At 40.6% G+C, this 230686-nt stretch carries 154 protein-coding genes, 1 tRNA gene, 2 pseudogenes, 1 CRISPR repeat array and 1 riboswitch (1 of these 159 only partly in view); of the genes and pseudogenes, 81 read left to right on the top strand and 76 right to left on the bottom strand.

Annotated features, from left to right (window positions below):
- Positions 1–638 carry the 3' portion of a chaperonin GroEL gene (gene groL / locus VCM39_RS05415; protein ID WP_221650774.1) on the top strand. 1000 nt of this gene lie to the left of the window's left edge, so only the last 638 of its 1638 coding nucleotides appear in the window; its start codon lies beyond the left edge, outside the window; the stop codon is at positions 636–638.
- A 125-nt stretch (positions 639–763) separates the two neighbouring features.
- On the opposite strand, the gene VCM39_RS05420 is transcribed toward groL, so the two are convergent.
- The 4 genes from VCM39_RS05420 to VCM39_RS05435 all read right to left on the bottom strand — a co-directional run bounded on the left by VCM39_RS05420 (position 764) and on the right by VCM39_RS05435 (position 9146).
- Positions 764–2311 carry a RagB/SusD family nutrient uptake outer membrane protein gene (locus VCM39_RS05420; RefSeq protein WP_221650775.1) on the bottom strand — a complete coding sequence of 516 codons (1548 nt, stop codon included), beginning with the start codon at positions 2309–2311 and terminating at the stop codon, positions 764–766.
- A gap of 20 nt (positions 2312–2331) precedes the next feature.
- On the bottom strand, positions 2332–5451 hold the full coding sequence (locus tag VCM39_RS05425; RefSeq protein WP_221650776.1) for a SusC/RagA family TonB-linked outer membrane protein: 3120 nt from the start codon (positions 5449–5451) through the stop codon (positions 2332–2334).
- 800 nt (positions 5452–6251) lie between these two features.
- Entirely contained in the window at positions 6252–7142 is an 891-nt protein-coding gene (locus tag VCM39_RS05430) for a YitT family protein (RefSeq protein ID WP_221650777.1), read from the bottom strand.
- A gap of 264 nt (positions 7143–7406) precedes the next feature.
- On the bottom strand, positions 7407–9146 hold the full coding sequence (locus VCM39_RS05435) for a thiamine pyrophosphate-dependent enzyme (RefSeq protein ID WP_289292366.1): 1740 nt from the start codon (positions 9144–9146) through the stop codon (positions 7407–7409).
- Between the two features lie 241 nt (positions 9147–9387).
- Between VCM39_RS05435 and VCM39_RS05440 the strand changes: the two genes are divergently transcribed.
- A complete protein-coding gene (locus VCM39_RS05440; protein WP_122200800.1) occupies positions 9388–9606 on the top strand; it encodes a winged helix-turn-helix domain-containing protein in 219 nt (72 codons plus the stop codon).
- A gap of 171 nt (positions 9607–9777) precedes the next feature.
- Here VCM39_RS05440 and VCM39_RS05445 read toward each other — a convergent pair whose 3' ends face one another.
- Entirely contained in the window at positions 9778–10194 is a 417-nt protein-coding gene (locus tag VCM39_RS05445) for a DUF6249 domain-containing protein (RefSeq protein ID WP_221650813.1), read from the bottom strand.
- Between the two features lie 272 nt (positions 10195–10466).
- On the opposite strand from VCM39_RS05445, the gene VCM39_RS05450 reads away from it, so the two are divergent.
- The 16 genes from VCM39_RS05450 to VCM39_RS05525 all read left to right on the top strand — a co-directional run bounded on the left by VCM39_RS05450 (position 10467) and on the right by VCM39_RS05525 (position 35005).
- Complete coding sequence (locus VCM39_RS05450; RefSeq protein WP_323674002.1) at positions 10467–11015, top strand: RNA polymerase sigma factor; 549 nt, start codon at positions 10467–10469, stop codon at positions 11013–11015.
- A 2-nt stretch (positions 11016–11017) separates the two neighbouring features.
- Positions 11018–11386, top strand: coding sequence for a hypothetical protein (locus tag VCM39_RS05455; protein WP_322933262.1), 369 nt, complete (start codon positions 11018–11020; stop codon positions 11384–11386).
- A gap of 215 nt (positions 11387–11601) precedes the next feature.
- The gene (locus VCM39_RS05460) at positions 11602–11961 is read left to right on the top strand and encodes a YkvA family protein (protein WP_002560918.1); all 360 of its coding nucleotides are present in this window, start codon (positions 11602–11604) and stop codon (positions 11959–11961) included.
- 339 nt (positions 11962–12300) lie between these two features.
- Positions 12301–13107 carry a prolyl oligopeptidase family serine peptidase gene (locus VCM39_RS05465; RefSeq protein ID WP_322933263.1) on the top strand — a complete coding sequence of 269 codons (807 nt, stop codon included), beginning with the start codon at positions 12301–12303 and terminating at the stop codon, positions 13105–13107.
- Positions 13108–13216: 109 nt separating this feature from the next.
- Entirely contained in the window at positions 13217–13834 is a 618-nt protein-coding gene (locus VCM39_RS05470; RefSeq protein ID WP_122200797.1) for an RNA polymerase sigma-70 factor, read from the top strand.
- Between the two features lie 68 nt (positions 13835–13902).
- Positions 13903–14916: a FecR family protein gene (locus tag VCM39_RS05475; RefSeq protein ID WP_196039732.1), complete on the top strand. Its 1014-nt coding sequence runs from the start codon at positions 13903–13905 to the stop codon at positions 14914–14916.
- Positions 14917–15131: 215 nt separating this feature from the next.
- On the top strand, positions 15132–17537 hold the full coding sequence (locus VCM39_RS05480) for a hypothetical protein (protein ID WP_322933264.1): 2406 nt from the start codon (positions 15132–15134) through the stop codon (positions 17535–17537).
- A 374-nt stretch (positions 17538–17911) separates the two neighbouring features.
- Positions 17912–21397: a TonB-dependent receptor gene (locus VCM39_RS05485; RefSeq protein ID WP_322933265.1), complete on the top strand. Its 3486-nt coding sequence runs from the start codon at positions 17912–17914 to the stop codon at positions 21395–21397.
- A gap of 22 nt (positions 21398–21419) precedes the next feature.
- A complete protein-coding gene (locus VCM39_RS05490) occupies positions 21420–23228 on the top strand; it encodes a RagB/SusD family nutrient uptake outer membrane protein (protein ID WP_221650783.1) in 1809 nt (602 codons plus the stop codon).
- 76 nt (positions 23229–23304) lie between these two features.
- Positions 23305–24597, top strand: a complete 1293-nt coding sequence (locus VCM39_RS05495) for a T9SS type A sorting domain-containing protein (protein WP_289292356.1) — start codon at positions 23305–23307, stop codon at positions 24595–24597.
- Between the two features lie 75 nt (positions 24598–24672).
- Complete coding sequence (locus VCM39_RS05500) at positions 24673–25776, top strand: endonuclease/exonuclease/phosphatase family protein (RefSeq protein WP_322933266.1); 1104 nt, start codon at positions 24673–24675, stop codon at positions 25774–25776.
- Positions 25777–25817: 41 nt separating this feature from the next.
- On the top strand, positions 25818–26651 hold the full coding sequence (locus VCM39_RS05505; protein ID WP_322933267.1) for an endonuclease/exonuclease/phosphatase family protein: 834 nt from the start codon (positions 25818–25820) through the stop codon (positions 26649–26651).
- Positions 26652–26748: 97 nt separating this feature from the next.
- Positions 26749–28947 (top strand): alpha-N-acetylglucosaminidase, encoded by a 2199-nt coding sequence (locus VCM39_RS05510; protein ID WP_322933268.1) that lies wholly within the window; start codon positions 26749–26751, stop codon positions 28945–28947.
- 11 nt (positions 28948–28958) lie between these two features.
- Positions 28959–31538: a glycoside hydrolase family 3 C-terminal domain-containing protein gene (locus tag VCM39_RS05515; RefSeq protein ID WP_322933269.1), complete on the top strand. Its 2580-nt coding sequence runs from the start codon at positions 28959–28961 to the stop codon at positions 31536–31538.
- Between the two features lie 33 nt (positions 31539–31571).
- Positions 31572–33845 carry a family 20 glycosylhydrolase gene (locus tag VCM39_RS05520; protein WP_322933270.1) on the top strand — a complete coding sequence of 758 codons (2274 nt, stop codon included), beginning with the start codon at positions 31572–31574 and terminating at the stop codon, positions 33843–33845.
- A gap of 146 nt (positions 33846–33991) precedes the next feature.
- Positions 33992–35005: a low specificity L-threonine aldolase gene (locus VCM39_RS05525; protein ID WP_322933271.1), complete on the top strand. Its 1014-nt coding sequence runs from the start codon at positions 33992–33994 to the stop codon at positions 35003–35005.
- A 411-nt stretch (positions 35006–35416) separates the two neighbouring features.
- On the opposite strand, the gene VCM39_RS05530 is transcribed toward VCM39_RS05525, so the two are convergent.
- Positions 35417–37912, bottom strand: coding sequence for a glycoside hydrolase family 9 protein (locus VCM39_RS05530; protein ID WP_322933272.1), 2496 nt, complete (start codon positions 37910–37912; stop codon positions 35417–35419).
- 366 nt (positions 37913–38278) lie between these two features.
- Here VCM39_RS05530 and VCM39_RS05535 point away from each other — a divergent pair, with 366 nt between their 5' ends.
- The 3 genes from VCM39_RS05535 to VCM39_RS05545 all read left to right on the top strand — a co-directional run bounded on the left by VCM39_RS05535 (position 38279) and on the right by VCM39_RS05545 (position 41267).
- Positions 38279–39898, top strand: coding sequence for a sensor histidine kinase (locus VCM39_RS05535; protein WP_322933273.1), 1620 nt, complete (start codon positions 38279–38281; stop codon positions 39896–39898).
- Between the two features lie 101 nt (positions 39899–39999).
- Positions 40000–40938 (top strand): DnaJ C-terminal domain-containing protein, encoded by a 939-nt coding sequence (locus VCM39_RS05540; RefSeq protein WP_002560941.1) that lies wholly within the window; start codon positions 40000–40002, stop codon positions 40936–40938.
- Between the two features lie 14 nt (positions 40939–40952).
- A complete protein-coding gene (locus VCM39_RS05545) occupies positions 40953–41267 on the top strand; it encodes a chaperone modulator CbpM (RefSeq protein WP_322933274.1) in 315 nt (104 codons plus the stop codon).
- Positions 41268–41378: 111 nt separating this feature from the next.
- On the opposite strand, the gene VCM39_RS05550 is transcribed toward VCM39_RS05545, so the two are convergent.
- The 8 genes from VCM39_RS05550 to VCM39_RS05585 all read right to left on the bottom strand — a co-directional run bounded on the left by VCM39_RS05550 (position 41379) and on the right by VCM39_RS05585 (position 50295).
- A complete protein-coding gene (locus VCM39_RS05550) occupies positions 41379–42776 on the bottom strand; it encodes a rhomboid family intramembrane serine protease (protein WP_322933275.1) in 1398 nt (465 codons plus the stop codon).
- A 296-nt stretch (positions 42777–43072) separates the two neighbouring features.
- On the bottom strand, positions 43073–44779 hold the full coding sequence (locus VCM39_RS05555) for an acyl-CoA dehydrogenase family protein (protein ID WP_221650793.1): 1707 nt from the start codon (positions 44777–44779) through the stop codon (positions 43073–43075).
- 122 nt (positions 44780–44901) lie between these two features.
- On the bottom strand, positions 44902–45732 hold the full coding sequence (locus VCM39_RS05560; protein WP_221650794.1) for an energy transducer TonB: 831 nt from the start codon (positions 45730–45732) through the stop codon (positions 44902–44904).
- 17 nt (positions 45733–45749) lie between these two features.
- A complete protein-coding gene (locus VCM39_RS05565; protein ID WP_002560946.1) occupies positions 45750–46769 on the bottom strand; it encodes an electron transfer flavoprotein subunit alpha/FixB family protein in 1020 nt (339 codons plus the stop codon).
- 69 nt (positions 46770–46838) lie between these two features.
- Entirely contained in the window at positions 46839–47711 is an 873-nt protein-coding gene (locus tag VCM39_RS05570; RefSeq protein ID WP_221650795.1) for an electron transfer flavoprotein subunit beta/FixA family protein, read from the bottom strand.
- Between the two features lie 217 nt (positions 47712–47928).
- Positions 47929–49023, bottom strand: coding sequence for a hypothetical protein (locus VCM39_RS05575; RefSeq protein WP_322933276.1), 1095 nt, complete (start codon positions 49021–49023; stop codon positions 47929–47931).
- Positions 49024–49268: 245 nt separating this feature from the next.
- A complete protein-coding gene (locus tag VCM39_RS05580) occupies positions 49269–49583 on the bottom strand; it encodes a TIGR04076 family protein (protein WP_221650797.1) in 315 nt (104 codons plus the stop codon).
- A 31-nt stretch (positions 49584–49614) separates the two neighbouring features.
- Positions 49615–50295 (bottom strand): transporter, encoded by a 681-nt coding sequence (locus VCM39_RS05585; protein ID WP_221650798.1) that lies wholly within the window; start codon positions 50293–50295, stop codon positions 49615–49617.
- A 523-nt stretch (positions 50296–50818) separates the two neighbouring features.
- Between VCM39_RS05585 and VCM39_RS05590 the strand changes: the two are divergent.
- Positions 50819–51031 (top strand): annotated as a pseudogene (locus VCM39_RS05590) (LytR/AlgR family response regulator transcription factor); the annotation flags it as partial.
- 3 nt (positions 51032–51034) lie between these two features.
- On the opposite strand, the gene VCM39_RS05595 reads toward VCM39_RS05590, so the two are convergent.
- Positions 51035–52219 (bottom strand): aminopeptidase C, encoded by a 1185-nt coding sequence (locus tag VCM39_RS05595; RefSeq protein ID WP_221650800.1) that lies wholly within the window; start codon positions 52217–52219, stop codon positions 51035–51037.
- A gap of 263 nt (positions 52220–52482) precedes the next feature.
- On the opposite strand from VCM39_RS05595, the gene VCM39_RS05600 reads away from it, so the two are divergent.
- Entirely contained in the window at positions 52483–53328 is an 846-nt protein-coding gene (locus VCM39_RS05600) for a patatin family protein (protein WP_221650818.1), read from the top strand.
- A 29-nt stretch (positions 53329–53357) separates the two neighbouring features.
- On the opposite strand, the gene VCM39_RS05605 is transcribed toward VCM39_RS05600, so the two are convergent.
- A complete protein-coding gene (locus tag VCM39_RS05605) occupies positions 53358–54230 on the bottom strand; it encodes an aldose 1-epimerase family protein (RefSeq protein ID WP_289293947.1) in 873 nt (290 codons plus the stop codon).
- A 658-nt stretch (positions 54231–54888) separates the two neighbouring features.
- On the opposite strand from VCM39_RS05605, the gene VCM39_RS05610 reads away from it, so the two are divergent.
- From VCM39_RS05610 to VCM39_RS05650, 9 genes are all read left to right on the top strand, one after another.
- On the top strand, positions 54889–58017 hold the full coding sequence (locus VCM39_RS05610; protein WP_025866993.1) for a SusC/RagA family TonB-linked outer membrane protein: 3129 nt from the start codon (positions 54889–54891) through the stop codon (positions 58015–58017).
- 36 nt (positions 58018–58053) lie between these two features.
- Complete coding sequence (locus VCM39_RS05615) at positions 58054–59760, top strand: RagB/SusD family nutrient uptake outer membrane protein (protein ID WP_195660575.1); 1707 nt, start codon at positions 58054–58056, stop codon at positions 59758–59760.
- Positions 59761–59777: 17 nt separating this feature from the next.
- Positions 59778–61172 carry a DUF4960 domain-containing protein gene (locus VCM39_RS05620; RefSeq protein ID WP_322933279.1) on the top strand — a complete coding sequence of 465 codons (1395 nt, stop codon included), beginning with the start codon at positions 59778–59780 and terminating at the stop codon, positions 61170–61172.
- A 105-nt stretch (positions 61173–61277) separates the two neighbouring features.
- A complete protein-coding gene (locus VCM39_RS05625; protein ID WP_322933280.1) occupies positions 61278–62816 on the top strand; it encodes a glycoside hydrolase family 32 protein in 1539 nt (512 codons plus the stop codon).
- A 32-nt stretch (positions 62817–62848) separates the two neighbouring features.
- Positions 62849–64099 carry a T9SS type A sorting domain-containing protein gene (locus VCM39_RS05630; RefSeq protein WP_025866996.1) on the top strand — a complete coding sequence of 417 codons (1251 nt, stop codon included), beginning with the start codon at positions 62849–62851 and terminating at the stop codon, positions 64097–64099.
- A gap of 81 nt (positions 64100–64180) precedes the next feature.
- Positions 64181–66268: a glycoside hydrolase family 172 protein gene (locus VCM39_RS05635; RefSeq protein ID WP_221650802.1), complete on the top strand. Its 2088-nt coding sequence runs from the start codon at positions 64181–64183 to the stop codon at positions 66266–66268.
- Positions 66269–66474: 206 nt separating this feature from the next.
- Positions 66475–68295, top strand: coding sequence for a GH32 C-terminal domain-containing protein (locus VCM39_RS05640; protein ID WP_322933281.1), 1821 nt, complete (start codon positions 66475–66477; stop codon positions 68293–68295).
- A 100-nt stretch (positions 68296–68395) separates the two neighbouring features.
- The gene (locus tag VCM39_RS05645) at positions 68396–69562 is read left to right on the top strand and encodes an MFS transporter (RefSeq protein WP_221650804.1); all 1167 of its coding nucleotides are present in this window, start codon (positions 68396–68398) and stop codon (positions 69560–69562) included.
- A gap of 33 nt (positions 69563–69595) precedes the next feature.
- Positions 69596–70483, top strand: a complete 888-nt coding sequence (locus VCM39_RS05650) for a carbohydrate kinase family protein (protein WP_221650805.1) — start codon at positions 69596–69598, stop codon at positions 70481–70483.
- A 132-nt stretch (positions 70484–70615) separates the two neighbouring features.
- On the opposite strand, the gene VCM39_RS05655 is transcribed toward VCM39_RS05650, so the two are convergent.
- The 8 genes from VCM39_RS05655 to VCM39_RS05690 all read right to left on the bottom strand — a co-directional run bounded on the left by VCM39_RS05655 (position 70616) and on the right by VCM39_RS05690 (position 77574).
- On the bottom strand, positions 70616–71614 hold the full coding sequence (locus tag VCM39_RS05655; RefSeq protein WP_321028964.1) for a hypothetical protein: 999 nt from the start codon (positions 71612–71614) through the stop codon (positions 70616–70618).
- Between the two features lie 89 nt (positions 71615–71703).
- Positions 71704–72252 carry a hypothetical protein gene (locus VCM39_RS05660; RefSeq protein WP_322933282.1) on the bottom strand — a complete coding sequence of 183 codons (549 nt, stop codon included), beginning with the start codon at positions 72250–72252 and terminating at the stop codon, positions 71704–71706.
- A gap of 550 nt (positions 72253–72802) precedes the next feature.
- Positions 72803–73243, bottom strand: a complete 441-nt coding sequence (locus tag VCM39_RS05665) for a hypothetical protein (RefSeq protein WP_322933283.1) — start codon at positions 73241–73243, stop codon at positions 72803–72805.
- Between the two features lie 86 nt (positions 73244–73329).
- Positions 73330–73881 carry a hypothetical protein gene (locus tag VCM39_RS05670; RefSeq protein ID WP_322933284.1) on the bottom strand — a complete coding sequence of 184 codons (552 nt, stop codon included), beginning with the start codon at positions 73879–73881 and terminating at the stop codon, positions 73330–73332.
- Between the two features lie 169 nt (positions 73882–74050).
- Positions 74051–74491, bottom strand: a complete 441-nt coding sequence (locus VCM39_RS05675; protein WP_322933285.1) for a hypothetical protein — start codon at positions 74489–74491, stop codon at positions 74051–74053.
- 123 nt (positions 74492–74614) lie between these two features.
- Entirely contained in the window at positions 74615–75223 is a 609-nt protein-coding gene (locus VCM39_RS05680) for a hypothetical protein (protein WP_322933286.1), read from the bottom strand.
- A 7-nt stretch (positions 75224–75230) separates the two neighbouring features.
- Positions 75231–76217 carry a hypothetical protein gene (locus tag VCM39_RS05685; protein ID WP_322933287.1) on the bottom strand — a complete coding sequence of 329 codons (987 nt, stop codon included), beginning with the start codon at positions 76215–76217 and terminating at the stop codon, positions 75231–75233.
- Positions 76218–76239: 22 nt separating this feature from the next.
- A complete protein-coding gene (locus VCM39_RS05690) occupies positions 76240–77574 on the bottom strand; it encodes a hypothetical protein (RefSeq protein ID WP_322933288.1) in 1335 nt (444 codons plus the stop codon).
- 839 nt (positions 77575–78413) lie between these two features.
- On the opposite strand from VCM39_RS05690, the gene VCM39_RS05695 reads away from it, so the two are divergent.
- Genes VCM39_RS05695 through VCM39_RS05710 form a run of 4 tightly spaced genes read left to right on the top strand, consistent with a single transcriptional unit; the run spans position 78414 to position 89955 of the window.
- The gene (locus tag VCM39_RS05695) at positions 78414–83990 is read left to right on the top strand and encodes a carboxypeptidase-like regulatory domain-containing protein (protein WP_322933289.1); all 5577 of its coding nucleotides are present in this window, start codon (positions 78414–78416) and stop codon (positions 83988–83990) included.
- A 3-nt stretch (positions 83991–83993) separates the two neighbouring features.
- Entirely contained in the window at positions 83994–86726 is a 2733-nt protein-coding gene (locus tag VCM39_RS05700) for a substrate-binding domain-containing protein (RefSeq protein ID WP_221649878.1), read from the top strand.
- 9 nt (positions 86727–86735) lie between these two features.
- On the top strand, positions 86736–87074 hold the full coding sequence (locus VCM39_RS05705) for an MGMT family protein (RefSeq protein ID WP_195660587.1): 339 nt from the start codon (positions 86736–86738) through the stop codon (positions 87072–87074).
- A 28-nt stretch (positions 87075–87102) separates the two neighbouring features.
- Positions 87103–89955, top strand: coding sequence for a bifunctional fucokinase/fucose-1-phosphate guanylyltransferase (locus tag VCM39_RS05710; RefSeq protein ID WP_322933290.1), 2853 nt, complete (start codon positions 87103–87105; stop codon positions 89953–89955).
- A 194-nt stretch (positions 89956–90149) separates the two neighbouring features.
- On the opposite strand, the gene VCM39_RS05715 is transcribed toward VCM39_RS05710, so the two are convergent.
- The 4 genes from VCM39_RS05715 to VCM39_RS05730 all read right to left on the bottom strand — a co-directional run bounded on the left by VCM39_RS05715 (position 90150) and on the right by VCM39_RS05730 (position 95822).
- On the bottom strand, positions 90150–90479 hold the full coding sequence (locus VCM39_RS05715; RefSeq protein WP_221649876.1) for a PAS domain-containing protein: 330 nt from the start codon (positions 90477–90479) through the stop codon (positions 90150–90152).
- 104 nt (positions 90480–90583) lie between these two features.
- Positions 90584–93634 carry a leucine-rich repeat protein gene (locus VCM39_RS05720; protein ID WP_322933292.1) on the bottom strand — a complete coding sequence of 1017 codons (3051 nt, stop codon included), beginning with the start codon at positions 93632–93634 and terminating at the stop codon, positions 90584–90586.
- Between the two features lie 309 nt (positions 93635–93943).
- Entirely contained in the window at positions 93944–94858 is a 915-nt protein-coding gene (locus VCM39_RS05725; RefSeq protein WP_221649874.1) for a T9SS type A sorting domain-containing protein, read from the bottom strand.
- A 61-nt stretch (positions 94859–94919) separates the two neighbouring features.
- The gene (locus tag VCM39_RS05730; RefSeq protein WP_322933293.1) at positions 94920–95822 is read right to left on the bottom strand and encodes a T9SS type A sorting domain-containing protein; all 903 of its coding nucleotides are present in this window, start codon (positions 95820–95822) and stop codon (positions 94920–94922) included.
- 425 nt (positions 95823–96247) lie between these two features.
- Here VCM39_RS05730 and VCM39_RS05735 point away from each other — a divergent pair, with 425 nt between their 5' ends.
- The 3 genes from VCM39_RS05735 to VCM39_RS05745 are packed head-to-tail and all read left to right on the top strand — an operon-like array spanning position 96248 to position 99158.
- Complete coding sequence (locus tag VCM39_RS05735; protein WP_322933294.1) at positions 96248–97474, top strand: glycine betaine/L-proline ABC transporter ATP-binding protein; 1227 nt, start codon at positions 96248–96250, stop codon at positions 97472–97474.
- Positions 97471–98292 carry a proline/glycine betaine ABC transporter permease gene (locus VCM39_RS05740; RefSeq protein ID WP_322933295.1) on the top strand — a complete coding sequence of 274 codons (822 nt, stop codon included), beginning with the start codon at positions 97471–97473 and terminating at the stop codon, positions 98290–98292. Before VCM39_RS05735 ends, VCM39_RS05740 begins: the two co-directional genes overlap by 4 nt.
- A gap of 8 nt (positions 98293–98300) precedes the next feature.
- Positions 98301–99158 (top strand): glycine betaine ABC transporter substrate-binding protein, encoded by an 858-nt coding sequence (locus VCM39_RS05745; RefSeq protein WP_322933296.1) that lies wholly within the window; start codon positions 98301–98303, stop codon positions 99156–99158.
- Between the two features lie 64 nt (positions 99159–99222).
- Here the strand turns inward: VCM39_RS05745 and nifJ are convergent, their stop codons facing one another.
- Genes nifJ through VCM39_RS05760 form a run of 3 tightly spaced genes read right to left on the bottom strand, consistent with a single transcriptional unit; the run spans position 99223 to position 104508 of the window.
- Positions 99223–102777 carry a pyruvate:ferredoxin (flavodoxin) oxidoreductase gene (nifJ, locus tag VCM39_RS05750; protein WP_322933297.1) on the bottom strand — a complete coding sequence of 1185 codons (3555 nt, stop codon included), beginning with the start codon at positions 102775–102777 and terminating at the stop codon, positions 99223–99225.
- 29 nt (positions 102778–102806) lie between these two features.
- A complete protein-coding gene (locus tag VCM39_RS05755; protein ID WP_221649869.1) occupies positions 102807–103313 on the bottom strand; it encodes a DUF4870 domain-containing protein in 507 nt (168 codons plus the stop codon).
- A 16-nt stretch (positions 103314–103329) separates the two neighbouring features.
- On the bottom strand, positions 103330–104508 hold the full coding sequence (locus VCM39_RS05760) for an ATP-binding protein (protein ID WP_221649868.1): 1179 nt from the start codon (positions 104506–104508) through the stop codon (positions 103330–103332).
- Between the two features lie 733 nt (positions 104509–105241).
- Between VCM39_RS05760 and VCM39_RS05765 the strand changes: the two genes are divergently transcribed.
- Entirely contained in the window at positions 105242–106438 is a 1197-nt protein-coding gene (locus VCM39_RS05765; RefSeq protein ID WP_322933298.1) for a hypothetical protein, read from the top strand.
- Here the strand turns inward: VCM39_RS05765 and VCM39_RS05770 are convergent, their stop codons facing one another.
- Positions 106439–107893, bottom strand: coding sequence for a glycoside hydrolase family 10 protein (locus VCM39_RS05770; RefSeq protein WP_322933299.1), 1455 nt, complete (start codon positions 107891–107893; stop codon positions 106439–106441).
- 110 nt (positions 107894–108003) lie between these two features.
- Here VCM39_RS05770 and VCM39_RS05775 point away from each other — a divergent pair, with 110 nt between their 5' ends.
- Genes VCM39_RS05775 through VCM39_RS05785 form a run of 3 tightly spaced genes read left to right on the top strand, consistent with a single transcriptional unit; the run spans position 108004 to position 110165 of the window.
- Entirely contained in the window at positions 108004–109434 is a 1431-nt protein-coding gene (locus VCM39_RS05775) for a carbon starvation protein A (protein ID WP_322933300.1), read from the top strand.
- 10 nt (positions 109435–109444) lie between these two features.
- On the top strand, positions 109445–109675 hold the full coding sequence (locus VCM39_RS05780) for a hypothetical protein (protein WP_002561056.1): 231 nt from the start codon (positions 109445–109447) through the stop codon (positions 109673–109675).
- Positions 109676–109679: 4 nt separating this feature from the next.
- Entirely contained in the window at positions 109680–110165 is a 486-nt protein-coding gene (locus VCM39_RS05785) for an outer membrane beta-barrel protein (RefSeq protein WP_221649864.1), read from the top strand.
- Between the two features lie 92 nt (positions 110166–110257).
- Here VCM39_RS05785 and uvrA read toward each other — a convergent pair whose 3' ends face one another.
- Positions 110258–113029, bottom strand: coding sequence for an excinuclease ABC subunit UvrA (uvrA, locus tag VCM39_RS05790; RefSeq protein WP_322933301.1), 2772 nt, complete (start codon positions 113027–113029; stop codon positions 110258–110260).
- 184 nt (positions 113030–113213) lie between these two features.
- Here uvrA and VCM39_RS05795 point away from each other — a divergent pair, with 184 nt between their 5' ends.
- Positions 113214–115151: a sensor histidine kinase gene (locus tag VCM39_RS05795; RefSeq protein ID WP_289293170.1), complete on the top strand. Its 1938-nt coding sequence runs from the start codon at positions 113214–113216 to the stop codon at positions 115149–115151.
- Between the two features lie 143 nt (positions 115152–115294).
- On the top strand, positions 115295–116800 hold the full coding sequence (locus VCM39_RS05800; protein ID WP_221649861.1) for a glycoside hydrolase family 10 protein: 1506 nt from the start codon (positions 115295–115297) through the stop codon (positions 116798–116800).
- 92 nt (positions 116801–116892) lie between these two features.
- Here the strand turns inward: VCM39_RS05800 and VCM39_RS05805 are convergent, their stop codons facing one another.
- The 4 genes from VCM39_RS05805 to purL form a co-directional block, all read right to left on the bottom strand.
- Positions 116893–117441 (bottom strand): chromate transporter, encoded by a 549-nt coding sequence (locus VCM39_RS05805; RefSeq protein WP_025867013.1) that lies wholly within the window; start codon positions 117439–117441, stop codon positions 116893–116895.
- Positions 117442–117547: 106 nt separating this feature from the next.
- Positions 117548–118087 carry a chromate transporter gene (locus VCM39_RS05810; RefSeq protein WP_221649860.1) on the bottom strand — a complete coding sequence of 180 codons (540 nt, stop codon included), beginning with the start codon at positions 118085–118087 and terminating at the stop codon, positions 117548–117550.
- Positions 118088–118142: 55 nt separating this feature from the next.
- Positions 118143–122147 carry a two-component regulator propeller domain-containing protein gene (locus tag VCM39_RS05815; protein WP_289293176.1) on the bottom strand — a complete coding sequence of 1335 codons (4005 nt, stop codon included), beginning with the start codon at positions 122145–122147 and terminating at the stop codon, positions 118143–118145.
- A 284-nt stretch (positions 122148–122431) separates the two neighbouring features.
- Complete coding sequence (purL, locus tag VCM39_RS05820; RefSeq protein WP_289293178.1) at positions 122432–126136, bottom strand: phosphoribosylformylglycinamidine synthase; 3705 nt, start codon at positions 126134–126136, stop codon at positions 122432–122434.
- Between the two features lie 541 nt (positions 126137–126677).
- Here purL and VCM39_RS05825 point away from each other — a divergent pair.
- The 8 genes from VCM39_RS05825 (at position 126678) to VCM39_RS05860 (ending at position 135328) form a co-directional block, all read left to right on the top strand.
- Positions 126678–127331: a LysE family translocator gene (locus tag VCM39_RS05825; RefSeq protein ID WP_221649857.1), complete on the top strand. Its 654-nt coding sequence runs from the start codon at positions 126678–126680 to the stop codon at positions 127329–127331.
- A 25-nt stretch (positions 127332–127356) separates the two neighbouring features.
- Positions 127357–127896 (top strand): DUF4924 family protein, encoded by a 540-nt coding sequence (locus tag VCM39_RS05830; RefSeq protein ID WP_289293181.1) that lies wholly within the window; start codon positions 127357–127359, stop codon positions 127894–127896.
- 95 nt (positions 127897–127991) lie between these two features.
- The gene (gene rfbD / locus VCM39_RS05835; RefSeq protein WP_322933303.1) at positions 127992–128846 is read left to right on the top strand and encodes a dTDP-4-dehydrorhamnose reductase; all 855 of its coding nucleotides are present in this window, start codon (positions 127992–127994) and stop codon (positions 128844–128846) included.
- A gap of 8 nt (positions 128847–128854) precedes the next feature.
- On the top strand, positions 128855–130429 hold the full coding sequence (locus VCM39_RS05840; protein WP_221649854.1) for a peptide chain release factor 3: 1575 nt from the start codon (positions 128855–128857) through the stop codon (positions 130427–130429).
- Between the two features lie 372 nt (positions 130430–130801).
- Complete coding sequence (locus tag VCM39_RS05845) at positions 130802–131062, top strand: OadG family protein (protein ID WP_221649853.1); 261 nt, start codon at positions 130802–130804, stop codon at positions 131060–131062.
- Between the two features lie 113 nt (positions 131063–131175).
- The gene (locus tag VCM39_RS05850; RefSeq protein WP_221649852.1) at positions 131176–133002 is read left to right on the top strand and encodes a biotin/lipoyl-containing protein; all 1827 of its coding nucleotides are present in this window, start codon (positions 131176–131178) and stop codon (positions 133000–133002) included.
- A complete protein-coding gene (locus VCM39_RS05855; protein ID WP_221649851.1) occupies positions 133002–134237 on the top strand; it encodes a sodium ion-translocating decarboxylase subunit beta in 1236 nt (411 codons plus the stop codon). Before VCM39_RS05850 ends, VCM39_RS05855 begins: the two co-directional genes overlap by 1 nt.
- A gap of 362 nt (positions 134238–134599) precedes the next feature.
- Entirely contained in the window at positions 134600–135328 is a 729-nt protein-coding gene (locus VCM39_RS05860) for a nitroreductase family protein (RefSeq protein WP_322933304.1), read from the top strand.
- 154 nt (positions 135329–135482) lie between these two features.
- On the opposite strand, the gene VCM39_RS05865 is transcribed toward VCM39_RS05860, so the two are convergent.
- The 10 genes from VCM39_RS05865 to VCM39_RS05910 form a co-directional block, all read right to left on the bottom strand.
- Complete coding sequence (locus tag VCM39_RS05865) at positions 135483–138614, bottom strand: DUF5074 domain-containing protein (protein ID WP_322933305.1); 3132 nt, start codon at positions 138612–138614, stop codon at positions 135483–135485.
- A 15-nt stretch (positions 138615–138629) separates the two neighbouring features.
- Positions 138630–139916, bottom strand: a complete 1287-nt coding sequence (locus tag VCM39_RS05870) for a PKD-like domain-containing protein (RefSeq protein ID WP_322933306.1) — start codon at positions 139914–139916, stop codon at positions 138630–138632.
- 56 nt (positions 139917–139972) lie between these two features.
- Positions 139973–141118, bottom strand: coding sequence for a YncE family protein (locus tag VCM39_RS05875; RefSeq protein ID WP_221649847.1), 1146 nt, complete (start codon positions 141116–141118; stop codon positions 139973–139975).
- 8 nt (positions 141119–141126) lie between these two features.
- The gene (locus VCM39_RS05880; RefSeq protein ID WP_322933307.1) at positions 141127–143136 is read right to left on the bottom strand and encodes a TonB-dependent receptor; all 2010 of its coding nucleotides are present in this window, start codon (positions 143134–143136) and stop codon (positions 141127–141129) included.
- A 145-nt stretch (positions 143137–143281) separates the two neighbouring features.
- Positions 143282–143495, bottom strand: a riboswitch (cobalamin riboswitch).
- 707 nt (positions 143496–144202) lie between these two features.
- Positions 144203–145474 (bottom strand): TolC family protein, encoded by a 1272-nt coding sequence (locus tag VCM39_RS05885; RefSeq protein ID WP_221649845.1) that lies wholly within the window; start codon positions 145472–145474, stop codon positions 144203–144205.
- 89 nt (positions 145475–145563) lie between these two features.
- Positions 145564–148596, bottom strand: coding sequence for an efflux RND transporter permease subunit (locus VCM39_RS05890; protein WP_221649844.1), 3033 nt, complete (start codon positions 148594–148596; stop codon positions 145564–145566).
- A 141-nt stretch (positions 148597–148737) separates the two neighbouring features.
- Positions 148738–149796, bottom strand: coding sequence for an efflux RND transporter periplasmic adaptor subunit (locus tag VCM39_RS05895; protein ID WP_322933308.1), 1059 nt, complete (start codon positions 149794–149796; stop codon positions 148738–148740).
- A gap of 128 nt (positions 149797–149924) precedes the next feature.
- On the bottom strand, positions 149925–152231 hold the full coding sequence (locus VCM39_RS05900) for a family 65 glycosyl hydrolase domain-containing protein (RefSeq protein WP_322933309.1): 2307 nt from the start codon (positions 152229–152231) through the stop codon (positions 149925–149927).
- 152 nt (positions 152232–152383) lie between these two features.
- Positions 152384–153697 carry an SLC45 family MFS transporter gene (locus VCM39_RS05905; RefSeq protein ID WP_221649841.1) on the bottom strand — a complete coding sequence of 438 codons (1314 nt, stop codon included), beginning with the start codon at positions 153695–153697 and terminating at the stop codon, positions 152384–152386.
- 181 nt (positions 153698–153878) lie between these two features.
- The gene (locus VCM39_RS05910; RefSeq protein ID WP_221649840.1) at positions 153879–154889 is read right to left on the bottom strand and encodes a LacI family DNA-binding transcriptional regulator; all 1011 of its coding nucleotides are present in this window, start codon (positions 154887–154889) and stop codon (positions 153879–153881) included.
- A 386-nt stretch (positions 154890–155275) separates the two neighbouring features.
- Between VCM39_RS05910 and VCM39_RS05915 the strand changes: the two genes are divergently transcribed.
- The 6 genes from VCM39_RS05915 (at position 155276) to VCM39_RS05940 (ending at position 165925) form a co-directional block, all read left to right on the top strand.
- On the top strand, positions 155276–155602 hold the full coding sequence (locus VCM39_RS05915; RefSeq protein ID WP_221649839.1) for a cupin domain-containing protein: 327 nt from the start codon (positions 155276–155278) through the stop codon (positions 155600–155602).
- Positions 155603–155937: 335 nt separating this feature from the next.
- Positions 155938–158982 carry a SusC/RagA family TonB-linked outer membrane protein gene (locus tag VCM39_RS05920; protein WP_221649838.1) on the top strand — a complete coding sequence of 1015 codons (3045 nt, stop codon included), beginning with the start codon at positions 155938–155940 and terminating at the stop codon, positions 158980–158982.
- 27 nt (positions 158983–159009) lie between these two features.
- Positions 159010–160593 (top strand): starch-binding outer membrane lipoprotein SusD, encoded by a 1584-nt coding sequence (gene susD / locus VCM39_RS05925; RefSeq protein ID WP_321028631.1) that lies wholly within the window; start codon positions 159010–159012, stop codon positions 160591–160593.
- Between the two features lie 33 nt (positions 160594–160626).
- Positions 160627–161511, top strand: a complete 885-nt coding sequence (locus VCM39_RS05930) for a SusE domain-containing protein (RefSeq protein WP_221649836.1) — start codon at positions 160627–160629, stop codon at positions 161509–161511.
- A gap of 29 nt (positions 161512–161540) precedes the next feature.
- Entirely contained in the window at positions 161541–163028 is a 1488-nt protein-coding gene (locus VCM39_RS05935; RefSeq protein ID WP_322933310.1) for a DUF5115 domain-containing protein, read from the top strand.
- A 77-nt stretch (positions 163029–163105) separates the two neighbouring features.
- Positions 163106–165925: an alpha-amylase family glycosyl hydrolase gene (locus tag VCM39_RS05940; protein ID WP_322933311.1), complete on the top strand. Its 2820-nt coding sequence runs from the start codon at positions 163106–163108 to the stop codon at positions 165923–165925.
- A 254-nt stretch (positions 165926–166179) separates the two neighbouring features.
- On the opposite strand, the gene VCM39_RS05945 is transcribed toward VCM39_RS05940, so the two are convergent.
- The 3 genes from VCM39_RS05945 to VCM39_RS05955 all read right to left on the bottom strand — a co-directional run bounded on the left by VCM39_RS05945 (position 166180) and on the right by VCM39_RS05955 (position 171073).
- A complete protein-coding gene (locus VCM39_RS05945) occupies positions 166180–168576 on the bottom strand; it encodes a transglycosylase domain-containing protein (RefSeq protein WP_323674001.1) in 2397 nt (798 codons plus the stop codon).
- Positions 168577–168681: 105 nt separating this feature from the next.
- Positions 168682–170664 (bottom strand): HAMP domain-containing sensor histidine kinase, encoded by a 1983-nt coding sequence (locus tag VCM39_RS05950; RefSeq protein WP_322933313.1) that lies wholly within the window; start codon positions 170662–170664, stop codon positions 168682–168684.
- 154 nt (positions 170665–170818) lie between these two features.
- Entirely contained in the window at positions 170819–171073 is a 255-nt protein-coding gene (locus tag VCM39_RS05955; protein WP_002561096.1) for a type B 50S ribosomal protein L31, read from the bottom strand.
- Positions 171074–171337: 264 nt separating this feature from the next.
- Here VCM39_RS05955 and VCM39_RS05960 point away from each other — a divergent pair, with 264 nt between their 5' ends.
- Complete coding sequence (locus VCM39_RS05960) at positions 171338–172354, top strand: endonuclease/exonuclease/phosphatase family protein (RefSeq protein ID WP_322933314.1); 1017 nt, start codon at positions 171338–171340, stop codon at positions 172352–172354.
- A gap of 178 nt (positions 172355–172532) precedes the next feature.
- Complete coding sequence (locus VCM39_RS05965; RefSeq protein ID WP_002561098.1) at positions 172533–173537, top strand: class II fructose-bisphosphate aldolase; 1005 nt, start codon at positions 172533–172535, stop codon at positions 173535–173537.
- Positions 173538–173969: 432 nt separating this feature from the next.
- Here the strand turns inward: VCM39_RS05965 and VCM39_RS05970 are convergent, their stop codons facing one another.
- The 11 genes from VCM39_RS05970 to VCM39_RS06020 all read right to left on the bottom strand — a co-directional run bounded on the left by VCM39_RS05970 (position 173970) and on the right by VCM39_RS06020 (position 187790).
- Positions 173970–175565 carry an MFS transporter gene (locus VCM39_RS05970; protein ID WP_322933315.1) on the bottom strand — a complete coding sequence of 532 codons (1596 nt, stop codon included), beginning with the start codon at positions 175563–175565 and terminating at the stop codon, positions 173970–173972.
- Positions 175566–175569: 4 nt separating this feature from the next.
- The gene (locus VCM39_RS05975) at positions 175570–176637 is read right to left on the bottom strand and encodes an HlyD family secretion protein (RefSeq protein WP_322933316.1); all 1068 of its coding nucleotides are present in this window, start codon (positions 176635–176637) and stop codon (positions 175570–175572) included.
- Between the two features lie 3 nt (positions 176638–176640).
- Positions 176641–177081, bottom strand: a complete 441-nt coding sequence (locus tag VCM39_RS05980; RefSeq protein ID WP_322933317.1) for a MarR family transcriptional regulator — start codon at positions 177079–177081, stop codon at positions 176641–176643.
- A gap of 468 nt (positions 177082–177549) precedes the next feature.
- Complete coding sequence (locus VCM39_RS05985; protein ID WP_322933318.1) at positions 177550–179400, bottom strand: glycoside hydrolase family 13 protein; 1851 nt, start codon at positions 179398–179400, stop codon at positions 177550–177552.
- A 206-nt stretch (positions 179401–179606) separates the two neighbouring features.
- A complete protein-coding gene (locus VCM39_RS05990) occupies positions 179607–180767 on the bottom strand; it encodes a sodium ion-translocating decarboxylase subunit beta (protein ID WP_221649826.1) in 1161 nt (386 codons plus the stop codon).
- Positions 180768–180769: 2 nt separating this feature from the next.
- Positions 180770–181213, bottom strand: coding sequence for an acetyl-CoA carboxylase biotin carboxyl carrier protein (locus tag VCM39_RS05995; protein ID WP_221649825.1), 444 nt, complete (start codon positions 181211–181213; stop codon positions 180770–180772).
- Between the two features lie 25 nt (positions 181214–181238).
- Complete coding sequence (locus VCM39_RS06000) at positions 181239–182153, bottom strand: OadG family transporter subunit (protein ID WP_221649824.1); 915 nt, start codon at positions 182151–182153, stop codon at positions 181239–181241.
- A gap of 19 nt (positions 182154–182172) precedes the next feature.
- On the bottom strand, positions 182173–183726 hold the full coding sequence (locus VCM39_RS06005) for an acyl-CoA carboxylase subunit beta (protein ID WP_221649823.1): 1554 nt from the start codon (positions 183724–183726) through the stop codon (positions 182173–182175).
- A gap of 119 nt (positions 183727–183845) precedes the next feature.
- Positions 183846–184250 carry a methylmalonyl-CoA epimerase gene (mce, locus tag VCM39_RS06010; RefSeq protein WP_002561104.1) on the bottom strand — a complete coding sequence of 135 codons (405 nt, stop codon included), beginning with the start codon at positions 184248–184250 and terminating at the stop codon, positions 183846–183848.
- Between the two features lie 104 nt (positions 184251–184354).
- Positions 184355–186760: a TonB-dependent receptor gene (locus tag VCM39_RS06015; protein WP_221649822.1), complete on the bottom strand. Its 2406-nt coding sequence runs from the start codon at positions 186758–186760 to the stop codon at positions 184355–184357.
- A 43-nt stretch (positions 186761–186803) separates the two neighbouring features.
- Positions 186804–187790, bottom strand: a complete 987-nt coding sequence (locus tag VCM39_RS06020) for a GNAT family N-acetyltransferase (RefSeq protein WP_322933319.1) — start codon at positions 187788–187790, stop codon at positions 186804–186806.
- A 118-nt stretch (positions 187791–187908) separates the two neighbouring features.
- Here VCM39_RS06020 and VCM39_RS06025 point away from each other — a divergent pair, with 118 nt between their 5' ends.
- Positions 187909–188451, top strand: a complete 543-nt coding sequence (locus VCM39_RS06025) for a beta-class carbonic anhydrase (protein WP_221649820.1) — start codon at positions 187909–187911, stop codon at positions 188449–188451.
- On the opposite strand, the gene VCM39_RS06030 is transcribed toward VCM39_RS06025, so the two are convergent.
- Both VCM39_RS06030 and VCM39_RS06035 read right to left on the bottom strand, forming a co-directional pair.
- Positions 188435–188620, bottom strand: a complete 186-nt coding sequence (locus VCM39_RS06030) for a hypothetical protein (RefSeq protein ID WP_221649819.1) — start codon at positions 188618–188620, stop codon at positions 188435–188437. The two genes, VCM39_RS06025 and VCM39_RS06030, sit on opposite strands and share 17 nt — an antisense overlap.
- A 182-nt stretch (positions 188621–188802) precedes the next feature.
- A complete protein-coding gene (locus VCM39_RS06035; protein WP_221649818.1) occupies positions 188803–188898 on the bottom strand; it encodes a smalltalk protein in 96 nt (31 codons plus the stop codon).
- 78 nt (positions 188899–188976) lie between these two features.
- Here VCM39_RS06035 and VCM39_RS06040 point away from each other — a divergent pair.
- The 6 genes and pseudogenes from VCM39_RS06040 (at position 188977) to VCM39_RS06065 (ending at position 192845) form a co-directional block, all read left to right on the top strand.
- Positions 188977–189744, top strand: a pseudogene (locus VCM39_RS06040) (DUF4373 domain-containing protein).
- A 289-nt stretch (positions 189745–190033) separates the two neighbouring features.
- The gene (locus VCM39_RS06045) at positions 190034–190570 is read left to right on the top strand and encodes a nitroreductase family protein (protein ID WP_007486257.1); all 537 of its coding nucleotides are present in this window, start codon (positions 190034–190036) and stop codon (positions 190568–190570) included.
- 2 nt (positions 190571–190572) lie between these two features.
- Complete coding sequence (locus VCM39_RS06050) at positions 190573–190908, top strand: hypothetical protein (RefSeq protein WP_002561111.1); 336 nt, start codon at positions 190573–190575, stop codon at positions 190906–190908.
- The gene (locus VCM39_RS06055; RefSeq protein WP_221649817.1) at positions 190905–191699 is read left to right on the top strand and encodes a Rossmann-like and DUF2520 domain-containing protein; all 795 of its coding nucleotides are present in this window, start codon (positions 190905–190907) and stop codon (positions 191697–191699) included. The genes VCM39_RS06050 and VCM39_RS06055 overlap by 4 nt, the downstream gene beginning before the upstream one ends.
- A gap of 23 nt (positions 191700–191722) precedes the next feature.
- Entirely contained in the window at positions 191723–192244 is a 522-nt protein-coding gene (locus VCM39_RS06060; RefSeq protein ID WP_221649816.1) for a KdsC family phosphatase, read from the top strand.
- A gap of 19 nt (positions 192245–192263) precedes the next feature.
- The gene (locus VCM39_RS06065; RefSeq protein ID WP_322933320.1) at positions 192264–192845 is read left to right on the top strand and encodes a Maf-like protein; all 582 of its coding nucleotides are present in this window, start codon (positions 192264–192266) and stop codon (positions 192843–192845) included.
- A 90-nt stretch (positions 192846–192935) separates the two neighbouring features.
- Here the strand turns inward: VCM39_RS06065 and VCM39_RS06070 are convergent, their stop codons facing one another.
- From VCM39_RS06070 to VCM39_RS06100, 7 genes are all read right to left on the bottom strand, one after another.
- Positions 192936–193181, bottom strand: coding sequence for an RNA recognition motif domain-containing protein (locus tag VCM39_RS06070; protein ID WP_002561115.1), 246 nt, complete (start codon positions 193179–193181; stop codon positions 192936–192938).
- Between the two features lie 400 nt (positions 193182–193581).
- Positions 193582–195783 (bottom strand): tetratricopeptide repeat protein, encoded by a 2202-nt coding sequence (locus VCM39_RS06075; protein WP_221649814.1) that lies wholly within the window; start codon positions 195781–195783, stop codon positions 193582–193584.
- Positions 195784–195888: 105 nt separating this feature from the next.
- On the bottom strand, positions 195889–196869 hold the full coding sequence (locus VCM39_RS06080) for an ABC transporter substrate-binding protein (RefSeq protein ID WP_322933321.1): 981 nt from the start codon (positions 196867–196869) through the stop codon (positions 195889–195891).
- 77 nt (positions 196870–196946) lie between these two features.
- Complete coding sequence (locus tag VCM39_RS06085) at positions 196947–198206, bottom strand: phosphoglycerate kinase (protein WP_323674004.1); 1260 nt, start codon at positions 198204–198206, stop codon at positions 196947–196949.
- Positions 198207–198331: 125 nt separating this feature from the next.
- Complete coding sequence (gene nth / locus VCM39_RS06090) at positions 198332–198979, bottom strand: endonuclease III (RefSeq protein ID WP_195349066.1); 648 nt, start codon at positions 198977–198979, stop codon at positions 198332–198334.
- Entirely contained in the window at positions 198976–200169 is a 1194-nt protein-coding gene (locus tag VCM39_RS06095; protein WP_221649812.1) for an MFS transporter, read from the bottom strand. The genes nth and VCM39_RS06095 overlap by 4 nt, the downstream gene beginning before the upstream one ends.
- A gap of 239 nt (positions 200170–200408) precedes the next feature.
- Positions 200409–201428, bottom strand: a complete 1020-nt coding sequence (locus VCM39_RS06100; RefSeq protein WP_322933323.1) for a phenylalanine--tRNA ligase subunit alpha — start codon at positions 201426–201428, stop codon at positions 200409–200411.
- A gap of 436 nt (positions 201429–201864) precedes the next feature.
- Between VCM39_RS06100 and VCM39_RS06105 the strand changes: the two genes are divergently transcribed.
- A complete protein-coding gene (locus VCM39_RS06105) occupies positions 201865–202122 on the top strand; it encodes a hypothetical protein (protein WP_221649810.1) in 258 nt (85 codons plus the stop codon).
- 163 nt (positions 202123–202285) lie between these two features.
- On the opposite strand, the gene VCM39_RS06110 is transcribed toward VCM39_RS06105, so the two are convergent.
- Positions 202286–202441, bottom strand: coding sequence for a hypothetical protein (locus VCM39_RS06110; protein ID WP_289291409.1), 156 nt, complete (start codon positions 202439–202441; stop codon positions 202286–202288).
- Between the two features lie 507 nt (positions 202442–202948).
- On the opposite strand from VCM39_RS06110, the gene VCM39_RS06115 reads away from it, so the two are divergent.
- Entirely contained in the window at positions 202949–203653 is a 705-nt protein-coding gene (locus tag VCM39_RS06115) for a phage antirepressor (protein ID WP_289291407.1), read from the top strand.
- Positions 203654–204467: 814 nt separating this feature from the next.
- Positions 204468–205818: direct repeats of the CRISPR family, unit length 36 nt; unit sequence GTTGTGATTAGCTCTCAAATTAGTATCTTTAACAGC.
- Positions 205819–206151: 333 nt separating this feature from the next.
- On the opposite strand, the gene VCM39_RS06120 is transcribed toward VCM39_RS06115, so the two are convergent.
- A tRNA-Ala gene (locus VCM39_RS06120) sits at positions 206152–206225 on the bottom strand.
- Positions 206226–206338: 113 nt separating this feature from the next.
- Here VCM39_RS06120 and VCM39_RS06125 point away from each other — a divergent pair.
- The 4 genes from VCM39_RS06125 to VCM39_RS06140 are packed head-to-tail and all read left to right on the top strand — an operon-like array spanning position 206339 to position 210710.
- Positions 206339–206641 carry a DUF4286 family protein gene (locus VCM39_RS06125; RefSeq protein WP_221649808.1) on the top strand — a complete coding sequence of 101 codons (303 nt, stop codon included), beginning with the start codon at positions 206339–206341 and terminating at the stop codon, positions 206639–206641.
- Positions 206638–207204, top strand: a complete 567-nt coding sequence (gene ruvC, locus VCM39_RS06130) for a crossover junction endodeoxyribonuclease RuvC (RefSeq protein ID WP_002561125.1) — start codon at positions 206638–206640, stop codon at positions 207202–207204. The genes VCM39_RS06125 and ruvC overlap by 4 nt, the downstream gene beginning before the upstream one ends.
- 48 nt (positions 207205–207252) lie before the next feature.
- Positions 207253–209250 (top strand): type I pullulanase, encoded by a 1998-nt coding sequence (pulA, locus tag VCM39_RS06135; protein ID WP_323674005.1) that lies wholly within the window; start codon positions 207253–207255, stop codon positions 209248–209250.
- 5 nt (positions 209251–209255) lie between these two features.
- Positions 209256–210710, top strand: a complete 1455-nt coding sequence (locus VCM39_RS06140) for an ATP-binding cassette domain-containing protein (RefSeq protein ID WP_289291336.1) — start codon at positions 209256–209258, stop codon at positions 210708–210710.
- A 129-nt stretch (positions 210711–210839) separates the two neighbouring features.
- Here VCM39_RS06140 and VCM39_RS06145 read toward each other — a convergent pair whose 3' ends face one another.
- On the bottom strand, positions 210840–212660 hold the full coding sequence (locus VCM39_RS06145; RefSeq protein ID WP_323674006.1) for a PAS domain-containing sensor histidine kinase: 1821 nt from the start codon (positions 212658–212660) through the stop codon (positions 210840–210842).
- 212 nt (positions 212661–212872) lie between these two features.
- Between VCM39_RS06145 and gpmA the strand changes: the two genes are divergently transcribed.
- Positions 212873–213619 carry a 2,3-diphosphoglycerate-dependent phosphoglycerate mutase gene (gene gpmA / locus VCM39_RS06150; protein WP_289291334.1) on the top strand — a complete coding sequence of 249 codons (747 nt, stop codon included), beginning with the start codon at positions 212873–212875 and terminating at the stop codon, positions 213617–213619.
- A gap of 52 nt (positions 213620–213671) precedes the next feature.
- A complete protein-coding gene (locus VCM39_RS06155; RefSeq protein ID WP_007486405.1) occupies positions 213672–214724 on the top strand; it encodes a class I fructose-bisphosphate aldolase in 1053 nt (350 codons plus the stop codon).
- A gap of 98 nt (positions 214725–214822) precedes the next feature.
- On the opposite strand, the gene VCM39_RS06160 is transcribed toward VCM39_RS06155, so the two are convergent.
- Entirely contained in the window at positions 214823–217267 is a 2445-nt protein-coding gene (locus VCM39_RS06160; protein WP_322933326.1) for a glycosyl hydrolase family 95 catalytic domain-containing protein, read from the bottom strand.
- Positions 217268–217482: 215 nt separating this feature from the next.
- Between VCM39_RS06160 and VCM39_RS06165 the strand changes: the two genes are divergently transcribed.
- Complete coding sequence (locus tag VCM39_RS06165; protein ID WP_221649803.1) at positions 217483–218934, top strand: arylsulfatase; 1452 nt, start codon at positions 217483–217485, stop codon at positions 218932–218934.
- Positions 218935–219000: 66 nt separating this feature from the next.
- Entirely contained in the window at positions 219001–222942 is a 3942-nt protein-coding gene (locus tag VCM39_RS06170; RefSeq protein WP_322933327.1) for a response regulator, read from the top strand.
- On the opposite strand, the gene VCM39_RS06175 is transcribed toward VCM39_RS06170, so the two are convergent.
- A complete protein-coding gene (locus VCM39_RS06175; protein WP_007486414.1) occupies positions 222939–224105 on the bottom strand; it encodes a mechanosensitive ion channel family protein in 1167 nt (388 codons plus the stop codon). The two genes, VCM39_RS06170 and VCM39_RS06175, sit on opposite strands and share 4 nt — an antisense overlap.
- A 280-nt stretch (positions 224106–224385) precedes the next feature.
- Positions 224386–225042 carry a fructose-6-phosphate aldolase gene (gene fsa, locus VCM39_RS06180; protein WP_002561134.1) on the bottom strand — a complete coding sequence of 219 codons (657 nt, stop codon included), beginning with the start codon at positions 225040–225042 and terminating at the stop codon, positions 224386–224388.
- Between the two features lie 224 nt (positions 225043–225266).
- On the opposite strand from fsa, the gene VCM39_RS06185 reads away from it, so the two are divergent.
- From VCM39_RS06185 to VCM39_RS06195, 3 genes are all read left to right on the top strand, one after another.
- Positions 225267–226811 (top strand): sulfatase family protein, encoded by a 1545-nt coding sequence (locus VCM39_RS06185; protein ID WP_195448894.1) that lies wholly within the window; start codon positions 225267–225269, stop codon positions 226809–226811.
- A gap of 788 nt (positions 226812–227599) precedes the next feature.
- A complete protein-coding gene (locus VCM39_RS06190; protein ID WP_322933328.1) occupies positions 227600–228742 on the top strand; it encodes an OmpA family protein in 1143 nt (380 codons plus the stop codon).
- Positions 228743–229235: 493 nt separating this feature from the next.
- On the top strand, positions 229236–230246 hold the full coding sequence (locus tag VCM39_RS06195; RefSeq protein WP_413544830.1) for an IS110 family transposase: 1011 nt from the start codon (positions 229236–229238) through the stop codon (positions 230244–230246).
- Positions 230247–230686 lie beyond the last annotated feature (440 nt).

The following is a 230686-nucleotide window of genomic DNA, read 5'->3' on the forward strand; positions in this document are numbered from 1 at the left end:
ACGGTGCTGGCGCAAAAGAAAATATCAAAGAACGTTGCGATCAGATTAAAGCACAGATTGCTGCTACTAAATCAGATTACGACCGCGAGAAACTGCAGGAACGTCTGGCTAAATTGTCAGGTGGTGTGGCTGTTCTTTATGTTGGTGCTGCTTCTGAAGTAGAGATGAAAGAGAAGAAAGACCGTGTAGACGATGCACTTCGTGCAACTCGTGCTGCTATCGAAGAAGGTATCATCCCGGGTGGTGGCGTAGCTTACATCCGTGCTATTGATGTGCTGGAAGGTATGAAAGGTGACAATGCCGATGAAACAACCGGTGTTGAAATCATTAAGCGTGCTATTGAAGAACCGCTTCGTCAGATTGTAGCTAATGCTGGTAAAGAAGGTGCTGTAGTCGTTCAGAAAGTTCGTGAAGGAAAAGGTGACTTTGGTTACAATGCCCGTATGGATGTTTTCGAAAACCTGCATGCTGCCGGTGTAGTAGATCCTGCTAAGGTAGCTCGTGTAGCTTTGGAAAACGCAGCTTCTATCGCTGGTATGTTCCTGACTACTGAATGTGTAATTGTAGAAAAGAAAGAAGATAAACCCGAAATGCCTATGGGCGCTCCCGGAATGGGAGGAATGGGTGGAATGATGTAATATCATCCCATGATTAAAAAGAGAAGCCGCTTCAGATAATCTGGAGCGGCTTTTTAGTCTTATCAAGTAAGCTCTGTTTCTTCCGGAAAGTCATTACAGACTTCCGGAAGAAACAGAATATAAATTTAAGGGATATTGGGATTGGCGTTGGTTTCACTTTCCGGAATCGCATATAGATAGTATGAACTGTTGGGAGTAAATTCTGTTCCATCAGGGAATGCCACTTCGTAGTGTCCGATTGGTTCGTTCTCTTCATACGTACCATCTTCTTGCCAGCAATCTATCAGGTATTTAGTATCTTCCGGTTTGTCACCGGTGATAATCTTGATACCTTCTATCTGAGCCATTTCTTCTTTAGTCAGCATTTCGCGTTCCAGGGGTTTTTGAGTTCTTAAGATGTCAGTCATGCTGAATCCTTCTCCCCATAGTTCGCGACGGCGTTCTACTAAAATTTCCTCAACGAGGTCTTGTTTGTTTTTTCCTGTTACATCATAATCAGTCAATCCTCTTGCGTTTCGCAATGTGTTGAGCGGAGCCACAGCATCTGTAATGGATGTTGCATTGTCTCTGGCCATAGCTTCGGCTTCAATCAGATACATTTCGGCAGAACGCATGACAACAATGTCACCAGTCTGGTCGGCGCGGATACGGAATTTACAATATCCCATATATCCTTCTCTCATCCATTTGAATAGTTCTCTACGGATATCATTCTTGGAGAACAGATTATAGAAATGAGGATCTGCCATAAAGCTATTATATGAGTCGGGTTCCTCTACATCTACATAGTAGAAGTTGTAGCTGGGATCGGACTGAGTCGTAGATTGAGGATGTCCCCATATCCATTCTGAATTACTTATATCATTGAAACCTTTATAGGTAGCAGCGTCTTTCATTAATGGATATCCTTCCTGAGCCGCTTTTGCTGCTTTCGCCGCTTCTTCATATTGGCCTGTCAGTAAATAAGCACGTGCCAATAATCCGTTGACTACACTTACATTGGGTTTGTACTTTTCCTGTGCTGTAGATGGAGTAAAACCGTCCAAATCAGTTTTCGCCTGTTCGAGATCCTTAAAGATTTGTGTGTATATCTCTTCTACGGTAGCTCTGCCTTTAGGTTCTGTTTTTGATGTAGTAGGTTCTGTGTACAGCGGAACACAAGGCGCACTTTTATCTTTCAGGTATGTGAACTGATAATGCTGCACAAGATGCAGATAACAGAAAGCACGCAAAGCAAGTGCTTGTCCTTGTGCATACCGGAAGTCTTCATCTTCTGTATCTCCTTTGATGGAGATTACAGAATTGCAGTTGTCTATGGTCTTATAGAATGTAGTCCATGCAAAACTGGCTCTCCCTGCAGTTGGAATAGAAACCTCATTTAATTTGTAAGTCGCACTAAATCCGTATGTGTTGGCAGTACGTAAAACAACATCACTACCCATCATATCATCTGCTAAAGATAAAGCACGATAACCAATGTTTGCATAAGTCGTTCCGTATTCCATTAAGTTATACCATGCACCGATGAATATACGTTCGGCATTTTCGGGAGTAGGAGCCAGACCCGAATCAACGGAATCTGTTGGAGTATGATCAAGGAAATCACCGCTACATCCGGTTACCATCAGTAAACCTGTAGCAAGTATAGCTGTATTCTTTATTAATTTTTTCATATTAAATTGTTGAATGCTGATTAGAATGAAACATTAATACCACCTGTTATCGATCTCATAGCAGGATATCTGTAATAAGTAACTCCTGTTATACCTTGTTCCGGGTCTAATCCCTGATGTCCGCTTAGGGTTAATAAATTATCTCCCTGAACAAAGATCTGAAGGTTACTCAAACTTATTCTTCTTATTAATGACTGAGGAAGCGAATAAGATAACATCACATTCTTTAGACGTAAATATGAGTTGTTGTACAGGAATCGCGTAGATGTACTGGTCCACTGGTTGCTTGTTGTGCTAAGGGCGGGAACATCTGTATATCTGTTTTCAGGAGTCCAGCGATCTAACATTTCTGTTGACCAGGAGCGTCCGGCGGCAGAACCTGAGTGAAGAATCATTATTTTATCACGGTCGTAAACATATCCGCCAATGCTATAAGAGAACATGGCTGATAATTCAATTCCTTTATAGGAGAATGAAGTATTGAAACCACCATATACTTTGGGCAAAGACGATTTGTTGACAAAGTAATAATTAGCTTTGCTATAATCATTGGTAGTAACTTTGATTGTATGGCCGTTTTCGTCTTTCTGATTCATATACCACAATGGTTCTCCATTGTCAGGATTGACTCCTGCCCATTCTTTGAGATAGAAATCATAGACAGAACGTCCTTCCTGCAGTTTTGTAAAACTGCCCTGAGGCATATCTTTCAAAGGCAATTCCGTTACTTTATTCTTGTAATGGGTTAAGTTTAATCCCAAATTCCATTTAAAGTCTTTCACGTCGATGATTGTACCTTTCAGATCAATTTCGAAACCTGTATTTTTCAGTGCTCCCACATTTTCGTCAACGGAGGTGTATCCGAGTGAAGAAGCTAAAGGACGTGAGTATAACAAATCTTTGGATTTACGTTGGAAGAAGTCGAAAGAACCCGATAGACGGTTGTTCCACAAAGAGAAGTCGATACCGACATTGAAATTTAAGTTGGTTTCCCATTTCAGATTAGGAGTAGCCAGACGGTCGGTTACCAATCCGCTTTCGTTGTTGTTCGAAATGATGGTATATAGACCGCTACTTGCATAATACGAACCTAAATTGTCGTTTCCTTGTGCACCATAGCTTGCTTTCAACGTCAATGCAGACAGCCAGTTTTCAGTACCTTGCATAAAGGCTTCACGGTTTATTCTCCAGGAACCACCTACCGACCAGAAGTTACCCCAACGTGTCTCCGGAGCAAAACGTGAAGAACCATCGCGACGGTAAGAGCCACTCAGATAATACCTGTCTTTATAATCATACTGAGCATTCATCAGATATCCTACTAAAGAATAGTCAATACGGTATCCTGAACCTCCTGTCACCTGTGAGCCTACAACCAACTCCGGATAATCAGGAATAGCCATTTTAGAACGTGAGGCTGTTAATTCGTCATAACGATAGGAGTATGCTTCTTGTCCTGCGAGGATGTTGAAGTGATGATCGCCTATTTTCTTGTCGTATGAGATAATATTATTCCAGGTCCATGAAAGTGTACGGTCATTTTCCCTACTGGAGCCACCTCCTGTATTAACTGCAGGACCAATCTTAGGATTTGTGTAGTCCAATGAATTGAAATTGATCAGGTCAAAGTTGAAACTTGTCTTAAACTTTAGTCCTTCAATGAATGTCACTTCTAAGAATGTACGGGCTGAAACTTCATCTCTCATACGTTCTGATTTGTCTAAAGGCAGTGTTGCCGGTAAGTTCCAGTTCGCATTGTTTGCACGGTATGAACCGAAGTCCGGAACCAGTTCGCCATCTTCTGTATCAAAAGAACCGTCTGCTTTCACTTTATAGATAGGGTAGAAGTTGGGCATTGTACGTCCTGCATTGATAACATTACTTGTTTTAGTATCAGATGATGTGGGGTAGTTTTGTTTAGAGTGGGCAAAACTGATGTTAGCACCTCCTTTTAACCATTTAGTCATCTCACTGGTGACATTGGTGCGGAGGTTAAAACGTTCATAACCTGACTCTAAAGCAATACCCTTATCATTCAGGTAGCCTGCTGAAAAATAATACTGGTTTGTTTTGCTACCGCCGGAAGCATTTAAACCTATTTCTGTGCGCAGAGCCTGTTGTTCCATAGCATCCTGCCAGTCGAAATCCCATAACGGAGTTGCTCCTGCCAGTAGTTTTCCATCTGTGCCTACCGGCTGCGGATAGTTGGTTCCGTAAGGGTTAGGACCACTGTTCATCAGTCTTTTTACTAAGTTGGCAGAGGCTGCGGCAGCTGCTGCTTCAGGTGTTGGATAGTTCTTTTTGTCTTTGGCATATTGATTGCGCATTGCTTCCCAATACAGCTCAAAATAATCATTTGTACCTACCCTGTCATAGTCTCTGATAGCCCGGTTGGACCCTCCGAACGTAGCTTTAAGGTTTACGCTTGTTTTTGAGTCTGTTTTACCTTGTTTGGTAGTAATAATGATGACACCATTGGCACCACGCGAACCATACAGAGCAGCAGATGCAGCATCTTTCAATACGGTCATAGATGCAATGTCTTCAGGATTAATGGCATTAATACTACCGTCGTAAGGAACTCCGTCTACTACATATAGCGGAGAACTTGATGCATTGATAGAACCAATACCACGGATACGGATATCGGCATCAGTACCGGGCTGTCCACTGGTTGCACTGGCCTGCAATCCGGCTACTGTACCCTCTAATGCCTTTGATATACTGGATGTTTGTAGTTTAGCGATGTCTTCTCCTTTTACAGTGGCTGCAGCACCTGTAAAACTGTATTTCTTGGCGGTTGCATAGGCTACAACCATTACCTCATCCAGTTCTTTGCTATCACTCTCTAATGCCACATTGATTACTTGTTTGTTGTTGACTGCGATTTCAATTGTTTTCATTCCTACAAAACTAAAAACCAATGTTCCGTTAGAAGGAACCTGAATAGAGTACTTACCGTCAATATCGGTAATAGTTCCGGTGGTGGTACCTTTCAATAAGACAGAAACTCCTGGCATGGGTTCTCCATCTGCTGTTGCAATACCTGTTACGTGTAAATCTCTCAGTGTTTCAGCATGGAGTATTCCTACTGAACAAATGAGCAAGAACGCTGTCAGAAAGCGTAAATAGATTCTCATAATTAGTAATGTTGTTTTAGGATTAATAATAAAAAAGAAATATAAAGTTTAGTATCTGTTTGAAATTTATTTTATTGACCGCAGAGGTAGGGAGTATTTTTATCCTGTAGTATTGTTGATTCTCCTGTTATATTGTTTCTCTGTGTGCAAATCATTTATTTCTAAACAGATTATTAATATTAATTATAGTGAAAGCGGTGCAAAGATATAATATATATAATAATAATTAATAAAGTCTGAAGGTTTTTATTAGCAGGAAGTCTGAATATCTTCTGTTTTTGTATATTTATTGGCGTTTTATTAATGTATTTCAGAGCATGAAGAAATGAAAAAGCTGTTTTTCTTTGATTTTATGCTAGTTTGTGATATTTAAGATAAAAGCAGAATTGTTGGAAGATGTTATTTGAGATTTATTGAATACAGAGTTAGAGCCTGTTTAAATTTTGCTCAGCATTAGCTTCGCTCAAAACATCTTCTATTATTAAATCTAAGGTATAGTCTTTTAAGAGGAAAATTTAAACAGGCTCTTAGATTGTTCTATTTTATTGTAGCTATTAATGTTTTGTGTATCAGTAATTCATTCGTTTGTTATTCAGAACGTTTATAAAGCAAACGGGGAGGTTAGACTTCCATTATTTTCAATGTAGCTGAAGATAATAAATGTGATAATCTGATTTTGTATCCATTCAACAAAATCAGGTTACGACCATTGCTTAGTATGTTCAGGAAGAGTTTTGATACGATTCTTATTCTAATTTTTGATGAAATGACAGATATTTATGGGGGGAGTGGATCAGTAGTTATTTTACTTTTATATGATCGAATCCTTCTCCATAGACTCCGATAACGGCACTTTGTGAGACAAAAGCGTTTGGATCAATGTCCTTGATGATTCGGAATATGATGGTTGATTCTCTCTTTTTGGCCAGAATAAACATCATCTTTTGTTCTTTTCCTGTATAAAAGCCGGTAGCATTGATTATAGTTACCCCACGATGTGGATATTCGTTGATTTGTCTTCCTATCTCTTCGTATTTGGTGGAGATAATAAAGAACTGAACAGATTGTCGTGCACTGTTTACCACCTGATCCAGCACAAAACTGCAAACATAGAGGGTTACATATCCATAAACGACTTTTTCCCAGTCCTTCAGGATAAAGTAGCTGGATGAGATAATGATGAGGTCACAGATGAGCATAACTCTTCCCAATGTGATGTCCCGGTATTTATTGATAACGGCAGCAATAATATCGGTTCCTCCGGTACTTCCGTTAGCAGAAAAGGCAATGCCAATACCACTGCCACAGAAGGAAGCGCCCAGCACGCAAGCCATGAAGGGTTGATCGTGCAACAGAGTTACTCCTGCTGTTACTTTTTGAATGAGTGAAAGGAAAAGGGTGAGTGTCAGTACACCGAATATCGTTTTCAGGCTAAATTTGAATCCCAATACTTTGAGAGACAGCATTAATAAAATTGCATTGATGGCAAAGTATGTATATTGTACCGGAAATCCGGTAGCAAAGTAGACGATGGAGGCGATACCGGGTACTCCTCCGGTAGTGATATCATTGGGAAGTAAAAAAAGGGTCCAGCCGATTCCGTAGAGAATCATTCCTAAAGCTATCATAAGGTAGTCTCTTGCTTCTCTGGTTACAGTCTGTCCTGAGGGTTTTGATAGTATTGTTTTCATTAATATAGCCTTTGTATTTGTCCGTAATTTGTTTTTTATCCGTTTCTTTATTGTATGTGCTATAAGGACACACTGCTATGTGATAACCCTTTATATGAATAATTGACTTTATTGTATTTTAACAGTCTGTACATCCCTACATAATAAGAGTGCACACCTTTGTAATGTAAAGGTGCACACTCTTCCAATTATAACTTTAGGTTTGCTTTTTTATTGTAAACCTGCATATTATTGTTACTGATCTTTTTTCTGAAAGAAGATTCTCTAAAATACTTCTCTTATGTGTTTGTAATTTGAATTGATTGTATCAATTACTTCTTGTGAGCGTCCGTTAATCAATAGTTTGTACATGGATTGTGCAAAACCTACCATTTGTCCTATTTCAATTTTAGGAGGCATAGCCAGCGCATTCGGATCAGTCATGATATTAACCAGAACAGGACCGTCTATTTCGAAGGCATTGTATAGGGTAGTGAGCACCTTGTCAGGATCTGATACATTAAATCCGGTCATTCCCATTGCTTCTGCTACTTGTGCAAAATCCGGATTGAGCATGTTGGTTTGCCAGTCCGGCAATCCGTCTACTTCCATTTCGAGCTTCACCATGCCTAAGGAGCGATTATTGAATACGATGATTTTTATCGGAAGCTTATATTGTACAACGGTTTCCAAGTCGCCGAGTGTCATGGACAATCCTCCGTCACCACAGAGTGCAATAACTTGCTGGTCGGGGCGAGCCAGTGCTGCACCGATGGCTTGTGGCAATGCGTTTGCCATTGAACCGTGATTGAAAGAACCGAGCATATGGCGTCTCTCTGTTGCTTGTAAATAGCGGGCACCCCATACGCAGGTCATTCCCGTATCGACGGTGAAGATGGCATCATCAGAAGCTAACTTGTCTATTTCGGACATGACGTACTCCGGGTGAATCAGATTTTCTTTTCCTCTGTCTTCGGTGTAAGCAATCAGGTCTTTTTTCACACCTTCATAACGTTTCAGTTGCTTTAACAGGAATGAGTCGTCCTTTTTCTGTTGTAACATCGGCAGAAGTGCTTGTAGTGTCGATTTTACGTCTCCGCATAAACCGATGTCTACTTTGGCACGGCGTCCCAACCTTTCAGCTTTTATATCTATCTGAGCTATTTTTATATCATCGGGCAAGAAAGTAGAATAGGGGAAATCTGTTCCTAACATAACTAGTACTTCTGCTTCATGCATGCTGTAGTAACCCGAAGGCATTCCTAAAAGTCCGGTCATACCCACTTCATAAGGATTATCATATTGTACTTCCATTTTTCCTTTAAAGGTATAGGCAACCGGGGCATTGAGCCTTTCGGATAATTGGATAACTTCGTCGTGAGCCCCTCTGCAACCAATACCGCAAAATAATGTGATACGTTTGTAGTGATTCAGCATTGCTGCCAGTTGTATTAAGTCTTCTTCTGCAGGACAAACCGAAGAATCTTTTGGATAAATATGAACGGAAGAATCTACATTAACTGCCGATTTTTTTGCCAGGTCACCTGGGAGCCCTATCACGGAAACTCCTTTGCGGGTAGTTGCGGTTTGTAGAGCGGATTGCAACATACGGGGGAATTGTTGAGGAGTTGTTGCCACTTCATTGTAATAACTGCAATCGCTGAACAATTTGATTGTATTTGTTTCCTGAAAATATTCTGTTCCGAATTCTCCGGTAGGAATAGTGGAGGCAATAGCCAGAACCGGTGCACCTGAGCGTTGAGCATCATAAAGTCCGTTTATCAGATGAACATGTCCGGGACCACTACTTCCAGCACAACATCCTGGTAGTCCGGTTAGTTGTGCTTCTGCACCGGCTGCATAAGCACCTGTTTCTTCGTGGCGGACATGTATCCATTTCATTTCTTCGTTTTGCCTTACGGCTTCATTTACTTCGTTTAAGCTATCGCCTGTGACTGCGTAAATACGCTTAACACCTGCTTCAATCAATGTCTCTACAAGTTGATTTGCTACCTTCTTTGCCATATTTGTTATTCAGTTATAGGTTAATGTAATAATGAAATAACATATTGTAATGGAAAAAGGTTGTACGTTTAACGTATACTAATGACAGTAATGTATTGTACTATAAGATGATATTTGTGTTAAAAATGCCTTGTGTAATGGATTTTTAATACTCTTGCAATAACTATATTTGTGCTGATTTGTTAACTTTAAAGCATAAATGGTAACCGATTGTATTTTAACCTCTAAATAACTGTATTAAATGGATAAAATGGAAATAGGCTTGAATGCCGGGAAAGTTTGGCAGTTGCTTTGCAACAATGAAAAGTGGAGCTATGGTAGCCTTAAAAGGAAATCCGGGCTAAAAGACAAAGAGTTGGGAGCGGCTATTGGCTGGCTGGCCAGAGAAGATAAAATCGAGTTTGAACAGCAGGAAGAAGAACTTTACATTTACCTTTGTGTGAATGTGTATATCGGATAGTTGGACATAAGAGGGTATGTCAAAAGTAGTATTAGCTACCAATAAAACGCAGATTAACGCTAATTTGCGCAAGGATAAAATTGCATCTGCGCCAATTTGCGTTAATCTGTGTTTCTAAAGTCACGCATTGATATTTTTATCAGGCTTTTGACATAGCTTATATCAGCTTGTTTATTGGTCTTTAGTTTTTTTACTGATTTTGTTTTCAATAAGGAAAGCAGTGATAAGTCCTGCTCCTCCGAATAGCAATACGCTGGCACCATAAATGATGCTGGTCATTTGGCGTACATTCCAACTGATATCTTCCATAAATACATAGCGGGGAATAGAGACTGCACAGATAATGAAACCTATTAACAGTCCTAATCCTATACCGAGCATCAGGCATCCTCCTTTTAGTGCACTAAAAGACCGGTTGTGACTGTAGTCTGGCAAAGAAAATTTTCCATTTAAGTCCGTGGTTGTAATTTTGTCACTTAGCTTTTCAATAATCGCCATTCGTTCGCGTCTGCAAACAAAGAGTTCAAACAATTTATAAATTCCCAGTGTGATAATTCCCATAATAAGCGGAACCATAATAAAATCCATCATAATTGTATGTTTTTAAATGAATAATTTCGTTCTTTGTACTGTTTGACGCAGAAGAAAGAAAAAGGTTACAATCAGTAGTCAGTAGACAGTAGTCAGTAGACAGTAGTAAGTAGTAAGTAGTAAGTAGCCAGTAGCTGGTAGTTGGTAATTAGAATCCTTTTGGAATGGCAAGGCCAATATGCTGCATAGATTCTTACTACTATCTACTTACTACTGTCTACTTACTACTGATTGTAACCTTTTCCTTCCCCCTGCGTCTAATGGATATCATGGTACAGAACGAAGAAGCACAATACATCGCACGAATCCTGAATGGAGAAACAGAATGCTTTTCTGTCTTTCTCGATCGCTACGGTCGTCCTCTTTATTCATTGATTGTGCAGATTGTAGGTTGTTCCGAAGATGCTGAAGAACTGGTGCAAGATGTGTTTCTAAAGGCTTTTAAGAATCTGAGTGGATATAAAGGAGATTGTATTTTCTCTACCTGGCTGTATCGGATAGCTTACAATACAGCTATATCGGCTGTCCGTAAAAAGAAGCATGAATTTCTTTATATAGAGGAGAATGCCATTAATAATGTACCGGATGAAAAAGTGGCAACTTTGTTTGAACCAACAGATGATGAAGAGCGTATTTCCCGTTTGGTACATGCTGTTGATTTGTTGAGTGTAGAGGACAAAGCGTTAATAACTCTTTTCTATTATGAAGAGAAATCGATAGAAGAGGTTGGAGGAATATTAAAATTAACCGTTGCCAATGTCAAAGTGAGATTACACCGTGTTCGGAAGAAGTTATATTTACTAATGAATGAAGGTTGATTATGGATGTGAATGGAAATAATATTATTAAGAAAGCTTTGGAACGGAGGCAAACGACTGGACTTCCTTCCAATTTTTCCTTCCGTATGATGGAACAAGTACGGGCTGAGGCTCTGAAAATGGAAAGACGAAGAAAACGGATCACTGTTTTTTCTTTGAGTATTGCCGTTACTGTATTGATACTATTGGTAGTGTATTGTTTGTTTTTCTATTTAGACTTTAGTGTGGTTGATTTTATGCCTCGTTGGAAGCCATCAGGAGCATCCTCCTCACTTTTAGGATTTTACAGCTACATCGCTCTACTATCTTTGGGACTGTTGGGAGCTGATTATTGGATTAGAAAAAAGAAGAAGTCAGCCTATAATAAATAAGTATAAGTAATACATCACAATTAAATGATTATTTAGCGGGTTATTATTGAAACGCAGATTAACGCGGATGAATGCAGATTTTCTGTAAGGGATATTATTTTCAAGCATAACGCAGCAACCTAATTTGCGAAAATCTGCGTTCATTTGCGTTTCAATAAATTCGTATTTATAGAGTATACTAATTTAGAATCAGTACTTATAAAAGAATAATGATTATGAATAAATTTTTTGCAAACTGGGATTTGGATCAACTTTTAGAGAATATCAAAGATATGGGTAAAAGTCTTGGCCGCACTTCAATGCGTCCGGTATTGTCTCTTTACTATGTGCTGAGGAGTCCGGAAACGCCACTGTCGGATAAACTTTTGATTGCTTCTGCTCTTTCTTATTTAGTTTTACCTATTGATTTGATATCTACAAGGCGGTGGCCGGTGATCGGGTGGGTAGATGAAATGGCAGCCATAATGATAGCATATAAGAAAGTAAAAAGACACATTACCCCTGAAATAGAGTCCAAAGTGGATAATATATTGGAGAAATGGTTTCCGGCTTTAAAATATGAATTAATATCTTAACCTGCCTTGCTTTAACATTGTTAACGGGTTTTTGAACTATTACTTTTTATCTGCATAAGAGTACGTATTTTTCATATCAGAAAGTACGTACTCTTTTTATATAAAAATACGTATTTAATACATAGTTAAGTACGTATTTTGGCTTACCATATTATACAGGCTTGACAGGCTGAACTATTCTTTGTTAAGCCATCGTTTTTCTTTTATCACTCTCCTATGTTATTGCACGATTCTCCGGAATATTTTAATTGTTAAAAATCGATCTGTTTACTACCCTGTTTTCTTATATTCCTGTCTTATTATAAATGCGTTAAAACTTTGAATAAACTATAGTCAATTATGAAAAACCATCACGTGAGCAGAAAATCAAAGGTGTTTTCTGTCTGTTTTTTCTTGGTAATAATAGGTTTGTGGAACACTAATATTGAAGCACAGGAGCAATATGCCTATAAGTATAATGTTACTTCCAATGGAGAAGATACGCTTTATTACCGATGTTTACAACCGGATAATCTTTGCTCCGGAAAGAAATACCCTTTGGTTTTGTTTTTACATGGTGCGGGAGAACGTGGAAATGACAACGAAACTCAACTAAAACATGGTTCAGGATTATTTCTTAATCCGGTAAATAGAGAAAAGTTTCCGGCTTTTGTAATATTTCCGCAATGTCCTAAAAAAAACTTTGGTCCTTTTATTGCTGAACCCTCTAACTTTGATGGAAGTAGTTTTCCGGAAACATTCGAGATGAGCCCTTTTATTATTCAGGTGAAAAACTTATTGGATGATTATATGAATAAGCCTGAAGTTGATAAAAGCAGGATATACATTATTGGTTTGTCGATGGGAGGAATGGGTGTCTACGATATGGTATGCCGTTTTCCGGATCTTTTTGCAGCGGCTGTTTCTATTTGCGGATCTGTGAATGTACAGCGGTTACCAAAAGCAAAGGAAGTCTGTTTTCGGATATTTCACGGAGAAAAGGATACGGCTGTGCCTGTAGAGTGTTCCAGGCAAGCTTATGAAGTATTAAAAAGATGCGGTGCTAAAGTCGAATATATTGAATTCTATGGATGTGATCATCTTTCCTGGAATCCGGCTTTTAATTTTCCTGATTTTATGGATTGGCTATTTGAGAAGCAGAAGTAAATTATGAGTTTTTGTGAATAGTACAAATGTTTTTATTTATCTTTGAAGTACAACAATCAAATCTTTTACTTAATTTGGCTAAAATGATGAGCCGATCTGGGAATTAACTATGGCTATTACACTAAAAGATGCCGTTATTATCACTGATAATAATGTCATAGAGCATTTGAAAAAGGGAAATGAGTGTGCTTTCCGTTTTATTTTCGATAAATATTATGATTACCTGTGCTTGATTGCGGATAGTTATCTGAGGGATAGTTTTATATCGGAAACGATAGTAGGAGAAATCATTTATAATTTGTGGGAAATAAAAGAGAGTGTGGATATTAAATATTCACTGCGGTCGTATCTGGTGCGAAGCGTGAAAAACCGCTGTATCAACTATCTTCAGCAGGAATATGTGCAACGTGAGGTCAGTATTAATCAATATGAAGATAAAGCGGCTATCGAAGAGCTGTTTTTTATCGAAAGCAAACATCCGTTGGAGAGTTTGCTTGAACAGGAACTGGAAAATAAAATAAATGAGGTGATAAATAGCTTGTCCCCCGAGTGTCGGCAGGTATTCCGGATGAGCCGTTTTGATAATATGAAGTATGAGGAGATAGCAAGTATGTTGAATATCTCTGTTAATACAGTAAAGTATCATATGAAAAATGCGTTGATGAAGTTAAGGGCAGAATTAAAGGATTATGTGATATCAATTCTTGTGTTATTAACGATCATTTAATAATTTTGAAACAAAATAGGATTATCAGACTACACAAAAACACGAGATACTTGTCTTAGTTATAGATTATGGAGAAACATATAACAAATATAGATAGCTTAATACTCTCTTTTCTGGAGAGGACCATTTCTTCCGAAGAATTACAGGCTTTGAGGAAATGGGTAAAGGAGTCTGCCGAAAATGAAACCTATTTCCGGCAGTTTGAAGAGTCATGGTTAGTTTCTGCCGGTTCTGCAGAGAAATCCCGTTTTCATAAAGAACAGGCTTACCAAAACTTCGTGGCCCGCATTAATAGTACTGACAAGAAAATAAAGAACAGGACTTTTCCTCTTCGTAAGGTGTTTTACTATGCAGCCTGCGTGCTCTTTATTTTCATGGCAGGAATTGGAACGCAATACTTATTTGAACGCTTTCAGGATAAAGAGCTTCTGACTTATTCTTTGGAAGCTCCCCGAAAAGCAAAGGTGAAGATGAGTTTGCCGGACGGAAGTTTGGTATGGTTGAATGCGGCATCTACTTTGTGTTATAACAACGAGTTTGGAGTAAGTAACCGTGATTTGACTTTGCAAGGCGAGGGATATTTTGAAATCAGTAAGAATCCTGAATTACCTTTGATTGTAACTTCGGGCAATGTAAAGGTGCGAGTGCTGGGTACTAAATTTAATGTACAGAACTATCAGGATGATGATGAGATTCGCGTGGCACTTCTGGAGGGTTCTATTGATTTTTCCGATAGTAGATATGATAAGTCTATTGTGATGAAACCCAACCAGCTGATAACTTGCAATAAAAGAACCGGAGTGCTGACTTTGAAGGATATCAATGCAGAATATGCTAATTCATGGATTTATGATGATGTTTTCTTTAATGAAGAGAAGTTGGGTACTATTGCTAAAGTTTTAGAGAGAGCTTTTGATGTTACTATTCATTTTGAAAATGATGATTTGAAGAACTTGATATTCTATGGAGACATCACGATAGAAGCTGATAATATAGTACAGATTATGGACATTATGGCAGCTACGAATAAGTTCAATTATCGTTATGATATGGATAAAAAGGAGATTCGTATTTATCATTAGTATTTCTTTCTTTTTCTGATTCTGTTCACCACAGAGTCGCACAGAGTTACACAGAGTTTTAAATCTCTGATGAAACGCGGATGAACGCAGATTAAAAGACTGTAGTTCTTTATCATCTATTTGTTTTTCTTTGCGAAAATCTGCGTTCATCCTGCGTTTCAATAAACCATCGCCTGTCGCACCTCCCCGTGCGGGAAGCACAAAATACAATTCACATGAAAGAGCAGCGCAAATGTTTCGTTTTTTACTGCATTGTTTTTGTATTCATAATTCAGCCTTTATCTCTTGTTGCTAAAGATTATCTGACGCTGGGTAGTGAACAACAAGGGTGGAGAGTACTCATTCATCCCGAAAGTGGAGTTATTCATCAATATCAGCAGCAAATAGGGAATGTATGGGAAATAATTCCTTTCAGAGAGGATACATTGGCCGGTCCGGCCTGGAAAGGCATACGGCTGTCTCCATCCTCTGGTCAGCCCGGCACTTTTGAAGCAGAAACAGGAGCTATTCATTATGCACTCCGCTATCGTCCTGCAGCAGATCATTTGATTGTAGAGTGTATACTCTCCAATCGGGGAAAAGAAATCTTTGAACCGGAATATTCCCGTCTTTTTATTGGAATAGACTCAGAGATGAAAACATTTCCGGAGTGGGACACTAAGTTCTTTCCTACTTTACTACGGTGTGAGAAAGATTTTACCTGGGGATATTTCATGTCTCCGAGGCAGGTTATTATGGGAATTGGTATAGAAGAGCCGGTTGCTTCCTATGCATTGAATTATGTATATGAAGGTTTGTTGGAGTGGAAATGGGGACATCAGATAAAAACTGCAAGTCTGGACTTGCTGCATTGTTTGCCTTTACCGGAACGACATCCGCAGAACAAAATCTTGCTGAAACCTGGCGAGACTAAAAAATGGATACTCCATTTGGGAGGTATCGGTCAGCTGTCCGAAGTGAAAGAAACCTTGTCTCAATGGATACAAGCCCCGATGATTGAGTGTGACAAATACACGATCAGCGGAAAAGAGAAGAGTCGTCTGTATATTCACAGCCGGTATCCTTTGAAAAGTCTTATTGTAAAAGCTCCGGATGCTGCATTAACCGAATTATCCGTTGATAAGGTTTCTGAATACTTATATACAGCCAGTTTCGTACCTTCTGCTCAAAAAGGAGTTTATCAGATCAAGGCCACAACCACAAACAGGAAAACTGCAGAAGCGAGTATTTATGTACGCAACCCCTGGTCATGGTACATGAAAAATGCCCGTGACTTTGTTGCGCAGAATCCGCCTTTGTTCTCCAATGGTTGCGAAGCTTTCTATGGCTACTATACTGCTTTTCTTGCCGCCCGGAATTTTCCGGATACTTCTAAAGATAAGGGACTTGAAGAACGGTTCAATCGTACACTTCCGTTTTTTATAGATACTCTGACCTGGATTCCGAAGAAAGAAGCAGCACCGGACCGGGTGCAAAACTTCTCTTCGCTGATTGGTATGCTTGTTGATTTATGGGAGGCGACAGGAGAGATTAGTTATCTGGAGAAAGCGGCTCATATTGGTGATTATCTTTGTTCGGAGAAGGTTCAGTCCGCGGATGGTGCCTATCGTTCTAAAGGAACACATTATACAGCTGTAATTTATCCTGCAAAATCCATGCTCGAGTTGGTTACAGCCGAAAAGAACTTTATGGGGCTTCCCCAATGGAAAGAACGCTACGAAAGGCATCAAAAGTCGGCTTACAGAGCAATCGACGATCTGTTGTTGCGTCTGGACGATATTCAGACAGAAGGAGATATGACTTTTGAAGATGGGATGATAACTTGTAGTGCTTTACAATTGGCTTTGCGCGGTTTATCTGAAGAGGATTCTGTCAAACGTCAGCAGTATACGTCGGCAGCAGTTTATTTGATGGACAAACACCAGTGTCTGGAGCAGTTACTCATTCCTGATTGCCGCATGCGGGGTGGGACGCTTCGTTATTGGGAAGCGCTCGATGTCTATTTCGTTCCCAATCAGATTATGAATTCTCCCCATGGCTGGACGGCCTGGAAAATTTATGCCTCTTATTACCTTTATTTATTGACAGGGAAAGTACATTATCTTACTGATTTTATGGATACGTTAGGAGCATGTGCTCAGATTATGGAATTGAATGGGCATTTACGCTGGGGATTTGTTCCCGATCCTTATATAAAAGGGATGGTTTGTGTGGAACGGAGTGACAAACGGCATGACTGGCATCCGGTAGATTCTATTGTTGGAGAGCAATATCTGGATATGATCAGTCCCTGGTTACGCCCCGATGACGAGAACTCTGTTTGTGCTTTTGGCGAACGGGGTGGTTCGGGAGATAATACAGTACAGGAAATTTTTAAAGTAATGGAGGAGTGTACTCTGACTTCTGCCTATGTAGTAATAGATGAAACGGGTAGGATACAAAGTTGGAATTGTTCGGCGGGGTATGAAAACGGAGTTCTTCGTATTGTTCCCGATGAAGATTTGATTAACGCTATTCATCTTAATTCATTCCGTAAGATAGAGGTGGAAACCAGTCTGGCAGGAAAACGCATCCGTAAAAGTTGTTTGCCCGGCATGAGATGGGTAAGAGATGAGCTTTAATTCAATATTTGTTCTCTTAGAGATACTTTTCTTTTATTCCTGAACCTCCTTTTTCTTATCGGTGAGGAACGATGTACGAGATGTACATGTCATACAGTACGAGATGTACATGTGGAGCAGTACGACATGTGCATCTCGTACTGCTTTACATGTACATGTTTTACATCGTTCCTCACTGGCCTTCGATCGGTTTCGTTAGGACTTCCGGTGGGTTTTATTCTATTGAAATATATTTTAAAAAAAGTCGGTTTTCAGACTACACAATTTCTTCCCGTACCTGTCTCTTATATAAACCGGAATACTTCGATCTATGTATACTATGTTTTGAGATTCCTGCTTTATTGTTTTTTCCGTATTAATCTTATTTAATCCTTATGATGAAAAAAAAATTAGGACTATTTACATTGCTGCTGTTTTGCTGGTGTACCCTGATCCAGGCACAGAATGTATCGCTTAACCTAAAGAATGTGACGGTTAAGGAAGCGCTTGAAGCCGTAAGAAAACAGACCGGTAAGTCTTTTTTCTTTAATGTAAATGACGTCAATATGAATCAGCGTATCACGATGAATATCAAAGACGAATCTCTGGATAAAGCTCTTACCCTCATACTCGAAGGGCAACAACTGAATTATGAAATAAGAGACAATCATATTGTTCTTTCCAAACTACAGGAAAAGGCGCAAGTTGGCAAAGAGCTTGCCGTAAACGGAAAAGTTACAGATGCCGCCGGAGAGTTACTGATTGGTGTGAATGTAGCCGTAGATGGGGTAGGGGTAGGAATCACCGATATTGATGGTAATTACTATATGAAAGTACCGGTGGGGAGTACGCTTACTTTTACGTATGTTGGCTATAAACCCCTCTCTGTGAAAGTGAAGGATAAGACTACCATTAATATAAGAATGGAGGAAGATAATAACGCGTTGGACGAGGTAGTGGTAATCGGTTACGGTACACAGAAGAAGGTAAACCTGACTGGAGCCGTGGGATATACGGATGCCAAAGCGATAGAAAACCGTCCGGTGGCTACTCTGGGACAGGCTATTCAAGGTACAATCCCTAACTTGAATATATCTTTTGGTTCCGGAAAACCGGGAGAAGCCACCAATATGAATATTCGTGGTTTTGCTTCTATCAATGAAGAGTCTAAGCCGTTGATATTGATAGATGGTATCGAGGGAAGCATCGATAATCTGAACCCGCGCGATGTGGAGTCCATTTCTGTATTGAAAGATGCCTCTTCTTCGGCCATATACGGAGCCAGAGCGCCTTTTGGTGTAATATTAGTTACTACCAAGAAGGGGAAAAGCGGAAAGATGCAGATCAATTATAACGGGCGTTTCAGTTTCTCGACCGAGACAACAAATACTGACTTTATTACGACCGGATATGATGCGGCTAAATTGGTGGACGGCTTCATGCGTTCGTACAACGGAAGTTCTTATACCCGTTATACCGAAGATGATTACAAAGAACTTGAAGCCCGGCGGTATGATAAAACAGAGAACCCCGAACGTCCGTGGACAGTGGTACAAAACCGTACGGGAGAAGATACGTATATGTATTATGCCAATTTTGACTGGTATAATTACCTGATAGATTCCAGTCGGCCAACCTGGGATAATAATGTGAGTATATCCGGTGGTACTGATAAGATAAATTATCTGGTAAGCGGGAACTTCAATACGCAGACCGGTATCTATGCACAGAATCCGGATAAATATAAAACCGGTAATCTCAGGGCACGTCTCAATGCAGAGGTAAAACCGTGGCTGTCTCTTAACTTTGCCACAAGTTTCTTCTCATCTAAATATTCGGCTCCGGGATTGGGACACGGGAACAATCTGCCCAACTATACTTTCCATGCAATGCCGTTCCTGATGCCGTATAATCCGGACGGAACCCATGTATTCAGCAACCCGGTCATTTCGGAGCAACCCACTGACGGGGTACATATAATGACTGCCGATGGTAATTCTAAATCTGTGGAGGACAAGAAGCAGATAACCTATACGGTGGGTGCAACATTTAAATTGTATAAAGGGCTGTCTCTCAATACAAATTATAGCTTTAAATATAATACGGTTGATTATATGGAGCGTACGGCAAAGTCGCAATATTCTCAACATCCGGGAGTATCGGAAGATGCCGGTGGTTCATTATTTAAGAATAAGTTGCGGCAACTGAACGAAAGAACTTATTATCACAGTGTGGATGCTTATTTAAGCTATGACCAGTCTTTTGGCGGACACAATCTGCGTGCAGTAGCCGGTTTCAACTATGAACAGAGCGCTTATAAAAGAATTTACGGAACCAAACTGAACATACAGTCGAACAACCTGAACGACTTTAACCTGGGAGATATTGGTAAGGATGTCACTTTGGAAGGAGGACAGGATGAATGGGCTCTATTGGGCTATTTCGGACGTTTGGGTTATGACTGGAAAGGCAAATACCTGGCTGAGGTAAACGTTCGTTGGGATGCCTCTTCCCGTTTTCCGAAAGATCAGCGTGCCGGTATTTTCCCTTCTTTCTCGGCAGGATGGCGCATCAGTGAGGAGAAATTTTTTGAACCGGTTCGTAATGTTGTTTCTAATCTGAAAGTGAGAGGTTCGATCGGTGCATTGGGAAATCAGGCGGTTAAGGATTGTTATCTTTATCTGCAAAAATTAAGTATGGTGCAGTTTGATGGTTACCTTATCGATGGCGAGAAACTGACTTATGCAGAAGTTAGCCCTCCACCTACCGCAGGTAATCTTACATGGGAGACCATAATACACAAGAATTTGGGTATTGACTTGGGATTCTTTGATAACCGGTTGACTTACAGTGCGGATGTCTTTATTCGGGATACACGGGATATGCTCATACCGGGTAAAGTGTTGCCGGGTGTATATGGAGCAACCCAACCACGTGAAAATGCAGCGGACTTACGTACCAAGGGATTTGAAATGACTCTGGCCTGGAATGATAGTTTCACTCTTCTGGATAAGCCGTTTAGTTATAATCTGTCACTGAGTCTGGCAGACAGCCGTTCACATATCACGAAGTATGACAATCCTTTGAAAGAGTTCAGTAAATCCAGTTACTATGTAGGGATGGAAATTGGTGAGATATGGGGTTATCACGTATCAGGCCTGTTTAAAACAGATGAAGAGGCGAAAGCCTATCAGGAAGCCATAGATCATAGTTATGTTTGTAAAAATATCCTTGAAACGGCTATTGGAGAGAATAAAGGTCTGAAAGCAGGTGATATGATTTTTGAAGACCTTGACGGCAGCGGAAGGATAGATGATGGAAAGAAAACAGCAGATGACCGTGGAGATATGCGTATTATCGGTAATTCGAGACCGCGCTATACCTATAGTGGTAACCTCGGGTTTACCTGGTCCGGCATTGACTGTTCGGCCTTCTTCCAGGGAGTAGGACGTCAGAACCGTTATCCGGGAGGGAATGCAATGCTTTTCTGGGGAGGATTTGCCCGTCCTTATGCTTCATTCACTCCGGTTGACCTGCCTGATAATATCTGGTCGGAAGAGAATCCTGATGCTTATTTTCCGAGAATGCGCGGATATGCAGCACAAGGTGACCGTTCACTGGCAAAGGTGAATGACCGTTACTTACAGAATCTGGCTTATTGCCGTCTGAAAAACTTCACAATCGGTTATACGATACCACGTGCGTGGACTGCTAAAGTAGGAATGGACCGGGTGAGATTTTATTTTAGCGGAGATAATCTGTTGACATGGACGAAGCTAAAGACTGATTATGTAGATCCTGAACAGTTCTCTGCCGATGCTGATGCGCGTGTATATCCTTATGCCAAAACATTCTCGTTTGGTTTGGATGTAACCTTTTAATTAACCTCTAAAAGATAAGAAGATGAAAAAAAATAAATATATATATGCTTTTCTCCTGTTGTTCGGAGCAACAAGTTGTGCAGATATGCTGGACCGCTTTCCACTCGATGCTTTAGCGCCAGAGACCTATTATAATGATGAACAGGAACTGAGGAGTGCAACGAATAATTTTTATGGGTTGTTTCCGGGAGCTCCTTCCGGTTATGGTGAAAGTGAAGATGTAGTGTGCATATTCACTCTTCCGGAAGCGGTGGTAGGGTCGCGTACCATTCCTACTTCCGGAGGTGGATGGGATTGGGGATATCTGCGTAACATCAATTTCTACCTGGCGCATTCCCATCGTTGTCCGGATACGGCCATACGGGAAAGATATGATGGCATTGCCCGCTTTTTCAGAGCTTATTTCTATTTTGAAAAAGTAAAGCGTTTCGGGGATGTGCCCTGGCATGAGAAGGCAATGGCCTCGGATGATACCGATCTGACAAAACCACGTGATTCCAGAGTATTTGTTGTAGAAAAGATATTGGAGGATATTGATTATGCTATTGCACATATATCCGATAAGGCTGAGTTGTATAGAGTGACCAAATGGACAGCAATGGCTTTGAAGTCGAGAATTTGTCTCTTTGAAGGTACTTATCGCAAATATCATGGTATACCCGGTTATGAGGCACTTTTGGATCAATGTATCGCTGTATCGGAAGAGTTTATCACAAGTAGTCCTTATTCCATTTATAAAGGAGGTGAAAAACCATATCGCGATTTATTTTCTTCGATGAATGCCATTGCGCAGGAGGTTATTCTGGCAAGAGACTATGATTTGGGTAAAGCTGTTGTCCATGAAGCTAATTATAATACGATGGCATCTACCTACGGACGTCCCGGAATGAATAAGAAAGTGGTGAATAGCTATCTGATGACTGATGGAAGTCGTTTTACTGATAAAGCCGGATATGAAACGATGCAGTATTATGATGAAATGCAGAACCGCGATCCACGTTTGACACAGACCGTGGTAGGACCCGGATATACCCGTATTAATAGTACTACGGTAGAGTCACCCAACTTTAACTCCTCTACTACCGGCTATCAGATTATAAAATGGGTGACCGATGCCAGTGGAGACGGATACATGAAATCTTCAAACGATTATATCCTGTTCAGGGCAGCAGAAGTTTATCTCAATTTTGCTGAAGCAAAAGCCGAAAGAGGTACACTGACTCAGAATGATCTGAATATTTCGGTTAAAAAGATTCGTGACCGGGTGGGAATGCCTAATATAGATATGGCGGCAGCTAATGCCAATCCGGATCCTTATCTCAGTAATGTGGAAACAGGATATGCAAATGTAACCGGAGCGAATAAGGGAGTAATCCTTGAAATACGACGTGAACGTACGGTTGAACTTATTCTTGAAGGCTTTCGCTACTATGATGTGATGAGGTGGAAAGAAGGTAAAATCTTTGAGCAACCTTATCTGGGCATGTATTTCCCCGGATTGAACCAGGGAGAAGGGGAGAACCGCTTCGATGTATTCGACATGAATGACGGTACTCTGCTGGATAAAGACAAAGTGGATATCTGTATTTATACCGGAAAGAAACCCTCGGGAGCAGCTGTGAAAAACATTCGTAAGTTCTATAAACTGGGTGATGAGTTCCGTTTTACAGACGGATTGAAAGGAAATATTATAGTACACGATGTAAAGGATGAACCTCGTAAATGGAGGGAGGACAGGGATTATTTATATCCTATACCCACTCAGGAAAGAGTACTGAGTAATGGAAACATAACACAGAATCCGAACTGGGAAGACGGACTCAGCTTTTAAATAAAAAAGGGGGGCCGTTCAAAAAGCCCCCACATCTAAATATGAAATAATTGTTTAACACTTAATTATTTGACTTATGAAAAGTATTACTTTGATTGGAAAGCGGGTATTTGCTATTGCTACATTTGCCTGGTGTGCTACAACTGTATTTGCACAGGAACAAATCTGGAATTTCAATGCGGAAGAAGTTGCTGATTATGCCGCATTCTTTAAACAACCTTCTGCTATTGAAGGAAAATGCAACGCAGAAGCAATGGGGATTGATATTAATCGGGAAGGCTTTTCCTGGAGTGATATGAATACCTGGAAAAATACAGAGGGGAATATCTGGAGATCTTATTCTGCTACCTATGCGGAAACTATATTCGGAATTTGCGTAAATGCTGCTGCTCCTTTTAATGGAAGAACGAGTAGTTTGTCATGGACTAATTCAGAAGGAGATAACAAATGGTATCCTGTTTTGCCTGCTGTGAAAAACCTGAAAGGAAAATTTGTATTGAGAGATTGCAAGGCTTCGGTTGTACATATCTCAAACACTCAGATGGATACGGTAAAAATAGCTATGAATAATGGAGAAAATGACTGTTATTTACACATCAGACGTAATCCTTTTGTGAAACAGATTGACCTGAGTGGTTCTACCGGAAAATGCCGTCAACTTGCCGGGTATAAAAATATTCTATCGGATGAAACAGCTTTTGTTTGTACGGATTGTCGGAAGACTGAATTTTTGGATTGGCTGTTAAATCTGGAAGACAATTGCTACTCTTATTCTACACTGCCTTTACACCCTGCTACAGGTAAAGTATTGGGAAGTGGTTATAAATCTCAGTGGAACACAGCAGGTGGTTTTCCTGTAGGTGTGAAAAACGATAAAGGCGAATATGAGATAGAAGTAGATGAAGATATTGACTTGTCCGGAGAATATGATGTAATGGGGAAACTAACCACATTTACCTGGAAAAATGAAGATGGTGATATTATCACACCGACATCAGCAGATGCAAATGGATGGTTTAGCTTCGGAGATGAATGTGTGGGTAAAGTATATCGTTGTGAAATGCAGAATGCAACGTATCCCGAGCTTGCTCTGAATACAGTGTGGGTAAAGGTTGTAAAGAATTATTCTACAGGAGTGAACACGTCTCAAAGAGAATTGATAACAGTAGGACCCAACCCGGTTGATGAAGTGATTTATGTATCAGCGCCGGATGTTCAGCGCATTGATATCTATTCTACTACAGGTGCATGTGTAAGAAGTGTGAAAGGGGTACAACAGGTGAATGTAGCAGATCTTACTTCTGGTTTGTATTTTGTGAAGGTAATTACATCTGCGGATGAAACATTGGTGAAGATTATCAAGAAATAATTTTATTAAAGTAACTCTTAACGGCTGGCAGAAGGTATATATTCTTCTGCCGGTTGTTGAAAACCGCAAAGCACTATGAGAAAGTATATATTCTTTGGAACTTTTTTATGGATATGTCTGCAATTGTCAGCCCAGACTTATCCCAAGGATAATAATGTAATCAGAATCCTGACATATAACACTCATTATTGTAAGGGAGGAACTGATCCCGGTAATATTAACGATGGCAATACGCGGTTACTGGCTTCGGTGATTAAGACACTGGATGCGGATGTGGTTGCTCTACAGGAGCTTGATAGCGCAGCAAATAGCCGGGGTAAACGATATTTGTTGGAGCAGATAGCCCAGGCAACCGGGCTCGATTATACTCCGGTGTATGGAGCTGCATCCAAATGGGATGGAGGCAGTGTGGGATGTGGCAGCCTGATAAAGAAATCTTTTTCCGTGAATAAGATAAAAAAGATTGCATTGCCGGGAGATGAACCACGGATAGCAGTGAGGACCGATCTTGATAAATTTGTTTTTATAAGTACTCATGGAGATTTGAATGATAGCAAACGCATACAAGGAGCTAATATTATTAATAATGAATTGGATTATATTCGTAAACCGGTTTTCCTGGCAGGCGATTTGAATGATTGTCACCGGTGGGGAAACGGAGGAATAGCATTTCCTATTTATATGCAGAAATTTGAGATAGTAAGTGATACTGAAGGCAATACAGTCTGGAATGGAGTGCATGGAAATGAAGGAGCCGATCAGGGACTGATTGATTATGTTCTTTTCCACGATTATGGTAATTCTGAAATACAGGTACAACAAACTCATATTGTACGTACTATTGAAATAAATGGAGCTACGGTTGATCTGAAAAACGTTTCGGATCATTATCCTGTCTTTATTGATATAACACTCCCCGGTTATACGAGTATCACGAATATAGAAAAGGGAGAAGATTTTTATATATGCTTTAACTCTGCTGATGCCACTCTTTACGTAAGAGGAGAAAAAGAAGAGGTGAATCGTGTAGAAATCTATTCATTGACCGGACAAAAGGTGATAGACGTAAATGGTGAGATAATTAATTCTGTGAATCTGTCAAATCAGCCCGAAGGAGTATACATTGTCAAAGTTTCCTCTACCAGGAAATGCGTGATACGAAAAATCGTAAAAAATTAATCTTAATATATAAACCAGTTATAATATAACCTATGATCGTCATGTTACGAAAACTATTTTTTGTCGGAGCTGCTTTGCTGTTATCTGTCTGTGTGAGTGCTCAGAATTATAATAAAGAAAAAGGTGCCATACGTCTGCTGACTTACAATACTCATTATTGTAAAGGAGCTACAGATCCGGGTGAGTTGACCAAGGATAATATTGAGAAGCTTGGTAAAGTGATAAAGGCTTTGGATGCGGATGTGGTTGCTTTGCAAGAGTTAGACAGTGCTTCGATACATAGAGGCAACCGTTATCTGTTGAAAGAAATAGCAGATGCTACCGGTATGGAATATGTACCTTATTATGGCAATGCGGCTCCGTTTGACGGAGGTAGTATAGGTTGTGGAGTATTGGTAAAGAATACACTGCCCGTTAAGGGGATACAGGTCATTCATTTACCAGGTGATGAAACCCGGGCAGCGGTAGTAGTGGAATTGAAAAATTTTATATTTATAGGTACACACTCAGACCTGAATGACGAAAAGCGTAGGGAAGGAGCTCAAATAGTTTGCGATTGGATCGGGAAAAAAAGTAAACCGGTATTTCTTGCCGGTGACTTGAATGATTCTCATCGCTGGCCCAATGGCGGTGTTTCATTCCCGGTGTGGATAAAGTACTTTGATATTATTAGTGATACTACAGGAAATTCTATCCCGGGACGAACAGACTCCGGAGCTCTAATTGATTATGTCCTGTTGCTGAAAAACAGAAAGGCTTCAAAAGTAAAAGTTCTCCGGACGCACATTTTACGTACTGTTTCTGTGGATGGCAAGAGTGTGGATACAGCTACTGTGTCCGATCATTATCCCGTTTTTGTAGATGTGAAGTTCTAAAAATAATAGTTGTCCGATAGCAGTGTCTCTCCCCCTTACGAGTAAAAATATCTCGTAGAGACACTTGCATGATCTTAATTAATTAAAATATATGCTGATGCGAAGAATCCTCTTACTCTTTTTTACATCCATGGTAATGTATGGATGTTCAATGTCTACTGAATCTGATCAATCTGTTAGTGAATTAGCTGAACGGTTATTACCGGACAATAATTCTTCTTCCTTCGTCTTCGAGAAGCTTTCTTCGGATTCCGACTTCTTTGAATTGGAGCAGGCTGCAGATGATAGAATTATCATCAGGGGGAATAATGGTGTATCTATAGCGCGGGGATTGAATCATTATTTGAGGAATTATTGCCACAAATCGGTTTCGTGGTGTGGCAATAACTTATCAGAGTTACCTGTACCCTTGCCACCAGTTAGAGAAAAAGTGAGAGTTACGGCTTCTTTTCCCTATCGTTATTATCTGAATTACTGTACATACAGTTATTCCATGGCTTTTTGGGATTGGGAACAATGGGAGAAAGAGATAGACAGAATGGCACTTCAAGGTATCAATATGCCGCTGATGGCTGTGTATAGTCAGTATGCGGTATGGCAGAATACATTGCGGAGATTAAACTTCAGTGAAGATGATATACGTAAGTTTTTGCCGGGAGCAGGTTATGAAGCCTGGTGGTTAATGGGAAATCTTGAAGGTTTTGGTGGTCCGGTAACTCCGGAATTTATAGCACGACAGACCGATTTGCAGCAGAAGATGTTGAAGCGAATGAGGGAGTTGGGAATGAAGCCCGTGTTTCAGGGATTCTATGGTATGGTTCCGAATGCATTGAAAGAAAAATTTCCTGATGCCCGCATTAAAGATCAGGGGATATGGGGTACTTACCAACGGCCTGCATTTTTGGATCCTACCGATCCGCTTTTTGATAAACTTGCTGCTATCTATTATGAAGAGCAAAAGAATCTATTCGGTGAAGCACAGTTTTTTGGTGGAGACCCTTTTCATGAGGGAGGAACCTCTGAGGGAATTAATGTGAAACTTGCTGCGCAAAAGATATTGCAGGCTATGCGAAAAGTAAATCCGCAGGCTGTGTGGGTATTGCAGGGATGGCAACACAATCCGGTAAAAGAGTTAATGGAAGGCTTGAAGCCCGGTGAAACCATTATTCTGGATTTGATGGCTTGCGAACGCCCCCAATGGGGGGGAGTTAAAACTTCCATGTTTCACAAGCCGGAAGGACATTGGAATCATCAATGGATATGGTGTGCTCTGCCCAATTTCGGAGGAAAAACAGGATTGCATGGTAAGATGAGTAGTTATGCGTCAGGACCTGTCTTTGCCAAACACCATCCGATGGGGAAAAACATATGTGGTATTGGCACGGCTCCCGAAGGAATAGGGACCATCCCGGTTGTCTATGATATGGTGTATGATATGGCCTGGCGAACGGACAGCATTCATATTCCTCAATGGCTTGACAATTACACTTATTATCGGTATGGAACAGAGGATAACAATTGTAACAGGGCCTGGAAATTATTATCCGAAACAATCTACGAATGTCATAATGAGTTGGGAGGTCCTGTAGAGTCTTATATCTGTGCCCGTCCTTCTGATACCATTCAGCATGTATCTACCTGGGGAAATGCCGTGATGTTTTATGATCCGATGAAGGTGGTAAAAGCATGGGATCTTCTTTATCAATCGCGTAAGAGATTTAATCATTCGGATACGTATGAATACGATTTAACGGATGTCACTCGTCAGGTTTTGTCCGATTATGCCAAATATCTGCATGAGAGAATGGTGCTGGCATTTCAGAAAAAAGACAAAGAACGTTTTATGGAATATAGTGGCAAGTTCTTGAATATTATAAAGGATGAAGACCGGTTGCTATCTACGCGTAAGGAGTTTATGTTGGGTACGTGGCTGGCAGAAGCAGAAAAGGCAGGGGGGACACCGGAAGAAAAGAGACGCTTTGTTACCAATGCCAAGAGGCTGATTACGACCTGGACGGATACTGATTCGGATTTGCACGACTATGCTAACAAAGAATGGAGTGGGTTATTGATCGATTTTTACCTTCCTCGCTGGGAGGCTTATGTGACATACAAAACCAGTTTGCTATATGGAAAGAAACTGCCGTATCCGGATTATTCCAAAATGGAACAGGAATGGGTACTTACCAATTCAACTTATCTTTCGCGGGTGAATCCTGAAGGAACCATAGCCGTTGTTGAAGATTTATATAAACGTTACCATACCGAAATAGAACAAAATTATCAGAAAAATTGAAAAACAAGTATATGATGATAAAAATGAGTATATCCCGGTTGTTATTTTGCAGTAGTTTATTTCTGTCGGGAATATCTGTGTTTGCTCAGGAACTTCCTTATAAGCAACCCAACCTGCCCATAGAGGAGAGAGTGAATGATCTTTTAAGTCGTATGACTCTGGAAGAGAAGGTTGCACAGATCAGACATATCCATTCCTGGAATATATTCAATGGACAAACATTGGATACAGAGAAACTGAAAGCCTTTTCTAAAGGAATGAGTTGGGGATTTGTAGAGGGTTTTCCGCTTACAGGTACAAATTGCCGGAAAAATATGCAATTAATACAGAGGTTTATGGTAGAGAATACCCGGCTTGGTATACCTGTATTTACAGTTGCGGAGTCGTTGCATGGTTCTGTACATGAAGGCTCTGTTATCTATCCTCAGAATGTGTCCCTTGGTAGTACGTTCTCTCCGGAACTGGCCTATCGTAAAGCTGCAATGATAACGAAAGATCTGCATGCCCAGGGGATGCACCAGGTACTGGCTCCTTGCATTGACGTAGTACGCGATTTACGCTGGGGGCGTGTGGAGGAATCTTTTGGAGAGGACCCGATTCTTTGTGGTCTGTTTGGAATTGCAGAGGTAAAGGGATATATGGATAATGGCATTTCGCCAATGCTGAAACATTACGGACCACACGGTAACCCACTTAGTGGTTTGAACCTGGCTTCTGTAGAATGCGGGCTCCGTGATTTACACGAGGTATATCTTAAACCTTTTGAAATGGTGATTCAGCATACGCCTGTTCTGGCGGTAATGTCTACCTATAATTCATGGAACCGTATTCCTAATTCTGCTTCTCATTATTTATTAACTGAGGTACTTCGTAATCAGTTTGGATTTAAGGGATATGTATATTCTGATTGGGGAGCGATTGAAATGTTGAAAACATTGCATTATACAGCCCATAATTCGGAAGAAGCAGCCATGCAGGCTTTTACTGCCGGACTTGACGTAGAAGCTTCCAGTAACTGCTATCCGCTATTGGCTGATCTTATTAAAGAAGGTAAACTGGATGAAGAGATTCTGAATGAATCTGTCCGCCGGGTATTGTATGTGAAGTTTAAAATGGGGCTTTTTGAAGATCCTTATGGTGAACAATACGCTCATTGCAAAATGCATCCGCAGGAAGGAGTGCAGCTTTCAAAAGAGATAGCAGACGAATCTGTAGTATTACTGAAAAATGAAAACGGACTTTTGCCACTAAATGCCGAAAAGTTGAAATCGGTAGCAGTAATCGGACCTAATGCCGACCAGGTGCAATTCGGTGATTATACATGGAGCCGTAATAATAAAGACGGAGTGACTCCATTGGCTGGAATCAGGCAGTTGTTGGGGGACAAAGTAACGGTGCGTTATGAAAAAGGGTGTAGTCTGGTCTCTCTGGACACCAGTGGGATAAAGAAGGCGGTTGAGGTAGCCCGGCAAAGTGAGGTAGCCATTGTTTTTTGTGGTAGTGCCAGTGCCGCTTTGGCTCGTGATTATAAAAGTTCCACTTGCGGAGAGGGATTTGACTTAAATGACTTGAACCTAACCGGAGCACAGAGCCAGTTGATAAAAGAGGTTTATGAAACCGGAACACCTGTAGTGCTGGTCTTAGTAACCGGTAAACCTTTTACTATTTCCTGGGAAAAGAGACATATACCAGCCATTCTGACTCAATGGTATGCAGGAGAACAAGCCGGAAATTCGATTGCTGATATCCTTTTTGGCAAAATTTCTCCTTCGGGCAGGCTTACTTTTTCTTTCCCACAGAGTACGGGACATTTGCCTGTTTATTATGACTATCTTCCTTCTGACAAAGGTTTTTATAAAAATCCCGGAAGTTATGAAACTCCGGGGAGAGATTATGTTTTCTCCAGTCCCGATCCTTTGTGGGCCTTTGGGCATGGGCTTACTTATACATCCTTTGTATACAAGTCTATGGAAACGGATAAGGAACACTATGATCCTACTGACACGATATATGTAAAAGTAGATATAAAAAATACAGGGAAGAGGGATGGAAAGGAAGTGGTTCAATTGTATGTACGTGATAAAGTGAGTACGGTGGTCACTCCTGTTAAGCAGCTTCGTGATTTTGAAAAGGTATTGGTTGAGGCTGGAAGTACCCGGACTGTCCGGTTGAAAGTTGCCGTGAAAGATTTGTATATTGTTGATGCCGGAAACAGGAGGATAGTTGAACCCGGCGAGTTCGAACTGCAGGTAGGAACTGCTTCTGACAACATCCTTCAAAGAAAAACGGTGATAGTAGGTGATTTTGAACGTTCGGTTTCTGCTGAAGGTATGAAAGTAGCTAAAAGTAGCAAGAATATTTCTATTCATGGTGAGGTACGTGATGTACAGGCTACTCTGATTGGTGGTGTGAACATCTATGCCGGGAGTTCGGGAAAACTATTAGGACAGAGTGATGATAAAGGACAGTATCGGATTGATGCGGGAAACCATGAGATTTTGGTTTTTAGGAAAAAAGGATACCAATCTTTGGAAGTTCCTGTAGACAATTTAGGAATTATCAATGTCCGTATCAATTATGGAGAAAATTAAATGAATTGTTATTATCAATAAAACTTGGAATATATGCGAATTAAATCTTTTTATCTGATACTCTTTGTCTTGGTGACATTATTCTCCTGTGAGAACAAAAATGAAGTGAAATCTTACAATGAAGGGCTTCATATTGTACCCAAGCCTAAAATGATAGAGCAACAAACCGGTGAATTTACATTAACATCTCAAACTACTTTTGTTACTGATAATGATACTCTAAAAACGGTTGCCGGCTATTTTGCGGAAAAGATGCAGCACTCTACCGGACACCGTCCTGATATTGTGAAAGAAGCAAAAGATAACTGTATCCGGTTGACTCTGGATCCTGCTTTAAGTATGAAGGACGAGGGATATAAGCTCATTGTTACTCCCCGTGAAATCTCTGTTCAGGCAAAGTCTGCGCACGGTATCTTCTATGGTATGCAGACTGTAATGCAACTTCTGCCTGCAGAGATTGAAAGTGAAGAACCGGTGAAAGATGTTGCATGGACACTTCCTTGTGTTGTAATAGAAGATGAACCGGCTTATCCTTATCGGGGAATGATGCTTGATGTTAGCCGGCACTTTCATGATGTGGATTTTGTGAAAAAGCAATTGGACGTGATGGCAATGTTTAAGATAAATCGTTTCCATTGGCACCTTACGAATGATCATTTGTGGACGATTGAAATAAAGAAATATCCAAAACTTACTGAAATAGGTTCTGTCCGTCACAATGCCGATGGTACCATTCATCAAGGTTACTATACACAGGAACAAATAAAAGAGGTAGTGGCTTATGCTGCCGAGCGGTTTATTACTGTTATCCCGGAAGTAGAGTTGCCGGGGCATGCCTTGGCTGCTTTGACTGCTTATCCGGAGTTGTCCTGTACCGGAGGTCCTTTTCAGCTTAGAAACAAATGGGGAGTAGAGGAAAATGTGTATTGTGCGGGTAATGAACAGACCTTTAAATTTCTTGAAGATGTATTGGAAGAGGTCATTCCTTTGTTTCCGGGGAAATACTTCCATATCGGAGGAGATGAATGCCCGAAAGTGAAATGGAATGCTTGTCCGAAATGTCAGAAACGCATACGGGATGAGAAGTTGAAAGATGCACATGGACTACAAAGTTATTTTGTACATCGTATTGAGAAAGTACTTCTTGAACACGGAAAGAGTATGATAGGCTGGGATGAGATTCTTGAAGGAGGTTTGGCTCCTACGGCCACGGTGATGTCATGGCGTGGAGAAGAGGGAGGAATAGAAGCCGCCTCCATGGGACATGATGTCATTATGACTCCTGCCAAATGGTTGTATATTGATTTTGGACAGGGTAATATTGAGGTAGAACCTATTGCGATTAATTTTACAACACTATTGAGCAAGACATATAACTATAATCCTACTTCAGAGAAAATACCGGCAGATTTGCGTTCTCATGTTCTGGGCGCCCAGGGTAATATGTGGACGGAATATGCAACTACTCTGGATTATACCGAATACCTGCTTTATCCCAGAATACTGGCAGTAGCCGAACTGACCTGGACTCCTTTGGAGAAGAAGGATTATGCCTCTTTTGAACGCAGGTTAAATAATCAGTTGGTACGTCTGGATGAACATCATATCAATTATCATATTCCACTGCCGGAAGGTCCGATGGCAGATCGTGTTGCTATTGTCGGAACAGATACACTGAGCTTTTCGAACAGTCGTAATCTGCCAATGGTCTATACACTGGATGGAAGTGAACCAACGATACACTCGACAGTTTACAATGACCCTATTATTGTCAGTGATAATCAGGTGATACGTATTGCTACTCTTTTGCCTTCGGGTAAGATGAGCAGAACCCGGGTGATTGAAGTAGTGAAAGAAGATTTACTTCCGGCATACAAAGATGATACGAAAACCGGCATACAGTTGGCACATGCCGATGGAGATTTTTATTATGTAAAGGATACAGAAAATGCTGTATGGAAAGAGTCTAAGACAGTGACGGATTTCGAATTAAAGCCGGTTTTGGAAGATAAAGGGGCATTTTGTTATTCAGGATATTTTGAGGTTCCCTGTGATGGAGTCTATTATCTGTCAACCGAAATGGATGAACTTCAGGTAGACGGGAAAGTTGTATTGAGCAATGATGGCAAGCTGATACGTCATTCTCATAGCCGTACTTCCCTTGCTTTGCAGCAAGGAAAACATGCATTCCGTCTGTTGTTTATTAATAATAATATCGGAGGGTATCCCCGTGTGTGGAATAATAAAGGTTTTATTATAGGACAAAAAGGTGAAGAGTTGAAATTACCGGTTTCATTTACACATTGAGTGTGAGTTGTTTTTAGGATAATAAAAGAGAGCTACTTTTTTCAATCGGGATAAAAGTAGCTCTTTCTTTATAAATCTTTATTTAGAGGCATCCTTTTTCTGAGAATAATTTTATTCCTTTGCAGAAAATTTTATTCAAAAAGACTATGAGAAGTTTTGCCTCTGATAATAATTCCGGTGTGCATCCTGCTGTAATGGAAGCACTGATGCAGGCTAACCGGAATCATGCACTGGGTTATGGTGATGATCCATGGACAGAAGAAGCGGTCCGGAAAATTAAAGAAACCTTTACTGCCGATTGTGAACCTCTGTTTGTATTCAATGGTACGGGAAGTAATGTGGTTGCTTTGCAACTGATGACAAAGCCTTACCATTCAATTCTTTGTGCTGAAACAGCCCATATATATGTAGATGAATGTGGTGCTCCGGTAAAGATGACCGGTTGTCAGATTCGCCCGGTAGCTACACCGGATGGCAAACTTAGCCCTGAACTTATTCTTCCTTATCTTCACGGTTTTGGCGATCAGCACCACTCACAGCCAGGTGCCGTTTATCTCTCTCAGTGTACCGAACTGGGTACTGTTTACACACCTGAAGAATTAAAAGCTATTACCTCACTGGCACATCAGTATGGAATGCGCGTTCATATGGATGGTGCACGTATTGCAAATGCTTGTGCTGCCCTCAATCTCTCTCTGAAAGCATTGACGGTAGATTGTGGCATTGATGTTCTTAGTTTCGGTGGAACCAAAAACGGTTTGATGATGGGAGAGTGCGTTGTTATCTTTGATGATACATTAAAAGCGGAAGCAAGATTTGTACGGAAACAGTCGGCACAATTAGCTTCAAAAATGCGTTATCTCTCTTGTCAGTTTACCGCTTATCTGACGAATGAACTTTGGCTGAAGAATGCTTCTCATGCCAATGCCATGGCTCGTAAACTTTATGAAGCTTTGAAAGATTTTCCAGGCGTTTGTTTTACTCAAAAGATGCAGAGCAATCAATTGTTTTTGACGATGCCTCGTCCGGTAATAGACAGGATGCTTCAATCCTATTTCCTCTATTTCTGGAATGAAGGGAATAATGAAATTCGCCTTGTCACCTCATTTGATACAACAGAAGAGGATATTGACCAATTTATTCATCTGCTAAATATCTGATAATAACTTGTTTTTGAGCGGGGAGAGAATAAAACAGGTTCGTCTGACAAATAGCCGGTTTGTTAATATTGTTAATGTGTTTTTTTAACCCTTTGGGCTTGCTTTGCATAAGTGTACACTTTAGCATGGTAAGAATGTACAATATAGTATGGCAAAAGTGTACAATTAACACTCGGATAAGTGTACACTCTTGTCTGTCTTTAAACAGGAGGTTTATATTCGTTATAAATCAATAGATTACATCAGAATAAACGTTTATATTCTCTCTCACATTTCTGCTTGAGAAAATCCGGTAGTCGCTTTTTTGATAACTACATATTGGTCGGATGAACCATAAAACAAAGGTTCGGGCCTTCACAGGTACGAACCTTTTTCATGATAACCTAATAAACTAACCTTTTGTACCTTTGTTTATATTCCTGTTGCTGTACGTAGGGGAACAAATCTATAGCCTTTTTTCTTGAGAGCTTTTATCATTGTTTCTAAGTAATTATTGTAGAATTTGTCTGTCCGCAAGTCGGATGTTCCAAGGTGTATTAGCAGTAAATGTCCATTTAGACCTTCTTCTTTTTCTAACTGCATGATTCTTTTATAAATCATTTTGCTGCTTTTGTAATTTTTCATGTCCGGGGTAGTATAATCTGCATTGCTGCCACTTCCCGGAGTGAAATTGATAAGTTGTATACCCATGGCTTTTGCCCATGCTGCTATCTTTTTGTTATAGTATTCATAGGGAGGAATGTAGAGTGGGGCGTCTTTGTACATAATTCCTGCTTCACTGAGTGTTTCATAACTTTTCAGCATATCTTTTTCAAACTCCTCACGTGTGACGAGGAGTGAATCCCGATTCTCCCAGGGGCTATATAGTAAATGTCCATAACTATGACTGCCGATGTAATGTCCTTCTGCTTTTAGTTTTTGTACTACTTGCGGGTAAAGTTCGAAAAACTCACCGGTGAAAAAGAAAGCTCCTTGTATTTTCTGTTTATTCAATATACGAATGATGGCATCAGCTCCATCTGCTTTATTGGCTGCTGTAAAAATAAGTGTGAGTTGCTTTTGAGAAGGGTCAGTACGTATAATACCTCCTTCGCTATAGATGTTTTTATCATTGTCGGATTGGGCTTGTCTCATTCCTTCTTTTTGAAGGGCAGACAGATAATAGGTCAGGCAGGCAGTTCCATCCATTGTCGGTTCGTTGGTAGAATAGTCGTGTGTGCTGTCATGATATACCATTGTGCCTGGTTGGAAGCGTTGATAAGCTTCTCCGGTGGAAATGTTTACTCCTCTCAAACTGTTGAATATGTTGGTATAAACAGGACCGTCAACAAGTCCGCCAGTAGCGTTTCCTGTGTTGTTGGTAAAGTAAGAAGAGTGAGGCTCTGAAGGATAATCCCCATATAAAGGGAGTTCTACAATCATGCTGCTTCCCCAGGGATTACAGCCAAATAGCCAGTCGCGCAGAGAGGCTTCCATCTCCTCGTATGTAGAATCTCCGGTAACTTCTCTATACAATCTGCATTGAGTTAACATGGCTGTAGTAAGATTATTGGAACACCAGATAGCAGGGATACCGTATAGGAATGGATTTTGCCGGGCTTTTTCATAAGTACGTTGAAGTCCGGTACGCATATTACGGATGAATTCTTCATTCAATCGTGTGTTGTTTTCAGTTTTTGCCAGCCAGTAATGCCCCATGTTCATAAATGGATACCATTGATAATGTCTGGCGCTGTCTGCTCCCATCCAGGGAGTCACCGGTTCACGTCGTCCATATTCTATAGCTTGTTGCAGGTATCTATTGTTTTGGGTTGATTTATATAATTCAATAGCTGCCAACTCCATGTCGTCTGTCCAGTTATCTTCTTCGTAGATATAGGGCGAACGGACAGAGGCAGTCTGGCAGACTCCTGGCTTTTTGATGCCTTCTTCATAGGCGGCATCGGCTTTCTTTTCAATCTCCTGAGCAAATTCCGGATAAAAGTCTTTTAAAATTCGGGCACCTAATGCAAAGCAAGAAGCAAATTTTCCGGCAGTGCTGGCTATGCCTGTTGTTGCATTCATAAATTCACCGCGCACCTGTTTTTCACCACTACAGAAATAAACCGGTCTTCCTTTTCCGGGGCCATATCCATAGTCCACCTTGTCATGATTGGGCAATCGCATACTGGCATGGTCACGATCATCGGCAATTTGGTTGTACATTTCTCCGGTAGTCGGATTCATTCTGTTTAGCCAGTCGAGTCCCCATTTTATCTCGTCTACAATATCAGGAATTCCATTAGCTCCTCGGTGTCCGTTCGCATCGTAATAATCACTAAATGCTTCCGGATTTTGTTGATAAGCAAACATCATTTGATAAATGGCATTGGCTGAAGTAGTAGTATATTGAAGATAATCGGCTGCATCATGCCAACCTCCGTGTACATCAATTTTTGTTCCGTCTTTAGTTGGATGGCAGATGATATATCCGTCATCCATATGGCAACTGTCTTTTAGGTATGGATTATAACCACAACGTTGCTGGCGCATATAGTTAAGTAAAAAATCGGCTGTTCCATTGTATACCTGATTATTTATCGGGAAATAAGGAGACCGGGTATTACCGGCTTTTAGATAATAGGTACCGGGATGATTAAAATCACTGAAATCTAGTCGAAATGTACTTTTCATACTCCCAAGTGCACCTGTTGGCTGGATGGATGTAAATGTAGATACAGTTTTTCCAGTGAAGAGATCGATAAGTGAACACTCTTTTACACTGCTATCTTCTTCACTTAGGAGTACTGCTACTTTTTTTGATTCAGGCAGATAGCCAAGCTGGTTGATCCGAATCCATTCGTCTGCCCGTACGGTAATGGCGCAGAGAGTGAATACAACAATAGATATCCAATGTTTTCGCTGCATATTGGGGGAATATTTGCTTAAGGTTAAAGATGCGTTAAGTTGTATGATACAAATAAAGTATATTAATTTAATTTTAGAGACAAATTCTTTAATTTATTAATAACTGTTTAGTGTCGTTGGCTTATTTTTAGAATTAAGTACGCGTTGGATTTTGAGGTAATTTATGAACATAAATAGGATAAAAGTGTAAATTGAGATATACTAAAAAACAATTATTATTGTAATAATAAGGAGGTTGGTACTTCGTTTAATTGTTGGTTTAAAGGATGTAAATTTTAAGATGTCCACAAAAGAAGAGATTAAATATTAGCGTTTTTTCTAAACTTATTTATATATTTACCCTTTTAAATATCAAGGTACAAACTTATGGCAAACAATCTACTATTAGTCCCTGGCAATGGACTTATAAACAGTTATTTATGGCTTTTCGTTTTATTGGTTATATTATTTATGATCATATTTTATTTATTGTACCGACTTCATCATTTGAAGAAAATTGTTACAAGAAACAGGGATTATCGTCATTTTCTGTCTGATATATTAGATAACCTTCCTTTTCCTATCATGGTAAAAGATATCCAGAATGAGTTTTGTTATGCTTATTGGAATAAAGAATCGGAGGTACAATCGGGGATAAAACGTGAGAAAGCGATAGGGCACAATGATTATGATATTTATGGGGAGGAGAGAGGGCGACATTATCGGAGCATTGATGAAGAGTTAGTCAGAATAGGAAAACCTTATCGGTCTGAAGAGCGGTATTCAACTACAGATGGTGTAATACATGACACAATTGTAATGAAATCGATTCTTTCCTGGGAAACATTAGGTAAATGGTTGTTAGTAGCTCGTTGGGACGTCAGTCAGTTGAAAAAATATGAAAGGGAGATTACTGCAGCTAAAGAAGAGTTAGAAGAAGCGATTAAAAAGCAGAGCCTTGCACTAAAGAGTATTGATTTTGGACTGATCTATATTGATAAAACTTATAGAGTGCAGTGGGAGGAGACAACGCATATTAAGAGTTTGGTATCGGGTAGACATTATACTCCGGGATTAATTTGTTATCAAACCAGTGCCCTGAGAGATAAGCCTTGTGAACATTGTGCATTTAAGGAGGCCATAGAACAGGGGATAATTGTTCGTCATACCATTCGCATCGATAAGGTTGATTTTGAAGTGACGGCTACTCCTGTATATGCTACGGGGGGAAAAGAGGTGATAGGCGGACTATTGCGTTTTGAAGATATTACAGAAAAGCTGAAGATAGAACAAGACTTGCGGGAGGCGAAAGATAAAGCAGAGGAATCTAATAGGTTAAAATCCGCTTTTCTGGCTAATATGAGTCATGAAATACGTACTCCTCTTAATGCGATTGTGGGGTTCTCTGATATGATTTGCCAGGTAGATGATCTGGTAGAGAAACAGGAGTATATGAAGATTATTATTGCAAACAACGAACTGTTACTGCAACTTATTGATGATATTCTGGATCTATCGAAAATTGAAGCAGGTACAATGGATTTTTCCTATTCCGTTACTGACGTCAATGAACTAATGGGTAATATATGCCATCAGATGGAGCAGAAAGATCACTCTCCGGAAGTGCAGATCTCTTTTATAGAGAAAGCACCTGCTTGTGTGATTAATACAGACAGGGTACGTTTGTCTCAGGTGATGATTAACTTAATGAGTAATGCTATGAAGTTCACTGAACGGGGTAGCATCTCTATCGGATACCGTATAAGTGAAGCAAAGGATGAAATATATTTCTTTTGTAAGGATACCGGTATGGGTATTGCTGCGGATAAACTGGAGCAGGTTTTTGAACGTTTTGTGAAACTAAATGCTTTTGTAAAGGGAACCGGACTGGGACTGGCAATTTGTCGGGTCATTGTAGAACGTTTAGGAGGGGCTATTGGCGTTGATTCTAAAGAAGGAGAGGGAGCCTGTTTCTGGTTTCGTATTCCGGTTATTTTTGTTTCATAAAGAGTAGAGTCTGAAGATTTATTAAAAAATGAATCCAAATGCTGTGTTGGCGTGTTATTTGTAAACGTTTAAAGTAGTAGAACGTTTAAATATATAAAAGCATGGCTTATATAGATTATTATAAAATTCTTGGAGTAGACAAAAGTGCTTCTCAAAGTGATATTAAGAAGGCTTTTCGTAAGTTAGCCCGCCAGTATCATCCGGATTTGAACCCAAACAATCCAGGTGCAAAGGATAAGTTTCAGGAGATCAATGAGGCAAATGAGGTGTTGAGTGACCCGGAGAAGCGTAAGAAATACGATGAATACGGTGAACACTGGAAGCATGCTGATGAATTTGAAGCTCAGAAACGTGCTCGGCAACAGGCTGGTGGCAGTGGTGGATTCTCCGGCTTTGGAGGAGGTGATGATAATGCGTATTGGTATTCATCGGATGGTCAGGGATTTTCCGGAACAGGAGGTGAAGGGTTCTCTGATTTCTTTGAGTCCATGTTTGGCGGGCGTGGTAGAGGGGGCCGTAGTAGTGCGGGATTCCGTGGGCAAGATTTTAACGCAGAACTTCATCTCTCTCTTCGTGACGCTGCAGAGACTCATAAACAAGTATTGACGGTGAATGGTAAGAATGTACGTATCACTATTCCTGCTGGTGTAGCCAATGGACAGGTTATCAAACTGAAAGGATATGGTGGTGAAGGCGTTAATGGTGGGCCTGCCGGAGATTTGTATATCACGTTTGTGATTCCTGAAGATTCTGTGTTCAAACGTTTAGGCGATGATCTTTATATCGATGTTCCGCTGAATCTTTATACGGCTGTATTGGGAGGTGAACAGGAGGTTGATACACTGAACAGTAAAGTGAAACTAAAGGTGAAACCTGAAACACAGAACGGTACGAAGGTACGGTTGAAGGGGAAAGGTTTTCCTGTTTATAAAAAGGAAGGACAATTTGGCGATTTGATAGTGACCTATAATGTCAAAGTGCCTACCAATCTGACAGATAGGCAGAAAGAATTGTTCCGGGAATTACAGAGTATGAACTAAAAAAAATCAGCACTATGCAGACCGAATTAATTATAGTCAGTGAATACTGTCACAAATGCCATATTGAGCCCTCCTTTATAGAGTTATTGCAGGAGGGAGGATTGATTGAGGTATATATCGAAGGTGGTGAACACTATCTGCTTGCATCACAGCTTCCGGAAGTGGAACGTTACAGTCGTATGTATTATGACCTGTCTATCAATATGGAAGGTATTGATGCCATTCATCATCTATTGGAAAGGATGGAGAGTATGCGTAAAGAAATCAATTCGCTTCAAAGCCAGCTTTTGGTATATAGAAGGCATGGCCTGGAAGAAGTAGAATGGTAATGAAAATTGGCGATTAGTTCAATATGGACTAAATTTCTGCCGGTTATATAAAAACAAAAGCTCCGTCTTATTTGAACGGAGCTTTTGTTTTTATATAACCGGAACTCATATTTATGGGTGTGTAAACTGAACGTTTTCAAGCATATCGTCTAAATCCTGTTGGGCAGCTTCATCATTAATCATCATAACGAACGCATATATTGTTTTCTTTTCAGGAGAGAAATAATAAAGAACAGTTTGCAGTATTTCATAACCTTCTTCGTCGGGTGCACCGAAATGCTGCATATTGTCAGTTTTTATGAAATTCAAACCATTGATTGTAAGTGTACTACGCTTATAATTTTCTGATGGCTCATTTTGGGCATTTCGTGGAATACTGAGAGATAATTTTTTATTGTATTCGTATATTTCGTCTGTATCGTATTGTGAAACAGTGATTATAAGGTGATTGGCAGCATTGGTCCAACGTTGTTGAAGTAATATTGTTTTATCGCCCTGGCGGGTAGTTTCTGCCGTCTGCCAGTTGGAAGGATAACGGAGCTGTATGCCTGCCTTTTCACTGCTGAAGTTTAACCACGTATCTGAAGCGGTAAAAGGAGTGTAAGGTGGTAGTTGATCTTTGGTGGTGATAGGTTTGCTTATGGGTTGTTCTTTCTGATTTTCATACTCCTCCGATTCATTGGGTTCACCGGCAAGATAGGCTTGTACGAGTCCGCTATCCCATTCGTGACGCATATCCTGATAGTCGGAGGGAACATTTTTACTGAGGGCCAGAAGTCCTATAAGGTATATCAATAAGATTCCGGCTTCTCCTCCCATCGTATAGCCTTTTTGTAACTCTGGTTTCTTTTCATTGAGTGCCATTACATAGACGAAACCTAAAATGAATCCACTGATTAATCCTCCTATATGGGCGGCATTATCTATACCTTCTTTTAATCCATATATCAGATTGTAACCAACGAAAATCAATATACTTGAAAGTAATGCATTACGTTGTGCTTTCTCTATATGATGGAAACAAAGAAATGCCAGAAATATTCCATATAGACCGAATATCGCTCCGGAGGCTCCGGCACTTATTGTTTCGGCATGCCAGAAGAGGCTGGACACTGCGGAGCAAAGTCCTGTTAATAAGTAAGCGGCAAACATACGTCGTGTTCCGAGTATCGGTTCGAGCAGTACACCGATGTAAACCAACGCATACATATTCATCAGAATATGAACGATGCCTATATGTATAAAATTGCAAGTAAGTGTACGCCACCAGCTGCCGGTTAGTGTAAGTGGTCCGAAATCGGCTCCCCATTGTAGTAGTTCAAGAGTTTTAGGTTCAAACAGGTTGACACCGGAGAGAGTCATAAGAATAAAAACAAGCACATTAATACCCAGTAGAATGGGAGTAGCTATAAAACCTTTGTGTGGGAGAAACATTGAATTTCGTTCTTTCTTTTCTTCGTTGACGTCGTCGGATTGAATCAGTTGTTCTTCTTGTTGGTCAAAATTCATTGCTATGTGATGTGTGGAGTTAATTATTATTACGCAAAAATACGGAATAAACCTGAAAAGTAAAGATTATGGAAGTGATATATTTATTACTTTTATGGTAGGGCAGGTTGGGTATAAAAAGGAGGGTGTGTCAATAAAGTAAAATTAACCATCATTAAAACGCAGATTAACGCTAATTTACGCAAAGATTAAATTAAATCCGCGGTCATTTGTGTTAATCTGCGTTTCTAAAGTTACATATTGATAGCTTTCTCAGACTTTTGACACACCTTCCTTATTCTTAATTTGATTGCTGTTTATTTTCTGTAGTAAGCCAAATCGTCTTTATCGAATTTACGAATAAAGTTAATATGCTTTTCTACTTCACTTTCAGCATAACGTACATATACTTGTGCAGATGTTCCGAAAAGTTCGGCATTCTTTGAAGCATCCTGTACGAGCAAGTGTCCCATAATGATGTGAGCAGCCATTTCTACCAGACGACGTGCACAGAAGTCGAGCAACTCCTGATCTTTAGCCTCTGTAATCTGAGCAACACAAGCGGCATATTTACTTGCCATTGTTTTCAGGCGGTTGTGCAAACCTTCCATTTCGGGAGCTACCGGCATGTTCTCGTACTCTTTGATACGATTGAGGTAGGCACCTGTAGTAACGTAACGGATAGCGGCTACTACCTGCAATTGAGTAGTTCCTTCATAGATAGAAGTGATACGTGCATCACGATAAATACGTTCGCAGGCATAATCTTTCATAAAGCCCGATCCCCCATGTATCTGGATACAGTCATAAGCATTCTGATTAGCAAATTCACTACCCATACCTTTGCCCAGTGGTGTGAAGGCGTCTGCCAGTTTAGCAAAAGTCTTTTGCTCAGCACGTTCTTCCGGAGTCAGTTTACGTTCTTTGGCTATATCGTCCAATGCCTTGTAAACGTCAACGAAGCGGGCAGTCTCGTATAATAGTGTACGTGAAGCGTCCAGTTTGGCTTTCATCAATGAAAGGATTTCGGCTACGGCAGGGAATTCGATAATTGCTTTACCAAATTGTTTGCGGTCCTGTGCATAAGCCAGCGCTTCATTGTAAGCAGCTTGTGAGATTCCTACAGACTGAGCAGCGATACCCAAACGTGCACCGTTCATCAGTGCCATTACATATTTGATAAGACCTAATTTGCGGTCACCACAAAGTTCAGCCTTAGCATTTTTGTATACAAGTTCGCAGGTAGGAGATCCTTTGATACCCATCTTGTTTTCAATACGACGAACATTCACTCCACCATTACGTTTGTCATAGATGAACATGGATAAACCACGACCATCATGTGTTCCCTCTTCCGAGCGAGCCAATACGAGGTGGATATCGGAATCACCATTAGTGATAAAACGTTTTACACCGTTCAGATACCAGCATTGGTCTTTTTCGCTGTAGGTTGCTTTTAACATTACAGCCTGCAGGTCGGAACCGGCATCCGGTTCAGTCAGGTCCATAGACATGGTTTCACCTTCGCAGACACGGGTGATATAACGTTTCTTCTGATCTTCGTTTGCAAATTCATAGATCGTTTCAGCACAATCCTGCAATCCCCAAAGGTTCTCGAAACCGGCATCACTGCGGCTTACGATATCGGCAGCCATGATGTACGGAGTAATCGGGAAATTCAGTCCACCGAAACGGCGTGGCATAGCCATACCCATCAATCCCGCTTTACGGCAGGCTTCCAGATTGGCTGCTGTACCACTGGCATACGTTACACGGTTATTGGCACATACCGGGCCTTCGTGATCAACGTTTTCGGCATTGGGAGCAATGACGTCGCCACAGATTTCACCTACAATTTCCAGCACTTTGTCATAGCTGTCCATTGCATCTTCAAAATCTATCGGAGCATAGTCGAAATTATCTTTATCAGCGTAATTACGCTCTTTTAGCTCAACAATTCTCTTCATCAGCGGATGGCTGAGATGATGTTTTAATTCGGGAGTATCTAAATAAAAATTGGCCATTTTAATAATAATTTATAATAAGTAATTAGTAGTAAGTATTTAGTAGTTTAAATCGATGCAGCTACCAGTATTGCTATGCCGAAAAGATTCTGGCTACTAACTACCAGATTCTAAATTCCAATTTATGAAGGTAAATGAAAATTAATCGGTAATGTATAGCTGATGCGTTTTGCTTCTCCATCTATCTTGCCGGGAGTCCATGTATGAGTACGGCCGATAGCTTCGACAATGCGCATTGCTTCTTTGTCAAGCAAAGGATCGACACCCGAAATTAATCGGGGAGCCGTCATATGCCCCTTTTCGTCAATCACAATCCGGAGAATAACTCTTCCCTCTGTTTTGGCTCTGACAGCATCAAGCGGGTACGCTAAGTTATCCTTTAACAGTTTGGCCAGTGCATCTATACCTCCGGGAAATTCCGGTGCTACAAAGTAAGGCTCAAACGGTAATTCACTGCCGTCGGCAGCCAGAAGCTTTCCATCTGTACATTTGTCGTTCAGATATGATTCTTCTCTGCGTAGCTTCCCATCCGGATAGTATCCTACCAATTTTCCTTCCATCTTTCCATCTTTGTAAGTAATAATCAGTTTTGTATTTCCTTCCGGATAATAAGCTATGCTTTGACCTTCCAGACGATTCTCCTTATAGATGTTTACCAGACTGTCTTTGCCATTGGCATACAAAAAAGTGCAGACTCCGTTTCTCACTCTGTTTTTCAGCTCTTTTGTGTAAGCAGAATAGTGACCTATTCCTTTAAGCCTGCCATCAAGTGTGTAGAATTCTACTTTTGTTTGCTTCTTTTTAGCTTTGGAGATCACTGCATATTCTACAGCTTTCTCCTTATCGGTAGTCCATTGGAAGTATTTATCCACATAAACTGTTTTTTGGGCTGAAAGCGTACTGCTACCTGTAAATAGTAGTACTGCTATGATAGTCAGAAATACACCTTTCATATTACCCCTGTTTTTGGTTATTTGGAATTTTGTTTATAATACTTTATCATCTTCGGCACAACCTCTTCGATAGAACCGTTGATTACATAATCGGCAATCGTATTGATCGGAGCTTCCGGATCGTTATTGATAGAGATAATAATACCGCTTTCCTGCATACCGGCAATGTGTTGGATTTGTCCGGAGATACCGCAAGCGATGTAAAGTTTTGGACGGACTGTCACACCGGTCTGACCAATTTGACGGTCGTGATCGATAAAACCTGCGTCTACTGCAGCACGGCTGGCACCTACCTCAGCATTCAATACTTTTGCAAGATCGAACAATAAGTTGAAGTTCTCTTTAGAACCTACTCCATAGCCACCGGCGATGATGATGGGCGAACCTTTCAGATTGTTTTTAGCTTTTTCTACGTGACGTTCAATCACTTTTACTACATAATCCGTATCGGCAACGTATTTTTTTACGTCATGACGGATTACTTCTCCTTTGTAATCAGCAGAAAGAATTGCTTTTTTCATCACACCTTCGCGAACGGTAGCCATTTGCGGACGGTGTTCCGGATTCACAATTGTAGCTACAATGTTACCACCAAAAGCCGGACGAATCTGATACAACAGGTTTTTGTAAGTCTTTCCTTCTTTCTTATCCTCATGGTCACCGATTTCAAGTGAAGTACAATCAGCAGTAAGTCCGCTGGTCAGTGCAGAAGATACACGCGGACCAAGGTCGCGACCGATAACGGTAGCACCCATCAGGCAGATTTGCGGCTGCTCTTCTTTAAACAGATTTACCAGGATAGAGGTATGTGGGAGGGAAGTATAAGGGTAAAGTCCTTTACCATCAAATATGTGGAGTTTATCTACTCCGTATGGCAGGATTTGTTTTTCAATATCTTTGAGACCGGTTCCGGCAACTACAGCTTCGAGTGCGCAATTCAATTCGTTAGCTAACGAGCGGCCTTTGGTCAGAAGTTCGAGGCTTACGTCTGCGACGATACCTTCTTCTATTTCGCAATATACAAATAAGTTATTCATATCTTTTAAGTAGTTAGTAGTTAGAATATAGTAGTAAGCATAGGAATGCTATTACTGTATTCATACTCCTTAGCCAATGGTATGGTTAGCTAACAGTTCAACAATCAGATTCTCTACATCATGGTCACTGCCACTGATGGTTTTACTCTCTTTTGCCTGGAACACAATGTTCTGGATGGACTTTACTTTTGTAGGTGAACCGCTAAGACCGCACTGTGCAAGATCTCCGTTCACATCGGCTACACTCCATTCAGCTAAATTCAGGTAGTCACGGTTGTCATACAGGTCGGTGTAATCCAGATTACCCTGTTGCTTTTCAGTAACAGTTTTAGCGTGTTTGTACTTCTGTACGAGTTTCGCATTGCGTGGACGGCAGGGAGCTGCACTTCCGTTTACAGTGATCACAATGGGTAACGGACCTTCTACAGTTTCGATACCTCCGTCAATATGACGTTTCACAGTAATGTGTCCGTCAGCTACTTTCAGGATTTCTTCGGCATATGTGATCTGGGTCAGACCTAACTTCTCTGCTACTTGTGGTCCTACTTGTGCAGTATCCCCGTCGATGGCCTGGCGACCGCCGATGATGATGTCACACTTACCTATTTTCTTGATGGCTGTAGCCAAAGCGTACGATGTAGCCAATGTATCGGCACCGGCAAAAGCACGGTCAGTCAACAAATAACCGTTATCGGCACCACGGAAAAGTCCTTCACGAATAATATCGGCTGCACGGCCCGGTCCCATGGTAAGGATGGTAACGGTTGAGCCTGGATGGGCATCTTTCAATCGGAGAGCTTGCTCAAGAGCATTCAGATCTTCGGGGTTGAAGATGGCAGGGAGTGCCGCACGGTTAATAGTTCCGTCGGCTTTCATGGCATCTTTCCCAACGTTACGTGTGTCGGGAACTTGTTTTGCCAATACAACAATTTTCAAACTCATGCTATTAATTTTAGTATTAGTATTTCTACAAGTTAGTAGCCAGTAGTCAGTAGTAAGAATCTTGCTATCAAACTATCCGGTTAACTATCAGCGTGCAAATTTACGGAAACAGTTGGTTCTGACAAGAAAACCATTAAGAAAATGCACAGGTTTAAAGTTTTTGAGCAAAAGATCAGGAGGGAGGATGTAGATTTCCGCTCTTCATTCTTTGTTAAGATTAAGATAGCGAATCCAATATGTTGGGTTCCGCATAAACCACATATCCGGGATATTCCATAGCTTCATCCAACAACAATAAAATAATATTGGCATGTTCTGTCACCCAAATGGCAACAGGATAACCATCTTTCTTTTGTTCAGAGAACAATTTGTCATACAGTTGCCACATCTTATCAGTTTTATCCTCATACGTTGGAGCTGAATAGAGCTTGCAGAAATAATCATAAAGAACATGGTAACTTTGAGTAATGTCGTTATGAAAAAGCCTTACTTCAGCAAATGGGACAGTACCGCTAAGGCCGTATGTGGTCATCAAATCGGGACTGCTATTCAGTACATCTGCATAAGAATACCAGGCTTGAGAATCTTTAGTGATGTCACTCCAATTATAAACCAGAAAATCTTTGTTATCGGTGATGGAGATATCGAGCTGATGACGGAAAATTGTCTTATTGTCTTTCCATGCAGTCAGGTAAGTTTTATATTCACTGGGATACTTGAAGCAGTGCCCCCACTTCAAAGTCAGATGACTATTCATCCAATCTTCTCCTTCTTCGTGTTCAAACACTCGAAAACTACCATTCAGACCATCTACCGTCCAAACGATTGAATCGCATATAGCAGAAAGTTCACTGGAATTGATTGACTGCGAATTTTTATTATAGAGATAAAAGTTCATCATATCAAAAATGTTTCCTTTCTGTTGCTCGACGGCAAGAAGAGGCATTGGATATTCTGTCACTTTCACCTTTATTGTAGCCGTTTGTCTCGTTTCATGGTCGATGACTACTATGTCAGTTTCGCCTTTCTGTTTGCCTTTAATTTCTATTTTAGCTTTATAACTGCCAAATTCCCAAGTATAAAGGACGTCAATCAGGTCTGAATTTTTAACATCTAACGTAGTGTTTTCATGGGCAGTCAGGTCTACGATAACACTGCGTCCCTGCATCACTTCGCAGGAACTCTTAGAGAGTTCCAAATGATACTCAGGATTATTATCATCACTATTTTTGCTACAACTTGTACTAAAAACAACAAATAGGGATAGTAGTAGACTACCTAATGACAGGTTTAGTTTGTTTTTTGTTCTCATGATTATATGCTCGTATATATAACGGTACAAAGTTAAGAATATCAAATGAAAAAGTCTTGAAGTAATTCAATACTTTCGTTCTTTCTGTAATTTTCTTCGTAGATGGTTAATGGCTTCGGGTGTTACCCCAGGAAGAGATGCTATTTCCTTTAAAGTAATGTATTGTGGTAGATTTGGGCAACGCTGTAACGTAACAAATTGACGTCGTATCGTTTTAAGAATTGAAAGAATTTTTAGCGCGTATTTCAGTCTGCATCTTCTTCCATGGTTTCAATCAAAAAACTAACCGGACGAAAGCCGTCATTGCACGATATCATGGCAGACTTTTCATTTTTCATCCAGCCATTGTATAAATTGCTGCCGCCATGTGCCAAAGTCATCACAAAAGGTGACATACTCTCCCAGGCACTATCACACATCCCTTTGGGTTTCTCCCAACCATTAGCTATAAAAATTTGTCCCTCTTTCATATCACAAGCATGTTCCATCGGATTTTCATACTTCTCCATCAAATCTTGATAACAAGCTATTCGCATAACGGTAATCTTACATTTTTTCATAATTATATTATTGGGGGAGGTTAAAGTGATATTATAAACTTATTCCAAATACAAAATATACCTGGTTTTCGTGTGGATTTACTATGAACTTGCCAGAGATAGGAAGTGAGAAGCTCTTGGTGAATTTTAGTTCTTTGGTAGCTGATAAACCTATATTGACCACATTAAACTTGTCAGCGTACATACCCTCCCAGGGAGTGAATCCGGCTTCGATGGCAAGGTCAACTCCCTTTACATTAAAAGGATAGGAGAGTTCACAATAACTGGACCAGGCACGTTTATCGTTTTCACGATAATCGTTACCGGCAAAAGTTGTGTACCAGGCAGCAGTCAGAGGAAACTTCTCACTGATAGTATATGCTGCCCCAAATTCAAATGTATGGCCACTGTTGTGTGCCGAATAGTTGAAATAGTCAAAGGGTTCTTCTTCGCTTTGTTCGAAATAATTGGTGACATTCAGAGTTAATCCTTTGAATTCGTATTCTAATGTAAGATCTATCTCGTTATTTTCATTGCGAAATTCAGTAGATCCCCATGCCGAAAGAGTGAAATCTCCCAAGCTTATTCCTAAGGTAGGTTGTACGGAGGCATTGCCGCATTTCATACCCCGCCATATATAATTGCTAACGAAGTCGGCGTTGACAAAAACTTCTTGTGCCTGCATTATGAAAGGGCAAAGGAATAATAATAAAAATATGATTCGTTTTTTCATCCTGTTGGTTGTTTTTTTAAGTTGCAAAGATAATGCAAACCGAGAGCAGAATAAAAAGAACTTGTTCATTTTTTATGCCAAGGTGCAGCTTAGCTTCGCTTTTCGAGAAAGACAATCAAAGATTGACTGAATAAAAAACATGCTTTTTCATGATTCTGAACTTAGTATTTTAACTATTACTTAAAATGTATATTAACAGTGTATTAAATACGTACTTTTGTATGGTAAAAGTACGTACTTTTTTATTGCTTGATTGCCAAGTACTTCAGAGTATTATAAAGATTCGCAGATAAAAAACGCCTGTTCATTGATTCTTTTTCTAAAGCTTCTTCCTGTTTCCTAAATTATACTATTTATTCGGGTGCTTCTGTTTCTGGTGGCGGAGGTGGCAATCATGGAGGTGGTGGACACGGTGGTTAGGGTTGGTAAGAAAACATCTGATTAGCGATAAAAACAGGCCCTTTGTCTATTCTCTTTGCAGGAGGCAGATAAAGGGCTTATTTTTATATTATTCATATTTTGTGAGAAATCGGTGGTAACTCTTATGAGCCTCCAGAAACTGGAAGAACGGCTTCCCGCACAATTGTTTATGCGGGTACACCGTTCTTATATTGTTAATCTCCGCAAGATTACAGAAATTTCCCGTTTGCGTATCATCTTTGATAGGAATACCTACATACCGGTAGGTGAAAGCTATAAAGAGCGTTTTACGGAGTATATTGAAAAACTAATGTAGTTCTTATTTGATACCTAACTTTTTCGCAATTTCTTTGGGAAGAGCATCTTTGTGCACCAGAATATTCATTGTTTTGTAAGCAACGAATGCTTTGGAAGCATACCATATTCCTTTGTATTTTCCGCTCGGGCCCCAAGAGTTCTTTACCATAAAGTATTCTTTGCCATTCTGATCTTTGGCAATACCGTAGATTACCATACCATGGTCATCTGTTGTTTCCCAGTTGTCAAATGCTTGTTGACGCATCTCCTGAGTTACATTCATTTCCGGCAAAGGACGTGCAGTCAGTTCCTTACGCTTATCGGCGGCAGTAAGTCCTGTCCAGCGAGCCATATCAGAACCTGTCAGCTCAGCACCTTTTGCTGCATCCGGCATAACGGCGATACCATCACGGGTAAAACCTTGTTCGCTCACATCACTTCCCCATGCAAAAGTATACCCTTTCTTTACTGCATTATCCATTACTGCCATAAATTCATCCAACGGAAGGTTCCATGATAAACCATTGCGCCAATTGTCCTGAATTTCGATAGAGAACTGGCTATAGAAAGGATGGTGTGTATATGAAGTCAAAGATACATAGTCATCCGGATTTATACCTAATGATTGTGCAAAAGTCTGCGGAGTGTATTCTTTTCCTTTATAAGTAAACTTTTCCGGACACTGTCCCAGGTATGTATCATAGATGGCACTGATACCTTTTTGCCATACCGGAGTCAGTTTGGTTAGTTTTCCCTTGGCGATAGCATCTACATAAGCACCTGCTACGGCATCCAGCTCATTGTGTACCGGCAGTGAGTCACCATACATAATTCCTGGCATAGCTTCTTGTGGTACAAGGCCGTAATTCTTCAGACAGTACATGATATCATAGAAACTTCCGCCTGGTGAAAAGGAACTGTCACCATGATAGCGAACATAATTGCGTGCACGGTCTACCATTGTATGATGAACCACGAACATTTCAGAGAAATCATATTCTCCTTTGCCCATCCGGAGCAATTCTGATTCAAGAAAACCAAGGGCAGAGAAGCTCCAGCACGTACTCGAACGGTTCTGATTTTTGATAGATGTAATCGGATTTTCCTTAACTGTAGTGAAAACGAAGCCTTCTTCTTTTGTGTCCTGAGCTTTCATGCTCATACTGCAAATACAGAGTGCTGCCGCAATAAGAATTGTCTTTTTCATTATTATGTTGTTTTTATTATATTTATGCGACAAAGATACACGAATAACTTTGAAAAAGGAAATAATTATTGCAGTTTTGCCCGGTATTGGTGTTCTGATCTTGTTGGGGAGATACATTAATTTTATTAGATTCATTGGCGAATCTTGTTCATTTGTTTTTTTGATCGAGAAGCAAATATAAATTGCACTTTGGCATAAAAAAATGAATGAGTTCATTTTATTCTGCTTCCGGTTTGCATTATCTTTGCAAAAAGAAAAGAACTATGACTCTTGACAATCAGACCGGACTGGTGCTTGAAGGTGGAGGTATGCGGGGAGTATTTACTTGTGGCGTACTTGATTATCTGATGGACCGTGATATTCGTTTTCCATATACAATCGGTGTTTCTGCCGGAGCATGTAATGGGCTCTCTTATATGTCTCGTCAGCGTGGACGCGCAAAATACAGTAACATCGATCTGTTGGAGAAGTACCATTACATTGGTCTGCGTCATTTACTCAAGAAACGAAATATTATGGATTTTGATCTTTTGTTTACTGAGTTTCCCGAGCATATCCTGCCTTATGATTATGATGCTTACTTTTCTTCTTCCGAACGTTTTGTGATGGTGACTACAAATTGCCTGACCGGAGAAGCTAATTATTTTGAAGAGAAAAGCGATAAGAATCGGGTGATTGATATTGTAAGAGCTTCAAGTAGTTTGCCATTTGTTTGTCCGATAGCCTATGTAGATAGTGTCCCGATGTTAGATGGTGGTATTGTTGATAGCATTCCTTTGCAACGTGCTATTACGGATGGATACCCTAATAATGTAGTGGTTTTAACTCGTAATCGTGGTTATCGGAAAGAGAATAAAGATATTAAAATCCCTTCATTTGTTTATCGTAAATATCCCAAAATGCGTGAAGCCCTGAGTTGCCGTTGTGCTGTTTATAATGCACAGCTCGAAATGGTGGAACGTATGGAGGATGAGGGACGGATAACTGTTATCCGTCCCGTTAAACCTGTAATGGTGGACCGCATCGAAAAAGACATTCACAAACTGACCGAATTCTATGAAGAAGGTTATGCCTGTGCTAAACACATGTTTGAGGATATTACCCTTTAATAAACTAACCGGTAACTCAAAATGAACGATTAGGCGATTATTATAGAATATCCTCCTTGAAATTTTTCGCCTGCTGCCAGGTGTTGCATCCAGTCCTTGTCTTTGTATTCTCCGGTGTAGTGTGCACGGTCGCAGCGCCCATACCATGGTTCGATACAAACAAATGGTGCATTCTTGGTTGGTGGTGACCAAAGACCTACTACTGGAGCTGTGAAGCGCAGACTCAGATAAGGTTTCTTTTCTTTGGTACAGAGAATTACTTCTTTTATCTGGCTATTTTCTATTATCAGAGCATCTTTGTCAAAGGTATGTGTATCTATTGGCAGTAGTCCGTCTGACGGGAGCTCCAACAAATACTCTTTATTAGGGTCTGCACAACCTTTTTCGGAGATAAGAATGTATTTTATTCCTTCCTTTTTATCAAATTCAAAGAATCCGCGTTCGGCATTGGACTCGTTAAATTCCGGAAAATAGAATGCCGGATGAGCGCCTATCTGGAAGTACATATCTTTATCTCCCGTATTTTTCACCGTCCATAATACGTCAATTTGTTTTCCTTGTATACGATATCCTATTTCGAGGCAGAAAGGAAAAGGGTATTTCTTTCGCGTATCTTCATTATCTATTAGTCGGTAACGCACTTCGTCAGGTTGTTCAAGTATAAGTTCAAAATCCATGTCGCGGGCAAATCCATGTTGGGTAAGATGATAAGTTACACCTTCGTGGTGATATTCATTATCCCATACACTGCCTACGATGGGAAATAACACGGGCGAATGCCGTTTCCAAAAGGTAGGGTCAGCTTGCCATAGATATTCTTTTCCGTTAGATATAATGCTGCATAATTCGGCTCCGTGAGAGGATACCTGAATGGAAAGTTGTGAGTTGGATATTGTTTTCATGATTATCTGATCTTTATTATATTTAATGCTATCTGTTATTTATCCTTCAAATGTAGCATATTTATTATTTAATCTGATAATCTCTATTGCATATTCTGTATAATAACTGATTGGAATTATTTTAGTATATATATTCTGTTCATACGATTGCTAAAGTGTTGCCGGAACTAGTTTGTATTTTATATATTTTATTGGTTGGTTACTTCCCATGAATTATAAATTCTACCTTTTAACTTTAAAAGTCCTTTGTTTACGGCTCCATGTATCAATATTGATATAGTATGAAACAAATGTGGCATGTTATTTTATGTTTTCCGCAATATCTTTGCCATAGGATTTCTATTAAGAACAACTTTATTTTTTTATTTCTTAAATTTTAATATTATGAATGAGGGTAAACATGTATTTCAGAATTGCATAATCTTTGCACTTCTTTTTTTGCATTTTATTAATAGCGAAACAATTTTGAAAATAGGCAGTAGGACTGCCTGATAACTGTTTTGAAGTAAAGTGTATCTATTTTCAGATATTGATGAAACCTCTCTTTCCTTCCTGAGAAAATAAGAGAGTGAGTATTTCGTTCTGATGGGTAACTTATATTTTTATTCTTAGAAAATGATATTTTTTATTAATGTGTATTTTAAATCTATCAAAAAACATGAAGAGACTTATCTTTAGAACAAAGCGAAGCATGGTAATCTTTCTTTTGTTACTTTTCCCTATTTTATCTATTGCACAGGTTGTGACAGGGAAGGTAATACTATTTGAGGATAAAGAAGCTTTGCCGGGTGTTAACGTTCTCGAAAAGGGAACGACAAATGGTACTATAACTGATATTGATGGAAACTTTTCTATTCATTTAAAGAGCCCGAATTCTACATTGGTTTTTTCAATGGTCGGGATGATTAAACAAGAGAAACGGGTTAATGCGGGTGATAAAGTAGATATAGTATTACAACCAGATCATTATCAGTTGGATCAGATTGTAGTGACGGGTTATTCTACTCAGAAGAAATCAGATCTGACAGGTTCTGTAACAGTTGTTTCGGTTGATGATATGATGAAATCTGCGGAGAACAATCCTTTAAAGGGTTTACAAGGGCGTGTACCGGGTATGGAAATTACTGCAAATGGTAACCCAAGTGGAGCTGCTACCGTTCGTATCAGAGGTATTGGTACATTAAATAATAATGATCCTCTTTTTGTTATTGATGGTGTGCCTACCCGTGGTGGAATGCATGAATTGAACTCAAATGATATTGAGAATATTCAGGTATTGAAGGATGCTTCCGCAGCGAGTATTTATGGTTCCCGCGCAGCTAACGGGGTCATTATTGTTACGACCAAGAAAGGGAAAGAGGGTAAAATTAAACTGAATTTCGATGCCTATGTTACCCAGACTTTTTATAATAATAAGCTGGAAGTAATGAATGCGAAAGAGTACGGACAGGCATTGTGGCAGGCTACGGTAAATAGCTCAGAAGATCCCAATAAAAATAACATTGGATATACTTACAAATGGGGATACGATGATAATGGAGAAGCTGCCTTATATGATATGTATTTACCAAAGTATTTGGATACGGATAAAACAATGCTTACTTCTGATACGGATTGGTTTGATGCAGTGTCTCAAAAAGGATTATTGCAATCATATAATCTTTCGGTGAGTAATGGAAGTGAAAGAGGGGATTACTTTTTCTCCCTGGGGTATCTGAGCAATGATGGTACATTGAAGTATACTTCTTTTGATCGTTTTTCAGCTCGTATGAATGCATCTTACCATATTATTAAAGATGTGTTGACTATTGGCGAAAACTTTTCTGTAAATCGTACATCAGAAGTACAGATTCCGGATGATAATATTTTGGACATGGCATTGAAAGCATTGCCTCTGATTCCTGTACACACAGTAGACGGCAAAGGTTGGGGAGGCCCTACAACCGGTATGAATGACCGTCATAATCCTGCTCGTCTATTGTATGATAATAAGGATAATAAATATGCATACTGGCGTTTGTTCGGCAATGCTTATATTAATCTGCAACCCCTGAAAGGATTGAATCTCCGGAGTAGTTTCGGACTTGATTATACAAATTATTATAAGCGTAACATGGTGCATAGTTATAAAACTGGTACGTTGAATAATGATTTGAGTTCTGTTACTTTGGGGGGAACTTATACAACTAAATGGACCTGGAGTAATACAGCCAGTTATGCAAAACAAATAGGTGTACATAATTTTGATGTATTGGCAGGTTTGGAGATGTATAAAGAGGAGCAGATTAATTTCTCTGCATATAAAGATGGTTTTCTGGTAGAAACTCCGGAACAGATGTGGCCTGATATGGGAATTGGAACATCCAAAGTGACAGGTGGCGCTACCAGTTATGCTTTATTATCTTATTTTGGTAAAGCCAATTACGCATATGATAATCGTTATCTTGCTTCTGTAACACTTCGTTATGATGGCTCTTCACGTTTCGGAAAAAATAATCGTTTCGGTACTTTCCCGGCATTCTCTTTGGGTTATCGAATCAGTGAGGAAGCATATATGGAGAAAACAAGAGAGTGGTTGTCTGATTTGAAATTACGCTTCGGATGGGGACAAACAGGTAATCAGGAAACGGCCAATACTGCTGTACATACACTTTATGTTACTGACTATGGTATGGGAGATCCTACCTGGACTTCTTTGAATGGTACTTCTTATGACTTGACAGGAAAAGGCGGTACTTCACTTCCTTCCGGTTATAAGAAAGTGCAACAAGGTAATCCTGATTTGAAATGGGAGACAACGACTCAAACCAATATTGGTCTCGATTTTGGCTTCTTTGATCAGAAGTTATATGGTACTGCTGAATATTATATCAAGAAAACAAAAGACATTTTGGTACAACCCCCTTATTTAGGCATCATAGGTGAAGGAGGTTATTGTTGGTACAATGGTGCTTCAATGGAAAATAAAGGTTTTGAAGTGAGCTTAGGTTATCGCGATCAAACACCTTTCGGACTCTCTTATGATATTTCCGGTAATATATCCGGTTATCGTAATAAAGTGACCAAGTTGCCGTCCGATGTAGAAAACTCTTATGGCGGAAACGGTAAGGGAGATAATATTCTGGGACGCCCCATCAATTCGTTTTATGGTTATATTGCTGACGGATTATTTCGCACAGAAGAAGATATTGCCGACCATGCAACACAGAATGGCGGAGAAGATTTGGGACGCATTCGCTATCGTGACTTGAATGATGATGGAAAAATCGATGATGATGATCGCACCTGGATTGGCTCACCTCATCCTGATTTTATGTATGGTTTGAACATTGAGCTGAGTTACAAGAACTTTGATTTAAGTGCATTCTTTTATGGAGTAAATGGCATTGATGTGAATACGTATGCAGTGAAAAGTGAAACTGATTTCTGGAGTATCAATGATGTTCGTTCCAATAAAGGTACACGTTTATTAAATGCCTGGAGCCCAAGTAATCCAAATTCGGATATTCCTGCTATCACGGCTCTAAATGAGAATGATGAAGGGCGTTTATCCACCTATTTTATAGAGAATGGTTCTTTCCTGAAATTACGGAATTTACAATTAGGATATACATTACCACGTAAAATCAGCGAGAAAGCATTTATTGAAAAATTCCGTATTTACGTTAGTGGACAGAATCTGTTTACTATTAAAAGTAAAAACTTCTCCGGGGTAGATCCGGAAAATGCAGGGTTCGGTTATCCGATACCGACCACGTTTACCGTAGGAGTGAATATTGGTTTTTGAGTTTCAAATATTATGCGAAAATAAACTAACAGAAACATGAAAAAGATAAAATATATATTGGGTTTTATTGGAGCTGCATTAATGTTTACAGCTTGTTCCGATTTTCTGGATGTAGCTACCCAAAATGGCTTGGATCCGGATCAGGCAAATGATGCAGAGAGATTTTGTAATGCTGCTTATGCTTCATTAATGAATCAACGTGATGTGAAATTATGGGCCTGGGGTGATGTCCGTTCTGATGATGCATATAAAGGTGGCGGTGGAACAAACGATGGTTATACAGAGCATTGTTATGAGACAGGTACACATATTGTGACTACTTTTGGTGAACCGGATGGATACTGGTTTGTACAGTATTGTGGTATTTCCCGTGTCAATTCGGCTCTTAATGCATTGAATATTGTATCAGAAAAAGAATTTCCGAATAAGGTGACCCGACAAGCAGAAATGCGTTTTTTAAGAGGACACTTTTATTTCTTATTGAAAATACTTTTCAAGAATATCCCTTTTGTTGATGAGACGGTCCCCGAACATCAATATCAGTTCATATCTAATGTAGAATTGACTGATGTTGAGATGTGGGATAAAATTATTGCAGATTTTAAGTTTGCTTTTGATAATCTGCCAGAGAAGCAGGCCGATTTAGGAAGAGCTAATAAATATGCCGCTGCTGCTTATCTGGCTAAGGCCTATTTATATAAAGCTTATCGTCAGAATGAAAAATATGAAGTAACTTCAATTGACGTTGATGATTTGGAAGAAGTAGTAAAATATACCGGAGAAGTCTTGAAGTCAAATTACGGTTTGGAAACAGATTTCGCTTATAATTTTATGCCGGAATTTGAGAATGGGAAAGAGAGTATTTTTGCCATTCAATTCTCTAAAGATGATGGTACAATGTTTGGTAACCTGAATTTTGCAGATTTTCTTTCTGTTCCGCAGGGATTGGGATGTTGTGATTTCCATAAGCCGAGCCAGAATCTCGTAAATGCGTTTAAGACGAGCAAAGGACTGCCGATGTTCAAGGTAAACAACGGTGTATATTCGGAGAATTATGATATAGCCAATTATTCGAAAAGTAAAGCGGCTGATCCTCGTTTATTCAGTACGGTAGCAATGGATGGTTTTCCTTATAAATACAATGAGGATCTTCTTTTCCAGAATTCGTGGAATCGTAACCCGGAAGTATACGGTAATTATGCTTCATTGAAAGAGAATGTAGACCCTTCCTGTGATTGTTTTGTTAACCTTTCTCCGTATTATGCCAATTCGATGAATAAAATTCTCATTCGTTTTGCCGATGTTTTATTGATAAGAGCTGAAGCTTTGATTGAATTAAACCGTGAACCGGAAGCGTTACCTTTAATAAATCAGGTTCGTCAACGTGCACAGGATAGTGCGAATGGGATGGTAAATTATAGTGATCCGGATTTGAAACCGGTTATGGAAGTTGCACTTTATGAGGATGGAAACAATTGCACCTGGAATCAAGACTTTGCACGCTATGCTTTGAGATGGGAACGACGTCTGGAATTTGCAATGGAAAATATGCGCTTTTTTGATCTGGTTCGTTGGGGGATTTGCAGTGAAACGATGAATAAGTATTTTCAATCGGAAAAAGCAAGACGTTCCTATCTGAAGGAAGCCGTATTTACAAAAAATAAAAATGAATATGTTCCTATACCTCAGCAGCAGATAGGTTATAGTAAAGATTTATACAAGCAGAATTACGGATGGAAATAATCTTAAATAGACAATTCATGAAAAAGTATTTTAGTTTAATAATGATAATGTTGTCTGTATCTTGCCTGTTTCTGACAGCTTGTGATGACGACAAACGTGATTCATTGGATTTCTCACAAGACGTGAATATTCATGAGTTTACAATAAATGGGGTGCAAGGAGTTATCGATAATGAAACCATGATGATCAAGGTAATGCTTCCGCCTAAGTCGGATGTTACTTCATTAGTGCCTGATATTAAGGTTGCAGATAACGCTGTTATAACTCCGGGTAGTGGCGAATCACAGAATTTTTCCGGAAATGTGGAATATAAAGTGACAAACGGTAATTTATATAATACTTATAAAGTATCAGTTGAAGTATTGAATGCCAGAATTACTAAGTTTATACTCAATGGTAGATATGTCGGTACGATCGATCCTGTTAATAACACGATTAGTGTAACAGTTCCTACTACTATTGATATCACAAAACTGATTCCTACAATCGAATATACAGAGGGAGCTACTATTTCTCCGGAAAATTCGAAAATAGAAGATTTCACTAACCCTGTGGTTTATACACTTACTTATATGAATGAAACCTTTACTTATGAGGTTTCTGTAATACAAAGTGATCATACCTATGCATTCCTGGGTACGGCCGAAACCATTGACGGACTGACTAATGCTGATGAAAAGACTGCGGCAGAATGGATGATGGAAAATATTCCGAACAGTAAATATGTATCATTGGAGTCATTGAAAGATGGCGCTGCTTCGCTCAATCAGTTTACAGCGGTATGGTTCCATTATGAACAAGCGAATACACTGCCGGTTATTGCTGCTAATAAGAATGTGACAAATGTAATTAAAGGATATTACAGCAATGGTGGTAATATTTTCCTTTCCGGAACAGCTTGTCTCTATACGGGAAGTCTGGGTATCACCCCTGCTGCATATACTCCAAACAATGCTTTTGGTAGTTTTGGTGATGCCGGGCAGGTGAATGCTCCTGGTGAACTTTGGGGTATTGCTATTACCGGTTGTGAAGAGCATCCTATTTATAAAGGAGTGACAATTGATAAAACCACTCAATCGTGGCCGGTAGTTTGGCTTGTTGGGAAAGAGATATCCTGGAGAAGGAATATCGGATGTCCGTGGGATCTTGTTGCCCCTTATACACAAGACTGGGCAGATTGGGCATCAAAGACGGGTGGTACACCATTGGCTTCTTTCAATTGGGATGATGATTGTAATGAAAAAGTTGCTGTTTCGGTATTTGATGGTATCGAAGGTGGAAAAGGAACTGCTGTTTGTATCGGAGCCCCGTCTTATGACTGGTATTATGAGAAAGAAAATGTGTCGTCAAATTCATACTATTCTAATATAGAAAAGATGACGTTGAATGTTTTCAATTATCTCACTAAATAATTGGTGTAAAATGATACATCGTTGCTTGTCAACGATGTATCCTATCCTTTACTATAAACAACAAACTTATTTTTTTAGTAGTCAAAATAAATAGAGATCATAATTATGAAAAAGTATATCTATGTTTTGTTTATGTTCGCAACTTTCAATTTATGGGCATGTAGTGATAGCGAACCTTCAAATGGCGGAGGAGAAGAGGTGGTGGATAAAACCACTGATTGTCAATCTGCCAGCGAGAAAGGTGCTTATACTACTTGGTATAAACCTGCAAATGGCTGGGTAGGTGATCCGATACCTTATTATGATGACGGTAAATTTTATATTTTCTATTTACAGGACTGGCGTTCGGGGTATCCTTTCTTACATCCATGGCATATGGTTTCTTCCACCGATCTTTCTTCTTTTACTTTTGGTGGTGAAACCATCCCTTGTGGGAAAGAAGAAGAGCAGGATGTAGCTTTAGGAACAGGTGGTGTAATTAAAGATCGTACTACCGGAGAATACTGTGCGTTTTATACAGGTCATCAATGGAAGTGGCAGGAGATGGGAGTACCTACACAGGCTATCTTATTAACTACCTCTAAGGATATGAAGACCTGGACAAAGAAGGGTGAACATAATTTCTATCTCTCTCTTAGGGGACAAAGTGGATATGTGGAAAATGATTGTCGTGATCCACATGTATTTTATGATGAAGAAGACGGATTGTATAAAATGGTGGTGACAACCCATACGAATGCAGGGGCAACACTGGCTTTATTTACATCTAAAGAGTTGCAGAATGCAAAGGCATGGACATTACAGGAACCTCTTTATACAGATCCGGCTATTTGGGTCATGGAGTGTGCCGATGTCTTTAAGGAAGGAGAGTATTGGTATTTGACTTATTCGAATGTAGCCGATCGTAAAGTACATTATCGTTATGCCAAGTCACTGAAAGGGCCATGGATAAAACCTGCCAATGATATATTTGATGGCATTGCTTTCTATGCCGGAAAAACGATGTCAAACGGAAAAGAACGTTACTTGGCGGGATGGTGTCCGACGCGTATCGGTGATGGTGATCCCGATCAGTGGGGAGGTTCTTTGGTTTGCCATCATATGTTGTTTAATGCTGACGGAACCATTGATCTTAAACTTCCTGACGGAATTGATAAGAAGTTTACTACGTTGAAAAAGACAGTACTTATTGATAAATCCGGGAAAGCTGTCAAGAAAGAGAATTCATATGTTCTTTCGGATATGGCTTCAGTGTCCTTCCCGCGATTGGATAAGACATGCAAAATAGAAGCAACTGTCAAAGCCACCGGCGATGAAGATGTTTTTGGGTTTGCTTTTGGAGCATGTGATGATAAAACAGAAGTTTATTCTATTCGTTTTGATTTGAAATCCAAGAAAATGATAATGTCAAAAGATGATTTGACACGTGGGACTACTCCTGCACAAACCGATGTTACATTGGCAGTTCCGGCCGATAAACAATTTAAGGTGAAGATTGTGGCTGAAAAATCAGTTTGTGTGATGTATGTAAATGATAAGATTGCATTCTCTAATCGTATTGACAAAATGCCTAAAAATCCTTGGGCAATTTTTACAGATAAGGGAACCGAGATTTCTTTCTCTGATATAAAAGTATATGAATAATCCTTTATTTAATAAATTAAAACATTGATAACATGAAAAAGACATTTTTACTCGTTGCTGCACTTGCTGCCACTTCTACATTATTGGCTCAAGATGATTTAGTTATTTATGGTGATGTAACTTCGGGCGTTGAATGGCACAACTTTGCCGGTCCGACAAATGTACAGGAAGTGGATAATCCAACTCCGGATGCGGTTAATTCGACAGCTAAATGTATCTCAATGAATCGTCCTAAAGAGACGGGTGGCTCTGACGAGATAGGATGGCCTTGGGAAGGCGCTTTATCCGAGAGTTTTAGTGTGCCTAATATTACTGACTATAATTCGATTTCGATGTTAGTAAAAAAGCCCTATCCTGGGAAAGTTTGCCTTGAATTACAGAGTCCAACAGGAGGAAGCGGTATGATATATGCAGAATATACTGCCACCGATGATTCCTGGCAGAAGTTGACATTTCCGATCATAAATGTTTCAGGGCTTGGAGCAACCGGACTTACCAAAATATTGATTGAAATTCATCGTGAAGATGAAAATAACAATGATGATTTCGAAGATTGCATTATGTATGCCGATGAGATTACTTTACATAAGGCTATGCCGGAATTTGGTTTTAATGGAGAAGATAAAATAGCTGGTGGATGGATTCCTTTCCCGGGAGATGAGTTCAGCAGAAAAGCCAGAATTGTTGCTAATCCGGATCAGACAGGTATCAATACCACTGACAAGTGTTTGTGGATTAAGAGAGAAAAGAATGATGAAGTATTTTCCGGTGCCATTAATCGTAATTTTAAGGTGAATAATTTAAATGAATTCAGATGTATGACGATGATGGTAAAGAAGAGTATAGCAGGACCGGTAAGTCTGGAGTTACAGTCTCCTGGTGAGGAAAAGAAACAAATTCTGACAGCTGATTATACAGAGGTGGGTAGATGGCAAAAATTAGAATTTGTATTCCCTGACAATTTGTTGGAGGGTGCTCCATTACAAATTATTATTTTGCAGGCTCATGTTGTAGATACGAAAGAAGATGCAAGTTTTACCGAACCTGTGGATATATATGTAGATGAGCTTTATTTGTCGAGTGAAACTGTATCCATTCCTTTATATTCAAAGGATAAGAAAGAAATTGTGAAGACTGAGATTTATGATATCAGAGGAATGCTTATGACAACATTCGGTGCAAACGAAGAAGCCGTTATAGACAATCTGGAAAAAGGAGTTTATGTTGTTCGTCAAACAGATAAAGAAGGAAATGTGACGGTTGAGAAAATGATGAATAGATAATTTTAGTATGTATGGAAAGTGAAGAGGAGGGATTGAACATGACTCTTCACTTTCTTTTATAAAACTTTAAAGAATGCCGATATGAATTATACACGCTGTTTGCTTTTGTTGTTTAGCATGATGTCGTTTTTTTCTTGTAAACAAGAAAAATATGATATTACCTTTAGCTCATTATTAGATGAAATGGTTGATTACGAAGAGAGTGCCCGTTTTCCCGCCATACCATTTTCTTGCCGTCAGGAAAGTAGTTACGACCGCCGTTCTGTTCATCCGGACTCAGCAGGCTGGTTTGCCAATAATGATGGTTTTGGGATAATCCGTGTTGATACAATCAATGGGAGAAAAGAAAATGTTTTATTTGATCAGGATGGTCCGGGCGTTATTACGCGTTTCTGGTTAACAACAATGGATAAACGTGGTATAATGCGTTTTTATTTTAATCATGCCGGGGATGCCCAATGGGAGATACCGGCTTATGATTTGCTCCGTTCCGGTTTGTCAATAGGTAAAGAATTAGTGCAGGAACATCCGAATTATACTCCGGATGGAAAAGGAGGTAATACATTGTTTTTACCCATACCCTATAGTAATGGATGTAAGATAACATTTGAATTACCGGATTCAATTGAGCCTTCTCCTAAATACTATGGAATAAATTATCGTAGTTATCCGGTAGGAACAAAAGTTGAAACTTTTTCTGTTGAGCTCGTAGAGCAGAATAAAGATAAGATATTATATGTGGATTCATTACTCCGGAATTATCCTTCTTATGAGAAGGGAACATTGTTAACTGAATCCAAAGAGTTGTTTTCAAAAGATTCATTGTCGGTTGCTTTGCCCGAAGGAACGAATGCTGTCCGTTTATTATCTATAAATATTCAGGTGGATTCAGTACATTATGAACAGGCGATGCGCGAACAGGTTATTAAAATGAGTTTTGATGGTGTGGAGACAGTTACCGTGCCTTTGAGTGATTTCTCGGGAGCAGGTATGGGAGCACACAAATCAGATAGCTGGTATGTTTCTGCTGATGGCAAAGGGCATGTACTTAGCCGTTGGGTAATGCCTTATCAGAGTAATGCGTTTTTTAAACTTGTGAACCTATCTTCTACCACAGTAAAAGCTGATATCGAAATACGTGTGGATGATTGGAAATGGGATGAACGCAGCCTTTATTTTCATTCTTCATGGAGACAGGAAAATGGCATTCATGTAGAAGCAAATCCGGATAATGATGCGGCATGTATCGATTGGAATTTTGCAACATTAAATGGGCGTGGAGTTTATAAAGGAGATGTATTATCGCTTTTTAATCATACATTAGCATGGTATGGAGAAGGAGATGAAAAGATATGGGTGGATGATGATAAAGACTTTCCTTCTCATTTTGGCACAGGCACAGAAGATTATTACAATTGTTCCTGGGCTCCTGTCATTCCTTTCTATACACCGTTTGGAGGGGCAACCCGTGCAGATGCTGAAACGTCAATCGGGTATAATACATTTTTCCGAACCCGTAGTCTGGATCAGATCCCGTTTAATAGACACCTTCGTTTTGATATAGAAATGTTGAGTTGGATATCGGGTGAGGTTGATTATGCTGCTACTGTATATTGGTATGGTGATCTGAACGCAAAAGCAGAAAACAGCACATTGATAGAGGAGGTAACACGTCCTTTACTGCCTCAACCAGCGGATCCGGCCGCTTACAAGATTGCAACGAATGCGATAGAGTTTGAAAAATTAACTCCCACAGCAAAATCCGAAGAACTATTTACTGATGGTCAGGGCATGCTTACTTTCTCTAAAGGAAAGTGGAGTGGGAGTAAGCAATTGATCTGTACACATGGGAAAACTGGTAGTTTTATTGAATATGAATTTGAGGTGCCTGAGAATAAACCATATGATATAACTGTTCATGGAACAAAAGCACCGGATTATGGTATTATCGGCTTTTATGTAAATGGACATAAATCTCCAACCTTGTTTGATGGTTGCAGTGCGCCTGAATATGGTGTTGTTAATTCCGGGGCTATTCGCATCGGACGCTATGATCCGGAGAATGGAAAAATACGTCTAAAAATAGAGCTGGTTGGTAAGAATGAAAAGGCCCATGGTACGGGTGGTATTTTCGGATTAGATTGTTTGATATTAAATGCTGTGAAATAAATGATTGAGTAAAATATATAAAAGACAGACGTATCATTATTAGTATAGAATGAATCAAATATTATAAATACCGAATATTCAGACTTGGGCAAATGAGAACCCATGTAACAAATATAATATAGTTTGCAATAAATGTGATAGGCGTTCTATGCTATGGCGCCTATCTTTGCAGCAGTAGAATTTAAAAATCTTAATACCATAACAACATGTTTCATTTAAAAGATTCCTGGCGGAAAATCGGAAAAACACTTTCCTTGTTTATAATAGGGACTGCCGCTTCTGTATGTTCTTGTCCGGCTATAAATCCTCCTTTCGTGGTTAAGCATTTAGGTGACGGACAAAGTATTGTCCAGATAGAAGAGCAGAAAAAGTTTTTGCTTCTTCCGGTAGAAGAGGCTTCGCCCGAAGCAAAATTGTATATGATAGCTGATAACGATGTAGTGCGTAACATGAATGTCCGTTTGGCTGTTAATAAAGTAGATTACTTTGTACCAGTCGACCTTACCGGATTTGACAACAAACATCTTTCTTTCAATTTTCAGCTTATTCCGGATTCGGCTATATGTTGGAAAGAAATGAAACTTTCTGATGAATATGATATTTCCAATTGTGAAAAATTCCGTCCGGTATATCACTTTACACCAGCTTATGGATGGATGAATGATCCGAATGGGATGGTATATAAGGATGGTGTTTATCATCTGTTTTATCAACACAACCCTTACGGTTCTATGTGGGGTAATATGCACTGGGGACATGCTACCAGTACGGATTTAGTAAATTGGAAGCATCATGGCGATGCCATCTCTCCGGATGCACTGGGTACGATCTTCAGTGGTTCATGTGTGGTAGATAAAGACAATACTGCCGGATTTGGTGCCGGAGCCATAGTGGCTTTTTATACCTCGGCAAGTGACCGTCAGGTACAGAGTATGGCTTACAGCCTCGATAACGGAAAGACATTCAAAAAGTATGCCCGTAATCCCATTCTTACTTCCACCCAACGTGATTTTCGTGACCCGAAAGTGATATGGCATGAAGATACAAAGAAATGGATTATGATTCTTGCTGTAGGACAGGAGATGCAACTTTATTCTTCTCCTAACCTGAAAGACTGGACTTTGGAAAGTAAATTCGGTGAAGGACAGGGGGCTCACGGTGGTGTATGGGAATGTCCTGATCTTATAGAACTACCTGTCGAAGGCACTGAATTAAAGAAATGGGTACTTATCTGTAACCTTAATCCGGGGGGGCCGTTCGGTGGCTCGGCCACGCAGTATTTTGTGGGTTCATTCGATGGACAGAAGTTTGTAAATGACTCTCCGGCTTTAACCAAATGGATGGACTGGGGGAAAGATCATTATGCTACAGTAACCTGGAGTAATGCCCCCGAAGGCCGTCACATCGCTTTGGCATGGATGAGTAACTGGGAATATGCGAACAATGTTCCGACTCAACAATACCGTAGTGCAAACTCTGTACCTCGTGATCTTTCACTCTATACTTTCAATGGGGAGACTTACGTGAAGTGTACTCCTTCCAAGGAGTTACTTAAGTTACGTGATAAAGCAATAAAGAAGCGTACTTTCAAAGTAGACCGTACTTATAATATGGATAAGCTTTTTGCCGACAACACGGATACTTACGAAATAGAGATGACTATCAAAAATAAAAATGCCGAAGTTATCGGATTTCAACTATTCAATTCAAAAGGAGAAGAAGTGGAGATGAGCTACAATCTGATTGAGAAGAAATTCTCTATGGATCGTACAAAGAGTGGAAATGTATCATTCAGCAAAGATTTTCCAACTGTTACAATGGCTCCTATCGGGGGTAGTAATGAAATGAAACTTCGTCTGTTCATTGATAAATCGAGTGTTGAAGCTTTCGGCGACGATGGCCGGTTTGCGATGACGAACCTTGTGTTCCCATCGGAACCTTACAATCGCATTAGTTTTTATGCCAAAGGCGGAAGCTATAATGTGACTTCATTTACTGTGTATAAATTAGTAGTTAGTAGTAAGTAGATAGTAGTAAGTAGTGGATAGTTCTGCTTTATCTAAGCAAAACATTTCTACTTAACTACTTCTCAACTTAAAAACTTCCCAACTTAACAACTCAAAAATAATGGAAAATACTAAAAATGCTTCGCTAACGAAGCTTGTCCCGGTGATGCTTTGTTTCTTTGCTATGGGATTTGTTGATCTTGTAGGTATCGCCTCTAATTATGTAAAAGCAGATCTTGGTCTGACAGATGCTCAGGCAAATATCTTTCCTTCACTGGTATTCTTTTGGTTTCTTATCTTTTCCGTACCTACAGGTATGTTGATGAATCGTATCGGACGTAAAAAAACGGTACTTCTTAGTCTTGTAATCACTTTTGCATCTTTGGTTCTCCCTATTTTCGGAGATGGTTATGTATTGATGCTTGTTTCGTTTTCTTTGCTTGGTATTGGTAATGCCTTGATGCAGACTTCACTGAATCCATTACTTTCTACTATTGTTAGTGGTGACAAACTTGCCAGTAGTCTTACCTTCGGACAGTTTATAAAAGCCATTGCTTCTTTCCTTGCTCCTTACATCGCTATGTGGGGGGCTACACAAGCCATTCCTTCATTCGACCTTGGCTGGCGTGTACTTTTCCCCATTTACATGGTTATATCGATTGTTGCCATTCTGTTACTGAATGCTACATCGATAGTAGAAGAACCGGAAGAAGGAAAGCCTTCTACTTTTATGCAGTGCCTGGCTTTGTTGGGTAAACCTTTTATTTTACTTTCATTCGTCGGGATTATGTGTCATGTGGGGATTGATGTGGGTACAAATACTACTGCTCCGAAGATTCTTATGGAGCGTTTAGGCATGACATTAGCAGATGCAGGTTTCGCAACCAGTCTGTATTTTATCTTCCGTACCATAGGTTGTCTTTTAGGATCCTTTATTCTGCGTAAAATGTCATCTAAAACTTTCTTTGCTATCAGTGTGTTTTTTATGTTGATGGCAATGGCAGGATTGTTTATTTTCCATGACTTGATGATGATTTACATTTGTATTGCTTTTATAGGATTTGGTAATTCAAATGTATTTCCTATCATTTTCTCTCAGGTATTATTGTTTATGCCGAATAAGAAAAATGAAGTTTCCGGTTTGATGATCATGGGGCTTTTCGGAGGAACAATTTTCCCTTTGGCAATGGGAGTTGCTTCTGACGCCATCGGACAGAGCGGTGCGGTAGCCGTAATGACGGTTGGAGTAGCATATCTCTTATTCTACACTTTCCGCATTAAAAAGTAATTTAAGTTGTAAATAGTTTAATCGTAAATTAGTATGAATAACATAATCGTAGGAATGGGTGAGGCACTATGGGATGTGCTGCCCGAAGGAAAAAAAATAGGTGGTGCTCCGGCAAACTTCGCTTATCATGTATCGCAGTTTGGATTTGACAGCCGTGTGGTAAGTGCTGTTGGCAATGATGCGTTAGGGGATGAAATCCTTGAGGTATTCAAAGAAAAGCAGTTGAAGCATCAGTTGCAAGTGGTGAATTATCCTACCGGAACCGTACAGGTAACGCTCGATAGCGCTGGTATACCTCTTTATGAGATTAAAGAGGGGGTAGCCTGGGACAATATTCCATTTACTGATGATCTGAAACGCTTGGCGCTCAGTACTCGTGCTTTCTGCTTTGGTTCGCTGGCGCAACGCAATGAAGTGAGTCGTGTTTCTATCAATCGTTTTCTTGACGCGATGCCCGATGGAGATGAGCAGTTGAAGATATTCGATATCAATCTTCGTCAGGGGTTTTATACCAAAGAAATCATTCGTGAGTCTTGCCAGCGTTGCAATGTACTGAAGATTAATGATGAAGAATTGGTTGCTATCAGCCGTATGTTCGGTTATCCGGGTATCGATCTTCAGGACAAATGCTGGATCCTCCTCGCTAAATACAATTTGAAGATGTTAATACTGACCTGTGGAACCAACGGGAGCTATGTATTTACTCCGGGCGTAGTCTCTTTCCAGGAGACACCCAGAGTACCGGTAGCCGATACGGTGGGGGCAGGTGATTCGTTTACGGCTGCTTTCTGTGCTTCGTTATTGAAGGGTAAGAGTGTGCCCGAAGCCCATAAACTGGCAGTTGAAGTTTCTGCATATGTATGTACTCAGAGTGGCGCTATGCCTGAGTTACCACAGGTTTTGAAAGACAGATTATCGTAACTTATGTCTGTTTGTAAAGCGCTGATAATGAGTTGATATAAGAGTGTACGCTTTGGTATAACAAGAATGTACATTCTTGCATAGTCAGGTTGTACACTTTTGTTATGCAAAAGTGTACAACCTTGTAATTACTCATTTTTGTTTATAGCTGATTATTTTCTTTATCCGGTATTCGTTGCTATATTCGTTTAATGAATAGAGCCAATTTAAATACATATCAGTCGGCATTTTTCGATACCCAAGTTGATGAATTCTGCTGTATAGCTCATTCATCTGTTTCTTTATGGTGACAGAAGGGCTTTGTTTATATTGTTGTGTTACAATTTGTGCTTTTAGCAATAATGCATTGATATAGTCCGGATAATACTTCAAAGCCGTATCACAACATTGTACAATGAAATGCCCGTCTCCGCTCCCATACTTGTGCATGTATCCTTGAGCTAAATCAGTCAGACACAGAGCTATTGATTGCCGAACGGAGAGAGTATCCATATATATGCCATTTCTGATCGCATCCAGATGGATGTATCCGGATGCTGTCAACCAGGCATCTGTGGGAAAATCGGCACAGGTTAGTTCTATATTATACCAGCCTGCCCGTTTGTTCCATGCTTTTATGTACATATGGTTAGGGGCCAGTGATAACCAGCACTTCTCACCGAGTTTATCCATAATTAATTTGTAGAGTAGTGGCATGGAGTGGCAATTTCCTTTTTTCGTTTCCATCATACGTGATACAAACATGTTGTTCCAGTTTTCCCGTCCGGCGTAATCATCAAAGTTATATTCAAATGGAGTATGCCATGCTACTGTGTCTCCAACTTGCATAGGAATGGAATCTGTCATGAAAACGAAAACGGCGCATTGTGCCTTGGCTGCTTGCTCGTCTCCTTGTCCTTCATAACGGATATCGCCGGATTGCATAATACCGCGGCAAAAATTAGTATACCATTCTATTTGCTGATTGAATATCTCTTCATTCAGGTTGCCGTTGTAATAAGCATTTTCTACGGCGTAGACTGCTTTTTGCAGATCCATGGAGTCTTTGCCGGATAGCATATTGGTGAGAGTCAGTTGTTCTTTGATGTAGGTAGCTTGAGAATATACAGGTAATGCTATGATACATGTCATTATGTACAGAAGGTAAATCCTACACTTTTTATTTAATTTTTCTATTTCATTTTGATACATGTGAACTCTTATTTTATATGTGCTGCTTGTTAATTGGTTTGACGTAAATAGTTACTGATTTTTATAATCTCTTCAAGAGGTATTTCGCCTTCTGATTTTACATCTTTACCATCTAAATTAAAACAAATCACATTGTTTATATTCGCATTTTCCTTGAGATCACTGACTCTTTGAGAGGCATTCATTAATATACCATTGTCCTCAAAATAAACTTGAATCGACTCAAAATGAATTTTTTGGTAATTGTCTTTGAATAGCTTGTAATCATAATATAGAATTAAGCATTTCTTTTGTATAATAATGACCTCTGTTCCATATTTATTCCACAAATATAATTTCAATAGATAACCAGAAGAAAGAAAGCCTACGATGCAAGTGATAATGAACCCCAAAGGAATACCTTCACCGGTTGTAGCCAAATATATAAAGAATATAATCGGAATAAAAAAGATTGAAAGTGCAAAAAATAAAATAATACTTAGTATACCTGTTTTTGCTTTCTTTACATGAATTTTCAAAGAAATACCATCCGAAAATTCTAACTCATAAATTGGTATTAGCGATTTTTTTGTTTCCATATTCTATAATCTTTACTTCTTTCTGTTTTTCTTCATCTTCTATTATTGATTTTGTTTTAATTTTAATAAATTACCTACCTGGCACTATGTTTTATATATCTGTAAGTTGCTTGCTGCTACCGTATTTAAAGTGAACTTATATAGAAAATAGTATCGATACCCAACTGATTAAAATAGTTAAGATTATAATAGTAATTATTTTGTGTTTCTTTATCCAGGAACGATAAAAAAATGAACTTATAACAAAAGATGTCATACAAATAAAAGGGGTTAGATAAAAAGAATATACCAAAAAAGTAAGAGCATCTACCTTGATTTTTTGAATAAAGATAGTTCCACATATGACTAATAATATTATTACTGTTATTAAAGTAAGCAATGTTATTTTAATGGGATTCATAAATGATTGTAATTGATTATTTTATATACCATTTTATTCCACTGGGTATAGATTTAGTTGTCCAGTGTAGGGTCTTCCACAGATTATCGATTGTGCTTTTTAGACCAGTGTTCTAACCATACCATTGTACATTTACATTTTCGGTATAAATCATTTGACCCGAGGTAACCACTCCAATCGTTTTGCACTTAATAATCTATATGTATGTTGATTTATTCTGAGTGAATCAGAACCTTTTTCTTTTATAACAGAATCATTTAATTCTGTAATCTTATAAATGGATTCGGGTACGTTGATCAGTACAGTGCTGTCATCCGGTTCGAAAAAGTAATAATCATAAAAAAATTGATGTCCCATTGGAGGTAGAATTGCAGTTGAATCATATTTTATCATGAGTTGATATGGATAGCGTTTTATGATTTTACCAGAAAAACTAGATTGTCTAAAATAAGATTTCTGTCTGGTAAAAATATGTTCCAAATCTGTCTGTGTTTCATACAATGTATGACCAATTATAACAATAATAGTAAGTGCACATCCTGTGAAAATACTGGCTATAATTATTAATATTCTCTTTCTGTTTTTCTTCATCTTCTATTATTGATTTTGCTGAGTATAGATATGGGAAAATTATGTTATAACAAGAATTATTACTCAATTATTTAGCAAGCTCTAATTTAATACTTCTTTTTGACTTTTATTTTGTCGATATTTTTATATCCATATAAATAATTATTGTAAATAAAATATATTGTACTATCTACGGCAGTAAAATATACAGTATCGTTTCGAGCGAAAACAATTCCTCTTTCATTCTCACCACCAATTGATAAACCCAGTTCAGGGCTATATTCGATACTATAATAACTACCATCTCTATTAATGCCGTCACACGATATGGTATATTTGACTCCGTCAATAAAAAACTCCCAACTATCCATATTAATACGTCTGTTAATTTCAATATACTGTACAAAAAAAAGGTACACTAAAAAAGAAGATAAGAAAGCATTAATCACTAAAAAAGGTGTATAATACATCTTGATAAAATAGAATATGCCAGCAATCACTAAATTGGCTAAAAATACTATAGGAATAATAAATAATAAAATAATACTAAGGCTACTATCAGGTTGAGTGTACAGTGTCCAACAACCAACCATAATTATATCAATAATCAATAGTATCGACAACGTTTTGATATTCTTTTTAGAAAATAATGTTTTCATTGTATACTTAGTTTTTCATGAAATAAATTTTTTTTGCGTCAGAATATAGTAATGGATTTCTTGACGTTTTTACATGGTTTTTCTTTATCAATATTTTAAAGAGTTACTACATGAATTTGTATTCTGATATTCTAACTATACCATTGTACATTTACATTTTCGGTATAAATCATTTGTCCCGAGGTAACCACTCTAATCGTTTTTCACTTAATAATCTATATGTATGTTGATTTATTCTGAGTGAATCAGAACCTTTTTCTTTTATAACAGAATCATTTAATTCTGTAATCTTATAAATGGATTCGGGTACGTTGATCAGTACAGTGCTGTCATCCGGTTCGAAAAAGTAATAATCATAAAAAAATTGATGTCCCATTGGAGGTAGAATTGCAGTTGAATCATATTTTATCATGAGTTGATATGGATAGCGTTTTATGATTTTACCAGAAAAACTAGATTGTCTAAAATAAGATTTCTGTTTAGTAAAAGCTTGTTCCGCGGCAGCTTGTATTTCATACAACTCATGACCAATTATAACAATAATAGTAAGTGCACACCCTGCGAAAATACTGGCTATAATTATTAATATTCTCTTTCTATTTTTCTTCATCTTCTATTTCAGTATAGATTTCATATAGTGTTGTATACAGTCAAAAATATAGTAGAATGTTGTTCACGATCAGACTAAATAAAGTATCATATACATTATCTTTTGCCATCTTTCATGAATTATTCAATTGAATGTAAATGTCTTATTTTTATTATTGTTAGCCGTCAACATCAGAATGATATTATCAATGACTTTATCTTCATACTGTTTTGATGAACGTATATGTTCTATTTCTTTAAGAATCTTATTTTGGTCTTCTATTATTCTTTTTACTAAAAATAGGTCATACAATGATTCTTCGTTTGGATTTTTATTTAAATAGAGTTGAATCTCATTGATAAGTTCTTTGAATAATTGATTTCTATTTACTGTGTCACCTTTAGATTCCAATATAGCAACTTCAAATGCTTTTATATACATATCCTTTTTATAATTAGTTGAGAAATCTGATGAATTAAATGATTCAACATATTTCTTTCCTCCTTCGTAGTCTTTTAATAAATACCTAATTGAAAGATTCAGTTCAAAAACTTTTCTTTTTACAGGTTTGCAATCAATACTATCTAAATATAGTTTTGCTTCTTCCAGACATAATGTACTATCTGTTAGTGAATATTGAAGCCAGTGATTGAGAGCTTTTTCATAAAGAGAGTTACATCTTTCGCTATTTCCATTTGAACAAGATGAAAATAGTGATAATAAAATGAGTATATAAGTGATTCTATAATACATAAATTTGTTATTTAACAGTCCACGTATGTTTAAATGAAATAGGTATAGGTAACACATTACCTCCTGGATAAATTGTAACAGGAGTTTGACCGCCTGGAGTACTAACCCACCAGTTTCCACTTATTTGAATCTGAGATAGTTTAGAACTTGTGGATAAGCCTGCTTTTGGAATATCTATCGTTGAGGTTTTTACAGATGAACCTTCTGGAAGCACTTGTGCTCCGTTTGGTGTCTTTAAAGTGGAAGTATAAGTTTTACTGCCATATTGAACATTGACCATACCATTACTTTCCAAATTTCCATCTACATTTGAACTAGAACTGACTTCTATTACTTTTATTTGAACTCCGTTAAATACCCTTTCTCCATTATTGTAAGAAATGTTGGTGTCAATTGTAGCATTACTATTTTCTTTTACATTTACCATATGAGAGATAGCATACCTACCTAACTCTGCATCTGAAGCTATTGATCCCAATTTATTAGTATTTAATGTTGGAAACGAATAATTTAACCCCAGATGCGTAAGTATATCGGAATTGGCAGATCCTACATATTGATATCCTTCCGGCATTGTTGACTTTGATGTAATATCATTTCTCCATTCATAATTAGTTGTGCCATTTGCAACAATCCAATCTTTTCCGTCCGGATCAATGTACTTCACCGGGTTATTCATACAATATGCATAAGGACTGATTGAATAATACTTTTCACAATGTGGGTCAATCGACATACTTTGTAATTCCGGCTTTAATTCGATCAGTGAGTCTGTATCGTCCACAAATCCAACTACTTCGTTTGTTTTTGTATTGAATAATACCTCACCAATTTCCACAATCTCCTCCTGATCGTGAAATTCTTTCTTTTCGCCAAAAGTATATACATCTGCTTTATAACCTAAACGGGTAAACGGATTGCCTTCAGCATGCTGCGCTTGCAACTCAAAACAAGTTGCAATTACTAAAATGACGAGTCCTGTAAATTTCTTCATATCCGTATCTTATTTAAGATTATTATTTCACTGTTTTTCTCATAACGGGCTGAGGGTGTTTAACGTCCTCTTTTTTGAGTTTATCCACATGACGCAACCAGCGTGCGTAAATCTCTTTGGGCATATCTTCATAACCGCTATCGTCAATTTCTTTGTAAAGTTGGTGCATACGTTCATGATGTTTGTAAGCTTCCGGAGAGATTCTTTTTAAAGTTTCCGGATTGGGAGCGTTCAATAATCGGGCAATTTCTAAGGTCAGTCTGGTTTCATAATTAGCTTCCATAATCTTACTATAGATATCATGCGGTGCATAAATCTCTGCTGTGTGTATACAATTCAAAATGAATGGATCATAACCATATTTTATAAGGTAATATTGTCCTAACATGGTAAGCAGGGAAGCAACTGTTTCCTTTTTGCTTAGTGGCGTCATATAAAGTTTGTTACGAATAGCTTCACTTTTGATATAACTACTATTCATATAGTGATAATCGCTTAAAACGGAGCGACAGGTTAGCTCCAAATTATACCAGGCACCCTTATCATCCTGTATCTTCACAAACGAATGTCGGGGTGCTAAAGAGAGATAAGCTTTTGCTCCCAATCTTTCTGCCAGAATCAGATAGAGAAGAGGCATGGAATGACACTGCCCTACATTGGTTGCCAGCAGAGTTGTAACAAAATGGCTGGTGAAATTCTTTTGGCTGTCGTAGTCATCCAAATTGTATTTCAAGGGATAGTGGGTGATTGTCTTTTCCGTTCCGGGTTGCCTGATATTCAACGTATCGGTAAGCAGACTGAAGATTACCATGTTTTGGGCCAGTCCGTCATGTGGGTCAAGTTTTAATTCTTTCATTCGCCATTTGCAATAGTCCACTCTTTCATTGATACTCTTTTGGAAATTATCAAAGTTCAATTGATTACCCGAATAGGCATTTTCTATCAGAAAGACGGCTCTTTCAATATTTAGAGGAATGGAATCGGATAACATGCTGCTGAGTTCCTGATAGGCAGAACGAAAGAATTCCGTACCGGGTACGCCTGCCTGGGATGGAAAACCGCGTTGTGCCAGAGAGTAAGCTATGTTTTGGCACTCCTCAATCTCTTTCATCATACTGACTGCTGCATCTATCTCTTGTTGTGTTCTTTGATTACGTCGCTCTAATTCATTAGGATCATATGCATTAGACTGTGCTCTTTTAATAAAGGGAGATGGGGTACTGGAATGAGTTTGTGGGTTGATGTTTATTCCATAAGTGTCCATAGTGGCGGGCTGGGGGACCGGAATAATGGGTAATTGAGCATATAGGTGCCAACTACATAAGATGACGAAGAATATGGTTAACGATTTCTTCATTGTAGCAGTTGCTAATGATAATGTTCGCAATATAAGGATTTATTATTGACTAATCAAAGAAAATACTGGAAAAGTGAGAGTAAGTAGAGAAATAATCCCTTTCCTCACCAATACACATTTGTTTTCTTATGTTATCGAATGCAATACCATGATGGAATTAGTAAAAGTTTCAAGAAAATGCAGTTATCCTGTCTTTTTGTTCTTATATGATCGCTTTTTATAACACACTTATTCTAATCATTGCTATAACTGGAGAATAAATTGCATAATAATGTAAATTATTACCCCTGTTTTATTGCATAATCTTCCTTTATTTGGATAGTTATGCATATTTACCCGGCATGTTATCTTAATTTTCCCTATATGATAAGTTCGGTTCCTCTACGAGGAACAACTTGAACCTCGTAGAGAAACGACTCGAGACTCTACGAGAAAAAATAAAACCGCCTTAAAAGACGTTTTCGGATGCTAACTGACGACTAAATTCACCCCAATATTAATTGTTAAAAGTATAGTTAAAGAGATTTATAAAGTTGAATTGTGTAACGAATATCAAAAGAATAAGATGTTTTTGTTATGTAATTTTCCGAAAACCGTACAATGAGAATTGTCAAAACTGGAAATGCCGAAGATTTTTATCACTTGTGAGAAACCTTCCCTGAATTAGAGGATTCCAGAGGATCAGGAATGTCACTTTGTCAAATTGCAAGTAGGTATGTACTGTGTATCTCGATCATAGAACAATCACTTATTAGAACTTACTTTCTTGTTCTTTGCCTTTTCCTTATCAATAATTTAAAAGAAACTTTGTATCTTTGAACACTGTAATGCCTTCATAAATGACGAAAAGGAATGCTATGAATGTCTCCCGAAGTATGATAAAAAACTTCTGTGTATTGGGATTACTACTCGTCTCCCTGTCTACTCTTGCACAACCTCTGGTCTGGAAAGATGTTCCGGATGAAACTTTTGTTTTCAAGCTCAGCGATAAGGAAGTATTGAAACTTCTTAAAGGACGTTTCCGCCCTAAGGACTGGGAGAGAGTGCTTACTACTCCTTTTACTTCTTTCTCGGAGAAATGGGAAGAACAACCGGCTGAGGGACATTTTATTTTTGCCAATATTGAGAGAAATAAAATTAATTACAGCTATCATCCTGTTATTCCTTTTCAGGTATTTCTTTTCAAAGAATATGGCGCACTTACTTTGCAGGTGGTAGATGCCGAAGGTGATATCCGTAATGATGCCAAAGTACGTCTGGATTATAACCGTCTCTCGTATGATAACTCCAGCCAAACATATAGTTATGAAGACTGGTCGGAAGAAGAAGATCATATTCTTACTGTTGAGTTGGATAAGTTTCGGGCTGTTTTCGACCTGAAAAAACATCTCGTTCCTTCCTGGTATTCAGATTATTGGAATCGGGAGGAGAGTCGTCCCAGCTTTTATAGCTATATGATAACAGATAAAAATAAATACAAACCGGGTGAAACGGTTCGTTTCAAATCATATGCCTTGTCCGGCAACAGACACCCATTGAAGCAGGAGCTTTCTTTGTGGATGCGGACAAAGGGATATCAGTTTAAAAAAATATTAACTTTGCTTCCCTATCATCCGGGAGGTTTTGCCGGAGAATTCCAGTTGGACGATTCATTGAAGCTGGAACTCGACCGTCTATACTCTATCCAGTTACGTGATAAACGGGGACGGGTAGCGGCTACTACCAATTTTCGTTATGAAGACTATGAATTGACAGGAAGTAAATTGGAAGCTAAGCTTCATTCGGATGTGCAGTACGCTTCGCAGGTAAATAAGTTGGAGGTTGTTGCGACAGATGCCAATGGATTGCCTTTGCAAGAAATGGAGGTGGAGATCACCGTTCGGCTTCGCACAATACTGCATTCTTACATAAGTGTACTGTCATTGCCGGATACCTTGATGTTTCGCCGTATCAGTCTGGATGCAGCAGGGAAAACGCATCTTGAGATTCCTGCCGATATATTTGGTCCGTCAGATTGCGCATACGAGGTGAATGTACTTTTACTGACGCCGGACAATGAGCGGAGAGAACAACGATGCCGTGCCACTTTTTATCATTCACACTACGAATTGCAGTATCATACCCGGGGGGACTCTTTACGTTTTGCATTTTTAGACAAGGGAGTGGAGAGAAGTGTAGAAGCTGAGTTAATATGTGGGAATGATAAAAAGATCCTGAAGATTCATCTACCTTATGAGCAGAAATTTAGCCAGGCTGCTACGGGTTATCTTTTAAGAGTACCGGCTTTTAACTACGAATCACGTATTGCAGTAGCAGATATGAATAGTCAGTTGGATTTGAAAGGGGAGATAGATAGCGACTCATTGAAAGCTTGCCTGACGAATCCTTTGAATTTGGATGTGTCGTGGTATGTCTATCAAGGTAATCAGCTTTTGCAAAAGGGGGCGGGAAAGGAGCTGGACTTGCATATTGGTGACATTGATACTCGAGCGGTTTATTACATTGAAGTGTTCTATTTCATGGGAAATGAAGAGAGATCACTGAAACGTGTGTATCGTGTTTACCCCAACAGCCTGTCTGTGGAAACGAATCTGCCGAAGCGAATTTATCCGGGACAGAGAGTAGATGCTACATTACACGTACGCGATAGATACGGAGAGCCTGTGCCGAATGTAGATCTTACCGCTTTTTCTGTAAACTCTCAGTTGGGATATGATATACCTGATTTGCCTTATTATGGAGCCGAACCACAGGCACGTGAGCAACGGGCGAGTTACTCGATGAAGCAGAAAAACTATTTGCATTCTGCCTCATTGGATTTTGAACATTGGAATAGATTGGCGCATCTTGATCGCTTGCCTTATTATCGGTTCATATATCCTTCCGGGCAATTGTTCAGACATGTGATGGATACACCCGATGGCAGTACTCAGTTTGCACCTTACGTGATGATGGGAGGGAAGTCCGTAACTATTTATGTGATAGAATTGAATGATAAGCCTTGTTACTTTTCGTGGACTAAACAACCGCAAGGATACTCTTTCCGGATACCGTCCGAATCATCCAAACAAAAAGTGACTATACGCTTGTGTGACAGGGCTATTGTGTTGGATTCTATCTCATTTGAGAAAGGAAAGAAGACCATCCTGAGCCTGGATATGGAGCAGGTTCCGGAGGAAGCAAAAACAGTCTGGCTGAAAACAATCCGGGACAGGCAGGGGCGAACTGTTTTTTCCCGTAAAGAGGAAGAACGGTACCAGTCTTATCTCTGTCGTCTTCCCGTACCGGATGGAGTAGAATATACTTGTCTGGAGGGAGAATTTGGCAAGATGTGTCCGGTTTATCTCAATTACGCACTTCCGCGTATGAAAAGTGTATTGGTTGGTCCGGTAGAGCCGGGATATTGGAAGTATGCCAATGGGGTAGAGTATCGGCACGAGGGTGGTTTTGCTTATGAATTTGAAGGCAATGTGGTTTATAAATATTCAGAAGAGCTTTGTCCTGAATATCTTAGTTTTTCATCTACTGATGTAATAACCAACCTGAATGATTTTTATTTCACACCGGAAGTATTTCGGCAGTTTGTAGAGAAATGCAGGCAGAGAAATGCCTGGCATCCGCAAAACATCTGCATTGCCCAATCGGATAAAGCGCTAAATCTTCGGTTACCCGTAGAAAAAGACTCTACCGGAGTGGCTGGTTTATTATTTGAAGATCGGATTACCCGGAAAGTTTCTTATCCGGATATGATTGTTAAAAATGGGAACAGGAATCTTGAGATCCCTACAGGTGTATATAATATTATTGTTCTTTATAATAACGGGAAATATCTGAAACGGGATAGTATTGAATTGCGTCCTTGTCATCATGTGGATATCAATATGGAAATGTCGGTATGGCACGAGCGGGATTCTCTCTCTTCACAGTGGTTGGCATTGCAAAGACACCTTGGTACGTTCTCTTTGAAACCGGCTTATCGTGAATTAAGGCTGACGAAAACGCGTTGGGCAGGCAGAGATAAAGTGTCTGGTTATGTATATATTGAAGGAGATGACGAACCGTTGACTGGCGTTTCGGTCGTAGAGAAGGGAACCAGAAATGGTGCTGTTACAGATATTGACGGATATTTTGAGTTGATGTGCGAACGTGGAGGTAATAGTACGCTGGAATTCAGTTTTATCGGAATGCAAACAAAGGAAGTGGAAGTAAGGCCTAATACGGAGTTGATTGTTATGATGAAGGAGGATAATTTGGCGCTTGATGAAGTAGTAGTAACGGGGTATGGAACCAGAGTCCGGTCTGCTCTCGCCGGTTCTGTGAGTGGTCTTTTAACTACAACTACGAGAAGTGGTGCTGATGCTATCCCTCCCGAAGAAGAACTTCCGGATGAAGAGGCGAAAACTTCTGAAGAGGCTGAACATAAGCTGTATGATGAATTGATGCAACTGAACGGGCTTCGTCGTAATTTCTCTGATGTAGGTTTTTGGGAACCGAAGTTGTATACGGATAAAGAAGGCAAAGCGCAGTTTAATGTGACTTTTCCTGATAATATAACAAAATGGGATGCAGTGGTTTATGCTATGAATCGTAAACTGAATTCCGGTACTTACCGTCAGTCGATACAATCCTACAAACCGCTGATGGCGGAATTGAAAACACCGCGTTTCCTGACTGTGGGCGATACAACTAATTTTACTGGGACAATACGTAATTATACGAAAGAGGAAGAGGTAAAAGGGAGTACCGTTTTTTGTGTTGAGGCCGACACGTTGATGAGACAGGAGGTAAGATTAAAAGGAACTTATAGTATAGGATTGCCTGTGCAGGTTACCACGTCGGATAGTATGAAGGTCGGTTATATTTTTACTCGTGACGATGGTTACAGAGATGGAGAAGAGCATATGATTCCTGTAGTTGCACAGGGGACTGAGTTGTCAAAAGGATCTCTTTGTGTTTTGCAAAAGGATGAAACGGTGAAGGTGAAAGCCGGGCCGGGGGAGGAAGTCAGGGTGGAACTTAGCGGAAGCCAGTTAGATAGTTATCAGGATGCTGTTAATTATTTAGGGAGATATCGTTATTGGTGTAATGAACAATTGGCTTCTAAACTGATAGGGCTGTTGGGACAAAAAAAGATAGCTTATTATAAAGCTGAAAAGTTTACGGGTGAGAAGGAGATAATAAAGATTATTCGCCGTCTGGTCAATAATCAGAATGACGAACAGCTTTGGGGATGGTGGGGACGTACGACAGAATCTTCTTTATGGATGTCGGGACATATTCTGAAAGCCTTGAAGATGGCTATGGAAGATGGTTATGAGGTTCGGATTAACTTAGATAAATTGAGAGTACGTTATGAATTGGCACAGCCTTTCAGAGGGAAACGATTAGAGGATGTATACCTGTTGCATGCTTTGTGGTATTGGGGGGCGGAACAGGATTATGCGGCAATATTCCGCTTGCTGAATCCATTGGTAGAGCAATGTGAGGCAAAAGAAAATACCTTAAAAGAAGCTGATAAATCGTATTTACCTCAATCCTGTCTCAAAGAAAAACTGTTGCTTTGGGAGATGTTACAATCGCAGGTTAGTGTGGCCGACAGTATTCGCAGGTACCTGAAAGAAGATGCGCTGGGTGGAGTATATTGTACGGACGACCGAAGATTATCCTACTGTGATTACACCGGATTGGAAAATACGCTGATCGCTTATCGGATAATCAAGAGTGAACCTTCTTTGAGTCACTTAAAAGAAGCAATGCAATGGCATATTCTTCGTACGCGAAATACGGGTTGGAATACTTACCAGGCTTCTTTGGCAGTGGCAACTGTGTTGGATGATTTACTGGATGGGCAATCTCAACAAGGTGTTCCGGCAATTGTAGAACTCACAGGAAAGGAAAATCGGCAAATAACAGAGTTTCCTTATACCATCCGTTTAGCTGCCGGCGAGTCTCTGGTGCTGACCCGTAAAGAGGGGATACCTCTAATACTTAGTTCATCTATCGTAAAGCGGGTGACGGAAGCTAATGGGGGTGATGCATTTGAAGTACAGTCTGTTTTTGAGGGTGGTGACCGGTTGAAAGCAGGAGAACCTGCTACACTGGTGGTCACTCTCAATGTAAAGCAAGCTGGAGCAGAATATGTGATGCTGGAAGTACCGATTCCTGCATCCTGTAGCTATAATTCTAAAATAAATAGTAATATTTCGGAGGTACATCGCGAATATTTTAAAGAAAAAACCGTTATCTTTTGTGAGAAGTTACCAGTAGGAAAACATCTTTTCCGCATTTCGTTGCTCCCGCGTTATACAGGGACCTATTCACTTAATCCGGCGAAAGTGGAGTTGATGTATTTTCCGGTAGTGAATGCAAATAATGAGATACGTAATATACAAGTCACAGAAAGAAGAACAGAATAAATTATGAGATATATTGTTTCAGTCGTACTTTTTATACTTGTCTTGACCTCCTGCAAGAGGGATACTCCGCGCTATGTAATCGGTATGTCTCAGTGTAGTGATGACAGCTGGCGGCATAAGATGAATGATGAAATATTGCGCGAAGCTATGTTTTATGAAGGGGTGTCTGTAGAGATACGTTCGGCACATGACGATAACCGGAGGCAACAGGAAGATATTCAGTATTTTATTGATAAGAAGGTGGATCTGCTGATTGTTACGCCCAATGAGGCAGCACCGATTACACCAATAGTGGAAGAGGCTTTTGACAAAGGTATTCCCGTGATTGTGGTGGACAGAAAGATTCTTTCTGATAAATATACTGCTTTTATGGGAGCAGATAATTATGAGATAGGGCGCGAAGTAGGAAAATACCTTGCTGCCAAACTGGGTGGTAAAGGAAACATAGTAGAGCTTACCGGCCTGAGCGGTTCAACTCCGGCTATGGAGAGGCACCAGGGATTTATGAGTGCCATTAGTCGTTATCCGGATATCCATCTGCTGGCCAGGGCCGATGCTGCATGGGAACGTGAACCGGGACGGATCATTATGGATTCTTTATTGCGGATTTATCCGAAGATAGATGCCGTATACTCCCATAATGACCGCATCGCACCGGGAGCTTTTGAAGCGGCTGAAAAGCTGGGGCGGGCTAAAGATATTGTTTTTGTGGGTATTGATGCCTTGCCGGGCAAAGGGAATGGAGTAGAGTTGGTGTTGGACAGTGTGTTGGATGCAACCTTTATTTATCCTACCAATGGAGATAAGGTACTGGAAATGGCAATGAACATTCTCGAAAAGAAGCCTTTTGCACGTGAAACCACGATGGAGACTGCCATTGTAGATCCGGTTAACGCTCCGGTAATGAAGCTCCAGACTGCTCATATCGCTGAGTTGGATAAAAAGATTGAAACGCTGAACGGACGTATCAGTGGTTATCTCTCCCGCTATGCCAATCAGCAAGTGGTGCTTTATGGTAGTTTGCTTGTATTACTGCTGGTAGCCGGATTGTTGCTGGTGGCTTATAAAGCGCTTCGTGTCAAAAATAGGTTGAATATTGAACTGTCCAAACAAAAGAAGCAGCTTGAAGAGCAGCGGGATACTCTCTCCGAACAACGTGATCAGTTGATACAGCTTTCGCATCAGCTGGAAGAAGCTACTCATGCCAAACTGGTGTTTTTCACAAATATCTCTCACGATTTCCGTACTCCGTTGACATTGGTTGCCGACCCGGTAGAGCAATTACTTGCAGACAAAGACCTTTCCGGTGATCAGCATCGGTTGTTGTTGCTTGTTCAGCGCAATGTGAATATTTTGTTGCGTCTGGTCAATCAGATTCTGGACTTCCGTAAGTACGAGAATGGCAAAATGGAGTATACTCCTGTCGCGATAGATATGTTGCAGTGTTTTGAAAACTGGAACGAATCTTTCCTTGCAGCGGCACGTAAGAAGCACATTCGCTTCTCTTTTGATAGTATGCCTGATACAGATTATCATACACTTGCCGATGTAGAGAAATTAGAGCGGATTTACTTTAATCTTCTTTCCAATGCGTTTAAGTTTACACCGGAGAATGGAAAGGTTACGGTTCGTCTTTCCGCACAGGAAAAAGAAGGGCAGAACTTCTTTCGTTTTACAGTAGCCAATACCGGCAGCCTTATCTCGGCAGAACATATCTGTAGCATTTTCGACCGTTTCTATAAGATAGATATGCATCATGCAGGGTCGGGTATCGGGCTTGCATTGGTCAAAGCTTTTGTAGAGATGCATGGTGGTACGATACAGGTAGAAAGTGACGAACGTCAGGGGACGATCTTTACGGTAGAACTACCGGTATGTAGTTGTACGCCAGTTGCCGATACATTGTCTTTGGAAGTGTCCGGCCAGGAATTGCCTGTTGAGTTTTCAGAAGATGAAGAGGAACAGGAGTCGGGCTATGATTCATCGCGGATGTCTGTGCTGATTATTGATGATAATGCGGATATACGTTCGTACGTCCATGGACTGCTTAAGGCAGAATATTCTGTGATTGAGGCTGCCAATGGTTCCGAAGGTATCCGGAAGGCAATGAAGTATGTACCTGACTTGATTATCTCGGATGTTATGATGCCGGGTATGGATGGTATCGAGTGCTGCCGCCGGTTGAAGAGCGAGCTGCAGACGTGTCACATTCCTGTGATATTACTGACTGCCTGTTCGCTGGACGAACAGCGTATACAGGGCTATGACGGTGGGGCAGATTCATACATTTCCAAACCTTTTAGTTCACAGTTGCTGCTGGCACGTATCCGTAATCTGATAGATTCGCACCAACGGTTGAAGCAATTTTTTGGTGATCGGCAGACATTGGCAAAGGAGGATATCTGTGATATGGATAAAGACTTTGTTGAAAAGTTCAAGACGATTATTGAAGAGAAGATGAGTGATTCCGCGTTGAATGTAGAAGACTTAGGAAAAGATATGGGACTAAGCCGTGTACAGCTCTATCGTAAAATAAAATCGTTGACCAATTATGCTCCTAATGAATTGCTGCGTATGGCACGTCTGAAGCGGGCGGCTTCCTTGTTGGCTTCTTCAGAACTGACGGTGGCGGAGATTGCTTATGAAGTGGGATTTACTTCTCCTTCTTATTTTACAAAGTGTTATAAGGAACAGTTTGGGGAGAGTCCGACGGAGTTTTTGAAACGTAAAAGATAAAGAAACGGAATGAAAGATTATAAGGTTGGTAAAGAAACCATGTCCGATACCTTCTGCCGGGAGGTGTATGCAGTGGTACAGGATATTCCTGCCGGGAAAGTAATCTCTTATGGAGAGATAGCCGCTTTGCTGGGAAAACCACAATGTTCACGCATGGTGGGACGTAGTTTGAAGCAGGTACCGTCTGACTTGAATCTTCCTTGTCACCGGGTAGTCAATGCGCAGGGTAGGCTTGTTCCCGGGTGGGAAGAGCAACGGACCTTGTTGCAACTCGAAGGTGTCTGCTTCAAAAAGAGTGGCAATGTAGATATGGCCCGGTGCCTATGGAAATACGATGAAATACGTTAATACATACAAATAAGATATCAGATATATCATGAAGAAATTATTATCTCTTCCTCCGAATCTGGTGCACTGCTTTCATGAACTGGAAGAAGTAGATGCCTCAGAATGGTTTTGTACTTCCGATCCTGTTGGAGCAAAGTTAGGTTCGGGTGGTGGAACAACTTGGTTGTTGCAGGCATGTCATGAGAATTATGCTTCTAAAGAGTCTTTTTCAAACTGGTTGGGAACTGAGAAACGAATTTTACTACACGCCGGAGGGCAGAGCCGGAGACTTCCGGGATATGCCCCTTCCGGGAAAATTCTTACGCCGATCCCTGTTTTCAGTTGGGAGCGTGGACAGAAGTTAGGGCAGAATCTACTCTCTTTGCAATTGCCGCTTTATGAGAGAATTATGAGTATGGCTCCGGAAAATATACATACACTGATAGCCAGTGGAGATGTTTATATCCGTTCGGAGAAACCGTTACAGGAGATTCCTCAAGCTGATGTGGTATGTTATGGGCTTTGGGTCAATCCCTCATTAGCTACGCATCACGGAGTGTTTGTCTCTGATCGTAAGACACCGGATATTCTCGACTTTATGCTGCAAAAGCCCTCTCTTGCAGAACTGGAAGGACTGGCAAAAACACATCTGTTTTTGATGGATATTGGGATATGGTTGCTTAGCGACCGTGCTGTGGAATTGCTGATGAAGCGTTCTCTTGATACTAATTCGGGAGAGATTACCTATTATGATCTTTATTCAGATTATGGACTTGCATTAGGTAGTCATCCCAAAATAGAAGATGCCGAACTGAATAGTCTTTCTGTCGCTATACTGCCTTTACCCGGGGGAGAGTTTTACCACTATGGCACGAGCCGTGAGTTAATCTCTTCTACATTGGCTGTACAGGATAAAGTGCGTGATCAGCGATTAATCATGCATCGTAAGGTAAAACCCAATCCCGCCATCTTTGTACAAAACGCTTCTACCAGTGTCTCTTTCTCTTCTCAAAATGCCAACTTATGGATTGAGAATAGTTATGTGGGGAAAGGCTGGAAACTGGGATCTCGTCAGATTATTACCGGAGTACCGGAGAATGATTGGGAGATAACGGTACCCGATGGTATTTGTTTGGATGTAGTTCCTATGGGAGAAGCTGGATTCGTGGCACGCCCATATGGACTGGATGACGTGTTTAAGGGCGCATTGGATTCACCCGGTACTCTGTTTACTGGTATTCCTTTTGTTGAATGGATGGAACAGCGTGGCATTACCTGGAATGACATTCAGGGGTGTACGGATGATTTGCAAGCAGCTTCCATCTTTCCAATGACGGAGTCGGTTGATGAACTTGGCTTATTGTTGCGTTGGATGACAACGGAACCTAATCTGGCAGAAGGATGTGTGTTGTGGCTGAACTGTATGAAGTTCTCTGCTGATGAAATTTCTGCCCGTGCCAATCTGCAACGGCTTTATGCTCAACGTACTGCTTTTCGTCGAGAAAACTGGAAGGGCTTGTCAGACAATTATGAGAAGAGTGTTTTCTATCAGCTCGATTTGGAAGATGCTGCCCATGAATTTGTAAATCTCGGACTTGAAGTGCCCCAGGCACTGCCGGATGATACTGCACAGTTATTGCAAATGCATAACCGGATGTTGAGGGCGCGCGTGATGGAGTTGAAAAATGATCCGGGCAGCAAGGAAGAAGAGAAAGAGGCATTCAATCTTTTGCGAAATGGCTTACTAGGGCAGGTTTGCAAGCAGAAATGTAATCCGAAGCTGAATGTTTATTCCGATCAGATTGTATGGGGACGTAGTCCTGTACGTATCGACGTGGCCGGTGGCTGGACAGATACTCCTCCTTATTCGCTTTATTCGGGGGGAAATGTGGTGAATCTGGCTATTGAACTGAACGGGCAACCTCCTTTGCAGGTATACGTCAAAACTTGTAAAGAACCTCATGTTGTACTTCGTTCCATAGATATGGGAGCGATGGAAGTGGTGAATACGTACGAAGAGTTGCAGGATTACCGAAAAATAGGTTCTCCTTTCTCTATACCTAAAGCTGCATTGGCGCTAGCTGGCTTTGTTCCTCAGTTCTCGGAGGTGCAATATGATTCTTTGAGGGAACAGTTAGAAGCTTTTGGTGCTGGTATTGAAGTTACATTGCTTGCAGCTATACCGGCAGGTTCCGGACTGGGAACAAGTTCTATTCTTGCTTCTACTGTGTTGGGAGCAATCAATGATTTCTGTGGTTTGGCATGGGATAAGAATGAGATTTGTCGTTGTACATTGGTATTGGAGCAGTTGCTTACCACGGGAGGAGGCTGGCAAGATCAATATGGTGGCGTTTTCTCCGGAGTTAAGTTGTTGCAAACGGAATCCGGATTTGACCAGACTCCGTTAGTACGTTGGTTACCCGATCAGTTATTTACGAATCCTGAATATCGGGATTGTCATTTGCTTTATTATACTGGTATAACCCGTACGGCAAAAGGAATTTTAGGAGAGATTGTTCGTTCTATGTTCCTTAATTCCGGGAATCATCTTGCTTTGTTGTCAGAGATGAAAATACATGCTTTGGATATGAATGAGGCTATTTTACGTGGTAACTTCGCAAATTACGGTAAGTTGGTAGGAAAGAGCTGGATACAGAATAAAGCACTTGATGCCGGTACAAATCCACCGGAAGTGGAGAAGATTATCCGTTTGATTGAAGATTATACTTTAGGGCATAAGTTGCCGGGAGCCGGTGGTGGCGGATATCTGTATATGGTTGCCAAAGATCCGCAGGCGGCCGTTCAGATTCGTCGGATACTCACAGAATATGCGCCTAACCCTTGTGCACGATTTGTAGAAATGACTTTGTCTGACAAAGGGTTACAGGTATCAAGAAGTTAGTTCATGATTGTACGAATATGAATAAATTTACGATTAGACGATTGACGATGTACGATTGGGATTACTCTATCTCTAATAGCGCTGAAACAGGCTTTTAAGAGAGCAACTTCAATCGTACATCGTCAATCGTCTAATCGTAAATTTATTTATTCCTGTATGGTTATGTAAGTGAAAGTAATCTTTTCGTGATGATTTTATTTTCGTATGTGATGCGGCATCTCTTCCGGAAGTTCCATTGATATTTCTACCAGACCACCTACTATCCCTTCGTTAAACCAGGGTGTTTGATAGATCATTTTCTTGATGCCATTTTTCTCTATCGTGTAGGCATTACTGCCACCTGTTGCCAGCATCTCACGTATCTTCTCCTGTGATTGTAGATTGTGGCAATCGAAAAGATTCTTGCCAATCAGATCACCGTGTTTGGCAAATGTTTTACATGCTTTATCATTCATAAAAAGGATAACTCCTTTGGTGTCACATACTGTGACAGCACAATTCATTTCTTTAGCCCATTCGTACATATTGCTTATTCTCCTTTTTTAATTTTACTCAGCAAAGATAGTTCTATGATTTAAAAAAGAAAAGGGAGAAACCCTTTTAAAATGTCTCTCCCTTCTTAAATAGATTATTTAATAATGACTTTCTGCAAAAGCTTATCCACTTTTATCAAATAAATACCCGAATGATCTATCTGTATCATTTCCATATCTTTTGCTTTATGAATAACTGTTTGGCATACGCCCTGTAAGTTATATATGGAGATCATTTTTTCTTGTGCATTTTCTATCCAAAGAGAAGAGCCTTCTACTCTTATGCAAATATTGCTGGAAGTTGATATGTCTTCAATACTTGTAGGCGTTGTAGAAAATGTCCCTATTTGTTCGGATAGGGTTTTATTAGATTTATCATTTGCAATTAAGCTATAATAATAGGTAACTTCCGGTTTTAAATCCGTCACACGGAAAGAAAGTTCGGAGGCTGTACGAGTGACTAATTCGCCTTCTGCATCAAATTGATAAGAAGCGATCTCTTTCTTCATATCTATGTCCGAATATATTTTTAATATGTATTCATTCGTATCATCTATTGTTTCCCATGTAAAATTAACTGCATTACTTTCTGTGTTGATGATCAGTGAATTTTCATTTTGTACAGGTATAAATACGGCTAATAAATTTTTGTTTTCATTGATAGCAAAGGAGTAATTATCTTCTTCGCTAACTATTTCTCCGTTATCCATCCAACATTTGAAACGATAGCCGGAGTTTGCTCGTGCTGACAAGTTTACCATGGCTCCTTGCTGGTATTCAGTGATTCCTAAAATAATACCTGCATTCAATATATTTTTAGTCACATTAACAGTCAGGGGTGCTTCTTCCTGCATATAGAAAAATTTCTTCCAGCCATCACTTGCCTTATAGAGGTCTGTAGTGTTATAGGGGATGTGGAGTTTACAAGTGGTGACTCTGATTCCGGTAAAACTATTGTCGTAGGCAGCAGCGGGAGCAGCTCCCTTGCAATAGATATCAGTTAAACCAGCACAACCGTAAAGTGCTTTTTCACCAACCATGTATAAGGTATAAGGAAGTGTGATTTCTTTAATGGTAGAGCAACCATAGAAAGCACCATATTGAAGCTCTTCACATTCTTCTGTAACTGTTACTTTCTTTAAATTGACAGGTAAATAATACGTTTTAGATTTGCTATCCTGATAATATTGAGTAACAGCTTTCATTCCGGAATTAGAGTCGGCACTAAAAAGATCGCCAAATAATCCTTGTACCCCTGTAGCGGTTTCTTTTACTCCTGTACCAACAAAAGGGATAGTGAGTTCTTCCAGTTTACTTAAATTAGAAAGCATCTCGCTACTTAAGCCTTCAAGACTACCTATATTTAAAGAAATAAGAGATTTTGGAAAGCTCCAGGTTTCCATACTTTTTACTTTCGGCAAAAGTAGTATTTGTAATTTATCACAGTTATTTAAAAAACCTGACTCTGTAGAAGTAGCTACGGGAAGGCTTAGAACTTCAAGGTTAGAGCAATTTTGAAAAGCATACTTTCCTATAAAATCGACCAGCGAAAGATTGACATTTTTGAGATTAGTACAGCCATAGAAAGATTCTTCACCAATGGAAGTAGCTACAGGCAAATCTACACTTTTAAGATTAGTACAATTGGAAAACGCATTCTTATCAATTGATGTAGCTATGGGTAAACTTATATTTTTAAGGTTTGTACAACCAAAAAATGTATTATCTCCAATAGAGGTGGCCATAGGAAGATTTGCAACTTTTAGATTTGAACAACCATTAAAAACGCCATAATACCAATAATTATATCCACCATAACGACAAGAAAAATCCGATTGTTTCGTCACATTTATTTCCGTTAGCGACGACGGAATATAATAACTGTAAATCCAAGATCCATCACGCCCGTATGTAACAATGATATAACCTTGTTCAGGGTTTATTGTTTTGTAGTTATTTTTTGATTCAAACAGAGAGCCGAGATGATGCCGTAGATTAAGAGAAGAACCAATAAATGGTAAAGAGAGTTTCTGCAAATTGCGACAACCTGAAAAAATAGAATTTCCTATTTCAATAACGTTATTGGGGATAGTGATAGATGTTAACTCGGTACAGTCGGAGAAGGCATAATTCCCTATGCTGATGATCTGATCAGGAACAGTATAAACTGATGATTTAGCATTGAGATAAGCCAATAGTTTTGTTTTCTCTTTATTACATAAGAGACCATCGAGGGTAGAAAATGATTTATTATTATCTGAAACAATGAATTCTTTCAAATGAGTGCAATATTTAAAAGATTGAGGATCGATAGTAGTTACACTACTTGGTATTTCAATAGAGAGTAAACCGTTGCAACCATAAAATGCATATTTGCCTATACTAACCACACTATTAGGAATTGTCACCGAAGTTAGGTTATCACAGCCATAAAAAGTATTATATTTGATATTTGTCACGCTATTTGGGATAGAATAAGTCTTTGATTTTGCATTGGGATAAGCCACTAACTCTGTTTTATCTTTATTGAACAAGACGCCATCCATAGTAGAGAATAAAGGATTATCATCTGAGATTATAAATTCTTTTAACCCTAAACAGCCTGCGAAATATATTTGATCTATTCTTTCTAAACTATTAGGGGTTGTAATGGAAGTTAAGTAGGTGCATCCTTCAAAGGCATAACTACTAATAGTCTCCACTCCATCAGGAATAACATATGAAGTCGATTTTGCGTTGGGAGGATAGGCGTATAGCCATGTTTCGTTAAATGCAAACAGAACACCCTCCTTTGAGGAATACTGGCTGTTACCAGAAGATACACTGAAATACTTTAAAGCTTTGCAACCGGAAAAGGCATGATTTCCTATAGATGATACATTCGACCCAATAGAAATAGAAATTAATTGGGTACAATCTCTGAAAGCGTTATCACTAATAGAGTTAACAGAGTAGTATATATCGCCACGTACTACTGTTTGTGGGATTGTGACTTCACCCGAATATGAATTAAAATTGGGGCTTCCATAAGTTACTTCTACACCGGGTGAGAGTAAATTATAATAGATTCCATCTTTTTCAAAATCATACGTCCATCCTTTGACTGTCAATAGTAAATAGCACAATAGTAGTAGGCTTTTTTTCATAATATAAATTGTTTGTTGTTTTGCTGTTTCCTCTATTCAGCGTCTTATTTTTTTTATTATAAAGGGGCGTGGGGAATGATTAATGTCATATTCTATAGTATAAAAAGATGATTTTCTACGATGAATAGGGCATTAAAACGCTCTTTATGTCTTCATAAACCTTAATATTCAGAACTAAAATAATAGAGAAGGGGAGGAAGTTATAGTTAAAAGAATTTCTATTATTTAAATAGGTAATCTCCTCTTTTATCTACTACTTCTCCCCTCTTTGGTATCTCTTCTTCTCAAAGTAGGAGAGTGGATTTATATTTATTGTACAATCACTTTGCCTGTACTGATAGCCTTCCCCCCGGATACTACATTATAGATATACATCCCTTTCAGACGGTGTGTCGGTACTTTTACTTCACTGCTTATGATAGCCTGGCGATAAACCATGTGACCGCTCTGATCACATAATTCAATGAAATTACCGGAAGCTACATTCTCTTCTCCCACTTCGATAGTAAATGTTTCGTTCTGGCGTACTGGATTAGGATATCCTTTAAATTCAGCCATTTTGGTGAATTTAATGCCTGAGCTATTGCCTTTTATTATTTTATAGAAAGTAGTAAGTGTTAGGTCACTGCTATTGTGGGCACGTTTCTCGCTGAGTATATAATGGTTATCTCCCATTTTTACAACATTTAAGTATGAGTAAGGTTGGCCGGAACCGGGATAATCAGTAATTGCATCTGTTGGAATTTCTGTTAAGACCTTTCCATTTTCATCGAGGATCTCAGCTTTGGTCAGTTTCCATTCTTTTCGTTCGTAAGACTCACTATTTTCAACTGTATAGACATAGGTACCCCGAATATATTCCCATTTTTCATCATTATTGAAAAGTGTTTGAGTGGCAGGGCTCCCTTCTCCACCATCATGTTCTGCATTTACCATTTGGTATTCAATTAGTGAATATACGGTTGCTCCAATATCAAAAGACTGATTGTAATCATGTTCTACATCTTTTACTATGATATTTTTCACATTGTGTATTTCGTCATTGTAAATACTGATTGTGCGGTCTGTTTTGTTTTCATTATCTAATATGGAAAAGAAGTAATCTTCATTTACGAAATTGTGAATAAAGTAACAGGCCTTTTCGAATACTTGGGGTTCTCCAAAACTTTGCCCTTGCACATTTAAAGCTATTGCAGTAAATATGCCAAATAATAGTTTCTTCATTTGTTCTGTTTGTTTAAATAATTGTTGTAGAAAATTGATGTGTAAATGAGATTGATAGAACTTATTGTACTATCACTTTACCTGTACTGATAGCCTTACCTCCAGATATTATATTATAGATATACATCCCTTTCATACGACGTGTTGGTACTTTAACTTCGCTGTTTGTGATAGCCTGGCGATAAACCATGCGACCGCTCTGATCACATAATTCAATGAAATTGCCGGAAACTACATTTTCTTCTCCCACTTCGATAGTAAATGTTTCGTTTTGGCGTACCGGATTAGGATAACTTTTAAAGCTGGCGGTTTTGGTGAAGCTTACACCCGATCCTCCTTTGCTTTTATTGAGTTTCCAATAGGAGGTGTTGTAAGCTGGTTCTCCGGGATCAACAGGCCCATTGAGTTCTTCGTCATTCACTATGTAATAGTTGTCGCCAATTTGGGTTAATTCAACCGATATCTCTAACATATCATATCCTGCATAGAACTCGACAGCTTCTACAGGGAGAGTGCCTAATATTTCTCCGTCTTCATTGATAACTTCTGCTTTTTGAAGTATATATTCATATCGCTCACCTGTCGTCTGCTTTTCGAAAGTACAAAATACATATTCTATTTTGTCATCGTCATTGAATAGATACTGGCTCAATAAAGAACCACTATAGGCATCATATCCGGTTAAATTATCCATGTCTAAATCGACAATGCCATAAGCCATGTTATCTTCACGATTAAAAACCGCATTCTTTACAGTGAATTTTCTGGATTTCTGTAATTCATCATTATAGATGTCAACAATGTAATCTTTGTTACTTTCTGTGATGGTATACAGAAATGGTTTGTCGACAAAAAAATGTGCGATTTCACTTCTTTCTTTCATCACTACCGGTGTATCGGTTAAACTCTGTCCTTGCACATTCAGAGCAAGTACAGTAAACATTCCAAGTAATAGTTTTTTCATAATAATGTTTGTTTTTATAATTAAAATGTGACACGAAGTTAGGCATTTATATGTAAAGTATAAAACGCTATTTTGGAGAATGATGCCTGTTTGGATATATTCAGGGGCTATTGGTGCTTATTTGATGGTTATGTTGCAAAAAAATATTGTTCTTTTGTATAACTTTTCTTCTTTGATAAGTAAATGTGTCTGAACAAAAGCCAAAGAGGCATTGTTCTATTTGTACCGTGAGTTCAATACACACTACGTGATATTTCGTTTAAACTATCATTCATACAGAACTCTCACCAGTATATTTTACTGCTCAAAATGTGTATTTATTAATCTCTATATCGGGAGGCGAAAGCCTGTTGTTTAATCGGAACTTTATGAGACATAAAGAAGGATTTCTATGGCTATTATTAATTATCTTAATATTATTGTATATGAACAAAATAAACATCAAAGATTTGTACCTTATTTTTGGAAATGAGAAACAGAAGGCACTTCGCTTATTGAAAGAGGGGAGAAGCAAAAGCGAGATACTAAAAGCAACCGGATGTACGGTTGCTGTGAAAGAGGCAAACCTCTCGATTGACGAAGGAGAAATATTTGTTATTATGGGATTGTCAGGGAGTGGTAAATCTACTCTGTTGCGTTGTATCAACCGGTTGATAAAACCAACTTCGGGCGAAGTGGTAATCAATGGAACCGATATCGCTAAGGTATCCGACAAGGAATTGTTGCAGATACGGCGAAAGGAACTGGCTATGGTTTTCCAGAATTTTGGTTTGTTGCCCCATCGTACAGTACTGCATAATATTGCTTTCGGACTGGAACTACAGGGCGTAAAAAAGGAAGAAAGAGAGCGAAAAGCGATGGAGAGTATGCAACTGGTAGGGCTAAAAGGGTATGAAAATCAAATGGTTGGTGAATTATCCGGTGGTATGCAGCAACGTGTAGGACTGGCACGTGCATTGGCTAATAACCCGGAAGTACTACTGATGGATGAAGCTTTCTCTGCCCTTGATCCTTTGATTCGCGTACAGATGCAGGATGAACTATTGGCTTTACAAGCCAAAATGAAGAAGACAATTGTATTTATTACCCATGACTTGAGTGAAGCTATTAAACTAGGAGACCGTATTGCTATTATGAAAGATGGAGAAATAGTACAGATCGGTACTTCGGAAGAGATACTGACAGAGCCTGCCAATGCTTATGTAGAACGTTTTGTAGAAAACGTGGACCGTAGTAAGATTATTACAGCAGCTTCGGTGATGATTGATAAACCGCTGGTAGCGCGTTTGAAAAAAGAAGGTCCGGAGGTATTGATTCGTAAGATGCGTGAACGTAACCTGACGGTGCTTCCGGTAGTGGATACTGGTAACGTATTGGTAGGAGAGGTTCGATTGAACGATTTATTGAGGCTGAGAAAGGAAGAGGTGAGGTCGATCGATTCTGTGGTGCGTCATGAAGTACATTCTGTATTGGGGGATACGGTTCTTGAAGATATCCTGCCGTTAATGACAAAGACCAATTCACCTATTTGGGTGGTAAATGAGGACAGGGAGTTCGAGGGAGTGGTTCCACTGTCGTCTCTTATCATTGAGGTGACCGGAAAAGATAAAAAAGAAATTAATGAAATCATTCAAAATGCAATAGACTTATGATAAATATCGGAAAATATATAGAGATGGCCATAAACTGGCTTACAGAACATTTTGCTTCTTTCTTTGATGCACTAAGCATGGGTATTGGGGGATTCATCGACAGTTTTCAGCATGTATTATTCGGGATACCGTTTTATATTACTATTGTGGCGCTTGCCGTGCTTGCCTGGTTTAAGGCAGGTAAAGGAGTGGCTGTATTTACATTGTTGGGATTATTGTTGATTTACGGTATGGGATTCTGGGAAGAGACAATGCAGACACTTGCATTGGTACTTTCTTCCACCTGTCTTGCTCTGTTGTTGGGAGTACCGTTGGGTATTTGGACCGCCAATAGTAATCGATGTAATAAGATAATGCGGCCTGTTCTCGATTTTATGCAGACGATGCCGGCTTTTGTTTATCTGATTCCGGCAGTATTATTCTTCGGGTTAGGGACAGTGCCGGGAGCCTTTGCAACTATCATTTTTGCGATGCCTCCGGTGGTTCGTCTTACAGGATTGGGGATACGTCAGGTTCCTAAAAATGTAGTGGAAGCTACGCGCTCGTTTGGGGCTACTCCCTGGCAATTGCTTTATAAAGTGCAATTACCATTAGCGCTACCTACCATATTGACCGGTGTAAACCAGACTATTATGATGTCTCTTTCAATGGTTGTTATTGCTGCGATGATCTCTGCCGGTGGACTGGGAGAGATTGTCTTGAAAGGGATTACTCAGATGAAAATAGGCCTGGGATTTGAAGGAGGTATAGCTGTAGTTATACTTGCGATCGTTCTGGACCGTATTACTCAGGGGATAGCGCAAAACAAAAAGAAATAATAGAGGATATGAATACTAAGATAAAAATTATAGTAGCAATCTTACTTGCTATATTCCTTTTCAACTCATGCGGAGGAGGAGATTCTGATAAAAAGATAAGTATTGCTTACGCCAATTGGGCGGAAGGCATTGCAATGACGCATCTGGCAAAAGCCATTCTTCAGGAGCAGGGATATGATGTGAAATTACTAAATGCCGATCTTGCTCCTATATTTACTTCACTTGCCAGAAAGAAAGCGGATGTTTTTATGGATGTTTGGCTACCGGTAACAATGAGTGATTACATAGAGCAATATGGTGATAAGTTGGAAATAATAGGTGATATATATGATGAAGCCCGTATCGGGCTGGTTGTACCGGAGTATGTAACGATTAATTCTATTGATGAATTGAATTCTCAGAAGCAACATTTTGGTTCGAAGATTGTTGGTATCGATGCAGGGGCAGGTATTATGCGGGCTACAGAAGACGTTATTGAAGATTATAATCTGGATTATAAGCTGATGACCTCAAGTGGCCCTGCTATGACTGCTTCATTGAAGAAAGCAATTGACAGAAATGAATGGATAGTTGTCACTGGCTGGACACCGCATTGGATGTTCGATCGTTTCAAACTGAAGATATTGCAAGATCCCGAGAATATTTATGGTAGTGCAGAGAATATTCATATCATTACCTGGAAAGGTTTTCCGGAGAAAGATCCGTTTGCTACTCAGTTTTTCAAGAATATTCGTCTGACAGATGAACAGATCAATTCTTTGATGATGGCTATGGAAGATACGGAGAAAACAGAAAAGGAGGCTGCCCGTAAATGGATAGATGAACACCGGGAATTGGTGGATAGCTGGATTCCAAAAGAACAGTAAACAGACAAAAAGGCGGAAATCCTTTCGGATTCCCGCCTTTCTTTTATCTGATAAGTTGAATTACTTATTCGGCAACACCCCAAGCTTGGTTAGCCAAACGCTTGTAGTTGTTGTAACGCCATTTAGCATTGTCCTCAGCTGCTTGGAACAGTTCTTCTGCTTCTGCAGGATATTGCTTCATAACAGATGCATAACGAACTTCACCTTTCAAGAAGCCCTTGAACTCATCCCAGTTCGGTTCTTTGCTGTCCAGTGAGAACGGATTTTTACCTTCAGCTTCCAAAGCCGGGTTGTAACGCCACAGGTGCCAGTAACCGCACTTAACAGCTTTTTCTTCTTCTTCCTGACTCTTACCCATACCAGCTTTCAAACCGTGGTTGATACATGGAGCGTAAGCGATAATGAGTGAAGGACCTGGATATGCTTCAGCTTCGCGGATAGCTTTCAGAGTCTGAGCTTGGTCAGCGCCCATAGCGATCTGTGCAACATAAACATAACCGTAAGTAGTAGCCATCAGACCAAGGTCTTTTTTACGAACACGTTTACCGGAAGCGGCAAACTTAGCGATAGCACCTACCGGAGTAGCCTTAGAAGACTGACCACCTGTATTTGAGTAAACTTCAGTATCGAGTACCAGGATGTTAACGTCTTTACCGGAAGCGATAACATGGTCAAGACCACCGTAGCCGATATCGTAAGAAGCACCGTCACCACCGATGATCCACTGGCTGCGTTTAACGAGGAAGTGAGTCAGACCTTTCAGTTCTTTGCAAACCGGGCAACCTGCAGCAATACCTTGTTCGATGATTGCTTCGATTTGTGGAGCAAGTTCTTTAGTCTTATCTGCATCGTACATGTTTTCGATCCATGCTTTCAATACTTCTTTTGTTTCAGCCGGAGCATTTTCACCTGCAAGAATCTGGTTGAATAGTTTCACGATACGGTCACGCATCTTTTCGTTAGCCAGTTCCATACCAAGACCGAACTCACAGAAGTCTTCGAACAGAGAATTAGCCCATGCCGGACCGTGACCCTTTTCGTTTGTAGTATAAGGAGTTGAAGGTACTGAACCTGAGTAGATAGAAGAACATCCGGTAGCGTTAGCAACCATTTCACGGTCACCGAACAACTGAGTGATCAGTTTTACGTACGGAGTTTCACCACAACCTGAGCAAGCGCCGGAGAACTCAAACAACGGAGTTGCGAACTGAGAGTTCTTAACGTTAGCTTTGATGTCAACCAGGTGTTGTTTGCTCTTCACGTTGTCAATGCAGTAAGTCCAGTTATCAGCCTGAGCCAATTGACTTTCGAGGTGTTTCATGGTCAATGCTTTGCCACCCTTCTTCGGATTACCCGGACAGATGTCAGCACAGTTACCGCAACCCAGACAGTCGAGAACGTCTACTTGAATACGGAAAGTTGTACCTTCGAATGCTTTACCTACCGTTTTCAGCATTTCGAAGTTTGCACCCTTCTGCTCTTCAGCATCGAGAACGAACGGACGGATAGAAGCGTGAGGACAAACGTAAGCACACTTGTTACACTGGATACAGTTTTCTGCGTTCCACTCCGGTACAAATGCAGCTACACCACGTTTTTCATATTTAGAAGTTCCCTGATACCAGGTTCCGTCTTCAATACCCTTGAATGCAGATACAGGTAGCAAGTCACCGTCTTGTGCGTTGATAGGACGAACTACTTCATTGATGAATGCAGGATCGTTGTTAGTAGCTTTAGCATCATCTGCCAAGTTAGCCCATGAAGGATCAACTGTCAGTTGTTTGTATTCGCCACCACGGTCAACGGCTGCATAGTTCTTGTTAACGATATCTTCACCCTTCTTACCATAAGACTTCACGATGAATTTCTTCATTTGTTCTACCGCCTGTTCTACAGGGATAACGTTTGTGATACGGAAGAATGCAGACTGAAGGATTGTATTGGTACGGTTGCCCAAACCAATTTCCTGTGCAATCTGAGTAGCGTTGATATAATATACAGAGATGTTATTCTGTGCAAAGTATTTCTTCACTCTGTTAGGCAGGTTCTTAGCCAGTTCTTCACCTTCCCAGATTGTGTTCAGCAAGAAAGAACCGTTTTTGCGCAAACCGCGTGTCACGTCGTACATATGCAGGTAAGCCTGAACGTGGCAAGCCACAAAGTTCGGAGTATTTACCAGATAAGTAGAACGGATCGGAGTATCACCGAAACGCAGGTGAGAGCAAGTGAAACCTCCTGACTTCTTAGAGTCGTAAGAGAAGTAAGCCTGGCAGTGTTTGTCGGTGTTGTCACCGATAATCTTAACAGAGTTTTTATTAGCACCTACCGTACCGTCAGCACCCAGTCCGTAGAATTTAGCTTCGAACATGCCTTCGCCACCCAAAGCAATTTCTTCTTTCTGAGGAAGTGAAGTAAATGTTACGTCGTCTACGATACCGATAGTAAAGTGGTTCTTCGGCATTGGCATAGCCAGATTTTCGAATACAGAGATGATCTGGGCAGGAGTAGTGTCCTTAGAACCCAAACCGTAGCGACCGCCTACGATAACCGGAGCATTTTCTGTGCCGTAGAAGCAGTCTTTTACATCCAGATACAGAGGTTCGCCGTTAGCACCCGGTTCTTTTGTACGGTCAAGAACTGCGATAGACTTCGCAGTCTTAGGTACAGCAGCCAGGAAGTGTTTTGCAGAGAACGGACGGTACAGGTGAACTGCAACCATACCTACTTTCTCACCGTTAGCTACCAGATAGTCGATAGCTTCGCGGGCAGCTTCTGTTACAGAACCCATTGCGATGATTACGCGTTCTGCATCTTCTGCTCCATAGTAATCGAACAAACCGTATTTACGACCAGTAAGCTTAGAAATTTCGTTCATGTACTCTTCTACGATAGCAGGAACTGCTTCATAGTAGTTGTTACATGATTCACGATGCTGGAAGAAGTGATCCGGATTTTCAGCCATACCACGAGCAACCGGAGTCATCGGGTTCAGTGCGCGGGCACGGAATTCAGCCAAAGCTTCCTGATCAACCAGCGGAGCGAGATCCTCATTTTCCAGCATTTCGATCTTCTGGATTTCGTGTGAAGTGCGGAAACCGTCGAAGAAGTTCATGAAAGGAACGCGCGCCTTGATAGTAGCCAGGTGAGCTACACCAGCCAGGTCCATAACTTCCTGTACAGAACCTTCGGCCAACATAGCGAAGCCAGTCTGACGGGCAGACATAACGTCCTGGTGGTCACCGAAGATACACAATGCGTGAGAAGCCAGTGTACGAGCCGATACGTGGAATACGCAAGGCAGGAATTCTCCGGCAATCTTGTACATGTTAGGGATCATCAACAAAAGACCTTGAGAAGCAGTGTATGTAGTAGTCAACGCACCTGCTTGAAGAGAACCGTGAACGGCACCGGCAGCACCGCCTTCAGATTGCATTTCCTGTACCAATACTGTTTCGCCGAAGATGTTCTTACGTCCTGCGGCAGCCCATTCGTCTACATATTCAGCCATTGTAGAAGAGGGGGTGATGGGGTAGATGGCAGCTACTTCAGAAAACATATACGAGATATGTGCAGCAGCCTGGTTACCATCACAAGTGATGAATTTCTTCTGTTTAGTCATAACTAAAAATTAATATTTAAGTAAATAAATCATTTCAAAATTCGCATAGAGAGTGGATACTTCCACGTTTTTCCATTCAGCCCGTTAATGCCTCCTATAATGGGGAAGGCAACTGCCATGATACCGATGAGCAATGTGATCGGCCAGAAAGTGAAGATTACACCTAACGGAGAACCTATTCCACCGATTAGTCCCGGTATGAAACATGCAAAGAATATAGCCAGAAGAATGATTCCGAAAATAAACCAGGAAATATACCAATTCAGGATATATTTTCCCTGTTCGTCCACTTTTTCTGATTTCTCTTTGCCCATAACCCATAGTACAAGCGGTGCGACCCAGCCTACATAGGGGACAAATATCAGAAAATTCATTAATCCTAAGTATGAACTTTCCTGTAACCCGAATGGTAGTGGCTCTGCTATGGGAGGAAAGTCTTCATCATACAGTTTCTTTTTCTCTGTTTCAAATTCTTCTTCAGTCAGTGCTCCTGACAGACGCAAATTGTTTAACTCTTCTAATTTCTTGTAATCCATGGCATTTTATTAAGTGTTAGTATAAAAAGCCGAACATCCAAAGAGGTATCTGGTTACTTCTGCCTATTTCCGCTTTTTGCAAAGCATACGTCACACCGGGATTGTTCTTTATTTTCACCCCTTCGCAACATATCCTGAACGGCATCACTTCATCCACCAGGAACGAGGCATTCTTGTCTCCCTTATATACCTTGTGGTCTTTCCACAATGAATTTACAAAGAAAGTGTCGAGTACGTCTTGTTCTTCTACTTTCACCGGATAAATGGAATACATCAGATTGGAGTTGTGCATCATAATCTTTGACGGTTTCTTGGGGAATTCTTCTCCCTTTGGATATACCAGATTAATGAGGCGAGCATCTGCCAGATACTTGATGTAGTTCATTACCGTAGCACGTGATGTCTGTATATCGGTAGCTAGTTGACTCACATTGGGGGCCTTTGGACCGTCTACAGCCAACAAATATAGTAATTTTTTTATCTTTGAGAGATATTTCAGTTCAATTTGTTTAATAAGAAGAATATCTACCTCTACCATCATATTCATGGTTTTGAGTAGGTTTTCCGAGAAATTACGTTTTTCAAGAAAGAACGGATAGAAACCATGGTGCAGATAATCCTGAAAAAAGTCCAAGGGGCGAACTTTGGAAAGTATCCCTTTGGCTATCTGTTCGTGGTTACTGAGCAGTTCTTCAAGCGAGTAGGCACGGAACTTCATTCCGGTCTGAAGATTTAGGTATTCACGGAAGGAGAATCCCCGCAGGTTATAACTCTTCACAATGTCACGAAGTTCGAGGTTTTCTTCTTTCAGTCGCATCACCGATGAACCTGTGAAAACAATTTTCACATTGGGGAAACGGTCGTAACACATCCGTAGTTCTTTGCTCCAGTCCGGATGTTTGAACACCTGGTCTATCAGTAATACCTTTCCACCCCGGCGTTGAAACTCATTGACGAAATCGACAAGGCTATGGCCGGAGAAATAGAAGTTGTTCATGTTGATAAAAAGACATGAACGGTCTGTTCCGAATTTCTCTTTAGCGTATTGGAGGAGGAAAGTGGTTTTTCCTACGCCACGGGTCCCTTTGATACCAATCAAGCGGTCGCTCCAGTCTATTTCGTCCATTAGGTCACGACGGACAGGAGCATTGGTGTGCTCAACAAGGTAAGCATGTGTGCGGTAGAATGATTCCATTTCTTTTCTTAGGTTTTACGGGTGGCAAATATAGTTCTTTTTCTGGTAATTGCAAAGTAGAGATAGCAAAATTGTACTTTTATTTAAGTAAGTTTGTACTTCATCTACAAGGAGGTATGCTTCCCGTGCGGGAAAAGTTCACCAGGTGATGGTGATCGGAACTGGATTTTGTCGTTTTGTCAAAGTGATATTCCTGTTGTTTCGGGAAGGGTTTTGGGTGATCACCGGGGCGATTGAAACGAAAAAACTCAGTTATTTCAATTAGGGATTTGTTCTTTTGCTACTCTCTTTGTGTGTTGGGTTGCAAATGTAGTAAAAGTTTGCTTATTTTGGGCTGTTTGTGAGAATAAATATTGTTTCTTCTTTCTTTTTGCCTGCCGGATAGATCGATGGGAATTTTGTTAATAAATGGATGCAGGTGAAAAAAAGGGCGGTTTGGAGGCAAAAAGGCTTTCATAGGAAGATAATAAAGTTTTCTTCGGATGAAAAGAGGCTTTTCTCGGTATGATATTGCGATTCTCTTCGGTTGATATTGCGATTCAACTTGACCGAAAGTGCATTGGAATTCGGAAGGAAGTACCGGTTTTACTACTGGAAAGTGCTATTTCTTGTGTATATTTGCGAAATGTGAACTGCCTTATTCGCTGGTCTGTCCTTTAGACAGGGAATGCTTGTTAGTCAGGAGTGGGAAAAGATGGATATGTGTAAGTAATATGTGAATAATGAAAATAAAATGATAAATCGTTCTCTCTATATCTTTAATCCGGACCATGATCTGGCATTGGCAAGTGGGGATGTGAATTATATGCCTCCTGCCTCTGCCCGGCAGATGGCGGCAGATCTGGCATTATTGCCGGTATGGTATGCTTCTCCCGGAAGTGCGGTACTGGCACCTTCGGCTTATAATCTTGACTTTCTTCGCGAGATGCAGCAGCATTTGTCGTTACCTGTAGAATTGATGACGGAGCCGGAAGTAGCTTCGGAAGAGAACTTGCAACCGATGCCTTGGGGGTGGAACCCGGCTTTAAGAAAGAGGTTACAACTTTTGGGAGTACTGGAGTCGGAATTACCAGCATTATCTCAATTGGAAAAACTGCGTGTCCTTTCACACAGAAGTCGTGCGGTGGAGTTATTATCTCATTTGCAGTTGGATGAGCTTTTCTGCGGAGAATCTTTTTATCTGACCGCTCTGGAGGAGTGGCAGCAGTTTGTAGAACGGCATTCGTCTTGTTTGCTGAAAGCCCCGCTTTCGGGTAGTGGAAAGGGCTTGAACTGGTGTAAAGGCGTATTTACTCCTTTTATCGCCGGCTGGTGTAAGCGTGTGGCAGCTTTACAGGGTGGAGTAGTGGCAGAACCTATATATAATAAGGTGGCGGACTTTGCTATGGAATTCTATTCGGACGGGAGAGGAAAGGTGGACTTTGTCGGTTATTCTGTATTCTCCACTAATGGCAGCGGAGCATACGAAGGCAATTTACTGCTATCGGATGCAGAGATTGAACGCAGGCTTTCCGTTTATGTCTGCAAGGAAGCTTTCAGCAAGTTAAGGTATCAGTTGGAAGAAGAGTTATCGGCTTGTTTTGGTTTGGGTTATTCGGGGTATCTTGGGGTAGATATGATGATTTGCCGGTTTCCTTCAACGGAGGTAGAATATAGAATTCATCCTTGTGTAGAGGTCAATTTGCGGATGAATATGGGGGTGGTAGCTCACCTCATTCATAAAAGGTATATTGCTTCCAGGACCACCGGACGCTTTTCCATTACTTACCATCCGGTCTCCGGTGAAGCTTTGCAGATACACGAAGAGATGAAGACTAAATTCCCTTTACAGATAAAAGACGGAAGAGTGGTTGATGGTTACATGGCACTGACTCCGGTCACGAATAAAAGTGTGTACCGGGCCTGGATAATGTGTGAGATGACGCTTTGATTATCTTTCTTGTATGGCTTTTCCTTCATTTCCATATCTGTCTATAGCTGTTACTGCAAAGTATTTCTTTCTGTCCCATGGCAGGAGAGAAGTATATACATATTCTGTACCCCGCACACTTTGGGCGATGATATTTTCTGGTTTTGTAGTATCTACAGGATAAGTTTCCGAAGCATAAATGACATAACGGGGGGCATTCACCGGGTCATTGTCTTTGGCAGCTTTCCAGGTCAACTGGGTGTATCCGTCTGCTGTTTCTGTAATACACAGTTCCTCCGGGGCAGTGGGGGGAACATTGTCCAGCCAGGGCATGGCCGGTTGCAGTGCCGGATAGGCATAAAAGTTTTCTGCCAGTTCATCGTAGACTCCCTGTGTGTTGTCCATTAAGAATTTGGCACGATAATGTCCTTCTCCTGCCAGCTTATGTGCACGAATGAAGTTTATTTGTCGGTCTACGTCCTCCCGTACCCAGTTTCCTTCGCTCGGGTGCAGAAAGTAAATACCTAATCCCGGTATGATCTGCCGTCCGTTAGATTGTTCCTGCCAGTCGAGAGCAAAGGGGTAGAAATTATTTTGGCGGAAATACATCATTGGGTAAATCTGGTCTTGTATACCTTCGCCCAACCAGCCTTGTGGGTCCTGATAGACAGTATGGAAGGCATTCCAGCCTCTGGAAGAGTAGCGTGATGTGTCTTTGTACTTTCCTACCGGGCAGGTACTTACCTTAACCCACGGTTTAATCTCTTTTACACCTTTATATATATAGCGCACAATATCTGTGATATTGTCACGGCGCCATTGGTCCAGCGTCCTGCCTTTTCCATAGCGGCGAAAATCGTAGTTGTCCGGAAAGCGGGGAGCATTCTCCGGATAGCGCAGATAATCAAAGTGTACACCGTCTATATCATAGCGGGTTACGACTTCGCGCACCAGTTTCATTAGGTATTCTTTGGTAGACGGATGCCCCGGATTGAGGAAATATTCATTCTTATAGGGGATGCAGATCTCCTTTCTTTGTTTAGTAACGGATTTATTTCCTAAGCTGGCCACGTGCTTTTTGTTTCCCAAAGGAATAGCTACCATCCAGGCATGACATTCCATTCCACGTTTGTGGCATTCGCGCACAGCAAAGGCAAGCGGGTCGTATCCCGGATCGCCATCTACTTTTCCGGTCAAGATAGAATTATAGGGCTCGATAGAAGAATGGTAAAGTACATCTCCTCGCGTACGTGTTTGGAAAAGAACAGTATTGAAATTGGCAGCTTTCAGTTTATCGAGTATATCAGTCAGTTCTTCTTGTTGGCGTCGGATGGCAGTAGGGGTGGTTGCTTTGGTACGTGGCCAGTCCAATCCATATACAGCCGTCACCCAGGCTGCACGAACTTCATATTTGGGCTGTGCCTCTACAGGGGCTAGCAACAGTAGAAAGAGTAAAATAGTGAGATACCGGCGCATTGCAGTTTGAATATTGTTATAAATGGCAGCAAAGTTAGCAAAAGCGTCGGTATTCTTGTACGTTTCGTGAGATTATGTTACATTTGCCACAGTTAAACGAATAACACGCCATGATTACATTCACACTGTGCTTATTGGCACTTATTATCGGGTACTTCACTTACGGACGCTTTATGGAACGCGTTTTCGGACCCGATGACCGTAAAACTCCCGCCCTTACTAAGGCAGATGGAGTGGATTATATTCCACTACCCACCTGGAAGATTTTTATGATTCAGTTTCTCAATATCGCTGGATTAGGTCCTATCTTCGGTGCGATAATGGGAGCAAAGTTTGGTATCTCCTCTTATTTGTGGATTGTGTTCGGTAGTATTTTTGCCGGTGCTGTTCATGATTACTTTGCCGGAATGCTTTCACTGAGGAATGGGGGAGAAAGTCTGCCCGAAATCGTAGGCCGTTACCTGGGATTGACGACAAAGCAGGTCATGCGCGGTTTTACCGTAATTCTGATGATTTTGGTAGGTTCTGTATTTGTAGCTGGTCCTGCCGGGTTACTTGCCAAACTTACGCCGGAATCGCTGGACGCTACTTTCTGGATTATAGTGGTTTTTGCTTATTATATCATTGCTACTTTATTGCCGGTCGATAAGATTATTGGCAAGATCTATCCTATTTTTGCTGTTGCACTGTTGTTTATGGCAGTAGGTATTGTAGTGATGCTTTATGTACATCATCCTGCTTTGCCGGAATTGTGGGACGGATTGCAGAATACCAATCCTGATGCTGCCGTACTGCCAATCTTTCCAATCATGTTTGTTAGTATTGCTTGTGGGGCTATATCTGGCTTCCACGCTACACAAAGCCCTTTGATGGCACGTTGTATGACCGCCGAACGTCACGGTCGCCCTGTCTTTTACGGCGCTATGATTACTGAAGGCATTGTGGCTTTGATTTGGGCGGCAGCTGCTACTTATTTTTTCCACGAAAACGGGATGGAGGAGAACAATGCTTCGGTGATTGTAGATTCGATAACGAAAGGCTGGTTAGGTGTTGTAGGTGGTGTACTCGCTATTCTGGGTGTGATTGCTGCACCTATAACTTCGGGTGATACAGCTTTCCGTTCGGCTCGCCTTATCGTAGCCGATTTTTGGGGAATGGAACAAAAAAGTATGCGTCGCCGTTTATACATTTGTATTCCGATGTTTGTGATAGCTATCGGCTTGTTGCTTTACAGCCTGCGTGATGCTGACGGTTTTAATATGATATGGCGGTATTTTGCTTGGGCCAATCAGACGCTTGCTGTGTTTACCCTGTGGGCTATTACAGTCTATCTGGCCCGTTCAAAGAAACCATATTGGATAACACTGATACCTGCTTTGTTTATGACGGCTGTTTGCTCTACTTATATCTGCATCGCTCCAGAAGGACTGGCACTTTTGCATTCGCTATCCTATAGTATTGGAGGAGTATGCACGTTAGTGGCTGCCATCTGGTTTTTTGTATGGAAAGGGCGTTCGGCTCAAAAGAGATTGAATGATTAATTTAGACCTAATGAAGAAAATAAAGAAATCAACCGGGGTTACTCTTGCCCTGCTTATTTATGTTTCTGTGACGGCTGCCTATTTGTTGCCGCGCAATACGGAAGTAAGCGATACAGAGAAGTATGTTACTCTTGCCGTTTCATATGTCATCGTCTTTGCCCTCTGGCTGGTGCTGAGAAAAAAAGAGAAGATGCAGCAACGGCGTCGTGAAGAAGAACATTATAATAATTTAAAGAAATGAATGTATGAAGAAATTTGCATTGGTTATTTGCCTGTTGGTAGCCTCATTAGGCGCTCGGGCACAGTTTGAACAAGGAAAGTGGATTATTAATCCGTCATTGACCGGATTGAATTTCTCATATAGCAACAGTGAGAAAGCACAGTTTGGTGTTGGTGCCAAAGCCGGTACTTTCCTTGCAGAAGGCATTGCTTTAATGGTAGAAGCCAGTGCCGATTGGAGTAAACCGATAGATGTGTATACGATAGGAACAGGTGGTCGTTTTTACTTTAATAAAACAGGTGTTTATTTAGGAGCAGGTATTGATCTGAACCGTTATCGTATGAAAGGCGGACATAGCGGGACGGAATGGGGACTGGGAATTGAAGCAGGATATGCATATTTCCTTTCAAAAACAGTAACTATTGAACCGGCTGTATACTACAAATGGCGCTTTAATGATAGCGACTTATCCAAGTTCGGTATTAAGATAGGTTTCGGATTCTACTTCTGAGAAGAGAATGGAGAAGGGAGAATGGAGAGGGGAGAAGTGGGCTGCGCTATCACGCTGCATAGTACTTCTCCCCTCTCCATTCTCCCTTCTCTTTAAGCAAGCTTTGCTTGTAAAAATTGTCCCGTATAGCTTGTTTCACAGGCTGCTACCTCTTCCGGTGTTCCTGTAGCTACGATATATCCACCTTTATCACCGCCTTCCGGCCCGAGATCTATTATGTGGTCGGCGCATTTTATCATATCCATATTGTGTTCGATAATGATAATGGTATGTCCACGGCGGATCAATGCATCGAATGCTTCCAGTAATTTTCGTATATCGTGGAAGTGCAAGCCTGTGGTAGGCTCATCAAAGATGAAGAGTGTCGGGTCTGCTTTCTCCTGACTTAGGTAGTATGCCAGTTTTACACGCTGGTTTTCACCTCCCGACAGGGTAGAGGAGGACTGACCCAATTTGATATATCCCAAACCTACATCTTGTAGCGGTATCAGCTTTTTCACTACCTTCTTTTGGCCATGCTCGGTAAAGAATTCTACAGCCTGATTTACGGTCATCTCCAGTACATCGTATATATTCTTATCATGGAACTTTACTTCCAGTGTATCTGCTTTGAAGCGTTTCCCGTGACAGGATTCACACTCCAGTACAAGGTCTGCCATGAACTGCATCTCTACTGTGATCGTTCCGTCCCCTTTACACTCTTCACAGCGCCCTCCTTCACTATTGAAGCTAAAGAATCCGGCAGTATATCCCATCTGCTTTGCTAATGGCTGCTCTGCCCATAGTTTACGAATTTCGTCGTATGCTTTAATGTACGTAACCGGATTGGAACGGGAAGATTTACCAATCGGGTTTTGGTCAACGAATTCGATGTTACGTAAGTTCTGGATATCTCCTCCGATAGAAACGAATTCTCCCGGACGATCACTACACTCGTCCAATTCACGTTTCAATGCCCGGTAAAATATGTCGCGTACCAGCGTGCTCTTTCCCGAACCGGAAACGCCGGTTACTACCGTCATTACATTTAGCGGGAAACGTACATCTACTCCTTTCAGGTTATTCTCGCGTGCTCCTTTTATTTCTATATAGTTGTTCCACGGACGTCGGTGTGTCGGTATAGGTATTTCTTCTTCTCCCAGCAGGTAGCGTACCGTGTGGCTGTTACTTCCTTTTTTCAGATCTTTCATATCACCCTCGTAAACTACTTCTCCTCCCAGACGTCCAGCATTCGGACCGATGTCTATGATGTAGTCGGCAGCACGGATGATTTCTTCGTCGTGCTCTACTACTATGACCGTATTGCCCAATGCCTGCAGTTCACGCAGGACTCGGATCAAGCGGTCTGTATCGCGACTGTGCAAACCTATACTTGGCTCGTCAAGAATATAAAGGCTACCTACCAGACTGCTTCCCAGAGAAGTTGCCAGGTTGATGCGTTGGCTCTCACCACCCGAAAGCGAGTTACTTAACCGGTTCAAGGTCAAGTATCCCAGCCCCACATCAATAAGGAAACGAATACGGCTATTGATTTCCAACAGGATGCGGCGCGCTACTTCTGTGTCGTGTTTATCCAGTTGCAGGGTATCAAAAAACTGTTGTAATTCTGTGATAGGGAGATCAACCAATTCTGATATGCTACGTCCTGCTACCCGTACATATCCTGCTTCCGGTTTCAATCGTGTACCGTGACAGGTAGGGCAAAGCGTCTTTCCTCTATAGCGTGCCAGCATTACACGGTATTGTATCTTGTATTGATTTTCTTCAAGCATTCTGAAGAAAGCGTTAATACCTTCAAAATACTTTGTACCTTCCCATAGCATGCGGCGTTGCTCGTCCGTCAATTCAAAATAAGGAGTAAATATAGGTAGCCCTGCTTTCTCTGCACCGCGTATCACCATATCTTTCCATTCACCCATTTTCTCACCTCGCCAGCATACTACTGCTCCGTCGTAAATCGAGAGTGAACGATTGGGTACTACCAGATGTTCGTCAATTCCAATCACTTTACCGAATCCTTCGCATACAGGGCAGGCTCCAATTGGAGAGTTGAATGAAAACATCTGGTCATTCGGTTCTTCAAACGTGATACCGTCAGCTTCAAACTTAGTACTGAATGTATGTAGCTTCGTTGTTCCATCCGGCAGATAAAAGCGAAGCATACACATACCATCTCCTTCGTACATTGCTGTTTCTGCTGAGTCTGTCAAACGGCTGATGGCATCTTTGGTACTTGCTGCAGACATGCGGTCTACCAGTAGATATACAGTGTCATTCTTTGCTGGTTTATATTCGTCAATGCGTACCATTTCTCCATTCACTTCAATGCGGTTGAAGCCCTGCTTGAGGTCTATCTCCAGTTGCTGTTCTATCGTCCGGCCTTCACGCAAAAGTATTTGTGTGAGAACAGTATAACGTGTACCTTCCGGATAAGAAAGCATGCAATTCACGATATCTTCAGGAGAGTGCTTTTTTACTTCCTGACCACTTATCGGACTATATGTTCGTCCTACACGAGCATACAGGAGTCGTAGGTATTCATAAATTTCGGTAGAAGTTCCTACAGTAGAACGGGGGTTACGACTGTTTACTTTTTGTTCGATAGCAATCGCAGGGGGGATACCTTTGATGAAGTCGCATTCAGGTTTACTCATTCGGCCCAAAAACTGGCGGGCATAGCTACTCAGGCTTTCAACATAACGCCTTTGCCCTTCGGCATAGAGTGTGTCAAAAGCAAGTGATGATTTACCCGAACCTGATAATCCGGTTATAACGACAAGTTTGTTGCGGGGGATGTTTACATCAATATTCTTTAGGTTGTTAACCCTGGCTCCTTTGATTGATATATAGTTATTTTCTGACATATTTAATGGTCCTTTCTATAGATGGCTGGCAAAGTTAATGATTTTATCGTCAGGACGTAGCAGGAGCCTGCTTGTTCAACTGGTTAAGATATGTTATATTTTGAAACATATTATAACACGCTGTTAATTAAAGTCGTAATTTAGTTACGATTTATTGAATCTTGATAATATAAGGAATTAACGCATGAAAGGCATCCGGATTATTTCTTGTTTAATTATTCTTCTTTTGCTATGCAATCTCCCGTTACGGAGTACAAACAAAACAAAGAATTTGCAGATTTTGGTTGATAGTGCCCGGCAGATGATTGCTAAAGAGGGTTTTCTGGCACTCAATGACAGGTGTATGAAATTGGCACGTGAACTGGATGATAGTACTCAGATAGAGAATGCCTATGGTGACTTGTTTGACCATTATTATCAGTTGGGAGAAGTTGATAGTCTGAAAGTTGTGGGATATGAACTAATGAACTGGCATGCCGGACGCAACAAGAATAATGCCCGTTATCAGATATGGCGTCAGTATATTCAGCGATTGACAGAGAGTGGCAGGCAGGAAGAGGCTATTGCCGAAACTGAATTGTTGAATAAAGATGCAGAGAAAAGTCGCAGTCGCTATGGACAGGCCTGTAGTGAAATGTGTATTGGTTATAATCACAGGGTATTTAGTAATAACATGAAACTCTGTATTGAATATTATAACAATGCTCTTAAAATATTCGAAGATGCCAAGTATTATGAAGACGCTTATGTGGTCTGTCTGAATATAATGCAAACTTATCTTTCCCGGCAGGAATACTCCAATGTTCTTCAATACTTTGATCGTATCGAAAAGCTGGCGACTGAGATGAAAGTTGCCGGACAGAAACTGCGCGAATCATTGTATATGCGTTTCTTACAGTTTCGGGTGATTGCCACTCTTGCCGAGAAGGGAACGGGGGCAGCTGCAAAATATATTCGTGAGGCTGACAGTCTTTATTTGAAACATCCGGATAGTATGGCTAAAGATGCCTGGTTCGGATATAAGATAATGTGTAGCCGTACAGCTAATAATATAAATCAGGTACTGACTTATCTGGACTCTCTGCAGGATTATCACAAGTCTATTGGTGCTTGTTATCCTTCTAATTTGTTTTATAAGGCGCAATGCCTGGAGAGTGTCGGGCGTTTTAAAGAGGCTTGTAAGGTATATGCTTCTTACTCTCAGGTTAATGATTCAGTGCGTTCGGCGGAGTTGGACGATAAACTGAGTAAATATACGATTCAGTTTGATGTGGATAAGCTGAAGATGGAAAAGCTTGAATTGAGTGCTGAAGTTAGTCGGAACAGACTTATTGCTGTGCTTACGGGTGGATGCTGTATTTTCGTTCTATTACTTATCCTTACTTATTACTATGTTCGTACGCTGGCTATGAATAAGAAACTCGATGCAGCCAACAAGGCTGTAATTAAGGCAAGCCGTATAAAGAGTTCTTTTATTCAACACATCACTCACGAAATTCGTACCCCGTTGAACTCTATTGTTGGTTTCTCTTCTTTGATTGCTGCCGGAGGGATCAGTGAAGAGGAAGAGAAGGAATATGCCGAACAAATAGAAATGAGTAACACTTATCTGCTTGATCTGGTGAGCAATGTTATTGATATCGCCGATATGGATTCTCAAACGGAAAATGTACCTAAGCAGATTATGGATGTAGATACCTGCTGTAAGGAGTGTATTTCCGAAGTCCTTCCGTCTTTGAGAAAAGGGGTTGAGTTACAGTATGAACCTTTGTCTGTACCTGTGACAATGCGGGCTGTCTATCCTTGGGTAAAGCGTGTACTTCTTGCTCTTCTTGGCAATGCGGCCAAGTTTACTGAATCCGGAGTGATTCGTCTTCGGTATGATGAAGATAAACAGAAACGAGTGGTGCGTTTTATTGTGGAAGACTCCGGGCCGGGTATTGATGTGGAATATAAAAACTCTATTTTTGAACGCTTTGTCAAAATAGATACTTTCTCTCCGGGCACAGGTCTGGGACTTGCTGTTGCGCGGCAGATAATGGATATTGTAGATGGGCAAATCTTCTTGGATACAACCTATACGGATGGGGCACGTTTTGTTGTGGAATGGCCGGTCGGATAGTTGTAGATAATGCAGATTGTATTATCTTTGCTCGAAAAGCGAAGATAAGCTGCACCTTGGCATAAAAAATGAATGAGTTCATTTTATTCTACTCTCGGTTTGCATTATCTTTGCGCCCTATATAATAGATTGAGAATAAACATATGAATCTGAGAACCTTTACTATTTTGTTTGTCCTTCTCTTGTCTTTGGGAGTAGGAGCACAGACGTCGGGTACTGCTTATCCGAAACGTGAATTTCGTGCTGCATGGATGCAAACCGTTAATGGGCAATTCAAGGGGATGCCTGCCGAAAAGCTGAAGCAAACGCTTATAGAGCAGTTGAACTCTTTGCAGAAAGCTGGTATTAATGCTATAATCTTTCAGGTACGCCCTGAGGCAGATGCATTGTATGCTTCACAACTGGAACCCTGGAGCCGTTTTCTGACGGGTGTACAGGGACAAGCTCCCTCTCCTTATTGGGATCCTATGCAATTTATGATTGATGAATGTCATAAACGAGGTATGGAGTTTCATGCCTGGATTAATCCTTACCGTACAAAAACAAATCTGAATAGTGATCTGGCTACTAATCATGTGTACAATATTCATCCGGAATGGTTTGTTACCTATGGAAACCAGTTATACTTTGATCCTGCTTTACCCGAAAGTCGTAAGCATATCTGCATGGTTATTACTGATATTGTTTCCCGTTACGATGTAGATGCCATTCATATGGATGATTATTTCTATCCCTATCCTATTGCTGGGAAGGATTTTCCTGATGATGCCAGTTTTGCCCGTTATGGTGGCGGATTTACTAATAAAGCCGACTGGCGTCGTAGTAATGTCAATGTTCTGATAAAAAAGATTCATGAAACTATCCGGGAAATAAAACCATGGGTGAAGTTTGGTATCAGTCCTTTTGGTATTTATCGGAATGAAAAGACTGATCCGTTGGGTAGTAAGACAAATGGTTTGCAGAATTATGATGATTTGTATGCTGATGTTCTTCTTTGGGCGCGTCAGGGTTGGATAGATTATAATATTCCACAAATATATTGGGAGATCGGACACCCGCGTGCCGATTATGAAACACTGGTGAAGTGGTGGGCTAAGAATACAGAGAATCGTCCGTTATTCATTGGTCAGTCTGTGATGAATACGGTTCAGCATGCCGATCCGAATAACCCTTCTGTCAACCAGCTTCCTCGCAAGATGGCTCTACAGCGTGCTTATCAAACGATTGGTGGGAGTTGCCAGTGGCCTGCCAGTGCTGTGGTGGAGAATGCCGGTAAGTACCGGGATGCGTTAACACAAGAATATCATAAATATCCGGCTCTGGTTCCTGTTTTTGACTTTATGGATAATGAAGCGCCTGGCAAAGTTCGTAAAGTGAAGAAAGTATGGACGGCTGATGGCTATATGCTCTTTTGGACAGCTCCTAAATATAAAGATGAGATGGATAAAGCTGTACAATATGTCGTTTATCGTTTTGATAATAAAGAAAAGGTGAACATTGATGATCCTTCACACATTGTAGCTATTACTCGCAATAACTTTTATAAATTGCCCTATGAGAATGGGAAAAACAAATACCGCTATGTTGTGACGGCTCTTGACCGCTTGCATAATGAATCCAAATCGGTAGATAAAAAAGTTAAACTATAAAGAGAATTGAGAAGGGAGAATGGAGAGGGGAGAAGTAAGCTGCGCTATCATGCTGCATAGTACTTCTCCCCTCTCCATTCTCCCTTCTCAATTCAATAAAGTATCAACCCTGCTATTCCGCAAGCTATAATCATTAATATAGGGTTCGCCTTATATTTTTTGGTTCCTATAAAAGCTACCAGGAAGATGATAACGCTGATTACAAATGTATAAGTGTCTTTCGTGGGTGAGCCGAAGTTTTCCGTATTCATCAGTACGAGTGCTGCTGAGGCTAATAATCCTACTACAGCTGGACGCAGTCCGCTGAATACCGATTCAACGGCAGGATGTTTCTGATACTTCAGAAAGAATTTACTGATGGTTAACATTAAAATGAATGAGGGCAATACTACAGCAAAAGTTGCAATAACCGAGCCCCATATACTTCCTGTTGAGGTGAATCCGACATAGGTTGCTGCATTGATTCCGATAGGTCCTGGGGTCATTTGGCTGATAGCCACAATGTCAGTAAACTCTTGTGAACTAACCCAATTATAGCGGGTTACTACTTCTCCCTGTATCATGGATAGCATTGCATATCCACCTCCAAAGCCAAAAAGCCCGATTTTAAAGAAAGTATAGAAAAGCTGTAAGTAAATCATGAAATAAGTGATTAGTAATTAGTGATAAGTGATTAGCGATAAGTAATTAGTGATAAGTGGGCTGCGCTGTAATGCCGCACGGCACTAATCACTAATCACTAACCCGCTAATCACTCTTTTTAAGCTTCCCCCACAGGAATCCACCTACTCCTGCTATGATAATAATCCAGATAGGAGAGAAACCAAGCAACCAGATAAGTAATGCGGATACCACAGGAATCCATATGTTATAACGACTGATACGTGCAGACTTTGCCATGCTGAATGTAGGTGCGGCAATCAGGGCAACTACCGCCGGGCGGATTCCTTTGAAGATCCGTTCTACGATCACATTGTCCTGAAAGTTGTGGAAAAACAGGGCAATAGCCAGAATGATGATAAACGAAGGTAGGATGGTACCCAGTGCAGTGATGATACTTCCCGGAATTCCTTTTAGTTTGTAACCTATAAATATAGAAATGTTCACAGCCAAGATGCCGGGTGCTGATTGGGAAATAGCCAACAGATTAATAAAATCATCCTGGGTGATCCATTTTCGTTTAGTAACGATTTCATTTTCTATAAGCGGAACCATTGCATAGCCACCACCGATAGTGAAAGCACCTATTTTGAAAAAGATGCCGAATGCTTCAAAATAAATATTCATCTTAATTTAAGTATAATATTGCAGCAGAATGTGTATATTCTGTCATTCTGCCGCATTAATCTTCTTCCTCTTCTTCTTTGCTGTTTTTGTTATCTTCTCCCTTCATATACTTACTGGGACTTACTTTGAAATGTCTCTTGAACACTTCACGGAAGTATTTAGCATCATTAAAACCAGTCATTTCTGCTACTTCAGTAATTGTATACTTTTCTGTTTTTAATAGCTGTGCAGCCCGTTTCAATCGAATCACGCGGATGTAATCTGCAGGAGCCTGGTCTGTTAGTGCTTTTATTTTGTTGTAGAAGCTTGTACGACTCATATTCAGTAATGTACAAAGTACATCTACATTAAAGGCCTGGTTGTCCATATTGTCTTCTACGCTTTTCTTCACGGTAGCAATAAATTTCCAGTCTATATCTTTGGAACAATTGATGCATTCTTCCTCTTCCTCATTATCACTTAATTCCAGGTTAGCATATTTATTACGTAATAGAGCGCGATTGGTCAACAGGTTCGTGATTGTAGCTTTTAATATGCCTATATTGAATGGTTTCACTACATACTCATCAGCACCAATCTTTAATCCCTCAAGAATATTCTTTTCATCATTCAGTGCAGTAAGCAGAATGATGGGAATATGCGAAGTGTCGATGTTATTCTTTATAGCTGTGCACAATTCATCTCCACGCATTTCGGGCATCATAATGTCCGAGATAATCAGTTCCGGTTTATACTCTTTCACAATAGTAAGAGCTTCTTTACCATTACTGCACATTTGTATGGTGTATGTCTCTGAGAGGGTATGTCCTAGATAATTGCGTAACTCGTCATTATCCTCAACAATCAGTAAGCGCTGGCGGTTTTCATTATGCTCGCTTTTGGCATTTTCATAAATTTCCGGTGAACTATAGATAGTCTGTTCATCTTCTTTCTTTTCCCGGCTTTTCACTGTCAGATGTGCTTTCTTGAATTGTTTGTTGTCTTTAGGGAATGATACTTTAATTATTGAACCCTGATGCTCGATACTATTCAGATGTATTTTTCCTTTATGCAGATGTACGAGCTTCCACACAAGCATTAGTCCGATACCACTACCTGTCACTTTAGAATTGATGGCATTACTTCCCCTGAAATGAATCTTAAATAGTTTTTTCTGTTCATTGGCGGGGATACCTATACCTGTATCTTTTACTTCTACACTCCATGTATCCTCGTTTTCACTGACGAATACATGTACACTACCACTCTCGGGTGTGTATTTTAAAGCATTGGATATGATATTTTTCAATATTGAGTCCATCTTTTCCTTATCGAACCACACATTCAGATAGCGAAAATTACTTTCGTACGTGAAGTTGATATGCTTCACTGTGGCATATGGGCGGAATGCATTGAATGTTTCCTCCATATAAGTGTTAAGCTCGTATTCTGATATATATAGTTCCGAAGAATAGACGTCAGCCCGTTCAAAGTTAATCAGATTAGTGGTCAGGCGTAGCAAAGCATTGACGTTACGCAATGCCGTATTTGTATTTGCTATACCATCTTTACTGAGTTGCTCTTTCTCACGCAACTCTTCCAAGGGTGCTTTGATCAGAGTGAGCGGTGTGCGGATGTCGTGTGCTGTATTGATAAAGAAGTGAATCTTTTCATCTGACACTTTTCTTTGTTTTCTTAAAATGATAACACGGATTATAATAGCACTGATAAGTCCTATGAGAATTGTATAAAATAATAGTGCCCACAACGAGAGCCAGATAGGCTGTGCTATGATGACTTTCATTTCGCGTTCTTCCAGTACAATCCGTTTATCTTCATTGGAAACAGCTCGTACGCGCAACATATATTCTCCCGGACTAAGGTTGGTAAAACGAATAATGTTTTCTTTTCCGGGACGGCTCCATTCGTCATAAAATCCTTCCATCTTGTAGGAATAGAGAATGTTGGACGGATAATCATAGTTGATAGACGATACCTTGATAGAGAATATGTTTTGATCATACTCTAATTTTAGTGTATGGGTCTCGTCTATATCTTTCTTTAGTGGGGAGTTTTCATCTCCCGGATACAGAGTTTGGTAAAAGAGACTGAAATCGCTGAAAACCATCTTTGACGAATATATTCTCGGTATTTTCATCTTTTTATGAAACTCTACTGCACCGTCCGAACTTCCGAATATGAATTTGTTGTTGCTACGTAATATACCCGATTCTGCATTGAAATGAATAGTCATTAAACCCTGCTCTTTTGTCCAGTTATGGAATGTTTTCATTTGTGGATTGAAGCTGACTAATCCATTTTCTGTACTGATAAAGATTTCTTGTTCATTGTCAGAAAGTATGGTATATATATTATTTGATATGAGAGCGCAGTTATCTGTATAATAATGGGTGAATAGCTTTGTCTTAGAATCATATATTAATAGTCCCGAACCGCTGGTTCCGATGTATAAACTCCCGTTAGACGCCTGTAATAATGAATAAATATAAGTTGATTCAACTGGCAGCTTGATACGTTCAAAACTTCCTGATTTCTTATCCAACAGAAATAGTCCTGTAGCTGTTCCTATCCATATCTGTGTACTGTCTTTTTCTACAATAGCCGTAATGGAGTTCAAGCCGTGGTAAGGTTGTATTGATTTTGTTTTTAAATCAATCTTTTTAAGATTGTAGTATCCTCCCGACCATATACTTCCCTGTGAGTCTTTTATTATGGTACGTATATACTTGTCCGAACGTATATTCAGATTGGCAAATGAAGAAGGGGAAAAGTATTCTACAGACAAGTTTCTTTTGTTAATTTCGTGGATTCCCGAACTGTATCCTCCGGCCCAGATTGTCCCGGGAGTCACTTCGCACAGAGTGATAAATATATGGTTTTTGTTTTGAGGATCTGTATCGAAAGAACTCAGGAAAGAATGCCATTGTCCGGTTTTAGAATAGTAGAGGCTGATACCATTATTAGTAGCAAACCATAGATCACCGTCAGAATCTTCAATGATACTATTCACCTGATCGTTGACCAGTGACTGTTTGTTTCCGATAGAATGTTTTATCCAGTTGTAGCTTGAATAACGGTTATTGCGTACGGTTATACCTATGGGATAATTTGCAAGCCATATGCGGTCCTCGTCATCTACATAGATATCATTGATGCTATTCCCATTCATAGCATTATTTTTGTTATAGTCAGCAACAACGTATGGAGTCGTGTAATATGAATCCATATTCATTTTAAATACCCCCGCACCGTCTGTGGCAATGAGAAGCTCTTTGTCATTTAAGGGTTTAATGGTATTTATACTAATGTCGCTGAGGCTTTCTTTGGGTTGGCTCGTTTGTTTGGTATTCATGTCATATACAAAAACACCACGTTGAAAAGTTCCTATGTATAGTTTTCGCACCTTGGGGGCAAAGTACAACTTGTTCATTTGAATGGCGATGTTATCCAGTTTATCACAATGAATATGAGTTATTGTTTCGTCTTTTAGTTCAGCGTAGTGTATTCCTTCTTCTGTAGCGATAAAAAAGCGCGTTTTGTCTATTTGAGCAATATCTGTGATGGTCTCTTCTATGGTGTTTTTCAGCTGAGATACTTCTTGTGATTTTGTATTATACAAATAGATTGTCTTGTCACAGCATAACCATATGTTGTGATTATCGTCAATAAAACTATGACTGACCGGTGCAGGGAGATCTTTGTTCTCTACAACAGGAAGTTTATATTCCAGTATGAAGGTATCGTGTATTGCGTCGTAACGAAAAATACGTCCTTTTTTACCAATTTCCCAAAGGGTTCCATCCGTATCAAGGTATAGCCAGTTCAGGTTGAGCAAAGAACCGGTTTCTTCTTTTCCGTCCTGTAATTTATAGTGTTTAAATTCTTTACCGTTATAGCGGTCTATCCCATCGTGTGTAAGAAACCACATATATCCTTTTTGGTCTTTCTGGATAGCGTATACCCGTCTATTGCTCAGACCATCTTCTACTCCAATGTATTTGTAGGTCTGTGCTATGCAAGTAAATGGAAACAATAATATGAGAAAAAGCCATTTTTTCATGTTAGTAAGACATTTAGAGTTACAGAACTTAGCTTTCTGGAGGGGGATTCAGATACAAAATTAAGAAGTATTTCTGATATAACAAAATATTTCCGTAAGATAGCGATTCGCTTTGCGTTGTCTGCTTGTTTAATGTATTCAAACGTTGCATAATGTGAATGTATCGATACCTCTGTTCTGATATTAGAAAGAAACAATACTGATTTTTCCCGTTATTAAGAAAACAAAAAGGCTGTCACTTTTGTAAGATAACAGCCTTTGATATATAAATGTAATATAAAAGTTTATTTCATATTCTTTTCTATCCATTTGCGTGCATTGACAAATGCTTCGATCCATGGTGTTATCTGGTCGCTGTTTACACGATCTGCCGGGTAATAGGCATTCTGCCAGGGGAAGATAGAACGTTCCAAATGAGGCATCATTGCCAAGTGGCGTCCGTCTTCGCTTGCCAGTCCGGCTATTGAGTAATCTGAACCATTCGGGTTACCCGGATATTCATCATAAGAATATTTTGCAACTACGTTATATTTGTCTTCTTCATATGGCAGAGAGAATTTTCCTTCTCCGTGAGCTACCCAGATACCCAGTTTGCTACCACTTAGTGAACCGAACATAACACTGCGGTTGGTTGGGATAGTCAAACCTATGAAAGTAGATTCGAACTTATGAGAATCGTTGTGAAGCATCTTGCCTTGCTTTTTGTGCTCCGGATTGATAAGTCCCAATTCCATCATCAGCTGACAACCGTTACAGATACCTAATGACAGGGTGTCTTTGCGAGCATAGAATTTATCGAGCGCCTCTTTGGCTTTCGGGTTAAACAGGAAGCCTCCTGCCCAGCCTTTGGCAGAACCCAATACATCCGAGTTCGAGAAGCCGCCACAGTAAACAATCATGTTTACATCTTCCAGTGTCTCGCGTCCGCTGATAAGGTCGGTCATTGTAACATCTTTCACGTCGAAGCCTGCCAGATAGAGTGAATAAGCCATTTCACGCTCACCGTTTGTACCTTTCTCACGAATGATGGCAGCACGGATACCGCTTGGTGTACGACGGTCCGGAGTGATGCCGTATTGTGACAATTTTCCTTTGAATCCCGGCATGAATGCGAACTCCAACGGCTGCATCTTGTAATTTTCAAAACGTTTCTTGGCGCAACCGTTCATAGATTGTTTACGATCCAACAGATAAGAAGAAGCATACCATACGTCGCGCATATAGTCGATACCGAATTGGTAAGTGGCATCTCCTTTAGATACCAGGATGTGACGTTCGTCAGTTGGTTTTCCTAATTTGATATAGCCTACACCTGCATCTTCGAGAATCTTTTTCACTTCATCCTTGTGCTTATCGGCAATTTGGATAACGATACCCGGATTTTCCGCAAAAAGAATTTTCACTATATCGGTCTCTTTTATCTTGTCGAGGTTAATTTCAAGACCACCTTCTACGTTGGCAAAGCACATTTCGAGCAAGGTAGTGATAAGACCACCGGCAGAGATATCATGTCCTGCAAGGATTAGACCTTTGTTCACAAGTTCCTGTACAGCCATGAATGCATCGCGGAAGTATTCGGCATCTTGTACGCAAGGTACTTCGTCACCTACTTTGCCAAGCGACTGTGCAAAGGCCGATCCGCCCAGTTTTAGTGTGTCAAAGCTGAAGTCAATATGATAAAGTGTTGTTTTTTCATTGTTTACCAGTACCGGAGAAACCACCTTCTTTACGTCAGACACTTCACCACCGGCAGAAACAATCACTGTGCCCGGAGAAATTACTTTCTCGCCATTGGGGTATTTTTGTGTCATAGACAGAGAATCTTTTCCGGTAGGAACATTGATTTGCAGCGCACAGCAGAAATCGCTCAATGCTTTTACGGCTGTGTACAAACGGGCATCTTCGCCTTCCTGAGAACGACACGGCCACATCCAGTTGGCTGACAGAGAGATACTGTCCATACCTTCTGCCATAGGTGCCCATACCAGATTGGTCAATGCTTCGCTGACGGATAGGATAGAACCTGCCGCTGGATCGGCGAGTGCAGCCTGAGGGGCATGTCCGATAGAGGTAGCGATACCTTTCTCGCCACGGTAGTCCAGTGCTACGACACCGCAGTCGCTCAATGGCAACTGAATTTCTCCCTGGCATTGCTGGCGAGCTACTTTACCTGTTACCGAACGGTCCACTTTGTTCGTCAACCAGTCTTTGCAAGCCACTGCTTCCAGTTGCAATACGTTTGTGAGGTATTCGTGTAGTTTGGAGAGTTCGTATTGCGGCATTTCATAATGACGCTCTACAGTCTTATCTATCATGTATGTTTTGGGTGACGAACCGAACATCTGTTCTACAGCCAGATCGAACGGGCGTACGCCGTCGGCCTGTTGGAAAGCAAAACGGTGGTCACCGGTTGTTTCACCTACCACATACATCGGAGCACGTTCACGTTCGGCAATCTTGCGCACATGTTCTATGGCTTCTTCTTTGATGAGAAGGCCCATACGCTCTTGTGATTCATTGGCTATGATTTCTTTTGCTGACAGGGTTTTGTCGCCAATTGGCAATTTACTCATGTCTATTAGTCCGCCACATTCCTCAACAAGTTCCGAGAGGCAATTGACGTGACCGGCCGAACCGTGGTCATGGATAGAAACCACCGGATTTTCATCTTCTTCACAGAGGGCACGTACTACATTATTGGCACGTTTCTGCATTTCGGCATTGGCACGTTGTACGGCATTCAGCTCGATACCGCTACTATAACGGCCTGTATCAACAGATGATACGGAACCGCCACCGAGTCCGATACGGTAGTTGTCACCACCGATGACAACTACTTTATTACCGGCTTCGGGTTTTCCTTTCAGGCAGTCGCGTTGCGTGCCATAACCCACACCACCGGCAAGCATGATTACTTTGTCATAGCCATATACCTCGTTGTTCTCTTTATGCTCGAAAGTCAGTACTGAACCACAAATCAGCGGTTGGCCGAACTTATTACCAAAGTCACTTGCACCATTGGAGGCTTTGATCAGAATCTGCTCCGGAGTCTGATACAGCCATTGGCGTACGGGCAGTATATCTTCCCAGCTACGTTCTTCATCCGTACGGGGATAAGAAGTCATGTAAACAGCTGTTCCGGCAATCGGCAATGAACCTTTACCACCACCCATACGGTCGCGTATTTCACCACCCGTACCGGTAGATGCACCATTGAACGGTTCTACTGTAGTAGGGAAATTGTGTGTTTCTGCTTTCAGTGAGATCACACTTTTAATGTCTTTTATTTGGAAGAAGTCAGGTTTGGAGTGGTCTGCCGGAGCAAACTGTTCTACTACCGGTCCTTCTGCGAATGCTACGTTGTCTTTGTAGGCTGAAATAATTTTGTTGGGATTTTCCTGTGTGGTTTTCTTGATCATCTGGAAGAGCGATGATTCCTGCTCTATACCGTCAATGATGAATGTTCCACCGAATATTTTATGACGGCAATGTTCTGAGTTGATCTGTGCGAAACCAAAAACTTCTGAGTCGGTGAGTTTACGTCCCAGATCATTTTCTACCTTTTTCAGGTAGTCCATTTCTTCTTTGGAGAGGGCAAGGCCTTCTTTTTCGTTGAACGTTTCCAGGTCCTCAATGTGAATAATTGGTTCCGGCTGGCGGTTGGTAATAAACACATCCTGATCCAGTCCCTTGTACATGCGTTGCAGCATTGGGTCACGATCTGCGTTTTCATCTTTCACAGGGAAGTACTCTTCGATACGGCTGATACCTTCAAGTCCCATGTTCTGGGTGATTTCTACAGCATTTGTACTCCAGGGGGTGATCATTTCGCGGCGTGGTCCTACGAAACAACCTTTCAGGTTTTCTTCACTTTCCGCTTTGGCTTCTCCAAATAGCCAGCAGAGTTTCTTACTATCGTCCGGGGTGAGCGGTTGGTTGCTCTCTACGGCAATCACACTCTTGGAAGGGGTTCTGAAAAAAAGAATCATGTTTTATATTTACGATTTAACGATTTACGATTTAACGATTGAAACTTCTTCGGGATATGAAGATAAGTCTCGTTTTCTTTACGGTGCAAAGATAAACAAATTCATCGGTATCCCGAAGTTATGAGCTGTTTTTTCATACAACCGGGAAGTGGATAGAGCGTAACCGGGAATTGGATCGGATGTAACCGGTAACCGTATGAAATGTAACCGGCATTTTTCTTTCTTTAGTAGTAGGTTTATAGCAGCATTATTGCACGCTAAAAGTGACTCTTATTCATGGACCTCTCACGGTGATGTTGTAAATGCCGTAAAAAAGTGTTTCCCGGTTCAGGTCATTTCCGGACGGATTCGTTTAGCTCAAATGTGACTGTAGAGGGGGTTTGTGTTATCGGATTGTGTTCCGTACAGCTCATGGTATTTTTGTTTCTTTAGGTGGTTTAGCTATAAATCTGTTGCCCGTAACAACTTTTCTCGCACAAACTCAGTCGAAAAAACGTTAATAACCTATGTCCGTCTCATAAAAAAGTGCGATATTTGCGACATGAATCAGATAGAAACAATTCTCGATATATTGATAAAGGGCTTTGCTATCGGCGTTATTGTCTCCGCTCCGTTGGGGCCGGTCGGAGTCCTTTGCATTCAGCGCACTTTAAATAAAGGGCGTTGGTATGGATTCGTGACCGGATTGGGAGCCTCTTTGAGCGATATTGCATATGCCCTGCTGACAGGCTATGGAATGAGTTTTATCTTCGACTATATTGATAAAAATATTTTCTATCTGCAATTATTAGGAAGCCTTATGCTGCTTCTTTTTGGTATTTATACATTTCGTAGTAATCCGGTAAAATCCATTCGTCCGGCATCTACCAACAAAGGTTCTTATTTTCATAATTTTGTCACGGCTTTTGCCGTCACACTTTCTAATCCGCTCATTATATTCCTGTTTATTGGTCTTTTTGCCCGTTTTGCTTTTCTGCAGCCGGGCGTATTACTCTTTGAAACAATCACCGGATATCTGGCTATCGCTGTCGGTGCATTAGCCTGGTGGTTTGGAATTACTTTTTTCGTCAATAAAGTGCGTAAAAAGTTCAACCTGCGCGGTATTTGGATTCTGAACCGTGTCATAGGTAGTATTGTTATGCTGGTATCCATAGTGGGATTGATCTATACCCTGCTTGGAGAGTCAATTTATTGAAATTAAGAAGGGAGACATTGAAGAGATGAAAATAGCACAACAACTAAAAGAGAAGAATATTGCCGAATACCTTATATATATGTGGCAAGTAGAGGATCTGATTCGTGCCAATGGGTGTGATCTCGATCAGGTAGAACAAAACATCATTGCCCGTTATCCGGAAGAAGACCGTCCGGCATTGCGTGAGTGGTATGGTAATCTCATTACCATGATGCGCGAGGAAAATGTCCGCGAGAAAGGCCACTTGCAAATTAATAAGAATGTTATCATTAACCTGACGGATTTACATAACGTACTGCTTGCTTCTCCGAAATTTCCGTTTTATAATGCTGCTTACTTCAAAGCATTGCCTTTTATAGTAGAATTGCGTAGTAAGAGCGGTAAAAAGGAAGAACCTGAATTGGAAACTTGTTTTGAGGCATTGTATGGTGTAATGTTATTACGTTTGCAGAAAAAAGAGGTGAGTGAAGGTACTACAAAGGCGATAGAGTCTATCAGTAGTTTCCTCTCGATGTTGGCAAACTACTATGATAAAGAGAAAAAAGGAGAATTGGAATTAGAATAAATAATGCGCCAATATAAATAATGTTCCAATTGGTTGCGCTATAACGATGCGCTGTATGATAATTGGCGTATTAGCACATTGAAAAATTATTGATTATGAATATACTGATAACCGGAGCTAACGGACAGTTAGGTAACGAGATGAAGGTACTTTCTGCAGAAAATGCACAACACACTTATTTCTTTACGGATGTACAGGAACTCGATATCTGTAATGAAGAAGCAGTTGAAGCTTTTGTTGCAGAGAATGAAATCGAATTGATTGTGAATTGTGCTGCTTATACTGCGGTGGATAATGCGGAAGACAATCGTGAGCTATGTGATAAGCTGAACCATATCGCACCGGGATATCTTGCCCGTGCTGCCCAGCACCGGGGTGCGGCTATCATACAGGTGTCTACTGATTACGTTTTTGACGGAACAGCTCATATTCCTTATACAGAAGAAGAACCAACTTGTCCGGCTTCTGTATATGGCTCTACCAAACTGGCAGGTGAGCAGGCGGTGATGGAAGGTTGTGAAAAGGCTGTCATTATCCGTACGGCATGGCTCTACTCCATTTATGGTAATAACTTTGTGAAGACAATGATACGTCTGGGACGCGAGCGTGAAGCATTGGGGGTGATTTTTGACCAAGTGGGAACACCTACCTATGCCAATGATCTGGCACGGGCCATTTATGCTGTTATTAATAAAGGTATAGTGCGTGGTGTTTATCATTTTAGTGACGAAGGAGTGTGCTCCTGGTATGATTTTACAAAAACAATTCATCGTCTGGCAGGTATCACTACTTGCAAGGTACATCCATTGCATACGGCAGACTATCCTACGAAGGCGGCCCGCCCACACTATTCGGTGCTTGACAAAACGAAGATTAAAACCACTTTTGATATTGAAATCCCTCATTGGGAAGAGAGCCTTGCGCGTTGCATGGCATTATTGAATGATTAATTTATTGTATGGCAGATAATTCAGAAATACAGAGAAGGCGTACATTCGCCATTATTGCACATCCGGATGCCGGTAAAACTTCATTGACTGAAAAGTTATTGCTTTTTGGTGGACAGATACAGGTGGCAGGTGCCGTAAAGAGTAATAAAATAAAAAAAACGGCTACATCGGACTGGATGGAGATTGAAAAACAGCGTGGTATTTCAGTAACTACCTCCGTGATGGAGTTCGATTACCGCGATTATAAAATTAACATTCTCGATACTCCGGGCCATCAGGACTTTGCCGAAGATACATATCGTACACTGACCGCTGTGGATAGCGTTATCATTGTAGTAGACGGTGCGAAGGGGGTGGAAACACAAACCCGTAAGTTGATGGAGGTGTGTCGTATGCGTAAGACACCTGTTATCATCTTTGTTAATAAGATGGACCGCGAGGGTAAAGATCCGTTTGACCTGCTGGACGAACTGGAAGAAGAACTGATGATTCAGGTTCGCCCGTTGTCATGGCCTATTGAACAGGGGGCCCGTTTCAAAGGTGTATATAATATATATGAGAATAAGTTAGATCTCTATCAGCCCTCTAAGCAGGTGGTGACAGAGAAAATTGCAGTGGATATCAATAGTGAAGAACTGGACAACCAGATTGGTGCTACACTGGCAGACAAACTGCGTGGTGATCTGGAACTGATTGAAGGTGTTTATCCTGAATTTGACAATGAGACTTATCTGGCAGGAGATTGTGCACCTGTATTCTTTGGTTCGGCATTGAATAACTTTGGTGTGCAGGAACTACTCAACTGCTTTGTAGAGATAGCTCCCAGTCCTCGTCCTGTCCAGGCAGAAGAACGTGAGGTGGAACCTGATGAACCGAAATTTACCGGATTTGTCTTTAAAATTACTGCTAATATTGACCCGAACCATCGTTCGTGTATTGCTTTCTGTAAAATCTGTTCGGGTAAGTTCACGCGTAATGCTCCTTATCTGCATGTGCGTCATGGAAAAACGATGCGTTTTTCGTCGCCTACACAGTTTATGGCCCAGCGCAAGACTACGATTGATGAGGCATATGCAGGTGACATCATTGGTTTGCCGGATAATGGTACCTTTAAAATCGGTGATACGCTGACAGAAGGTGAGTTATTGCATTTCCGTGGTTTGCCGAGTTTCTCGCCCGAAATGTTCAAGTATATTGAGAATGCTGATCCTATGAAGCAGAAACAGCTTGCTAAAGGAGTTGATCAGTTGATGGACGAAGGTGTGGCACAGTTGTTTGTCAACCAGTTTAATGGTCGGAAGATTATTGGTACGGTAGGTCAACTTCAGTTTGAGGTGATCCAGTATCGTTTGCTGAATGAATATAATGCTTCTTGTCGTTGGGAACCGATAAGCCTCTACAAAGCGTGCTGGATTGAAAGTGATGATGCTGAAGAGCTGGAAGCATTCAAGAAACGTAAATATCAGTTCATGGCAAAAGACCGTGAGGGTAGGGACGTATTTCTGGCAGACTCCAACTATGTATTGCAAATGGCACAGATGGACTTTAAGAAGATAAAGTTCCACTTTACGAGCGAGTTCTGAGTTCAGAGTTCACCACAGAGTGACATAGAGTTTCACAGAGTACTATTTTTCTAGTTGAAACGCGGATTAACGCAGATTAACGCAAAAACACAGGTGCAAAAGAAAGAACATCAGCACTTTAATCTGTGCTAATTCGCGTTAATCTGCGTTTTATCCGGATAATAAAACTCCGTGAAACTCTGTGTCACTCTGTGGTGAGCAGAACCGTAAACTGTCATAGTCCACTATTGCAAGCCTTATTATTCTTTGTTTTTCCTCCTCTGATCTTCCGATTTAGCTTTTTTTATTCTTTCCTGCCTTTATTTTTTCTTCTTTTATTGGTAATTTCGAGCGATTTTTTGAAGACCGATCAAACAACTAATAACTTATTATATGGAAAACTTAGAGACAGCGTTTCTGCTGATGGTAGTTGGTATGGCTACCGTGTTCGTCATTTTACTTATCGTTATTTATCTTGGTAAATTACTGATCTCACTCGTCAATAAATATGCTCCCGAAGAGGTAGTGCCTGTCAAACAGACTTCTTCGCAAGGTCCTGCACCTGTTCCTGGGAATATCCTGGCTGCAATTACTGCGGCTGTTAATGTAGTAACTCAGGGGAAGGGTAAAGTGACAAAGGTAGAGAAATTATAAATAATAGATTAATGTGCCAATTTGCCAATGTACCGATTGGCTGCGCTTATGAGGGTTGTAATATACCGGCACGTTATTTAATTGACAAATTATCAAGACACAACTAAAAGAATATGAAAAGAGAAATCAAGTTTAGTCTGGTTTTCAGAGATATGTGGCAGAGTGCCGGAAAATATGTACCTCGTGTAGACCAGCTTGTTAAAGTAGCTCCTGCTATTATTGAAATGGGATGTTTTGCCCGTGTTGAAACCAATGGTGGCGGTTTTGAGCAAGTGAATCTGTTGTTTGGTGAGAACCCCAACCGTGCTGTCCGCGAATGGACTAAACCTTTCCATGAAGCCGGTATTCAAACCCATATGCTTGATCGTGCCCTGAACGGACTCCGTATGAGCCCTGTTCCTGCCGATGTGCGCAAACTCTTCTATAAAGTAAAGAAAGCTCAGGGAACAGATATCACCCGTACTTTCTGCGGATTGAATGATGTTCGTAATATTGCTCCTTCAATCACCTATGCCCATGATGCGGGGATGATTTCGCAATGTTCACTTTGTATAACTCATTCGCCCCTCCATACTGTAGAGTACTATACTAATATGGCTTTGGAACTGATAAAACTGGGGGCAGATGAGATCTGTATCAAAGATATGGCAGGTATCGGACGCCCTGTTTCCCTGGGAAAGATTGTAGCCAATATAAAAGCTGCACATCCTGATATTCCTGTGCAGTATCATAGTCATGCAGGACCTGGTTTTAATATGGCAAGCATTCTTGAAGTTTGCGAGGCGGGTTGCGATTATATTGATGTGGGTATGGAACCACTCTCCTGGGGTACTGGTCATGCCGATTTGCTTAGTGTGCAGGCTATGCTGAAGGATGCCGGTTTCAAGGTACCTGAAATAAATATGGAGGCGTACATGAAAGTACGTGGCATGATTCAGGAATTTATGGATGATTTTCTTGGACTTTACATCAGTCCGAAGAATCGTCTGATGAATTCCCTGCTTATTGCTCCGGGGCTTCCGGGTGGTATGATGGGGAGCCTTATGGCCGATCTCGAAACCAATCTGGAATCCATCAATAAATATAAAGCTAAACACAATCTGCCTTTCATGACGCAGGATCAGTTACTGATTAAGCTCTTCAACGAAGTGGCTTATGTATGGCCGCGTGTCGGTTATCCTCCTTTAGTGACCCCGTTCAGCCAATATGTTAAGAATTTAGCTATGATGAATGTGATAGCTATGGAGAAAGGCAAAGAGCGCTGGGGTATGATTGCTGATGACATTTGGGATATGATACTTGGTAAGGCAGGACGTTTGCCTGGTAAATTGGCTCCCGAGATTATAGAGAAAGCCGAGCGTGAAGGTCGTAAATTCTTTGAAGGTGATCCGCAGGATAATTATCCGGACGACCTTGATAAGTATCGCAAGTTGATGAAAGAGAATAAATGGGAAACAGGTGAAGATGACGAAGAACTCTTTGAATACGCCATGCACCCTGCACAGTACGAGGCTTATAAGAGTGGCAAAGCGAAAGAAGATTTCCTTGCTGATGTGGCCAAACGCCGTGCAGAACGAGATAAATCGCCTCAGGAAGATGCGAAACCCAAAACACTTACTGTGCAGGTAGACGGACAGGCTTATCGCGTTACTGTGGCTTATGGTGATGCCGAACTTCCTGCTGCTCCTGCTGCTGCCCCGGTAGGTGAGGGTAAAGATGTACTTTCTCCGTTGGAAGGTAAATTCTTCCTTGTAAAGAATGCACAGGAGACAGCATTGAAAGTTGGGGATACCGTAAAAGAAGGAGATGTACTCTGCTATGTGGAAGCTATGAAGACGTATAATGCCATTCGTGCCGAGTTTGGTGGTACAGTGACGGCTATTTGCAGTAATCCGGGAGATACAGTTTCTGAAGATGACATATTAATGAAGATAGGATAATGAACGAGATATTTGAAAACTTATACGATATGACTGCTTTCAGCAATATCATTGCCGAACCGCAGTTTCTGATAATGTATGCTATCGCTTTCGTTCTGCTCTATCTGGGTATCAAGAAACAATACGAACCGTTGCTATTGATACCTATTGCTTTTGGCGTGCTGCTTGCCAACTTCCCAGGAGGTGATATGGGGGTTATTCAGGCCGATGAGAACGGTATGGTGATGGTGAATGGTGTGATGAAGAGCATTTGGGAAATGCCTTTGCATGACATTGCCCATGAGTTAGGACTCATGAACTTCATCTATTATATGTTGATAAAGACGGGATTCCTGCCACCTATTATATTTATGGGAGTGGGTGCGTTGACTGACTTCGGACCAATGTTGCGTAATCTGCATCTTTCTATATTCGGGGCAGCTGCCCAGTTGGGTATCTTTACCGTGTTGCTGGTAGCTATCCTGATCGGTTTTACTCCCCAGGAAGCAGCTTCATTGGGTATCATTGGAGGAGCTGATGGTCCTACGGCTATCTTTACCACTATTAAACTGGCTCCTCATTTGCTGGGACCGATTGCTATTGCCGCTTACTCTTATATGGCACTGGTTCCGGTGATTATTCCGATGGTAGTCCGTTTGCTCTGTACTAAAAAAGAGCTGAGTATCAATATGAAAGAACAGGAGAAGAAATATCCTTCAAAGACGGAAATCAAAAATCTGCGTGTATTGAAAATTATCTTCCCGATTGCGGTGACTACTGTTGTTGCTCTCTTTGTGCCGAGTGCTGTGCCGTTGATTGGTATGTTGATGTTTGGTAACCTTGTGAAGGAAATAGGCAGCAACACCTTCCGTCTGTTTGATGCCGCTTCCAACAGTATTATGAATGCTGCAACTATTTTCCTGGGGCTTTCCGTAGGTGCTACCATGACTGCTGAGGCTTTCCTCAACTGGACTACTATCGGTATTGTAGTCGGCGGGTTCCTTGCTTTTGCCCTGAGTATTACCGGAGGTATCTTCCTCGTGAAACTATTCAACCTCTTCTCTAAGAAAAAGATTAACCCGTTGATCGGTGCCACGGGATTGAGTGCTGTGCCTATGGCAAGTCGCGTAGCAAATGAAATTGCCTTGAAGTACGATTCAAAGAATCATGTGTTGCAGTATTGCATGGCAAGTAATATCTCCGGGGTTATCGGTTCAGCCGTAGCTGCGGGAGTATTGATTTCATTCCTTGCCTGATTGGCATACCTCTGTGTGAGGTTCATGAATTAGTTTAAGAATGCCTCCCTAAAGTTTAGACAAGACTTTAGGGAGGCATTTCTGAAATCAGCAGAGAGCTTTACTCTTTTCATGTCTGTTTCAATGTAATAGAATTTATGTTAATAATCTGGCCGACTGCAATACAGTTAGCTTGCAATTATGTTATTAATGTGGGTCAGTTGTTGGATATTTGATAAATAATGAGCTAATTGGTACATTATTTGTGATCGTTTCAGAATGATTACTTATCAACATGAAACGGGATATTATGTATCTGATACTGTCAGTAATAGTTGTTATGTAACAATTGAGTGAAACTAATTTAATAAATAGAGTATAAAATGAATTTAGAAGAGGTCTTGAACTTCCGTCGTTCCGTACGAGTGTTTGATAAAGAAAAACCAGTAAAACCGGAAACGGTGAAATACTGTCTGGAATTAGCAACTTTAGCTCCCAATAGCTCGAATATGCAATTGTGGGAGTTCTACCAAATAACGAACCCCGAATTGTTGGCGGAGATTTCAAAAGCCTGTCTTGGGCAGTCAGCTACTGCTACGGCTTCAGAAATAGTTGTTTTCGTTACACGTCAGGATCTGTATAAGAAGCGTGCAAAGTCCGTTCTTGAATTTGAAAAAGGAAATATCATGCGAAATAGTCCGAAAGAACGTCAGGAGAAACGTATCAAAGACCGGGAATTATATTATGGGAAACTAATGCCTTTCATTTACGCCCGTTTTTTTGGAATCTTAGGCTTTTTGAGGGTAATACTGGCTAAGAGTATCAGCTTATTCCGCCCGATGATGCGGGAAGTTTCTGAAAGTGATATGCGTGTGGTCGTTCATAAATCCTGTGCACTTGCTGCACAAACATTTATGATTGCTATGGCAAATGAAGGATATGATACTTGTCCTTTGGAAGGCTTTGATAGCAAACGAATCAAGAAGTTACTGAAACTACCTCATGGTGCCGGAATAAACATGGTAATTCCTTGTGGAATACGAAATGGAAATAAAGGAATCTGGGGAGAACGGGGGAGAGTACCGTTCAATGAAATCTATCACAGAATGTAGTTATATACCTTTTTCATCCGATGCCTGAAGCCTCAGAAAAAATGGATTCAACAGGATAACAAAAAGAGAAGCTGCTAACAAATGAAGCAGCTTCTCTTTATTCTATTGGGTAGATAAGGAAGCGAAACCTCCTTTCTACTTTATTCCGGAACTTTTATTCAACAATGATTTTTGCGGAGACAGTTTGTTTGCCTGTATGTCCGTTCAGCAGATAGATTCCACGGGCAACATTTGTCGGAGCGTTGTAGCGATCGCTGTTTACTTCGTAACTACCGATTGCCTGTCCGTTACTGTTGTACATGATAAATCTGTATCCTTCGTATCCGTAAATGCTGAGCATGTTGTCTTTGCAGTAAATTGTTTTTCCGGTTTCCACATCGTTAATGCCGGTACCACCGGATACTACTACATGAATATTCTTTTCTACAACTACGCCATTGGACTCAATTGCGAGTGTAATGGTTGTCTCACCGATAGCTTTTGGAATTACAGTCAGTGTATTACCTTCTAATGTTGCAGTAGCAATACTTTCATTGCTCACACTTTTTAATGTTTTACTGATATTGTACGTTAGGTTGTCCTTATCGGTCACTTTGTCCGTCAGATCAATAACAGTAGGTGCGCTACTTGTGGTAAATGATAATGTACTTTCTACGCCATTTACTTCCGGTGCATATTTGTCCGGGAAGATAGGCATGGCCTGGAACCAATAGTATTGTTTCAGTTTGATAGTCTTTTTCAACTCTCCGGTTGTACCGTTCACAATGTGAATCCAGTTGTGTTCGTAATCCGTTCCGGCTCCTTTTTGTGTTGTCATTACGATTAATTCATCCGTACGGTCGTCATAGCGGGGTGTTCCATAAGAGGTCTGAAGTTTTCCTTCTGTTGCTCCCGGTAGTTCGGCTACACTGAAGAACGGCTTGATAGTACTGATATCCGTACCTATCTCGTAACGATAATATCCGGCTCCTCCATACATGACGCTACTGCCTCCTGACCAATAAAGTATATTTTTCGTGCGGCTTGCACAGAATGGAGTAGGTCTCCATGCTCCCCATGAGCAGCTGATTTCTGCGCCTGTCGGTAATTGCAGGGTTTCTTCTATTGTCAGAGTTTCCGGATTCAGACGTTCCAATGTATTGGTTGATCCCAGCCATACACTACCGTCGGCACCTTGTGTAATGCCTTGTATCTTGCTGTTTTCAATGCATTTTACCAGCTTGTCGGTTTCTGTATCAATAATGTTTGTACCTTTACTTTGCTGGATGGCAAATACATATTTGCCGGCTTTTACCATATCTCCGGTCTGTCCGTTGTATAAGCTTGCACCTTGTGTTCCTTCAATGATATCACCTACTTTGAGGTTTTTAACATCAAATACAACTACACCGGCAGTAGTACTGATATAGACTTTATCAGGGTTTACGCCTACTATGGCACGTCCGTCACCGCCTCCGATAACATCGAATCCGGCAATTTTCTTTAATGTCTTGGCATTCATCACTACCAATCGGCCACCACCGGGGGTACTGTCTCCTCCGTCTTTGGGTTGTTTAGAGATAACAAAGAACTTATCAGCATAAATCATACCGTAGCAAGAAGTGGCACCAAAGGCTTCTCCCGGATTCTCCCGGTCGTATACACGATACATCAGTTCCTTATCTTCGGTAAGGAAATTCATATCACCGTTTTCGTGTCCGAACCAGGCTTCATTCAGGATAAATGTACCATCCTGATATCCGGCATAAGGAGAGTGGTCACGTTCTTTCACAATTAGTTTTACGGTAGTGCTTGCTCCTTTTCCGTCTTTGGCGGTTACAGTCATGGTAGTTTCTCCTACCTTTTTCGCAATGATATTAGCCTGATAGAAACTGGCGATGTCAGGATCTGCAATCTGGTAAGTAACATCGGTATAGTCAGCATCGGCAGGGGTGATAACAGGAACCGGGCAATAGATGTCTTTGAATTCTATTTCAATCACTTTGTTTTCACCACCAAGTTCAATCTTCTCTACTGCTTTCTGGCATTTTACGGTCAGCTTAAATGAAGCTGTTACATTTTCATCGTATATACTGGTAGCAGTGATGATTGTCTCCCCTTCGGTAGCAGTAGTCGTGATTTTTCCGGCTGTGCTGACGGATGCCACTTCTTTATTGCTGCTGGTGTAAGTGAGAGCGGTGTAAGTCGCATTGGAAGGAGTAAGAGTCAATGGGTTTTCCACCGTTTGCTTGATTCCTGACTCCATTTCTGCCTGTTGGAATGCAATTTTTGTGATAGGCTTTTCGGGTGCTGTTACTGTAATCTTGCAGGTGTTAGATTGAAAATAGTTTGCACTGTTTCCTATCTTTGTTCTAAAGTAAACATAGGCATCTCCGGTTTTATTTCCGGCAAAAGTGACTGCACCATTGAAAGCATCTTTAGTACTGCGTATCGTTTTGATAAGGGTATTATCTTTTTGAGACTCTTTATCCTGGATGGTCCACAGCATGGTACCGGCTGTTTCACCATTACAGCCCAGAATAGTAGGCAGTACACCACCGTCTGAAATAGGAAGCGTAATCTCATCCGGAAGATAGATACCTGTTTCCGGAGTGGGAACATAGAAGTAATAGTTTATTTCGGCTGCTTCACCCGAACCGGAGAAAGAAGAAAATGACCATAAGTCGAGAGAGCCATCGGTCAATATACGGCTGGAGGCTCCTACACTGCTATAATCCGGCTCTTCTGTAAGATTACCGGCTGTATAGTAGCTCCAATATCCACTATACCATCCTGAGGCCCAGTGGTCGGTAGCATCTATGGCGGTATAGTCGTCAAAGTCATATGCTGAGGTGTGTACTAACCCCTCTTCATCTGTTTTTTTCTCTTCATCACCTTTTTTCAAGCCAATGTTTCTATTGCCATTCAGGTCGAATCCAAATCCACCTATGGCAGATCCGTATTGTGTATCACCGTAAACCAGCATATAGAAACGTGGGTCGGCTTTGGCTATAGCTCTCAGCATAGCGTCACCGGTAGCTTTTGCGGCATCTTCCCATTTGTATCCCCAAACAAGGTTTTCGGCACCTCTACCGTCGTTCCATCGTATCACGAGTACGGAGGTTTTGCTTCCTTCGCCTACATAATACTTGATTTTTGAAGCATCGATTGAGATACCGGTACTTTTCAGTGCTTTCGGGAGAGTCGAAACTTGCCGGGGTACTCCCTGCACGAACATAGTTTGTTGTGCCTGCAACCCAATGCAGACAAAGCACATTAATCCTAATAGCGATAATAGTTTTCTCATAATTGTTTTGAATGATTAGTTATTTAATAGATGTAAGTCATTAATTCCCATTACTTCGGTAGATGTTTCGCCCAGCCAGCCACAGTATTGGTTGACTCCGGTATAAATCTTCACAAAATCAATACCTGGCAGATGTACCGGATTGCCTTCGGCATCTACAGCCCATTCGATGTTGAAGTTGGAGGTTTCATCTACATTAAGTCCGTTATCGGCATATCCCCATGGATAAGCGTAAAGCACCCAGTACTTACCTTCACCGCTTTCGTCTTTTGCATTATTGGGCAGCAGTGTACCTTTGAAAGAGAGTTCATCTTCTTCCAGCCATTTCGGATAATAATCCTGCCGGTGGTATATGTTTTTAGGCATAAAGCCCTGCGTATTCCGGTTATCTTGCCATGCGATATATTCCGCATCTGTATTCCAGGATTGTTCGTCTTCGGGTGCTTCTACCGGTTCGTGATATTCGTCCGGACGATAATAGGTAATCTGATAATTTTTGAGAGTGGTTTCTTTGGTATATTCACTTCCTGCCAGTTCATACCATTCATCGTCATCGGCAATGCCGTTTTTATTGCGGTCGTATGCCACCATGACAATACCCGGCTCACAGCTTCCGCCTTCTTCCGGTGCTTCCGGGTTAGGGTTAGCATTAGCATGAAAAGCATTACCAAGAATTTTGAGATCATACTGACCCGGTACATTTACAATGGTGTGATCGAAGCCACAGATTACATAACCGCCATAACCGCCCAAAGTAATCATTCCACGGGTATTGTATCCGATGGCTTCGAGTACTTTTTGGTTGATAGCCCTTTGAGTATCTCCTTCTTCGTATTTGGGAAGCTCGTTGACGAACTGTCCCGGTGCCGGCTTATATTCCGGTATGGAAGTGATATAGGGGGAGTAGTTTTTCTCTTCCTGCTTTACGGTGACAGTAAAGTCCAGTGTACTCTTTTTTTGTTCGCTGTTTGTAGCTTGCAATGTGATAGAATACTGTCCCGGATTGAGTGCTATAAATTCCAGTTCTTTTTGAGAAGAGATGACGGAATCTCCTATGCTCCATTGCATTTCGTAGGTTTCTTCTCCTGTCAGAACAGGAGCGATGGAGAGTATTTTACAGCGGGGGATCTGAAGTCCTCCGGCAGGAATTTCGATAACGATCTTGCCATCATCGGAGGGTACTTCGATAGGATCGGTTATTTCGACAGGAGGGTCGGGGGTTTCTGAGCACGCAGCAAACCATAGGCAGCAACCGGAAAAGAGGCTTGCCACCAGATAAGAATGTAATTTGAAGTGGATCATATAAATAGATGTTTAGTAATTGTTGAACTTTTATATCATAGATGATGCTGTGCTTATTATTTATGCACAAACACAAAGTGTGCAGGAATATCACCTGTGGTCACTGACCATTTCTTCTTTCCTTCCGGGGTGAAGCAATAGAGTGTACCCGGAGATACATAGTCTTTGGCATCTGTTACAAAAAACTCTTTCGTCTCCGGATTAACGGCTATACCATAAGGTTTCTTTATTGATTTTTCTGTTCCGTCTGTGATAAAGTTCCGGGTAACAACCTTTCGGGTACGGGTATCGATCAGGGCATAGGTAATCTCCCATTCCTGCTGGCTGACATAGCTGTATTCGGTGCTGTAGAGATAGAGATTATCATCATCAATACATAGCTCGGATGCTGCAATACCCAGCTTCTCTACTACTTTATCTGTACGGCTGTCTATTACATAGAGGTCGGACGGGATGGTGTAATAGTCACCCCGTGAACTTACATAGAGGTAGCCATAACGGTCTGCTTTGAGCCGGTGCAGATTGATGGCAACATCTATTTTGTAAAGCTCGGTGAAAGTATTCAGGTCGATGACCGAAACGGTGCGGTCATAATTAGGAAAGCGGTAACCACCGGAATTGGCTACATAGAGTTTATTGCCTGTAATCACCATCTCTTCCGGCTGATATCCTACAAGGCATTGGCTTACTATTTGGAGAGTGGCTGTGTCTACTTTGGCTACGTATCCCAGGCGGGCATTGGGATCTATCTGTACGGGGCCGGCATAGGAGCTGACATAGGCGTATCCCTCATGAAAGGTTATGTAACGGCAGTTGGGGATATCAATAGTGCCCAGATGGCGGGCATTGTTTTTATCCATTACTTCAATGAAGTGCGAGCAGTTGATAACGGCATACAGTTTATCACCGTAAATCTGAATATCATTGCCTACATCTCCCAACTCCATCACAACAGACGGATTGGTCTCGGCATAGATGTTTTTATGGTAATATCCGGTGGTATAGTCAAAGAAGTCCAGGGTACATTTATTACTTCCCATGTTTCCTTCATTCAGTAGATAGAAACCTGTAATAAATTCCGGATGAGTAGGGGGCTGTACTTGTGTTCCGGTAGAATGTACAAGTACTTCATCGTCGCCTGTGCACGAAAAGATCAGAAGGCAACCGGTGAGTAAGAGGGTAATGAACGATAGCTTTTTCATCTGTTTGTCTATATATGAATAGTAAGAATAAATTTATAATTAGTTCCCGGCATGGGGTAGCTCTTTACTACTTCAAACTGCTGATTGAAGAGGTTATTAACCTCTGCGGTCAGTCGGTAGTTCAGATTCTTTATCTTGAAAGTACGGGATAATGACAGGTCGTTTGTATACCATTCCGGTACATAATTTTCCGGAATATTGGCACGCATGTCATACCGTTCTCCCGTATATATGAAACTGTAGTTGAGATCCCATTCCCGCCAGTTAGCATTTATAATCAGTGAACCGCTGTGCCAAGGGATGTAGGGTATCTGGTCACCGTAATAATCGTCTTTAATGTCGGTAAAGTCTTGTGCTTTCTGGTAAGTGTAAGTGAGCCGGGCATCAATGGATATTTCCTTTGGTAGTTTCCAGTCGCTTTGTATGGCTACGTCTACTCCCCGTATTTCTACCATCCCAAGATTCGTCATCGTCCAGCGGAACTGGTTGGAGGTGGGCATTGCTACAATTTTATTTTCTACTTCGTTGTAATAGGCATCTGTTTGTATCTCAATGTTTTTTAGCCATTTCCCTTTGATGACAGGTGCATAGGTGAATCCCAGGTTATACTGGGTAGTAAATTCCGGCTTCAACTTGATATTGCCGATAAATGTATAGTATAAATCGTTTAGAGTAGGCATACGGAAAATATTCTTGTAGAAACCGCGCAGGTGGAAGTTTACTTTACGAAACGGTTTGTAAGAAGCCGCCAAAGTAGGGGTAATCTGCTTTTTGTTCTCCATAGACATCGTATCTATGCGTACATGATCTACGACGAATGTTCCCAGTACACTGGCTTGCAGCTTGAATTGTTCAAAGTCGAGTGCACTTGCCACCGATACCAGTGTGGTATGGCGGGTGGGATAGGGGAATTTATATAAATCGGCATTCAGTTTGTTCCACTGATAATCCAATGCCATAGATATACTCCAGTGTTTATTGAATGAGTAGAGGTTGGCAGCTGAGAAGTAAACTTCTTGCTGCCGGTAGTGGTTTTCAATATACATCATTGTAGTGTCTTTCTTCGTGTCGGCAAGGTAGTGCAGATAGTCATACGCATACTTTCCGTTTATCAACAGACTGTATTTATCTGAAAAATGTTTTCTGACGGACGACTGCACAAACAAATTCGTATCCCATTGCTGGTCTTCGTGAAACAGTTTGTTACGAACCATTGCTCCGGGGAGTCCTCGTTCTGATTTATAAAAGTAGGCTTTACTTTTCCACTCTCCATTGGTTATTTTGCCATATAGCCCACCTTCTATACGGATAGAATTCACATTTCCATTCTTGCGTACGGCCGTGGTATCATATCCTCCCGTAGTTTTGTAGCGGTATTTATAATGTCCGGTGGTAAACATGTATTCGGTACTGAATGAACTGGAAAGGCGGTCGTTGATATTCTGTTCCCAAAGCATCGACGGATTGACAACACCAAAAGACCCGGTTTTGAAGCTGCCTCGTATATTATAACGTTTGGAATCTTCAAACTTAGGGGTACGGCTTTGCATGTAAATGGAGCCTGATGAACCAAAATCTTTAGCTGATTGGAAGATAGCACTACGCTGTCCGTTGTAGATGGAAACAGCTTCCATATTATCGAGTGAGAACCGTCCGAGGTCAACCTGTCCGTTTTGTGCATTGCCCAATTCGATACCGTCATAGAATACTCCCACATGGTTAGTTCCCATGCTGCGTATATTAACTGTTTTCAATCCACCGATACCGCCGAAGTCTTTAATTTGTATGCCCGAAAAGTAACGTATGGCATCTGCTACGGAATGGACGCTTAGCTTTTCCAGCTGCGCCCCTTCCATAATTTGTACGGGGATAATTTCTTTCGACAACTTTTTGGATGAGGTGACTGTCACCTCATCTATCCAATAAGTATGCAATGTATCTACTTTGTTGCGTTGAGCATATACTAAAGTAGTCAATAACAGAAAAGTGACAGTAATCCACTTCGCCTTATTTCCCATGCGTTAACTAATTTGATAATTATTATTCATTGTTATTATCAAATAGCTGTAAAAAGGTCCAAATATGTATGATGATAGAGAAGTTGTAGCCACTCTTTGTCAAAGAGCTACAACGTTTCCGTCCTCACAGCTTGTCCTCGAAAGCTATTGAGTAAATATGCATGGCAGGTCTTCTGACTCGTTTCCGTAAGTAAACGCCTTCCCAATCGACTTGAAGTCTTTCAGTGGCATGAAGTATGTGTTTACTACGTTTGAATGAAACATACAGCAACGGGACTGTTCAGGATTCTCACCTGATTCCCTTTTAATCATCTTCTCCGAATGCATGGAGAAGATGAACCAATGCGAGGCAAAGTTAGAAATTAATTGGGTAAAAATGAAAGGGAAGGGAGGAAATATTTGTTTGTTCTGAGGGCAGGACTTGAGATATATTTAAAACCGTACAGTAACGAAGATGATGGCCCTGTCTTTTCGATGGCGGAAGTGCCCATAGACGGCATTGTTACCCTTGCCCGGTATTGTACTTTGTCTTTCTCGGAAAGGAACGTTCCTTTCCCCGGTGAGCAGTATTGTTTTACATGTACATGTAAAGCAGCATGAGATGCACATGTCGTGCTGTCCCACATGCACATGTCGTACCGCTTTACATGTACATCTAAAACAACGTTACACACCGAGGCTTTATACGTTACTCTACGAGAGGGGGCTTTGTCAATACCGGAGAAAGAGACTGATGACAATGACAAATACCATTAAGTTCAAAACAGATCGGAAATGAGTAAAACCCACCACAGAGTAACACAGAGTTCCACAGAGTTTAAATCTTTATTGAAACGCGGATTAACACATATAAACACAGATTAAAAGACTGTATTTCTTTATCTTATATTTGTTTCCCTTTGCGAAAATCTGCGTTTCAATAAAGATTTAAACTCTGTGGAACTCCGTGTTACTCTGTGGTGAAATACATTCAAAACCATACAGAAATGAATCGAACTTGCACAGAATTTTTTTATCTGCGTTACAATTAGCCATCACCCGGCGTACTCACCGTGCAGGAAGCATTTTAATAGCTTGTCACCTTCTGGTATTCGGCTACTGCCATTTTAGCGGCAAGGTGTGCATTAATAAGATTTGAGTGTGCCTGCGTCCATGAAAGCTGGGCCGAAAGTACATCTACCATACTCGCTTTCCCTTCATTATAAGAGAAGGTGGCCAGACTGAGATTTTCTTCTGCCAAATCCATTGTTTCTTGTGCAGTAGTCACTTGATGTTCCGTTTCCGTTAGTTTGGTAAGAGCGGCTGAGAGTTCTTCGCTGATATTATCTGTCACATAACTTTGCTGTAACTTCTGGATACCAATATAGGCTTTCTGCTGACGGTTCGTTTTGAAGCGTGCCCCCCAACGGAAAACAGGAATGTTTACGTTTAATCCCAAGATCGGAGTGAAAGCAACATCATAGCCCATGTTGGGAGATGCAGTAGCCCATCCTCCGGATAGAAATAGGTTTACTTGCGGGTTGTACTGACTAAGGGCAGCCTTTCGTTGTGCTTCGCTTTTTTCTATGTTGATTTCCGTACTGGCATAGTCGGCACGGCGTTGCAGTACATCGTCCAGGCTAAGGAGTGTAACCGCTTCGCACGGTATCCCAATTTCATACAGACTGTCTACGGGAGTATTGGGACTTTCTCCCATCAGTATATTCAGTTTTTGTAAAGCCAACGTATAGTTCTGGCGTGCTTTGATGTATTGCAGTTCCGCTTCTTTTTTGCGGGTAGAAATCATCAGCAGATCTGTACGGCTTATCATTCCGTCGTCAAAACGGTCTTGAATAATATTGAATTGTTGCTGCACAATGTCCTCATATTGTTTGGCGGACAGGAGCATGGCATGGGCGGCAGAAGCATTCCAGTATACTGCATCACTTTGATAATGGATCTGATCGAGGGTGAGTTCCGTACTGAGCCGGTCCAGTTTCTCGTCTGCCTGGGCCACCTTGTTTTGGGCTTGCAGGGAACCACCGGCATAGAGAGGCTGAGCAACAACAAACGCCCCCTGATAGGTATAATTACGATATTGTCCGGCAGGACCATCCCAGGCATCCATTTCTTTGAGATTCAATGTACCTTCTCCAGTAATATCTATCTGCGGTAGGAATCCGGTGAAGGCAATTTTGCGTCCTTCGGTACTTGCCATACTTTTCAGTTTCTGTTGTTTTAACACCTGACTGTAGTTCTCTACCCGGTTACGATAGGCTTCGCGGGTGAGTTGTGCCGGTTGTGCCAGGAGGTTCAATCCGGAGCACAACCATGCGAATAGTATTATCTGAGTTTTCATTGTCATTATTTTAATCGTTTTAGCGATGATGATGCACTATGTGCGTCCGGTAACTTTGCGAGTACAAAGTTAATCCTATTTCACCAATCTTATCCTTTAATTTTTAGTATCGTACAATAAGCTACCGGAAGTACAAACAATGTCAGTGCCGATGCTACCAGTAAGCCACCCATAATGGTTGCTGCCATACCGCCAAACATAGCGTCAAACAATAGTGGGAGCATACCCAGAATAGTGGTTCCCGAGGCCATTGCTACCGGAACAATACGGCTAACAGTTGCACTAACTACAGCATCAAGTGGGGTTTTACCCGAACGGGTTTCAATGTCTATCTGATCTACCAGTACAATTGCATTTTTGATATTCATACCAATCAACCCTAACAGACCAAGAACGGCAAAGAAGTCGAACGATTTGCCCAATACGAGTAAACCCAATACAATGCCGATAAAGATGAGCGGCAACATCAGCAGAATAACAATCGGTTTGCGATAGGTTTTAAACAGCAGCAGTAATACGGTAAACATTAAGAAAAATGTCAACGGCATGTTTGCTGCCAGTGCTTCGTTGGATTCTACCTGACTCTCTTGTTCACCAAAATACTTCATGGTATATCCTTCCGGTACTTGTATTTCCTTTTGCACTTGAGACCATACCTGGTTGAAGGCAGTAATGGCATTCACTCCGCGACGTGGATCACACTGTGCCATCATCACCATCTGGCGATTGTAGTCTTTTACATTCGAGAAGCGATATTGGAAATCAAACTCCGATACTACCTGTTCGAGACTGGTGGTTTCTGTGCCTGTACCGAATACGGGTAACGTGCGGAGATCATTGATTTTGAATGAATCCACGGTATTTCCTTTTAGTAAAATAGGGAGTACCTGATCACCTTTGCGGTATTCGCCTAAGGGCATGCCGTTCGTCCCGATCTGGATACTTTGTGCCATTCCCTGGCGGGATACACCGAGTGGTTGGGCACGTTCCTGGCTATATATCGGTTTCCATACCGGAATCTTATTCCCCCAGGAGTTACGTATATTGATCAGATCGGGGTTACGGTGCATTATTTCCAGCGCTTTATTGGTGAGCATTACCAACGTATCGACATTGTTGCCGATAAAACCAATTTCAATGGCGGCATCCACAGGCGGTGATAGTTTGAAGAGGCTGGTGCGGGTGATGGCATTCGGATAGTTTGCCTTCATGTATGCATCGAAATTCTCTTCCTGCTCTTTGGTGTATTTGCTGTCTTTAAGTTCTACCAGTATATTACAGAAGTTAGGTTTGGGTCCTACAGAAGTAGATGCCAGGTAGTAACGCAGCGGGGTACTACCGAAGGTGATGGATACTTTGTCTACTTCCGGTTGTGCCAACAGGTGTGCTTCAACCGTTTTCATCTCTTGGGCTACTTCATTGATACTGTAACCATCGGGGTAGAAGACGTCTGCCCGGTAATAAGGTTTATCAAGAGATGGGAAGAAGTTTTGAGGCATCATTCCCATTATCACTAAGGAGATTACGAAAAGAGCAATTACTGCACTTAGTGTCAATGCTTTTTTTCGTATCAGCACATGCAGGATAGAAGCAAATTTGTGATAGAACGGCTTATCGTACGGATCTTTTGCTCCGTTGGCAGGCTTTGCTTTTAAAATGAAATTACCGAATGTAGTGGTTTGTGTCAGTGCCAATACCCAACTGAGTCCGAGTGATATGGCAAGAACCACAAACAACGGTTTCACGATTTCTGCAACGGCGGAAGGTGCCAGATACAAAGGTAAGAAAGAACAGACGGCGATGAACGTAGCGCCTAATAGCCCCCATTGTGGTCCGGTAGCCCCGTTAATCAGTGCTTTGCGCCGGTCCATACCTCGTGCAATAGCTATTTGGGCATTGTCAGTTACTACAATGGCATTGTCTACCAGCATACCCATGGCTATGATAAATCCTGCTAATGAAGTACGGTTTAGTCCTACTCCCAGGAAAGACATGATAAGCATTGTACCGCCGATAGAAAAGATCAGTGATGAACCGATAAGTAGTCCGGCACGAAGCCCCATTACCAGCATGATGATGACGATAACGATAAGGATAGATTCTACCAGGTTGATAATAAATCCGTTGTTGGCCTCTTTGGCGATCACATTTTCCAGATAGAGTGGCTCCAGTTGCATTCCTACAGGTATGAGTGGCAGGAGTTCGGCAAGCTTGGCATCTACCATTTCGCCTGTTTGTACCACATCACGCTGCGGGTCGGTAGATACACCGATACCGATAGCGCGTTTTCCATTGACGCGCATAATGGTAGAGGCCGGATCCATATATCCACTTTCGATGACGGCAATATCACCCAGTTTTACTTGTCCGGCTTTAGTGGTGATCACCTGATTGCGTATATCGTCGACGGTGGTGTACATTCCGTTTGCTACAACCCGTAGTTGCTGTTCACCGGCACTGATTTCTCCAGTATTGATAATCTGGTTTTGTGATTGCAGTAAGGATGCAAGTTGTTTGGGATCGATACCCATTCCCACCAGTTTGTTTACGGAAATGAAGATATTGACAACTTCCGTTTGTACACCGAACAGAGCAACTTTCATTACTCCATCAGCAGTGACTACCTGCGTTTTGATTCGTTCGGCCCAGTCGCGCATCTCTTCATAGCTGAATCCGTCGTCGGCGGTCAGCCCGTAGTAAATGCCGAATACGTCTCCAAAGTCATCCGATACAGTAGGTACGGATGATCCGCTGGGAAGTTGAGGCTGTATATTGAGTACTTTGCGTCTCAGTTCGTCCCATTTTTGTGGGATGGAAGAGGCGGACAGGGAGGGTTGCAGTTCAAAAGTGATCTTTGAAAGACCATACATAGATTCGGACTTTATCTTATATACTCCGCTCATACTTTGTATTTCGCGTGAGATAGGTTCTGTGATGAGCCGTTCCACTTCTGCAGGTTCAGCTCCCGGATAGCGCGTCATGATGACGGCTGATTTGATGACAAACGGTGCATCTTCTTTCTTTCCCAAATTGCTAAAGGAGAAAATACCTCCAAGTAGCAATACAGCAAGGAAAAAATAGATGACTTTGGTGTTGTCTAATGAATATTTGGCTAAATTCATGAAAGTAGTGTTTAGTAAATTAGTGATTAGTGATTAGTGATTAACGATTAGTGATTAGTGATTAGTGATTAACGATTAGTGAGTGATAAGTGCTGGATGGTTAGTAACACTATAATGCCGCATGGCACTAATCACTAATCACTACTCACTACTCACTACTCTAATCTTCTCTCCCTCTACGAGCTGGTTAACTCCTGCGGTGATTATCTTTTCTCCGGCTTTCAGCCCTTTGGTGATGAATGCCTGTGCATCTCCGGTAGGAGACATGACGCTTACTTCGCGACGGTTTACTTTGTTGTCGTTTACTACCCATACATACATCTGTTTTCCATTGCCTTCACTAAACAGGGCGCTCAGAGGGATTACAGTCATACTTTCTTCCAGGAACGGACCTACATTGGCAGAGAAGCGGATGCTACACGTGAATCCCGGTTTTACGTCGTACAGTGCACGGTTAAATGCCGGATCGTCAATCGTGATTGTCACAGGAATACCTGTTCCGTCAGTTGATATATCCAGATATTCCTCTAATTTAGCATTGAATTTCTGTCCTTTATATGTATCGAATTCTACGCGGAATTTCTGATCGCTGGAACGCAACAGATAGAGGTAAGCATCCGGAATGGTGAATTTGATACGTAGCTTTTTGGTATTTACCAGTTGGACGATACCTTCACCGGCATTGACGCGCTGGTAATTTTCTACCAGTCGTGTTTCGATAGATCCATCGAAAGGAGCGGTCAACTTGGTATCGCGCATATTGTTGGAGGATAATTCGAAAGCTGATTTGGCTCGTTGGTAGTTTGATAAACTGATTTCGTACTCCTGTACGGAGATAGCCTGACGTGCCAGCAAACGTTTGTTACGTTCTACCTGAGCGGCAGCTGTTTCATAAGAAGATTTGTCTGCAGCATATTGCAAGGCGATGTCTCTGGGATCAATGGCAGCTATCAGCTGTCCTTTTTTCACTTTCTCTCCTTCGATGACCGGTAGGTTGATAATCTGTCCGCTCACGCGGAAAGCAAGCTTTACATAGTCTACTGCTTCTACAATTCCCGAAAAATCTTTGTTGATTTCCGATCGTGATTCTACTATTGCTGTCTTTACAGGCCGGATTGTAGTGCCGTTGTCTTCTTGTTTCTGTCCGCATGCAGCCAGAAGAAGGGCCGCAGTCAAAGCGATTACATAGTTTTTTTTCATACTCCCTTGGTTGGTTAAAGTCGTTTAAACAGGGGAGCGTGAGTAGTGATTAGTGAGTAAGTGATGAGTGATTAGTACCATGCGGTATGTAGCGCAGCTATTAATCACTGATCACTAATCGTTAACCACTACTCACTAATCACTTTCACATCTCCTCTGGTGACATGATAAACAACTTTATGGATAAGGATGTTCAGTTCATCCCCTTCTATCATCGAGATTTTTATTTCCTCTTTTCCTATCTCTATCTGTAGAGTACATTGGCGGAAGTGGATTTTGAAGGTGTATTTATTCCATTTTTCAGGGATGACAGGATTGAAGCAGAGCATGTCGTCTTTTATTTGCATTCCTGCGAATCCGTGGACGATGGCAAGCCAGCTACCTGCCATACTTGTGATATGTAACCCCTGGTCCAGTTCATTGTTATAATCGTCCAGATCTAACCGGGTGGCATGGAGAAAAAGGTTATATGCTTTCGTTATATCGCCTATCCGGGAGGCGAGGATGGAATGTACATAAGGAGAGAGTGAAGACTCGTGTACCGTTCGTGGTTCGTAGAACCGAAAATTACGTCGCACGGTTTCATCATCGAAGTTGGAATAATAAAGGTAAAGCCCCAATAGTACATCGCTTTGTTTGATGTAGCACGAACGCAGAATACGGTCCCACGACCAATGTTGATTAATGGGAAGTTCTTCTGTAGGGATGTCGTCTATTGTTTTCAGTTCCTTGTCCAGATAACCGTCGTTTTGCACAAATATTCCCAGTTCCCGGTCTTCGGGGAGGTACATGTTATCTATAATTTTTTGCCAGAGAGTCGTTTCCGGATATTGGAAACCGGTAACTCTGCGGATGCGTGCATATTCTTCCGGATATTGATGGGCTACTAATTCTATGGTTTCAATAGTGGCTTTTAGTGTTTGTACACAAGAGTAATTGGTATACCAGTTATTGTCTACATTATTTTCATATTCGTTGGGCCCTGTTACTCCCAGTATCACATATTTCTGTTTAGGTTGTGAGAAAGAGACGCGCTGGCCCCAGAAGCGCGAGATGGCTATCATCATCTCCAACCCATATCGGGCTATGAAATCAGTATGTCCCGTCATCGTTACATATTGCACTATTTCGTGCACGATGATATTATTGCGATGTATCTCTTCAAAGGTGATCTCCCATTCGTTATGGCACTCATCTCCATTGAATGTCACCATAGGATAGAGGGCTGCTCCGTCTTTAAAGCCTAATTTCCGGGCATTGTCAATAGCTTTCGGCAGTTGATTATAGCGATAGAGCAGCAGATTCTTGGCAGTCTCTTTCGGACTGGACAGTAAGAAGAACGGTACGCAGCAAAGTTCTGTGTTCCATTGGGTGTTGCCTCCGTATTTCTCCCCTGTAAATCCTTTCGGACCGATGTTGAGACGCGGATCGTCTCCACGATAGCTTTGGCTGAGCTGGAAAATATTGAACCGGATGCCTTGCTGTGCTTCCGGATCGCCTTCAATGGTGACATCGGTCTCGTCCCAGATATGCTGCCATACATTCTGGTGGTCCTGCAGGAGTTTTTCCCATCCCTGTGCCTTGGCTTCTTTACTCTCTGCCACAGCATGTTCTACAAGTTCCTGCCGGTCATAGTAGAGTGAGGAGAGGATAGTGGTATATTTGATAAGTGTAATTCGTTCACCCGGTTTGACGTCGGCACCGGCACTGAATCCGGTGAGTTTCTCTTTCTCTATTTTGATAGGACTGATGTTTAGCTCTTTACTGTTTTTGAAAAACTGATAAGTCATAGCGCAACACACTTGTGAGTCCTCTCGTTTGGTTTGTGTCCATAGATAAGCATATTCATTGGTGGTTTCGGCACGCAGTATATTCCACATCTTTTCGTTGAAGTTGGAGTTTTCGTGTTTCACATCTCCGTTAATGTAAGGGACAACGGAGATTTTACCTTCGTAATTGACAGAGGTTACGCTGTATTTAATGAGACACAGGTTCTGATGGGCCATGCTGTTGATATGTTCCACATGTATTTTCAGCGTGTTCCCTTTGGGGGAAGTGACTTCAAAGTCGCGATAAGATATGCCCTTTTTCATGTCCAGCCGTCGTTCAAAGCTATCCACATCCCATTGGGCCAGGTCTACTTCTTCATCAATGAGGCGCAGATGGATACCACTCCAGTTGGGAGCATTCGGTATACGTGAAAAGAAGTGGGGATATCCGTTTTTCCACCAACCGACGCGTGTACGGTCCAGAAAACTGATACCTGCCACATAGGAGCCTTGCAGACTGTCACTGCTATAAGTTTCTTCAAAATTGCCCCGTTGCCCTAACCGTCCGTTGCCCAGGCTGAATATACTTTCTGATGCCCGCAGGTTATCTGCATGAAAACCTTCTTCTATAATGTTCCACTCGTCTGTCTTGAGGAATTTTTTCATAGCTGTCTTCTTTATCATGTGTTTAATTGCGCAGAAAGATAGTGAAAATAGTTGAAAGTTGAAAGTTGAGAGTTGAAAGTTAGCTGCGCTACCACGCTGTATAGCAACTTTTAACTTTCAACTCTTAACTTTCAACTACAACAGAGATGTTTTCAGCTTTTTGTTGAAAATGTCTCTGTTATGAAGTGTACACAAACAGCACCTATAATTAATAGAACACCTGCCAATACAAGCATGTTGACCTGCTGGCCACCTACCAGATGAAGCAATCCGCCGCCAATGATGGCAGCAACAATCTGCGGTACACAGATTGTCCCATTGAATAATCCTAAGTATGCACCCATGTTCTTGCCCGATATTGAGTTGGTCAGGATAGTAAAAGGCATTGCCAGCATAGCTGCCCATGCGCAACCTATCAATAGATAGGAGATGAATAACAGATACTGGTTATCGAAGAACAAAGTAGAGATAAAGCCGATCCCACCTAACACAAGGCTCATTGAGTAAGCCAGTTTCCGGGCTTTGAACATAGGGAGGATAACTGCCCATATAACTGAGCCAATGGCTTGTACGGCAAAGAGTACACCCACCCAGTTGCCTGCTTCCTGATATCCTGAAGCCTGCACGTCTGTTGTATTCCATACGGTTTCTGCGATGGCTCCGTTGGTATAAGTCCACATATACATAAATGCTGCCCAGCAGAAAAACTGTACCAGGCCAACTGTCCAAAACACTTTAGGGGCATGTTTCAGCAGATAGAAGAAATTTGTTTTTTCTTTCTTTTCGGCAGCGGTGATGCCATGGAACTCTTCAAACTCTTTGGGCGGCATTTCTTTTACCTTCAAAGTAGTGTAAATCACACAAAGGATGAGAATGGCTGCTCCAATATAGAAAGAATAGATTACAGAATCGGGGACGGTTCCTTTATCGGCAATGTTACTGATACCTATCCAGGTGAAAATAAACGGGAACAGGTAACCTACCAGACTTCCGGCATTGCAGAGGAAACTTTGGATGGAGTAGGCAAGCCCCTTTTGTTTTTCGTTCACCATGTCACCCACAAGCATCTTGAAAGGCTGCATAGCCATGTTGATAGATGTGTCGAGAAACATGAGTGACACAAGTCCGAATATCATAGCTGTACTGACTACCATCCCAAAACTTCCGGCATTGGGCAATAGGCACATAACCAATACAGCAACCAGTGAACCAACAAACAGATAGGGAATACGTCGTCCGAATCGTGTCCATGTTTTGTCACTGGCCGAACCAATGATGGGCTGTACAATAATTCCTGCCAATGGCGGTAATATCCAGAAATAACTCAAACTATGCGGATCGGCACCCAATGTGGCAAAGATACGGCTGATGTTGGCACTTTGCAGTGCATAGGCTATTTGTACGCCGAAAAAGCCAAAGCTGATATTCCACAGCTTCCAAAAACTCAGATCAGGTTTTACTTTCATGGTAATTAATAATGTGCCAATATGCCAATGTGGTAATATACCAATTGGGCGGCACTCTTTTTTTAATTGGTTAATTATTTAGTTTCATTCTTTTTCCATTCTCTTTCTATTAGCGCATTGCCACATTATTAAATTGCCGCATTCTTTAATTGGCATATTGGCACATTCTTTAATTGGCATATTATTTCGTTGTTCCTCTTACTACCAGGTTGGTTCTTACAATTTTGTTTGCACTTTTAGCGTTAGGGTTCTCTTCTATTTTATCGATCAGGATATGTATGGCACTTTTTCCTACTTCCTCACCGTGCTGTTCTACCGTTGTTAGTTTAGGATCGGTACTTTGTGCAATTGCTCCGTCGGTAAATCCACAGATGGATACTTCATCCGGTACTTTCAGTCCCACCAGTTTGCAGGAGTATAGAATGCCCGAAGCTGTTTCGTCGTTAATGGCGAAAAAACCATCCGGGCGGTCTTCTCTTTCCAGTATATCGGGGGTAATGGCAATGGCTTGTTCGCGGGTATCACAAAGTTTTATCATGCTTTCGTCCACAGGTATCTTATACTTTTTCATGGCATCCAGATAACCGTTTCTCCGGTTTTTTGAAATTTCGAGGTGTGGTGCAGCACTATAAAAAAAGATGCGTTTGCAGCCTGTTTGTATCATATACTCCACAGCAGAAAACGAACCTGCGTAATCATCCACTACCACCCGTTCGGTATTAATACCCGTACAGATCCGGTCATAAAAAACGATTGGAATATTATTATCGAGTAATTCCTGGTAATGATCATATTGAGAAGTATCTTTGGCGAGTGATGCGATAACACCACAAACCCGGGCTGCCAGAAAGGAGTGGACAATCTTTACCTCTTGTTCATATTTCTCATTGCTTTGTGCTACAAGTATGTTGTATCCTGCCTGAGATGCTGTTTCCTCGATGCCACTCAATACACATGAAAAGAAATGATGCACCAGTTGCGGAATAATTACACCAATGGTATTGGAGCGGCTGGTCCGTAAGTTCAGTGCCAATGCATTTGGTTTATAATTATGCTCGCGTGCATACGCATGTACAGCGTTTCGGGTTTCCTGGCTGATGTCCGGATTATCCTTCAGTGCCCTTGAGACAGTGGAAGGGGATACTCCCAATTCACGGGCTATGTCTTTGATGGTAATTTGCGGTTTGCTCATAGATTTCTATTAGTTTCAGCCAAAGGTACTTATCTTTGTCTTTATATGCAAAAATAGGAGAATTGGAAGGAAGAATTTTAAAGAATCTTCCGTTTCTGTATCAGAATTAAGTGCAAACGTTTGCATACTCTGCCGGATTGAAGATATAAACTTTATATGAAATAGAGTATGTGCTTTTGTTGTTTTAGGTGCCCCGGACTTTCTTAATTGTAAAAGTACGTATTTAGCTATTACTTAAAATGCATATTAACAGTGCGTTAAAATGCATAGTTTGACCTTATAAAATACGTATTTTAATAATGTAGATTTACTAATGTTTTCTAAGAACAATCCTGTTTTCATAATCGTTTTATATTCATGGCATTAATAAATAAATAAAATTGAATATGGAACAATCATTTAAAAAAGGAGTTGTGCTCAATCTGGCTTCATTGGTAGAATATTCTGAAGGAGGAGTTATTAGTAAGCAGCTAATAAAAAGTCCGGCTGGAAATGTTACATTGTTTTCTTTTGATAAAGGAGAAGGACTCAGTGAACACCGTGCCCCGTTCGATGCTATCGTACAGGTGCTGGAAGGTGTGGTAAATATTGTATTAGATGGAAAAGCATTTACCTTGAAAGCAGGAGAAAGCATTGTGTTTCCGGCTAATGCTCCGCATGCTTTAACTGCTGTAGAAAAGTTTAAAATGTTGCTGACTATGATAAAGGGATAAATAGCCTTTGTGGCATGTAGGCAAAAAGACTTGTATATTATGTATAATGTAATATATCTTTGTTTTCCTTAAATTGAATACTTATGAATAAGTACGACACAAAGATTTCTGATAAAAAGCACTTTTATACGCGTACCTTACTATATGTCTCTTTCTGGCTTTGCAATGCAAACGATTGCGTAGTTGCAAGCAGCGTTTTTCATATTTTCTCATTCTTTTGATTAACAATAAGTCTATTTTTGTTTCGTCGCAAGAAGGAACTTAGCGTTACGTTCCTGTTTCGATTAAGAGAATATCATATTAATTTATATTGTTAACTTTAACTTATTAAATGCATGAAGCAAGTTAATCTTAGAATCTATCAAATGATTCTGCCCTTGTTACTTGGGCTATTCTTGTCATTAGGCGCTTATGCACAGCAGGTCTCTGTAAGGGGGCATGTAAAAGATGCAACAGGTGAACCTGTCATCGGTGCAAATGTGTTAGTAAAAGGAACTACTATTGGTGCTATCACCGATTTGGATGGTAACTTCGTATTGAATGCTCCTCAAAATTCTACTATTGTAGTCTCTTTTATCGGTTATAAAACGGTAGAGGTGAAAGCTGCCCCCTCAGTAATTGTTACTCTTGAAGATGATTCGCAGGTGTTGGACGCAGTTGTAGTAATTGGCTATGGTACGGTGAAAAAGAATGATGCTACCGGTTCGGTAACAGCTATCAAGCCGGATAAGATCAGCAAAGGTATGACTACGAATGCACAAGACATGATGACTGGTAAGATTGCTGGTGTTAGTGTTATTTCTAATGGTGGTACACCGGGTGGTGGAGCCACAATTCGTGTGCGTGGTGGCTCTTCTTTGAATGCCAGCAATGACCCGCTGGTTGTTATCGATGGATTGGCGATGGATAATGATGGTGTAAAAGGACTTTCCAATCCTTTGTCAATGGTGAATCCGAATGATATCGAGACTTTTACTGTCTTGAAAGATGCTTCGGCTACAGCTATTTATGGTTCCCGTGCATCCAATGGTGTGATTATCATTACAACTAAAAAAGGGGCTGCCGGTTCTGCTCCTAAAGTATCTTATGATGGTAATGTTTCTTTTGGTATCAAACGCAATACGCTTGATGTTATGACCGGAGATGAGTTCCGTGCATACCTTTCAGATGTATATGGTGGAGTGGACAAGATTCCTGAACCGGGTCTGGGTACAGCAAACACCGACTGGCAGGATCAGATTTACCGTACTGCTATCAGTCATGATCATAATGTTACTGTTTCCGGTGGTTTGAAACACATGCCTTATCGTGTATCATTAGGTTATACGAATCAGGAAGGTATCGTGAAAACTTCTAATTTTGAGCGTTTTACTGCCAGTGTCAATGTGGCTCCTTCTTTCTTCAATGATTATTTGAAGTTTAATGTAAATGCCAAAGCAATGGTGGCTAAGAACCGTTATGCCGATGGTGGGGCTATCGGTGCTGCTGTATCTATGGATCCTACCCGCCCGGTATATGGGGATGGTGATATGTTTGATACTTTTGGTGGTTTCTGGCAAGCTATTCCGAAGATGGAAGAGGGCAAACTGCCTTATGGTGATCCTAATTGGTTGTATACCAAGAATGCAAATGCCACTCAGAACCCGCTGGCACTTCTTGAACTGAAAGATGATCGTTCCAAAAGTAAGAGCTTCGTAGGAAATCTGGAAGCTGATTATAAATTCCACTTCTTTCCTGATATGCGCATTCATGCCAATGTGGGAGCTGATTATTCAGAAGGTCTTCAGACAACTCTTATTTCTCCGTATTCTTATTCCAACCATTACTTCGGATGGGACGGAAATGAGCATAGTTATAAATACAATCTGTCCGGTAACCTCTATTTACAGTATTCCAAAACATTGGAGAATCATTTCATTGATGTAATGATAGGTACCGAAGAGCAACATTTTCATCGTACAGGTTATTCAGTGGGACAAGGTACACGCCGTGACAATGGAGAGGCTTACAACCCCACACTTCGTAAGAACAGTGCATTTGGTTATCACAGCACCTTGGTTTCTTTCTTCGGACGTTTGAACTATACATTGCTGGATCGTTACTTGTTTACTGCTACTTTCCGTCGCGATGGTACTTCCCGTTTCCGCGAACACTGGAGCAATTTCCCTTCAGTAGCTTTGGCATGGAAAATGAAGGAAGAGAACTTCCTGAAGAACGTAGATGTGTTGTCCGACTTAAAACTTCGTTTAGGTTGGGGTATTACGGGTCAGCAAGACTTGGGAGATAATCTGGACTTCCCGTTCATGCCGCTTTATACAGCAAGTGGTAATGGTGCTTATTATCCATTGGGCGATATTTATTATACAACTTCACGTCCTAAGGAATATAATAAGGATTTGAAATGGGAAGAAACAACCACTTACAATGCCGGTTTGGATTATGCTTTCCTGAACGGACGTATTTCGGGTTCGATTGATTATTACTATCGTGAAACTAAAGACTTGATTAATACTGTAAAGATTGCTGCCGGAACGAACTTCAACTCACGTTTGATAAGTAACATCGGTTCTTTGAAAAACTCCGGTCTTGAGTTCACAATTAATACGAAACCGATTGTAACAAGAGACTTTACCTGGGATCTGGGTTATAATATCACCTGGAACAAAAATGAAATTACGAAACTGACCGGTGGTGATGATCCTGACTATTTCGTAGCAGCCGGTGGTATATCCAAAGGTACAGGTGCCAATATCCAGGCACAGAAGGTAGGTTACGCGATTAACTCATTCTATGTATACCAACAAGTTTATGATCAAGACGGTAAGCCTATTGAAAATACATTTGTTGACCGCAATGGCGATGGTATCATCAATGCTTCTGATAAATACATCTATAAGAAACCCGCTGCTGATGTGTTGATGGGCTTAACTTCAAAGATGACCTGGAAACAGTGGGACTTCAGTTTTGCACTCCGTGCAAGTTTGAATAACTATGTATATAATGATGTATTGGCTGCAAATGCCAGTATGGGTACTATCTTCTCTAACGGTGCTTTTGGCAATCGTCCGACTGCTGCTGTAGAATTAGGTTTCAACGGTGATGGTGATTATTATTATTCTGATTATTTTGTACAGAATGCTTCTTTCCTGCGTTGTGACAATATCTCTTTGGGATACTCTTTTGATCACTTATTCAGAACTCAGGCATATAAAGGTATAAATGGACGTATTTATGCAACTGTTCAGAATCCGTTCGTGATTACAAAATATGATGGACTTGATCCGGAAATTGGTACTGACAGTAATAAGAACATAGGGCTTGATAATAATATCTACCCACGTCCTACTACTTTCCTGATCGGACTGAGCCTTCAATTTTAATTAATAACCCGAATAATTGATTATATTATGAAATTTAAATATTTAAAATCATTGATTCCTGCAGCACTCTCCTTATCATTGACATTTGGTATGGTGTCTTGTGTAAGTGATTTGGATATAAGTCCGATTGACCCGCAGGTGAGTGGTACTTTTTCTCAGGATGAGGTCTTTACTAAACTATATGCTGCACTTGTGCTGACAGGTCAGCAAGGTCCTTCCGATAAACCGGATATCGCTTCTGATGACGAAGGAAATACAGCTTTTTATCGTGTGATGTTCACTGTTAATGAATATGCTACTGATGAAATGATCTGGACCTGGATGGACGCAGGTATTCCCGAGTTGATCTTTATGAGATGGAATTCTTCTCATGGAACTATTGAGATGCTGTACAACCGTTTGGCTTATAATATCACTCTTTGTAACTTCTTCCTGGATCAGGTGGAAGGCCAGACAGACGAAGTAACAGTGAAACAACGCGCCGAAGCACGTTTCCTCCGTGCATTATACTACTATTACTATATGGATTTGTTCGGCAAAGCGCCGTTTAAAGAACATTTCTCCGAAGAGTTGCCGGTAGAAAAGAATCGTGCCGATCTGTTTGCTTATATAGAAAGTGAATTGAATGCTATCGAAAATGATATGTACGATCCGGGTAAGGCACCTTATGGCCGTGCCGATAAAGCTGCCAACTGGTTACTGCGTGCTCGTATGAACCTGAATGCAGAAGTTTATACTGGTACTGCACAATGGGCGGAAGCTGCCAAGTATGCTGGTAAGACCATTGATTCCGGATATGATTTGTGTGACAATTACAAAGAACTGTTCATGGCTGATAACGGTGAAAATACAGAAGCACGTAAAGAAATCATTTTCCCACTTCGTCAGGATGGTATCCGTACAAAATCTTATGGTGGTTCTTTCTTCCTGGTTGCTGCTACTCGTATTGCCGGTATGCCGTCATGGGGAACTAATGCCTCCTGGTCATGTATCCGCGCTCGTAAATCTTTAGTAGGTAAATTCTTTAAAGATCCCGAAAGAGCTCCTTTGACTGAGAGTACAGATGAACTTATTGCAGCTGCCAAAGACAACCGTGCTTTGTTCTATTCGGGCGAAGGTGGTGGAAAACGTCAGGTAACGCTGGAAACTGTTACAAAATTTACAGATGGATTCTCGGTAGTAAAATGGACCGGACTTACTTCTGGTGGTCAGAATAGTAGTGACCCGGATGTACCCGATACAGATATTCCACTTTTCCGTCTGGCTGAGGCTTATCTGATTCGCGCTGAAGCTAATCTTCGTCTTGGAACCGTTCCGATGAGTACTATTACGGGAGACTTGAATGAACTTCGTCGCCGTGCCGGTGCAACCGAATTCGATACAGTGACATTGGATGATATTCTTGACGAAAGAGCCCGTGAGTTATATTTCGAAGGCTTCCGTCGTACAGACCTGATCCGTTACAATTATTATACAACCAACCGCTATTTGTGGGACTGGAAAGGTGGCGAAGCTGAAGGTACTTCGGTAAGTTCTATTTATAATGTGTATCCGATTCCGGCAGCAGATATCATTGCTAACCCGAATATGCATCAGAACACAGGTTATTAATCGTTCCATTCATCATTTAAAATGTTTACTATAATGAAAAAACTATATAATATATTCATGGTGGGTCTTGCTGCACTTGCTTTCTCGGCATGTGAAAGTGACAGGGACAGTAACCCGACACTGCTGGAACCTGATACGTTTGTATTGAATGTTCCACCCTATGCCGAGAATAATGTGTATGATCTGGAAAATTCAAAAGCCATTGAGTTCACTTGTTCACAACCGGATTATGGTTTTCCGATAGCTACTACTTATTCTGTTCAGATGTCTTTGAACGAGAACTTTACAGAAGAGAATGAAGAAGCAGGTACGAAGGCTAATTATGTGACACTTGCTACCAAATATACTTCTACTAAGGTGGATGTAGATGCTGTTGAGTTTGCATTGGCGCTGGTTGAGTTGTGGGATCTCTCCGGTTCGGGTGAGCTTCCTGATACTCCTGTTACTTTATATATACGTATGCAGGCTGCTCTTACTTCCAATGGTAGTGGTGTATGTACTTCTAATGTGATTAAACTACCCAAAGTATTGGGATATAAGGCAGAAGCTCCTGTGACCTTGCCCGAGACAATGTATTTGATAGGAAAGTTTGAAGGCGACGATTGGAATACATGGTTCGAAATGACTCCGGTAGAGGGAAGTACAGGTAAATTCTCCAGAGTGATGACTACTGTTGCCGGTAGTGCTATGAAGTTCAATATGAATCCCGGCTGGGACGGAAATCAGGTGGCTTACTTTGACGGACTGGTTCCGGATGAATCTAAGAAACTGGCAGATGTCAGTGGGGTAGATGATAATAACGGTGGATTGAATATTGGAATTGGTAAGGTCGGTACTTACGAGATAGTGGTGACCGTTAAGATTGCCGGTACTAAACTCGCTTATACTTTGGATTTCTACGAAGCAACAGCTGAATAACTTTTGTAACTTTAAAACGAAAAAGAAACATGAAAAAGATATCATTATATATGTTTTCTCTTCTGATGCTGGCTGGATTCTCGGCTTGTGATGAAGACTATACGGACTGGGCTGATCCCCAGTCCAATCCCCAGGAGGATTCTAAGAGCGGTATAACTGCCCAAGTGATAGGGGTTACTCCGGAAGTAGTGATGGATACGTATGAGGAAGATTCTGTAGAAGTTGCGAAATTGGAAACCTTGTCTGGGGCCGATAAAGTTGTAGGCTATAAACTACAATTGGCTGGCAATGATAAAACGTTGTCTATTCCGTTTGCTGAAAAAGATGGGGTATTGAAAGTCGATGCTACAGAATTGGAACTGTTGGTAGATCAACTGTACAATAGCCGTCAGTCTGTGGTACGGGATATAGCAGTAAAAGTAGATGTTGCGGTTATGGCTTCCGATAATGAGGCTGTTTCTATAAGTGCTGGCGATATTGCAATGAAAGTGACTCCTGTTACTACTCCTGTCATGGAAGATGGGTATTATGCTTTGGGGGATATTTCTTCCTGGGGAGCAGATGGTGCCTTGGCTTTCACACAGGATGCAAGTGATCCTGCAATCTTCACACTGGAACTGACTAACGAAAAGGAAAAACCTAACTTAAAGATTTTCCCTAAGTCGGGGGTAGTTGGTGATGTTGATTGGAATAAAGCGTTAGGGGCCATTGTTAATGGTGATACTTCTGTATCCGGCTTACTTGATTTTACGGATAAGAAAGGAGAACAGGCAGGAGCTATCGCTTTGGGATTGCAAGGAAAGGTAAGAATTACGATAAATGTAAAAGACTACACCTATACGATCAAAGAAGTGAGCGATTTACCCGAAACGATGTTTATCAACGGATCTGCTTATAGCTCTGATTGGAATTGGGGGGATGCTTGTCAGATGGTTCCTGTGACCCAGACTCCGGGTATGTTCTGGAGTATGCAGTATTACAATGTTGATGAACAGATTAAATTCTCTCCGGTGGCAGATTGGGCCGGACAAGATTTTGGTTTCTCTACGGATATATTGACTCCTGATGCTATAGCACTTGCAGGATTGACAGATCAGGGTGGTAATATCCAAATTGGTATCTCCGGTTGGTATGTAGTTGTTGTAACTGTTGATAATATTGGCGGTAAGAAAGTTGAGTTCCTCAAACCTGAAGTTTATCTTTTAGGTGGATTGGTAAATAACAGTTGGAACTGTAATGCGGAAACGCAGTTTACTGTTCCGGCAGATAAGACCGGTGACTTTGTCTCTCCTGCTGCTACAGCAGATGGTGTGGCACGTATTTGTTGTATAGCTGCCGGATCCGGAAACTGGTGGAAGAGTGAATTTACACTGGATATGAGTGGAGATGCATCCATTGTTTATCGTGAAAACAAACCGGTAAGTGATAATCTTGGAGAATTGGGTTATAAATGTCCTGTAACAGCAGGTCAGAAGGTGCATGTGAACTTCACCACTGGCAAGGGAACAGTACAATAATTATTCGTTAACTAATGAATAGAGAAAGGCTGTCTCTGGTATGGAGGCAGCCTTTTGGATTTTAAAAGGAGAAATTTATGAAACGATTTTACGCTTTATTGGGACTTTGTTTGATAGTGATGTTCACTGCAAAAGCACAGGTGGTGACTACAGATCCTGCTTTTCCTACAGATGGAGCGGCAGTTACGATTATTTTTGATGCCACACAGGGTACTGCCGGATTAAAAGGTTTTACGGGAGATGTGTACGCGCATACGGGAGTTATTACTGATCAGAGTAAAGATGGTTCTGATTGGAGGTATGCTTCGGATTGGAACGTGAACCTTGCAAAATACAAAATGACCTCTTTAGGTAATGATAAGTGGGAACTGAAGATAACTCCGGATATCCGCAATTATTATGGGGTTCCGGCTGGTGAGAAGATTTTGAAGATGGCTTTTGTTTTCAGGAGTTCAGATGGTAAGAAAGAGGGAAAAGATACCGGTGGTAAGGATATCTTTGTGGAGGTACATGAAGTAGGGCTGACGGTTCGTTTTGATCAGCCTTCCGGTACGGCTACTTTGAACAGAGGCGAAACACTTACAATGAAAGCATCGGCTTCTATGGCTGCGGACATGAAACTATTTGTGGGTAGTGAAGAAATTGCAGCTCAGAGTAATGTGAAAGAGATCACTGCTGTGCATACTTTTCCGCAAGCCGGAAACTTTGAAATACGTGTGGAAGCTACTCTCGGCGGACAGACAGAGGGCGCTACGCAGATAGTAAATGTATTAGGTGAAACTGTACAGGCACCGCTTCCTGCCAATGTACGACCCGGCATAAACTATCCGGGTGTTAATGAAGCCACTCTCGTACTTCAGGCACCGGGAAAAAAGACTGTTTATGTGGTAGGTGATTTTAATGATTGGAAACTGTTGCCAGAATATCAACTGAAACAGGATGGAGAGTTTTTCTGGATTACATTGAGCGATCTGGAAAAAGGAAAGGAATATGCTTTTCAGTATGTAGTGGATGGTACGATTTATATAGCCGATCCGTACGCAGATAAAGTACTTGATCCCTGGAATGATCCATATATCTCTCCGGCTGTGTATCCCGACTTGAAACCGTATCCCACAGGCAAAGCAGAAGGTATCGTTTCTGTACTTCAGACCGGGCAGACCCCTTATCAATGGCAGGTGACTGAATTTAGGAAACCTGATAGAAACCAGTTGATGGTATACGAAATGCATATCCGTGATTTTACTGCAGAGCACTCTTTCAGTGCGGCAAAAGATAAATTGTCCTATCTAAAACAGTTGGGGATTAATGCTATTGAATTAATGCCTGTGAATGAGTTTGAAGGTAATAGCAGTTGGGGATACAATCCTTCATTCTATTTTGCAGTAGATAAGTATTATGGAGCAAAGAACGAGTTGCGTGCTTTTGTTGACGAATGTCACCAACAAGGGATGGCAGTGATTATAGACCTTGTTTTGAACCACAGTTTCGGACAATCTCCATTTTATTTACTCTATCGTGATGCTGATGGAACTCCTTCGGCGGATAATCCCTGGTATAATAAGGAATCCAATATCCCCAATAAGGATTTGCAGTGGGGGTATGATTTTAATCATCAAAGCACCTATACCCGTGCGTTGGTGGATAGTGTGGCCGGTTTCTGGATGAAAGAATATAAAGTAGATGGTTTTCGCTATGACTTTACCAAAGGATTTTCCAATACACCTCAGGATACGTGGGCTAATAAATATGATACGGAACGTATTGCGAACCTGAAACGGATTTCTTCAGAAATCTGGAAACGGAATTCGGATGCTTATGTCATTATAGAGCATCTGACGGATGGAACTACAGAAGAAAAAGAGTTGGGCGAGGCTGGCATTATGCTTTGGAGAAATATGAATTACGCTTATTGTGAGTCGGCTATGGGATGGCCCGATAATTCTAATTTTTCCGGGTTGTATGGAGGAACATCCAATATGCCTGTGAATAGCCTGATGGGCTATATGGAAAGTCACGATGAGGAACGTACTTCTTTCAAAGCCTGGAAATGGGGTACTGAAAGTATCAAAGGAGGAGGTACAAGTGCCAATCCGGTGAATGATAATAATCTGGAAAATCGTGTGAAGCAACTTGCTACAAATGCTGCCTTCTTCTTTACAGTGCCAGGACCTAAGATGATATGGCAATTTGAAGAATTGGGATATGACTATTCTATAAACAGTAATTCGGATGGAACAGTGGTTGATGATGGTGGTGCATATCGCACTGATCCTAAACCACTTCGCTGGGACTATTTTGAGAATACAACGCGTAAAGGATTGTATGATACGTATAGCAAGTTAATGGATCTGCGAACTTCGTATTCGGAACTCTTTACTTCTGATGTTACTTTCAGCTGGAAAGTAAGTGGTAATACGAATTGGAATAAGGGACGTTTCATAACAATTACTACAGAGGATAAAGCCATTATTATTGCTGGCAACTTTACAGCTGTTGCTGGTGACTATTCGGTGATATTCCCTAAAACAGGTGTATGGTACGACTTTATGGATGAGAATTCTACACTGAATATCGCGTCGTCAACTGTAGCACAGAGCATTTCAGTTCCGGCTCATGAATTCCGTCTTTATACCAGTTTCAAACCGATACTTATCGGTATTGAGGAGAATGTAGCCAATTCGGACCAGGTTCTGGGTTATTATAATAATAGTCTGGACGAATTAGTAATTAACGAAGAGGCTGCTTTTGTAGAAATCTATTCTGTTAATGGCATGATGGTACAGAGGCAGGAAAATGTTACTTCTGTGGGACTCTCTGTATTGCCCTCAGGATATTATGTAGCCCGTATTCAGACAAAAGATGGTAAAGTTGGTTCTTGTAAGATAATGAAGTAAACGAGCACGAATTACTTACAGGAATGTATAAAAAGCCTGATAAAGCTGTTAACAGGCAGCTTTAGAAACACAGATTAACGCTAATTATCGCAAAGATTAAGTCTGCGATAATTAGCGTTAGTCTGTGTTTTAATGATAACTGATTTAGCTTTTGATACATTCTTATTTTTGATTGATATATTTCACTCAAAGACATAGAAGCTAACTTATCGGGTATCATATAAATAGTGCTCTGTAGTGAACTGATTCTTTTCTTAAAAACTTGTAAGTATATCCTCTTCACTCCCTGCCAGGCTATCGGGCAGGTTTACCGCTATAGAATCTGTATCTTTGGAATGATAAAGCCCTTGACAACCGTATGATTTATGGATTGCCTCTTTAGGTTTAGGGAATTTTCCTCTATACTTTGTGAGATGTTTATCTTTTAATACACCCTCCATGAAGTAAGCAAAAACCGGTAGTGCAGTACGGCTTCCTTGTCCCAACTCTCCGGTACGAAAGTGGATGCTACGATGTTCGCCTCCTACCCAGGAGCCTCCCACCAGGTTTGGGGTAACACCAACAAACCAGGCATCAGAATGATTGGAGGAGGTTCCTGTTTTACCTCCGAATTCAGTGTTATAGCGGAAGAGATCATACGCCCATAATGCTTTGGATGTACCACCCGGCTCGGTCAGTCCTCCTTTGAGCATGTCTGTAAGCAAGAAAGCAGTTTCGTAGGGAATAGCCTGTATTTCCTGCTGAGGCTGGTGCTTGAAAAGTTCCTTGCCATCTGCACTTTCAATACGGGTAATGAGTATCGGGTCATGTGCTCTTCCTTCATTAATAGCTGTTGTATAAGCATTAACAAGCTCAAGCAATGATACGTCAGAGGCTCCCAGGCTGAGTGCCGGTGTCTCTTCAAGCGGTGTTTTTATGCCCATGAGTCTGGCTGTCCGGGCCACTTCATGAATACCAGTTTCTTTGGCCACCTGTACCGCAATCATGTTTACAGAACGGGCAAACGCACATTTTATTGACATGGTATCCCCGGTAGCCATTCCATTTGCATTGTGGGGAATCCACTGGGCAGGTTTACCTTCTTCGATAACATCCCATACTACACTTTCATCAATTCGCTCGTCGCAAGGAGAAAGGCCTTTGTTTAATCCGGCGGCATAAACGAAAAGTTTAAAGGTAGATCCCGGCTGGCGTTTGGATAGAACTTTATCATATTTCCAGGAATTGAAGTTGATATCACCTACCCATGCTTTTACATAGCCGGTTTGTGGTTCCATAGCTACAAAGCTACAGTGCATAAAACGTTCCATATAGCGTATGGAATCCATAGTACTGATAGTCGTATCTCGTGTTCCGGTTTCATAATCAAACACCTTTAGGCGATGTGGCAGGTTCAGATAGTAGTGAATAGAGTCCGGCTGATCGGGATACTTTTCTGCCAGTTGTTTGTGGGCAATGGTGTGGGTGGCAAGGTCCTCTATGAAATGTGGAATTTCCTGATGATTACGGTCACGCCATGGATTCTGGCTACCCCAATGGTTGTCAAAATTGCGTTGTATCACTCGCATTTGTCTGTTCACAGCTGCTTCGGCATATTTTTGCATTCGGGCATCTACGGTTGTGTATATTTTCAATCCGTCGGCATAGAGATCTATCTCATTCTCTTTGCACCATTCTTCCAGCTTTTCGGCAATGGCTTCGCGAAAGTACAGAGCTTGCCCGTCATAGTTACTTTCAACGTTATAGTTCAGCTTGATAGGAATCTGTTTGAGTGAATCAAACTCTTGTCGGCTGATAAGCTGGTGAGTCAATAGATTCTCCAATACTATATTGCGACGTTTCAGACTGTTTTTGGGATTGAGACGTGGGTTGTAAGTGGTCGTTGCTTTCAGTAACCCCACAAGTGTAGCTGCCTGTTCGTAAGTTATATCTTGAGGGCTGGTATGGAAATATGTACTGCTGGCCGTTTTGATGCCATAAGCATTACTACCGAAGTCTACCGTATTGAGATACATGGTCAGGATCTCCTCTTTTGTATAAAAGCATTCTATCTTAACAGCAGTAATCCACTCTTTAGATTTCATTATCAGCAATTTCACTCCCGGAATTTTTCCTAATAACCCTGTTGAATATTGAGAGCGTACCTTAAACATATTCTTTACCAGTTGTTGGGTAATGGTACTTGCCCCTCGTGCTTGTCCTCGTGCCATATCTTTAATGGCCGAAAAAACTCCCTGGATATCTATTCCGAAGTGATTATAAAATCGCTCGTCTTCTGTACATATCAGCGTTTTGATCAGTTTGGGAGATATTTCTTCGTACTTCACCGGACTACGGTTTTCACGAAAGAACTTACCGATAAGCACACTGTCTGCACTATAGATTTCTGAGGCTATCGGTTGACTTGGATTGTGTATACTTGACAGGCTGGGAGATTTGCCAAACATCCATAAAAAATTGATGTCTACCATACCTAGATAAAGTAGAAACAGAACAAGAAAAGTAGTGCAGAAAAGGATTGTTTTTTTATACCAGCGAGCTTCGTGGTAAAGGTTTGCGTACCAGCCCCAAAAGGCTTTACATCGGTCAGTAATAAAATGGAGGACGCTTTTGCTGCGTGATACCCATCTATGGGAATCAAATGTTATCATATAAATATATATAATCAAAACGGCTGCAAAAGTACGAAGGAGTTTTGGTATAGCAATACATTATACCAGAAAGTTTTATCATTGGGTTGCAGAAAAGTTCACCTCTTATGAAAGTGGATGTATAAACACAAACAGACTTCCTTTCTGATATTTATCATCGAGGTAGAGACTGCCCTGAAGCCTTTGAACCAGAATCTGGCAAAGGGATAATCCTAACCCGGAACCTTGTGTAAATGAATCTACTTTGTAGAATCGTTCAAAAACCTTCTTTTGATTTTCTTTAGGGATGCCTATTCCGCTATCACGTACCAGGAAACGGATCTCTTTTTTATCGGGAATAACTTCATAACTTAATTCAATTTCGCCTTCAAGAGTGAATTTTACAGCATTATGTAATAAGTTGAACAGTATCTGATGAACCATTTTCTTGTCAGAAATCATTGTAAAGTCTTCTTCTTTGAGAGTGGCATGCAGATGAACTTTGGTATTTGCAAACTCTTTTACTTCATCGATGACATTGTTGCAACATTCATTGACAGAGAAAGAGCTCTTCATTGGTTCTTCACTGTCACTGTCAAGACTTGCAATGGATAGCATATCGCTGATAAGCCTTAAAAGATGATCGCTGTTTGTTTTTATAGTGTTACTGATTTCTTTTATTTCATCGGTAGAAAAGATGTTAGGGGTTGCGAGGCAATCAGCAAAACCTACTATTGTGTTTAATGGAGTACGGATTTCATGATTCATATTTTGTATGAATACATTTTTCATCTCATTGGCTTTTTGTATCTTTTCGTTTGCTGCAATCAGCTGTAGGTCCTGTTGGTGTAACTTCGCATTCAATTTTAATTGCCGTCTATAAACAGTCATGCGGAAAAACAGAATAAAGAGTAAGATTATACCAATGCCAATGGTTAGTAATAATTGCATATTACGTGCTTTCAGACTGAGTTCCTGCTTCTCCAGTTTTAGTTTATTGACATCATATTTGGTTGATAGATAATTCAGTTGTTTCTGAGTCTTTTCCCATGAAAGCGTATCTCCCAACTCAATCACTGAAATCAGTTTGTGATAGGCTTCATCATATTTGTTTGCCATGGCAAGTGCATTTGCCCCGTTCAGATACATGCGCCTCATATTCTCTTTGCTGTTTCGCGATTTGTAGTAGTTGGCGCATGAATCTATATAAGCAGCCTGCTTGATGTAATCTTTCATTAGATATGCATAAGTCTGTTTTCCGTCATATAGATAAAATCGGGGGATAGAAGGTGCTTTTTTATATACTTCTTCCAGCTCAGACAGATATTTCTTGAATGTCTTAATATCTCTGTTATTGATACACTTACTGAATGCCAGATACTTTATCATTGCAATATTTCTGGGTGAGAGTCCACGTAATTTACCTGCCAGGGCTTGGTTGGCAAGTGAGTCTAATTGTTGGAAAACCCTTTGGGACTCTGTTTCACGATTTTCTGCCGACAGAAGAATTATCTCGTTGGAGGCTAGTACGGTATAGAGGTCCCATCGTTTCATCTGATAGAATTTCTGCATGGCCCGGATGAGGTACGGCTCTGCTTTTTCGTTTTCTCTGGCTGCAAGGTAGCTGGAGGCAATGACAAACAAATTGTATGCCATGCCTATTTCACTTTTGTTTTCTCTGGCATAGTTGTACATTTGTTCATTTTCCAAAGTTCCTGCCTTTCCGTTTCCTACGTTATTATAGCCTTCACAGAGTAGAAGCCAGTTGTAATAAAATCCATGTATGTCTTTGTATATCAGACATAAATCCTTAACGATGGGCGTGTATTTGCGTAGGCTGTCTACCTCTCCACCTATATAGTGAAAATAATTTCTGTCTTTATACAGAAAGAACTCATCCTTTATACTCTCCATTGAATCTGCCCTTGCCTTTAGTATATTCCAGTGTTTGATATATTCTTGAGGTTTTTGATAATACTTTTCGAGTACTTGTATGGAAGCTGGTACAGAATCGGGATGAAATGCAAAAGAGTTACCGGCCTTGAGTGTAAGGCATGAGAGTGATAATAAAAAGAGTACTAAGCCTGTACTTTGCATATAGGTCTTCATAGGAGAATATATTGCTTGTTATTGTTTTTTTGTTGTTTAGCGTATGTTTCTGTATACAAAGATATGTTTTTTACTTGGTTGATCAATGAATATCTACAAAAAAGAGGAAGTTTCATTTGAAACTTCCTCTTTTTATAATCAACCGACTACCGGATTATTTTTTCTTGCGGTCACCGTAACGGCTCATGAACTTATCAACACGACCTGCTGTATCTACCAATGTAGATTTACCAGTATAGAACGGGTGAGAAGTACTTGAGATTTCAATTTTCAGCAACGGATAAGTTTCACCTTCGAATTCGATGGTTTCTTTAGTGTTTACTGTTGATTGAGACAAAAACATATCGCCATTTGACATATCTTTGAATACTACCGGACGGTATGATTCTGGATGAATACCTTTTTTCATTTCAGTATTTGTTTTTTAATTATTATATCGTTTACTATTTGGTAAGAATAGTGTAATGGTCATTTTCAGTGCGCAAAGATAATGCTTTTCTGTGAAATAGAAAAAAGATTGGGAAAAAAACAATGATTCTCGCTTTTTTTTAAGACTTTTGTGGAGAATAATGTGCCAATATGCTAATATGCCAATGCGCCAATTGGCTGCGCTATGATACTGCATAGTAATTGGCACATTGGCATATTAGCACATTATTAAATTATTTATAATATGAAAAAACTGATTATTGCATTGAACTTTTTTTTGCTGATTGCTATTGGCGGACGGGCACAGGAATCTGGAAAGCGCTTGTATAGCATCGCTTTTTATAATCTTGAAAACTTGTTTGATACTATCCATGATCCTGGTAAGAATGATTTTGAATATCTGCCGGACGGACCCAAACAGTGGAATACTGAAAAATATATGGCAAAGTTAACGAACTTGGCGAAAGTACTGGGTGAGATCTCCCGGGATAAAGTTCCTGGTGGTCCTGCTGCTATCGGTGTGGCTGAAGCTGAAAACAGGCGAGTGCTTGACGACTTGGTGAAGCAACCTGCTTTGGCTTCTTCCGGTTATGAGATTGTACATTATGAAGGACCGGATAAACGGGGTATTGATTGTGCACTGCTTTATGATCCGAAGCAATTTACGGTTTCATCAAGTAAATTGGTACTCTCTACCCCTTTTGAAGGAGATACGATACACAAAACACGGGGTTTTCTGATTGTAAATGGTAAGATGGCGGGAGATAACGTTTGTTTCATTGTAAACCATTGGCCTTCACGTGGAGCTGCCGAACCTGTGCGTGTACATGCTGCCCGTCAGGTACGTGCATTGATCGATTCTTTGCAACAAGATAATAAGAAATTGAAACTGATTGTTATGGGAGATATGAATGATGATCCGATGGACCAGAGTATGGCTACCCTGGGTGCAAAGAAATATAAGAAAGAGGTGAAGAAACATGATATGTTCAATCCCTGGTGGGAAACACTGGAAGATAAAGGAGTAGGCACGTTGCTTTATCGTGGCAAGTGGAACTTGTTTGATCAGATTGTTATTTCGCCTACGTTGCTCAATGCTAAAAGAGGATTGAAATACGATCACAATGAGGTCTTCATCCGTGAATATCTTTTTCAGCAGGATGGAAAATACAAAGGTTCGCCTTTGCGTACACATGGTGGAAAACTGTGGTTGAATGGCTATAGTGATCATTTGCCGACTATTATTTATTTGAAGAAATAAGCTCTCTCTTTGCTACGTAGAGATTACAATCAACTATTAAATGATATTTAAGACTCTGAAATAGGATTGATTTGTACTCATTATCGAGGATATTTCTTACGCTTTGGTTTTGTATTAAAACTATAATGTGTACTTTTGCATAGAATTTTTATTCACTAACAATAAACTTTTAAACAAAATGGTAAATTACAAAGATTTAGGACTGGTAAACACAAGAGAGATGTTTGCTAAGGCTATTAAAGGCGGGTATGCTATTCCTGCTTTTAACTTCAACAATATGGAACAGATGCAGGCTATTATCAAGGCTGCTGTAGAAACAAAATCTCCGGTTATCCTTCAGGTATCTAAAGGTGCTCGTCAGTATGCTAATGCTACTTTATTGCGTTACATGGCTCAGGGTGCTGTAGAATATGCAAAGGAATTGGGTTGCGCTCATCCTGAAATCGTTTTGCACCTTGACCACGGAGATACTTTTGAAACTTGCAAGAGCTGTATCGATTCAGGTTTCTCTTCAGTAATGATCGACGGTTCTCATCTTCCTTACGAAGAAAACGTTGCTCTGACTAAGAAGGTAGTAGACTATGCTCATCAGTTTGATGTAACTGTGGAAGGTGAACTTGGTGTATTGGCAGGTGTTGAAGATGAAGTTTCTTCAGACCACCACACTTATACTGACCCTGAAGAAGTAATTGATTTCGCTACCCGTACAGGTTGTGATTCATTGGCTATTTCTATTGGTACTTCTCACGGTGCTTACAAGTTCACTCCGGAACAGTGTCACATTGATCCGAAGACTGGCCGTATGGTTCCTCCTCCTTTGGCATTTGAAGTATTGGATGCTGTAATGGAGAAACTTCCGGGCTTCCCAATCGTGCTTCACGGTTCATCTTCAGTTCCTGAAGAAGAAGTTGAAACTATCAACAAATATGGTGGTGCACTGAAAGCTGCTATCGGTATTCCTGAAGAAGAATTGCGTAAAGCTGCTAAGTCAGCAGTTTGCAAAATTAATATCGACTCTGATAGTCGTCTGGCTATGACTGCTGCTGTCCGTCAGGTATTTGCTGAGAAACCGGCTGAGTTCGACCCACGTAAATACTTGGGCCCGGCTCGTGATAATATGGAAAAATTGTACAAGCACAAAATCCTTAATGTACTTGGTTCAGACAATAAATTGGCTAAATAATTTTCCACTTTGATATGTAGAAAGCTGTGCCTGCAAATGGTACAGCTTTTTTTGTGTTTTTTCTTGCAATAAAATTTTTTTGATTCAGATTTTGTTTATATTTGTGGTTATAATAAGTAGTTGATTGACAAACATATTCTACTTTAATTGAAACATGCTATCCTATGTGAACAGTTTATTTTCTGATAGCTTAATGATGGCTGAATTGTTTCTGGTTCGCTGTAGAGCGCATCACACACAAATATATAGAGAAATCTTCTGAGAAATCACTTTTTGCTTGGTGAGCATACCTTTTTTCAGAAGAAAAAAGAAATGAATCGGTGGATGTTATTATCCGATACCTTCTGCATTGTTACTACTGTTAGCCGATTCTGGTGAAGAATTAAGAAGATAGAGGCTGTTCTCTTAGCGTAAGGGAGCAGTCTCTATTATTTATACCATATCATCTCCCGTTTTTACTACTGCCACCTTTATCGTTTTGTGGAATGGAATAAAGCAACAGATAATGGCGATTGCCAATGCTGCTATCAGTACATAGCCGAAAATTGTTTTCAATCCGAGTAACAGACTTTGTTGTTGAAGGATAGAATAGAATCCATTGGTTGCTATCTGACTTGCTTCGCTGAAATCATGCCCCTGTGTCAGTGCGCTGTTCAATGCCTGAGTATAACGGCTCGCTGCAGTGGGATTAGTCAAGGTCATGTTTTCAGCCAGAATGTTCATGTCCTGTATTTGCAGGCGATAGAGCATATTGCTAAAAAATGAGGCCGAGAGTACCGGTGCAAGTACCGACCGGAACGTAATTAGAAAGAAAGCATTGGAGAGCATTAATTGGGGATCGAGATCTTCTACCACATATACGCCAAAGGCGATGAAAAGCGTCATCATGCCCAGTCCACGGAGAATCATCGGGATAAAAAGCATTTCGTATGTGCTGTAGGAGGTTATACCGAAATAAAGTATGCTCAGATATATGACGTAACAAAACATGCCTCCGCCAATGAGGAAACGAAACCGCCAGCGTTGCCATCTGAACCACCAGAAGCAGATGATAGCTCCCAGGATAAAACCGGGCAGTAACCATAGATTGAGTGCATTGGCATGTACACTGTCTATACGGATGATACTGTTCATGTAGTTGGTGATGAGCGAACTGGTAGCCGAAAAGAACATAACCAGTACCATGAAAATGTATCCGATAATAGATTTGTGTTTGCTGAGAGGTTTCAGGCTGACGTAGGGCTTTTCTTGTGTTCGCTGCCTATAGATAAAGAGCCCTGCAAGGAGGGGGATAATCAGGGAGTAGATACATATCCGGGGAGAGTCGAACCAGTCGAGTGTTTTGCCGTACGTGAATATATAAATTGTCATCAGTAAGGTAGTGGAGATGATCAGAATACTTTTTCCGTCTATTTCTTTATGAGGGATACATGTGGGGCGGCGGGCATAACGGAAAAAACAGAGTATAAATAGGATGGCAATCATCATCAGCATAGATACGAAGTAATACATGTACTGCCACTGATAGTAATAGGCCAGTTGTGCTGTGATGGCTATTGAAATTTGCCCACCTGCAAAAACAAGCGGGTAGAAATAAGCATAGAACTCACTGCGTACGTTCTTTGGGCTGAAAAAGGGACGGACTTGTATGATGAATTCCAGCATGATGAAGGCTTTGAGAAACCCAATGAAGAAACTACATACGATGATGATATCCATGTTGGTGACATGTGCGCAAAAGAGACTGATAAGAATTTGCAGGGACAGGTCAGTCAGTAAGAGTGTTTTAGGAGTAGCTATGGCGCGGAATTTTGGTACGATGGGATAGGCTACTGCCATACCTATTGAGGTAGCATAATACCCCATTGTAATGTCTTCGCTAAGTACGCCCAGTGTATTGCTAACCTCTACGATACTTCCCGTATAAGCTCCGTTCAGCATCATGACGGGCAGCATAATGACAAACATGGTGACGATACCCAACCATTGGGGAACCCAGGGACGAAGGGGGAGATTGAGCTTTACCATGGAATTATTGCTTTAGTGCCTCTGCTTCTACCATCATTCCGGCACGTAAACGTTTCATTTCCTGTGATGAAGCGTTAGTAAACTCTATGCGGACAGGAATACGTTGTTGTACCTTGACAAAGTTACCTGCAGAATTGTCTGTAGGAACCAGTGCATACTTGGAACCGGTAGCTTCGGAGATAGCTGTTACTTTTCCTTCAAAAATCTGTCCTTTCAGAGCATCTACTTTGATGAGTACTTTTTGCCCGATAAAGATGTGGTCAATTTGAGTTTCTTTATAGTTTGCTGTAATCCATTTGTCATTGCTGCGTACAAGATATGAAAGTGTTTGCCCGGCTTGTACGAATTGTCCGGGTTCCAGCGTACGTCGTCCCATATACCCCTCATAAGGAGCAGTGACTACGGTGTAAGATAAGTTGAGTTGTGCCATTTCCACTTCTGCCTCTTTACGGAGGATGTTGGCCTCGATGCCGATACTCTTTTTACTTGTTTCCGAGTATTGTGAACTGGCAGAGTCTTTCTGCCTCATCAATGCTTCGTAGCGTGCTCTGCTGGCTTCGTAGTTTGCTTTTGCTTGTTCGTATTCCTGCTGACTGACGGCTTGCTTTTTTATAAGGCTGGCATAACGGTGAAGTTCCGTTTCCTGTTGTGAGAGTCGGGCATGGGTTTCGGCTATATTGGCATCCTGTACAGCAATATTCATGTGCGATGTTTCGATGCCCGAACTGAGTACATCTTTTGAACCGCGTGCATCCATTAGGGCTGCTTCGGCATCTTTCAGACGGATGCGGTATTCCCGGTCGTCGAGTATGAGGAGAGTATCCCCCTTTTCTACATGCTGATGCTCGGTAAAGCGCACCTCTTTGATATATCCGCTGGCACGTATGTTGAGCGGAGCAATGTACTGGTCTACCATGGCATCATTTGTAATTTCATAATTGGCATATCTCCAGAAGTAATTTACTGTCCATACAATACCTGTCACTGCCAGACAAATACATACAGTATTAAGGGTAATATTTCTGATTTTCAGCTTTTTTAGTCTGGCTTGTTTTTTGTGTAATGTAGACATAAACTATATCTTATTGAGTATCTCTGTTATTTTATTCATCCCGGCAAGGCAGGATTGTATCTGTTTTTCAGAGATGTGTTGCTCTATCTCTTTATAGACACCTTTGGTGAGAGGATTGACTCTCTGTGCCAGTTTCTCGCCCGATTCGGTGAGGTATACCAACCGGCTACGTTTGTCTTCCGGATCTTCCCGGCGTATGACCCAACCTTTTTTTTCGAGGTTATTTATCAGGTTGGTCAGGCAGGCTTTGTCTTTGGCGGTTTGTTCCGCCAGGCTTTGTTGGCTGATCCCTTGATTTTTCCAAAGGCAGTGCATGACTTGTAGCATTTCGAAGGTCATATCAATATTACCCACTTTCAATACTCGTTGGATGGTTTGGCGGAATGCCATTCGGGTGTGGAGCATTTGCAAAATAAGCTCTCTTGCCGGTTCACTATTTGCCATTGTTTTGCTATTTTAGAATCGGATGCAAAGGTAGTGTTTTCTTTTAGGAAATAGTCAAATATTTGACTATATTATCAAGGGTAAGTTTACTTATTGTTAATACTCTAATCCTCTTTTTTTTTGCAAAATGTGTGCTCTTTGATAAGAATAGGAGAAACCTTTTTTTTATACCAGGAAAAACTATTTTTGATTACGGTAAATGTTCGGTTTGCTACCGGCATATTTCATGTTTCCCGATAGTATATGGGCGATATGTACCCTTTGTAAGAGGATTTCTGAGAGTATATACAAAAAAAGACCGGAGAAGCCATCGCCTCTCCGGTCTATTGCAGTTTAACTGAAACTACTTTATTATTATGTTTGTAAAGATACGATAAAAAAGAGATATATCAAACTTTTCCCGGATTATATTCCTTCTCTTTCTTGAATAGTTTCAGTGAAAGTTTCAGGCTTTGCCGGTTAGTTACTTTATAGCTCTATTACCAGAGACTCTCTCGGTGCCATTTTCAGTTCACCGTTTAGATTGATTATCTTTCCGGTCAGGATGTCTTTTCCCTGTATCTTATCTTTTAGAATTTCTTTGTAGAAAGTCAGTGGCAGAGTTGTTTCTTTATCTGTACCGTTTAGCATTACAAATACGGTTTTACCTTCATATTGGCGGGCATAAGCATATACACCGTTTTGTACCATGAATTGTGTCATACTGCCTTTACCAATCACATCGTTGCCTTTACGCCAGTTCAGCAATGTTTTGTAGAAGTTGTAACATTCGTTCTGCAATTTAGTACGTCCTTCGGTTGTCAGTGCATTCTCTTTATCACCTGCCCATCCGCCGGGAAAGTCTTTACGTACATAACCATCGCTTTTACTCTTTACTCCGTTCATCATGATTTCTGTTCCATAATACAGTTGCGGGATACGGCGTGTAGTCAATAATAGGGTAGAGGCTTGTTTCAGCATAGCCAAGTTATCACCTTCACCCAGAAAGCGGTCTGTATCATGGTTTTCGATGAATGCCAGTACGGAGGCCGGGTTAGGGTAGAGGAAATCGTAAACAAAACTGTTATATACGCGGTCCAGGCCTTTAAACCAAGTCTCTGTTTGTTCATTCTTTGCTGTATTGATCTTATCAAAGAAACTGAAATCCATAACTGTTTTCAGATTGCTGTTTTGAGGAGCCGACAGCTTTGAATCTTTCTGCCACCAGGCTGTATAAGCCGGTTCTGTCACCCATGTTTCTCCTACTGTGTTGTAGTTGGGATATTCTTCATTCAGTTCCTTCATCCAGTTACTCATGGCATTGTAATCTGCATACGGATATGTATCCATACGGATACCGTCAATATTGGCATATTCTATCCACCAGAAACTGTTTTGTACCAGATACTTATAAACATGTGGGTTTTTCTGGTTCAGGTCGGGCATTACTGTCACAAACCAACCATCGTTCATCTGATCGAAGTCATATTTAGAGGCATATGGGTCAACGTGCGGAGTCAGTTTGAAAGAGGTCTGCACGAAGTTTTTCTCATGATCAGGATTATTGAAGAAATCCTTTGAGGGCATGTCTTTTATCCAGGGATGTTCTACACCGCAATGGTTGAAAATCATATCCATCACAATCTTTATGCCTCGTTCGTGAGATTTGGCGATGAGTTGGCGATACTCCTCATTTGTCCCGAAACGTGGATCAACTTTGTAATAATCAGTAGTAGCATAGCCATGATAGGAACCACCTTCCATATTGTTTTCCAGTACCGGAGTAAACCAAAGAGCGGTTACACCTAAATCTTCAAAATAATCCAGGTGTTGCTCGATACCCGCCAGATCACCGCCATGACGGGCGTTGGGGTCATTACGATCTACTTTATAAGGTGACATACCCGGAATATTATCATTGTCTGGATTTCCATTTGCAAAACGATCCGGCATCAACAGGTAGAGAGCGTCGGATGCATCGAAACCTTTGTGGTCGCATCCCTTTTTACTGCGTGCCTTCAGTTCGTATTCTTTTGCCAGTTTCTTTTTTCCGATAGTAAAAGTGAGAGGTAATTTACCAGGTTTCACCTCTTTGTCCAGGTGCAGGTAAACGAACAGATAGTTATTACTTTCCAGCTTTACGGTGCTGCTGAGTGATACTCCGGGGTAGTTGACGGATACGGAGGCATCACCAATACCTTCACCGTAAACCATAAGCTGGAGTTCCGGATTCTTCATGCCAGCATACCAGAAAGGTGGGTCAATTTTGTTCACATTCATAGCTGCATAAGTATTAAGAGACAGTAGAAAAGAACCTAAGATAAATAACAATTTTTTCATGATAGTAGTGTGTTATGGATTTTACCGATGCTAATATAGGACAAATTCCTGAAATGAGTTATTTTCTTTTCCTGCTGCCTCTTATATATTTATGCAAACGTTTTCATTGTTGTGCCGGGGAGGGCGTTTAGGAGTTGACTGCATGCAATAAAGGCGCCCTCTGCATGCAGAGAACGCCTTTACTCTTTTGATAATTAAATGATGGTTTACATAAGGAATCCCAGCAAGATACCGGCCGCAACTGCTGAACCGATAACACCTGCCACGTTCGGACCCATAGCATGCATTAACAGGTAGTTGGTCGGATCATATTCCAGACCTACAATCTGTGAGATACGTGCAGAGTCAGGAACGGCAGATACACCTGCGTTACCAATCAGCGGATTGATCTTATTATCTTTCTTCAAGAAGATGTTGAAGAATTTCACAAATAGAACACCAGCTGTTGTAGCAATAATAAATGAGATAGCACCCAGAATAAAGATCTGTACAGAACTCCAGGTTAAGAACTCGGAAGCCTGTGTAGAAGCACCTACTGTCAATCCCAATAAGATAGTGATCGTATCAATCAACGGACCACTGGCCGTATTTGCCAAACGACGGGTTACACCACTTTCTTTCAATAAATTACCGAAGAACAACATACCTAACAAGGGTAGACCCGAAGGAACAAGGAATGTTGTAAGCAACAGACCTACAATCGGGAAGATAACCTTTTCTGTATGAGATACGGTTCTTGGCGGTTTCATACGGATAACACGTTCTTTTTTAGTAGTCAACAGACGCATGATAGGCGGTTGTATCACCGGAACCAATGCCATGTATGAATAAGCCGACACGGCAATGGCACCCATCAGGTTCGGAGCTAACTTAGATGAAAGGAAGATAGCCGTAGGACCATCCGCACCACCGATAATACCGATAGCACCGGCCTGGTTCGGCTCAAATCCCATAAGAAGTGCAATGATGTAAGCACCGAAAATGCCAAATTGTGCAGCAGCTCCGATCAGCATTAGTTTTGGATTGGAGATCAGTGCCGAGAAGTCCGTCATGGCTCCGATACCCAAGAAAATGAGTGGCGGATACCAACCGGAGGTTACTCCCTGATAGAGTATATTCAGTACGGAACCTTCTTCATAGATGCCTATTTTTAGTCCGGCTTCCATGTTGAAGGGAATATTACCGATGAGGATACCAAAACCAATAGGGATAAGAAGCATCGGCTCAAACTCTTTAGCTACCGCAAGGTAGATAAAAAAGAGTCCAACCACCAACATGACAAGATGTCCCGGCGTTGCATTTGCAAAACCCGTATATCCCCAGAAGTCAACAAGGTTATTCCCCAAAAATGATAAGAAATCTCCCATAATTATTCAATGATTACGAGGTCTGTACCTTCCAGTACGGAGTCTCCTTGTTTAACTTTGATTTCTACAACCTTTCCATCCTTGTGTGCGTTGATATTGTTTTCCATCTTCATGGCTTCGAGGATGATTATGGTCTGGCCTTTCTTTACAGTATCGCCCTCTTTTATTTTAATATCGAGAATAACACCCGGTAGCGGAGATTTCACACCGTCTTTCTTTCCGGAACCAGTGTTTGCAGGGCGTTGTACCACAGGTGCACCACTATCTGTCTTTGGAGCAGCAGCGGGGCGAGTTACAGGTTTCGGAGCGACAGCAGGTTTTACCGGTTTGTCCAGTTCCACTTTGTAAGGGGTTCCGTTGACTTCAACGCTCACGATATTTTCCTCCGGATCGTTTACTGTAACGTTGTAGAGGTTTCCGTTGATTTTATATTTATATTGTTTCATTGCTTCAATTTATTAGGGTTAATAATTATCTTTTCGGAGTCTGGCGTAAAGTGTAGATTTTAGAACTCCACGGTGAATAGCTACGCTTTACTTTGTTGATAGTCAAAATCATGTCTTCAACATCATGTGCATCATTCATGAATTCGTGCAGAGCCATAGCGATGGCGGCAGCTTCTTCTCCGGAATGACTACCCAGATTCTTTTCTTTGGCTTCTGTCTTATCAGTGATACCAGTTGCTTTCATTGCATTTTTCTTACCTAGTTTAACTGCAATATTACCTACTATTTTGAATGAAACATACAATAATATCAAACCGATAAACACAACCGACATTGCAATGATAGCCATACCAAAACCATCCTCATCGTGTTTCTTGAAGTTTTCTATTTTTTCATTCTTATCCTGAGTCATATTATTAGTACTCGGAGTTACATAACTGTGTTCTCCTCCTCCTTTAATAACCCAATTTGCACTTCCGTCCTCTTGGCGGGCATATGACTGGTCAGCAAGCATTCCGGCAGGAATAGTAACTTCGTCAATCAATGTTTTGCCGTTCGAGTCATACAAAGCAATGTAATTTTCCTTATTGGGGTCAAGCGTAAAGTTCACATGGAACGTTCCACGATTTGGCATTCCGTCTGCCCAAAACAGAGTGTGTTGACGAGGTTTAATCTGCGTCAATACATCCCCTTTGGGAATAGGATATTTGGTCGGATTATCTTTATCGTTCGTCAGAAAACAGCCTTCGATATTGACCGTAGCAAAAGAGGTGTTGAATATTTCTATCCATGCATTATGCAAGCCATAATCATCCTGATAATTCTGCTCATTGGTTACCAGAACTTCGTTGATTTTAAGACTTGTGGCTCTTTGTGCGTTCAGCCCTAAGCAAACTATTGCTACTAACGCGATAAATATCCCAATTCTTTTTTTATTCATAACAATCAGGTTTTATTTGTTACAATGGAATATTACCGTGCTTCTTGGCAGGGTTTGTTAGTTTTTTAGTCTGCAACTGTTGCAATGCACGAATGATGCGGAAACGGGTGTTTCTCGGTTCAATCACATCGTCAATGTAGCCATATTTAGCTGCATTATATGGATTAGCAAACAGCTTACTATATTCTGCTTCTTTGTCTGCGAGGAACTGAGCCGGGTTTTCCTGTTCTTTGGCTTCTTTTGCATACAGTACTTCTACAGCACCTGCACCACCCATTACAGCAATTTCAGCTGTTGGCCATGCATAGTTCATATCGCCACGGAGCTGTTTACAACTCATTACGATGTGTGAACCACCATATGATTTACGTAATGTTACAGTTACTTTAGGCACAGTAGCTTCACCGTAAGCGTAAAGCAACTTCGCACCATGCAGAATAACACCATTGTATTCTTGTCCTGTTCCCGGAAGGAATCCCGGAACGTCTACCAAGGTTACCAAAGGAATGTTGAATGCATCGCAGAAACGAACGAAGCGGGCACCTTTACGAGATGCATTGCTGTCGAGTACACCTGCCAGATATTTGGGCTGGTTGGCAACCACACCTACAGATTGTCCGTTCATACGGGCAAATCCGATGATAATATTCTTGGCATAATCTTTTTGTACTTCGAGGAATTCGCCATTATCGATGATAGCACCAATCACCTCATACATATCGTATGGCTTGTTCGGGCTGTCCGGAATAATCTCATTTAGAAGATCATCCATACGGTCGATAGGATCTGTACACTCCATTAGCGGAGCTTCTTCAAGGTTGTTCTGTGGGATGAAACTAAGAAGGTGGCGGATAATTGACAGACCTTCTTCACCGGTTTCGGCAGTAAAGTGAGTTACACCCGATTTGGTTGCATGAACACTTGCGCCACCGAGGTCTTCCTGTGATACGTCTTCACCTGTCACAGTCTTTACCACTTTCGGGCCAGTGAGGAACATGTAAGAAGTTCCTTCAGTCATCAACGTAAAGTCTGTCAGCGCAGGAGAGTAAACAGCACCACCGGCACAAGGACCAAAGATACCAGAGATCTGTGGGATCACTCCTGATGCCATAATGTTACGCTGGAAAATCTCAGCATAACCGGAAAGTGCATTGATACCTTCCTGAATACGTGCACCACCCGAGTCGTTGATACCGATAACAGGAGCACCCATTTTCATGGCCATATCCATTACTTTACATATTTTCTGTGCCATGGTTTCCGATAGTGAGCCACCGAATACAGTGAAATCCTGTGCGAAAACATATACTAATCTTCCTTCAATTGTTCCGTAACCGGTCACAACACCATCACCTAAGAAGTGCTTTTTTTCCTGCCCAAAGTTAGTACATCTGTGTTGTACAAACATATCCAATTCTTCGAAACTGCCTTCATCCAGCAGTTGTGCAATACGCTCGCGGGCAGTGTATTTGCCTTTTGCGTGTTGTTTTTCAATAGCCTTTTCGCCACCACCTAAACGAGCCTGAGCGCGAAGTTCAATAAGCTCTTTTACTTTTTCAAGCTGGTTACTCATGAGTCTTTCTTGTTTTAAAGGATTTATAGAAATTACGATTAGACGATTTACGATTGAAGTTTCTTTTACTACATTACTAATAGTAATTTCAATCGTAAATTGTCTAATCGTCAATGATTTTAGTGTTCACAAAGTTCAGTCAATACGCCCAGTGTTGATTTTGGGTGAAGGAAAGCGATGTTGAGTCCTTCGGCACCTTTACGGGGAGCTTTATCGATGAGACGGATTTCTTTACTTTCAGCTTCTGCCAATGCATTAGCTACGCCGTCTTCAACGGCAAATGCCACGTGGTGAACGCCAGCACCCTTATTTTCAATAAATTTAGCAATAGTACTTTCGGGGCAGGTTGGTTCTAACAGTTCGATTTTTGTTTCGCCTACTTTAAGGAAAGCTGTTCTCACTTTCTGGTCTTCTACTGTTTCAATATTGTAGCATTTCAGACCTAATACATTCTCGTAGTACGGTAGGGCTTCTTCGATGCTTTTTACAGCAATGCCCAAGTGTTCAATGTGTGAAATCTTCATAACTGTGTTCTTTATATTGGCTTTAAATTAGTTTTTGGTTCCTTTTAAACCAGCACAAAGAAAATCAATTCTTCGTTAATAAAGAAATATTTCAGCATTTAATTTCAAAAGTCAATCAGCAGTCTGACGTTGATTTGACGAGATGTAAGGTAATTGGGCACTGCAAACTGATTATTGTGTACGTCGGTCACCCAATAATAGGAGTTAACGTTACTGATATTTAGCAAATTGAAAACGTCCAGCCCTAACCACATACTGCGAATATTGCGTCCGAATCCGGTTTTATGCTTGTCTGTATTGTCTATCAAAACACGAGACATGCCAATGTCTACACGGCGATAGGAAGGCGTACGGAATACAGCTTCTTCACGTCCGCTGTGAGGAGGTCCGAAGGGAAGTCCTCCAGCAAGAGTACCTTTAAGATTCATCTTCCATTTCGTACTTCCCGGAAAGTAATCAGTGAAGTAGAGCGAAAGATTATATCGCTGGTCGGTAGGGCGGGGGAGCCATTTGCCGTTTATCTTTTCTTCAGTTTTCATTATTGAGAATGTGAGCCAGGAATCAGTTCCGGGTACGAACTCTCCAAACAGTTTCATATCGAGTCCTGTTGCGTAACCGCTTGCCATATTGCGTCCGTAGTAGCTGACACGGACGTTGTCAACGTTATAAGGAATAAGATTGCTTAACGCTTTATAGTACACCTCTGCCGTAAATTTGAACGGGCGTCCCACAGCCCGGAAACTGTAATCGCTTCCGGCAACAAAATGTATGGAACGTTGTGATTTGATATTCTTGTTGAGTGTTACGGTTGCCATTCCGTTTACCATAGTCGTGTCGCGGAATTCTTTATAAAAAGGAGCCTGATAATATACACCTGCTGCCACCCGGATTGTAAACTTTTCGTTGAATTTCGGGATAAGTGCAAGCGAGGCTCTTGGGCTTACGATAAATTCTTTGTTCCAACTCCAATAGCTGCCACGGATTCCTGCTGTAAGAGTGAATAACCCTGCTCCAGTCTGAAACTTATAGCTATCTTGTGCATAAAGAGAGAAACGGCTACTATTGATATCATTTTTGGAGGAGAGACTGTAAATCAATTCCGGTCCGTCCGGAACCTGTGGCAATGAATATCCGGCAGAGTCACGCATTTCCCACTCACGTAGTTTGTCTTTGATACGTTCGGTCTTTAACTCCAATCCCCATTGGACGGCGTGGCGTTTGATGCGGTGACGTCCTGTAAAGGAGTAACTTTGTACTTTGGCATTAAGATAGTTGCGGGCATGTTCCATATATGTACCTACCCCTATTGTTTCGCCTGTTTCAGTATCAGAATCTTCTCCGGAGGAGTCAAGCTCATTGAGCCAGTACTGTCCGCTGATGTCATAAGTTTCCTGTTCTTTGGTTTGGAAAGCAGAAGCCTGGAAAGTCAGGCTGTTATTTTCGTCAAAGTTATACGTAGCATTGGCTGCACCAAAGAAAGTACGGAAAAGATCTCGTTCCTGTCCGTCAAAGTATACTTTGAATTCGCGTGCAGATTCTAATGTCCCGAATCGTGTGGTACGGTCCTCGGGTTGAAAGATATACTTGTTTTCAGATATATTCCCGATGAATCCTACTTCCCATCTTTTACTTGGTCTCCAGCTTATAAATGTTTGATAATCTATAAACTGTGGGTCATATTCTCCTTTTGTATCCAGCGTTCCCAGTAAGTAGCGGTTACTTTTATAACGGATACTGTTGGTCCATGAAAACTTCTTATTACCAAAACCTGCATAAGCAGAAACTCCCAGTAAACTGAATGCTCCTGTTGCTTCAAAATGCTCTGGCTTTTTATAGGTGATATCCAGTACAGATGACATTTTGTCTCCGTATCGTGCTTCGTATCCACCCGATGAAAAACCTACGCTCTCCACCATATCCGGATTGATAAAGCTTAATCCTTCCTGTTGTCCGGAACGTACCAGCAACGGGCGGTAAACTTCTATTCCGTTCACATAAACCATATTTTCGTCAAAGCTTCCTCCACGTACATTATATTGAGAACTCAGCTCATTGTTTGAACTTACTCCGGCTTGCGTTGCAATGATCGACTCGATATTTCCTCCTGACGCATCCGGCATCAGTTTATTGGCTTTCATGTCTATCTGTTGTACTGTGTTGGTTTGCCGGCGGCTTTCTGTAATGGTTACCTCTCCCAGTTCGTATCCCAAAGCAGGCAGGGTCATATTGATACTGATATTTCCCTGTGGATTTACCAATACGCGTTTTCGGGTGTTATATCCTATCATTGAATATATCACCGTTACTGTATCTCTTGATGTAAATTTAAGTGAATATTTTCCTTTCAGATTACTGACAGTGCCAATAGCTGTTCCCTCTATGCGTACGGTAGCCAGCTCTACGGGTTCTCCGTTTTCATCAGTAATGACACCTCCTATCTTGACTTGTTGAGCCAAGACGGGGAAAGTGAATAGTAAAAATAGAAATAGATTTGAGAGACGCTTATTCATATCCGCTATCGTTGCCTAATGAGATAATAACGGAAAAATCGTTCTAAACGTATATCTTGGTAAATAAATTATTCAGCCACGCCCACCGGAAACGGAACCAACGGCGCGTGCTGCTTTGTTTTCCACCGAAGCGAAGAACGAATTCACGATATCCGTGTTTTTTGAAAGGAAGCCCTACATCCATGAACTCCAAATGTCGGTATCCGCGTTCGTATGCATCTTTTAGTACCATCCATACCGCCAAAATACCAGGATATTGCAATGCATATGTTTTTCGCATTCCTCCCGAGAACCACAAGTAAGCACTATCTCCCGAATAGATACACGCAGCCCCACCAATGATTTTCTCTTTATATCGTACAATGAAAATCTTTCCCTGATCGCTATGCATTAATCTTTCTTCCATGTGGCGAAAGAATTCGATGTGAGGAAAATGCTTGCGTATATGTGATGAGTATATTTTATACAGCATGTGTGAGAATTCCTGTATTTCTTCTACTGAGTGCGCTTCTTCCACTTTAGCTCCGTTTCTAAGTCCTTTCTTAATTTGCCGGATTCGTGAAGGGCTGATCCGCTCTTCTGCCGTTTTTTGGCTATGCAATGAATTACGCACCCGCAGCCAGTTGATAGGGAAATATCCGTTTGCTCTGAAATGTTTGTATCCGAATAGTGCATTATTCAGGTTACGAAATTCTATCATAAAAGAATCCCGGAGTACTTCCGTGGTGAGATGTTCCAGCATTTCTCCAAATATGGCTTCTTTGTCGGTGGTATCTTCCAGTAGATACTCTCCCGTACCGTATACTTCACAACGACGAACGATAGAAGGAGGAAAGAGTCTTTTATTGGTGCGTATTCCCGCAAGCAGTCTGGCTATCGGTTTTCCGTTGTCAGTTGCAACGATAAACACCGGCGCATATCCTGGTGTTGCTTCATATATCAGAAACAACTCCTTAGAGTGAAATGTATTTTTTCCCGGTAGATCGGGAATTTCACTCCCGCGATAATATGTAGTAAGCTTTAAGGGCATCTTGTGGCAAATTTACATCTTTTTATTTATCTTTTCAACAAGAAAGACGATTGTTTTGTTGTAATATAATGCAGATGTTTACTACATTTGTCATAACATTTAGAAATTGACTGAAATTATGGTAGAAGAAATTATTGCTTTTAACAAACAGTTTGTAGAGAATAAGGGGTACGAAAAATATATAACTAATAAATACCCTGATAAGAAGCTTGCTATTCTCTCTTGTATGGACACCCGTTTGACAGAATTACTTCCTGCTGCTCTTGGTCTGAGAAATGGTGATGCAAAAATAATAAAGAATGCCGGGGCTGTTATTTCCCATCCTTTCGGTAGTGTTATCCGTAGTTTGTTGGTAGCTATTTATGAACTTGGAGTAGAGGAAATTATGGTTATTGCTCATTCCGATTGCGGGGCACATCATATGGATAGTGAGGAGATCCTTGGACGAATGAAAGCCCGGGGTATTCGTGAGGATCTGATTGATATGATTCACTTTTGTGGTGTTGATTTTCATTCCTGGTTGGGTGGCTTTGATGATACGGAGAAATCTGTATGCGAAACTGTTGATTCTATTATTCGTCATCCGCTGATTCCTTCTGATGTTCGTGTGCATGGTTTTATCATTGATTCACTCACCGGAAAGCTTACGCAGATTGTATAAAAAAAGGCAGAGCCTTATCGTCTGCCTTTATCTTTTTGCGGTTATATACTTTTTTTGACTGGTGCACCCGTTTATAGCAAATGGGGTGACCGTACTTCTCAATTTCAGCCTCACGGCTGGCTTTACGATTCGCTTTGATGTAATCGTCTTGGGTTATTCGATTTTTCATAATGATAATTTGTTTATCAGTGCAAAGATACGGATTTTATTTTAAATTTAATAATCTCTTCCAGCGTTGGCCCGATGTATCTCCCGAGAGTAATTGATAGCATACAAATACAAAAAACTCCCGGTCAGTTCTCTTTTATGGAACCGCCGGGAGCTTTCTTTGTTCAATTATCGTCTTTTATTTCAGAGCGTCATTGCCTGACCGCCAATTGCTCCTGCAATAGCACTGGCCACTGCAATAATCATTTTCAGAATCGTACTCCAGACTGTCTTTTTCATAAATCTCTCAAATTATTAATTAATACATAAAAGCTTTAAACACCGTGCAGCCAACTTTCAACTCTCAACTAAATAATTATGGCAACAGAATTTAATGGAATCGTTTATTTTCCTACGAAAGCAGCCTTTTTTTGAAGGAGCTGTGGTATCAAAGGACCTTATCCGGTAATAAAAATACTTTGTAAGATATATAAAGAGGGGTATTACATACAATGGGATGAGGAACAATGTGAGATATTTGCCTATAAATTGGGAAGGGAATATACGAAAGAAGAAGTAGACAGTATAATCGGTATACTGATTGAAAAAGGATTTTTTGATAAGGAAAGCTATGAAAAGCATCGTATACTGACCTCGGTGGATATTCAGCGGGTATGGTTGGAGGCTACCAGCCGGAGAAAGAGGGATTTAGCAAAATTACCCTATCTGCTGGAAGAGGTGAAATGTAAGGAGGAAGAGATAAAATGTAAGCAGAAAGAGAGTATGAACTCAGAAAATGCGAACATTTTTCCCGTTCAGATGGAGTTGAGTCTGGAAAATGCAGACATTTTCAGACAAAGTAAAGTAAAAGAAAGTAAAGTAGAAGAAAAGAAGAAGAGGGAGGAGAATTCTGTTTTGCCTCCACCTCCGGAATATGCGCTCAATAAAAAGACGCACAACTATGACGGGTTGCTACTGGCATTGGATCGGATTAAGGTGACGGACACCGAAGATATAAAGGCCATTCTACGAATGTCGAATTATGGGGAGATCGGTACTCCGGTGTGGAAGGTGCTGGCACAGACCTCGTGGGCAAAGATAGTGATGCCGGGAAAATATCTCATAAAGATGTTTGTAAGTGCTTGATAATCAGTATTTGTCAGATTGTACATTCTTACCATGCAAAAGTGTACAACCTTGCACTACAAAGCTGTACATTCTTGTCATACAAAAGTGTACAGTCTTGTTATATGACTTTCCAGTTTATAGCAAGCCTGCTGAACTATTTAGTTTTTCGGTTTTTATCCTTATCTTTGCCGAAAAGCGAAGATAAGCTGCACCTTGGCATAAAAAATGAACGAGTTCACTTTATTCTGCTCTCAGTTTGCATTATCTTTGCACTTGTCTTTACAAGTATAAAGAAAGTAAAAATAGCATGGAAAATTTCAGTGAATTAATAAAGAACCGCCGCAGTATGCGGAAGTTTACCGGTGAAGAACTCTCACAAGAGCAGGTAGTGACTTTGTTGAAAGCCGCACTGATGGCGCCTACCTCTAAACGTAGCAATGGTTGGCAGTTTATTGCCGTAGATGATAAAGAGACATTGGAGAAGCTTTCGCACTGTAAGGAACAGGCTTCTGCTTTTATTGCCGATGCTGCACTTGCCATCGTTGTTACTGCTGACCCATTGGCAAGTGACGTATGGATTGAAGATGCCTCTATTGCTTCTATTATGCTTCAATTGCAGGCTGAAGATCTGGGATTAGGTAGTTGCTGGGTGCAAATCCGTGAACGCTATGCTGCTACCGGCATGCCGTCGGACGAATATGTGCGTAGCGTACTTGATATACCTTTGCAACTTCAGGTTCTGTCTGTTATCGCCATCGGACACAAAGGCATGGAACGTAAACCTTTTGATGAAAGCCACCTGCAGTGGGAGAAAATTCATATTAATAAATTCGGAGGAAAATAACAGTGAGTGCTGCTAAAGCCAACAACAATAGAGATACATACAAGGCAACTGCTGTCACTCTGATTGTGATAGGCGTGCTTTACCTCATTGACAAGCTGATACACTTTTCTGCCATTGGATTGCCGTGGGTGATGAATAAAGATAATTTCCTGCTGTATACAGCTGTTATTTTCTTGTTTCTCAAACATGATAAATCTGTTGGCCTGGTGCTGATAGGGCTTTGGCTTGTGATGAATATCGGTCTGATTGTAGCTCTGCTGGGAAGTATGTCCGCCTATCTGCTGCCTCTGGCATTGCTGATAATCGGAGGAATATTGTATTTGATATCAACGCGATGAAAAGAAGTATAGAAGATACGCCAATTGTATTTATTGGTGCCGGAAATCTGGCGACAAACCTGGCTAAGGCTTTGTATCGTAAAGGATTTCGTATCGTGCAGGTGTATAGCCGTACGGAAGATTCGGCCTGTCGGTTGGCAGAAGAAGTAGAAGCAGAATTTACTACTCATCCGGAAGATATAAATCCATTTGCCCGGCTGTATATCGTTTCGCTGAAAGATTCGGCTGTTGCGGAATTGCTTCCTGCGATTGTGGCCGGGAAACGAAAAGAAGCTTTGATGGTACATACGGCTGGCAGTATTCCAATGAGTATCTGGGAGGGGCATGTAGAGCATTACGGCGTTTTTTATCCCATGCAGACATTCAGTAAACAACGTGAAGTGGATTTCCGTGAGATTCCTTTTTTTATTGAAGCGTCCACACCTGAAGATACGGAATTGCTCAAAGCTATCGCTGCCACTTTGTCCGAACGTGTTTACGAAGCTACTTCCGAACAACGCAAGAGTTTGCATCTTGCTGCTGTGTTCACTTGCAACTTCACGAACCATATGTATGCGCTGGCAGCTGAATTGCTGGAGAAGTATAATCTCCCGTTCGATGTAATGCTTCCTTTGATTGACGAGACAGCCCGTAAAGTACATGAGCTGAGCCCTAAAGTTGCCCAAACCGGGCCTGCTATACGCTATGATGAAAATGTAATCAACAATCATCTCGCCATGCTCTCTGATGATCCCGGAATGCAGCAACTTTATGAGCTTATCAGTCGCAGTATTTTCAATCGTAAATCGTAAATCGTTTAATCGTAAATATCATTATGAGTACAATCAATTACGACCTCAAAAAGATAAAAGCCATTGCCTTCGACGTGGATGGGGTGTTGAGTGCGGATATGATTCCATTGCATCCGTCGGGTGAGCCGATGCGTACTGTGAATATTAAAGATGGCTATGCTATCCAGTTGGCTGTGAAAAAAGGGTTGCGCATTGCCATTATTACTGGCGGGCGTACGGAGGCTGTGCGTATTCGTTTCTCAGCTTTGGGAGTGACTGATTTGTATATGGGCTCGGCTGTGAAGATACATGATTATCGTGAGTTTCGTGATAAATATGGTCTTACGGATGAGGAAATAATGTACATGGGAGATGATGTGCCCGATATTGAAGTGATGCAGGAATGCGGTCTTCCGTGCTGCCCGAAAGATGCTGCTCCTGAAGTAAAGAAGGTGGCAAAATACATCTCTCACGCTGCAGGTGGTTACGGTTGTGGTCGTGATGTGATAGAACAGGTGCTGAAGGTGCATGGAAAATGGATGTCGGATGATGCCTTTGGATGGTGACTACTAACAACTTATTATTATGCTTGATAATTTAAAGAAATACAATATTGTGTTAGCCTCTAATTCTCCTCGTAGAAAAGAGCTGATGTCTGGCTTGGGAGTGGATTATGTAGTAAAAACTCTTCCGGATGTAGACGAATCTTATCCCGATACTTTGCAGGGAACAGAAATTCCTGCTTATATCTCCCGTGAGAAAGCGGATGCTTACAAAGCTTTTATTCAGCCGGGTGAATTGCTTATTACAGCAGATACCATTGTGTGGTTGAATGGGGAGGTGCTTGGGAAACCTAAGGGTAGGGAAGGGGCTATAAATATGCTGCGTAATCTCTCCGGAACTTCTCATCAGGTTATTACCGGGGTTTGTTTGACTACCAGCGATTGGCAGAAAAGTTTTACTGCCGTTACGGATGTAACATTTGCCACATTGACCGAAGAGGAAATCATTTATTACGTTGATAAATATATTCCGATGGATAAAGCCGGAGCCTACGGTGTGCAGGAATGGATTGGTTTTATTGGTGTGGAATCTATCTCAGGAAGCTATTTTAATGTAATGGGATTGCCTATACAGCGGTTGTATCAGGAACTCAAACGACTGTAGTTGTGCAAACCGGCTTAAAGAATAATTCCAAATGAACAAAAAAAGGATACCGCTTGGCGATATCCTTTTTTATTATCTCAGAGTTTAATCTTAATTTCTGGGCAATGCTTCTTTCACTACCATCGGACGGCCTGCATATTCTGCTCCGTTCAATTCTGTGATTGCATTTTTTGCTTCCGATGCTTCCGGCATTTCGATAAAGGCAAAACCTTTTGATCTTCTTGTGTCGCGGTCGGTGATGAGTTTTACAGATTCTACTGTTCCATACTCTTCCATTACTTGTCTCAAATCTGATTCCTTAACATTGTAGCTAAGGTTTCCAACATACATGTTCATAAACGTAAATATAAAAAAATTAATAATGCAATAAAAAAGTTTTGAGAAAAAGTAATCAGAATGGAAATACTCAATGTGGATAACTGAGGAGATACATATATGAAAGCAAATTATTATAAACCTCTTATTGTTTCGTACTGCAAAGAACGGCATTCTTTTGGGATATCACACTATGTAAGGCTGTTTATTTGCTGTATTATATCTTTTTTTGGGAATAAAGGCCATAAGTTAACGTTTGACTTGCTATAGGTATGTCAAAAGCCGAAGGAAACTATCAATATGCAACTTTAGAAACGCAGATGAACACTAATTATCTCCAATATAATTTATTCTTTGCGTAAATCAATGTTAATCTGCGTTTTAATAATAGTTGATTTTATTATTGAACCCTCTCGGTGAATTATAACAAATCCAGCATCAGTGGGATATCCTCTTTCGTTATTCCTTGTTTGATGAGATAGGCTTTATCTTTGTTGAACATATCCAGGAATATTTCCTGATCTCCGCTCGTCTCTTTGGAACGGGCATAGAGTTCTGCTGCCTTTTCTATATTTCCGGATACCCATGCTACATGTCCGGCATTCAGATAATCTACTGCAAGTGGGGCTTTCTCTATTACCTTATTATAATAATTGGTAGCTTGCGTCAGTTTACCACTGATGAATGAACACCAGCCGATACCTCTCCATGCCTTGATACAATCATTTTCCATGAAATCAAGTTTGAAGAAATAATTTAGTGCTTCTTCATACTGTTGTAATTCGGCCAGACAACTACCGATATAAAATACAATATTATGATTCTCTGGTAAAGCTTCTTCGGCTTTCCGGTAATATTCCAATGCCTTTGTGAAGTTACGTAACAGACGGTAACAACTCGCCAGGTGGCGGTTTATCCATACATTATCCGGTTTGATGGTATCTGCTTTCAGGTAGGCAGCAATGGCTTCTTCTAGCTTTTTCTGCTTTTGCAGGGCATAACCTAACTTCTGATAAAACTCCGACTGTGTACTCAGAGGAGCATTCATCTGTTCTATTTCTTTATATAGTTCAACAGTCTCTGCCCAATGTTCTTTTTTTAAGTGGAAATCTGCTATTGAGGCCAGTATACCCTCCTGGTACAGGATATTTTTCAATGCTGATATTTTGTGTAACTCTATCTTTTCCTTGAATATATCTCTAAACTCATTTTTGCGTATGTTTAGTTTGAAGAAGCGATACAAGTCGTGCAGATATTGACTACTGATTGTACCCGGGCGTTCGGAAAATCTCTTTAATGTTTCAGCTTTAGATTGTTCGGCAAACTCTTCCGCTTGTTGTTCGGTGAGTTGGCTGAAGATCAGATTGCGTTGTGACTGTGGAAATTGCTCCATAGTGAAGAAGAGCGAATACTTATCACTGCTGCAGAAAAATCCCGATTGCAGGAGTATGTCTATCATCCTATTTTCTTTACTGGTTTCCTTTCTCATCATTTTGATAACATTTGACTGTTGTCTGTCAAAAGGATAAAACCAGTTGTGTAATTCCTTGAAGAAGGGAAAATTCTTTAATTGTGAAAATGTACTCATATATACATCGGCCCCTTCTATTTGCAGTTCGTTCATTTCGCGCAACTTATCGCCTAGTGGTGAGTTCTCGAACACATTGCCCCAGTCCGGATTCCGATCGTCTTTTTCTTCATCAGATTCTTCGAACCCAAATTTCATATTACGCATCGAAGAGACATTTTTCAGCATTTCCGGGATGATCTCTTCGCGCATCTTCTTATCTATTTTTTCCGTTTCCTGACACAAGAGAAGTTGACGGTATATACGTGCGAGATCTTCGTCTAATGGGAATTCTTCATTGACCAGTTCCAGACGTTTACTGAATTCCGGATATAGATCGAGACGGGTATTATAGATGTGTAAAGCAAAAATAATTCCGATCAATGCCCGTTGGCTGACATGTATATTATTGCATTGGTATGCATCCAACAACCACATTAACTTCCGCAGATCAAAGCACTCCATCAGGCTTAACATTACAGTACTGGTAAACAGACATAAATCATTGACCGGAAGTAGTTCTGATTTCAGCATAGCCTGTGCTTCGGCTTCATTTTCTACAGTCCAGCTACTATTCGACCAGGTTTGCAGAAACAGGAATTTCTGTGTTTCCTCGTGTCTTTTCAGAACTTCATCCAAATTATTGTCTGACAATAATCCGCTGACTGCCAAATCGTCGTTAAAAGATTCCAATACATGCATCAGAACACTTGTAGTATAAGGCGCTAGCTCTTGTGTACGCTTACTGCGTACTATGTGATAGAAATGCGTTGACACGTCATCAAGCATTAGCAGACGTCCCTTATCGGCAATTTCTAATGCATTGGCACGAAGTTTTGTGTATAATTTTTCTCGTTCCGGATCGGCTATACCCTGTTTCATATACTGTAACATGAAATTATAGGAGGTTTGTAATTGCTCCAGCTGGTGGCGGAGCTCCCAATCCGAACATTGCCACAGGAAAGACTCCAGTTGCACTAAAGCTTCTTTTAACCGTTTTTGTTCGATTAAATTACAAATGTATATGTGTTGCTCGTTGATGGCTTTTTCGTTCATAATTTCAAGGTATTTGTACTGTTATCTTAGTTAGTAGAACAAAAATGATGCCAAAAAGAAGTTACTTTCTTATTTATTATAAACGAAATTTGGCATTTATAATATTTATTGGCTGGTATTTGGGGTGTAAGAGGGTATTTTATATGGAGCTGTGAAGGTGGTATCTATCAGATTTTCTCCCTGGTAATGAGCTGGTATCCTGTTCTTTTCTTTCAGCCATTTAAGGGCATTACTGATCTCTTGAATGTTGGGCCGACTGGCAGGAGTATAAGATGGTAACAGAATAAGCCTGGCGAGGTTTTCTGATATTCTGAATTCTTCGGCCAATAGAGTTGCTATTTCTTGGGGTGAATGTGTTTGTATGTACTTCACTCCAAGGTTATAACCCTGGATGAGTGATGCTATCTCTGCTCTTTTCTTTTTTAGTGCAGCCTCTGTAAAAGCCGTTCCGGTGAGATGGATATTCAGTTCGCGGGTGCTGATCAAGGATTTGTTTCCATCGTTCATAGCTATGGTTGCAAAAGGGTCGGGCAGGAAGGAAGCTTCTATTTGTCCATATTCCAGCATATTGAGGCGCAATGGGATTTGTGCTATCTCAGGCTTGTTTATTTCTTCTGCTTTGATGCCGTATTTTGTACAAAACAGGTCGGTAGCATATTCTATTACAGTTCCGCGGGATGTGGCTATATTTTTCTTTTTTAATTGTTCTGGTTGGTTAACTCCACTCTTCTTGCTTGATATGAAACAGAAATATCCGTTATTTTCCATTATAACGGCTAATCCCGGATGATGCGATTGCAGCAATATAGTACTGGGGTAGTCGGTTATCATTCCGTCAATACGTCCTGCCTGAAGAGCGGCATCCCGGTCATTTGCTGAATTAAAACGTACTAAATTTACTTCCAGTCCCAGTGAATCATAGATGCCCTGCCGATGGGCAACAATGAACGGAAAACCATCCATAGTAGGCATCAATCCTAGAGTGACGGGTTGAAGCTTGACTTGTGTGGTGGTTGCCTCTTTGGGTCCGCTATGACATGCAAGGATAAAGAGGGCAGATATACTGAGTAACAGCAGTTTTTTCATTATTGAAAAGGAAAAAGGCAACTCTTTTTGTGTGAAAAAAGAGCTGCCTTTTATGTTATAATGAAGATGTTTTTTTATTATTCTTCGATAGCAGCAATACCCGGAAGTACTTTTCCTTCGATAGCTTCAAGCAGTGCACCACCACCTGTAGAAACATAAGAAACACCATCGGCCAATCCGAACTTGTTAACACAAGCTACAGAGTCACCGCCACCTACGAGTGAGAAAGCACCTTTCTTAGTAGCTTCAACGATAGCTTCGCCTACTGTGCGGGAACCGTGGGTGAAGTTTTCGAATTCAAATACACCTGTTGGGCCATTCCACAGAATTGTTTTAGAATTCTTGATAACCTCAGCGAAGATTTCTTCTGACTTCGGACCGATGTCAAGACCTTCCCATCCGTCAGGAATTTCATTTACGGCACAGAATTTAGTATTAGCGTCGTTAGAGAAAGAGTCTGCGATTTTAGCATCAACAGCCAATACCAGGTTAACTCCTTTTTCTTTGGCTTTCTTCATCAGTTCCAAAGCAAGATCGAGTTTATCATCTTCTACGATAGACAGACCAATCTGACCACCCTGAGCTTTGGTGAATGTATAAGTCATACCACCAGTGATAATCAGGTTATCAACCTTGTTCAGTAGATTCTCAATGATTTCGATCTTTGAAGAAACTTTAGAACCACCCATGATAGCAGTGAACGGACGTTGGATGTCATTCAATATTTTATCTACTGCTTTTACTTCTTTTTCCATCAGGTAACCAAACATTTTGTTATCCTTGTCGAAGTATTTAGCAATCAGAGCCGTAGAAGCATGTGCACGGTGAGCTGTACCGAATGCATCGTTTACGTAACAGTCAGCATAAGAAGCCAATTTCTTTGTAAATTCTTTCTGGCTTTCTTTTACAGCTTTCTTAGCTGCAGCTTTTTCTTCATCTGTTGCATCGTCAGCAAGTCCTCTTGGTTTGCCTTCTTCTTCAGCATAGAAGCGGAGGTTTTCGAGCAATAACACTTCGCCCGGTTGCAGAGCAGCAGCTTTGACAGCAGCTTCTTCGCCCATGCAGTCGTTTGCAAACTGAACTTCTACACCCAGCAAGTCTGATACATGCTTAACGATGTGCTTCAGAGAGAACTTATCAGCAACGCCTTTCGGACGTCCCAGGTGAGAACCGATGATTACACTGCCACCATCTGCTAAAATCTTCTTCAAAGTAGGAAGAGCTGCACGAATACGTGTGTCGTCTGTAATGTTGAAGTTTTCGTCCAAGGGTACGTTGAAGTCAACGCGAACGAATGCCTTTTTACCAGCAAAGTTGAATTTGTCTATTGTCATAATACTCTATTATTTAAAAGTGTTAGTTTTTCTTTTTTCAGTGCCCGCAAAGTTACTATTAATTTTTTAGAATATACCAGTCGGTAGTTAGAATTTAGTAGGCATTTGGCTTTAATTCTGACTACTTGCTACTTAATTTTGGCTTCTTGAAAATATTTACACATCATTTGCAAACCACAGGTGTCACATTTGGGGGTACGTGCCTGACAGACGTATCTCCCGTGAAGGATTAACCAATGATGGGCAATTGGTACCAGTTTTGCAGGAATATTTTTCATTAACTCCTTTTCAACACTAAAAGGAGTAGTATGGTTCGCACCTACTAATCCGATGCGGTGGCTTACGCGGAAGACATGGGTATCTACTGCCATTGCTGCCTTGTTGAATACAACAGACTGGATGACATTGGCGGTTTTTCGTCCTACGCCGGGTAATTTTACAAGTTCTTCCAGTGTGCCGGGAACTTCACTATTAAAGTCTTTTACCAGCATTTTTGCCATACCTACCAGGTGTTTGGCTTTATTATTGGGATAAGAAACGCTGCGGATATATTCAAATATAACTTCTGGCGTGCTGGCAGCCAATGCTTCCGGGGTAGGGAAGTCGTGAAAGAGTGGTGGAGTAATCATATTCACGCGCTTGTCTGTGCATTGAGCAGACAAGATGACGGAGATCAGCAGTTCGAACGGATTGTTGTAATGCAGTTCCGTTTCTGCCACGGGTACATTTTCCTGAAACCAGGCGATTACTTTCTCATAACGTTCTTTTTTTCTCATCGTAATTTGTTTTTATGATAGTGAGGAGCCACTTTCAGTTTGAAATAAAAAATAGAAACCACTGTCAGGCAGGCACCAAAGAGATATGCCATATCAAAGGAAGTCAGCTGGGCAATATAGCCTCCGGCTGTAAGTCCGATACCGATACCTACATCCCAGGAGGTGAGGTAGGTAGAGGTAGCTGTACCGCGTTGGCTGTTGGGTGCCAGGTTGACAAATAAGGTATTGAATGCCGGAAACATTGTGCCAAAGCCTACTCCTAATAACAATGCGATTATAAAGAAGAGCATTTCGGTGAGTTCGGGGCTTATTTTCATCAGCTTGTCACAACCAGCAAGAAAGAAGAAGCAGATTGACACCAGATATAGTCCTAAGGTGATAACCTGTGTGATGCGCCCTTTATCCACTTGCCGGCCTGAGAACATACGTGAAACAGCCATACCTATTGCCATAAAGGTAAAAAATAGCCCTGAACTCAGTGTAATACCTATCTCTTTGGCATACATTGCTACGTAGGTACTTGTCATTCCGTAAGGAATAGAGAGCAGTAATAGGGCTATACCGGCAGGTATTCCTTTTATTAATACAAAGCGGTCTAATGATAACGGTTCTCGTTTTACGGGTTGTTTAGGAGGAGTTTTTACGAGGCAGGCAGCGATAAATCCTAATATTCCTGCAATGAAGGAGCAGAGAAAGATTGTTTCAAATGAATAGGCATCGTGCATGAACAGTCCTGTCATGGGGCCGAAACTCATTGCTGTGTTGTTCATTAATCCATAGTATCCTACCGCTTCCCCCCGGCGTGATGAGGGAGTAATGTCGATTACGATCGTGTTTCCGGCCACTGTGACCATACCGAATGCTAATCCGTGTGCTATGCGCAGCATGACGAATAAGGTCAATACCCCCGCCAGCATATATCCTGCAAATATGGAAATAAAAATGAAATAAGCAATCAGGTAAAGAGGTTTACGGGATAATGTATCCAGTAAATAACCGGAGAACGGACGGATACAGAGTGACGCAATGGTGTAACATGACAAAATAACTCCTATTGCCGCATTTCCGGTATGGAAAATCTCAGTCAGATAAAAAGGAAGGATGGGAAGTATCAGATAGAAGGCAAAATACAAAAGGAAGTTTGCCATTAGTATAAGGCAATATCCGGGAGTAACGAGCCTGTCTTTCATAAAATTGAGAACTTATTTAGTTGAGAATTAAAAGTTGAAAATTGAAAGTTGGCTGCGCTATCATGCTGAATAGTAATTTTCAACTTTCAATTTTCAATTTTCAACTTTTTTTAGTATGCTGCTTCTAAGACTGTGTCTTTTATAACAAATTGGACAATTTACAAATTTCGATGTCTACCTGATTTACTGATAAATCAAAGTCTTTTTAATCGTAAATTGTAAATTGTCCAATTGTAAATTTAATAGGCTGCTTCGAATTCCTTCAGGAATCGTGTATCGTTTTCTGAGAACATACGTAAGTCTTTTACCTGGTATTTTAAGTTTGTGATACGTTCAACCCCCATACCAAGAGCATATCCGCTATATACTTTACTATCTATTCCGTTAGATTCGAGTACATTCGGATCTACCATACCACAACCAAGAATTTCTACCCAGCCAGTGTGTTTACAGAACGGACATCCTTTACCGCCACAGATATTGCAACTGATATCCATTTCTGCACTTGGCTCAGTGAACGGGAAGTATGACGGACGCAGACGGATTCTTGTATCTGCACCAAACATTTCTTTGGCGAAGAGCAATAATACTTGTTTTAAGTCTGTGAACGATACATCTTTATCCACATACAGTGCTTCTACCTGATGAAAGAAGCAGTGCGCACGATAGCTGATAGCTTCGTTACGGTATACACGTCCCGGGCAAATGATACGGATAGGAGGTTGCGACACTTCCATAACCCGTGTTTGTACAGAAGAGGTATGTGTGCGTAGCAAAATATCCGGGTGTGATTCGATGAAGAAAGTATCTTGCATGTCACGTGCCGGATGATCTTCAGCAAAGTTCAGTGCTGAAAATACATGCCAATCGTCCTCTATTTCCGGACCTTCGGCAATACTAAATCCCAAGCGGGCGAAAATATCAATAATTTCGTTCTTTACGATAGAGAGTGGGTGGCGTGTTCCCAACTCTACGGGATAAGCTGAACGGGTCAAGTCCAGTTCGCATGCACCATTATCCTGGCTCTCAAACTGTTCTTTCAGTGCATTGATTTTCTCTAATGCTTTTGTTTTTAGTTCATTCAGTCTCATGCCGACTTCTTTTTTCTGCTCAGCCGCTACATTACGAAAGTCAGCCATTAGGTCGTTGATGGCTCCTTTCTTACTGAGATACTTGATACGGAGTGCTTCAAGTTCTTCTGCATTGGTGGCTTTCAGTGCTTCAACTTCTTCGAGAAGTTGGTTAATCTTAGCTATCATATCTTTGGTTTATTGTTATTTTACAGTATAAAACGTTGCAAAGATAGTGGTTTTTATCTTATTCAGCTTCCAAACAGGCTATTGTTTTTGTGAATATCTTATTGAAGTGTTAATGAGTTTCTGGTATCTATTAAACGATGTTATAATTCTTACAATTATATGCAGAATATTTGCAAATGTCCTGAAAGTCCGTATCTTTGTACTGTGTTTTTCATAGTATTAGATTTAAGGTTAACAAAGATTGGCTGTCTGGGATAGATAGCCTTTTTTTTTGTTAGCCTTTTGATTTATTTAATTCTTTGTTTTTCTTCTGAGAGAATGCTTCTTTTCTTTTTCGAAAATACTCACCTGTTTCTTAATATTGCTTTATTCGTCAATCTTTATGGATCTGTTTTCTGTTACGTTATGTAATGTATAACAATAAAAGTGAATCATTATGAGTGAAATGCATAAAATGTCATCTGATAAGCTGACAACGAATGAACGAAAAGAGTTGGATACTTCAGAGTTTGGAATACCTGAATTACGGGAGTTTCCTATTCATGATGCCGCCCATGTAAGAGCGGCAGAAGCTTATTTCAGGTATGCTCCTGAAGGGTATAAAGCGCAGTTGGCACGCAATATACTGGCAAAGGCGCATTTGTTTGGGGTGGATGTGAAGAGTCCTGTGATCCTTGAGTGGGCAGAAAAATAATCAGATTTATACTGTAAATACCGTTATATGAGTATCTTGTGATGATGAACAGGTATTCTGTTTATGCGCATGTTCTCGTCGGTTTGAATAGAAGGAATTTCTTTTTCAGATCGAGGGAAAACCTTTATCGGAACGATCAGTAATGATTTTTAACTGATTTTTCTTATCCTTTTTTATTTACTTGTTCTTTATTGCTTTCCGCATCATTGTCTGGCGGAGAAACAACATCTATTTCTTTCTTTGCCTTATTGGCTTTTATTGCTGACTTTATCAACGCGAATATAGTTATTGCTATGATAATTGCTATTATTATTTTCATGACTTTATATAATTAAGTATTGTAATCCTATCTGCTAATTTAAATTGGAACGTTCCAATGGCTTTTTTGTTCTGTGATCGTGTAATTACTGTTTTAACAAATGGATGTAATGATGGATAATGTAGTACGTTGATATTCTGTAATGTTAATTTATAGTTAATGGTATCTCTTTTGTTTGAATTTTATATTCGAAGTTGTATGTTTGTGTTTGTTATATTGTGAACATATAAAATTTATATTATGAAAAACAAATATAGAAATCTATATCTAGCTCAATGTAGTCACATTGAATTGGATAATGTGTATGTAATTATTTCTGATTGGCATAGTTTTAGAAAAACATAATGTTGCCATACTGTTAATTAAGTAAAGAAACTTTTAGGTTAATTTTTTATTTAATTAGAGGCTGTGAATTATAGAAGGGCGGTTATCCTAACTGCTAATAAGAAAATAATCTGTTATCGATGAAATTAAGAAAATTCTTTAGCAGAGTTTAATTTAAAAGCAATGGCAAAAAATGATTTGATTATTCTTAGGAATGAACAATTCGGTGGAGTGAGAGTAATGATGATTGAAAATATTGAACCATTATTCTGTTTGGACGATGTGGCAAAAGCCCTTAGTTACTCTGATCCGGTAAAGGCTGTTAGAGACTATTGTAAGGAAACGGTTGTTTTAGGAATACCGAACCGAAATGGTATTGTTAAGTCTTTTCGGTTTGGTAAAATATCTAAAATAGATTGTTTAATAATAAAGTCTGATTTATCAGATGCTGGAGTGTTTCGGGATTGGATTTATGATGAAGTATTGCCGCTAACCTATAAATATGGAGCGTGTAGAGCGATGCAAACGTATGAAAGAGATCTTATCTTATTTGGTTTTTATGATTTTAGAAAAGATATGACGGAATATTGTTTTGCTGATACTATTCAAGTTTCCCGGTGTTCTTATTCGATAGATCACATAGTTAAGATGTTACAGAGAAATGGCATAGAAATTTGTAAAAATCGTTTGTTTCTTTGGATGCGTAATAACGGTTATCTTTGCCAAAGTGAACGCACTTATAATCAACCTACACAAAAAGCAAAAAACATGGGATTATTTGAATTAAAGTATACTACAATGATTAAAGATGATTTAAAGGCAGTTTTCACCATTATGAAGGTTACCAATAAAGGCCGGATTTATTTTATGAAAAAACTTTCTGAATAAGGGCTTCGAATGAAATTTATGAATGTTTTGTTGATTGGAGAGTTTTTCTGTATGTATTAATAAATATTTGTTGTGATGCTTTCAAATTAGTATCTTTGACTGCACGTCATTTTTAACGACATCGTTTTATTAGGTTGTGATTAGTTTTCAAATTAATATCTTTGAACCCGTGAAGGCAATAGTGAGAAAATAATGGTACGTTGTCTAAAGATTTTGATTAGCTTTTGATTTAGTTTTTTAACAACGTTGAATGTCGTTTTAGTAAGTTTGATTGTGATCTGTTTTTGGAATTAGTATCTTTGATAGCGTTCTTTGACTTTTTTAATTCTATTATAAATTGTGCCTTGTTTTTAATTAATATCTTTGGATCATTCTAACAGTATCATTTTAATTGAATAGGAATAAAATAGAAGTGAATTATACTTCAATTCAGCATGTTTTCAGTATATTTATGGGTTCTATTGCTATTAAATAAACTGTGAACATAGTTGTGACTTACTTTCAGATTAGTTGTTTTGTAGTTCTGTGAAAATATGATGTTACTGATTCTGTAATTTACTTTCAATTTTATTGATTGGCATGGTACAAAGAGTCGAAGTTTGTACTTCGGCTCTTAATTTGATTGAGGTAAGAGTTGGATAATATAGATGGATATATGGTGGGAGCTTTTTAATTGATCATATTGTTTTTAAGATATTGAGAGGTGTTTGTAATGCTATTTTTAAATATGGTTGATTTGTATTTTTGTCCATTGATTGTTTTTTAGGTTAGTAGTTTTAATAGCTATGGGGTTGAATAATGCATTATCGGTTAAGTTGTGATTAGCTTTTGAATTAGTATCTTTAACAGCATATTACATAGCAACGTATTAGGCATGTTGGTTGCGATTAGCTTTTGAATTAGTATCTTTAACAGCACGATTATTACCTGTTTTTGTCTGTATTATGTTGTAATTAACTTTCAAATTAGTGTCTTTAACAGCAAGTACTTGAAGTACTGGACAGGGTACATAGTTGTGATTAGCTTTCAAATTAGTATCTTTAACAGCGAAGAAGGCGGATCTATTCGGTACCTCATAGTTGTGATTAGCTCTCAAATTAGTATCTTTAACAGCGCCTTATCTCAAGGTAAGCTTTACTATCATGTTGTGATTAGCTCTCAAATTAGTATCTCTAACAGCCCTTTGGGGAAGAAACCCTTTGAGGAATGTGTTGTGATTAGCTCTCAAATTAGTATCTTTAACAGCAGTAATGAAGATTACATGGGAAGAGATAGGTTGTGATTAGCTCTCAAATTAGTATCTTTAACAGCAAAACAACAATATCCTACAATTCGGAGGAAGTTGTGATTAGCTCTCAAATTAGTATCTTTAACAGCTGCTCCCGAATATTCCGGGAGTACTCCGGGGTTGTGATTAGCTCTCAAATTAGTATCTTTAACAGCTAGGCCACATGACAAAGGATGGGGATAGTAGTTGTGATTAGCTCTCAAATTAGTATCTTTAACAGCTGTAAACGAAAGGACATGCAACTACATCAGTTGTGATTAGCTCTCAAATTAGTATCTTTAACAGCAGGCTTTGACTCCTGTCGTTGACAAGATTGGTTGTGATTAGCTCTCAAATTAGTATCTTTAACAGCAAGGAATGGAAGCGGATATTAGAGCTATTGGTTGTGATTAGCTCTCAAATTAGTATCTTTAACAGCAGTTCGGAATTAACGGAGGTGTGTATATTAGTTGTGATTAGCTCTCAAATTAGTATCTTTAACAGCCTCATTTAGTTAGACATCATGAAGGATGTGGTTGTGATTAGCTCTCAAATTAGTATCTTTAACAGCTGTACTAAAAAAGTTTTTTCCTTCACATTGTTGTGATTAGCTCTCAAATTAGTATCTTTAACAGCTTCTTCCTGTTCTACTTCGCGATGATTGTGTTGTGATTAGCTCTCAAATTAGTATCTTTAACAGCCTGACGGGCGGAGCCATTTCCCCTCAAACTGTTGTGATTAGCTCTCAAATTAGTATCTTTAACAGCGTCAATTACACGAATACGGGCTATGTAGCGTTGTGATTAGCTCTCAAATTAGTATCTTTAACAGCAGAATGGATTGATGGAGACGACGGAATTAAGTTGTGATTAGCTCTCAAATTAGTATCTTTAACAGCACTAACTTCGGTAAGTGCTGTTTTTAAATGGTTTACGAGTCTTATATATAGAAATTTTTGGGTGAAGGTAGTTACTTATTCTCTGTTATAAATGAAAAAAGTGGTTTGAATTGTAGGTTCCGAAACTGTAAAATTTAGAGTTATAATCAATCTATAGATGAATGAAGTATTCTTTATGATGATATATCTTCCTTTAAAACTCTTGATGAAAGTATCTGATAGTGCTTCTAATACCAAATTGTTCTTTGGGGGCTTAGCAATAATAATGATAACTTATATTTGAGATTAATTTAGAAAGATGCAAAAACTATGCTGTATAACCTTTAGAAGAGGTGGAGAGTATCGGACTCGAACCGATCACCTCAACACTGCCAGTGTTGCGCTCTAGCCAGATGAGCTAACCCCCCAATTAAGTTACGTCAACGATTGCAGGCTTTGTTCCGTTTTCGTGGCGCAAATATAATGCATTATTCTGAAATAATTGCTATGTTTGCGGTAAATAATAATCAAAAAAGAAAATATGCTTATCTATAATACAACCTTTCAAGTGGATGATGAGATTCACGATAATTTTTTGATATGGATCAAAGAATGTTATATCCCTGAAATAGAGAAATATGGAGCGTTGAAGTCACCACGTCTTTGTCGGATACTAAGCCATCGGGATGAGGGTACATCTTATTCTTTACAGTGGGAAGTGGAGAGTAGTGGAGTGTTGCATCGCTGGCACTTGGAGCAAGGGGTGAAACTGAATGAAGAATTATCAAAAACATTTAAAGATAAGGCAATTGGATTTCCTACACTGATGGAGGTAATAGAGTGATACAACCGGTCAAAGAAAAGATAATTCTGGGCATCGATCCTGGTACTACCATTATGGGGTATGGGATTTTGCGGGTAACGGGCACAAAGCCTGAAATGGTTGCTATGGGAGTTATCGACTTGCGTAAATTTGGTGATCACTATTTGAAGCTTAGACATATACACGAACGTGTATTAAGCATTATTGAGAGTTATTTGCCGGATGAACTGGCTATTGAGGCACCTTTCTTTGGGAAAAATGTACAGTCGATGCTGAAGCTTGGACGTGCACAGGGAGTGGCAATGGCAGCAGCATTGAGCAGAGATATTCCGATTACGGAGTATGCTCCGCTGAAAATAAAAATGGCAATTACAGGTAATGGTCAGGCGTCGAAAGAGCAGGTGGCGGATATGTTGCAACGAATGCTCCATTTGGCAAAGGAAGAGATGCCTGTTTTTATGGATGCTACAGACGGATTGGCAGCAGCTTATTGTCATTTCCTTCAGATGGGACGCCCTACGATAGAGAAGGGTTATCACGGATGGAAAGATTTTATAGCTAAGAATCCGGACAAGGTGAGGTGAATTGTTTTAAAAACAGGAAATTTGAATTTTAAATATATTAAGGATGCTATGAAGTTTAATTATCTGGCAATAATTGGAGTGACAACAGTTGTGGCAATGAGTTGTACTCCTGCAAAAAAGGAATATACTTCTTATGAACTGTACCCCGTACGTTCGGGAAATCTGACGGAGATGGAATATACACCTGCTGCTACAAAGTTTTCTCTTTGGGCTCCAACCGCAGATGAAGTACGGTTGATGTTGTTTGAGGCCGGAGAAGGTGGGCATGCTTATGAAACAGTGCCATTAGTATCGGGCGAAGAAGGTACCTGGACGGTTACAGTGGATAAGGACTTACTGGGGAAATTTTATACTTTCAATGTGAAAGTGAATGATAAGTGGTTGGGTGATACACCTGGAATCAATGCCAAAGCAGTAGGGGTGAATGGTAAACGTGCTGCAATTATCAATATGAGGGATACCGACCCTGAAGGATGGGATACAGATACCCGTCCGGAATTAAAGTCACCGGCAGATATTATTCTTTATGAGATGCATCACCGGGATTTTTCAGTAGATTCTGCTTCGGGTATAAAGAACAAGGGAAAATTCCTTGCATTGACAGAGCGTGGTACAATGAATCCTGATAAATTGTTGACGGGAATAGATCATTTGATAGAGTTGGGAGTGACACATGTACACCTGTTGCCATCTTATGATTATGCTTCCGTGGATGAAACAAAGCTGAACGAGAATAAATATAACTGGGGATATGATCCTCAGAACTATAATGTACCGGACGGTTCATACTCTACTGATCCATACAATCCAGCTGTACGTATTAAGGAATTCAAACAGATGGTGCAGGCTCTGCATAAAGCAGGTATCCGTGTAGTACTTGATGTGGTGTACAATCATACATTCAACACGGCCGACAGTAACTTTGAACGTACTGCGCCTGGCTATTTTTATCGTCATAAGGAAGACGGAACATTGGCCAATGGTTCCGGTTGCGGGAATGAGACTGCAAGTGACCGTGCTATGATGCGTAAGTATATGATTGAATCGGTATTGTACTGGATTAATGAATATCATATCGATGGTTTTCGTTTTGACCTGATGGGAATCCACGATATAGAGACAATGAACGAGATTCGTAAAGCGGTGGATAAGGTAGATCCTTCTATTTATATATATGGAGAAGGATGGGCAGCAGAAGCTCCTAAATATCTGGCTGATTCGTTGGCTATGAAGGCAAATGTGCATGAGATGCCAGGCATTGCTGCATTCTCTGATGAATTACGCGATGGGTTGAGAGGGCCGTTCAATGATAACCATAAAGGTGCATTCCTCGCTGGGCTACCCGGAGGAGAAGAAAGTCTGAAATTTGGTATTGTGGGAGCTATCCAACATCCGCAAATTAATTATGATTCGGTGAATTATAGTAAGGCACCGTGGGCATTACAGCCTACTCAAATGATTAGCTATGTATCTTGTCACGATGATATGTGTCTGGTAGATCGTTTGAAATCAAGCGTCCCGGAAATCACTCCGGATTTATTGGCACGTCTGGACAAGCTGGCTCAGACAGTAGTATTTACTTCACAAGGTGTGCCTTTTATTCAGGCAGGCGAAGAGGTCATGCGTGATAAAAAGGGAGTACACAATAGTTATGAGAGTCCGGATTCTATTAATGCTATCGACTGGAAACGCAAAACAACAAATAACGATGTGTTTACGTACTACAAACGGTTGATAGACTTACGCAAATCACATCCTGCTTTTCGTATGGGAGATGCTGATCTGGTACGTAAGCATCTGGAATTTATTCCTGTAGAAGGTAGTAACCTGGTGGCATTCCGTTTGAAAGATTATGCTAACGGAGATAAATGGGAAGAGATTGTTGTGGCCTATAATTCACGTAATACTCCGGCGAAGTTGACGGTACCGGAAGGTAAATATACAGTAGTTTGCCGTGATGGAGCAATTGATAGCCGTGGTATGGGAATGTTGTACGGACCAGAAATTACTGTTCCTGCACAGTCGGCATTGATAATGTATAAATAAAACAGATGATACAGAATACTATTAGTATAGCGGGGGGCGTAACACGCAACCCGCTTATTCGTTTGGCACAACCGGTAACGGTGGCACTGTCAGCAGGAGAACATGTTGCTGTGGTGGGACCTAATGGAGGTGGAAAGAGTTTGTTGGTGGATACGCTTTTGGGAAAGTATCCGCTAAAGGAAGGAAGTTTAGTGTACGACTTCTCCCCGTCTGTTACCAATACGGTATATGACAATGTAAAATATATTGCTTTTCGTGATACTTATGGGGCAGCGGATGCTAATTATTACTATCAGCAGCGTTGGAATGCGCACGATCAGGATGATGCACCCGAAGTTCGTGAAATGTTGGGAGAGATAAAAGATGAGGCTCTGAAACAGGAACTGTTTGAACTGTTTCGCATTGAACCGATGCTGGATAAAAAGATAATTCTGCTTTCGAGTGGGGAATTAAGAAAATTTCAGCTGACAAAAGCGTTGCTTACTTCTCCACGGGTACTTGTTATGGATAATCCTTTTATAGGATTGGATGCACCTACGCGTGAACTGCTTTTCAGTCTGCTTGAACGTCTTACGAAGTTGTCGTCTGTACAGATCGTTCTCATACTATCAATGTTGGACGATGTGCCTTCATTTATAACTCATGTTATTCCTGTAGATCATTTGACTGTGTATGATAAAATACCTCGTGAAGACTATTTGGAGAGATATCGCGAACATGTGATGGAAGAACCGTTCACAGAACTACAGCAACGTATTATTGATTTACCTTACGAAAGTACGAATTATGATTCGGAAGAGGTCGTAAGATTAAACAAAGTCAGTATTCGTTATGGAGACCGTATCATTCTTAAGGAGCTTGACTGGGTTGTACGTCGGGGTGAAAAATGGGCGCTCAGTGGAGAGAATGGTGCAGGAAAGTCTACTTTGCTCAGTCTTGTTTGTGCCGACAATCCGCAATCGTATGCTTGCGATATCAGCTTGTTTGGGCGTAAACGCGGTACGGGAGAAAGTATTTGGGAGATAAAAAAGCACATTGGTTATGTGAGTCCTGAAATGCACCGGGCTTATTTGAAAAATCTGCCTACTATTGAGATTGTGGCAAGCGGATTGCATGATAGTATCGGACTTTATAAACGTCCGCAGCAGAAGCAGATAGCGATATGTGAGTGGTGGATGGATATTTTCGGCATTGTCCGGTTAAAAGATAAACCTTTCCTACAGTTATCGAGTGGTGAACAACGCTTGGCATTATTGGCACGTGCATTTGTTAAGGATCCTGAGCTACTGATTCTGGATGAGCCACTTCATGGACTTGATACATTTAATCGCCGGCGAGTGAAGACGGTGATTGAAGCTTTTTGCCGTCGGCGGGACAAAACGATGATCATGGTGACACATTATGAATCTGAGTTACCGGATGTAATTTCAAATCGTATTTTCTTGAAAAGAAATAGATAAGAGCAAGGTTTTATTTTTAATTATTCAAGTTATAAATGAAATTTTAGTGGATAGAAGAGCAATGTTTACCTTCTTTCAGGTATGATGGACATTTGCAACCTCTATCCACTAAAATATGACGAGCGTTATTTAGTTTAATGGGTGAGTGAACCAAAAACAGGAGCCTTTACCCGGTTCTGATTCAAGACCAATTTTACCACCCAATTGTGTGGCAATGCTTTGACAGATAGAAAGTCCTAAACCAGTACCCGGAATAAAATAGTTGAGTTTAACGAAACGTTCGAATACTTCTTCTTGTTTTTCCGGTTCAATTCCGATGCCTGTATCTATTACATAGAACTTTACTTCTTTCTCATGAATTTCATATCCTAAAGTAATACTTCCCTCAGAGGTGAATTTCATAGCGTTGGTTACGAAATTCATTAATACCTGATGTATCCTGTTTTTGTCACTTATAATGTGTAGTTTCGGTAAGTTTGGGGCGATACGTAATTCTACATTCTCTTCAGCCCTGATTCGCAATGTACTTATCAGATCTGCACAGAGTTGTCGTATTTCCATTTTTCCCGGACACATTTCAACAGTACCCGATTCTATTTTGGAGAGGTCAAGAATATCTGAAATTAACTGTAATAGTAGTCGGTTGTTCTCTTCTATGATGTCTACATATTGTTTTTTTTCTTCCGGACTGGTAGCTTCTTGCAGTAAACTTGAAAAACCTATAATTGCATTTAGAGGTGTACGTATTTCGTGGCTCATATTGGCAAGGAAGGCTGATTTCAGATGGTCAGACTCTTCTGCTTTTTCTTTGGCCTTAGTAAGTTTCATTTCAGTTTCTTTGAGCTCGGTAATATCAAAGTTAATGCATAACATTTCAATGATATTATCCTGTGGACGATAATTCCTGACAAGAACATTCACGCGTGTCCATGTGTAATGTCCGTCTTCCCGGCGAATACGGACATCCCGGCATAGTTTTGAAGCAGTACCTTTCACTACATCATCAAGGAAGTTGATCATTACGGCACGGTCTTCAGGATGAAAATGAGAATGGATACCGATAATTTGTGTTAGTGGTGTACCTTCTTTTTCTCCTACATTCCGAAACCAGCTTTTGAGTGCGTAGCCGTCCCGGCTTAGTCCGTCAAAATGTGCATAACCTACTTTGGCATAATCGCCCACAAGATCAAAAAAGCTTTTAAACTCCTGGATTTTATTATATGCCATTGTATCTTCGGTCTTATCTGCATTGATTAACAGGAAGTTGGTGGGACTCCCGTTATTATCATACAAAGTAGTAACCTTTGTCATTAAATCTATTGTACCTTGAGTTTGCAGAGATTTATAATATCCATTCAATTTGGAGAAGTCGTAGCGATATGTAACATCAGCGTCTTCATGATTTCTTACTTTTTCTTTTATCTCTTCCGGAAAGATGGGATTATCGAAAATATTAACTCCCAGAACATGTTGTTTATCGGGGATATGAAATAAATCTAACTCCTTCTTATTGAGGTCTATCAGATAACCCTCTTTATTGTATAGTTCGATTCCTACCGGAAGATTTTTATAAATATTATGCAGAATGCGTTCGCTATACTTTAGTGCCTGATAGGCAGTAGTCATATTAGGCCCGTCTTGTGCCTCGGCGATACCATATATTTTTGTATTCCCCTCTTCATCAGTCTCCTCAAAACATTTTTTACTACGTATCCACACACTGCCTTTGGGGGTATTAAGAAGATATACTTCTTCAATCGTTTGCTGTATTTCAATGGAAGAAAGTGGACTGGTATGATTTTGGTCTTCTTTTAAAATGCGTTTGTTGAAATCTTCAAAACTGATGATTCCGTCACTGTCGAGTCCTAGTAAGTTGGAAATGAATTCGGAGCAGACATAACTTTCTGTTTTTAAATCGGCTTCCCACCATCCCATATTTGCTTTGTTCATCAGTTTAAAGATAAATTCGCTGTCTGACTGTTTGTTTGTATTCAAAGTGGTATCTTTTTATTCGGTATTTTTTAACGCTGTAAAAATACGCATTTGAATTGAGAAAGAGAATAATAAATCAGTATTTTTGGGTATTGACAACTTTATCTCTTATTGTGAACTTTGCTCTTGCTAAAAGTGTTGTATACTAAAATAGAAAGGAGTAATGACAGATGAAAAAAATAGTTTTGCTTCGCCACGGAGAAAGTGCGTGGAATAAAGAGAATCGTTTCACTGGATGGACAGATGTAGATCTTACAGAGAAAGGTATTACTGAAGCCAACAGAGCAGGTGAGTTGTTGAAAGAAAATGGTTTTAATTTTGATAAAGCCTACACTTCTTATCTTAAACGGGCAGTGAAAACATTGAATTGCGCATTAGATAAGTTGGATCAGGACTGGATTCCGGTGGAGAAAACCTGGCGCTTGAATGAGAAACATTATGGTGCATTGCAAGGATTGAACAAAGCCGAAACAGCTGCTAAATATGGTGATGAACAAGTATTGGTCTGGCGTCGTAGCTATGATGTGGCTCCTCATGCTTTGGCAGAAGATGATTCGCGCAATCCTCGTTTTGAAAATCGTTATAAGGAAGTTCCTGATACCGAATTACCCCGTACGGAGTCTCTTAAAGAAACCATTGAGCGTATTATGCCTTACTGGAAGTGTATCATTTTTCCAAATCTGAAAACTGCTGATCAGTTACTTGTTGTAGCTCATGGAAACAGTTTACGGGGGATTATCAAACATCTGAAACATATCTCTGATGAAGATATTGTGAATTTAAATCTTCCGACAGCAGTGCCTTATGTTTTCGAGTTCGACGATGATCTCAATCTGGTGAATGATTATTTTCTGGGTGATCCTGAAGAAATAAAAAAACTGATGGAAGCAGTGGCTAATCAGGGTAAGAAAAAGTAGTTGGGATACTAACTTTCAACTACTGGTTTTATTAATTTAAAAAAACAACATTATGAGTAAAATAACAGATTTATTGGGTGACAAGGCTGCATATTACCTTGACCATACTTGCAAGACTATAGATAAATCGATGATTCATATCCCTTCTTCCGAAACGATTGATCGTATTTGGATAGATTCTGACCGTAATATACAGACTTTACGTAGTTTACAAACGATTCTCGGACATGGTCGTCTGGCCAATACCGGTTATGTTTCTATTCTTCCTGTTGATCAGGATATTGAACATACAGCGGGAGCTTCTTTTGCTCCGAATCCGATTTATTTCGATCCGGAGAACATTGTGAAACTGGCTATTGAAGGAGGATGTAACGCCGTAGCTTCTACCTTTGGTATATTGGGTGCTGTGGCACGTAAGTATGCACATAAGATTCCTTTTGTGGTGAAGTTGAATCATAACGAGTTGTTAAGTTATCCTACTACGTATGATCAGGTACTGTTTGGCACTGTGAAAGAAGCCTGGGAAATGGGGGCTGTAGCTGTAGGTGCTACTATTTATTTTGGTTCTGAGCAGAGCCGCCGTCAATTGGTGGAGATAGCTGAAGCGTTTGATTACGCCCATGAATTAGGTATGGCAACTATCTTGTGGTGTTATTTGCGTAATAGCGATTTCAAGAAAGATGGTGTGGATTATCATGCTGCTGCTGACCTTACCGGACAGGCTGACCGTCTTGGTGTGACTATCAAAGCTGATATTGTAAAACAGAAACTTCCTGTAAACAATGGTGGCTTTACTGCTATTGGTTTTGGTAAAACAGACGAACGTATGTATACACAGTTAGCTTCGGAACATCCTATTGATCTTTGCCGTTATCAGGTAGCCAATGGCTATATGGGACGCGTTGGATTAATAAATTCCGGTGGAGAATCTCATGGCTCTTCCGATTTAAGAGATGCCGTAGTTACAGCTGTTGTTAATAAACGCGCCGGAGGTATGGGGCTGATTAGTGGACGTAAAGCTTTCCAGAAACCGATGAATAAAGGTGTCGAATTATTGAATGCCATTCAGGATGTTTATCTTGATCCGGCGGTGACGATAGCGTGATAAATAGTGATGAGTGATTAGTGATGAGTGATTAGTGCCATGCGGCATAATAGCGCAGCCACTCATCACTCATCACTAATCACTCATCACTTCACTCATCACTCCCTCCTAATTTTCCCCCCTTCTCCTACAATTTTGTAGCTCTGTCCTTTCTGAGTTTTGAATGAGAGAGTTTGGTCACCATATTTAATAGTACAAGGTGCCCCGGCTTTTGATGTGACAGTTGCTTCTTTTAGTTGGTTATTTTCCCAGGCGATAGAGACTTCAAAATTACCTTTGGCACAAATGCCATTGATTGAACCTTCTTTCCAGGCATCAGGAAGTGCCGGCAACAATTGAATAAATCCCATATGGCTTTGTAACAACATCTCTGTAATGCCTGCTGTCCCTCCGAAGTTTCCATCAATCTGGAAGGGAGCATGGGTATCCCACAAATTGTCCAAGGTTCCGTTCTTTAATAAATTTCCGAATAACATATAGGCGTGATTTCCATCTTGTAACCTTGCCCATTGATTTAACTTCCATCCCATACTCCAACCGGTAGCACCGTCACCCCGGTGTTGCAATACCACCTTGGCAGCCTGAGCCAATTCCGGAGTTGTAATGGGAGATAGAGTATGTCCCGGGTGTAACCCGAATAAGTGGTTAACGTGGCGGTGCTTGTCGTTAGGATCATCAATATCTACTGACCACTCCATCAGTTGTCCGTATCGTCCAATCTGATAAGGAGCCAGGTTCTTTAATATATTTTCCCATTGTTTGCGTTCTTTTGCATCTACTCCTAATATCTTACTTGCTGAAATGGCATCTAAAAGGATTTCCCGTACGACCGCATGTACGAAGGTAGCCCCCTGATCCACCGGACCATGTTCAGGGGAAGTAGAAGGGGCTGCTGTATATGTTCCATCCGGTTTATGCCACAAGTAGTCAGCGGTGAACTGTGCACTACTTTTTATCAATGGATATCCTATTTCTGAAAGAAATTTTTTGTCACGCGTATAATCATAATATTCCCAAATGTGTGTAGCCAGCCAGGGGCCGGCCATTGGGTTGAAATTCCATTCCATCTGTTCACTGGATAGGGGAGCGGTGAATCCAAAGATATTTGCAGAAATAGAAGCCGTCCACCCACGCGCATTAAAATACGCTTTTGCTGTTTTTTCTCCGGGTTTCACTAATCCACGTATAAAGTCAATTAAAGGTAACATGCATTCGTCCAGATTGGTGGAGCAGGCAGGCCAGTAGTTCATCTGGATGTTAATGTTGTTATGATAATCTACTCTCCATGGGCCATCCAGGTTATTGTGCCATATGCCTTGCAGGTTTGCCGGCATATTTCCGGGACGTGAACTGGCTATTAGCAGATAACGTCCGTATTGATAATAAAGTTGTTCTAAATAATAGTCCGGGGTTCCCTGGCGATAGTGCTTCAGCCGTTGATCAGTAGGCAGGTCTGCAATGGGCACTTGAGGATTCAGGCTCAATTTTACACGGTTGAAGAGTGCAGTATAGTCATTTTGGTGGCGAAGGTAAAGTGCTTCGTAAGTCTTTGCTTCCACTTGCTTCATCATGTTTCGGGTAGTTTCTGACGGGTTATTTCCCACATACGTTTCCGGAGTGTTGAAGTCCGGGTTATAGTTCATTTTATAATCCGTATCGGCTGTGAGTAGAAACACAACTTCGTTTGCATCTTTTATCACGAGTTTTCCGTTTTCAACTCTTACTGTTCCTCCTTTATTTATGGCCCGGAACCGAAGTGCAAACTTCATTTGATTATTATTTAACTTTCCGGCGTAACAAAGACCGTTTGTTCCATCTGCTTCTATTTTTCCTTGTGCCTCAGTATTGGGGCTGTAGCTGAATGTGAGATTTTGCATTCCCGGTTTGTCCGCGGTAAATCTCATCACCATCACACTGTCCGGATAAGAGATAAAATAGTTTCTTTGATATTGAATTCCGTCTTTAAGGAAACAGACTGTTGCCATGGCTGAATCCAATGACAAAATACGTTTGTAATCACTCATGCCGATTTCACTTAATCCGGTTTCCACATATACCTCTCCCATGGTAGTGAACGAGCCGAAACGGAAGGGAGTCTCGTCCTTTTCTTCATAAGCTGCCAGACCATTAAAATTTTTACGGGTCAGTATCTCTGCCCGTTTTTGGTCACCATCTGTGAATGCCTGGCGTATTTCTCTTAATATTGGTGCCGATTGTTTATTTACATTCCAATAATAGTCTGCTCCGCCGGAAGTATTTGGTCCACCCTTCCATAGGGTCTTTTCGTTTAATGTAATACGTTCGGCAGCAATAGAACCCATAATGTTGGCTCCAAGACTACCATTTCCCAAAGGTAGTGAACTTGTTTCCCAGGCTTTATCCGGGTTTTCACCTTTACCATCGGCTCTTTGCCAGATAGCACGTCCGTCAAGGTTGTTGGGAGTATCAAACCAGATGGAAAGAGAGGGAGTGTTATCCGGCTTCTCTGCGCGGGCACCTACAATGAATAGGGCAGCCAGAATAGATAAATAGAGCTTTTTCATATAAATATGATTAATAATTTAGCAAAGATGATTGTTCAATTGTAATAATAACGTGTGATTTATTTTCTTAGTATCAGGTTTTCTTTGAAAAACGGATAATAAAATCCGGATTGGACGACTTTAGACAAATTCGAACATATCAAAAGACAAAAATGGAAAAGCCTTTTCATGGAAAACCTTATCTTTGTGACGAAAATCTTAAATATTAGTACATAATGAGAAACAAAATTTTATACGGAAGCGTATTACTTATCGGTTTTTCCGGAATTCAACCGGGCTTTGCACAGAAAAAGAAATCAAAAACTTCCCAACGTCCTAATGTTGTTTTTATTCTGGCTGATGACCTGGGTTATGGTGATCTGAGCTGTTACGGGCAAGAAAAATTTGATACTCCCAATATCGATCTGTTAGCTCAGAATGGAATGCGTTTCACGCAATGTTATTCCGGTACAACGGTCAGTGCTCCTTCACGATCATGCCTGTTGACAGGTACTCATAGCGGTCATACGGCTATCCGGGGGAATAAGGAATTGAATCCCGAAGGGCAGTTTCCTTTACCGGCAGACTCCCGTACTATTTTTCATTTATTCAAAGATGCAGGTTATGAAACCGGTACGTTTGGTAAGTGGGGGTTGGGATTCGTAGGTTCCACAGGTGACCCCAATAAACAAGGTGTCGATCATTTTTATGGTTATAACTGTCAGTTACTGGCTCATAGTTATTACCCCGATCATTTATGGGAAAACGATCAACGTATTGAACTCAAAGATAATGTACTGGAAGTGGAATATGGCAAAGGAACCTATTCTCAGGATTTGATTCATTCTAAAGCACTTTCTTTTTTAGATAACAGGAAGCAGGAAGAACCTTTCTTCTTATTTTATCCTACTATCATTCCACATGCCGAACTGATTGTACCCGAAGATAGTATTATAAATAAATTTCGTGGTAAATTTCCGGAGGTTCCATACAAAGGATTTGAACCCGGAAGTCCTGCATTTCGTAAAGGAGGATATTGTACCCAACTCAATCCCCGTGCTACATTTGCTGCAATGATTTACCGGCTCGATGTATACGTTGGTCAATTGGTACAAAAGCTGAAGGATAAAGGAATATACGATAATACGATTATTATCTTCGCCAGTGATAACGGGCCTCATAGAGAAGGGGGAGCCGATCCGGATTTCTTTAATAGTAACGGTATCTGGCGTGGCTATAAGCGCGATTTGTATGAGGGAGGAATTCGTGTTCCTATGATTATTTCCTGGCCGGGACATATCCAGGCGGGTACGGAAACAAATTTTATGTGTTCTTTTTGGGATCTTATGCCTACTTTTGAAGAGCTTTTGAATCCAAAAGCTGCTATCAAAGAGATGGATGGTGTGAGCATGCTTCCTTTGCTTGAAAATAGAAAAGGGCAGAAAGAGCATGAATACCTGTATTTCGAGTTTCAGGAACTGAATGGGCGTCAGGCGGTACGTAAAGGGTCGTGGAAATTAGTGCATATGAATATCCGTGGTGAAAAGCCATATTATGAACTTTATAATCTGGCGTCAGATCCTTCTGAGAAGTATAATCTACTGAATAAATATCCGGAAAAGGCAGAAGAATTGAAAGCTATCATGTTGGAAGCTCATACGGATGATCCGAACTGGCCGCTCTTTTAATACTCTTTTTTTGGTAGAAGAGAAAGAAACGTTTATTTTTGCCCTGATCACATACGAATCTTACTTATGAAAATATCTAATAACTTTCGTCTCTTTTGTTTGATAATAGGCTTGTTTCTTTATTCTAATAATCTGAAAGCCAGTCATTATTATTTCAAACAGATATCCTTAAATGAGGGTTTACCCTCTACGGTGCGGTGTATTTATGCCGAAAAGAAAGGATTTGTATGGATCGGGACAAAAGCTGGTTTGGGGCGTTTCGACGGGCATGAGTTAAAACGTTATATACATCAGTCTGACAATCCCAATTCATTACCTCATAATCATGTTCATCAGATCATGGAGGACAGTCTGCATAACATTTGGATTATGACAGATAAAGGAATAGCCCGTTACCGACGCAAAAGCGATGATTTTGATGTTATTAAAAACCGGAACAATCAGAATATAATAGTTAATGCTTCGTGTAGAATAAATCAGGGGATCTTGTTTGGTGCACGAAATAAAATCTACTTTTATAGCTATAAAGATGATTCCTTCACTCTTCTTCAGGATTTTACTTCCGATACTCAATTCTCCATTTCGTTTATTGGCATGTGGGATGCAGAAACACTGCTTTGTGCCAGTCGCTGGCAAGGTGTCTTACTGCTTAATCTCCGTTCCGGGCAAGTAACTTCTCCTCCTTTTGATTGTGGCAAGGAGATTATGGAAATAATGATAGACTCCCGGCAGCGTATTTGGGTGGCTCCCTATAATAATGGAATCCGGTGTTTCTCAAAAGACGGTACTTTACTGGCCTCTTATACAACTCAGAATTCTCAGCTCAATAACGATGTTGTTCTATGTATGACCGAAAGAGATGATCATCTCTGGATAGGGACCGATGGGGGAGGAATTAATATATTAGATCCCGAATCAAAAGAAATGTCTATTCTTGAGCATATTCCCGGTAATAGCTATTCCCTGCCTGTAAATTCTATTTTATATCTGCACAATGATGTCAATAATAATATGTGGGCAGGTAGTATCCGGGGTGGTCTGATCAATATTCGTGAAATATCGATGAAAACCTATACGGATGTAGTACCAGGGAATGATGACGGATTAAGTGATAATGCTGTTCTTAGTTTATACCAGGATTCTGTATCCGATGATATATGGATTGGTACGGATGGAGGTGGGTTGAACAGATTAAATCCTGAATCAGAGAAATTCCGGCATTATCCTACTACCTGGAAGGCTAAGGTTGCCTCTGTTACCGGCTATACGTCTAATGAATTGTTACTTTCTCTTTTCTCCAAAGGATTATTTGTCTTTAACAAATCGACGGGAACTCTCAAACCGTTGGTCATTGACAACGAAGAAATAAACAATCTGCTCCGGTATAGTGGGAAGACAGTAAATGTTTGTCAGGTATCTTCGGGTTCTGTGCTATTGCTTGGCTCTCATATTTACCGGTATGATATCGCTTCCGGAAAGGTTGAAGCAGCTATCGAAGAGGAAGGAAGTGATTTGGTTGGGACAATTCTTCCGGTAGCTCATGAAGCAGATGTAAGTTATTTTTGTGATTTGAGACGGATTTATGTATTAAATCACTCTACTAATAAGCTACATACGGTGTATACCTGTGGCAAAGATACGCTTATCAATGCCGTATCACGGGACGAACGCGGTGTCTTCTGGATTGGCAGCAACCAGGGGTTGAGCAGTTATAACCCGGCAACCCGTCAGTACAATCATTTACCTACCTCGCTTTTTGGTGAGATCACCTCCATAATGTGTGATCAGAGAGGTAAAATATGGATAGGTGCGGACAATATGTTGTTTGCATGGCTTGTCAATGAAAAGAGGTTTATTCTGTTTGGTGAGTCGGACGGAGTTTTTATAAACGAATATTTGTCTAAACCCAGATTGATTTCTACCCGGGGAGATATTTATATGGGTGGCATCAGAGGACTGTTGAGGATAGACAAGAATTTGCCGGTAGAAAGTTCAGAGTATCCACAAATGCAGTTGACGGATGTACTGATTAACGGAGAGTCGGTAAATGATGCGTTAAGTGCAAATCCCACCGGTATTTCCGTATCCTGGAGCAGTAAGTCTATTGCGGTTCGTGTAATGTCTTGTGAGAAAGATATTTTCCGTCAGAAAATATATCGTTACCAGATTGTCGGATTGAATAACCAGTACATTGATTCCTATAGTTCGGAGTTAGTCATTCGTTCGTTACCTCCCGGAGATTATCGGATTATGGCTTCATGTAGTACAAAAGACGGAAACTGGACTCCTTTACAACAAGTTTTGAGCTTGACCATATTACCACCGTGGTATCAGACGTGGTGGTTTATCCTATGTTGTATATTACTTGTATCCGGCGTTATTATTCAGGTTTTTCTGGTCACTATGCGCCGTAAAGAAAACAAGCTAAAGTGGGCGATGAAGGAGCATGAAAAGCAAATGTATGAAGAAAAAGTACGTTTTCTTATTAATATCAGTCATGAGCTCCGTACACCATTGACATTGATACATGCACCACTCAATCGTATTTTGAAATCTTTGGCACCTACAGATTCCAATTATGTTCCGCTTAAAGGAATTTACAGGCAGTCACAGCGTATGAGAGACTTACTTAACATGGTGTTGGATTTACGAAAAATGGAGGTTGGAGTCAGTAAGTTGCAGGTCTACCCACAGCAGTTGAATGATTGGGTATTAGAGGTTTCTGCCGATTTTATAAGTGAAGGAGAAGCACGGAACGTACATATACGCTATCAGTTGGATGAACAGATTACAGTGGTTAGTTTTGACAGGGAGAAATGTGAGATCATCCTTACCAATTTATTGATTAATGCCTTAAAACATAGTCCGGAGGGTGGTGAAATTTTGATTCAAACGGAACTTCTGCCGGATGAGCAGTCGGTTCGCGTTTCCGTATCCGATCAGGGCTGTGGATTGAAGCAGGTAAATATACGTAAACTCTTCACCCGATTCTACCAGGGAAGTGGTGAAAGGAATGGTACGGGCATTGGTTTGTCTTATTCTAAAATATTGGCAGAGTTGCATGGAGGTAGTATTGGTGCCAGAGACAATGATACAGCAGGTGCCACTTTTTTCTTTGAACTTCCGCTTCAGGTAGTATCAGAAGAGATTATTTGTCAGCCCAAAGCCTATCTGAACGAATTGATAACGGATGATAACGAAGAAAAGAATACAGAAACAAATACTTTCCAAACAAAGGATTATTCATTGCTTGTAGTAGATGATAATCAGGATTTGATTGATTTCCTAAGAGATACGATGAAAGCACACTTCAAGCAAGTATATACTGCTGCAGATGGTGTAGAGGCTTTGGAAATCGTTCGGAAGTACCAGCCCGACATTGTAGTCAGTGATGTGATGATGCCACGTATGAACGGATATGAACTCTGTAAACAGATAAAAGAGAATATTGACATCAGCCATATACCGGTTATTTTGCTCACTGCACGTGATGACGAACAAAGTCAGTTGCACGGATACAAGATTGGTGCAGATGGTTATCTGACCAAACCGTTTGAGGAAGAAATGTTGTTGGAACTGATTCGCAGTCGTTTGCGCAACAGAGAGCAAACTAAAGTACGTTATCTCAATGCAGGGTTATTGCCGGCACCGGAGGAAAGTACTTTCAGCCAGGCAGATGAAACTTTCCTTCTGAAGCTGAATAAAGTTATTGTAGAAAATCTGGATAGTTCAGTACTGGATATTGCATTTCTCTGTAAAGAGATGTATATGAGTCGCGCTACATTGTATAATAAGCTGAAAGCCTTGACGGATATGGGAGCCAATGATTACATCAATAAGTTCAGACTGGAAAGGGCGATACAGCTTATTACTACTACTGACCTCAACTTTACAGAGATAGCAGAGCGTACAGGATTCTCTACCTCACGTTATTTTAGTACAGCGTTCAAGCAATACACAGGAGAGACACCTACTCAGTATAAAGAGAGCCATAAGCGGACCTCTTAATCTGAATATTGATATACTTTGAGTTCAAACTTCGGAACCATTGCGAGCAGATGGTCGAAGATATCAGACTGGATTCGTTCATATTCTTTCCATATCTTGTTGCGGGAAAAGAAGTATACCTGGATGGGTACACCATATTCGGTTGCTTCTTTCTGGCTGATAATCAGGTCCAGGTCCTGATTGACTACAGGCAGGCTGCATAGATAACGTTCTATGTAGACGCGGTAAACTTGTGAGTTTGTAGGTATTACCCCTTCTTCCGGTTGGTAGTCGGCCAATAAAGGAATCTCTTTCCGAAAGTTATCCAGCATTTCCGGGGTACAGAACTTCAAAGTGGTGAGGTCGAGTGTGATATTCTTCATAACACGCCGTCCACCCGATTCTACCATTCCACGCCAGTTTTGGAACGGGTTACTCACCAAGCTGTATGGAGGAACTGTAGAGATCGTATTGTCGAAATTCTGAATTTTTACAGTATTTAATGTGATTTCCTGCACCACTCCATTGGCATTTCCTGAAGGGAGAGTGATCCAGTCGCCCAGACGTACCATATCGTTGGCAGAAAGCTGAATACCCGCTACAAAACCAAGAATTGTATCTTTAAATACCAACATCAGAATGGCTGCCGAAGCACCTAATCCGGCAAACAGGCTGGCAGGAGATTTATTAACGAGGATAGCAATCATGATAATACCACCAACGAAGAAGAGAAGAACCTGTAATACTTGGATGAAGCCTTTCATCGGACGGTTTTTCGCTGTCGCCTTCTCTGTATATACATCCAGTATCATTAGCAGAACCCCGTTCAGAGCGAGCAACAAAGACATGATAATGTAAATAGCACATATCTTTTGCGAAATGAGCAGTAACTCTTTTCCTCTGACGAAAGCCATCGGAAGCATTACATATATCAATATGCCTGGAATGGTATGTATGAGGTTATGAAATACACGTCGTTTCATCAATAATGTATTCCATACATGCGGAGAGTGCTTGGTGTACTTCTTCATCCCGCCAACAAAAATACTTTGGCAGAGATAATCAAGCCCCACAGCAATACAAATCATTAAAACAGCGATAATAGCCTCATCGAAAGTGTTAGCTATCTTTGGGTCTACTCCCCATCCGATGAGAATCTTATTCATCCAATTTCCTAAGTCCATAGTTATATCTTGTTTTTATAAGTATAACGGCAGACTCAGGAAATTGTTTACCCCGGATTTTTAGAGCCTGTTTAAATTTTGCTCAGCATTGTTTTGAGAGTTATTTTTGAGGATGTTTTTCTGTTTTTATGAGGAGCATAGCGGGCTATGTGATGACTATACCTTAATGAAATGATCAAAAGAGGTTTTGTGCGAAGCTAATAAAAACGGGAAAACAGACCGAAAATAAACTCAAAAGAAGCTGAAGAAAAAACTTTTGAGGAAAATTTTAAATAGGCTCTTATCCGTTTACCTTTTTATAGTCCTCCAGAAACTTTTTGAGTCCGGAATCTGTCAATGGATGGTTAAGCAACCCCTTGATGGCGCTTAGCGGACAAGTGGCTACATCTGCACCGGCCTCTACACAGTCCATAATATTTTTTGTACTGCGTATCGAAGCAGCCAGTACCTGAGTTTTATAGTTATAAAATCTGTACATTCGTACGATTTCGGCAACTAAGCCTACGCCATCTTCACAAATATCATCCAGCCGACCAACAAAGGGAGATACGTAGGTAGCTCCTGCTTTGGCTGCCAATAGTGCCTGCCCGGTAGAGAAGACCAGTGTACAGTTGGTACGGATACCCTTTTCTGTAAAATATTTAATAGCCTTAATACCTTCGGCAATACAAGGCACTTTTACTACAATATGCGGATTGAGTGCTGCAAGTTCTTCACCTTCGCGAATCATTCCTTCGTAATCGGTGGCTATCACTTCCGCACTTACATCACCGCCTACAATATTGCATATTTCAACATAATGTTTACGTTGATTTTCGGTACCTTTGATTCCTTCCTTTGCCATGAGCGAAGGATTGGTAGTAACTCCGTCGAGCACTCCGAGTGCATATGCCTCGCGTATCTGCTCCAGATTGGCTGTGTCGATAAAAAATTTCATAACTTATATAGTTTTAGTGGTTAACTATCTAACGTCCAAAGATAAGTATTTGTTTATCCATTTCCAAGATTATCAAAAACAACCTTTCTCTGTTTCCAAATTTGTCTATCAATATGTCCATAAACGTCTTTTTTTTCATTGTACGGAAAAAGTATTGACTGATATAGGATGTAAATCTCTTTGTAAATGACGATATTTGTTTCGGAATCTAATATTAATTAATTATGGAAAAAAGATATTTTGTACTTCCTCTTGTTTTAACTCCTTGTCTGGCTCAACAGATTGTTGCGCAAAATAACGAACCTCAGCGTCCCAATGTAGTTTTTATTTATGCCGATGATATTGGTTTCGGTGATTTCAGTTGTAATGGTGCAAAAACGATCCACACTCCTAATGTAGATCGTGCTGCTGCCCAAGGTGTGCGTTTCACCAATGCACATAGCGCGGCGGCTACGAGTACACCTTCCCGTTATGCTATGCTTACGGGCGAATATGCCTGGCGTAAAGCCGGAACAGGTATTGCCGATGGTGACGCTGCTTCAATCATCCGTCCGGAGCGTTATACTATGCCGGATATGTTCAAGCAAAGCGGCTATGCAACCGGAGTGGTAGGTAAATGGCATCTTGGCCTGGGAGATAAGGGAGGCGAACAGGATTGGAATAAACCCTTGAAACCGGGTACCAATGATATTGGTTTTGACTATTCGTTTATTATGGCTGCCACCGGTGATCGTGTGCCTTGTGTATTTGTAGAAAACGATCAGGTGATCAATATTGATCCTGCCGATCCTATCCAGGTGAGTTACAAAAAGAACTTCCCGGGTGAACCTACCGGTAAGAATAATCCGGAGTTGTTGGTTATGCACCCTTCGCACGGGCATGATATGAGCATTGTCAACGGGATTTCCCGTATCGGGTTTATGAAAGGTGGAAAGTCGGCACTTTGGAAAGATGATAAAATAGCCGAAACACTGACCGGGAAAGCCGTATCTTTTATTGAAAAGCACAAAGATGCTCCCTTCTTTCTTTATTTTGCCACACAAGATGCTCATGTACCTCGTGTTCCCGGAGCACAATTCGTAGGTAAGAGTGGCATGGGGCCTCGTGGCGATTGTTTATTGGAATTTGACTGGAGTGTGGGTGAAATTCTGAATACTCTTGAAGAGTTGGGATTGGATAAGAACACATTGGTCATTATTTCCAGTGATAATGGTCCTGTGGTTGATGACGGTTATAAAGATCAGGCCGTAGAACTATTGGGCGATCATAAACCCGGAGGTGAATATCGGGGTGGTAAATACAGTATTTATGAAGCCGGAACACGTGTTCCTTGCATTTGGAGATGGCCGGGACAGATTAAGCCGGGAGTATCCGACGCATTACTTTGCCAGATTGACTGGTTTGCTACCTTTGCCCAGATGCTGAATCAGTCTCTTCCCGAAGGTGCAGCACCGGACAGTCGTCCAATGAAAGCTGCCTGGATGGGAAAAGAGAAAAAAGGACGTGACTATCTGGTGTTGCAGAATGCACAAAACAACCTCTCTATTACAGACGGGCGTTGGAAATATGTTCGTCCCGGTCAGGGCCCTGCTTATAATAAGACTGTGAATATCGAATTAGGTAACAGTATGGAACCACAATTGTATGATCTGAAAAAGGATGTCGGTGAAAAGAATAATCTGGCAAAAGAGCAGCCCAAACGCGTACAACAGTTAAGTACTGAATTGGAAAAGGTGGTAGATGGGCGATATGGGTTGCCGCTGTACTGAGATTGCTATTGATTTGAATAAAACACACCTTTAATAAAAAGGCTTCCATACGTTGGGAGCCTTTTTATTTTTTCTAAAATTTTGTTTCAATGTATTGTTATAAAATTATTGTTGAAAATAATTAGAGAAGTTACTTAGTTGCTAAAAAAGTAAGTATGGATTTTTATATAAACAAGATATAAAGTGATATTTGAATGTTGTGGTTAGTCTAAATTATTGATTATCAGTTGAAATAAAGGCGCTGTTTCATTGGATTCAAGAGTGTACACTTTTTATTGTGTTAACTGTACATTTTTGCTATGTGAAAGTGTACAAGTTTGTGTAGCAAAAGTGTACATTCTTGCATAACAAAAGTAATTGTTAATATCGAGTGTTAATAATGTGTTTTATTTTAACCGATAATTTATTAAAGAACTATAACTTTAACCAGTGTTTGATAGATAGTTGATTCATCACAAACCATGATTAAATACAAGTAGAAATAAGTATTCTTGCAGTACAGAAGGTTGATTCTGTATCTTCTTAAAACAAAATAGTTGTTAATTTCATTTTAATACCCCGAACTAAAATTAAATATATTATGTTCTTTAATATGAAAACGATATTGAATATTGTTTTAAATATTGAATTAAATAGAAAGTTTAGTCTCTTAATTTGAAACAATGTATCTGCTTGATAATGTTTGGGATACATGGATTATAAATATATGGACTTTACTTTCATAAATAAACTTTCAACATGAAATGTATGATATGTTTATTTTATAATCAACTTAACGCATTTTAATTATGAAAAAATTTATTATTGTATCTGCTTTTGCACTGGGAGCATTCACTGCAAATGCTCAGACAGGCGAGACTGCTCTTCAGGGAACTAAATTTGGTGATAACTGGTCTATAGGAATTAATGCTGGTGCTGTGACCCCTCTGACTCATAGTTCATTCTTTAAAGATGCCCGTCCGGCTTTCGGATTCGGAATAACTAAGCAACTTACCCCTGTTTTTGGTTTGGGTATTCAGGGTATGGGATATGTGAACACCACTCAAAGTAAGACGGCATTTGATGCTTCTGATGTCAGCTTGTTAGGTAAAGTCAATTTGATGAATCTGTTTGGGGGATACCAGGGAAGTCCCCGTTTATTTGAAATTGAAGCTTTGGCTGGTATGGGCTGGCTACATTATTATATGAACGGTCCTGGAGATCAGAATTCCTGGTCTACTCGTTTCGGCATGAATTTAAACTTCAATTTAGGAGAGGCTAAGGCATGGACATTAGGAGTAAGACCTGCTATTGTGTATGATATGGAAGGCGATTTTAATGCAGCAAAGAGCCGTTTCAACGTAAATAACGCTGCTTTTGAACTGACGGCCGGAATCACTTACCATTTTATGACAAGTAACGGGACACATCATTTTACGAAAGTCAAACCTTATGATCCTGCTGAGATAGCCGATCTGAATTTTGCTATTAATGATCTTCGTTCGCAGGTAGGCAACAAGAATAATCAGTTAATTAATGCCAACCAGCAGGTCAACGAGTTACAAAGTGAGCTGAATGAATGCCGCAATAAGGTTGTTCCTGTTGAAACGGTTGTAAAGACCAGTCGGATTCCTGAATCTATCATTACTTTCCGACAGGGAAAATCAGTCGTTGATGCATCGCAGTTACCCAATGTAGAACGAGTAGCTTCTTATATGAATAAGCATGTGAATACAACTGTCGTTATCAAAGGATATGCTTCTCCTGAAGGAAATCTGGCATTCAATGAGAAACTGGCAAAAGCACGTGCCGAAGCTATTAAGACTATTCTGGTGAAAAAGTATAAGATTGATGCTGCACGAATTACGGCCGAAGGTCAGGGGATTGGTGATATGTTCTCAGAACCGGACTGGAATCGCGTAAGTATCTGTACGATTGATGAATCGAAATAATCTTTGAAAAGGAAGATTACATAAAGTTGTATAAACTTTAGATATACTATTATTTTGCTCGGAATCTATCTGTTCTCCTGATAGGTGAATAACGAAAATAGATGCAACAAGAAAATTAATCATGCAAAAGATTGCAAAAAAATACATCTTGTTTCGTATATTTTGATTCCATTTGAATATATATTCTACTTATCCCGGTGTCATATCTTTCTTATGATATCGGGATAAGTTTTTTCCTCTACCATTATCTTTGCCATGGAAAACATAGTTCTTTATGAACGTTAATAAGAATAAATTTCTTAATATTGTCTCGTAAACAAGAAAGCCTCCATATGTCGCGTTAGCTTACTTCCTCTATTAATCTTTTAGATTATTCCTCGTATTAAGCACGACATATTTATTGAACCTAAGCCAGAGAGTATTTCGGGAGTTGGATCCCATTATCATGGTAGTAGCCGTTCAATATCGGAGCCCTTCACTAAATAAAAATGTTATGGTACAAATTTATGGAATTGATTTGGGAATGTCAAGCTTTGAGGTTAGTTTTTTGAGTGAATCGGGCAGTGTCCGTCATTTATCCGGTGTAAAGAACACGGTTCATGGGATCAGCAAGTTTCTTCTCTCCTTGCCTTCCTCTGCCGTTCTTTGTGCGGAACATACAGGCGTTTATGGCGACCTACTGCTTCGTCTGTGTACTTTAAACCGGATATGCCTGTGTTTTGTTCCGGGTTATCAGATAAAGCATAGTCTGGGGCTTCAGCGTGGTAAATCCGATCCTCTGGATGCCTGTCGTATCCGTGAATATGCCGAACGTTTTTATGACCTTCTCAGACCTTGTTTCTATGCTGGGGAAGAGATGTCTGAACTTCAGGAATTGTATCGTACACGCTCTCTGCTGGTGGAATCTCGTAAGCGCCTGGACACTTTAAACATAGGTGATAATTGTAAATCTTCTGTTTCCCTGGCGGCCGTCCATGCACGGAGAGCTGTCCTTGCGGAGTTAAATACCCCAATATCCGGGCTTGACCATGAGATAGAAGCCCTCATACAAAACTCTTCCGAATTCAGCAGGAATTATCAGATTCTTACCTCCATTGTCGGTGTAGGACCTGTGACCAGTTGTGAGCTGATAATAAAGACAGAGAATTTTAGAAAATTAGACACGGCTAAAAAATGTGCTGCTTACGCAGGTATCGCTCCTTATCCAAAAGAATCGGGAAAGATGAAATGCGGACATAAAATATCGCCAATGGGTGACAAACAATTGAAAACACTGCTTTTCTTATGTGCACGTTCGGCAAAGGAGCATAATAAAGAAATAAGATTATACTTCCTAAAAAAGCATAAAGTGGAAAAGAAGCACTTTTTCGTAGCGATGAATAACATTGCCAATAAGTTATTGCGGCTGATTTACAGTCTGATTCACAAGCAACAGACCTATGACAGGGATTATATACAAAGAGACCCGAGATGTGTTGTGATTTCAGATACACATAAATGCTGAAAAAGGAACAAATGGACCGTTTAGGTAGTAAATATTCAAAACAAGTAGACGGTTTTATAATACATTGATAATTAATACATTATATGAGAGATTATTTTGTCGTAGAGAATCGACTCGTTTCTCTACGACAAACGCTTCGATTCTCTACGAGAAACGGGGCATTTATCACCGAGAAATAAGTGAAACATCCATAAGATATAACAATTGGTATAGTTACGAAAGTAGAGTCAGTCATTAATTGTAATGAAAAAGAAAACATAATGAAGAAAGGACATATCTTTCGTAGTTAACATTTATTAAAGCAATATTCTGCGGAAACATTTGGTTTTAATAGAGTATACGAGGAACGACCCGAAGCTCTACGAGGAACGACTCGAAACTCTACGGAGATCACCCCGATGCTCTACGGGAAAAGTTTATTTGTCCTCAAAAGAGGCTCT

The organism is Bacteroides mucinivorans (genome assembly GCF_034654355.2).
In the GTDB taxonomy this organism is placed as follows: domain Bacteria; phylum Bacteroidota; class Bacteroidia; order Bacteroidales; family Bacteroidaceae; genus Bacteroides; species Bacteroides nordii.

Coding starts and splice junctions, on each gene's coding strand:
- susD (WP_321028631.1), top strand. CDS start 159,010: ATGAAATTTAAATATTTAAAATCATTGATTCCTGCAGCACTCTCCTTA.
- VCM39_RS06030 (WP_221649819.1), bottom strand. CDS start 188,620: ATGAAAAATCGAATAACCCAAGACGATTACATCAAAGCGAATCGTAAA.
- VCM39_RS05755 (WP_221649869.1), bottom strand. CDS start 103,313: ATGGATTACAAGAAATTAGAAGAGTTAAACAATTTGCGTCTGTCAGGA.
- VCM39_RS05830 (WP_289293181.1), top strand. CDS start 127,357: ATGAAAATAGCACAACAACTAAAAGAGAAGAATATTGCCGAATACCTT.
- VCM39_RS05455 (WP_322933262.1), top strand. CDS start 11,018: ATGGATGTGAATGGAAATAATATTATTAAGAAAGCTTTGGAACGGAGG.
- VCM39_RS05735 (WP_322933294.1), top strand. CDS start 96,248: ATGAACAAAATAAACATCAAAGATTTGTACCTTATTTTTGGAAATGAG.
- VCM39_RS05515 (WP_322933269.1), top strand. CDS start 28,959: ATGATGATAAAAATGAGTATATCCCGGTTGTTATTTTGCAGTAGTTTA.
- VCM39_RS06060 (WP_221649816.1), top strand. CDS start 191,723: ATGAGTACAATCAATTACGACCTCAAAAAGATAAAAGCCATTGCCTTC.
- VCM39_RS06035 (WP_221649818.1), bottom strand. CDS start 188,898: ATGAAAAAGACAGTCTGGAGTACGATTCTGAAAATGATTATTGCAGTG.
- VCM39_RS05865 (WP_322933305.1), bottom strand. CDS start 138,614: ATGAGAAAACTATTATCGCTATTAGGATTAATGTGCTTTGTCTGCATT.
- VCM39_RS05525 (WP_322933271.1), top strand. CDS start 33,992: ATGAGAAGTTTTGCCTCTGATAATAATTCCGGTGTGCATCCTGCTGTA.
- VCM39_RS05885 (WP_221649845.1), bottom strand. CDS start 145,474: ATGAAAACTCAGATAATACTATTCGCATGGTTGTGCTCCGGATTGAAC.
- VCM39_RS05670 (WP_322933284.1), bottom strand. CDS start 73,881: ATGAAAACATTATTTTCTAAAAAGAATATCAAAACGTTGTCGATACTA.
- VCM39_RS06000 (WP_221649824.1), bottom strand. CDS start 182,153: ATGAATAAAAAAAGAATTGGGATATTTATCGCGTTAGTAGCAATAGTT.
- VCM39_RS05900 (WP_322933309.1), bottom strand. CDS start 152,231: ATGAAAAAATTCCTCAAGACAGACGAGTGGAACATTATAGAAGAAGGT.
- VCM39_RS05745 (WP_322933296.1), top strand. CDS start 98,301: ATGAATACTAAGATAAAAATTATAGTAGCAATCTTACTTGCTATATTC.
- VCM39_RS05685 (WP_322933287.1), bottom strand. CDS start 76,217: ATGAAGAAATTTACAGGACTCGTCATTTTAGTAATTGCAACTTGTTTT.
- VCM39_RS05605 (WP_289293947.1), bottom strand. CDS start 54,230: ATGAAAACAATATCCAACTCACAACTTTCCATTCAGGTATCCTCTCAC.
- VCM39_RS05570 (WP_221650795.1), bottom strand. CDS start 47,711: ATGAGTTTGAAAATTGTTGTATTGGCAAAACAAGTTCCCGACACACGT.
- VCM39_RS05970 (WP_322933315.1), bottom strand. CDS start 175,565: ATGGTAAAGCTCAATCTCCCCCTTCGTCCCTGGGTTCCCCAATGGTTG.
- VCM39_RS05695 (WP_322933289.1), top strand. CDS start 78,414: ATGACGAAAAGGAATGCTATGAATGTCTCCCGAAGTATGATAAAAAAC.
- VCM39_RS05990 (WP_221649826.1), bottom strand. CDS start 180,767: ATGGGAGATTTCTTATCATTTTTGGGGAATAACCTTGTTGACTTCTGG.
- VCM39_RS05915 (WP_221649839.1), top strand. CDS start 155,276: ATGGAACAATCATTTAAAAAAGGAGTTGTGCTCAATCTGGCTTCATTG.
- VCM39_RS05445 (WP_221650813.1), bottom strand. CDS start 10,194: ATGGATTTTATTATGGTTCCGCTTATTATGGGAATTATCACACTGGGA.
- VCM39_RS05935 (WP_322933310.1), top strand. CDS start 161,541: ATGAAAAAGATATCATTATATATGTTTTCTCTTCTGATGCTGGCTGGA.
- VCM39_RS05920 (WP_221649838.1), top strand. CDS start 155,938: ATGAAGCAAGTTAATCTTAGAATCTATCAAATGATTCTGCCCTTGTTA.
- VCM39_RS05425 (WP_221650776.1), bottom strand. CDS start 5,451: ATGAGAATCTATTTACGCTTTCTGACAGCGTTCTTGCTCATTTGTTCA.
- VCM39_RS05565 (WP_002560946.1), bottom strand. CDS start 46,769: ATGAATAACTTATTTGTATATTGCGAAATAGAAGAAGGTATCGTCGCA.
- VCM39_RS06005 (WP_221649823.1), bottom strand. CDS start 183,726: ATGAGTAACCAGCTTGAAAAAGTAAAAGAGCTTATTGAACTTCGCGCT.
- VCM39_RS05505 (WP_322933267.1), top strand. CDS start 25,818: ATGTTACGAAAACTATTTTTTGTCGGAGCTGCTTTGCTGTTATCTGTC.
- fsa (WP_002561134.1), bottom strand. CDS start 225,042: ATGAAATTTTTTATCGACACAGCCAATCTGGAGCAGATACGCGAGGCA.
- VCM39_RS06080 (WP_322933321.1), bottom strand. CDS start 196,869: ATGAAAAAACTGCTGTTACTCAGTATATCTGCCCTCTTTATCCTTGCA.
- VCM39_RS05850 (WP_221649852.1), top strand. CDS start 131,176: ATGAAAAGAGAAATCAAGTTTAGTCTGGTTTTCAGAGATATGTGGCAG.
- VCM39_RS06190 (WP_322933328.1), top strand. CDS start 227,600: ATGAAAAAATTTATTATTGTATCTGCTTTTGCACTGGGAGCATTCACT.
- pulA (WP_323674005.1), top strand. CDS start 207,253: ATGAAGTTTAATTATCTGGCAATAATTGGAGTGACAACAGTTGTGGCA.
- VCM39_RS05490 (WP_221650783.1), top strand. CDS start 21,420: ATGAAAAAAAATAAATATATATATGCTTTTCTCCTGTTGTTCGGAGCA.
- VCM39_RS05855 (WP_221649851.1), top strand. CDS start 133,002: ATGAACGAGATATTTGAAAACTTATACGATATGACTGCTTTCAGCAAT.
- VCM39_RS06015 (WP_221649822.1), bottom strand. CDS start 186,760: ATGAATAAGCGTCTCTCAAATCTATTTCTATTTTTACTATTCACTTTC.
- VCM39_RS05725 (WP_221649874.1), bottom strand. CDS start 94,858: ATGAAGAAACTATTATTTGGCATATTTACTGCAATAGCTTTAAATGTG.
- VCM39_RS05795 (WP_289293170.1), top strand. CDS start 113,214: ATGAAAGGCATCCGGATTATTTCTTGTTTAATTATTCTTCTTTTGCTA.
- VCM39_RS05910 (WP_221649840.1), bottom strand. CDS start 154,889: ATGAGCAAACCGCAAATTACCATCAAAGACATAGCCCGTGAATTGGGA.
- mce (WP_002561104.1), bottom strand. CDS start 184,250: ATGAAGATTTCACACATTGAACACTTGGGCATTGCTGTAAAAAGCATC.
- VCM39_RS05890 (WP_221649844.1), bottom strand. CDS start 148,596: ATGAATTTAGCCAAATATTCATTAGACAACACCAAAGTCATCTATTTT.
- VCM39_RS05870 (WP_322933306.1), bottom strand. CDS start 139,916: ATGATCCACTTCAAATTACATTCTTATCTGGTGGCAAGCCTCTTTTCC.
- VCM39_RS05630 (WP_025866996.1), top strand. CDS start 62,849: ATGAAAAAGACATTTTTACTCGTTGCTGCACTTGCTGCCACTTCTACA.
- VCM39_RS05645 (WP_221650804.1), top strand. CDS start 68,396: ATGGAAAATACTAAAAATGCTTCGCTAACGAAGCTTGTCCCGGTGATG.
- VCM39_RS05760 (WP_221649868.1), bottom strand. CDS start 104,508: ATGGAATCATTCTACCGCACACATGCTTACCTTGTTGAGCACACCAAT.
- VCM39_RS06020 (WP_322933319.1), bottom strand. CDS start 187,790: ATGCCCTTAAAGCTTACTACATATTATCGCGGGAGTGAAATTCCCGAT.
- VCM39_RS06175 (WP_007486414.1), bottom strand. CDS start 224,105: ATGGACTTAGGAAATTGGATGAATAAGATTCTCATCGGATGGGGAGTA.
- VCM39_RS05600 (WP_221650818.1), top strand. CDS start 52,483: ATGACTCTTGACAATCAGACCGGACTGGTGCTTGAAGGTGGAGGTATG.
- VCM39_RS05665 (WP_322933283.1), bottom strand. CDS start 73,243: ATGAAGAAAAACAGAAAGAGAATATTAATAATTATAGCCAGTATTTTC.
- VCM39_RS05530 (WP_322933272.1), bottom strand. CDS start 37,912: ATGCAGCGAAAACATTGGATATCTATTGTTGTATTCACTCTCTGCGCC.
- VCM39_RS05690 (WP_322933288.1), bottom strand. CDS start 77,574: ATGAAGAAATCGTTAACCATATTCTTCGTCATCTTATGTAGTTGGCAC.
- VCM39_RS05655 (WP_321028964.1), bottom strand. CDS start 71,614: ATGACATGTATCATAGCATTACCTGTATATTCTCAAGCTACCTACATC.
- VCM39_RS05930 (WP_221649836.1), top strand. CDS start 160,627: ATGAAAAAACTATATAATATATTCATGGTGGGTCTTGCTGCACTTGCT.
- VCM39_RS05585 (WP_221650798.1), bottom strand. CDS start 50,295: ATGAAAAAACGAATCATATTTTTATTATTATTCCTTTGCCCTTTCATA.
- VCM39_RS05650 (WP_221650805.1), top strand. CDS start 69,596: ATGAATAACATAATCGTAGGAATGGGTGAGGCACTATGGGATGTGCTG.
- VCM39_RS05740 (WP_322933295.1), top strand. CDS start 97,471: ATGATAAATATCGGAAAATATATAGAGATGGCCATAAACTGGCTTACA.
- VCM39_RS05780 (WP_002561056.1), top strand. CDS start 109,445: ATGAAGAAAATAAAGAAATCAACCGGGGTTACTCTTGCCCTGCTTATT.
- VCM39_RS05770 (WP_322933299.1), bottom strand. CDS start 107,893: ATGCGCCGGTATCTCACTATTTTACTCTTTCTACTGTTGCTAGCCCCT.
- VCM39_RS05700 (WP_221649878.1), top strand. CDS start 83,994: ATGAGATATATTGTTTCAGTCGTACTTTTTATACTTGTCTTGACCTCC.
- VCM39_RS05580 (WP_221650797.1), bottom strand. CDS start 49,583: ATGAAAAAATGTAAGATTACCGTTATGCGAATAGCTTGTTATCAAGAT.
- VCM39_RS05945 (WP_323674001.1), bottom strand. CDS start 168,576: ATGATAACATTTGATTCCCATAGATGGGTATCACGCAGCAAAAGCGTC.
- VCM39_RS05800 (WP_221649861.1), top strand. CDS start 115,295: ATGAATCTGAGAACCTTTACTATTTTGTTTGTCCTTCTCTTGTCTTTG.
- VCM39_RS05500 (WP_322933266.1), top strand. CDS start 24,673: ATGAGAAAGTATATATTCTTTGGAACTTTTTTATGGATATGTCTGCAA.
- VCM39_RS05775 (WP_322933300.1), top strand. CDS start 108,004: ATGATTACATTCACACTGTGCTTATTGGCACTTATTATCGGGTACTTC.
- VCM39_RS05955 (WP_002561096.1), bottom strand. CDS start 171,073: ATGAAAAAAGGTATTCATCCAGAATCATACCGTCCGGTAGTATTCAAA.
- VCM39_RS05715 (WP_221649876.1), bottom strand. CDS start 90,479: ATGTACGAATGGGCTAAAGAAATGAATTGTGCTGTCACAGTATGTGAC.
- VCM39_RS06055 (WP_221649817.1), top strand. CDS start 190,905: ATGAAAAGAAGTATAGAAGATACGCCAATTGTATTTATTGGTGCCGGA.
- VCM39_RS05710 (WP_322933290.1), top strand. CDS start 87,103: ATGAAGAAATTATTATCTCTTCCTCCGAATCTGGTGCACTGCTTTCAT.
- VCM39_RS05430 (WP_221650777.1), bottom strand. CDS start 7,142: ATGAAAACAATACTATCAAAACCCTCAGGACAGACTGTAACCAGAGAA.
- VCM39_RS05805 (WP_025867013.1), bottom strand. CDS start 117,441: ATGATTTACTTACAGCTTTTCTATACTTTCTTTAAAATCGGGCTTTTT.
- VCM39_RS06155 (WP_007486405.1), top strand. CDS start 213,672: ATGAGTAAAATAACAGATTTATTGGGTGACAAGGCTGCATATTACCTT.
- VCM39_RS06045 (WP_007486257.1), top strand. CDS start 190,034: ATGGAAAATTTCAGTGAATTAATAAAGAACCGCCGCAGTATGCGGAAG.
- VCM39_RS05895 (WP_322933308.1), bottom strand. CDS start 149,796: ATGAAAAAAAACTATGTAATCGCTTTGACTGCGGCCCTTCTTCTGGCT.
- VCM39_RS05765 (WP_322933298.1), top strand. CDS start 105,242: ATGATAAATCGTTCTCTCTATATCTTTAATCCGGACCATGATCTGGCA.
- VCM39_RS05675 (WP_322933285.1), bottom strand. CDS start 74,491: ATGAAGAAAAATAGAAAGAGAATATTAATAATTATAGCCAGTATTTTC.
- VCM39_RS06075 (WP_221649814.1), bottom strand. CDS start 195,783: ATGAACGAAAAAGCCATCAACGAGCAACACATATACATTTGTAATTTA.
- VCM39_RS05825 (WP_221649857.1), top strand. CDS start 126,678: ATGAATCAGATAGAAACAATTCTCGATATATTGATAAAGGGCTTTGCT.
- VCM39_RS05465 (WP_322933263.1), top strand. CDS start 12,301: ATGAAAAACCATCACGTGAGCAGAAAATCAAAGGTGTTTTCTGTCTGT.
- VCM39_RS06025 (WP_221649820.1), top strand. CDS start 187,909: ATGGTAGAAGAAATTATTGCTTTTAACAAACAGTTTGTAGAGAATAAG.
- VCM39_RS05460 (WP_002560918.1), top strand. CDS start 11,602: ATGAATAAATTTTTTGCAAACTGGGATTTGGATCAACTTTTAGAGAAT.
- purL (WP_289293178.1), bottom strand. CDS start 126,136: ATGATTCTTTTTTTCAGAACCCCTTCCAAGAGTGTGATTGCCGTAGAG.
- VCM39_RS05560 (WP_221650794.1), bottom strand. CDS start 45,732: ATGAAAGGTGTATTTCTGACTATCATAGCAGTACTACTATTTACAGGT.
- VCM39_RS05435 (WP_289292366.1), bottom strand. CDS start 9,146: ATGGCAAAGAAGGTAGCAAATCAACTTGTAGAGACATTGATTGAAGCA.
- VCM39_RS05495 (WP_289292356.1), top strand. CDS start 23,305: ATGAAAAGTATTACTTTGATTGGAAAGCGGGTATTTGCTATTGCTACA.
- nifJ (WP_322933297.1), bottom strand. CDS start 102,777: ATGACTAAACAGAAGAAATTCATCACTTGTGATGGTAACCAGGCTGCT.
- gpmA (WP_289291334.1), top strand. CDS start 212,873: ATGAAAAAAATAGTTTTGCTTCGCCACGGAGAAAGTGCGTGGAATAAA.
- VCM39_RS05510 (WP_322933268.1), top strand. CDS start 26,749: ATGCGAAGAATCCTCTTACTCTTTTTTACATCCATGGTAATGTATGGA.
- VCM39_RS05985 (WP_322933318.1), bottom strand. CDS start 179,400: ATGAAAAAATTGTTATTTATCTTAGGTTCTTTTCTACTGTCTCTTAAT.
- VCM39_RS05875 (WP_221649847.1), bottom strand. CDS start 141,118: ATGAAAAAGCTATCGTTCATTACCCTCTTACTCACCGGTTGCCTTCTG.
- VCM39_RS05450 (WP_323674002.1), top strand. CDS start 10,467: ATGGTACAGAACGAAGAAGCACAATACATCGCACGAATCCTGAATGGA.
- VCM39_RS05880 (WP_322933307.1), bottom strand. CDS start 143,136: ATGGGAAATAAGGCGAAGTGGATTACTGTCACTTTTCTGTTATTGACT.
- VCM39_RS05520 (WP_322933270.1), top strand. CDS start 31,572: ATGCGAATTAAATCTTTTTATCTGATACTCTTTGTCTTGGTGACATTA.
- VCM39_RS06065 (WP_322933320.1), top strand. CDS start 192,264: ATGCTTGATAATTTAAAGAAATACAATATTGTGTTAGCCTCTAATTCT.
- VCM39_RS05615 (WP_195660575.1), top strand. CDS start 58,054: ATGAAAAAGATAAAATATATATTGGGTTTTATTGGAGCTGCATTAATG.
- VCM39_RS06170 (WP_322933327.1), top strand. CDS start 219,001: ATGAAAATATCTAATAACTTTCGTCTCTTTTGTTTGATAATAGGCTTG.
- VCM39_RS05965 (WP_002561098.1), top strand. CDS start 172,533: ATGGTAAATTACAAAGATTTAGGACTGGTAAACACAAGAGAGATGTTT.
- VCM39_RS05470 (WP_122200797.1), top strand. CDS start 13,217: ATGGCTATTACACTAAAAGATGCCGTTATTATCACTGATAATAATGTC.
- VCM39_RS05595 (WP_221650800.1), bottom strand. CDS start 52,219: ATGAAAAAGACAATTCTTATTGCGGCAGCACTCTGTATTTGCAGTATG.
- VCM39_RS05720 (WP_322933292.1), bottom strand. CDS start 93,634: ATGAAAAAAAGCCTACTACTATTGTGCTATTTACTATTGACAGTCAAA.
- VCM39_RS06125 (WP_221649808.1), top strand. CDS start 206,339: ATGCTTATCTATAATACAACCTTTCAAGTGGATGATGAGATTCACGAT.
- VCM39_RS05610 (WP_025866993.1), top strand. CDS start 54,889: ATGAAGAGACTTATCTTTAGAACAAAGCGAAGCATGGTAATCTTTCTT.
- VCM39_RS05995 (WP_221649825.1), bottom strand. CDS start 181,213: ATGAAACAATATAAATATAAAATCAACGGAAACCTCTACAACGTTACA.
- VCM39_RS05845 (WP_221649853.1), top strand. CDS start 130,802: ATGGAAAACTTAGAGACAGCGTTTCTGCTGATGGTAGTTGGTATGGCT.
- VCM39_RS06115 (WP_289291407.1), top strand. CDS start 202,949: ATGGCAAAAAATGATTTGATTATTCTTAGGAATGAACAATTCGGTGGA.
- VCM39_RS05535 (WP_322933273.1), top strand. CDS start 38,279: ATGGCAAACAATCTACTATTAGTCCCTGGCAATGGACTTATAAACAGT.
- VCM39_RS05620 (WP_322933279.1), top strand. CDS start 59,778: ATGAAAAAGTATTTTAGTTTAATAATGATAATGTTGTCTGTATCTTGC.
- VCM39_RS05540 (WP_002560941.1), top strand. CDS start 40,000: ATGGCTTATATAGATTATTATAAAATTCTTGGAGTAGACAAAAGTGCT.
- VCM39_RS05940 (WP_322933311.1), top strand. CDS start 163,106: ATGAAACGATTTTACGCTTTATTGGGACTTTGTTTGATAGTGATGTTC.
- VCM39_RS05950 (WP_322933313.1), bottom strand. CDS start 170,664: ATGAAGACCTATATGCAAAGTACAGGCTTAGTACTCTTTTTATTATCA.
- VCM39_RS05785 (WP_221649864.1), top strand. CDS start 109,680: ATGAAGAAATTTGCATTGGTTATTTGCCTGTTGGTAGCCTCATTAGGC.
- VCM39_RS05475 (WP_196039732.1), top strand. CDS start 13,903: ATGGAGAAACATATAACAAATATAGATAGCTTAATACTCTCTTTTCTG.
- VCM39_RS05905 (WP_221649841.1), bottom strand. CDS start 153,697: ATGAAAGTAAAACCTGATCTGAGTTTTTGGAAGCTGTGGAATATCAGC.
- VCM39_RS05440 (WP_122200800.1), top strand. CDS start 9,388: ATGGATAAAATGGAAATAGGCTTGAATGCCGGGAAAGTTTGGCAGTTG.
- VCM39_RS05705 (WP_195660587.1), top strand. CDS start 86,736: ATGAAAGATTATAAGGTTGGTAAAGAAACCATGTCCGATACCTTCTGC.
- VCM39_RS06095 (WP_221649812.1), bottom strand. CDS start 200,169: ATGAAAGACAGGCTCGTTACTCCCGGATATTGCCTTATACTAATGGCA.
- uvrA (WP_322933301.1), bottom strand. CDS start 113,029: ATGTCAGAAAATAACTATATATCAATCAAAGGAGCCAGGGTTAACAAC.
- VCM39_RS06145 (WP_323674006.1), bottom strand. CDS start 212,660: ATGAACAAAGCAAATATGGGATGGTGGGAAGCCGATTTAAAAACAGAA.
- VCM39_RS05980 (WP_322933317.1), bottom strand. CDS start 177,081: ATGGCAAATAGTGAACCGGCAAGAGAGCTTATTTTGCAAATGCTCCAC.
- VCM39_RS05975 (WP_322933316.1), bottom strand. CDS start 176,637: ATGTCTACATTACACAAAAAACAAGCCAGACTAAAAAAGCTGAAAATC.
- VCM39_RS05840 (WP_221649854.1), top strand. CDS start 128,855: ATGGCAGATAATTCAGAAATACAGAGAAGGCGTACATTCGCCATTATT.
- VCM39_RS05730 (WP_322933293.1), bottom strand. CDS start 95,822: ATGAAAAAACTATTACTTGGAATGTTTACTGTACTTGCTCTGAATGTG.
- VCM39_RS05625 (WP_322933280.1), top strand. CDS start 61,278: ATGAAAAAGTATATCTATGTTTTGTTTATGTTCGCAACTTTCAATTTA.
- VCM39_RS05575 (WP_322933276.1), bottom strand. CDS start 49,023: ATGAGAACAAAAAACAAACTAAACCTGTCATTAGGTAGTCTACTACTA.
- VCM39_RS06100 (WP_322933323.1), bottom strand. CDS start 201,428: ATGATAGCTAAGATTAACCAACTTCTCGAAGAAGTTGAAGCACTGAAA.
- VCM39_RS05815 (WP_289293176.1), bottom strand. CDS start 122,147: ATGAAAAAATGGCTTTTTCTCATATTATTGTTTCCATTTACTTGCATA.
- VCM39_RS05960 (WP_322933314.1), top strand. CDS start 171,338: ATGAAAAAACTGATTATTGCATTGAACTTTTTTTTGCTGATTGCTATT.
- VCM39_RS05680 (WP_322933286.1), bottom strand. CDS start 75,223: ATGTATTATAGAATCACTTATATACTCATTTTATTATCACTATTTTCA.
- VCM39_RS05635 (WP_221650802.1), top strand. CDS start 64,181: ATGAATTATACACGCTGTTTGCTTTTGTTGTTTAGCATGATGTCGTTT.
- VCM39_RS05480 (WP_322933264.1), top strand. CDS start 15,132: ATGAAAGAGCAGCGCAAATGTTTCGTTTTTTACTGCATTGTTTTTGTA.
- nth (WP_195349066.1), bottom strand. CDS start 198,979: ATGAGAAAAAAAGAACGTTATGAGAAAGTAATCGCCTGGTTTCAGGAA.
- VCM39_RS05660 (WP_322933282.1), bottom strand. CDS start 72,252: ATGGAAACAAAAAAATCGCTAATACCAATTTATGAGTTAGAATTTTCG.
- VCM39_RS05545 (WP_322933274.1), top strand. CDS start 40,953: ATGCAGACCGAATTAATTATAGTCAGTGAATACTGTCACAAATGCCAT.
- VCM39_RS05550 (WP_322933275.1), bottom strand. CDS start 42,776: ATGAATTTTGACCAACAAGAAGAACAACTGATTCAATCCGACGACGTC.
- VCM39_RS05420 (WP_221650775.1), bottom strand. CDS start 2,311: ATGAAAAAATTAATAAAGAATACAGCTATACTTGCTACAGGTTTACTG.
- VCM39_RS06165 (WP_221649803.1), top strand. CDS start 217,483: ATGAGAAACAAAATTTTATACGGAAGCGTATTACTTATCGGTTTTTCC.
- VCM39_RS05860 (WP_322933304.1), top strand. CDS start 134,600: ATGAATTTAGAAGAGGTCTTGAACTTCCGTCGTTCCGTACGAGTGTTT.
- VCM39_RS06160 (WP_322933326.1), bottom strand. CDS start 217,267: ATGAAAAAGCTCTATTTATCTATTCTGGCTGCCCTATTCATTGTAGGT.
- VCM39_RS05555 (WP_221650793.1), bottom strand. CDS start 44,779: ATGGCCAATTTTTATTTAGATACTCCCGAATTAAAACATCATCTCAGC.
- VCM39_RS06105 (WP_221649810.1), top strand. CDS start 201,865: ATGAGTGAAATGCATAAAATGTCATCTGATAAGCTGACAACGAATGAA.
- VCM39_RS05810 (WP_221649860.1), bottom strand. CDS start 118,087: ATGAATATTTATTTTGAAGCATTCGGCATCTTTTTCAAAATAGGTGCT.
- VCM39_RS05485 (WP_322933265.1), top strand. CDS start 17,912: ATGATGAAAAAAAAATTAGGACTATTTACATTGCTGCTGTTTTGCTGG.
- VCM39_RS06070 (WP_002561115.1), bottom strand. CDS start 193,181: ATGAACATGTATGTTGGAAACCTTAGCTACAATGTTAAGGAATCAGAT.
- VCM39_RS06185 (WP_195448894.1), top strand. CDS start 225,267: ATGGAAAAAAGATATTTTGTACTTCCTCTTGTTTTAACTCCTTGTCTG.
- VCM39_RS06140 (WP_289291336.1), top strand. CDS start 209,256: ATGATACAGAATACTATTAGTATAGCGGGGGGCGTAACACGCAACCCG.
- rfbD (WP_322933303.1), top strand. CDS start 127,992: ATGAATATACTGATAACCGGAGCTAACGGACAGTTAGGTAACGAGATG.
- VCM39_RS06195 (WP_413544830.1), top strand. CDS start 229,236: ATGGTACAAATTTATGGAATTGATTTGGGAATGTCAAGCTTTGAGGTT.
- VCM39_RS06110 (WP_289291409.1), bottom strand. CDS start 202,441: ATGAAAATAATAATAGCAATTATCATAGCAATAACTATATTCGCGTTG.
- VCM39_RS05640 (WP_322933281.1), top strand. CDS start 66,475: ATGTTTCATTTAAAAGATTCCTGGCGGAAAATCGGAAAAACACTTTCC.